The 205169-nt window shown below is 60.5% G+C and carries 212 protein-coding genes and 3 tRNA genes (2 of these 215 only partly in view); 105 read left to right on the forward strand and 110 right to left on the reverse strand.

Annotated features, from left to right (window positions below; all coding sequences use genetic code 11):
- On the reverse strand, nucleotides 1-274 hold the start of the coding sequence (locus AC07NR_RS01320) for a DMT family transporter (protein WP_495077651.1). Its footprint begins 590 nt before the window's first position; 274 of the gene's 864 nt are visible here — the first part of the coding sequence; it begins with the start codon at nucleotides 272-274; its stop codon lies beyond the left edge, outside the window.
- Between the two features lie 450 nt (nucleotides 275-724).
- Here AC07NR_RS01320 and AC07NR_RS01325 point away from each other — a divergent pair, with 450 nt between their 5' ends.
- Complete coding sequence (locus AC07NR_RS01325) at nucleotides 725-1270, forward strand: hypothetical protein (RefSeq protein ID WP_495077652.1); 546 nt, start codon at nucleotides 725-727, stop codon at nucleotides 1268-1270.
- Nucleotides 1271-1305: 35 nt separating this feature from the next.
- Nucleotides 1306-1467, forward strand: coding sequence for a hypothetical protein (locus AC07NR_RS01330; protein ID WP_248738017.1), 162 nt, complete (start codon nucleotides 1306-1308; stop codon nucleotides 1465-1467).
- Nucleotides 1468-1523: 56 nt separating this feature from the next.
- Here the strand turns inward: AC07NR_RS01330 and AC07NR_RS01335 are convergent, their stop codons facing one another.
- Both AC07NR_RS01335 and cysK read right to left on the reverse strand, forming a co-directional pair.
- Complete coding sequence (locus AC07NR_RS01335; RefSeq protein ID WP_085710304.1) at nucleotides 1524-2462, reverse strand: aspartyl/asparaginyl beta-hydroxylase domain-containing protein; 939 nt, start codon at nucleotides 2460-2462, stop codon at nucleotides 1524-1526.
- A gap of 187 nt (nucleotides 2463-2649) precedes the next feature.
- Nucleotides 2650-3624 carry a cysteine synthase A gene (gene cysK / locus AC07NR_RS01340; RefSeq protein ID WP_495077653.1) on the reverse strand — a complete coding sequence of 325 codons (975 nt, stop codon included), beginning with the start codon at nucleotides 3622-3624 and terminating at the stop codon, nucleotides 2650-2652.
- A gap of 129 nt (nucleotides 3625-3753) precedes the next feature.
- On the opposite strand from cysK, the gene AC07NR_RS01345 reads away from it, so the two are divergent.
- The 3 genes from AC07NR_RS01345 (at nucleotide 3754) to AC07NR_RS01355 (ending at nucleotide 7009) form a co-directional block, all read left to right on the forward strand.
- Nucleotides 3754-4830 carry a DUF748 domain-containing protein gene (locus tag AC07NR_RS01345; protein WP_495077654.1) on the forward strand — a complete coding sequence of 359 codons (1077 nt, stop codon included), beginning with the start codon at nucleotides 3754-3756 and terminating at the stop codon, nucleotides 4828-4830.
- Nucleotides 4831-4972: 142 nt separating this feature from the next.
- On the forward strand, nucleotides 4973-5818 hold the full coding sequence (locus AC07NR_RS01350; protein ID WP_085710298.1) for an AAA family ATPase: 846 nt from the start codon (nucleotides 4973-4975) through the stop codon (nucleotides 5816-5818).
- Nucleotides 5819-5830: 12 nt separating this feature from the next.
- The gene (locus AC07NR_RS01355; protein ID WP_007956512.1) at nucleotides 5831-7009 is read left to right on the forward strand and encodes a vWA domain-containing protein; all 1179 of its coding nucleotides are present in this window, start codon (nucleotides 5831-5833) and stop codon (nucleotides 7007-7009) included.
- 35 nt (nucleotides 7010-7044) lie between these two features.
- On the opposite strand, the gene AC07NR_RS01360 is transcribed toward AC07NR_RS01355, so the two are convergent.
- From AC07NR_RS01360 to AC07NR_RS01375, 4 genes are read right to left on the reverse strand one after another with little or no spacing between them, the layout of a single operon-like run.
- Nucleotides 7045-7959 carry a 5-oxoprolinase subunit C family protein gene (locus tag AC07NR_RS01360; RefSeq protein ID WP_495077655.1) on the reverse strand — a complete coding sequence of 305 codons (915 nt, stop codon included), beginning with the start codon at nucleotides 7957-7959 and terminating at the stop codon, nucleotides 7045-7047.
- A complete protein-coding gene (locus AC07NR_RS01365; RefSeq protein ID WP_495077656.1) occupies nucleotides 7956-8660 on the reverse strand; it encodes a 5-oxoprolinase subunit B family protein in 705 nt (234 codons plus the stop codon). The genes AC07NR_RS01360 and AC07NR_RS01365 overlap by 4 nt, the downstream gene beginning before the upstream one ends.
- Nucleotides 8657-9409 carry a 5-oxoprolinase subunit PxpA gene (locus tag AC07NR_RS01370; RefSeq protein ID WP_495077657.1) on the reverse strand — a complete coding sequence of 251 codons (753 nt, stop codon included), beginning with the start codon at nucleotides 9407-9409 and terminating at the stop codon, nucleotides 8657-8659. Before AC07NR_RS01370 ends, AC07NR_RS01365 begins: the two co-directional genes overlap by 4 nt.
- 60 nt (nucleotides 9410-9469) lie before the next feature.
- A complete protein-coding gene (locus AC07NR_RS01375) occupies nucleotides 9470-10756 on the reverse strand; it encodes an MFS transporter (RefSeq protein ID WP_495077658.1) in 1287 nt (428 codons plus the stop codon).
- A 146-nt stretch (nucleotides 10757-10902) separates the two neighbouring features.
- Between AC07NR_RS01375 and AC07NR_RS01380 the strand changes: the two genes are divergently transcribed.
- A complete protein-coding gene (locus AC07NR_RS01380) occupies nucleotides 10903-11814 on the forward strand; it encodes a LysR family transcriptional regulator (protein ID WP_408986313.1) in 912 nt (303 codons plus the stop codon).
- 34 nt (nucleotides 11815-11848) lie between these two features.
- On the opposite strand, the gene AC07NR_RS01385 is transcribed toward AC07NR_RS01380, so the two are convergent.
- From AC07NR_RS01385 to AC07NR_RS01395, 3 genes are read right to left on the reverse strand one after another with little or no spacing between them, the layout of a single operon-like run.
- Nucleotides 11849-12391 (reverse strand): DUF2937 family protein, encoded by a 543-nt coding sequence (locus AC07NR_RS01385; RefSeq protein WP_007956487.1) that lies wholly within the window; start codon nucleotides 12389-12391, stop codon nucleotides 11849-11851.
- A 14-nt stretch (nucleotides 12392-12405) separates the two neighbouring features.
- Complete coding sequence (locus AC07NR_RS01390; RefSeq protein WP_003222625.1) at nucleotides 12406-13182, reverse strand: class II glutamine amidotransferase; 777 nt, start codon at nucleotides 13180-13182, stop codon at nucleotides 12406-12408.
- Nucleotides 13183-13198: 16 nt separating this feature from the next.
- Nucleotides 13199-13699: an MFS transporter gene (locus AC07NR_RS01395; RefSeq protein WP_085710282.1), complete on the reverse strand. Its 501-nt coding sequence runs from the start codon at nucleotides 13697-13699 to the stop codon at nucleotides 13199-13201.
- A gap of 99 nt (nucleotides 13700-13798) precedes the next feature.
- Between AC07NR_RS01395 and AC07NR_RS01400 the strand changes: the two genes are divergently transcribed.
- Together AC07NR_RS01400 and AC07NR_RS01405 are read left to right on the forward strand one after the other, a co-directional pair.
- Nucleotides 13799-15853 (forward strand): S9 family peptidase, encoded by a 2055-nt coding sequence (locus AC07NR_RS01400; RefSeq protein ID WP_495077659.1) that lies wholly within the window; start codon nucleotides 13799-13801, stop codon nucleotides 15851-15853.
- A gap of 109 nt (nucleotides 15854-15962) precedes the next feature.
- On the forward strand, nucleotides 15963-16436 hold the full coding sequence (locus AC07NR_RS01405; RefSeq protein ID WP_085710279.1) for a cyclic nucleotide-binding domain-containing protein: 474 nt from the start codon (nucleotides 15963-15965) through the stop codon (nucleotides 16434-16436).
- Here AC07NR_RS01405 and AC07NR_RS01410 read toward each other — a convergent pair.
- The gene (locus AC07NR_RS01410; RefSeq protein WP_114881811.1) at nucleotides 16433-16717 is read right to left on the reverse strand and encodes a hypothetical protein; all 285 of its coding nucleotides are present in this window, start codon (nucleotides 16715-16717) and stop codon (nucleotides 16433-16435) included. The two genes, AC07NR_RS01405 and AC07NR_RS01410, sit on opposite strands and share 4 nt — an antisense overlap.
- Before the next feature lie 78 nt (nucleotides 16718-16795).
- On the opposite strand from AC07NR_RS01410, the gene AC07NR_RS01415 reads away from it, so the two are divergent.
- The 4 genes from AC07NR_RS01415 to AC07NR_RS01430 all read left to right on the forward strand — a co-directional run bounded on the left by AC07NR_RS01415 (nucleotide 16796) and on the right by AC07NR_RS01430 (nucleotide 18931).
- Nucleotides 16796-17482 carry a spermine/spermidine synthase domain-containing protein gene (locus tag AC07NR_RS01415; RefSeq protein ID WP_085648590.1) on the forward strand — a complete coding sequence of 229 codons (687 nt, stop codon included), beginning with the start codon at nucleotides 16796-16798 and terminating at the stop codon, nucleotides 17480-17482.
- Nucleotides 17483-17531: 49 nt separating this feature from the next.
- Nucleotides 17532-17903, forward strand: coding sequence for a YajD family HNH nuclease (locus AC07NR_RS01420; RefSeq protein ID WP_007944009.1), 372 nt, complete (start codon nucleotides 17532-17534; stop codon nucleotides 17901-17903).
- Nucleotides 17904-18001: 98 nt separating this feature from the next.
- Nucleotides 18002-18472 carry an RNA methyltransferase gene (locus tag AC07NR_RS01425; protein WP_007958066.1) on the forward strand — a complete coding sequence of 157 codons (471 nt, stop codon included), beginning with the start codon at nucleotides 18002-18004 and terminating at the stop codon, nucleotides 18470-18472.
- A gap of 81 nt (nucleotides 18473-18553) precedes the next feature.
- Nucleotides 18554-18931 carry a YgaP family membrane protein gene (locus tag AC07NR_RS01430; RefSeq protein ID WP_495077660.1) on the forward strand — a complete coding sequence of 126 codons (378 nt, stop codon included), beginning with the start codon at nucleotides 18554-18556 and terminating at the stop codon, nucleotides 18929-18931.
- A gap of 3 nt (nucleotides 18932-18934) precedes the next feature.
- Here the strand turns inward: AC07NR_RS01430 and AC07NR_RS01435 are convergent, their stop codons facing one another.
- Together AC07NR_RS01435 and AC07NR_RS01440 are read right to left on the reverse strand one after the other, a co-directional pair.
- Entirely contained in the window at nucleotides 18935-20164 is a 1230-nt protein-coding gene (locus AC07NR_RS01435; RefSeq protein ID WP_495077661.1) for a hypothetical protein, read from the reverse strand.
- A 50-nt stretch (nucleotides 20165-20214) separates the two neighbouring features.
- Nucleotides 20215-20664 (reverse strand): YcgN family cysteine cluster protein, encoded by a 450-nt coding sequence (locus AC07NR_RS01440; RefSeq protein ID WP_003222605.1) that lies wholly within the window; start codon nucleotides 20662-20664, stop codon nucleotides 20215-20217.
- 281 nt (nucleotides 20665-20945) lie between these two features.
- Between AC07NR_RS01440 and AC07NR_RS01445 the strand changes: the two genes are divergently transcribed.
- The gene (locus AC07NR_RS01445) at nucleotides 20946-21539 is read left to right on the forward strand and encodes a nitroreductase family protein (protein ID WP_230736043.1); all 594 of its coding nucleotides are present in this window, start codon (nucleotides 20946-20948) and stop codon (nucleotides 21537-21539) included.
- A gap of 47 nt (nucleotides 21540-21586) precedes the next feature.
- Here the strand turns inward: AC07NR_RS01445 and AC07NR_RS01450 are convergent, their stop codons facing one another.
- The 4 genes from AC07NR_RS01450 to AC07NR_RS01465 all read right to left on the reverse strand — a co-directional run bounded on the left by AC07NR_RS01450 (nucleotide 21587) and on the right by AC07NR_RS01465 (nucleotide 25824).
- Nucleotides 21587-22519, reverse strand: coding sequence for a D-2-hydroxyacid dehydrogenase (locus AC07NR_RS01450; protein WP_495077662.1), 933 nt, complete (start codon nucleotides 22517-22519; stop codon nucleotides 21587-21589).
- 106 nt (nucleotides 22520-22625) lie between these two features.
- Nucleotides 22626-22919, reverse strand: coding sequence for a YcgL domain-containing protein (locus AC07NR_RS01455; protein ID WP_085703814.1), 294 nt, complete (start codon nucleotides 22917-22919; stop codon nucleotides 22626-22628).
- Nucleotides 22916-24049, reverse strand: coding sequence for a ribonuclease D (rnd, locus tag AC07NR_RS01460; protein ID WP_085710266.1), 1134 nt, complete (start codon nucleotides 24047-24049; stop codon nucleotides 22916-22918). Before rnd ends, AC07NR_RS01455 begins: the two co-directional genes overlap by 4 nt.
- A 131-nt stretch (nucleotides 24050-24180) precedes the next feature.
- Nucleotides 24181-25824 (reverse strand): phosphoethanolamine transferase, encoded by a 1644-nt coding sequence (locus tag AC07NR_RS01465; protein ID WP_495077663.1) that lies wholly within the window; start codon nucleotides 25822-25824, stop codon nucleotides 24181-24183.
- A gap of 309 nt (nucleotides 25825-26133) precedes the next feature.
- Between AC07NR_RS01465 and AC07NR_RS01470 the strand changes: the two genes are divergently transcribed.
- Entirely contained in the window at nucleotides 26134-27318 is a 1185-nt protein-coding gene (locus AC07NR_RS01470; RefSeq protein WP_495077664.1) for a cyanate transporter, read from the forward strand.
- 213 nt (nucleotides 27319-27531) lie between these two features.
- Nucleotides 27532-28467: a LysR family transcriptional regulator gene (locus AC07NR_RS01475; RefSeq protein ID WP_085710261.1), complete on the forward strand. Its 936-nt coding sequence runs from the start codon at nucleotides 27532-27534 to the stop codon at nucleotides 28465-28467.
- Nucleotides 28468-28470: 3 nt separating this feature from the next.
- Here the strand turns inward: AC07NR_RS01475 and AC07NR_RS01480 are convergent, their stop codons facing one another.
- The 7 genes from AC07NR_RS01480 to AC07NR_RS01510 form a co-directional block, all read right to left on the reverse strand.
- Complete coding sequence (locus tag AC07NR_RS01480; RefSeq protein ID WP_192553054.1) at nucleotides 28471-28836, reverse strand: 5-carboxymethyl-2-hydroxymuconate Delta-isomerase; 366 nt, start codon at nucleotides 28834-28836, stop codon at nucleotides 28471-28473.
- A 53-nt stretch (nucleotides 28837-28889) separates the two neighbouring features.
- A complete protein-coding gene (locus tag AC07NR_RS01485) occupies nucleotides 28890-30038 on the reverse strand; it encodes a low temperature requirement protein A (RefSeq protein ID WP_495077939.1) in 1149 nt (382 codons plus the stop codon).
- A gap of 123 nt (nucleotides 30039-30161) precedes the next feature.
- A complete protein-coding gene (locus tag AC07NR_RS01490; protein ID WP_085710257.1) occupies nucleotides 30162-31082 on the reverse strand; it encodes a LysR family transcriptional regulator in 921 nt (306 codons plus the stop codon).
- 71 nt (nucleotides 31083-31153) lie between these two features.
- On the reverse strand, nucleotides 31154-33262 hold the full coding sequence (locus AC07NR_RS01495; RefSeq protein WP_495077665.1) for a DUF6311 domain-containing protein: 2109 nt from the start codon (nucleotides 33260-33262) through the stop codon (nucleotides 31154-31156).
- Nucleotides 33259-33642 carry a GtrA family protein gene (locus AC07NR_RS01500; protein ID WP_248738033.1) on the reverse strand — a complete coding sequence of 128 codons (384 nt, stop codon included), beginning with the start codon at nucleotides 33640-33642 and terminating at the stop codon, nucleotides 33259-33261. The genes AC07NR_RS01495 and AC07NR_RS01500 overlap by 4 nt, the downstream gene beginning before the upstream one ends.
- Nucleotides 33642-34352: a class I SAM-dependent methyltransferase gene (locus tag AC07NR_RS01505; protein ID WP_495077666.1), complete on the reverse strand. Its 711-nt coding sequence runs from the start codon at nucleotides 34350-34352 to the stop codon at nucleotides 33642-33644. Before AC07NR_RS01505 ends, AC07NR_RS01500 begins: the two co-directional genes overlap by 1 nt.
- 3 nt (nucleotides 34353-34355) lie before the next feature.
- Complete coding sequence (locus AC07NR_RS01510; protein ID WP_423205083.1) at nucleotides 34356-35324, reverse strand: glycosyltransferase family 2 protein; 969 nt, start codon at nucleotides 35322-35324, stop codon at nucleotides 34356-34358.
- A 278-nt stretch (nucleotides 35325-35602) separates the two neighbouring features.
- On the opposite strand from AC07NR_RS01510, the gene AC07NR_RS01515 reads away from it, so the two are divergent.
- Nucleotides 35603-35794, forward strand: coding sequence for a YegP family protein (locus AC07NR_RS01515; RefSeq protein WP_064383113.1), 192 nt, complete (start codon nucleotides 35603-35605; stop codon nucleotides 35792-35794).
- A gap of 86 nt (nucleotides 35795-35880) precedes the next feature.
- Here AC07NR_RS01515 and ppk2 read toward each other — a convergent pair whose 3' ends face one another.
- From ppk2 to AC07NR_RS01530, 3 genes are all read right to left on the reverse strand, one after another.
- Entirely contained in the window at nucleotides 35881-36705 is an 825-nt protein-coding gene (gene ppk2, locus AC07NR_RS01520) for a polyphosphate kinase 2 (protein WP_495077667.1), read from the reverse strand.
- A 102-nt stretch (nucleotides 36706-36807) separates the two neighbouring features.
- Nucleotides 36808-37140: a type II toxin-antitoxin system HicB family antitoxin gene (locus tag AC07NR_RS01525; RefSeq protein ID WP_323150934.1), complete on the reverse strand. Its 333-nt coding sequence runs from the start codon at nucleotides 37138-37140 to the stop codon at nucleotides 36808-36810.
- On the reverse strand, nucleotides 37137-37391 hold the full coding sequence (locus tag AC07NR_RS01530; protein WP_111283517.1) for a type II toxin-antitoxin system HicA family toxin: 255 nt from the start codon (nucleotides 37389-37391) through the stop codon (nucleotides 37137-37139). The genes AC07NR_RS01525 and AC07NR_RS01530 overlap by 4 nt, the downstream gene beginning before the upstream one ends.
- Nucleotides 37392-37907: 516 nt before the next feature.
- On the opposite strand from AC07NR_RS01530, the gene AC07NR_RS01535 reads away from it, so the two are divergent.
- On the forward strand, nucleotides 37908-38201 hold the full coding sequence (locus AC07NR_RS01535; protein ID WP_495077668.1) for a DUF3077 domain-containing protein: 294 nt from the start codon (nucleotides 37908-37910) through the stop codon (nucleotides 38199-38201).
- Between the two features lie 88 nt (nucleotides 38202-38289).
- On the opposite strand, the gene AC07NR_RS01540 is transcribed toward AC07NR_RS01535, so the two are convergent.
- From AC07NR_RS01540 to dapA, 6 genes are all read right to left on the reverse strand, one after another.
- Nucleotides 38290-38574, reverse strand: coding sequence for a hypothetical protein (locus tag AC07NR_RS01540; RefSeq protein WP_495077669.1), 285 nt, complete (start codon nucleotides 38572-38574; stop codon nucleotides 38290-38292).
- A 560-nt stretch (nucleotides 38575-39134) separates the two neighbouring features.
- Nucleotides 39135-39224 (reverse strand) — tRNA-Ser (locus AC07NR_RS01545).
- 84 nt (nucleotides 39225-39308) lie between these two features.
- On the reverse strand, nucleotides 39309-40022 hold the full coding sequence (gene purC, locus AC07NR_RS01550) for a phosphoribosylaminoimidazolesuccinocarboxamide synthase (protein WP_007958019.1): 714 nt from the start codon (nucleotides 40020-40022) through the stop codon (nucleotides 39309-39311).
- 28 nt (nucleotides 40023-40050) lie between these two features.
- Nucleotides 40051-40812, reverse strand: a complete 762-nt coding sequence (locus AC07NR_RS01555) for an MBL fold metallo-hydrolase (protein WP_085710246.1) — start codon at nucleotides 40810-40812, stop codon at nucleotides 40051-40053.
- A 4-nt stretch (nucleotides 40813-40816) separates the two neighbouring features.
- Complete coding sequence (bamC, locus tag AC07NR_RS01560) at nucleotides 40817-41932, reverse strand: NlpB/DapX family lipoprotein (protein ID WP_495077670.1); 1116 nt, start codon at nucleotides 41930-41932, stop codon at nucleotides 40817-40819.
- Nucleotides 41933-41949: 17 nt separating this feature from the next.
- Entirely contained in the window at nucleotides 41950-42828 is an 879-nt protein-coding gene (gene dapA / locus AC07NR_RS01565) for a 4-hydroxy-tetrahydrodipicolinate synthase (protein WP_169429259.1), read from the reverse strand.
- A gap of 312 nt (nucleotides 42829-43140) precedes the next feature.
- On the opposite strand from dapA, the gene AC07NR_RS01570 reads away from it, so the two are divergent.
- The gene (locus AC07NR_RS01570; protein ID WP_047292291.1) at nucleotides 43141-43701 is read left to right on the forward strand and encodes a glycine cleavage system transcriptional repressor; all 561 of its coding nucleotides are present in this window, start codon (nucleotides 43141-43143) and stop codon (nucleotides 43699-43701) included.
- 10 nt (nucleotides 43702-43711) lie between these two features.
- Nucleotides 43712-44185, forward strand: coding sequence for a peroxiredoxin (locus AC07NR_RS01575; protein ID WP_495077671.1), 474 nt, complete (start codon nucleotides 43712-43714; stop codon nucleotides 44183-44185).
- A 34-nt stretch (nucleotides 44186-44219) separates the two neighbouring features.
- On the opposite strand, the gene AC07NR_RS01580 is transcribed toward AC07NR_RS01575, so the two are convergent.
- Both AC07NR_RS01580 and AC07NR_RS01585 read right to left on the reverse strand, forming a co-directional pair.
- Nucleotides 44220-45290 (reverse strand): AI-2E family transporter, encoded by a 1071-nt coding sequence (locus AC07NR_RS01580; protein WP_495077672.1) that lies wholly within the window; start codon nucleotides 45288-45290, stop codon nucleotides 44220-44222.
- Between the two features lie 32 nt (nucleotides 45291-45322).
- Complete coding sequence (locus AC07NR_RS01585) at nucleotides 45323-45562, reverse strand: sulfurtransferase TusA family protein (protein WP_007963279.1); 240 nt, start codon at nucleotides 45560-45562, stop codon at nucleotides 45323-45325.
- 97 nt (nucleotides 45563-45659) lie between these two features.
- Here AC07NR_RS01585 and AC07NR_RS01590 point away from each other — a divergent pair, with 97 nt between their 5' ends.
- Nucleotides 45660-47093: a M48 family metalloprotease gene (locus tag AC07NR_RS01590; RefSeq protein ID WP_114881795.1), complete on the forward strand. Its 1434-nt coding sequence runs from the start codon at nucleotides 45660-45662 to the stop codon at nucleotides 47091-47093.
- 78 nt (nucleotides 47094-47171) lie between these two features.
- Here AC07NR_RS01590 and AC07NR_RS01595 read toward each other — a convergent pair whose 3' ends face one another.
- From AC07NR_RS01595 to rpoE, 4 genes are all read right to left on the reverse strand, one after another.
- Nucleotides 47172-48620, reverse strand: coding sequence for a DegQ family serine endoprotease (locus tag AC07NR_RS01595; protein WP_248738038.1), 1449 nt, complete (start codon nucleotides 48618-48620; stop codon nucleotides 47172-47174).
- Nucleotides 48621-48827: 207 nt separating this feature from the next.
- Nucleotides 48828-49790 (reverse strand): MucB/RseB C-terminal domain-containing protein, encoded by a 963-nt coding sequence (locus tag AC07NR_RS01600; protein ID WP_085710237.1) that lies wholly within the window; start codon nucleotides 49788-49790, stop codon nucleotides 48828-48830.
- An 8-nt stretch (nucleotides 49791-49798) separates the two neighbouring features.
- On the reverse strand, nucleotides 49799-50386 hold the full coding sequence (locus AC07NR_RS01605) for a sigma-E factor negative regulatory protein (protein ID WP_114881793.1): 588 nt from the start codon (nucleotides 50384-50386) through the stop codon (nucleotides 49799-49801).
- Nucleotides 50387-50417: 31 nt separating this feature from the next.
- On the reverse strand, nucleotides 50418-50999 hold the full coding sequence (rpoE, locus tag AC07NR_RS01610; protein WP_003172477.1) for an RNA polymerase sigma factor RpoE/AlgU: 582 nt from the start codon (nucleotides 50997-50999) through the stop codon (nucleotides 50418-50420).
- 558 nt (nucleotides 51000-51557) lie between these two features.
- Here rpoE and nadB point away from each other — a divergent pair.
- The gene (gene nadB / locus AC07NR_RS01615) at nucleotides 51558-53174 is read left to right on the forward strand and encodes an L-aspartate oxidase (protein WP_085710235.1); all 1617 of its coding nucleotides are present in this window, start codon (nucleotides 51558-51560) and stop codon (nucleotides 53172-53174) included.
- Here the strand turns inward: nadB and AC07NR_RS01620 are convergent.
- Nucleotides 53143-53595 (reverse strand): protein YgfX, encoded by a 453-nt coding sequence (locus AC07NR_RS01620; RefSeq protein WP_495077673.1) that lies wholly within the window; start codon nucleotides 53593-53595, stop codon nucleotides 53143-53145. The two genes, nadB and AC07NR_RS01620, sit on opposite strands and share 32 nt — an antisense overlap.
- The gene (locus tag AC07NR_RS01625) at nucleotides 53579-53833 is read right to left on the reverse strand and encodes an FAD assembly factor SdhE (protein ID WP_065257636.1); all 255 of its coding nucleotides are present in this window, start codon (nucleotides 53831-53833) and stop codon (nucleotides 53579-53581) included. Before AC07NR_RS01625 ends, AC07NR_RS01620 begins: the two co-directional genes overlap by 17 nt.
- 149 nt (nucleotides 53834-53982) lie before the next feature.
- Here AC07NR_RS01625 and ygfZ point away from each other — a divergent pair, with 149 nt between their 5' ends.
- The gene (gene ygfZ / locus AC07NR_RS01630) at nucleotides 53983-54924 is read left to right on the forward strand and encodes a CAF17-like 4Fe-4S cluster assembly/insertion protein YgfZ (protein WP_248738040.1); all 942 of its coding nucleotides are present in this window, start codon (nucleotides 53983-53985) and stop codon (nucleotides 54922-54924) included.
- A 35-nt stretch (nucleotides 54925-54959) separates the two neighbouring features.
- Complete coding sequence (locus AC07NR_RS01635; RefSeq protein ID WP_114881789.1) at nucleotides 54960-55781, forward strand: HDOD domain-containing protein; 822 nt, start codon at nucleotides 54960-54962, stop codon at nucleotides 55779-55781.
- Nucleotides 55782-55784: 3 nt separating this feature from the next.
- Here AC07NR_RS01635 and AC07NR_RS01640 read toward each other — a convergent pair whose 3' ends face one another.
- The gene (locus AC07NR_RS01640; protein ID WP_085729999.1) at nucleotides 55785-57170 is read right to left on the reverse strand and encodes a sensor histidine kinase; all 1386 of its coding nucleotides are present in this window, start codon (nucleotides 57168-57170) and stop codon (nucleotides 55785-55787) included.
- Nucleotides 57163-57834: a response regulator gene (locus AC07NR_RS01645; protein ID WP_085710230.1), complete on the reverse strand. Its 672-nt coding sequence runs from the start codon at nucleotides 57832-57834 to the stop codon at nucleotides 57163-57165. The genes AC07NR_RS01640 and AC07NR_RS01645 overlap by 8 nt, the downstream gene beginning before the upstream one ends.
- Before the next feature lie 238 nt (nucleotides 57835-58072).
- Between AC07NR_RS01645 and AC07NR_RS01650 the strand changes: the two genes are divergently transcribed.
- Genes AC07NR_RS01650 through AC07NR_RS01670 form a run of 5 tightly spaced genes read left to right on the forward strand, consistent with a single transcriptional unit; the run spans nucleotide 58073 to nucleotide 63436 of the window.
- Complete coding sequence (locus AC07NR_RS01650; RefSeq protein ID WP_495077674.1) at nucleotides 58073-59365, forward strand: OprD family porin; 1293 nt, start codon at nucleotides 58073-58075, stop codon at nucleotides 59363-59365.
- Between the two features lie 39 nt (nucleotides 59366-59404).
- Nucleotides 59405-60382: a Bug family tripartite tricarboxylate transporter substrate binding protein gene (locus AC07NR_RS01655; RefSeq protein WP_119428757.1), complete on the forward strand. Its 978-nt coding sequence runs from the start codon at nucleotides 59405-59407 to the stop codon at nucleotides 60380-60382.
- Nucleotides 60383-60440: 58 nt separating this feature from the next.
- Nucleotides 60441-60899, forward strand: a complete 459-nt coding sequence (locus tag AC07NR_RS01660) for a tripartite tricarboxylate transporter TctB family protein (protein WP_114886620.1) — start codon at nucleotides 60441-60443, stop codon at nucleotides 60897-60899.
- Nucleotide 60900: 1 nt separating this feature from the next.
- Nucleotides 60901-62415: a tripartite tricarboxylate transporter permease gene (locus tag AC07NR_RS01665; protein WP_085710226.1), complete on the forward strand. Its 1515-nt coding sequence runs from the start codon at nucleotides 60901-60903 to the stop codon at nucleotides 62413-62415.
- A complete protein-coding gene (locus AC07NR_RS01670; RefSeq protein WP_495077675.1) occupies nucleotides 62408-63436 on the forward strand; it encodes an AbrB family transcriptional regulator in 1029 nt (342 codons plus the stop codon). The genes AC07NR_RS01665 and AC07NR_RS01670 overlap by 8 nt, the downstream gene beginning before the upstream one ends.
- 3 nt (nucleotides 63437-63439) lie before the next feature.
- Here AC07NR_RS01670 and ung read toward each other — a convergent pair whose 3' ends face one another.
- Nucleotides 63440-64135 (reverse strand): uracil-DNA glycosylase, encoded by a 696-nt coding sequence (gene ung / locus AC07NR_RS01675; RefSeq protein WP_085710669.1) that lies wholly within the window; start codon nucleotides 64133-64135, stop codon nucleotides 63440-63442.
- 132 nt (nucleotides 64136-64267) lie between these two features.
- On the opposite strand from ung, the gene dspII reads away from it, so the two are divergent.
- A complete protein-coding gene (dspII, locus tag AC07NR_RS01680; RefSeq protein ID WP_495077676.1) occupies nucleotides 64268-65380 on the forward strand; it encodes an enoyl-CoA hydratase/isomerase DspII in 1113 nt (370 codons plus the stop codon).
- A 51-nt stretch (nucleotides 65381-65431) separates the two neighbouring features.
- On the opposite strand, the gene AC07NR_RS01685 is transcribed toward dspII, so the two are convergent.
- Both AC07NR_RS01685 and AC07NR_RS01690 read right to left on the reverse strand, forming a co-directional pair.
- Nucleotides 65432-65833 carry a hypothetical protein gene (locus tag AC07NR_RS01685; protein ID WP_096819427.1) on the reverse strand — a complete coding sequence of 134 codons (402 nt, stop codon included), beginning with the start codon at nucleotides 65831-65833 and terminating at the stop codon, nucleotides 65432-65434.
- 178 nt (nucleotides 65834-66011) lie between these two features.
- Nucleotides 66012-66272 carry a hypothetical protein gene (locus AC07NR_RS01690; RefSeq protein WP_248738045.1) on the reverse strand — a complete coding sequence of 87 codons (261 nt, stop codon included), beginning with the start codon at nucleotides 66270-66272 and terminating at the stop codon, nucleotides 66012-66014.
- 207 nt (nucleotides 66273-66479) lie between these two features.
- Between AC07NR_RS01690 and AC07NR_RS01695 the strand changes: the two genes are divergently transcribed.
- The 9 genes from AC07NR_RS01695 (at nucleotide 66480) to AC07NR_RS01735 (ending at nucleotide 72450) form a co-directional block, all read left to right on the forward strand.
- Nucleotides 66480-67967, forward strand: a complete 1488-nt coding sequence (locus AC07NR_RS01695) for a sensor domain-containing diguanylate cyclase (RefSeq protein ID WP_119428762.1) — start codon at nucleotides 66480-66482, stop codon at nucleotides 67965-67967.
- A gap of 5 nt (nucleotides 67968-67972) precedes the next feature.
- Nucleotides 67973-68191, forward strand: a complete 219-nt coding sequence (locus AC07NR_RS01700; RefSeq protein ID WP_248742823.1) for a cysteine-rich CWC family protein — start codon at nucleotides 67973-67975, stop codon at nucleotides 68189-68191.
- Between the two features lie 33 nt (nucleotides 68192-68224).
- A complete protein-coding gene (locus AC07NR_RS01705; protein ID WP_495077677.1) occupies nucleotides 68225-68917 on the forward strand; it encodes a pseudouridine synthase in 693 nt (230 codons plus the stop codon).
- 312 nt (nucleotides 68918-69229) lie between these two features.
- Complete coding sequence (locus tag AC07NR_RS01710) at nucleotides 69230-70117, forward strand: alpha/beta fold hydrolase (RefSeq protein WP_265812061.1); 888 nt, start codon at nucleotides 69230-69232, stop codon at nucleotides 70115-70117.
- 169 nt (nucleotides 70118-70286) lie between these two features.
- Nucleotides 70287-70360: transfer RNA gene (locus tag AC07NR_RS01715), tRNA-Gly, on the forward strand.
- Between the two features lie 236 nt (nucleotides 70361-70596).
- The gene (locus AC07NR_RS01720) at nucleotides 70597-70764 is read left to right on the forward strand and encodes a hypothetical protein (RefSeq protein ID WP_265812062.1); all 168 of its coding nucleotides are present in this window, start codon (nucleotides 70597-70599) and stop codon (nucleotides 70762-70764) included.
- Between the two features lie 430 nt (nucleotides 70765-71194).
- Nucleotides 71195-71605: a PaaI family thioesterase gene (locus AC07NR_RS01725; protein WP_495077678.1), complete on the forward strand. Its 411-nt coding sequence runs from the start codon at nucleotides 71195-71197 to the stop codon at nucleotides 71603-71605.
- Between the two features lie 223 nt (nucleotides 71606-71828).
- Nucleotides 71829-72008 (forward strand): type II toxin-antitoxin system HicA family toxin, encoded by a 180-nt coding sequence (locus AC07NR_RS01730; protein WP_495077679.1) that lies wholly within the window; start codon nucleotides 71829-71831, stop codon nucleotides 72006-72008.
- Between the two features lie 34 nt (nucleotides 72009-72042).
- Nucleotides 72043-72450 carry a type II toxin-antitoxin system HicB family antitoxin gene (locus AC07NR_RS01735; protein ID WP_085710213.1) on the forward strand — a complete coding sequence of 136 codons (408 nt, stop codon included), beginning with the start codon at nucleotides 72043-72045 and terminating at the stop codon, nucleotides 72448-72450.
- Nucleotides 72451-72670: 220 nt separating this feature from the next.
- Here AC07NR_RS01735 and AC07NR_RS01740 read toward each other — a convergent pair whose 3' ends face one another.
- Nucleotides 72671-73039, reverse strand: coding sequence for a DUF6124 family protein (locus tag AC07NR_RS01740; protein ID WP_495077680.1), 369 nt, complete (start codon nucleotides 73037-73039; stop codon nucleotides 72671-72673).
- A 518-nt stretch (nucleotides 73040-73557) separates the two neighbouring features.
- Between AC07NR_RS01740 and AC07NR_RS01745 the strand changes: the two genes are divergently transcribed.
- Complete coding sequence (locus AC07NR_RS01745; protein ID WP_305834740.1) at nucleotides 73558-74286, forward strand: class I SAM-dependent methyltransferase; 729 nt, start codon at nucleotides 73558-73560, stop codon at nucleotides 74284-74286.
- Between the two features lie 1001 nt (nucleotides 74287-75287).
- Here AC07NR_RS01745 and tam read toward each other — a convergent pair.
- On the reverse strand, nucleotides 75288-76058 hold the full coding sequence (tam, locus tag AC07NR_RS01750) for a trans-aconitate 2-methyltransferase (RefSeq protein ID WP_305834742.1): 771 nt from the start codon (nucleotides 76056-76058) through the stop codon (nucleotides 75288-75290).
- Nucleotides 76059-76273: 215 nt separating this feature from the next.
- Between tam and AC07NR_RS01755 the strand changes: the two genes are divergently transcribed.
- Complete coding sequence (locus AC07NR_RS01755) at nucleotides 76274-76684, forward strand: low affinity iron permease family protein (RefSeq protein ID WP_305834743.1); 411 nt, start codon at nucleotides 76274-76276, stop codon at nucleotides 76682-76684.
- Nucleotides 76685-76728: 44 nt separating this feature from the next.
- Here AC07NR_RS01755 and AC07NR_RS01760 read toward each other — a convergent pair whose 3' ends face one another.
- From AC07NR_RS01760 to AC07NR_RS01795, 8 genes are all read right to left on the reverse strand, one after another.
- Nucleotides 76729-77232, reverse strand: coding sequence for a DUF4142 domain-containing protein (locus AC07NR_RS01760; protein WP_248738054.1), 504 nt, complete (start codon nucleotides 77230-77232; stop codon nucleotides 76729-76731).
- Between the two features lie 75 nt (nucleotides 77233-77307).
- Entirely contained in the window at nucleotides 77308-77463 is a 156-nt protein-coding gene (locus AC07NR_RS01765) for a KGG domain-containing protein (protein ID WP_082302357.1), read from the reverse strand.
- Nucleotides 77464-77580: 117 nt separating this feature from the next.
- On the reverse strand, nucleotides 77581-78930 hold the full coding sequence (locus AC07NR_RS01770; RefSeq protein WP_495077681.1) for a sensor domain-containing protein: 1350 nt from the start codon (nucleotides 78928-78930) through the stop codon (nucleotides 77581-77583).
- A gap of 77 nt (nucleotides 78931-79007) precedes the next feature.
- Nucleotides 79008-79646, reverse strand: coding sequence for a LysE family translocator (locus tag AC07NR_RS01775; protein ID WP_495077682.1), 639 nt, complete (start codon nucleotides 79644-79646; stop codon nucleotides 79008-79010).
- 60 nt (nucleotides 79647-79706) lie between these two features.
- Nucleotides 79707-80123 (reverse strand): fosfomycin resistance glutathione transferase, encoded by a 417-nt coding sequence (gene fos, locus AC07NR_RS01780; protein ID WP_192553032.1) that lies wholly within the window; start codon nucleotides 80121-80123, stop codon nucleotides 79707-79709.
- Nucleotides 80124-80127: 4 nt separating this feature from the next.
- Nucleotides 80128-80847 carry a PA3715 family protein gene (locus AC07NR_RS01785; protein ID WP_305834746.1) on the reverse strand — a complete coding sequence of 240 codons (720 nt, stop codon included), beginning with the start codon at nucleotides 80845-80847 and terminating at the stop codon, nucleotides 80128-80130.
- A gap of 35 nt (nucleotides 80848-80882) precedes the next feature.
- Nucleotides 80883-81620: a PA3715 family protein gene (locus AC07NR_RS01790; RefSeq protein ID WP_305834747.1), complete on the reverse strand. Its 738-nt coding sequence runs from the start codon at nucleotides 81618-81620 to the stop codon at nucleotides 80883-80885.
- A gap of 20 nt (nucleotides 81621-81640) precedes the next feature.
- On the reverse strand, nucleotides 81641-82552 hold the full coding sequence (locus AC07NR_RS01795; protein ID WP_495077683.1) for a LysR family transcriptional regulator: 912 nt from the start codon (nucleotides 82550-82552) through the stop codon (nucleotides 81641-81643).
- Nucleotides 82553-82630: 78 nt separating this feature from the next.
- Between AC07NR_RS01795 and AC07NR_RS01800 the strand changes: the two genes are divergently transcribed.
- The 3 genes from AC07NR_RS01800 to AC07NR_RS01810 all read left to right on the forward strand — a co-directional run bounded on the left by AC07NR_RS01800 (nucleotide 82631) and on the right by AC07NR_RS01810 (nucleotide 85750).
- Entirely contained in the window at nucleotides 82631-83119 is a 489-nt protein-coding gene (locus tag AC07NR_RS01800) for a DMT family transporter (RefSeq protein ID WP_495077684.1), read from the forward strand.
- A gap of 217 nt (nucleotides 83120-83336) precedes the next feature.
- Nucleotides 83337-84566: an aminotransferase class I/II-fold pyridoxal phosphate-dependent enzyme gene (locus AC07NR_RS01805; RefSeq protein WP_495077940.1), complete on the forward strand. Its 1230-nt coding sequence runs from the start codon at nucleotides 83337-83339 to the stop codon at nucleotides 84564-84566.
- A 17-nt stretch (nucleotides 84567-84583) separates the two neighbouring features.
- Nucleotides 84584-85750, forward strand: a complete 1167-nt coding sequence (locus AC07NR_RS01810; RefSeq protein ID WP_495077685.1) for a multidrug effflux MFS transporter — start codon at nucleotides 84584-84586, stop codon at nucleotides 85748-85750.
- On the opposite strand, the gene yiaY is transcribed toward AC07NR_RS01810, so the two are convergent.
- A complete protein-coding gene (gene yiaY, locus AC07NR_RS01815) occupies nucleotides 85747-86895 on the reverse strand; it encodes an L-threonine dehydrogenase (protein ID WP_495077686.1) in 1149 nt (382 codons plus the stop codon). The two genes, AC07NR_RS01810 and yiaY, sit on opposite strands and share 4 nt — an antisense overlap.
- 154 nt (nucleotides 86896-87049) lie before the next feature.
- Here yiaY and AC07NR_RS01820 point away from each other — a divergent pair, with 154 nt between their 5' ends.
- On the forward strand, nucleotides 87050-88069 hold the full coding sequence (locus AC07NR_RS01820) for a DUF4917 family protein (protein WP_248738064.1): 1020 nt from the start codon (nucleotides 87050-87052) through the stop codon (nucleotides 88067-88069).
- A gap of 102 nt (nucleotides 88070-88171) precedes the next feature.
- Here AC07NR_RS01820 and AC07NR_RS01825 read toward each other — a convergent pair whose 3' ends face one another.
- Nucleotides 88172-88714 carry a helix-turn-helix domain-containing protein gene (locus tag AC07NR_RS01825; RefSeq protein WP_085729963.1) on the reverse strand — a complete coding sequence of 181 codons (543 nt, stop codon included), beginning with the start codon at nucleotides 88712-88714 and terminating at the stop codon, nucleotides 88172-88174.
- Nucleotides 88715-88822: 108 nt separating this feature from the next.
- On the opposite strand from AC07NR_RS01825, the gene AC07NR_RS01830 reads away from it, so the two are divergent.
- Together AC07NR_RS01830 and AC07NR_RS01835 are read left to right on the forward strand one after the other, a co-directional pair.
- Nucleotides 88823-89605 (forward strand): aldolase, encoded by a 783-nt coding sequence (locus AC07NR_RS01830; RefSeq protein WP_495077687.1) that lies wholly within the window; start codon nucleotides 88823-88825, stop codon nucleotides 89603-89605.
- A 26-nt stretch (nucleotides 89606-89631) separates the two neighbouring features.
- On the forward strand, nucleotides 89632-90513 hold the full coding sequence (locus AC07NR_RS01835) for a dihydrodipicolinate synthase family protein (protein ID WP_265812081.1): 882 nt from the start codon (nucleotides 89632-89634) through the stop codon (nucleotides 90511-90513).
- 63 nt (nucleotides 90514-90576) lie between these two features.
- On the opposite strand, the gene AC07NR_RS01840 is transcribed toward AC07NR_RS01835, so the two are convergent.
- Complete coding sequence (locus AC07NR_RS01840; RefSeq protein ID WP_192553024.1) at nucleotides 90577-90921, reverse strand: YegP family protein; 345 nt, start codon at nucleotides 90919-90921, stop codon at nucleotides 90577-90579.
- 22 nt (nucleotides 90922-90943) lie between these two features.
- Nucleotides 90944-91525, reverse strand: a complete 582-nt coding sequence (locus AC07NR_RS01845; RefSeq protein ID WP_007957909.1) for a DJ-1/PfpI family protein — start codon at nucleotides 91523-91525, stop codon at nucleotides 90944-90946.
- 169 nt (nucleotides 91526-91694) lie between these two features.
- On the opposite strand from AC07NR_RS01845, the gene AC07NR_RS01850 reads away from it, so the two are divergent.
- Nucleotides 91695-92609, forward strand: coding sequence for a DMT family transporter (locus tag AC07NR_RS01850; protein WP_495077688.1), 915 nt, complete (start codon nucleotides 91695-91697; stop codon nucleotides 92607-92609).
- Here AC07NR_RS01850 and AC07NR_RS01855 read toward each other — a convergent pair.
- The 4 genes from AC07NR_RS01855 to AC07NR_RS01870 form a co-directional block, all read right to left on the reverse strand.
- Entirely contained in the window at nucleotides 92599-93816 is a 1218-nt protein-coding gene (locus tag AC07NR_RS01855; protein ID WP_495077689.1) for a class I SAM-dependent methyltransferase, read from the reverse strand. The two genes, AC07NR_RS01850 and AC07NR_RS01855, sit on opposite strands and share 11 nt — an antisense overlap.
- Before the next feature lie 89 nt (nucleotides 93817-93905).
- Entirely contained in the window at nucleotides 93906-94523 is a 618-nt protein-coding gene (locus AC07NR_RS01860; RefSeq protein ID WP_085710191.1) for a TPM domain-containing protein, read from the reverse strand.
- Nucleotides 94524-94551: 28 nt separating this feature from the next.
- Complete coding sequence (locus tag AC07NR_RS01865; protein WP_495077690.1) at nucleotides 94552-95304, reverse strand: TPM domain-containing protein; 753 nt, start codon at nucleotides 95302-95304, stop codon at nucleotides 94552-94554.
- Between the two features lie 13 nt (nucleotides 95305-95317).
- The gene (locus AC07NR_RS01870) at nucleotides 95318-95926 is read right to left on the reverse strand and encodes a LemA family protein (RefSeq protein WP_085712991.1); all 609 of its coding nucleotides are present in this window, start codon (nucleotides 95924-95926) and stop codon (nucleotides 95318-95320) included.
- Nucleotides 95927-96186: 260 nt separating this feature from the next.
- On the opposite strand from AC07NR_RS01870, the gene bglX reads away from it, so the two are divergent.
- On the forward strand, nucleotides 96187-98478 hold the full coding sequence (gene bglX / locus AC07NR_RS01875) for a beta-glucosidase BglX (protein ID WP_248738071.1): 2292 nt from the start codon (nucleotides 96187-96189) through the stop codon (nucleotides 98476-98478).
- 133 nt (nucleotides 98479-98611) lie between these two features.
- On the opposite strand, the gene AC07NR_RS01880 is transcribed toward bglX, so the two are convergent.
- The 5 genes from AC07NR_RS01880 to AC07NR_RS01900 form a co-directional block, all read right to left on the reverse strand.
- Complete coding sequence (locus AC07NR_RS01880; protein ID WP_495077691.1) at nucleotides 98612-99769, reverse strand: phospholipase D-like domain-containing protein; 1158 nt, start codon at nucleotides 99767-99769, stop codon at nucleotides 98612-98614.
- Between the two features lies 1 nt (nucleotide 99770).
- Nucleotides 99771-100361: a YceI family protein gene (locus AC07NR_RS01885; protein WP_495077692.1), complete on the reverse strand. Its 591-nt coding sequence runs from the start codon at nucleotides 100359-100361 to the stop codon at nucleotides 99771-99773.
- Nucleotides 100362-100442: 81 nt separating this feature from the next.
- Complete coding sequence (locus AC07NR_RS01890; RefSeq protein WP_495077693.1) at nucleotides 100443-100745, reverse strand: amidase; 303 nt, start codon at nucleotides 100743-100745, stop codon at nucleotides 100443-100445.
- A complete protein-coding gene (locus AC07NR_RS01895) occupies nucleotides 100742-101821 on the reverse strand; it encodes a serine hydrolase domain-containing protein (protein ID WP_495077694.1) in 1080 nt (359 codons plus the stop codon). Before AC07NR_RS01895 ends, AC07NR_RS01890 begins: the two co-directional genes overlap by 4 nt.
- A 31-nt stretch (nucleotides 101822-101852) precedes the next feature.
- Nucleotides 101853-102758 (reverse strand): acyl-CoA dehydrogenase middle domain-containing protein, encoded by a 906-nt coding sequence (locus tag AC07NR_RS01900; protein WP_495077695.1) that lies wholly within the window; start codon nucleotides 102756-102758, stop codon nucleotides 101853-101855.
- A 153-nt stretch (nucleotides 102759-102911) separates the two neighbouring features.
- Here AC07NR_RS01900 and olsB point away from each other — a divergent pair, with 153 nt between their 5' ends.
- Together olsB and AC07NR_RS01910 are read left to right on the forward strand one after the other, a co-directional pair.
- The gene (gene olsB / locus AC07NR_RS01905) at nucleotides 102912-103667 is read left to right on the forward strand and encodes an L-ornithine N(alpha)-acyltransferase (RefSeq protein WP_495077696.1); all 756 of its coding nucleotides are present in this window, start codon (nucleotides 102912-102914) and stop codon (nucleotides 103665-103667) included.
- Entirely contained in the window at nucleotides 103667-104461 is a 795-nt protein-coding gene (locus AC07NR_RS01910; protein WP_134825744.1) for a lysophospholipid acyltransferase family protein, read from the forward strand. Before olsB ends, AC07NR_RS01910 begins: the two co-directional genes overlap by 1 nt.
- A gap of 14 nt (nucleotides 104462-104475) precedes the next feature.
- Here the strand turns inward: AC07NR_RS01910 and AC07NR_RS01915 are convergent, their stop codons facing one another.
- Nucleotides 104476-105048 (reverse strand): acyl carrier protein phosphodiesterase, encoded by a 573-nt coding sequence (locus AC07NR_RS01915; protein ID WP_114881738.1) that lies wholly within the window; start codon nucleotides 105046-105048, stop codon nucleotides 104476-104478.
- Between the two features lie 171 nt (nucleotides 105049-105219).
- Here AC07NR_RS01915 and AC07NR_RS01920 point away from each other — a divergent pair, with 171 nt between their 5' ends.
- The 3 genes from AC07NR_RS01920 to AC07NR_RS01930 are packed head-to-tail and all read left to right on the forward strand — an operon-like array spanning nucleotide 105220 to nucleotide 107802.
- Nucleotides 105220-105522, forward strand: a complete 303-nt coding sequence (locus AC07NR_RS01920; protein WP_007957866.1) for an ArsR/SmtB family transcription factor — start codon at nucleotides 105220-105222, stop codon at nucleotides 105520-105522.
- 34 nt (nucleotides 105523-105556) lie between these two features.
- Nucleotides 105557-106720: an MFS transporter gene (locus AC07NR_RS01925; protein ID WP_119427271.1), complete on the forward strand. Its 1164-nt coding sequence runs from the start codon at nucleotides 105557-105559 to the stop codon at nucleotides 106718-106720.
- 32 nt (nucleotides 106721-106752) lie between these two features.
- Nucleotides 106753-107802, forward strand: a complete 1050-nt coding sequence (locus tag AC07NR_RS01930; RefSeq protein WP_085712981.1) for an alkene reductase — start codon at nucleotides 106753-106755, stop codon at nucleotides 107800-107802.
- A gap of 240 nt (nucleotides 107803-108042) precedes the next feature.
- Here AC07NR_RS01930 and emhR read toward each other — a convergent pair whose 3' ends face one another.
- Complete coding sequence (emhR, locus tag AC07NR_RS01935) at nucleotides 108043-108675, reverse strand: efflux system transcriptional repressor EmhR (RefSeq protein ID WP_248742794.1); 633 nt, start codon at nucleotides 108673-108675, stop codon at nucleotides 108043-108045.
- Between the two features lie 267 nt (nucleotides 108676-108942).
- On the opposite strand from emhR, the gene emhA reads away from it, so the two are divergent.
- Genes emhA through emhC form a run of 3 tightly spaced genes read left to right on the forward strand, consistent with a single transcriptional unit; the run spans nucleotide 108943 to nucleotide 114707 of the window.
- The gene (gene emhA / locus AC07NR_RS01940) at nucleotides 108943-110097 is read left to right on the forward strand and encodes an efflux RND transporter periplasmic adaptor subunit EmhA (RefSeq protein ID WP_114881734.1); all 1155 of its coding nucleotides are present in this window, start codon (nucleotides 108943-108945) and stop codon (nucleotides 110095-110097) included.
- A gap of 3 nt (nucleotides 110098-110100) precedes the next feature.
- Entirely contained in the window at nucleotides 110101-113250 is a 3150-nt protein-coding gene (emhB, locus tag AC07NR_RS01945) for an efflux RND transporter permease subunit EmhB (protein WP_248738080.1), read from the forward strand.
- Entirely contained in the window at nucleotides 113247-114707 is a 1461-nt protein-coding gene (gene emhC, locus AC07NR_RS01950) for an efflux RND transporter outer membrane subunit EmhC (RefSeq protein WP_085712977.1), read from the forward strand. The genes emhB and emhC overlap by 4 nt, the downstream gene beginning before the upstream one ends.
- A gap of 62 nt (nucleotides 114708-114769) precedes the next feature.
- On the opposite strand, the gene AC07NR_RS01955 is transcribed toward emhC, so the two are convergent.
- The 4 genes from AC07NR_RS01955 to AC07NR_RS01970 form a co-directional block, all read right to left on the reverse strand.
- Nucleotides 114770-116719 carry a multinuclear nonheme iron-dependent oxidase gene (locus AC07NR_RS01955; RefSeq protein ID WP_495077697.1) on the reverse strand — a complete coding sequence of 650 codons (1950 nt, stop codon included), beginning with the start codon at nucleotides 116717-116719 and terminating at the stop codon, nucleotides 114770-114772.
- Nucleotides 116720-116734: 15 nt separating this feature from the next.
- The gene (locus AC07NR_RS01960) at nucleotides 116735-117895 is read right to left on the reverse strand and encodes an aKG-HExxH-type peptide beta-hydroxylase (protein WP_495077698.1); all 1161 of its coding nucleotides are present in this window, start codon (nucleotides 117893-117895) and stop codon (nucleotides 116735-116737) included.
- Between the two features lie 15 nt (nucleotides 117896-117910).
- A complete protein-coding gene (locus tag AC07NR_RS01965) occupies nucleotides 117911-118387 on the reverse strand; it encodes a GNAT family N-acetyltransferase (RefSeq protein ID WP_423205062.1) in 477 nt (158 codons plus the stop codon).
- A 99-nt stretch (nucleotides 118388-118486) separates the two neighbouring features.
- Complete coding sequence (locus AC07NR_RS01970) at nucleotides 118487-118747, reverse strand: Os1348 family RiPP precursor (protein WP_119427265.1); 261 nt, start codon at nucleotides 118745-118747, stop codon at nucleotides 118487-118489.
- Nucleotides 118748-119333: 586 nt separating this feature from the next.
- Between AC07NR_RS01970 and AC07NR_RS01975 the strand changes: the two genes are divergently transcribed.
- Both AC07NR_RS01975 and AC07NR_RS01980 read left to right on the forward strand, forming a co-directional pair.
- Nucleotides 119334-120590: an OprD family porin gene (locus AC07NR_RS01975; protein ID WP_495077699.1), complete on the forward strand. Its 1257-nt coding sequence runs from the start codon at nucleotides 119334-119336 to the stop codon at nucleotides 120588-120590.
- A gap of 177 nt (nucleotides 120591-120767) precedes the next feature.
- Nucleotides 120768-121574, forward strand: coding sequence for a methyltransferase domain-containing protein (locus tag AC07NR_RS01980; protein ID WP_495077700.1), 807 nt, complete (start codon nucleotides 120768-120770; stop codon nucleotides 121572-121574).
- Between the two features lie 51 nt (nucleotides 121575-121625).
- Here AC07NR_RS01980 and pcaC read toward each other — a convergent pair whose 3' ends face one another.
- The 11 genes from pcaC to pcaR form a co-directional block, all read right to left on the reverse strand.
- Nucleotides 121626-122018, reverse strand: a complete 393-nt coding sequence (pcaC, locus tag AC07NR_RS01985; protein ID WP_011332825.1) for a 4-carboxymuconolactone decarboxylase — start codon at nucleotides 122016-122018, stop codon at nucleotides 121626-121628.
- A gap of 10 nt (nucleotides 122019-122028) precedes the next feature.
- On the reverse strand, nucleotides 122029-122820 hold the full coding sequence (gene pcaD / locus AC07NR_RS01990) for a 3-oxoadipate enol-lactonase (protein ID WP_495077701.1): 792 nt from the start codon (nucleotides 122818-122820) through the stop codon (nucleotides 122029-122031).
- A 12-nt stretch (nucleotides 122821-122832) separates the two neighbouring features.
- Nucleotides 122833-124197 carry a 3-carboxy-cis,cis-muconate cycloisomerase gene (locus AC07NR_RS01995; RefSeq protein WP_495077702.1) on the reverse strand — a complete coding sequence of 455 codons (1365 nt, stop codon included), beginning with the start codon at nucleotides 124195-124197 and terminating at the stop codon, nucleotides 122833-122835.
- Nucleotides 124198-124243: 46 nt separating this feature from the next.
- Complete coding sequence (locus AC07NR_RS02000) at nucleotides 124244-125539, reverse strand: MFS family transporter (RefSeq protein ID WP_114881728.1); 1296 nt, start codon at nucleotides 125537-125539, stop codon at nucleotides 124244-124246.
- A 188-nt stretch (nucleotides 125540-125727) separates the two neighbouring features.
- Entirely contained in the window at nucleotides 125728-126294 is a 567-nt protein-coding gene (pcaG, locus tag AC07NR_RS02005) for a protocatechuate 3,4-dioxygenase subunit alpha (RefSeq protein ID WP_495077703.1), read from the reverse strand.
- 1 nt (nucleotide 126295) lies between these two features.
- Nucleotides 126296-127000, reverse strand: a complete 705-nt coding sequence (gene pcaH / locus AC07NR_RS02010) for a protocatechuate 3,4-dioxygenase subunit beta (RefSeq protein ID WP_007957831.1) — start codon at nucleotides 126998-127000, stop codon at nucleotides 126296-126298.
- Between the two features lie 36 nt (nucleotides 127001-127036).
- The gene (gene pcaF / locus AC07NR_RS02015; RefSeq protein ID WP_495077704.1) at nucleotides 127037-128242 is read right to left on the reverse strand and encodes a 3-oxoadipyl-CoA thiolase; all 1206 of its coding nucleotides are present in this window, start codon (nucleotides 128240-128242) and stop codon (nucleotides 127037-127039) included.
- Entirely contained in the window at nucleotides 128239-129018 is a 780-nt protein-coding gene (locus AC07NR_RS02020; RefSeq protein WP_265812106.1) for a CoA-transferase subunit beta, read from the reverse strand. The genes pcaF and AC07NR_RS02020 overlap by 4 nt, the downstream gene beginning before the upstream one ends.
- The gene (locus AC07NR_RS02025; protein WP_003222404.1) at nucleotides 129018-129875 is read right to left on the reverse strand and encodes a CoA transferase subunit A; all 858 of its coding nucleotides are present in this window, start codon (nucleotides 129873-129875) and stop codon (nucleotides 129018-129020) included. The genes AC07NR_RS02020 and AC07NR_RS02025 overlap by 1 nt, the downstream gene beginning before the upstream one ends.
- 187 nt (nucleotides 129876-130062) lie before the next feature.
- Entirely contained in the window at nucleotides 130063-131409 is a 1347-nt protein-coding gene (gene pcaK / locus AC07NR_RS02030) for a 4-hydroxybenzoate transporter PcaK (protein WP_495077705.1), read from the reverse strand.
- 294 nt (nucleotides 131410-131703) lie between these two features.
- Nucleotides 131704-132546, reverse strand: a complete 843-nt coding sequence (pcaR, locus tag AC07NR_RS02035) for a pca regulon transcriptional regulator PcaR (RefSeq protein WP_007963153.1) — start codon at nucleotides 132544-132546, stop codon at nucleotides 131704-131706.
- A 643-nt stretch (nucleotides 132547-133189) separates the two neighbouring features.
- Here pcaR and AC07NR_RS02040 point away from each other — a divergent pair.
- Nucleotides 133190-133390, forward strand: a complete 201-nt coding sequence (locus tag AC07NR_RS02040; RefSeq protein WP_007957826.1) for a hypothetical protein — start codon at nucleotides 133190-133192, stop codon at nucleotides 133388-133390.
- Between the two features lie 375 nt (nucleotides 133391-133765).
- A complete protein-coding gene (locus AC07NR_RS02045) occupies nucleotides 133766-135241 on the forward strand; it encodes an inorganic phosphate transporter (protein ID WP_085712967.1) in 1476 nt (491 codons plus the stop codon).
- 651 nt (nucleotides 135242-135892) lie between these two features.
- Here AC07NR_RS02045 and ccoM read toward each other — a convergent pair.
- The 3 genes from ccoM to AC07NR_RS02060 form a co-directional block, all read right to left on the reverse strand.
- A complete protein-coding gene (gene ccoM / locus AC07NR_RS02050; RefSeq protein WP_007959205.1) occupies nucleotides 135893-136009 on the reverse strand; it encodes a cytochrome c oxidase subunit CcoM in 117 nt (38 codons plus the stop codon).
- Nucleotides 136010-136155: 146 nt separating this feature from the next.
- The gene (locus AC07NR_RS02055; protein WP_167443762.1) at nucleotides 136156-136317 is read right to left on the reverse strand and encodes a hypothetical protein; all 162 of its coding nucleotides are present in this window, start codon (nucleotides 136315-136317) and stop codon (nucleotides 136156-136158) included.
- Nucleotides 136318-136458: 141 nt separating this feature from the next.
- Nucleotides 136459-136800 (reverse strand): aspartate-semialdehyde dehydrogenase, encoded by a 342-nt coding sequence (locus AC07NR_RS02060; protein WP_085712966.1) that lies wholly within the window; start codon nucleotides 136798-136800, stop codon nucleotides 136459-136461.
- A gap of 241 nt (nucleotides 136801-137041) precedes the next feature.
- Between AC07NR_RS02060 and rapA the strand changes: the two genes are divergently transcribed.
- Entirely contained in the window at nucleotides 137042-139888 is a 2847-nt protein-coding gene (rapA, locus tag AC07NR_RS02065) for an RNA polymerase-associated protein RapA (protein ID WP_192553004.1), read from the forward strand.
- Between the two features lie 67 nt (nucleotides 139889-139955).
- Here rapA and AC07NR_RS02070 read toward each other — a convergent pair whose 3' ends face one another.
- On the reverse strand, nucleotides 139956-141305 hold the full coding sequence (locus AC07NR_RS02070; protein WP_495077706.1) for a spinster family MFS transporter: 1350 nt from the start codon (nucleotides 141303-141305) through the stop codon (nucleotides 139956-139958).
- Nucleotides 141306-141607: 302 nt separating this feature from the next.
- Here AC07NR_RS02070 and AC07NR_RS02075 point away from each other — a divergent pair, with 302 nt between their 5' ends.
- Both AC07NR_RS02075 and AC07NR_RS02080 read left to right on the forward strand, forming a co-directional pair.
- Nucleotides 141608-141961: a YkgJ family cysteine cluster protein gene (locus AC07NR_RS02075; protein ID WP_119427285.1), complete on the forward strand. Its 354-nt coding sequence runs from the start codon at nucleotides 141608-141610 to the stop codon at nucleotides 141959-141961.
- Nucleotides 141962-142109: 148 nt separating this feature from the next.
- Nucleotides 142110-144392: a putative bifunctional diguanylate cyclase/phosphodiesterase gene (locus tag AC07NR_RS02080; RefSeq protein ID WP_495077707.1), complete on the forward strand. Its 2283-nt coding sequence runs from the start codon at nucleotides 142110-142112 to the stop codon at nucleotides 144390-144392.
- Here the strand turns inward: AC07NR_RS02080 and AC07NR_RS02085 are convergent.
- Nucleotides 144283-145179, reverse strand: a complete 897-nt coding sequence (locus tag AC07NR_RS02085) for an NAD(P)-dependent oxidoreductase (RefSeq protein WP_495077708.1) — start codon at nucleotides 145177-145179, stop codon at nucleotides 144283-144285. The genes AC07NR_RS02080 and AC07NR_RS02085 overlap by 110 nt on opposite strands.
- A gap of 197 nt (nucleotides 145180-145376) precedes the next feature.
- On the opposite strand from AC07NR_RS02085, the gene AC07NR_RS02090 reads away from it, so the two are divergent.
- Nucleotides 145377-147578, forward strand: a complete 2202-nt coding sequence (locus AC07NR_RS02090; RefSeq protein WP_495077709.1) for a hypothetical protein — start codon at nucleotides 145377-145379, stop codon at nucleotides 147576-147578.
- Nucleotides 147579-147892: 314 nt separating this feature from the next.
- Here AC07NR_RS02090 and AC07NR_RS02095 read toward each other — a convergent pair whose 3' ends face one another.
- Nucleotides 147893-148198 carry a DUF2288 domain-containing protein gene (locus AC07NR_RS02095; protein ID WP_096819503.1) on the reverse strand — a complete coding sequence of 102 codons (306 nt, stop codon included), beginning with the start codon at nucleotides 148196-148198 and terminating at the stop codon, nucleotides 147893-147895.
- Between the two features lie 352 nt (nucleotides 148199-148550).
- Between AC07NR_RS02095 and AC07NR_RS02100 the strand changes: the two genes are divergently transcribed.
- The 9 genes from AC07NR_RS02100 (at nucleotide 148551) to AC07NR_RS02140 (ending at nucleotide 156156) form a co-directional block, all read left to right on the forward strand.
- Entirely contained in the window at nucleotides 148551-149678 is a 1128-nt protein-coding gene (locus AC07NR_RS02100) for a branched-chain amino acid ABC transporter substrate-binding protein (protein ID WP_085712959.1), read from the forward strand.
- A 231-nt stretch (nucleotides 149679-149909) separates the two neighbouring features.
- Nucleotides 149910-150833, forward strand: a complete 924-nt coding sequence (livH, locus tag AC07NR_RS02105; protein ID WP_085712958.1) for a high-affinity branched-chain amino acid ABC transporter permease LivH — start codon at nucleotides 149910-149912, stop codon at nucleotides 150831-150833.
- Nucleotides 150830-152086 carry a high-affinity branched-chain amino acid ABC transporter permease LivM gene (locus AC07NR_RS02110; protein ID WP_085712957.1) on the forward strand — a complete coding sequence of 419 codons (1257 nt, stop codon included), beginning with the start codon at nucleotides 150830-150832 and terminating at the stop codon, nucleotides 152084-152086. The genes livH and AC07NR_RS02110 overlap by 4 nt, the downstream gene beginning before the upstream one ends.
- Nucleotides 152083-152850: a high-affinity branched-chain amino acid ABC transporter ATP-binding protein LivG gene (gene livG / locus AC07NR_RS02115; RefSeq protein WP_085712956.1), complete on the forward strand. Its 768-nt coding sequence runs from the start codon at nucleotides 152083-152085 to the stop codon at nucleotides 152848-152850. The genes AC07NR_RS02110 and livG overlap by 4 nt, the downstream gene beginning before the upstream one ends.
- Complete coding sequence (locus tag AC07NR_RS02120) at nucleotides 152851-153552, forward strand: ABC transporter ATP-binding protein (protein ID WP_003222380.1); 702 nt, start codon at nucleotides 152851-152853, stop codon at nucleotides 153550-153552.
- 157 nt (nucleotides 153553-153709) lie between these two features.
- On the forward strand, nucleotides 153710-154018 hold the full coding sequence (locus AC07NR_RS02125) for a BufA1 family periplasmic bufferin-type metallophore (protein ID WP_192563787.1): 309 nt from the start codon (nucleotides 153710-153712) through the stop codon (nucleotides 154016-154018).
- Nucleotides 154019-154043: 25 nt separating this feature from the next.
- The gene (gene bufB / locus AC07NR_RS02130; RefSeq protein ID WP_495077710.1) at nucleotides 154044-154931 is read left to right on the forward strand and encodes an MNIO family bufferin maturase; all 888 of its coding nucleotides are present in this window, start codon (nucleotides 154044-154046) and stop codon (nucleotides 154929-154931) included.
- On the forward strand, nucleotides 154928-155686 hold the full coding sequence (locus AC07NR_RS02135) for an HvfC/BufC N-terminal domain-containing protein (RefSeq protein WP_495077711.1): 759 nt from the start codon (nucleotides 154928-154930) through the stop codon (nucleotides 155684-155686). Before bufB ends, AC07NR_RS02135 begins: the two co-directional genes overlap by 4 nt.
- Nucleotides 155683-156156, forward strand: a complete 474-nt coding sequence (locus tag AC07NR_RS02140; RefSeq protein WP_085712953.1) for a DoxX family protein — start codon at nucleotides 155683-155685, stop codon at nucleotides 156154-156156. The genes AC07NR_RS02135 and AC07NR_RS02140 overlap by 4 nt, the downstream gene beginning before the upstream one ends.
- Here AC07NR_RS02140 and AC07NR_RS02145 read toward each other — a convergent pair.
- Entirely contained in the window at nucleotides 156147-157061 is a 915-nt protein-coding gene (locus AC07NR_RS02145) for a LysR family transcriptional regulator (protein ID WP_085712952.1), read from the reverse strand. The two genes, AC07NR_RS02140 and AC07NR_RS02145, sit on opposite strands and share 10 nt — an antisense overlap.
- Nucleotides 157062-157164: 103 nt before the next feature.
- On the opposite strand from AC07NR_RS02145, the gene AC07NR_RS02150 reads away from it, so the two are divergent.
- Nucleotides 157165-157764, forward strand: a complete 600-nt coding sequence (locus AC07NR_RS02150) for a short chain dehydrogenase (RefSeq protein WP_085712951.1) — start codon at nucleotides 157165-157167, stop codon at nucleotides 157762-157764.
- Between the two features lie 43 nt (nucleotides 157765-157807).
- Here the strand turns inward: AC07NR_RS02150 and AC07NR_RS02155 are convergent, their stop codons facing one another.
- Nucleotides 157808-158167, reverse strand: a complete 360-nt coding sequence (locus AC07NR_RS02155) for a hypothetical protein (protein WP_495077712.1) — start codon at nucleotides 158165-158167, stop codon at nucleotides 157808-157810.
- A gap of 163 nt (nucleotides 158168-158330) precedes the next feature.
- On the opposite strand from AC07NR_RS02155, the gene AC07NR_RS02160 reads away from it, so the two are divergent.
- Nucleotides 158331-158984: a COG3650 family protein gene (locus AC07NR_RS02160; protein WP_134825718.1), complete on the forward strand. Its 654-nt coding sequence runs from the start codon at nucleotides 158331-158333 to the stop codon at nucleotides 158982-158984.
- Nucleotides 158985-159079: 95 nt separating this feature from the next.
- Nucleotides 159080-160693 (forward strand): NAD(P)/FAD-dependent oxidoreductase, encoded by a 1614-nt coding sequence (locus tag AC07NR_RS02165; protein ID WP_085712949.1) that lies wholly within the window; start codon nucleotides 159080-159082, stop codon nucleotides 160691-160693.
- Between the two features lie 66 nt (nucleotides 160694-160759).
- On the opposite strand, the gene AC07NR_RS02170 is transcribed toward AC07NR_RS02165, so the two are convergent.
- A complete protein-coding gene (locus AC07NR_RS02170) occupies nucleotides 160760-161854 on the reverse strand; it encodes a PLP-dependent cysteine synthase family protein (RefSeq protein WP_495077713.1) in 1095 nt (364 codons plus the stop codon).
- 246 nt (nucleotides 161855-162100) lie between these two features.
- On the opposite strand from AC07NR_RS02170, the gene nhaA reads away from it, so the two are divergent.
- From nhaA to AC07NR_RS02190, 4 genes are all read left to right on the forward strand, one after another.
- Entirely contained in the window at nucleotides 162101-163288 is a 1188-nt protein-coding gene (nhaA, locus tag AC07NR_RS02175) for a Na+/H+ antiporter NhaA (RefSeq protein ID WP_085729906.1), read from the forward strand.
- A gap of 121 nt (nucleotides 163289-163409) precedes the next feature.
- Nucleotides 163410-164633, forward strand: coding sequence for a colicin E3/pyocin S6 family cytotoxin (locus AC07NR_RS02180; RefSeq protein ID WP_495077714.1), 1224 nt, complete (start codon nucleotides 163410-163412; stop codon nucleotides 164631-164633).
- A 7-nt stretch (nucleotides 164634-164640) separates the two neighbouring features.
- Entirely contained in the window at nucleotides 164641-164895 is a 255-nt protein-coding gene (locus tag AC07NR_RS02185; RefSeq protein WP_423205050.1) for a colicin E3-like toxin immunity protein, read from the forward strand.
- Nucleotides 164896-164942: 47 nt separating this feature from the next.
- Nucleotides 164943-165200: a DUF7683 domain-containing protein gene (locus tag AC07NR_RS02190; protein WP_495077715.1), complete on the forward strand. Its 258-nt coding sequence runs from the start codon at nucleotides 164943-164945 to the stop codon at nucleotides 165198-165200.
- Between the two features lie 67 nt (nucleotides 165201-165267).
- Here AC07NR_RS02190 and AC07NR_RS02195 read toward each other — a convergent pair whose 3' ends face one another.
- On the reverse strand, nucleotides 165268-165732 hold the full coding sequence (locus AC07NR_RS02195; RefSeq protein WP_065261914.1) for an outer membrane lipoprotein: 465 nt from the start codon (nucleotides 165730-165732) through the stop codon (nucleotides 165268-165270).
- 168 nt (nucleotides 165733-165900) lie between these two features.
- Here AC07NR_RS02195 and AC07NR_RS02200 point away from each other — a divergent pair, with 168 nt between their 5' ends.
- Nucleotides 165901-166137: a hypothetical protein gene (locus tag AC07NR_RS02200; protein WP_085712943.1), complete on the forward strand. Its 237-nt coding sequence runs from the start codon at nucleotides 165901-165903 to the stop codon at nucleotides 166135-166137.
- Between the two features lie 5 nt (nucleotides 166138-166142).
- Here AC07NR_RS02200 and pdxH read toward each other — a convergent pair whose 3' ends face one another.
- The 5 genes from pdxH to dinG all read right to left on the reverse strand — a co-directional run bounded on the left by pdxH (nucleotide 166143) and on the right by dinG (nucleotide 173863).
- Nucleotides 166143-166790 (reverse strand): pyridoxamine 5'-phosphate oxidase, encoded by a 648-nt coding sequence (pdxH, locus tag AC07NR_RS02205; protein WP_495077716.1) that lies wholly within the window; start codon nucleotides 166788-166790, stop codon nucleotides 166143-166145.
- Nucleotides 166791-166814: 24 nt separating this feature from the next.
- Nucleotides 166815-167912, reverse strand: coding sequence for an OmpA family protein (locus AC07NR_RS02210; protein WP_495077717.1), 1098 nt, complete (start codon nucleotides 167910-167912; stop codon nucleotides 166815-166817).
- Between the two features lie 113 nt (nucleotides 167913-168025).
- Entirely contained in the window at nucleotides 168026-169171 is a 1146-nt protein-coding gene (locus AC07NR_RS02215; RefSeq protein ID WP_085712940.1) for a serine hydrolase domain-containing protein, read from the reverse strand.
- A 94-nt stretch (nucleotides 169172-169265) separates the two neighbouring features.
- A complete protein-coding gene (locus AC07NR_RS02220) occupies nucleotides 169266-171623 on the reverse strand; it encodes a beta-galactosidase (protein ID WP_305837047.1) in 2358 nt (785 codons plus the stop codon).
- 95 nt (nucleotides 171624-171718) lie between these two features.
- Nucleotides 171719-173863: an ATP-dependent DNA helicase DinG gene (gene dinG, locus AC07NR_RS02225; protein ID WP_085712938.1), complete on the reverse strand. Its 2145-nt coding sequence runs from the start codon at nucleotides 173861-173863 to the stop codon at nucleotides 171719-171721.
- A 99-nt stretch (nucleotides 173864-173962) separates the two neighbouring features.
- Here dinG and AC07NR_RS02230 point away from each other — a divergent pair, with 99 nt between their 5' ends.
- The gene (locus AC07NR_RS02230; RefSeq protein WP_495077718.1) at nucleotides 173963-174427 is read left to right on the forward strand and encodes a CopD family protein; all 465 of its coding nucleotides are present in this window, start codon (nucleotides 173963-173965) and stop codon (nucleotides 174425-174427) included.
- A gap of 50 nt (nucleotides 174428-174477) precedes the next feature.
- On the opposite strand, the gene AC07NR_RS02235 is transcribed toward AC07NR_RS02230, so the two are convergent.
- From AC07NR_RS02235 to AC07NR_RS02250, 4 genes are all read right to left on the reverse strand, one after another.
- Nucleotides 174478-175236 carry a collagen-like protein gene (locus tag AC07NR_RS02235; protein WP_495077719.1) on the reverse strand — a complete coding sequence of 253 codons (759 nt, stop codon included), beginning with the start codon at nucleotides 175234-175236 and terminating at the stop codon, nucleotides 174478-174480.
- Entirely contained in the window at nucleotides 175229-175507 is a 279-nt protein-coding gene (locus AC07NR_RS02240) for a DUF1145 domain-containing protein (RefSeq protein WP_114881704.1), read from the reverse strand. The genes AC07NR_RS02235 and AC07NR_RS02240 overlap by 8 nt, the downstream gene beginning before the upstream one ends.
- Before the next feature lie 163 nt (nucleotides 175508-175670).
- Complete coding sequence (locus AC07NR_RS02245; protein WP_495077720.1) at nucleotides 175671-176393, reverse strand: PA1041 family peptidoglycan-binding anchor lipoprotein; 723 nt, start codon at nucleotides 176391-176393, stop codon at nucleotides 175671-175673.
- Between the two features lie 88 nt (nucleotides 176394-176481).
- Entirely contained in the window at nucleotides 176482-177177 is a 696-nt protein-coding gene (locus AC07NR_RS02250; RefSeq protein ID WP_248738111.1) for a PA1041 family peptidoglycan-binding anchor lipoprotein, read from the reverse strand.
- Between the two features lie 199 nt (nucleotides 177178-177376).
- Between AC07NR_RS02250 and AC07NR_RS02255 the strand changes: the two genes are divergently transcribed.
- From AC07NR_RS02255 to AC07NR_RS02275, 5 genes are all read left to right on the forward strand, one after another.
- Nucleotides 177377-177874: a DUF6231 family protein gene (locus AC07NR_RS02255; protein ID WP_065261926.1), complete on the forward strand. Its 498-nt coding sequence runs from the start codon at nucleotides 177377-177379 to the stop codon at nucleotides 177872-177874.
- 4 nt (nucleotides 177875-177878) lie between these two features.
- The gene (locus AC07NR_RS02260; protein ID WP_495077721.1) at nucleotides 177879-178352 is read left to right on the forward strand and encodes a YchJ family protein; all 474 of its coding nucleotides are present in this window, start codon (nucleotides 177879-177881) and stop codon (nucleotides 178350-178352) included.
- Between the two features lie 20 nt (nucleotides 178353-178372).
- A complete protein-coding gene (locus AC07NR_RS02265; protein ID WP_495077722.1) occupies nucleotides 178373-179455 on the forward strand; it encodes a GTP pyrophosphokinase in 1083 nt (360 codons plus the stop codon).
- 84 nt (nucleotides 179456-179539) lie between these two features.
- Nucleotides 179540-180025 carry an LEA/WHy family protein gene (locus tag AC07NR_RS02270; RefSeq protein ID WP_495077723.1) on the forward strand — a complete coding sequence of 162 codons (486 nt, stop codon included), beginning with the start codon at nucleotides 179540-179542 and terminating at the stop codon, nucleotides 180023-180025.
- 5 nt (nucleotides 180026-180030) lie between these two features.
- The gene (locus tag AC07NR_RS02275) at nucleotides 180031-180237 is read left to right on the forward strand and encodes an SEC-C metal-binding domain-containing protein (protein ID WP_007955014.1); all 207 of its coding nucleotides are present in this window, start codon (nucleotides 180031-180033) and stop codon (nucleotides 180235-180237) included.
- A 78-nt stretch (nucleotides 180238-180315) separates the two neighbouring features.
- Here the strand turns inward: AC07NR_RS02275 and AC07NR_RS02280 are convergent, their stop codons facing one another.
- The gene (locus AC07NR_RS02280) at nucleotides 180316-180873 is read right to left on the reverse strand and encodes a cysteine hydrolase family protein (protein WP_423205734.1); all 558 of its coding nucleotides are present in this window, start codon (nucleotides 180871-180873) and stop codon (nucleotides 180316-180318) included.
- A 139-nt stretch (nucleotides 180874-181012) separates the two neighbouring features.
- Here AC07NR_RS02280 and AC07NR_RS02285 point away from each other — a divergent pair, with 139 nt between their 5' ends.
- The 11 genes from AC07NR_RS02285 to pdeM all read left to right on the forward strand — a co-directional run bounded on the left by AC07NR_RS02285 (nucleotide 181013) and on the right by pdeM (nucleotide 194700).
- Nucleotides 181013-181657, forward strand: coding sequence for a glutathione binding-like protein (locus tag AC07NR_RS02285; RefSeq protein ID WP_134825707.1), 645 nt, complete (start codon nucleotides 181013-181015; stop codon nucleotides 181655-181657).
- A gap of 144 nt (nucleotides 181658-181801) precedes the next feature.
- Entirely contained in the window at nucleotides 181802-184252 is a 2451-nt protein-coding gene (locus AC07NR_RS02290; RefSeq protein WP_495077724.1) for a penicillin acylase family protein, read from the forward strand.
- A gap of 125 nt (nucleotides 184253-184377) precedes the next feature.
- Nucleotides 184378-185412: a ligase-associated DNA damage response exonuclease gene (locus AC07NR_RS02295; protein WP_495077725.1), complete on the forward strand. Its 1035-nt coding sequence runs from the start codon at nucleotides 184378-184380 to the stop codon at nucleotides 185410-185412.
- Nucleotides 185409-187094: an ATP-dependent DNA ligase gene (locus AC07NR_RS02300; protein WP_495077726.1), complete on the forward strand. Its 1686-nt coding sequence runs from the start codon at nucleotides 185409-185411 to the stop codon at nucleotides 187092-187094. The genes AC07NR_RS02295 and AC07NR_RS02300 overlap by 4 nt, the downstream gene beginning before the upstream one ends.
- Before the next feature lie 219 nt (nucleotides 187095-187313).
- Nucleotides 187314-188096, forward strand: a complete 783-nt coding sequence (locus AC07NR_RS02305) for a transporter substrate-binding domain-containing protein (RefSeq protein WP_065259277.1) — start codon at nucleotides 187314-187316, stop codon at nucleotides 188094-188096.
- Nucleotides 188097-188153: 57 nt separating this feature from the next.
- On the forward strand, nucleotides 188154-188882 hold the full coding sequence (locus AC07NR_RS02310) for an ABC transporter permease (RefSeq protein WP_065259276.1): 729 nt from the start codon (nucleotides 188154-188156) through the stop codon (nucleotides 188880-188882).
- Nucleotides 188879-189589 carry an ABC transporter permease gene (locus tag AC07NR_RS02315; protein WP_085712925.1) on the forward strand — a complete coding sequence of 237 codons (711 nt, stop codon included), beginning with the start codon at nucleotides 188879-188881 and terminating at the stop codon, nucleotides 189587-189589. The genes AC07NR_RS02310 and AC07NR_RS02315 overlap by 4 nt, the downstream gene beginning before the upstream one ends.
- A gap of 12 nt (nucleotides 189590-189601) precedes the next feature.
- Nucleotides 189602-190720, forward strand: coding sequence for a succinylglutamate desuccinylase/aspartoacylase family protein (locus tag AC07NR_RS02320; RefSeq protein ID WP_495077727.1), 1119 nt, complete (start codon nucleotides 189602-189604; stop codon nucleotides 190718-190720).
- A 13-nt stretch (nucleotides 190721-190733) separates the two neighbouring features.
- Nucleotides 190734-191498, forward strand: coding sequence for an ABC transporter ATP-binding protein (locus AC07NR_RS02325; RefSeq protein WP_085712923.1), 765 nt, complete (start codon nucleotides 190734-190736; stop codon nucleotides 191496-191498).
- A 59-nt stretch (nucleotides 191499-191557) separates the two neighbouring features.
- Nucleotides 191558-194044, forward strand: a complete 2487-nt coding sequence (locus AC07NR_RS02330) for a ligase-associated DNA damage response DEXH box helicase (protein WP_495077728.1) — start codon at nucleotides 191558-191560, stop codon at nucleotides 194042-194044.
- A complete protein-coding gene (gene pdeM, locus AC07NR_RS02335) occupies nucleotides 194044-194700 on the forward strand; it encodes a ligase-associated DNA damage response endonuclease PdeM (protein WP_495077729.1) in 657 nt (218 codons plus the stop codon). The genes AC07NR_RS02330 and pdeM overlap by 1 nt, the downstream gene beginning before the upstream one ends.
- 39 nt (nucleotides 194701-194739) lie before the next feature.
- Here the strand turns inward: pdeM and AC07NR_RS02340 are convergent, their stop codons facing one another.
- Nucleotides 194740-194949 carry a hypothetical protein gene (locus AC07NR_RS02340; protein WP_065259270.1) on the reverse strand — a complete coding sequence of 70 codons (210 nt, stop codon included), beginning with the start codon at nucleotides 194947-194949 and terminating at the stop codon, nucleotides 194740-194742.
- 106 nt (nucleotides 194950-195055) lie between these two features.
- Nucleotides 195056-195622 (reverse strand): dCTP deaminase, encoded by a 567-nt coding sequence (dcd, locus tag AC07NR_RS02345; protein WP_007954988.1) that lies wholly within the window; start codon nucleotides 195620-195622, stop codon nucleotides 195056-195058.
- 354 nt (nucleotides 195623-195976) lie between these two features.
- Here dcd and AC07NR_RS02350 point away from each other — a divergent pair, with 354 nt between their 5' ends.
- Both AC07NR_RS02350 and AC07NR_RS02355 read left to right on the forward strand, forming a co-directional pair.
- On the forward strand, nucleotides 195977-196186 hold the full coding sequence (locus tag AC07NR_RS02350) for a cold-shock protein (RefSeq protein WP_002554837.1): 210 nt from the start codon (nucleotides 195977-195979) through the stop codon (nucleotides 196184-196186).
- 131 nt (nucleotides 196187-196317) lie between these two features.
- Nucleotides 196318-197772, forward strand: coding sequence for a toxin-antitoxin system YwqK family antitoxin (locus AC07NR_RS02355; protein WP_495077730.1), 1455 nt, complete (start codon nucleotides 196318-196320; stop codon nucleotides 197770-197772).
- A 60-nt stretch (nucleotides 197773-197832) separates the two neighbouring features.
- On the opposite strand, the gene AC07NR_RS02360 is transcribed toward AC07NR_RS02355, so the two are convergent.
- Nucleotides 197833-198840 carry a DUF481 domain-containing protein gene (locus tag AC07NR_RS02360; protein ID WP_134825700.1) on the reverse strand — a complete coding sequence of 336 codons (1008 nt, stop codon included), beginning with the start codon at nucleotides 198838-198840 and terminating at the stop codon, nucleotides 197833-197835.
- 135 nt (nucleotides 198841-198975) lie between these two features.
- On the opposite strand from AC07NR_RS02360, the gene AC07NR_RS02365 reads away from it, so the two are divergent.
- The 4 genes from AC07NR_RS02365 (at nucleotide 198976) to AC07NR_RS02380 (ending at nucleotide 203764) form a co-directional block, all read left to right on the forward strand.
- Nucleotides 198976-199359 (forward strand): MGMT family protein, encoded by a 384-nt coding sequence (locus tag AC07NR_RS02365; protein ID WP_423205037.1) that lies wholly within the window; start codon nucleotides 198976-198978, stop codon nucleotides 199357-199359.
- Nucleotides 199360-199402: 43 nt separating this feature from the next.
- Entirely contained in the window at nucleotides 199403-200962 is a 1560-nt protein-coding gene (locus AC07NR_RS02370; RefSeq protein WP_114881691.1) for an AmpG family muropeptide MFS transporter, read from the forward strand.
- Between the two features lie 115 nt (nucleotides 200963-201077).
- The gene (locus AC07NR_RS02375) at nucleotides 201078-202793 is read left to right on the forward strand and encodes a proline--tRNA ligase (RefSeq protein ID WP_085712917.1); all 1716 of its coding nucleotides are present in this window, start codon (nucleotides 201078-201080) and stop codon (nucleotides 202791-202793) included.
- A gap of 17 nt (nucleotides 202794-202810) precedes the next feature.
- Nucleotides 202811-203764 (forward strand): hypothetical protein, encoded by a 954-nt coding sequence (locus AC07NR_RS02380; RefSeq protein WP_495077731.1) that lies wholly within the window; start codon nucleotides 202811-202813, stop codon nucleotides 203762-203764.
- 48 nt (nucleotides 203765-203812) lie between these two features.
- Here the strand turns inward: AC07NR_RS02380 and dinB are convergent, their stop codons facing one another.
- Nucleotides 203813-204874: a DNA polymerase IV gene (gene dinB, locus AC07NR_RS02385; RefSeq protein WP_114881690.1), complete on the reverse strand. Its 1062-nt coding sequence runs from the start codon at nucleotides 204872-204874 to the stop codon at nucleotides 203813-203815.
- Nucleotides 204875-205154: 280 nt separating this feature from the next.
- Here dinB and AC07NR_RS02390 point away from each other — a divergent pair.
- A tRNA-Met gene (locus tag AC07NR_RS02390) sits at nucleotides 205155-205169 on the forward strand; it runs 162 nt beyond the window's last position.

Raw genomic sequence — 205169 nt, forward strand, 5'->3', positions numbered from 1 at the left:
CCAGCAGATAGAAGATCTGATAAGCCCCCAACAACACCACCCCGGTAACCATCGCATACAGCATCGGCCGGCCGCCCTTGGGCAGTTTCAGCTTGAGCAACGGCACCAGCAGCACCAGCCCGCAAAGGGCAATCACAAAACGGATCAGCAGAAAGGCAAAGGGCGAAGCGTGGGCCAGCCCCCATTTGGAGAAGATCGCCCCGCTGCTCCACAGCAGAACGAACTGGCTCGTGGACGCCGCCGCGAGCGCGGACTTTTTCGAAAGGACAAACATGAATACCACCTGTAGTCAGGCAAATAGCCAACTCAGCCGGAGCTGAAATTCAGTAGGTTTTTTCAGGCGGGCACAGGGGTCAGCAAAAAACGCTGATCAGCCCGAAACGCCAACGCCCGGCGGTGATACGACTGCGCACACCGGCGTGCTACTGACAGGTGGGGGGTAATGGCTGATCTGCACAGGCTGCTGATTCCCGCACGGCACGACGCCAGCGTTGACCGCTGAATCGACTACCGCGTTGATGAGGGATGCAGGCATCTGGGCTGATCTTTTTCGAGGGGTTGAAAGGTGAGCCGTAGAACTCACGAGCGCCGACTATAACCAGCCTGCGACATGGATTGCAATGAGTTGGGCAAAGGGCCGCTAGCGACAGGCTGGATGCAGGCGCATAGGCTCATTAGCAATTGCAACGACCATCGATAGGGGACATGGAATGCGCGAGATCACATGCCAAGGGAACGGAATCATCTGCGGTATCAGTTGTACAAATCGCAAGCCAGGAAGCTTGCCCGCATTGCCACGACTCAACTCCAGATTGACCTGGAGATGGCTGGCCCCACAACTCTTGACCTGTCGAAAGTACGTTTCGAACCTATCGACTCGTTGGCGCTGAGCGCTTTTGAATGTTGGGAGAACCCGCATTTTTCATGGGTAGACGTCATTGGATGGAAAGCACGCGAACCTCTCGCTCTCGACATCGCAATCTGGTTTGAATCTGAACTGTGCGGACTGTGTTTTGCCAATCCGAATAAAAGTCGACGACGCATTCGAATCGTACGTCTTGAGGGACGGCCAAGTGAACCCCATCCGTTGAAGAACCGTGTTGCACCGTTATCCGTTCTGGCTATCGAGCAATACGCCCGCATCATTGGCAGCAGTTTGATCGAGGCTCAAGAGCCATTCCAGGGAGCAGTGCCAATTTACGAACAACTCGGCTTCGGTTTGGATAGCGAGGGGCGCCTTGTCAAAACAGTAGGGAGGCTAGTATTGTGAAAAACGCTCAAATAATGATCAACCAAGGTGGGAACATGCGCAAAGAAATAAAAAAATCCCCCAGAAAGAAAAAAGCGCACGCAATGAAGTGTGACTCTGATCCGACGGTACTGACAGCCAGTCAACGGCAGCTCTTACAGATCATTGCAACCGGTACCGCTATCGATGAACCAAGCTTGCTGGCTGGCCGTCCCTGATTCAGAAAGCAAAAAAACCGCTCAAACGAGCGGTTTTTTATTGCCTGAATCCAGCCTCAACCAAACAGCCAATACCCCAACAACGTCAACACCACCACCGCCAGCACTGGCCGCATCACGCGGTAGGCCTTTGGATTGCGGCGCTTCCACTGCTTGACCACACCGCTGAACCGGTCGCTGAAGTTCTTGGTCCAGGCATAGGCCTGGTTGATCCCGCCGACGCGCTCGTCGTCGAGGTTCTGCGGTGCGGTGGCACGGCCCAGCCAGGCGCTGATGGAGCGGTTGATACGGGTCATGAGGCGGTTGCTCAGCGGACGCTCGACGTCACAGAACAGGATGACGCGGGTCTGTTCGGTTTCGTTCTTGACCCAATGCACATAGGTCTCGTCGAACATCACGTCTTCACCGTCGCGCCAGGCGTAGACCTGACCATCGACGAAGATCCGGCAATCGTCGGAGTTCGGCGTCGACAGGCCCAAGTGATAGCGCAGGGAACCGGCGAACGGATCACGGTGCGGGTTCAAGTGGCTGCCGCCCGGCAACAGCGCGAACATCGCGCCCTTGACGTTGGGGATGGCACTCACCAGTGCCACGGTTTTCGGGCACAGGGTTTCGGCCGATGGCAGCGGTTTGTCGTACCACTTGAGGTAGAAACGCTTCCAGCCCTTTTTGAAGAACGAGCCGAAACCGGCGTCGTTGTTCTTCTCGGCGGCGCGAATGTAACCCTCGTCGAACAGGTGCATCGCTTCGTCGCGGATGGTTTCCCAGTTGTCGCGCAGCACGTCCAGTTCCGGGAACTTGCTGCGGTCCAGGTACGGTTTGGACGGCACACCGGAAAACAGGTACATCAAGGCGTTGTACGGAGCGAACAGCGCCGAATGGTTGACGAACTGGCGCAGCACCGGCAAACGCGCCTTGCCGCGCAAATGCACGTAGAGGATGCTGCTCACGAACAGCAGCAACACCAACACCTTGGCGGCCAACGAAAAGGTCATCAACGACTCCTTGAAAAAAGACAACGCCACGCAATGTCATTTACCCGACATGGCGGTCGGCCATGATAAACACTACCGGCTCCGGGAAAAACCCGCCCGACCCAAGATTCAGTGTTAAGAATTGCGCAACAAAGCACTAATTAACATAACGAGCCTGAACCCTGGCTGATCTGAATCAACGGGAGGCTTACTGCTGGTTCTCCTGATCGGTGAACAGATCGCTGAACAACATGCTCGACAGATAACGCTCACCGGAGTCCGGCAGTATCACCACGATGGTCTTGCCCTGCATTTCCGGGGTTTCCGCCAGGCGCACCGCGACAGCCATCGCCGCACCGCAGGAGATCCCGCACAGAATCCCTTCTTCCTGCATCAGACGCAGCGCCATGACCTTGGACTCTTCGTCGGTCACACGCTCGACCCGATCCACCATCGACAAATCCAGGTTCTTCGGCACAAAACCGGCGCCAATGCCCTGAATCTTGTGCGGGCTCGGCTTGATCTCCTCACCGGCCAGCGCCTGGGTGATCACCGGCGAAGATACGGGCTCCACCGCCACCGAGAGAATCGGTTTGCCCGCGGTATTCTTGATATACCGCGAGACACCGGTGATGGTTCCACCGGTACCGACGCCCGCCACCAGCACGTCGATGGCACCGTCGGTGTCGTTCCAGATTTCCGGGCCGGTGGTTTTTTCGTGGATGGCCGGGTTGGCCGGGTTATCGAACTGAGCCGGCATGAAATATTTGCCCGGGTCACCAGCAACGATCTCGGCAGCCTTTTCGATTGCGCCTTTCATGCCCTTGGCAGGCTCGGTCAGCACCAGTTCGGCACCCAGCGCCTTGAGCACCTTGCGCCGTTCGATGCTCATCGAGGCCGGCATGGTCAGCATCAGTTTGTAACCGCGAGCGGCCGCCACGAAGGCCAGGCCGATGCCAGTGTTGCCCGAGGTCGGCTCGACGATGGTCATACCCGGCTTGAGTTTGCCGCTGCTTTCGGCGTCCCAGATCATGTTCGCGCCGATCCGGCACTTCACCGAGTAACCCGGGTTTCGACCTTCGATCTTGGCCAGAATGGTCACGCCACGGGGCGCAATGCGATTGATCTGTACCAGCGGCGTATTGCCGATGGAATGGGCGTTGTCAGCAAAAATACGGCTCATGGCTGGGTCCTTGTGCAGCGTTGAATTCAGCTCTCCAAGGTAAGCCTGTTGCTCTTGCCAGTCCAGTCAGGTCGAACGTCTGCAACCGCCGGCAGTCAATCGCTTTACACCCGCTCGGGAATTGCCGCCATGAAGCGTCGCTACCGCTGGCCATTGTGGATCCTCGCCACTGTCGTTGTACTGCTGATCGCCCTGCACATCGCCCTGCCCTACGTCGTGCGCGACTATCTGAATGACAAGCTGGCCAACATGGGCGACTACCGTGGCCAGGTCACCGATGTCGATCTGGCTCTGTGGCGCGGCGCGTACAAGATCAACGGCCTGAAGATCGTCAAGGTCGACGGCAAGGTCCCGGTGCCGTTCGTCAACGCTCCGTTGATCGACTTGTCCGTCAGTTGGCATTCACTGTGGTACGACCATGCTGTGGTGGCCCAGGTGAAGTTCTTCAAACCTGAAGTCAACTTCGTCGATGGCGGTGCCAACAAGCAGAACTCCCAGACCGGTAAGGGCACCGACTGGCGCGCGCAGTTGGGCAAGCTGCTGCCGATCACCCTCGACGAAGTGCAGATCAATGACGGCCGCATCAGCTTCCGAAATTTCAACTCCAAGCCGCCTGTAAATATGAATGCCACGAACGTCGAGGCCAGTATTTACAACCTGACCAACGTCCTGGACACCAAGGGCAAGCGTGATGCCCGATTCGAAGGCAAAGCCCTGCTGCTAGGCCAGGCACCGCTGGAAACCTCGGCCACATTCGACCCGCTAAGCAATTTCGAAGACTTCGAGTTCCGCTTGCGAGCCCGCGATCTCGAACTCAAGCGCATGAACGACTTCGCATCGGCCTACGGCAAATTCGACTTCAACGCCGGCCACGGTGACGTGGTCATCGAAGCCCAGGCCAAAAAGGCCCAGCTCACCGGCTACATCAAGCCGTTGCTGCGCGACGTTGAAGTGTTCAACTGGCAACAGGATGTGGAAAACAAAAACAAAAGCATCTTCCGCTCAGTCTGGGAGGCACTGGTCGGCGGTACTGAAACCGTGCTGAAAAACCAGGCCAAAAACCAGTTCGCCACCAAGGTCGAACTCAGCGGCAGCGTCCATCAGCAAGATATCAGCGCGTTCGAAGCGTTTTTGCAGATTTTGCGCAATGGATTCATCCAGGCATTCAATGCCCGGTATGAGCGGCCGAAGCCGGATGCGGGTTGAGTCAACATGTGACGCCCCATTCAGAGACTGAATAAGCCGTCTGCGTTCACAGTCGACCGGGCCGCGCGTTATAGTCGGGCATCCGATTATTTCGCCCCCGCCCTGCCCGTTCAGGTCGGCGTTACCGTTCGAGGATTAGCAGATGAAGTTCGAAGGCACCCAGGCCTACGTCGCCACCGATGACCTGAAGCTGGCGGTCAACGCCGCCATCACCCTGGAGCGGCCGCTGCTGGTCAAGGGCGAACCGGGCACCGGCAAGACCATGCTCGCCGAGCAACTGGCCGAATCGTTCGGCGCCAAGCTGATCACCTGGCACATCAAGTCCACCACCAAGGCCCATCAGGGTCTGTACGAGTACGATGCGGTCAGCCGTCTGCGCGACTCGCAACTGGGCAATGAAAAAGTCCACGACGTGCGCAACTACCTGAAGAAGGGCAAGCTCTGGGAGGCGTTCGAGTCCGAAGAGCGCGTCATTCTGCTGATCGACGAAATCGACAAGGCCGACATCGAGTTCCCCAACGATCTGCTTCAAGAACTCGACAAGATGGAGTTCTACGTTTACGAGATCGACGAGACGATCAAGGCCAAGAAGCGTCCGATCATCATCATTACCTCCAACAACGAGAAAGAGCTGCCGGACGCCTTCCTGCGCCGCTGCTTCTTCCACTACATCGCCTTCCCCGATCGCAACACCCTGCAGAAAATCGTCGACGTGCACTACCCGGACATCAAGAAAGACCTGGTCAGCGAAGCGCTGGACGTGTTCTTCGACGTGCGCAAGGTGCCGGGCCTGAAGAAGAAGCCATCGACCTCGGAACTGGTGGACTGGCTGAAACTGCTGATGGCCGACAACATCGGCGAAGCGGTGCTGCGCGAGCGCGATCCGACCAAAGCCATTCCGCCGCTGGCCGGTGCGCTGGTGAAGAACGAACAGGACGTACAACTGCTGGAACGTCTGGCGTTCATGAGCCGTCGCGGCACCCGTTAAGAGGCTGACGCCATGTTGCTCAACCTGTTCAATGAAATGCGTGCAGCCAAGGTGCCGGTGTCGGTGCGCGAGCTGCTCGACCTGATCAACGCGCTGAAACAGCGCGTGACCTTCGCCGACATGGACGAGTTCTACTACTTGTCCCGGGCGATTCTGGTAAAGGACGAACGGCATTTCGACAAGTTCGACCGGGCGTTCGGCGCCTACTTCAACGGCCTGGAAAAGCTCGACGATCACTTGCAGGCGCTGATTCCCGAGGACTGGCTGCGCAAGGAATTCGAGCGTTCGCTGACTGATGAGGAACGCGCGCAGATCCAGTCCCTCGGCGGGCTGGACAAGCTGATCGAAGAGTTCAAGAAACGCCTGGAAGAACAGAAGGAACGTCACGCCGGCGGTAACAAATGGATTGGCACTGGCGGCACTAGCCCGTTCGGTTCCGGTGGCTTCAACCCGGAAGGCATCCGGGTCGGCGATGCCGGCAAGCGCCAGGGCAAAGCGGTGAAAGTCTGGGATCAGCGCGAGTACAAGAACCTCGACGACTCCGTGGAGCTGGGCACCCGCAACATCAAGGTCGCCCTGCGCCGCCTGCGCAAATTCGCGCGCCAGGGCGCGGCGGAAGAGCTGGATATCGACGGGACCATCGACCACACCGCCAAGGACGCAGGCCTGCTGAACATCCAGATGCGCCCGGAACGACGCAACACGGTGAAACTGTTGCTGCTGTTCGACATCGGCGGTTCGATGGACGCCCACGTGAAGATCTGCGAGGAACTGTTCTCGGCCTGCAAGACCGAGTTCAAGCATCTGGAGTACTTCTACTTCCACAACTTCATTTATGAGTCAGTGTGGAAGAACAACATGCGCCGCACCTCCGAGCGCACCTCGACCCAGGACCTGCTGCACAAGTACGGCGCCGACTACAAAGTGATCTTCATCGGTGACGCGGCCATGGCGCCCTATGAAATCACCCAGGCCGGCGGCAGCGTCGAGCACTGGAACGAAGAGCCGGGTTACGTGTGGATGCAGCGCTTCATGGAGAAATACAAGAAGCTCATCTGGATCAACCCGTATCCGAAAGACACCTGGGGCTACACCTCGTCGACCAACATCGTGCGGGATTTGATCGAGGATCAGATGTATCCGCTGACGTTGCGCGGGCTGGAAGAAGGGATGCGGTTTCTGTCCAAGTAATCAGGATTACTCCCCCGCCAGCGGCGGGGGAACGATCAAAAGCGCTTCAGATACTCAATATGCTCCCGGTGCGCGACGTCCTGCACCACCGGGCGCAATCTGACCTTCGCCCCCGGCAGACACTGCGCCAGGCGCGCCAGCGCCAACGGCGTCAACGCGCCCAATCTCGGGTAACCGCCAATGGTCTGCCGATCATTGAGCAACACGATCGGCTGCCCGTCCGGCGGCACCTGCACCGCGCCCAGCGGAATGCCCTCGGAAATCATCGGCTGGCCCTGATACTGCAACGCAGTCCCCAGCAGCCGAATGCCCATGCGATCGGCGCGACTGTCCAGCGTCCAGGCACTGTTGAAGGCATCGAACAGGCTCTGCCCGCTGAACTGACCAATCTGCGCGCCCAGCACCAGATCCAGTGGCGCATCGAGGCGCAGATCCGGTCGATGCTGAGCCGGGATCTCACGCACCAACAGGGTTTCGCCCTGATAGCTCAGCGAAGCCCCCTTGGCCAATGGCAAACCAAAACCATCAAGACCACCGAGTTCCTCGCGCACCACCGTCGCACTGCTGCCCAACACTTTCGGCGCGTTGAAACCGCCGGGCGCCGCCAGATAGGCCCGAGCCCCCAGCAATGGCTGGGTGAACTTCAAGGTCTGCCCTTTATACAGCTTGAAACTGCGCCACGGCGCCAGCGCTTCACCATCAATCTGCGCGCCCAGATCGGCACCGGCCAGCGCCAGCAGACAATCCTCTTGCGCCACCACCGCAAACCCGCCAAGGGTGATTTCGATCACCGGCAGATCCACGCCATTGCCCAGCAACCAGTTGGCCCAGGCCATTGACCGCCAGTCCACCGCGCCGCCCTGGGTCACGCCCAGATGGCGCACGCCGAAGCGCCCGGCATCCTGCAACAGGCACAGCGGTGTGCTCGCTTCAATCGTCAGTCGGCTCATGACAACTCCTCCAGAGATGTGTCATCACCGCCGAGGTTGATGAATTCTGCGTGGCTCACCGCTTCGAAGCGCACAGTATCGCCGGGCTGCATGAGGCTGTAGCCATCTCGCTCGCGGTCGAACAGTTTTGCCGGCGTGCGGCCGATCAGGTTCCAGCCACCCGGAGACACCACCGGATACGCTGCGGTCTGGCGCTCGGCGATACCGACGCTGCCGGCGGCGACTTTCTTGCGTGGTGTATTCAGACGCGGTGCCGCCAGGACCTCTTCCACCAGTCCCATGAAAGCGAAACCCGGCGCAAAACCCAGGGCGAATACCTGATATTCCCGGGCGCTGTGACGGCGGATCACTTCTTCCACCGACAACCCGCTGCGCTGCGACAACAGGCTCAATTCAGGGCCGACACTCAGGTCGTACCAGACCGGCAACACGTGGCCCTGGCCACCGGTTCGCGCATTCGGCGACAGGTCGATCAAGGCTTCGGCGATCAGTTCCCGGGCCTGACCCGGGTTCAATTCGGTCAGATCGTAATGCACCATCAACGTGGTATACGACGGCACCAGATCGATCAGATGCTCGCCGAACACCGTGCGCAACCGCTCGCTGGCGGCGAGCATCCACGGCATGTTGGTTTCGGCGATTTCATCGAACAGGCGCAGCATCAGGCAGTCCAGTGCCACCACTTCCACCCGCGGATTCATGGCGCGCTCTGCTCGTTCAAGGCCTGACGAATGCGCTGCACGGCCGCAACCGAACTGGCGTTGTCGCCGTGTACGCACAAGGTGTTGGCTTGCAGGTGCAGCGCGCTGCCGTCGCTGGCGGTGAGGTTGTCACCCCGGGCGATGGTCAGCGCTTGCCCGATGATGGTTTCGGCGTCGTGATGCACCGCGCCCGGCAGTTGCCGCGACACCAGTCGGCCAGCGCTGTCGTAGGCGCGGTCGGCGAAGGCTTCGAACCACAGGGTCACGCCGTATTCGTCACCGATCTGTTGCGCCGCAGTGTTGTCGCGGGTGGCCATCAGCATCAGCGGCAGGCTGCGGTCGTAAGCCGCGACGGCCTGAATCACCGCCCGCAACTGAGCCGGATTGGCCATCATGTCGTTGTACATTGCGCCGTGGGGTTTGACGTAACTGACCTTTCCACCCTGGGCACGGCAAATACCGTCGAGGGCGCCGATCTGGTAATGCAGGATGTCCTGCAGTTCCTGGGCGGTATACGCCATGGAGCGCCGGCCGAAACCAACCAGATCCTGATAGGCGGGATGCGCGCCGATCTGCACGCCATGGCTCAGGGCCAGGCTGACGGTCTTGCGCATGATGCCCGGGTCGCCGGCGTGGAAACCGCAGGCAATGTTGGCGCAATCGATGAACGGCATGACTTCCGCGTCCAGACCCATGGTCCAGCTGCCGAAGCTCTCGCCGATGTCACAGTTCAATAGCAGGCGGCTCACGGTGAACACTCCTGTAGCTTTTGTCTTTTTTTATCGTAGGGCGTTGTCGCAGGTTATCAGTTACTGCGCGTCCAGTTGCTTGCCACGGGTTTCCGGCAGGCTCAACGCCGCCAGGATCACCACGCCGTAGGACACGGCCGCGAAGGCACCGATGCCTACACTCAGCGGTACTTTCTGGCTGAGCAGCCCGATCAGCAGCGGGAACAGTGCTGCCAGCGCACGGCCGATGTTGTAGCAGAAGCCCTGGCCTGAGCCGCGAATCCGGGTTGGAAACAGTTCAGTCAGAAACGCCCCCATGCCACTGAAAATCCCCGAGGCAAAGAAGCCCAGCGGGAAACCCAGCCACAGCATCACGCCGTTGCTGACCGGCAATTGGGTGTAGAGCAGAACGATGGTGAACGAGCCGACCGCGAACAGGATGAAGTTCTTCTTGCGCCCCAGCAGGTCGGTCAAATAGGCGCTGATCACATAACCGGCGTAGGACCCGACGATCACCATCGCCAGATAACCGCCAGTGCCGAGTACGCTCAAGCCGCGTTCGTTCTTCAGAAAAGTCGGCAGCCAGGAGGTGATCGCGTAGTAACCACCGAGGGCACCCGTAGTCAGCAACGAGGCGCGGAACGTGGTGAAGAGCATGCCGGGGGCGAAGATCTCGTAGAACTTCGAAGGGCTTTCCGGGGTTTGTCTGGCCTTGGCTTCGCGATAGATCTCCGGGTCCTTCACCAGACGGCGGACGAAAATCACGAACACCGCCGGCACGATGCCAAGGATGAACAGCGCGCGCCAAGCATCTTCCGGTGGCAATACCGAGAACAGCAGCGCATAGAGAATTGCCGTCAGCCCCCAACCCAGTGCCCAACCCGATTGCACCATGCCTACTGCTTTGCCGCGGTCCTTGGCGCGGATCACTTCACCGATCAGCACCGCGCCGGCGGTCCACTCGCCGCCGAAACCGAAGCCCATCAGGGTGCGGGCGATCAACAGTTGCTCGTAGTTCTGGGCGAAACCGCAGAGGAAGGTGAAGAAGGCGAACCACAGCACCGTCAGTTGCAGGGTGCGCACGCGGCCGATGCGGTCGGAGAGAATCCCCGCCACCCACCCGCCGATGGCCGAGGCGATTAGCGTGCTGGTGTGAATCAGCCCGGCCTCACCGGTGGTGATGCCCCACATCGCGATCAGGGTCGGCACCACGAAGCTGAGCATCTGGGTGTCCATGCCGTCCAGACCGTAGCCGATCTTGCAGCTCCAGAAGGTGCGACGCTCCTGCTGATTGATGTTGCGATACCAGTCGAACGGGCCGGGACGGGCCGTGGTCTTGGGGAGGTCGAGGGTGTCGGGCGCACTCATGGCATGTCTCCGCAGGCTTTTATTGGTCTTGTTCGAAGCTCCGACGACGCCTATCGTGGGAACCGGATGCGTCGATTCTTGGGTGCGTCACCCGGTCGCGTCCAACGAATAAAAACCCGCCCAAGACATAAGAAAAATTTGTTGCCATGAACCTGAAGTTTCTCGAGACCTTCGTCTGGGTCGCCCGGCTGAAGAGTTTTCGCCTGACCGCCGACAAGCTGTTCACCACCCAGGCTTCGATCTCCAGCCGGATCGCGGTGCTCGAAGGCGAGCTTGGGGTGAAGCTGTTTGTGCGGGATTCGCGCGGCGTCAGCCTGACGCCGGAAGGTCTGAAAGTGCTGGACTATGCCGAGCAGATGCTCGACACGATGCAGGCGCTGAAGCAGTCCATCGAAACCCGATCGAGCAAGGTCGGCCGGGTGCGCATCGGGGTGATGGACACGGTGATTCACACCTGGCTCAGCCCGTTGGTGGCGCAGATGACCGATCTGTACCCACGGGTGGAAATCGAGCTGGTGGCAGATACCTCGCTGAACCTCTGCGATCAACTGCAAAAAGGCTTTCTCGATCTGATCCTGCAAACCGACCTGGTGCGCCATGAAAGCGTGCGCAGCCTGGAACTGGCCAGCCACCCCATCGGCTGGATCGTCGCCAGCAATTCAATCTACAACCGCGACTACGCAAACCTCGCTGACCTGGCGCAGGAGCGGATCATTACCTACTCGAAAAACTCCCGGCCGCATCAGGACATTCTGGCGCTGATGCAGGCCCAGGGCGTGCTGGCACCACGCTTGAACTGTGTGAATTCGGTGTCGGCGATCACCCGGCTGCTGCGCGACGGATTCGGCATTGGCGCACTGCCACCGGTGCTGGTGGCCGAAGAACTGGCGCGGGGCGAACTGACCCTGCTCGACATCGATCAACGGCCACCCGCTCTACAAGTGGTGGTGTCGTGGCGGGTCGGTGTGGAATGGGTCGAAGAGATTGTGACGCTGTGTCAGCAGGTGCTGGAGGGGTATGCGCGCAAGGTGGGCACGGATTACATCGTTCTGAGTTGATCGTTCCCACGGCGTGGGAACGATGCATCGAGGTTTACAGCCCGCGTACATCCCGGTCTTCGATCGGCCGGCTCTGGCGCAGGCGTTTGCCGCCCAACACTACCCAGTCGATCAGACGGAACAGGCATTCGAGGCCGAACGACAGCAGCAGCGCGCCGCTCATGCCCCAGATCATCGCCTCTGGCGTCAGCAGGATCTGGTAGCTGTAGCCATTCCAGGTTTCCTTGCGGATATCCGGATCGGCGGCCAGCACCACTTGCAGGAAGCGGATGTACCACGGCCCTTGCATCGCCTGGAATTGCTTGTCCAGCGCCAGCTGACGGTTGAGCAAGGTGCTCAGGCTGTCGGCATCGCTGCGAAACACCGGGTCCTCGCTGGCGCGATAGTGGGCGACCAGCGCCTGGATATCACCCTTGAAGAACTGCTCGGCAGTGCCCTGGAAGCCGCGCAGACCGGTCTGCGCCTCGATCAGATGCGCTTCGACCCGCTTGGCATAATCGTTGATGAACCCCGGCACCTGGACACCGATCAACAGGCCCGCCGCAAACAACACCAGCCGTAGATAACTGAGCAACATCGAGGAGAGATCCTTTATTCGGTCGTGCCCTGGCTTACGCATTCGCCGCGTCGCCACAGACTCCATTGGCCCGGTTCGTAGCGGGTCCAGGTTTCATTTTCGGTCAGAGGTTCGGTGGCAATCACCGTGACCACATCGTTGGGCGTGGTTTCGGCCTGGAAGTCGACGATCACATCGACGTCCTTGAGCCGCGCCGGGCCGAACGGTGCGCGCCGGGTGATCTGTGCCAGTTTGGTCGAGCAATAGCAGAACAGCCAGTCGCCGTCGCTGAGCAGGCAATTGAACACGCCTTTGCTGCGGTATTCGGCGCACGCGGCGACCAGATCCGGCAGCAGCACTTCTATATCGACCGGTTCCGGAAACGCTGCACGTACGCGGTTAAGCAAATCGCAGAACGCCGCCTCGCTGTCAGTATCGCCGACCGGGCGGTAGAAACTCTTGATCGGGGTGAAATCGGCGAGCTGGCCGTTGTGCGCGAAGCACCAGTTGCGCCCCCACAGCTCGCGGACGAACGGATGGGTGTTGGACAGGCAGACCTTGCCGACGTTGGCCTGACGGATATGACCGATCACCACTTCGCTCTTGATCGGATAACGCTGTACCAGATTGGCGACTTCCGACTCGCAGCTGGCCGCCGGGTCCTGGAACAGCCGCAGCCCGCGACCTTCATAGAAGGCGATGCCCCAGCCATCGCGGTGCGGACCGGTGCGCCCGCCGCGCTGCATCAGCCCGGTGAAGCTGAACACGATATCGGTCGGCACGTTGGCGCTCATGCCCAATAGTTCACACATGTGCGGGCTCTCGTGATTACAGACGCGGCTCGACGCGCCCGCGCTGCGGATTGCTCGGCAGCGGTGGACGGCCGTAACGATCATCGCCGGCACCGCCGAACGGTTGATCGCCATCACGCTCGTCTTCGGCACGGGCGGCTGCGCGGGCGGCCTCGGCCTGTTCCTTGCGCGCCTTCGAAGCGCGTTCGATCGGGAAGCGGATCAGTACGAAAATCAGGTACAGGCCGAACGCGATCATCGCGTACATGAGCAATTCGGAAATCGCCCGCCAGGCGTTGTTGCCGACCTTGAACGCCAGGTCCAGCGCGGTGATGGCGACGGCCGGGGCGAATTTTTCCTTCACCGGATCGATGATGGTCGGGCTGAACAGCAACACCGCCATCAGCACACGCAGCGGCTCGCGCAGCCAGCGCCACATCCAGCGGGTCATGCGCATCCATACCAACAGGCAGCCTACGGCAGCAAAGGCGTAGAGGCCCCAGGCGATCAGATAGTCGTTCTCGGTCATGGTGTCCATGGCAAGGCAGGCAAAGAGGCGCTTATAGTAACGACTTTTCGCACATCAGGCTTCCCCGCCGTCCGTGCGGTCCTCATTTGTCATGTTCGAGAGCCCTCCATGCCCGTATCCGCCAACGTCACCAGCGCCCCGATTGCCCGCAAGGATGCCGGTCACGACCCGTACGCTTGGCTGCAGGAACGCGACACCAATGCGGTGCTCGACTACCTCAAGGCCGAAAACGACTACCAGCAGGCACAGACCGCCGATCAGGCAGAGCTGCGCGAATCCCTGTTCGAGGAGATCAAGGGCCGGATCCTCGAAACCGACCTGTCCCTGCCGTCGCCGTGGGGACCGTATTTGTATTACACCCGCACCACGGCGGGTGACGAATACCCGCGCCACTACCGCTGCCCGCGCCCGGCCGACGACAGCCTGACCCTCGACGAAAGCCGCGAACAACTGCTGCTCGACCCGAACGCCCTGGCCAATAGCGGCTTTTTCTCCCTCGGCGCATTCAGCATCAGCCCGGATCACCAGCGTCTGGCCTACAGCGTCGATGCCTCGGGGGACGAGATTTACACGCTGTTCGTGAAGGAATTATCCAGCGAGCGTGTCAGCGAACTGGAATTCCAGGACTGCGACGGCAGCATGACCTGGGCCAACGACAGCCTGACGCTGTTTTTCGGCGTGCTCGACGACACCCATCGCCCGCACAAACTGTTCCGCTACCGCCTCGACGGCACCGCCGCCGAAGAGGTGTTCCACGAGCCGGACGGGCGTTTTTTCCTGCATTGCTACCGTGCCAGCTCCGAACAGCAATTGCTGTTGTCGCTCGGCAGCAAGACCACCAGCGAAGTCTGGGCGCTGGATGCCAATCAGCCGCACCAGCCGTTCACCTGTCTGGCGCCACGGGTCGAGGATCACGAATACGATGTCGACCACGGCAAACTCGACGGCGAATGGACCTGGTTCATCCGCACCAACCGCGACGGCATCAACTTCGCTCTGTATCAGGCGCCGGACACCGGCATCGCGCCGAGCGAAGCCGACTGGCAGAACCTGATTCCCCACAGTGATTCGTTGATGCTCGATGGCGTGACCCTCAACGCCGAAGCCCTGACCCTGAGCCTGCGCGAAGGCGGTTTGCCGATCATCGAAGTTCGCCCACACGGTCTGGCGCCTTATCGTGTGCAATTGCCGGACGCGGCCTACAGCCTCTATGTGCAAAACAGTCTGGAATTCGAAAGCGACCGCATTCGCCTGCGCTATGAAGCCTTGAACCGTCCGGCCCAGGTTCGACAACTGATCCTCGCTAGCGGCGAACAGGAAGTGCTCAAGGAAACCCCGGTGCTCGGCCCGTTCGACGCCGACGCCTACGTCAGTCAGCGCCTGTGGGCCACGGCCCCGGACGGCACGCTGGTGCCGATCAGTCTGGTGATGAAACGCGAAATGCTCGGCAAACCGGTGCCGCTGTACCTCTACGGTTACGGCGCCTACGGTTCGAGCCTCGATCCGTGGTTTTCCCACGCCCGCCTGAGCCTGCTGGATCGCGGCATGGCGTTTGCCATTGCCCACGTGCGCGGCGGCGGTGAACTGGGCGAAGCCTGGTATCGCGCCGGCAAGCAGGAGCACAAGCAAAACACCTTCAGCGACTTCATTGCCTGCGCAGAGTTCTTGATCCTCAACGGCATCACCACCGCGCCGCAACTGGCGATCAGCGGCGGCAGCGCCGGTGGCCTGCTGATCGGCGCGGTGCTTAACCAGCGCCCGGATCTGTTCGGCGTGGCGATTGCCGAAGTGCCGTTCGTCGATGTGCTCAACACCATGCTCGACCCGGATCTGCCGCTGACCGTCACCGAATACGACGAGTGGGGCAATCCGGAAGAGTCTGACGTCTACGAGCGAATCAAGGCCTACGCGCCGTACGAAAACGTCACTGCCCAGGCCTATCCCGCGACGCTGGTGATCGCCGGCTACAACGACAGCCGCGTGCAGTACTGGGAAGCGGCGAAGTGGGTGGCGAAACTGCGTGCGACCAAGACCGACAATAATCCGCTGCTGCTCAAGACCGAACTGGGTGCCGGCCATGGCGGCATGAGCGGGCGTTATCAGGGATTACGTGACGTAGCGCTCGAATATGCATTTGTTTTCAAGGTTCTGGGCATCGCCTGAGGAACTCCGCCGGTCACTTGGGTCTTAATTCCGGGCACCGGAAGCCGATAATCAAGTCGGCTCCCGGTGGCGAGCCTGTAACCCGACACAACAAAAAGACCGCGATGACATGTCAGAACCGACCTTACTGAACAACGAAATCCGTGACTGGCTGATGGACTGCGGCCTGTTCGATCAATTGCAACTGGCGGACTTCGCCGCTGCCTCGGGCTACTTCAGCATCAGCACCGTGGCCGAAGGCGAGGCGATCTTTCGCGAAGGCGATGCCGGCAGTTTCATGTGCATCATCCACACCGGCCAGGTGGCCGTGCAGAAAACCGGCGCTGACGGCCAGGTCATCACCATGGCCACTCTACGCAGCGGCCGGGCCTTCGGCGAAATGGCGGTATTGGATGGCGAACGCCGCTCGGCAACTTGTGTGGCGGCGAGCAACTGTCAGTTGCTCAACCTGGGCAAGGATTCACTGGAAAAAATGCTCAACGACGCGCCGAAGATCGCCGCCAAGATCATTCGCGCCCTCGCCGTTTCCCTGTCCAAACGCCTGCGCATGGCCGACGGCCAACTGGCGGCGCAACAGATCTAGCCGCCGGGGGATTTGGTTTTACCCTCGGGCTGTTCGATCCCCGGCAGCGGTTGATCCTTGGATGGCGGGCTGGGCATCTCGATCGGCACCAGCGGTGGCCCGCCACTGCCGGAGCCGGCCTTGGGAATCGATACCGGACTGATCTGCGGATACGGTGTCGGCGTTGCGGTGCCGGGCGAACCCGGTTGCGGGGTCGGGCTGGCGGGAATCGTCTGCTGGGCCTGCACTGCAGTAATCGAGAGCGCGGCCAGGGCAATGACCGTTAGAATGGTGCGCTTCATCAAGGGCTCCGTTGCCTGAAGTCTGCTCTCAGGCTACTCCCAACGGGCCCGCTTGCCTTCCCCCCTGTAGAGATTTCCATGAAACGTTTCGTTCTGCTCGACACCACGCCGATCCCTGACAACGGCGGCGCCCTGTGCCTGTTCGAGTATGGCGAGGACTTTGTCATCAAGATCCAGGGCGGCGATGGCGGGCAATTGATGAACACCCGCATGCACGGTTCCGAAGACGCACTGGCCGAGATCCCGTGCCGCAAGGTCGCCGGCCGACCGAACTCGCGGGTACTGATCGGCGGGTTGGGCATGGGCTTCACCCTCGCCTCCGCACTCAAGCATTTGGGCAAGAGCGCCGAAGTGGTGGTCGCCGAGCTGGTGCCCGGCGTGGTCGAGTGGAACCGCGGCCCGCTCGGTGAAAAGTCCGGACGCCCGCTGCTCGACCCGCGCACGGTGATCCGCCAGGAAGACGTGGCCAAGGTGCTGCAAAGCGAGCCGAACGGTTTCGACGCGATCATGCTTGACGTCGACAACGGCCCCGAAGGCCTGACCCAGAAAGCCAACAGCTGGCTGTATTCCGCCGCAGGCCTCGCCGCTTGCGCCAGGGCGATGCGGCCCAAAGGCGTGCTGGCGGTGTGGTCGGCCAGCGCCGACCGGCAGTTTTCCGACAAATTGAAGAAGGCCGGTTTCAAGGCCGAGGAAGTGCAGGTCTTCGCCCACGGCAACAAGGGCACCCGCCACACGATCTGGATTGCCGAGAAGCTCAAGGGCTGAGCTAAACTTGCGTCATAACCGTCATTAGTCTTTCTACAAAGGTGAACCCATGAGTTCGTCCACCCCGACCAACACTTCGAAGCTGGATCGCATCCTCGCCGACAACCAGCGCGACAAGGAAATGGGCTACCGCGACAAGGCCCTGAAGATGTACCCGCACGTCTGCGGCCGCTGCGCCCGTGAGTTTTCCGGCAAGCGCCTGAGCGAGCTGACCGTGCACCACCGCGATCACAACCACGACAACAACCCGCAGGACGGCTCCAACTGGGAACTGCTGTGCCTGTACTGCCACGACAACGAACACTCGCGCTACACCGACCAGCAGTATTTTGGCGAAGGCTCCCTGAGCACGCCGAAAATCGCCAAGGCCACGCACAACCCGTTTGCGGCGCTGGCCGGGTTGATGAAAAAAGAAGACTGAACCGTCCGCGATCATTCCCGCGCCGCGCGGGAATGATCGGTGCCGCCCTCTCCCAACCCCCGTATAATCGCCCTCTTTTTTCCGAAGGCACCCCGCTCGTGGCAGACAAACGGTACAGCTGCATTGGTTTGTATAACCCCAAATCACCGGAAAACGTCGGTTCGGTGATGCGCGCCGCAGGCTGCTACGGCGTGTCGACCGTGTTCTACACCGGCAAGCGCTATGAGCGCGCCGCCGATTTCGTCACCGACACCAAGCGCGTGCACTACGACATCCCGCTGATCGGCATCGACGACCTGAAAAAGATCCTGCCGCTCAACTGCGTCCCGGTCGCCGTGGAACTGGTCGACGGCGCCCGCCCGCTGCCGGAATACACCCACCCGGATCGCGCCCTGTACATCTTCGGCCCCGAAGACGGCTCGCTGGATCAAGAGATCCGCGACTGGTGCGAAGACGTCGTGTACATCCCGACCACCGGTTGCATGAACCTCGCCGCCACGGTCAACGTCGTGCTCTACGACCGCATGGCCAAAGGCTTGAACACCCGTTCCGGGCCGAAATTCCGCTGAACCGCCGCACATCCGATGGAACGAGCTGACCGCCCCGGCAGTCAGCTTGTTTATCCATCACTCATTGCCTGGAGAAAGATCATGACCGAGCTCAAACGCGTCGAGCGTATCGAATCCACCCCGTTCCAGACCCGTTCCGAACAGAACGTGGAAGGCTGGGAGCGCATCGGCTCGCTGGCCGGCGGCGTGATCATGGTCGGCAAAGGCCTGCGCCGTGGCGGCGTATTCGGGCTGCTTCAGGTGGCGATTGGCGGCGTGGCCATGGCCCGTGGCATCACCGGCCACAGCTCGGTGAAAAGCCTGCTGGAGAAAAGCCGTCAGGACATGAACAACGTGCGCACGAAGATCGAGCGCGCCGGTGAAGAGCTGAGCAAGCTCAAAGCCAATGCCGAAGCGGCGACCAAAACCGCCACGGTGACCGGCAATGATTCGGTGAAGTCGCCCAAAGCCGGGGTCTGATCGCTACTGAATCAATCCGCTATCAAGCACCTTGGACGACTCGCCGATGACACTCTCGGCAAGTTGTACAAATGCCTTGATGTCCACCGTCCCCAGATGCATCGCCCCGCGCAGCACATCATCCAGCGAGCGCTTGTTCCGGGTCTTCAGACGGATCTCGCGATCCAGCTCCTGTAACAGCAGAACCGCTTTGGAGACCTGCGCCGGGCTGATCTGCTCGCCGCGCAACGTCGTCACTTTCTGGCTGTCCTTCGCCAGTTTCACCTGATACGCCTGATAACGTTCGTCGCTCATGCCACCAGCACGACGCACCAGTTCGACCGCGTAATACTCGGCGAAGCCTTCCTTGATCCAGTCACTGCGCTGTTCGTCGTTGATCCGCCCGAACACCTGCGCCAGCTCACGGACCAAAGGGCTGCTGCCGCTCTCGCTGACCAGCGGCAACCGCGTGTTGAGGTAGATCGACTCCCGCGCTGCGAGGCTGCCGCGCCACATCGGGTCGTTGGCGCCGACGATCAGCAACTTGGTCGGATGGCGCGGATACACCGCCTGCACCTGCGGCCAGACGAACGTCAGCAGCGTCAGCACGTCCATCCGGCGCATGCCCTGCCCTTGCGGCGATGCCACGGTGACTTCGGTTTCACCCAGCCGCGTGCGGCGACTGCCGAGGTGCCCGGCGAGCATCCAGCCCGTGGGTCGGTCGAACAGACGGGACGGATTGTCGATGCGGAATTTGTTCTTGCCGATGCGCGGCCACGCGGTTTCGACGCTTTTCCAGCCGTCGGGCAGTTCGAATTGCAGGCGTGAGACCAGTTCAATGCCGTCCTGCTGATCGAGCTTCGCCGGCGGCACCAGTTCATCGCCGCGCATCAGCGCCCAGGTCGGGGTCATACGGGTGTCGAAGCTGCCGTTCTTGCGGCCGTGGCTGATGCGTACGCGGTAGGTCAGGCTGGCCTTGTCCGCCGTCGGGCGCCACACGCCGCGTGCCTGCTGGCCCGGCGTCAGTTGCCATTGGCCGTCGGCCTTGAAGTCGCTGTAGTGGCTGCCGTCGCCAAGGTCGAAATCCAGACTGCGCACGGCCTCGCCCTTGGCCAGGGTCAGGCGCACTTCGGCCTGATCGCTTTGCGGCATCAGCCGCACGTGGTAATCCAGATCGACCTTCTTTGCCGCCCACACCGGCGCGCTCAGCATCAGCAGTCCGACGATCAGCGTCCGGCGCAATCCCACAGCCATACACACTCCTTGTTGAAACTCGATCCTCGAAGCCTGGATCCTCGAGGGGCTTAGCCGGCGCGGAAAATCAGGTGATCTTCCCAATCGTCTTCCGGCACGCTGCCTTCGGCGAGCATGCGCCCGGACTGGGAAATCCGCTCGTGGTGCACGGCGTCGCGATCACCGCAGACCAGGTGATGCCACAACGGCAGGTCCTTGCCTTCGCTGACCAGCCGATAACCGCAGGTCGGCGGCAGCCATTTGAATTCTTCGGCCTGGCCGGGGGTGAGCTGGATGCAGTCCGGGACAAACTTGATGCGGTTCGGGTAATCGCTGCACTGGCAGGTTTTCAGGTCCAGCAGTTTGCAAGCGATGCGCGTGTAATAGACGCTGTTGTCTTCTTCATCCTCGAGCTTCTGCAGGCAGCACAGGCCACATCCGTCGCACAGCGATTCCCATTCCTCGTGATCCAGTTGATCGAGGGTTTTGCGTTTCCAGAACGGTTCGACTTTGGCGGCCATGGCTCAAGCATCAACATCAGGTGGTGAAAAGGCCGCCAGTCTAGTGCCCAGGGCCCCGTGGGCCAAGCGCTGGCGACTGCCGGTTGTGCAGGGCTTGTCAGTTTTTGCGCGGCCAAGTAGCTTTGCCTGTCTCAAGAAGCCCTGGCCGGATGCCATTAACGCTCGACCGCGTTGCATTCCGGTGAACTGCACGACTTCAGATACAGCCCCCATCGTTCAGCCCAACTGATCCCGCCGGGTTTTGCTTCAAATCACCCTCAAACGTAGCAAGGAATCTCTCAATGAGTGCCAACCCTCGCGTTGCCGAATACGCCATTCACCCGCAGTTCACCGATCGCTGGTCGCCCCGCGCCTTCACCGGCGAAGCGATTTCCGAGGAAACCCTGCTGAGCTTCTTCGAGGCCGCGCGCTGGGCGCCATCGGCGTACAACTCGCAGCCATGGCGTTTTCTCTACGCCCGTCGCGACACGCCGAACTGGGAGCGTTACCTGGGCCTGCTCAATGAATTCAACCGCAGCTGGGCGCAGCACGCTTCGGCGCTGGTGATCGTGATTTCGAAAACCACCTTTACCGCACCGGGCGCCAGCGAAGAAACACCGGCGCTGTGGCACACCTTCGACACCGGTTCCGCGTGGGGTCACCTGGCGCTGCAAGCGAGTCTGAGCGGCTGGCACACCCACGGCATGGCCGGCTTCGATCAGGAGCTGACCCGCAAGGAGCTGAACATTCCGCAAGGTTATGCGCTGCACGCCGCCGTTGCGGTGGGCAAGCTGGGTGACAAGGCAACCCTGGCGGATTACCTGCAAGCGCGGGAAACGCCGAGCCCGCGTCGTCCGCTGAGCGAGCTGGCGGCTGAAGGCGATTTCACCCTCTAATCCGTACCGCTGATCGTTCCCACGCAACGTGGGAACGATCTCTGAACTCAGTAACCGCGTGCGAAATCCACTTCCCCACGCAACGCTTCTCCCGCCTGATACGCCCGCAGGTTATTCAGAAACAACTGCACCATCATCGGCGGCGATGTCGGTGCCGAGCTGTGCCCGGTCAGCAGCAGGCCCCACGCGGTCCAGAACGGATGGCGTTGCGGCAGCGGCTCCTGGCGGCAGACGTCGATCACCGCGCCGGCCAGATGGCCTTCCTTCAGCGCTTCCACCAGATCCGCATCGACCACCGCCACACCACGCCCGGCGTTGATGAACAATCCGGTCGGCTTGAATTGCTTGAACAGCGCCGCATCGTAGATGTCGTGGGTGTGCTCGGTGTTGGGCAGCAGATTGACCACGTAATCCACTTCGCCCACCAGCCGTGGCAGATCCGCCATCGAACCGACTTCGACAAACGGCGCCTGCTCCCGGGCGCTGCTGGCGATGCCGTACAACTCGACGCCGAATGGCCGCAGGAACTGCGCCACGCTCTGGCCAATGTCACCGGTGCCGACGATCAGCACCTTGCGCCCGACCAGGCTCTGACCGGTGCGATTGTCCCATTTGCGCTCGACCTGGCTCACCAGCCGGGCCAGCACTTCGCGCTCATGACCGAGCATGTAGGTCAGCACGTACTCGGCCATCACCTGACCGAAAATGCCGACCGCCCGGGTCAGGCGGTAATCCCGGCGCAAGCCGTCGGCCAGCAGCGGCGTGATGCCGGCCCAGGTCGATTGCAGCCATTGTGGCTGGTGGCCCTGACGCAGCAGGGTCGCCAGCAGATCCGGCTGCCCCAGCCACACCGGGCAATCGACGGCCTGGCGAGCCAGTTCGGCGGAGTCACCGCTGGTCAGCACTTCAAGCTCCGGGGCCGCCTGACGCAGCAGTCGGGCGTATATCGCGTGGTCGTGTTCAGCAATCAGAACGCGCATCTTCAAACCTTTCGCAAACCGTGCAGACGGCCGTCCACTTCGTGGCAGTCGTCGCCGTAAAAACAGTTCCAGGGATTACAAGAGGCCCGGGACCGGGCCTCGCAGGTCAGACCGGGTCGTTGCGTCGCAGCAACTCTTCCGGCAAGTGCTCGATGTACTCTTCCTCGGCCGGTGGCATTTGCAGGTGGTAGCCCTGCTTGTCGAGGTTCTCCAGGACGACGGCGATGTCTTCGCTGGCCAGCTTGCGCTCGGGGGTCAGCACCAGATCGAAGGAATGCTTCGCCTTGCCGAACGCCGCCATCAGGCCTTCCGGCACACGCTCCAGCGCATCGCTTTTGAGCACGTAAAGGTACATGCCGCTTTTCTTCGAACTTTGGTAAATGGAGCAAATACGTTTCAAGGCTGTTCTCCGGCAGTGGCCAGGCTGTCGAGCAGCTTCTGGCCCATCAACTCGCGGCGCCAGCCACGCAGCGAATCAGGCAATTGGTAAGGCCCCTCGGGGAAGCCGCTTTTGACCAGGGCTTCGAGGGTTTTCTTGCGCAGCATCAGTTCCGGTGCGATGCCCAGGCGTTCAGCTTCGGCCTGGCCCAGGGCGCGCAGTTGCTTGATCAGCGCGGCGGCTTCGATCGGCAGCGGCTCCGGCACGGCTGGCGGCCACTGATCAGGCCCCACACTGCCAGAGCGCTTGATCAGATCAAGCAGAAACTCGCCGTCCTGACGCACGGTACGCGGATGCATGTCTTCGATCTTGCCCAGCGCACTGAGGTTGTCCGGTTGCGTGCGGGCCAGCGGCCACAACGAATGCTCACGGACGATACGGTTGCGCGGCAGGTCGCGGGCGCGGGCCTCGCGCTCACGCCAGGCGCACAGCTCGCGCAGAACGGCGAGTTGCGCACGGGACAGTTTCCACGCCAGCTTCGCCTCGCGGTACACCTCGTACGGATCGGTCTCGCGACGCAGGTTGGCGACCAGTTCGGCGCCGTCCTCCAGCACCCAGGCGTATTTGTCGTCGGACAGTTTCGGACGCAGCTGTACGAAAACTTCCGCCAGATGCACGGCATCTTCTGCCGCATAGCTGATTTGCGTGTCAGACAACGGACGCTGCAACCAGTCGGAACGGGTTTCGCCCTTCGGCAGTTCGATGCCGAGCACTTCCTGCACCAGACGCGAATAACCCATCGAGAACCCGAGGTTCAGATAGGCCGCAGCCAATTGCGTGTCGAACAGCGGCGCCGGCAGGCTGCCGGTCAGGCGCAGCAGGACTTCGAGGTCTTCGCTGCAGGCGTGCAGGACTTTGAGCACCGCCGGGTTTTCCAGCAACGCCGCCAGCGGTTGCCAGGCGTCAATGGTCAGCGGGTCGATCAGATAGGCGCGTTTGCCGTCGCCGACCTGCAACAGACCGGCAATCGGGTAGAAGGTGTCGACCCGCATGAATTCGGTGTCGAGGGCAACGAAAGGCAGCTGCTGCCACTCGGCGCAAAACTGCGCGAGGCTATCGTTGTCGCGAATCCAGTGAATATCGATGGCCACACGGCTCTCCCTTCAAGAATGGCGCGCAGTATATATCGCCACCGGCGCTTTCCGCGCCTGTGCAGGGCAAGAGCGTTGATGAAATCTCCTGCCTGCCAGCAAGAATAGTCTTACAGAACAATTCCGACGGATCAGTCCTTGGCCAATACACCGTCGATGACCGCACCACGGCAACCGGCAAACAGATCCAGATCGTGCTGATAGACCTTGCTCTGCACTTCCAGCAGACCGAGCATCGAATGAAACAGGTTGTCCTGGCTCAGCGGCTTGTCGCGGCTCATTTGCAGGCAATGGGTGTCGACCGAGTAGGACTTCTGATAGCTGTCGGAGAACCAGGCCAGCATCGCCACATGTTTCTGCTGTTCCGGCGCCAGCATGTACGGCGTGCCGTGCAGGAACAGGTTGTACTCGCCCAGGGACTCGCCGTGATCGGAGAGGTACAGCATGGCGGTATCGACTTTTTCCTGATTGCTGCGCAAGACATCGATCAGGCTCGACAACACATGGTCGGTGTACACCAGCGTGTTGTCGTAACCGTTGACGATGCTTTCGCGGCTGCAATTGTTCAGCGCGTTGCTTTCACACACCGGCGTGAAGTGCTCGTATTCCTTGGGATAACGCTTGAAGTATTCCGGGCCGTGGCTGCCCATCTGGTGCAGCACCAGCACGGTGTCCTTGTCCAGGTGATCGATGAAACTCTGCAGGCCTTGCAGGAGGATTTCGTCGCGGCATTCGCTGTTTGCGCACAGGGCCGGGTCTTTCAGGTTGCTGACGTCCTGCAGGGTGACGCGATCGCAGGTGCCCTTGCAGCCCGACTGGTTGTCGCGCCAGATCACATCGATGCCGGCGCGCTTGAGCACGTCCAGCAGCCCTTCCTGATTCTTCGCCTTGCTGGCGTCGTAATCCTGGCGACTCATGTTGGAGAACATGCACGGCACCGAGACCGCAGTTTCCGTACCGCAGGAATGCACGTCGGTGAAGGCGATCAGGCCGGCCTCCTTGTCCAGTTTCGGCGTGGTGTCGCGGTTGTAACCGAGGATGCCGAAGTTCTCCGCCCGGGCACTTTCCCCTACCACCAGCACGGTCAGCGACTTGCGCGGACGGTTTTGCAGTGCAGGGTTGCGCTGGGCGTCTTCGCCGATCTGGATGAACGGTTGCCGGGCGGATACCACCTGCTCGCGCAGATAGCCGGCCGATGCACCGATGTAGTTGCTCGGCACCAGCATCAGGCGCAATTCGTGGTGGTTGCGAAACAGCGAAGACAAGCCTTGATAGTTGGCCAGTGCCACGCCACCAATAACAGCGACCGATGCTGCACATACCACAACTTTGCTTAATAACTCTCGGTGCCAGCGACGATATTCAACGGGCAACTTCCACAACAACCACGACGGCAGTACGCCCAAAAACAATAGATAGGCGAACAACTTCAACGACAGCAGATCACGAACTTCCGTGGCATTGGTTTCAGCAAAGTTGCGAAACATGCCGGCGTCAATCATCACGCCATACTGGCTCATGAAATAAGCGACACCGGCACTGATCAGAAACAGCGCCGTCAACACCGGTTTCAATACCGGGCGAAACGCCAGAAAGGTCAGCACGATGTTGTAGGCCGCGAAGATCATCACCCCGAACGCAATGCCCATGGCGATGCCGTCGGCAGCGGTAATCTCGAGGAGATGTTGCCAAAGTACGAAATTGAATCCGATCAAAAGAAAGGCGCTGGCAAACAACGTCACCCATTCCGGGCGCACGGCTTTTAACTTCAACATATGAGGGGGGCTATTTCCTGAAAAGAAGCGCCGTGGCCAATTGTGAAAACTTCATTGACCCGGGCAATGAAAACTCTACGTAGCCCCCCATCAATTTTTTGTGAAAAAGAAGCCAACGATTAGTTGGCTCATGAAATAACCATGAAACCTGAACATTCGTCAGGTGTGATTCAGTAAAAAATTACAGCTCGCTCCGGAAGAGCGCACGGGAGGCGTATCGACTTTTTAAATACCCCTCGGGATTTTCTGATTTGCCGGCGCCGGTAGCGCGCCCGCCTAATCGACGGCCTCTGATTCAAAGGTTTGAAGATGGAAAACGTTCGCGCCACTGCCCGCCTCGCCGTCTGGCTGATGCTCGGCATCGTCCTTGTCGCCCTTAACCTGCGCCCGTCGATGGCCGCCGTCGGGCCTTTGCTGTCGGCGATTCGTGGCGACATTCCGCTGAGCTTCAGCCTGGCCTCGCTGCTGACCATGCTGCCGGTGATGGCCATGGGGCTGGCGATGTTTTTCGGAATCGGCATCAGCCATCGTCTGGGCGAGCGGCGCACAGTGGTGCTGTCGTTGCTGATCATCGGTGTGGCGACCTTGTCGCGGCTGTTTCTCGACTCGGCGGCACAACTGATCGTCAGCGCCGTGCTCGCCGGGATCGGCATCGCGCTGATTCAGGCCTTGATGCCGGCACTGATCAAGTCGAGGTTTCCCGACAACGTGGCGCTGTGCATGGGGCTGTATGTCACGTCGATCATGGGCGGCGCCGCGCTGGCCGCTTCGTTCGCACCTCAGGTGATGCTCGGTACCGGCAGTTGGCGGGCAGGGCTGGCGATCTGGGCGGTACTGGCGCTGCTCGCGTTGCTGTTCTGGTTGTCACAACGCGATGACGTACCTTCCGTCACCACCACTGCCGCGAAGAAAGAGGCCTTCTTCACCCACTCCCGCGCCTGGCTGCTCGCCATCTTCTTCGGTCTTGGGACAGCGTCCTACACCTGTGTACTCGCGTGGCTGGCGCCGTACTACGTGGAAAACGGCTGGAGCGAACAGAACGCCGGCCTGCTGTTGGGTTTTCTGACGGCCATGGAAGTGATTTCCGGTCTGGTGGTTCCCGCTATCGCCAACCGCAGCCGTGACCGGCGTCTGGTGCTGGGTGCCCTGTTGGTGCTGATCATCGCCGGGTTCTGCGGCCTGATTCTCAGCCCGCAACATCTGAGCCTGCTCTGGCCATGCCTGCTGGGCCTGGGGATTGGCGGGTTGTTTCCGATGAGCCTGATCGTCTCCCTCGATCACCTCGACAACCCGCAGCGCGCCGGCGGGCTGACCGCGTTCGTACAAGGCATCGGCTACCTGATTGCCGGCCTGTCGCCGCTGTTGGCCGGGATGATCCGCGATCGACTGGGCAGCTTCGAATGGGCCTGGTGGTCGCTGACGGCGGTGATGGTGGTCATGCTGCTGATCGTGCTGCGTTTCGACCCTCGCCAATACGCCCGGCACTTTCGCTGATCGGGCGTTGTGCACGGTGCTTCACCCCTCTGGCTAAAGGCTTCTGGCCATCTTTTACAGGATCGTTTTGACACGTCGTATTACTAAAACTTTCTGTCCCACAACTGTCCGTGAAAAATCCTACAGGGCTTTCTCCTGGCACCATCGTTCCGTTACGATCATGCGCACACGTTTGCGCGGATTCGGCGCAAGGAGCACAGCGAGACAGAACGGATGCTGAACAGTAACTTGCTTAGAAAGCTCGACATGCAGGATCTCATGGTGTTTGTCGCCGTGTATGAGCAAAGCAGCGTCACCGATGTGTCGGAGGCGCTGTTTGTCAGTCAGTCCACCGTCAGTTACTGCCTGAAGAAACTGCGTACCAGTTTCGAAGACGAATTGTTCGTCAACACCCGCACGGGCATGCGCCCGACCTACAAGGCCAGCAGCATGTATGGCCATGTGCAGAAAATCCTCGAAAGCATCAACCTGTGCCACGCCGGCGCCCCGACCTTCGACCCGATGGCGCAACCGGTGACCTTCAACATCTGCGCCCCGGAATACTTCGAGCAACTGATCCTGCCGCGCATGCTCAAGCGTTTCGACTTCGACGATCTGCCGGTGATGGTCAACATGCACAAGTTCGAAACCGACGTACCGGCGCAAGAGTTACGCGATGGCAGCCTCGATCTGGTGATCTGTTTCGGCCCGCATTTCCACCGCAGTCATACCGACCTGAAATCGCGGATGCTGCTGGAAGATGATCTGGTCTGTGTCTTCGACAAACGTGCGACGCCACTGGAGCCGCGCCTCAGCCTGCAAGCCTTCACCGAACGCCGGCATGTGTTCCCGACGCCCTGGACGTCCACCACCAACATGGTCGATGGCTGGCTGGCGCGGCAGGCACAGAAGCGCCAGATCGTCGCGCGCTCCAACAGCTACAGCGCGGCGTTGAAGATGATCACCGGCACCGATTTCATCCTCACCCTGCCCCGGCGGATCCAGCGCCTGCTGACCAACGACGCGGTGTTCAATCACTGCGAAGCCCCCAATGGCCTGCCGGGGTTCACCCTCGACATGCAGTGGAGCCACAACGTCGATCAGGACAGCGCCAACCTCTGGCTGCGCGAGCAGGTCATCAAGACCTGCGCGGAGCTGGAGGCGGCCTGAGTCTTACACGCCGATGGCGACTTTGCTGTAGGACTCGCGGTCGATATCGAGCAGTTCCACGCTCAACTGCACTTCGACACCGGCCGGCCACTCGCACAGGTCCTGAAGCACCGCCAACAGGTTTTGCGAGAGTTGCTTCTTGATCTCCGGGGAACGACCGCTGAGCAGCGCCAGCCTCACCGCCACAAAGGCCCGCTCGCTCATGGCAGTGCCGACCTTGAAAGTTTCGACCTTGACCGCACGGCTCTTGATATCGAACTCCGCCGCGAACTGACCGGAACCCACCAGGGTGTTGTTGAGCCGGATCAACGCCACATCGGCGTTCAGTTGCGGCAGGTTGGCGGTGTATTCCATGTGCAGGTGTGGCATCGAAAGACTCCAGTCGGTCGGCAGAAAGGCCGTACATATAACACAGCTACGCCCTACTCTCCTGCGGCTTTTTCCGAAACGGGAACGGGAAGCTCACGACGGAGTGCCAGAGTTTCCCAGATCGCCACCAGCACCACGACTGCCGTGGTCAATGCCCCCAGCGCCAAGGCTGAAAACCAGTGATTCAGTGCCAGCGGCAACAGCAGCACAAGCATTACCAGCCCGAAGACATGGGACAAGGGTGGAAACGGCCGATCAGCCATGACCCACTTGAACAGCGCATTGCCGAGCAGAAACAGCCATGGCCCGGCGATGATCACGACGATGCCGGCGTCGCTGGCGTGATCCGGATGCACCAGCACCAGTTCGTCGGCCACCGCACTGACGATGACCCCGGCGACAATCAGCACATGCAGGTAGGTGTAGGCGATTCGCGCCTGGCGCCCGGGGTCGGTGGAATGGGCGATACGGTGGTGCGCGCGCTCGGCACCGCTGTCGAAGTACACCCACCACATCGCGATGCTGCCCAGCACCGCCACCAGAAACGCCAGCAGTCCATCGCGGCCCGGAACCAGCTCGGCAAAGGTCGCACCGGTCACCAACAACGACTCACCCAGAGCGATGATCACGAACAGCGCACAACGCTCGGCCATGTGATTGCCTTCGACATTCCAGTCGCTCAGTGACGACCGCCCCAGTCCCGGCACCCAGAAATACAGCGACGGCGAAATCAGTTCGATCAGCAGCGCCAGCGCCCAGCAAAGCAGCCGCTGCTCGCCTTCGACCAACGCCCCGCCGATCCAGAACACCCCGGACAACGTCAGCCACGCGAGGATGCGCTGGAAGTTGCGCGTCATGTTCAACGACTCGCCGCGAACCGCCCAGATCGCAAACAGCGTGCGCCCGACCTGCATGAACACGAACGCCGCCGCGAACATCAGGCCGCGTTCGGTGAATGCCTTGGGAATCGAAGACGAAAGCAGCAAACCGGCGATCATCAGGCCGAACAGCCCGAGACGCACTGGCAGTTTTTCCGGGTCGAGCCAGTTGGTGATCCAGGACGTAAAGATCCACACCCACCACACCGCGACCATCATCAGCGTCACCTGCACCGCACCGATAACCGACAAGTGCGCGAGCAAAGTGTGGGACAGCTGAGTCACGGCAAACACGAACACCAGATCGAAGAACAGCTCGACCATGCCGACCTTGCCGCTGTCGAGACTGCCGCGCCCACGCAGCAAACCACGGGAAATGCTCGTGGGGTCCAGGCTCCACCGAGTTCAGGTGTACTCAGCAAAGCAGCCGGACAACGGCTCGGCAAGTCAGAGCGGCGAGTGAGGCCGCTCACTCATGAATTGCTCCAGCCGCGAACGCAGCCAGCGCTCGGCCGGGTCGCTGTCGACATGGCTGAGCCAGACCATCGACAGGTCGAGCGTCGGGGTCTTGAATGGAAACGGTTCCTTGAACAACAGGCCCGAGGCGGCCATGGCCTCGGCGGTGTAGTCCGGCAGGCTGGCTATCAGGTCGGTGCCCGCCAGCAGCGCCGGCAATGCGCTGTATTGCGGCACCGACAACACCACCTGACGGGTGCGGCCGAGGTCCGCCAGCCACTCATCGGCATAACCACTGACATTGGCCGTGTGCGAAACCAGTACATGGGGCCGTGCGCAATATTCGTCGAGGGTCAGCGGGGTGGCGGACTTGTCGGCGCGCAGGATGCTCGGCTGGATATGCCGCAGCAGCTTGCGCTTGGCATTGGCCGGCAGGCCACGGGTCTGGCTGATGCCGACGGTGATGTCGCCAGCGGCCAGCAGATCGGGAATTCGCCAGTAATCGACATGCTGCACCACGAACGCCACGTTCGGTGCTTCCTGGCGCAAGGCGCGCAACAGCGGCGGCAGCAGACCGAACTCGACGTCGTCCGACAGGCCGATGCGAAAGGTCATGGTGCTGACGGCGGGATCGAAATCACGGGTCAGGCTCAGCGCCACCGATAACGAGTCCAGCGCGGGTTTCAGATGGCGATAGATATCTTCGGCGCGGGCCGTCGGCTCCATGCGATGGCCGACGCGAATGAACAGCGGATCGTTGAGCATGGTGCGCAGGCGATTGAGTGCCGAGCTGATGGTCGGCTGGCCGAGAAACAGTTTCTCGGCGGCCCGGGTCACGTTGCGTTCGAGCATCAAGGTCTCGAACACCACCATCAGGTTGATGTCGGCCTTGCGAAGTTCATTGCGGTTCATCCATTGCCCCCCTGTCCCCGGATTGCGGGCAGTGTAGAAAGCCCCGCCGATATCGTCTATGCGCCCATGGATCAGTTGACGGTCAGCGTCTTCAGCCCCATCGCCAGTTGCCTGGCATCATTGCTCACCCCCGACTGGCGGGGACTGATCGCGTCGGCAAACTGCAGTTGCACGCGCAACAGGCCATCCTCCCTGATGCGTTGGCGAATGGCCGGAGTCAGATTCAACTCCAGGATATTGCCATCGGGCTTGTCGAGGCTGATGGCCGGCGCCTCGATACCATTGAGCTTGATCACGACATCCTGACGGGCGTGCCCCGGCGGCAGGAACGCCATCGTCTCCAGGCGCAGGCTACGAGCCGAATCCGCGACACGCATCACAAGCTCCGCGTCGGTGCCGCTGGACCAGATACCGAACGGTTCCGGATCCGACCAGCCACCTGCGAGAAACACCTGGCCGGCATCCCCGTAGCTGAACCGCATCTCTTGTCCGCTGGCGAGTTCAGGCACCCTTTGCTGCGGCGTTTTTTCCACGGAAACCTGCAAGCAATCGCGACATTGTTTCCAGCCCGGTGCCAGCACGAGGAAGCCATCGATGCGGGTAAAAAGATCGGTTGTGGTATGGATGTTCGAGAACGCCCGCAGCAGTGCCCGATCACCGAGCAGGTACAACGTGTCAGGGTCGTATTGCCCGCTGGCCATCATTTCGGAAGCTCGCCGGCCGGCCTCCTCCAGAGGCGCCTGCGCCATTCGGCCAAGATAAACCGCATCCGTCGCCATTCCGTGCACGGCGGCAAATGCTGCCACGTTCATCCATTGCGACGAATGATTCTGCGGCGTCAGCCAGCGAATCCTTTGATAGTGCGCCGCCGCGCTCTGCCAGAAGGGATCGACCATCGGAGTCGCCCACCGAGACGACGGCTCCATCATCAAATGCTGGCGAATGGGTGCCCAGCCGCGATGGGTATCCGCGGCCTGGACCAGCAGCGCCATTGCCAGCAGGCAGATTGCCGTGCGCGGCTCGTTGGCCCGTATCACCAGAAAAACGATGACCAGAATGACCGCGTAGTAGACCGGCCAGACCATGCGCCCCGAGCCGCGGAAAATATTGGCGACGGCGATGATTTTTTCCGGAAGTGGATAAGTGAAATTCAGCGGCCCGAACGCGATGTTGTTGGACACGGCAAACACCATCAGCCCCGCCAGGGCGAGAAGCAGAACAGGGTATCGACGCAGCTTTTCTCCGAGGCCCGTGCGCCCTTGCAGCCAGCCGACAAAACCACAGAGCGCCAGCAACAGGAGCCCGAACCCCAGAAACCCGAAGCCTTCAGTATCGCCGACGCCGCCGGGCAGATCCCTCAGCACATAGGACCAGGCGTTGGCGCTGAACAGCGTCAGCAGATTGGCCCGGTACAAGCCAAAACCATCGGACGCCGCATCGGCGCCACTGACGGAAAAATACCCGGCCTGCCAGCAACACACGCTGACCAGGGCAAACAGCACGACCAGCTCGACTGCTGCGTTGCGCACCGTCAGTTTGTTTTTGAAGCAACGAGCTGCCAGATCCGCCACCCAGATGAGCGCAACCATTGCCAGCAAGTAGGCGTGAATCAATGCGGTACATCCCAGCAAGGCCCCCCAGGCCAGACGTCGGCGCTCGTCTCCCGGTCGCAGCGCCAGGTACAGCGCTGCCAGAATTACGAAGTGCCCGGCCAGTGACAGATGCACCGGTATGCGCATGATCATCGGCGGCGCAAACAGAAACAGCGCAGCGCCCAATGCGCGCAAGGTCACGTGTGGTGTGATCAGACCCAGCAGCTTCCAGGCGAACCACGATTGCAGCATGAAACAGCCGAGAAACCACAGACCGAAATACTGGAACGTCTCGGGCAATAACCCGGCGAAAGGCTTGAACAGCAATGCCAGCAGCGGATTGGAGTCGGAGAAGATCAGGCCGTTGCCCAACTCCAGGCCGTAATTCGGATTCAGGCCCAGCGGAAAGGTCCAGGGTGACTGACGGAAGAACACCCACCCCAGATAATGCGTTGCAGGATCCCCCTGCCCCAGCCAGGCAATGTTCTGCGGGTTGAGTGCGCGCGGGCCGACCACGATGAAAAAGGCCAGGACGCCGATCATCAACGGCAACAGAGTGACAGCCAGGCGCCTTGCCGAATCCTTCATCGATACGTCCAGAAGTTATGCAATACAAAAGTGAATGCCGGAATGGTCAGCGCGACCGCGACGATTCCCAGCAGATAGTGCAGGCCGGCCATCTGCGCGGCCCAGGCCACGAACATCGCCAACACGAAGCCTCCCACCGATACCATCAGAAAACGCAGCAAGGTCTTGCCGTGCAACCTCGCGGAAAAACTCCAGGTGGTGTTGATCACGTAGGAAACCACCGTCGCCACGACAAATGCCACACCGTTGGCCAACGGCGGTTGAGGGCTCACGAAATTGATGAACAACACGGCCACCAGTGCATGCAGGGCCGTGACGAACAAACCCGTTACGGCAAAGCGCAAGCCGCGCTGGATGAGTTCTGAGCGCTGTGTCGCCATCAGGGTTTGCGCGCCAGCACGAATACACTGAGACCGGCCAGACGGTTCATGCCCATCAACGGCAACTCAAGACGGCACAGGGTTTTCAGCAGCGTATTGACCAGCGGGTGGTGCTTTTTCAACTGCGAACGTGGCGCCAAACCCCGTGCAGCGCCGGGTATCAGGCGTGACGCGACGGCGATCGGGAACACCGCACCGAAGTAGTAGGCGCCCCGCTCGACCATCAATCCGGCGTTCTTTGCCAGAGACTCGAACTGGCCCAGGGTGTAGCGCCGCTTGTGTTCGAGGAAATCATCGTGCCCGCTCCACATGAACTGGAACGCCGGCACGGTCATCAGGAAGCGACTGCCGGAGGGTACTTTGTCGACGTAGGACTTGAGCAGGCCGAGGTCATCATCGACGTGCTCCAGCACATCCATCAGCAGCACCAGATCAGCGTCAACAGTGTCGATCGAGCGACGGTAATGAACCGGTTTGCCGGCAGTGCTGGCACTGGAGTCGGCCGGATAGCTGATGTCCACGCACCACGCTTCGCGTGCGGCAGTGTGAGTCAACAGATGATGGGAAAAGAACCCCGAACCGGCGCCGACGTCGAGAATGCGTTTGATCGGCGCCACCCCCAGCAATCGGCGGGTTGCTGCCGCTTTGGAGCAGTAATACCAATGCTCGCCGATGCTGTCGCCGAGGATGTCGGTTTCCTTGAGATCCATGCTTCAGTCCTTCGGGTCATAAATGCGGCGCACCAGGAAAACCGGCCGGCGCTTCGCTTCGATATAAGTGCGGCCCAGATACTCGCCAAGCACACCGATGCCGATCAACTGCAAGCCGCCAAGGAAGGTCACGGCGACCATCAGCGACGCATAACCGGGCAGGTCGATGCCATACATCAGCGTACGGACCACAATGAACATGGCAAAGGCAAACGATATCAGGGACACCATCGCTCCCAGATACGTCCAGATCCGCAACGGCTCGGTGCTGAAACTGGTGATGCCTTCGAGCGCAAAATTCCACAGCCGCCAGCCATTGAACCGGCTCGTTCCGACCGCCCGTTCCGGGCGCTCGTACTCGATCTGGGTGGTGCGAAATCCGACCCACGCAAACAGGCCTTTCATGAACCGTCGGGACTCCGGCAGCGTCAGCAGCGCGTCCACCACGCAACGATCCATCAAACGGAAATCGCCGACATTCTCGGGCAGTGACTGATCGGCGATCCGGTTGTGCAGACGATAGAACCAGGTGGCGGAAGTCTGCTTGGCCCAGGAGTCGTTGCGGCGGCTGATGCGATGCCCCAGCACCACTTCATAACCTTCACGCCAGCGCTCGATCATTTGCAGAATGACCTCGGGCGGATCCTGCAGATCGACATCGATCGGCACCACGATCTGCCCGGTTGCGGTCTGCAAACCGGCAGAGAGCGCCGCTTCCTTGCCGAAATTGCGACTCAGATCGACGATGCGAATCTGCGAATCGCTCTGCTGGCAGAGCAGCAGACGCTCCAGTGTCGAATCGGTACTGCCGTCGTTGACGAACACCAACTCAAGGCTGATCAGGGTTTCACGTTCGAACACCTGCCGAATGCGCAGGAGAAAGCCGTCGAGGCTGTCCTCTTCGTTGAATACGGGAATCACCAGCGACAGTGTCACCGGCCCCGCGTGTGGCGTTCCATGCGGATGGGTCAATGGACTGCTCTTTTTTATAGTGTTTGTCGGTCGTCGAACGAAATCCGACGCCATGAGCCGCACCGTATTAAGCAGCACCACTGGTGCTCATGCAAGGGTGAAAAAAGGACGTACTCGCCATTCCGAAGGCCGATCCCGACGCTCTGCCCCGCGCCTCGCTGAAACATTACCCAACGATTGGAAACAAATCCCCGATAGCCAAATAACTGCTCTCCGCTAGGCTTGCGACGATGCGCCAAACAGGTTGTCGCAATATCCCATCGCATGGAGCGAACTGAATGTATTTCGAGATTTACAGGCAATCCAAGGGCACCCCGAGTACCGGCAAAGGACAGTGGCGCTGGCGGCTACGGGCGGGAAACCACGAGACGGTTGCCAGTGGCGAGTCGTATGTGAACAAGGCGGACTGCCTGCATGTGATCGAACTGATCAAGGGCGTGCAGGGGGATACGCCGGTCAAGGAGATTTGAGGGCTGGCTGACAACCCTGCAGGAACTAAAAAGCCCCGCTGAATTTCATCAACGGGGCTTTTCCGAGCTGACGCGAACACCTGTCTTCAGAATTTCTCGGGGATGTGCCGGAAGGGATAATCCGACTCCTTGTAGCCCCCAGGTTTCTGCCGCTTGGGTAACTCAACCTTCTCGCGCGAAACACTCTTGTACGGAATGCGGCTGAGAAGATCGGAGATGATGTTCAGGCGCGCTCGCCGCTTGTCGTTCGAATCGGCCACCAGCCAGGGTGCATATTCGGTATCGGTTGCCCTGATCATGTCGTCACGCGCCCGCGAGTAGTCATACCAGCGACTGTACGACTTGAGATCCATGGGCGAGAGCTTCCAGATTTTTCGACCGTCCTTGATACGCTCCTCCAGCCGGCGCGTCTGTTCTTCCTGGCTGACGTTCAACCAGTATTTGAGCAGAATCACCCCGGAATCGACGATGGCATGCTCCACCAGGGGAACCGTCCTGAGAAATTTTTCGGCCTGATCCTCGGTACAGAACCCCATCACCCGCTCGACACCGGCGCGGTTGTACCAACTGCGATCGAAGATCACCACCTCGCCCGCCGCCGGCAGATAAGGCAGGTAACGCTGCATGTACATTTGACTCTTTTCACGCTCGCTCGGGGCCGGCAACGCCACCACCCGGAACACCCGCGGGCTGACCCGATCGGTGAGCGCCTTGATCGTCCCGCCCTTCCCCGCCCCGTCACGCCCCTCGAAAATCACACAGACCTTGATGCCCTCGGCCCTCACCCACTCCTGCAGCTTGACGAGCTCAACGTGCAGTCGACGCAACTCCGCCAGATAGTCTTTGCTCGATAGCTTTGGGCGATCTGCCGGGGTGTCTCTGGGCGAGTCTTTCTTCTTTCCCTTTGCCATGACCGAATCTCATGCATTGAAGGGGCTGACCGCCGGATGGCTGGCGGCCCATGAGCTGGAATGCAGGAGTTTAGTCAGTTAATTGGGAATACGAGCCGCGGCTCAGGCGTGTGCTTCTCGATCAAGCACTTCAGCGACCCACTGATTGATACTCTTTCGAGCCAGCTGCGCCTTCACGGCAACAGTCGCGTGAAGCGCGGGCGCCAGACGCAGACTGAGGTTGCCCGAATAAGGTTTCTGTGGCGCTCTTCCGAGCTTGGCGCAGGTTTCCAGATAGTCGGTGACTGCCTCTTCAAATGCCTGTCGGAGCTCTTTGACCGACTCGCCATGAAAACCCACAACATCCTTGATTCCCGCGATGTGGCCAACAAACAGACCGTCCTCGTCACTGTACTCAATACGGGCGGCATAGCCGTTGTAGTTCATCACGTTCATGGTGTGACTCCTGCTTGTTCGAGGAAAGCCCGGGCATCACGAACCTGATAGGGCTTTGCTTCTTTATCTGGATGGGGTCGGTGAAAAGTGGCGACCACACCATTCAATTCAAAACGTACACGAGATCCATTGCCTTCGATCGTTCTCGCGCCCACCGCACCGAACAGAGATTCGATGCGGGCCCACTCCAACGTGGCTGGAGTCGGTCTTGAAAATACGGCTTTGAGGGTGCTCAGCTGTTTATTATTCATAGTATTACATCATGATACCGCGCAAGGGCACAGCGACTCTGATTCACACCGCTGATGCGTGAAGTAAAACCCTCAAAAACGTGCGAAAACACCGCTTGTCCAGAGTCAGGAAAGCGGTGCTTCTATAGCAGTTATTCAGAGTCTGTTTGGCACGGTCACCAGAATAATCGGATGACTCTAAACGAGGTTGTAGGCAAACTCTGCGAGTTGCGTGCGAACAGACGATTGCTGCGCAAAGTGGCTGATTGCCGCCTTGTTCGGCCTCATTTCGTCGGGATACTCTCAAGACGTCGCTGCATATCAGCGGCCGGGCTTGGAAACCCGACGAGTCACGCAACAGCGCCCCTGACAAATGCTGGCGTTTTCTTACGCCCGTATATTTGCTTTATGGCGGCTGTGCGTGGGACGCCCTCGGGCGTGCCGGTCTCCTTGACTCCCGGTTTCCAACCTGCGTACAGCTGCCACCCATTCGCTTGGAAACGAAAGTGACAGCTCCTCACAGTCAAGGAGTTACACATGCATGATGCACCTGAAGAAAAAACCGCCGGAACCACTCCCTTTCTCTATTGCTCTGACAATCCGTTATTTCATGTCTGCGCCGGAGTGCCTGTCAGCCAAGCGCTGGCTCAAGCTTCCGACCTGCTTGCCCTCGCCAAGGCACTTGCAGAAGATGCGGCGTTCATTAGAGAAACGGACCGATATGCCTGGGCTGCACATTTTTTGACGGAGATGGGTAAGGCGGTTGTTGATGATGTAGTGAGGGCGGTTTCGTCGAAGGACATTAAGATGTCGCCGAAAACTGCGAAATGATGGTTACCTCACCCGGAAACTAGCTGGCTCTTCTCTGCAATAAGGAAGCCCCGTAATCCTGCATCTACGGGGCCACTCTCACGAGCGTTCATTCGTCATCATCGTTTTCTTCATCGCCATCATCGTCCGTTGAAATAACGCCGGCGCCTCCTTCGACAAACGACTGACAACCTTCGTTAAAGGACTCTGATGGGGTGCTACAGGAATTTTCATCGTCAATTCCTTTTTGCTCGGCCCAGTCATACCCTGCCTGATGTCCTGAGCAATCATCCGTGCATTCGTGGCCATCAAACGTATCTGCGAAAATTGTCGTGCTCCCCAGACTCAAGACAAGCAGCACAATTGAATAAAGTGCCCTCTCTGGCAGATTCATAACTACAAGCCATCACGCGGTTTAGTGCCGGGTTTTCCTGTGTACGGATTCACATTGCCCTTGGTGCTGTAGTTATTGTTCCTGGTGGAGTCTGGGTTTGTAGCATGAGAGGGGCGAACATACGTTCCATTGCTTCGCGTATACCCACTAACCGAATGGTCAGAACGACTTCCGCTGTAGTAGCCGGACTTGAACGAGGAATGACTGCCGAAGCTGCTTCCACGTGCGTAAACGCTCCCTGAAAGCGCTACCGAGATTGCTATAACGGCTACAGAAAAAACCTTTTTCATACAAACCTCCATTTTTTCCAACGATGGTAGCTCAATGGAATCACTTGGAAAGCTCAGGCGATAAAGGGTCTTGGGAGTAACGGCGTTAACGCAAACCTGTTGGAAAGGATCCCACGCAGGCAGAGTTGGCTTTTCAGGAAAAGCGATGAATGCTGCTTGTCTGTATTGATCTAGAGATCCAACTCTAATGCGTCAATAAACGATCCGAGTAAAAAACCTCAGAAACGAAAAAGCCCCGTAGCTTCTCAGCTACGGGGCTTTTTCTATGTATGGCGGAGAGATAGGGATTCGAACCCTAGGTACCGGTGAAGGTACAACGGATTTCGAATCCGTCCCATTCGGCCACTCTGGCATCTCTCCAACGGCGCGCATCATAACAACACTTTCGCTGAATGGGAAACCCCTAAACGAAATTTTTTCCGTGCTATCAGATGCTTGCGTCGATTAAAGCGGTACGCCCAGACGGTTGGCGACTTCTTCGTAGGCTTCGATGACGTCACCGAGGCCCTGGCGGAAGCGGTCCTTGTCCATCTTCTTCTTGGTGTCCTTGTCCCACAGACGGCAGCCGTCCGGGCTGAACTCGTCGCCCAGGACGATGGAGCCGTCGCTGAACACGCCGAATTCAAGCTTGAAGTCCACCAGCAAGAGGCCTGCGTCGTCGAACAGTTTGCTCAGGACTTCGTTGACCTTGAGCGACAGTTCTTTCATGCGCGCCAGCTGCTCGGCGGTGCCCCAGCCGAATGCCACGACGTGGGATTCGTTGATGAACGGGTCGCCCTTGGCGTCGTCCTTCAGGAACAGTTCGAAGGTGTACGGGTTGAGCTTCATGCCCTCTTCGACGCCCAGACGCTTGACCAGGCTGCCGGCGGCGTAGTTACGCACGACGCACTCGACCGGGATCATGTCGAGTTTTTTCACCAGCACTTCATTGTCGGCCAGCAGCTTGTCGAACTGGGTCGGAATGCCGGCCGCTTCGAGTTTCTGCATGATGAAGGCGTTGAACTTGTTGTTCACCATGCCTTTGCGGTCGAGCTGCTCGATGCGCTTGCCGTCGAACGCCGAGGTGTCGTTGCGAAACAGCAGGATCAAGCGGTCAGCGTCGTCGGTCTTGTAAACCGATTTGGCTTTGCCGCGGTAGAGTTCTTCACGTTTTTCCATGATGGGCTCCGCTTGCTAAGTAGATGGGCTAGGCGATGTGGCGCCAGTCGAGCCCTGAATCTTGATCGGCCAGTTGCAGCCAGTCCGGGTCGCACCCGAGGGTGTCGACAAAACATTGCCGGGCCAGCTGCGGCAGGTTGTTCTTGCTGCTCAGATGGGCCAGGACCAGGTGTTGCAGGCCTTGCCAGCCCAACTCGGCCACCAGGAATGCCGCCTGATGGTTGTTCAAATGTCCCAGCTCGCCGCCCACCCGCTGCTTGAGAAAGTACGGGTAATGACCACGGGCCAGCATGTCTCGGCAATGATTGGACTCGATCATCAACGCATCGAGGTCCCGATAACCGTCCAGCACCTGCTCGCAGTATGAACCCAGATCGGTCAGCAGGCCGAAACGTCGCTGTTCCTGATCACTGAAGACATACTGGGTCGGTTCCTGTGCATCGTGGGCCACGGCAATGACCCGGATGTCCAGAGCACCGATCTGCAGTTGCTCACCGCCGGCCACGAAGCCTGCGGGTTCAATCGGTTTGCGCATCCCGCGCAGTGTGCCGCGACTGAGGTAGACCGGCAGATTGTAGCGCCGAGACAGCAAACCCACGCCATGCACGTGGTCGGCATGTTCGTGGGTCACGAGTATCGCGCTCAGTTGCGCCGGGTTCACACCCAGGCGCAACAGGCGTTTTTCGGTTTCCCGCAGGGAAAAACCACAATCCACCAGTACATACGTATCAGCACTGGCGATCAGCGTGCCGTTCCCTTGGCTACCGCTGCCGAGAACGGCAAAACGCATGGGATCAGCCCAGGTTGTCCTGAATCACGCTCAACACTTTGCGGGCCACATCAGCCGGCGCGACGGTGTTGATGTTTTTCTCGACGGTGACCTGAACGTTGTCGCCAACCTTGCTCAGGCGAACCTGATAACGCTCGGCACGGGCTTCAACTTCTTCCTTGGTCGGCGCGCTGCCGAACAGGCTGCTGAAGAAACCAGGCTTGTCGTCTTTCTTCTCGGCCTTTTCGGCCAGGTTGATGTAGTACAGGCCCAGGCTGCGGTTGATGTCTTCAACGCGCCACTGACCTTGCTCCAGCGCACGACCGACGCTCGACCAGGCACGGTCCAGATCCGAACCGACGTTCAACACCGGGTTGCCGCTGCCGTCTTCGCTGAGGCTGACGCGGCTCGGGGTATCGAAATCACGCGATGCCAGCATCGACACCGAACCGCCCTTCTCGGAGGTACGGCTCATGCTCGCGAGCATGTCGTCGACCAGCGCAGCGTCCAGGCCAGTGTTGACCGAACGGTTGGTGAAATCGACATTGGCGGTGCTGCCGGCAGGACGCTCGGCGCTGACCACGTAGATTTCACTGGTGTTGCGCTGTACACCCGGCTCGATGCGTACTCGCACGCGGGTCTCGCTGTCGGCACCGACGCCGGCGGCGCTCAGGCGCTTGGCCATGGCGGCGGACAGTTCGTCGGAATGCTGCCAGGTGGTGGTGAATTCACCGGTTTGCGGACGCTGTTCATCCAGACGGAAACCGTTGTCCTGGAAGAACTGCACAGCCACTGGCCAGACTTCGGCCGGTGGATGCTGGCCCATGACCCAACGCGAATCACCGCTCTTCTGCAGCGAGTAGTCGCTGGCGTCGGCAATTGCCGACAGCGGCTGAGGACGCGGAACCACGTATTCGCCGGTGGCGGTATCGTCGGCGACGTTGCGCGGGATCGGCAGCAGCGGATCCAGACGCTTGGAGGTGCTGACACCTTCTGGCAGTTGCATCGGTGCAGTCTGTTTCGCTTCCAGGTAGTCGCTACCACGGTCACGGAAATAACCTTCCGGGCCCCAGATCCATCCGCAGCCACTGGTGCTGGAGATAATCAAGGCAAGTGCGGAAAGTCCGGCCATTCGCTTCATGCGTTGTACTTCCTCAATTAAACCAGGACGCCGCACTGGCGCAGGGCCGAGCGCAACGTTTCATGACAAGGAGCGCTCAGCCAGGTCAGCGGCAGGCGAATGCCTTCGTGCATCAGGCCCATTTCGACCAAAGCCCACTTCACCGGAATCGGGTTGGCTTCGATGAACAGGTCCTTGTGCAGCGGCATCAGTTTTTCGTTGATGGCCCGTGCGGTCTCGGCGTCGCCCTTGAGCGCTGCCTCGCACAGGTCGGCCATTTCGCGCGGGGCGACGTTGGCGGTGACGGAGATGTTGCCTTTGCCACCCAGCAGGATCAGCTCGACAGCGGTCGGATCATCGCCGGACAGCACGATGAAATCCTTGCTCACGCCGTCGAGGATTGCCTTGGCGCGTTTCAGGTCGCCAGTGGCTTCCTTGATACCGATGATGTTCGGCACGGTGGACAGGCGGATCACGGTCTCGGCCTGCATGTCGCAGGAGGTGCGGCCGGGAACGTTGTAGAGGATCTGCGGGATGTCGACCGCTTCGGCGATGTGCTTGAAGTGCTGGTACAGGCCTTCCTGGGTCGGCTTGTTGTAGTACGGGACGACCAGCAGGCAGGCATCGGCGCCGGCTTCCTTGGCGTTGCGGGTCAGCTCGACGGCTTCGCGGGTCGAGTTGGCGCCGGTACCGGCGATCACCGGAATGCGGCCTGCCACCTGTTTGACCACGGCTTTGATGACGGCAATGTGTTCTTCTACATCAAGGGTTGCCGACTCGCCGGTAGTACCGACCGCGACAATGGCATGGGTGCCGTTCTTGAGATGGAAGTCCACGAGTTTGCTGAGGCTGTCCCAGTCAAGACGCCCTTGTGCATCCATGGGTGTGACCAGTGCCACCATACTGCCCGCAATCATGAAACCGCTCCTGCCGGAAAAAGAGAGCGGTAATGGTACTGGCGCCAAGATGCTTGCACAAGCGAAGTACTGCGCCGCCATTCCCCTTGGCGCCGCTTTTCGCTACCCTTCAGACTTTGATCGGTACTGATCAGCTTGTGCGCCGGGTTCCTGCCCCCCGTTTCGGCCTTCCAGACCCCGTTCCAGCGTCGCCGCCTTACGCTTCCTTATTATTGGAGCCGTGGCGACAGGCGAACCGGGTCTTCCGGACAGGTATGTCCCGGCACTCAACGCCCTCACCCTACCGACCGCTCATCGCTTTAGGAATGCTGCATGTCCACCCCCACAGTTCGCGAACAATTCCTTGTCATCAGTGCCCTCGGCGCCAATCCCATGGAGCTGACCAACGTCCTGTGCCGCGCCAGCCATGAAAACCGCTGCGCGGTCGTCACTTCGCGCCTGACCCGCCACGGCGAGTGCAGTGCACTGGTGCTCGAAGTCTCCGGCAGCTGGGACGCCCTGGCCCGCCTGGAAGGCAGCCTGCCAACATTGGCCAAACGTCATGCGTTCACGGTCAACGTGGTGCGCAGCGCCGCCCTGGAAAACCGTCCGCAAGCCCTGCCGTATGTGGCTTACGTGTCGTCGGCCTACCGCCCGGACATCATCAACGAGCTGTGCCAGTTCTTCATGGATCACAACGTCGAGCTGGAAAACCTGACCTGCGATACCTATCAGGCACCACAGACCGGCGGCACCATGCTCAACGCCACGTTCACCGTGACCCTGCCGGCCGGCACCCAGATCAGCTGGCTGCGCGACCAGTTCCTGGACTTCGCCGATGCCATGAACCTCGACGCACTGATCGAACCGTGGCGCCCACAGAACCCAATGTAAGGAAGCTTTCATGGCCGTAGCTATCGATCAACCGGTTGCCGATTTCGAAGCCCCCGCCACCAGCGGGCAGACCGTCAGCCTTTCGGCCCTCAAGGGCAAGCAAGTGGTGATCTACTTCTACCCGAAGGACAGCACCCCGGGCTGCACCACTGAAGGTCAGGGCTTTCGTGATCAGTACGCGGCGTTCAAGGCTGCCAACACGGAAATCTTCGGCATCTCTCGCGATAGCCTGAAGTCCCACGAGAACTTCAAGTGCAAGCAGGAGTTTCCGTTCGAGCTGATCAGCGACAAGGACGAAGCCGTCTGCCAGCTCTTCGACGTGATCAAACTGAAAAAGCTCTACGGCAAGGAATACATGGGCGTGGATCGCAGCACGTTCCTGATCGACAAGGAAGGCGTTCTGCGTCAGGAATGGCGCGGCGTGAAAGTGCCGGGTCACGTCGATGCAGTGCTGGCCGCTGCTCAGGCGCTGAACAAGGCTTGATCCTTTCGGCGCCCTGACGGGCGCCGAATTGCTTTCAAAGCAATGGCGCCACCACCGGTTCCTTGCGCGGCCACGCATCGAGCACAGCCTTGAACAGCGTCGCCAGCGGAATCGCGAAGAACACACCCCAGAAGCCCCACAATCCGCCGAACAACAGCACCGCACAGATGATCGCCACCGGGTGCAGGTTGACCGCTTCGGAGAACAGCAACGGCACCAGCACGTTGCCATCCAGCGTCTGGATGATCCCGTAGACCGCCATCAGATAGATAAACTGATCGCTCCAGCCCCACTGAAACAGCGCAATCAGCATTACCGGCACCGTCACCACCACCGCCCCGACATACGGCACCACCACCGACACGCCCACCAGCAACGCCAGCAGCGCGGCGTAGTTCAGCCCGAGGGTGACGAAGGCGATGTAGGTCACCCCGCCACAGATCACGATCTCGATGACCTTGCCGCGAATGTAGTTGGCAATCTGCCGGTTCATTTCCTCGGCAACCCGGGTGATCAGCGCTCGCTCACGCGGCAGATAACCACGCACCCATTCGCCGATCATCACCCGGTCTTTCAAGAAGAAGAACACCAGGATCGGCACCAGGACCAGGTAGATCATGATGTTCACCAGCAGCGGCAGGCTGGATAACGAGAACGTCAGCGCCCACTGGCCGAATTTGCCGATCTCGCCGCGCGCCGCTTCGATGGCTTGCAGCACCTGCTCGTCGGACACCAGATGCGGATAGCGCTCCGGCAACAGCAACAGCAGCGATTGCCACTTGGCGAGCATGCCCGGCAGCTCGTTGAACAGCGTGATCAATTGATGCCAGAGCAGCGGCAGCACCACGACGATGAACAACAGCAACACGCCCATGAACAGCGCAAATACCAGCCCCACCGCCGCGCCACCGGGCATGCGCAGGCGTTCAAGCGTGACCACCAGCCCCTGCATCAGATACGCCAGCACCATCCCGGCCAGCACGGGCGCGAGCATTCCGCCGAGGGTAAGCACAGCGGTGAAGGCGAGAAACAACAACACCGCCAGCACCACCGCCTCTTCATCGGAAAAGTAGCGCTGAATCCAGTCGCGTAACACTTTGAACATCAATAATCCTTAGGTCTTTTACGCTGTCGATTTCAGGCTTTTTTCAACCAGTAACGGTAAACGCCAGCCTCGTCTTCTTCACGCAGCAGCGTATGACCGGCCAACCGGGCAAAGGTGCGAAAGTCGCGCTGCGAGCCGGCATCCGTGGCGATCACCTTGAGCACTGCGCCACTGGGCAGCTTGTTCAGCTCCATCTTGGCCTTGAGCAACGGCAACGGGCAATTCAGGCCGCTGGCGTCCAGTTCACAGTCGTGGGCTACAGCGTCGGTCATGCGTTACTCCGGTTCAGAGGGTCAGGCTGCCTAGAATATCTGGTCGCAGGCCCGGTGTCCGGCTACAGTAAGGTCTTTGTCGACTAAGGCTTTGTGCATGACATTTTTGCGCCCTACCCTGCTGACGCTCGCTTGCCTGCTCGCCTCACCGGGCTTCGCCGACGACCTGCCGTCACTCGGTGACGCCAGCTCTGCCATCGTCTCGCCACAACAGGAATACCAACTGGGCCGCGCCTGGCTGGCATTGCTGCGCAGCCAGGTTTCACAGCTCAACGATCCGCAACTCAAGGACTACGTCGAGTCCAGCGTCTATAAGCTGGTGGAAACCAGTCAGGTCAACGACCGACGCCTGGAATTCATTCTGATCAACAGCCCGCAGCTCAACGCCTTCGCGGCGCCGGGCGGGATTGTCGGGGTCAACGGCGGCCTGTTCCTCAATGCCCAGACCGAAGGTGAATATGCCTCGGTACTGGCGCACGAACTGGCTCACTTGTCCCAACGCCACTTCGCCCGAGGCGTCGAAGCGTCGCAGCGGATGCAGGTGCCGATGATGGCCGCGCTGCTGGCCGGGATCGTCATTGCAGCCGCCGGTGGCGGCGAGGCCGGGATCGCGACCATCGCGGGCACCCAGGCTGCGGCGATCCAGTCGCAACGGACCTTCTCGCGCCAGAACGAACAAGAGGCGGACCGCATCGGTATCCTCAACCTGGAGAAGGCCGGTTACGACCCGCGCTCGATGCCGACCATGTTCGAACGCCTGATGCGCCAGTATCGCTACGACGCCAAGCCGCCGGAATTCCTGCTGACTCACCCGGTAACCGAATCGCGTATCGCCGACACCCGCAACCGTGCCGAGCAGGCCAAGCCCGGCGGCATTGAAGACAGCATGCGCTATCAACTGATCCGCGCGCGGGTGCAGTTGATCTACGAAGAAACCCCGGGAATGGGTGCCAAGCGCTTCCGGGCACAACTGGACGAGAACCCGAAAAACGATGTGGCCCGTTACGGCCTGGCGATCGCCCAGATCAAGGGTGGCCAGTTGAATGAAGCGCGGGAAAACCTGAAGCAACTGCTGGAAAAATCCCCGAACGAGATCATCTACAACCTCGCCCAGGTCGATCTGGATATCACCAACAATCGTCTGGCGGATGCGCAGTCGCGCGTCGACCGCATGCTGACTCAATACCCCGGCAACTACCCGCTGAATCAGGTACGCGTCGATCTGTTGCTGAAACAGAACCGCACCGCCGATGCGGAAAAGGCCTTGGAAGGCTTGCTGAAGTCTCGGCCAGACGATCCGGACGTCTGGTATCAGGTGGCGGAAACCCGCGGCTTGTCCGGCAACATCATTGGCCTGCATCAGGCCCGTGCCGAGTACTTCGCGCTGGTCGGCGATTACCGCCAGGCCATCCAGCAACTGGACTTCGCCAAACGCAAGGCTGGCAGCAACTTCCCGCTGTCGTCGCGGATCGATGCTCGTCAGCGCGAACTGATGGAGCAGGAACGCATGATCAAGGACATGATGGGATAAGCCCGCCCCAGGAAAAACTCCGGGCACAAAAAAACCGCCTCTTTCGAGGCGGTTTCTTTTTACTCAACCGCTACTGGATCATTCAGCCAGCTTGAATGTAATGAAGCTGGCACGGCCCTGACGCAGAACCCGCATCGACACGGAGCGGTTCTTCGGCAGCGCCTTGGCGATCTCGGAGAACTCCTTGGCCGAGCTGATGGCCTGGTTGTTCAAGTGAGTAATGATATCGCCTGGCTGCAGGCCGATCAGGGCGGCTGGACCGTCCTGCACGTCCTTGATCACCACACCACCCTTGAGGTCGTAGGTTTTCTTCTGTTCGGCAGACAGTTCAGCGACCGAAACACCGAGGCGATTGCTGTTAGTCTCGGCGCCAGATTTCGGCAGGGCATCCAGCTCCTTGTCTTCATCCGGAATCGCGCCGACGGTCAGCTCGATATTCTTGCGCTTGCCTTCACGAATCACTTCCAGATTGGCCTTGGCACCAGCTTTCAGCGCACCAACCAGATGAGGAAGATCTGCGGACATGACGATCGGTTGACCGTTCATGCTCAGGATCACGTCACCCACTTGCAGACCACCCTTGGCAGCCGGACCGTCATCCTGGATCTGAGCCACCAGTGCACCGGCCGGCTTTTCCAGACCGAACGACTCGGCCAGATCCTTGTTCACTTCCTGGATGACCACGCCCAGCCAGCCGCGGCTGACCTTGCCACCGCTTTTCAGCTGGTTGGATACATCCATGGCAACGTCGATCGGGATGGCGAAGGAGACGCCCATGAAGCCCCCGGAACGGGTGTAGATCTGCGAGTTGATCCCTACCACTTCACCGTTCAGGTTGAACAGCGGACCACCGGAGTTACCCGGGTTGATCGGCACGTCGGTCTGAATGAACGGCACGTAGTTTTCGTTTGGCAGGCTGCGGCCAACGGCGCTGACGATGCCCTGGGTCACCGTGTGATCGAAGCCGAACGGCGAACCGATCGCGACCACCCACTGCCCGGCTTTCAGGTCCTGTGATTTGCCGAGTTTGAGCACTGGCAGATCCTTGCCTTCGATTTTCAGAAGGGCCACGTCGGAGCGCGGGTCAGTGCCGATCAGCTTGGCTTTCATTTCACTGCGATCCGCCAGGCGAACGAGAATTTCGTCAGCATCGGCAATCACGTGGTTGTTGGTCAGGATGTAGCCATCAGGCGAAATGATGAAGCCCGACCCCAGCGACTGTGCTTCACGCTGGCGATCACCACGCGGCGAACGCTGTTGCGGTGGCATGCCCCGTTCGAAGAACTCGCGCAGCATCGGTGGCAGGCCTTCCAGATCAGGCATCTGCTGGTTCACTTTGCGATCCGGCAGCTTTTGCGTGGTACTGATGTTCACCACCGCAGGCGAGGCCTGTTCGACCAGCTGGGTGAAATCCGGCAGGTTGACCGGACTGGCCGCATCAGCCGCCTGGACTGCAGGAACAGCCTGACCGAGCACCAGCACGGTGGCGACGATGGAGAGATAAGACTTCAAGCTTGGTATCGACATACAGCTCCCGTTACGACGAGCAGGGTTAAGCGATATGGAGCAAGGAACACCGGGAACTACAGGCCGGCATTTTTGTTCCGGGAACAACAAAACAAGGCCAGAGCCGTGAGGCTCTGACCTATAAAAAATTTTTGGATTATTTGCAAATGAAAATGCTCAGCAAACATTTCATGTCTCGAACACGAAGTGGAAACTGCTGAAATCAGCTCACTGCTTGCTGGTTGCAGCGCCATCGTTGCGTATCGACAAGGCAATCCGCTCGGCAGTACCGATTGGAATTTCGCCGACCACCGTCACCATCATCTCGCCCTGAGGCGTAGTCAAACGGCGGGATACGGCAACCGTTGGCCCCAGCTGAGTCCGTGTATCCGTGACGACGGCACCGTTCAGTGGTTCCAGGAACACCGAGAAACGCGCCAGACCATCGTCATACAGCAGGCTGTTGACCTGGGTCTTGGTGTCAGGATCTTTGTGTGAGGAACTGCTGGTGAGTTCAAAGCCGGGCGGCAACCAGTCGGATCGCCAGACCTGTGCGGTCTTGACGGCAGAAGCCTTGTCACTGTCGAGGTTGACAGGCTTGCAGTCGGAGGCTGCCTGAAGATCCTTGTCGGATGGAACCTCGGCAGTATCCAGTCGAGTGAACTGGAAGCGCTCGAGCAATTGGCCCTTGTCGTTGAGCAGCAACGACTTGAGCGGCAATCCCGTTTCCTTGTCCAGGTGCAGTTCAAATCCGTAGCGATACTGATCCCGTGGCGTCAGCGATACGATTACCGCATCACGCCCGGCCACACGCGACTTGCCGATCACGGCAAGCTCATACCAATTCTTCAGCTTCTGTGGATCGAGTGGACGAGCGGCAGAGTTTGGAGAATCTCCCAGCCCCGCAATCAGGGTGCCGCTGACGCATTGAGTATGCCCATCAATGCGCACGACTTCCTGTGCCGAACCGTCGAGCTGGAGCAAGCGCTCGCGAACCTGCCCGTTCTGGACGCGATGCCAGATGCTGTGGGTAGAAAAACTACCGTTACGCTCGTAAACGAATGTGCCGTGGAAGCTTTGCTGCTGCTCGGCCTGGCCCAGGCGCGTCAGCCAATCCTGGGCCTCATCGGCGTGGGCTGGAACAATGAACCAGCCACTGAGCAGAAGCGAAAGTAGAGGTATGGCGCGCATGATCCTCCTTAACGGTTTTCCAGACTGGCTGCTCGTGCATAAGGCAGTGCGCTTTCAGTACCTTTCAGCGCAGCTTGCTGAGCATGTTGACGCAGGTAACCCGGCAAACGCTGATCGTGCCAGCCTGGCTGGCCTTGCAGCACACCATTGGCCATAGGACCCGTGGCTTCAGAACTCTCATTGTAGCCTGCCAGTACCGCCGGCCCCTTGACCTGCGGAGTCGCCAGCGCTGGCTGATTGGACTGCTGCGCCAGTTCGACACCTGCAATTTCGTCATGGTTATACAGACGAACGCCTGCCAGAACGGCAACGGTCACCGAGGCTGCAACGGCCAGACGACCCAGGCTGCGCCATGGACCGCGGGACACTTTGGCTGGAGTGGCTTCATCTTCCAGCGCAGCAGACACTGCCGCAGCGAGATCCAGGCGTGGGAGCAGCAAATCCTTGTGCATGGCTGCCCGAGCGATCTGGTAGCGAGCCCAGGTTTCGCGGGTTTCAACATCATCCAGTGCGTTGAGCACTCGACGCAATTCCAGTTCGTCCGCTTCGTTATCCATCACTGCGGACAGCGATTCCTGCAGGGCTTCCCGACTCATGGCGTTCCTCTCTTGGCTGTCGCCGCTGTCTTTAGTTTTCCTGCAACAACGGCTGCAGGGCTTTATCGATGGCCTCCCGGGCGCGGAAAATCCGGGAGCGCACGGTACCAACCGGACATTGCATGACGCTCGCGATGTCCTCGTAACTCAGACCGTCGAATTCGCGCAAAGTTAATGCCGTGCGCAAATCTTCTGGCAGTTGCTGAATGGTTCGATGGACGGTGCCTTCGATCTCATCCCGCAGCAATGCGCGTTCAGGAGACTCGAGATCCTTCAGGCCATGATCGCCGTCATAGAACTCTGCATCTTCGGAACTGACATCGCTATCCGGCGGCCGGCGGCCGCGTGAAACCAGATAGTTTTTCGCCGTGTTGATGGCGATGCGGTAAAGCCACGTATAAAACGCACTGTCTCCGCGAAAATTTCCTAGTGCCCGGTAAGCCTTGATAAAGGCTTCTTGAGCAACATCCTGGGCTTCATGGGTGTCGTGCACGAAACGCACGATCAACCCGAGAATTTTGTGTTGATACTTCAACACGAGCAGATCGAAAGCTCGCTTGTCACCGCGCTGAACGCGCTCGACCAGCTGCTGATCCTCTTCCTGGGTTAGCATGAACACTCCTCGATAAACTCGGAGGAAGCTTGCATGGCTAAACGACCGGACTTGCAAACATAGACTCGGGCTTTTCGCAAAAGTTCTCCCCCTCCAAGCAAGTTTCCTGCGGGCTCTGATTTGGCACGCACGAAAAACGCAGCGCGGGATAAACCGGCTGCGCGAATAATCTTTTCATCGGCTCGCCGGCTAGAACCCAACCGCAGGTTCCGCATTGAAGCCGACACTGTCCCTTGTTTCGGGCAACTGTCTATTGATCTTGGGCCTCTGGCAAAAGTTCCAAATATTTATAGACCGGCCACGCCGACATTGGGCAACCGTGAGCGGAAAAAGCATGTTTCATCTGCGATACAGTCGCTTTTTCCCAAAACCGGCGGAAAAAACTTCCGACAAAGCGTCGGCATTTCATCGTCACAGTAGTTTCACAATGCCATATTCACCCGGCTATTGTGCCGCCCCACCCCTCTATATACTAGTGGGCTGTGTGGCTGTCTCGACTCGCCCATCCGCCTGTCTTGCGCCAACCCCGACCCGGGTCGCATTGAGCGGAATCCTGAAATGAGCCAACAGTTTCAACACGATGTTCTGGTGATTGGCAGCGGCGCTGCCGGTTTGAGTCTCGCGCTGACCCTGCCCGGTCACTTGCGCATCGCCGTACTGAGCAAGGGCGATCTCGCCAACGGTTCGACTTATTGGGCCCAGGGTGGCGTGGCAGCCGTGCTGGACGACACAGACACCGTCGAATCCCACGTCGATGACACCCTCAATGCCGGCGGCGGCCTGTGCCATGAAGATGCGGTACGTTTCACCGTCGAGCACAGCAAAGAGGCTATCCAGTGGCTGATCGACCAAGGCGTGCCGTTCACCCGTGATGAACAATCCGGCACGGAAGATGGCGGCTTCGAGTTTCACCTCACCCGCGAAGGCGGCCACAGCCACCGTCGCATCATCCACGCCGCCGATGCCACTGGCGCCGCGATCTTCACAACCTTGCTCGCCCAGGCAAAAGAACGCCCGAACATCGAGTTGCTGGAACAGCGCGTCGCGGTGGACCTGATCACCGAACGACGCCTGGGCCTGGACGGCGACCGCTGCCTCGGTGCCTACGTGCTCAATCGCAAGACCGGCGAAGTCGACACCTATGGCGCCCGATTCGTGATTCTGGCTTCCGGCGGCGCCGCCAAGGTCTACCTCTATACCAGCAACCCTGACGGCGCCTGCGGCGACGGTATCGCCATGGCCTGGCGTTCGGGTTGCCGGGTAGCGAACCTGGAATTCAATCAGTTCCACCCCACCTGCCTCTATCACCCGCAGGCCAAGAGCTTCCTGGTGACCGAAGCCCTGCGCGGTGAAGGCGCACATTTGAAGCTGCCCAACGGCGAACGCTTCATGCAGCGTTTCGACCCGCGCGCCGAACTGGCACCACGGGACATCGTCGCCCGGGCCATCGACCATGAGATGAAGCGTCTGGGTGTCGACTGCGTCTATCTCGACATCAGCCACAAGCCCGAAGCCTTCATCAAATCGCACTTTCCGACCGTCTACGAGCGCTGCCTCGGATTCGGCATCGATATCACCAAGCAGCCGATCCCGGTCGTCCCGGCGGCGCACTACACCTGCGGTGGCGTCATGGTCGACCAACAGGGTCGCACAGACGTGCCCGGACTGTACGCCATCGGCGAAACCAGCTTCACCGGCCTGCACGGCGCCAACCGCATGGCCAGCAACTCGCTGCTGGAGTGCTTCGTTTATGCCCGTTCGGCGGCGGCTGACATTCTCGAGCAACTGTCCGACATCGCCATTCCCCGCGCCCTGCCCGCCTGGGATGCGAGCCAGGTGACCGATTCCGACGAAGATGTGATCATCGCGCACAACTGGGACGAGCTGCGGCGCTTCATGTGGGACTACGTTGGCATCGTGCGCACCAACAAGCGCCTGCAGCGGGCACAGCACCGCGTGCGCCTGCTGCTGGACGAAATCGACGAGTTCTACAGCAACTATAAGGTCAGCCGCGACCTGATCGAGTTGCGCAACCTGGCACAAGTAGCGGAACTGATGATCCGCTCGGCCATGGAGCGCAAGGAGAGCCGAGGCCTGCATTACACCCTCGACTACCCGGATCTGCTGCCCGAGGCCCTCGACACTATTCTGGTGCCGCCCACCTACGCCGGCTGAACTTGAGCCGCACACGCAGGCGTCGGTGCAGATCCGCCGCCTGCGCATCCCGGGGCACGCAGATCGACCTGACCCGCCACTCCCCACGCAATCGAAAGCGCAAAAACACAATCAATGGCAGCGCCAGGCTGTCCGGGCGCAACTGCGCCGGCTGCCAGCCATCGGCCCGACTCCACAATTGCCAGCCATCGGCGTCACGACGCAATCCGCAGAATGCCTTGGGATGACTCAGCAGAATCTGGCGGGGCAACACCCACGCGGCATGGATCAGGCAGGCGACACCACCGAGCAGACTGACCCAGAAAGGGATGACAAGCAGAAACAAAGCGCACAGGGCGAACGCCTGGGCCAGGAGATACGCCGCCAGCAACTGCCGTGAGGCCTGCCAGCGGCATTCGAACGTGTTACTTGGGCTGGACACGATCCAGAATCATGCGAACCATGCGTTGCAGCTCCGGATCTTCGGACTCGCTGCGTTCCATGAACCAGCCGAACATATCCTGATCCTCGCACTCCAGCAGGCGGACATACAGCGCACGGTCCACCTCGTTCAGATTCGAGTAGACCTCTTTCACGAACGGCACCAGCAACACGTCAAGCTCAAGCATGCCGCGACGGCTGTGCCAAAAGAGGCGATTCAGTTCAACTTGTTCGACCATGGAGCGCTCCTCAAATAGGCCGCAAGTATACAGGCCCGAGACGGGTCGAACAGTCGGCTTTGGTCGGGCACCACCGATCCTTTATGAACTACCCATTTCAACACCACCCCCTTATGATGTGCCCCAGTCTATTTACCCTGCGATGACCCATGGCCGATTCTGCTTTTTTCTGCACCCTGTCTCATGAAGGCGTTCTCGCGGTTCGCGGCGCGGATGCCGGCAAATTCCTGCAAGGCCAGTTGACCTGCAATATCAATTACCTGAGTGACGACCGGGCCAGCCTCGGCGCCCGTTGCACGCAGAAAGGCCGGATGCAGTCTAGTTTCCGCATCGTGCTTGAAGGTGACGGCGTGCTGCTGGCGATGGCCGGCGAGTTGTTGGAGCCGCAACTGGCGGACCTGAAAAAGTACGCGGTGTTTTCCAAATCGAAACTGACCGACGAAAGTGCCTCATGGGTGCGCTTCGGTCTGGAGCATGGGGACGCAGCCCTGAGCAACCTGGGTCTGGAACTGCCGGCGGACACCGACAGCGTGGTTCGCCACGAAGGGCTGATCGCGATTCGCGTCTCCCCCGACCGTGCCGAACTCTGGACGCCGGCCGATCAGGCCGACGCCATCAAAGGCAAGCTGTCTGCGCAATTGACCGAAGCCGAACTCAATCAATGGCTGCTGGGCCAGATCCGTGCCGGTATCGGCCAGGTCATGCCGAGCACCCGCGAACTGTTCATCCCGCAGATGCTCAATCTGCAAGCGGTCGGCGGCGTGAGCTTCAAGAAAGGCTGCTACACCGGCCAGGAAATCGTTGCGCGCATGCAGTACCTGGGCAAGCTCAAGCGTCGCCTGTACCGCGTGCAACTGGACGCCAGTGAATTGCCGGAGCCGGGCACCCCGCTGTTCGCCCCGAGCCACGGCAGTTCCATCGGCGAAGTGGTGCTGGCCGCCCGCGCCGAGAAAAATATTGAACTGCTGGCGGTGTTGCAGGCCGAAGCTGCCGACGCAGGCGATTTGCATCTGGGCACGGCCGAAGGTCCGGCGCTGCACTTGCTCGACCTGCCTTACGAACTGGATCGCGACCGCGAAATCCAGCGTTGATCGCAGCATTTGTTGCAACACCCTAGAGAAATGACATGAGTGATCTGGCGGATAAGGTCCAACAGGATTTGGTTGAGGCCATCGATAACGATGACCTGGTTCTGCCAACGTTACCGGAAGTGGCCTTGCAGATTCGCAAGGCCGCCGAAGACCCGGATATCAGCGTCAGCGACCTGAGCAAAGTGATCGGCCGTGACACGGCGCTGTCGGCGCGCCTGATCAAAGTGGTCAACAGCCCGCTGCTGCGCGCCACCCAGGAAGTCACCGACCTGCACACCGCGATCACCCGGCTGGGCGTCAACTACAGCAGTAACCTGGCGATCGGTCTGGTGATGGAACAGATCTTCCACGCCCGCTCCGAGGTGGTGGAACAGAAAATGCGCGAAGTCTGGCGCAAGAGTCTGGAAATCGCCGGGGTCAGCTACGCCCTGTGCCGTCGCTACACCCAGCTCAAGCCCGATCAGGCTGCACTGGGTGGACTGGTGCATCAGATCGGCGTGCTGCCGATCCTGACCTATGCCGAAGATCATTACGAGCTGCTGTCCGATCCCGTCAGCCTCAATCATGTGATCGACCACATTCATCCGCTGATCGGCGACAAGTTGCTGCGGGTCTGGGAATTCCCGGAGCGCCTCGTGGAGTTGCCGGGGCTGTATCAGGACCTGAAACGCGAATCGCCCCAGGTCGATTACGTGGATCTGGTGCAAGTGGCCAGCCTGTATTGCCACAAGGACAGCGATCATCCCCTCGCCCGGATCGACCCGCTCAGCGTTCCGGCCTTTCGCAAGCTCGGGATCGACATCGACAACAAGGTGTTGTGCGCGGATCTGGAAGAATCGCGGTCGATGTTTTACTGAGTCTCAACCCGCAATAAAACTCACCCGCACCTTCAACCCCGCCTGCTCGCCATCATGCAGCGTGATCTGCGCCAGATGCGCGCGGCAGATTTCCCCGACAATTGCCAGACCCAGCCCGGAACCGGCGACCTGCTGATTGCGCCGGTAGAAGCGCTCGAACACCCGGTCACGCTCATCCTGGGGAATGCCCGGTCCGTCGTCTTCAACCTCCAGCACCGCCGGCGACTTCACTCGCAGAATCACGTTGCCCCCCGACGGAGTGTGCGCCAGCGCGTTGTCCACCAGATTGCTCAGCAGCTCGTTGAGCAACGTCGGCTCGCCACGCAGCCAGACCGGTTCGTCCGCTTCCAGTGCCAACGCCACGCCGCGCGCATGAGCCAGCGGCGCCATGGCCATGCCCAGCTCCCGGGCCAACTGGCTCAGATCGAGCAACTGCGCGCCGCCCTCGGCAATCGCCCGGGCGCCGTTTTCCACCCGGGCCAGTGACAGCAACTGGTTGGCCAGATGGGTCAGGCGATCGGTGCTTTGCGCCGATGATTCCAGCGTGTCGCGCCAGGTTTGCGGCTCGCTTGAGCGCAGGCCCAACTCAAGACGCGCTTTGAGCGCCGCCAGCGGCGTGCGCAGTTCGTGGGCCGCATCGGCGATGAATTGCGCCTGCCGCTCGAACTGCCCGCGCAGACGCTCGGTGAAGTGATTGAGCGCCCGCACCAACGGCCACAATTCGTGCTGCACCTCCACCAACGGCAAGGGTCGCAGATCATCCGGCTGACGCTCTTCCACCGCGGTGCGCAAACGCTCGATCGGACGCAATGCCGCGCTGACCGCAAACCACACCAGCAGCAATGCGCCGATTGCCAACATGCCCAGCCGCAACAAGGTGTCGGCCGCCAGACTGCGGGCCATGCTGACGCGTGCTTCGTCGGTTTCGGCGACGCGGATTTCCGCCATGCCGTTCATGTTCGGCTCGGTCACGGCTTTCAACAGACTGACGACGCGCACGTTCTGGCCCTGATAGGTGGCGTTGTAAAAGCGCGCGAGTGCCGGATAGCTGTCGGTTCTCGGCGTTCCCGGCGGCGGGCCCGGCAGGTTTTCGTAACCGGAAATCAGCTTCTGGTGAATGTCGTTGACCTGGTAATAGATGCGTCCCGCGCTGTCGTAGGCGAAGGTGTCGAGGGCCACGTAAGGCACGTCGGCACTGAGGCTGCCGTCCCGCTGCGAAAGGCCGGCAGCGATGGTTCGGGCCGACGCCAGCAAGGTGCGGTCATAAGCGGTGTCGGCGGCTTCGCGACCGTTCCAGTAAGCACTCAGGCCGCTGGCCAGCATCAACACCACCAGCAGCAGCGCGAGGTTCCACAGTAACCGCCAGCGCAGACTGCTGGGCTTATGCATCGCGGCTTTCCAGCAGGTAGCCCAGGCCTCGGAAGGTCACGATGGCCACTGCATGACCGTCGAGTTTCTTGCGCAAGCGATGCACGTAGATTTCGATGGCGTCGGGGCTGGCTTCTTCGTCGAGCCCGAATACTTGCGACGCCAGTTGCTCCTTGCTCATCACCCGCCCCGGGCGCGCGATCAATGCCTCAAGCACTGCTTGCTCACGGGACGTCAGTGTCAGGAGTTCTTCGCCGAGGGTGAAGCGCCGGGTCTCCAGGTCATAGGCCAATACGCCACAGCGCTGGATGCGTTCGCCGCCGAGCACGCTGCGACGCAACAGGGCTTTGACCCGAGCCTCCAGCTCCGTCAATTCAAACGGCTTGGCCAGATAATCGTCGGCGCCGAGATTGAGTCCGTGAACCCGATCCTTGACGTCGCTGCGGGCCGTCAGCATCAGCACCGGCAGGTTCTTGCCCCGAGCCCGCAGGCGCGCCAGCACTTCGAATCCGTCCATGCGCGGCAGGCCGACATCGAGAATCGCCATCGCGTATTCCTCGCTGCCCAGCGCCAGGTCGGCGGCCACGCCATCGTGCAGCACGTCCACGGTCAGACCGGTGCTCTTGAGCGCCTGGGCGACGCTTTCGGCCAGTTGCAGATGGTCTTCGACGAGCAGAACACGCATGGATCTCTACCTCATTCAGGGATGGCCGGCGCCATTCTTTGCCGCGGAGTTTACAGCCGCAACCGCCGCTGTGAAGCCCGAAAACGCGTTAAAACCCGCTGAAAGGTTAGCGAAAGGTTTGGCCGATAGAGTCGGGTTACGGAATGTTTCGGCTTCCGTCGCTGCTGCCACACAGCGATACGAAAAACGCCTCGAAGCGTTTTCGACCAATAAGAACAATAAACGGAGTACACCCCGCATGCAGTCCTTGCAGACCAAGGCTCCTACGCCTGTCCGTCCTTCCCGTTTCAGCCACACCGCCCTTGCCAGTGCCGCCGCCCTCGCCGGTTTTGCACCGATGAGCTACGCCGACTTCATCGAAGACAGCTCCGCCACCTTCGAAACCCGCAACATGTATTTCAACCGCGACTTCCGCGACGGCACCAGTGCCCAGCAGTCCAAGCGCGACGAGTGGGCCCAGGGTTTCATGCTCAATCTGCAATCGGGTTATACCGACGGCACCGTGGGGTTCGGTGTCGATGCGCTGGGGATGTTGGGGGTCAAGCTCGATTCGAGCCCGGACCGCACCGGCACCGGCCTGCTGCCGACCCACGATGACGGGCGCGCGGCAAACGAATACTCCAAGGTCGGCCTGACCGGCAAAGTGAAGATCTCCGCCACCGAACTGAAAATCGGCAGCCTGATTCCGGAACTGCCGATCCTCAAGCCGAACGACGGGCGCATCCTGCCGCAGACTTTCGAAGGCGGCTTGCTGACCTCCAAAGAGATCAAGAACCTGACCTTCACCGGCGGGCGCCTGGACAAGGCCAAGGACCGCGACAGCACCGATTTCGAGGACATTGCCCTCAACAACAAGAACGGCCGTTTCGCCGGCACCGTCGCCGGCAAGCACTTCGACTTTGCCGGCGTGGACTACAAGTTCACCGACAAGATCACCGGCAGCTACCACTTCGCCCAACTCGACGACGTCTACAACCAGCACTTCTTCGGACTGGTCGCGTCGCGGCCGATGGGCCCGGGCACTTTCGCCACCGACCTGCGCTTCGCCGTCAGTGACGATCAGGGCGCAGCCCGTGGCGGCAAGATCGACAACCGCTCCCTCAACGGTCTGGTCAGTTACGCCCTGAGCGGTCACAAGTTCACTGCCGGTTATCAGCACATGTCCGGCGACAGCGCGTTCCCGTATGTCGATGGCAGCGACCCGTACCTGGTCAACTTCGTGCAGATCAACGACTTCGCCGGCGCCGAAGAACGCTCCTGGCAGGCACGCTACGACTTCGACTTCGCCAGACTCGGCATCCCCGGCCTGAGCTTCATGAGCCGCTACTTGAGCGGTGACAACATCAAGCTCAAGAACGGTGACGAAGGCAAAGAGTGGGAGCGCAACACCGAGATCAAATATGTAGTACAAAGCGGCGCCCTGAAGGACGTTGCCGTGCGTTTGCGTAATGCCACTTACCGTTCCAACTACTCCGCTCGCGATGCCGATGAAGTGCGTCTGCTGGTGAGCTATAGCGTTGCCCTTTGGTAATTCAGTACGTCCATAACAACAACTCCCAAGGAGACATAGATGAACTTATCACTGCGTAAAGTCGCTCTGGCCGCTGGCGTCATGCTGTTCGCCGGTCAACTGATGGCTGAACCGAAACGTCCGGAATGCATCGCCCCGGCCTCCCCCGGCGGCGGTTTCGACCTGACCTGCAAACTGGCGCAAAGCGCGCTGGTCAACGAAAAACTGCTGACCAAACCGATGCGCGTGACCTACATGCCCGGCGGTGTCGGCGCGGTGGCGTACAACGCCGTCGTGGCGCAGCGCCCGGCGGACGCCGGTACGCTGGTGGCGTGGTCCAGCGGTTCGCTGTTGAACCTGGCGCAAGGCAAGTTCGGCCGTTTCGATGAAACCAACGTGCGCTGGCTGGCGGCCGTCGGCACCAGCTATGGTGCCATCGCGGTGAAAAGCGATTCGCCCTACAAAACCCTCGATGATCTCGTTCAGGCACTGAAGAAAGATCCGAGTGCCGTGGTCATCGGTTCCGGCGGCACCGTCGGCAGCCAGGACTGGATGCAGACCGCACTGATCGCCAAAGCCGCCGGGATCAACCCGCGCGACCTGCGTTACGTTGCCCTCGAAGGTGGCGGCGAGATCGCCACCGCCCTGCTCGGCGGCCACATTCAGGTCGGCAGCACCGACATCTCCGACTCCATGCCGCACATCCAGAGCGGTGACATGCGCCTGCTGGCCGTGTTCGCCGAAAACCGTCTGGACGAGCCGGAAATGAAAGGCATCCCGACCGCTCGCGAGCAAGGCTACGACATCGTCTGGCCGGTGGTTCGCGGTTTCTACCTCGGGCCGAAAGTCAGCGATGAAGACTACGCCTGGTGGAAAGGTGCCTTCGACAAACTGCTGGCCTCCGACGAGTTCGCCAAGCTGCGCGATCAGCGTGAACTGTTCCCGTTCGCCATGACCGGCCCGGAGCTGGACACCTACGTGAAGAAGCAAGTCGCGGATTACAAAGTGCTGGCCAAAGAGTTCGGCCTGATCCAGTGATCGTCTCTGTCTAGCGGCCATGGCCTCGCGCATCGAGGTCATGGCCCAGGAGTTCCTCATGCTGATTCAACGCATTTTTGCCTCGGTGTTGCTGCTGGCCTGTGCCGGTCTGGCACTGATGGCCTGGCCTTATCAGGCTGCGTTTTCCTACGAGCCGGTCGGCCCGCGGGCGTTTCCTCTGCTGATGCTTGGCCTGATGAGCCTGGCGCTGCTGTACATGGTGTTTCGCCCGGCACCGATCAAACACAGTGAAGACGAGCCGCCGCTGGACCGCGAAACCCTGACCAAGATCAGCATCTGCGTGCTGTTGCTGCTGGTGTTCGCCGGTCTGTTCGAGCCGCTGGGTTTCATCCTCAGCAGTTGCCTGATCGGCATCCCGATGGCGCGCCTGTACGGCGGCCGCTGGTTGCCCAGCATCGTGGTGACCACGCTGATGGCCATCGGTCTGTACCTGCTGTTCGACCGTCTGATGGACGTACCGCTGCCCCTCGGCCTGCTCGACGTTCTGGAGAACTGATATGGATACGCTCGGATATTTGGGACAGGGCTTCGGCGTCGCGCTGAGCCCGTACAACCTGGTCACGGCGCTGACCGGTACGCTGATCGGCACCGTGGTTGGCCTGTTGCCGGGCCTGGGCCCGATCAATGGTGTGGCACTGCTGATTCCGATCGCCTTCGCCCTCGGTCTGCCGCCGGAGTCGGCGCTGATCCTGCTGGCGGCGGTGTACCTGGGCTGCGAATACGGCGGCCGGATCAGTTCGATCCTGCTGAACATTCCCGGCGAAGCCTCCACCGTGATGACCACCCTCGACGGCTACCCGATGGCCCGCCAGGGTCTGGCCGGGGTCGCGTTGTCGCTGTCGGCGTGGAGCTCGTTCATCGGTGCATTCATCGCCACCTGCGGCATGGTGCTGTTCGCCCCGCTGCTGGCGAAATGGGCGATTGCCTTCGGGCCGGCGGAATACTTCGTACTGATGGTGTTCGCGATTGTCTGCCTCGGCGGCATGGCCGGTGACCGACCACTGAAGACGTTCATTGCGGCGTTGATCGGTCTGTTCCTGTCCAGCGTCGGCATCGACGCCAACAGCGGCGTGTACCGTTTTACCGGCGACAATATTCACCTGACCGACGGCATTCAGTTCGTGGTACTGGTGCTGGGCCTGTTCTCGATCAGCGAAATCCTTCTGCTGCTGGAGAAAACCCATCGCGGCCAGGAAGCGGTGAAAGCCACCGGGCGGATGATGTTCAACTTCAAGGAAGCGGCGTCGGTGTTCGTGGTGAACATCCGTTGCGGCCTGCTCGGTTTCATCATGGGCGTATTGCCGGGCGCCGGCGCGACCCTGGCCAGTGCCGTGGCCTACATGACCGAGAAACGCATCGCCGGTGCCGACGGCAAATTCGGTGAAGGTGACAAGCGCGGTCTCGCCGCCCCGGAAACCGCCATCGGCGCATCCGCCTGCGGCGCGCTGGTGCCGATGCTGACCCTCGGTGTTCCGGGTTCGGGCACCACGGCGGTGATGATCGGCGCGCTGTCGCTGTACAACATCACCCCGGGCCCGCTGCTGTTCCAGCAACAACCGGACATCGTCTGGGGCCTGATCGCGTCGCTGTTCATCGCCAACATCATGCTGGTGATCCTGAACATCCCGATGATCCGCATCTTCACCCGCATCCTCGCCGTGCCGAACTGGGCGCTGGTACCGGTGATCGCGATCATTACCGGGATCGGCGTCTACGCCGTGCACGCGACCACGTTCGACCTGTTCCTGATGGTCGGCATCGGCATCTTCGGCTACATCCTGCGCAAGCTCGATTTCCCGCTGTCGCCGGTCCTGCTGGGGTTCATCCTCGGTGGCCTGATGGAGCAGAACCTGCGTCGTGCGCTGTCGATCTCCAACGGTGCACTGGAAATCCTCTGGTCGAGCCCGATCACCTTCGGCGTCTGGGTACTGACCGCGATCATGTTGCTGATGCCGTTGCTGCGTATCTGGCGCAAACGTTCGGTCGCCCGGCGCGCCATCGCCGATGTTTGATCGGTCCTTCAAAACCTGGTGGGGAACCCCGCTGGTCGGTCTGCTTGGCGGTTTCATCGCCAGCCAGATCGGCTGGCCGCTGCCGTGGATGGTCGGCTCGTTGCTGGCGATCATCCTGGTGCGCTGCCTGACCCCGTGGCAACTCACCGAAATCCCTGGCGGCCGCAAGTGCGGCCAGTGGATCGTCGGGATCGGCATCGGCCTGCACTTCACCCCGCTGGTGATGGAGCAGGTGCTGAGCCACTTCGGACTGATCTTCTTCGGGGCTCTGGTCACCAGCCTGTCGGCCGTAGTCGGCGTGTGGCTGATGCGCCGCACCGGCGAGGATCGCGCCACGGCGTTTTTCTCCAGCATGCCTGGCGGCTCCGGCGAGATGGTCAACCTCGGCGCACGCAACGGCGCGATGCTCAGCCATGTCGCGGCCGGGCAGAGTCTGCGGGTGCTGGTGGTGGTGCTGTGTGTGCCGGCGGCATTCAAATATCTGCTGGGCGATGGCGCCCCGATTTCTCACGCTGGCAGCGTCGACTGGCGCTGGCTGGCGATTCTTTTTCCGGCGGGCGGCTTGCTCGCGTGGCTCTGGCAACGTCTGCGTCAACCCAATCCGTGGCTGTTCGGGCCTCTGCTGGTCAGCGCGGCGGTGAGCATCGGCTGGGATCTGCATATCGGTCTGCCCAACGGCGGCAGCCAGATTGGTCAGTGGCTGATCGGCAGCGGACTGGGCTGTCACTTCAACCGGCAGTTCTTCCGACGTGCGCCGTCGTTCATGGGGCGCACGTTGATCGGCACGGCGCTGACCATGTTGATCGCCACATTGGCGGCGTTGGGACTGAGCGCAATAACCCATCTGGATCTGCGTTCGCTGACCCTGGGCATGATGCCCGGCGGGATCGCCGAGATGAGCCTGACGGCGGAAACCCTGCAACTGTCGGTGCCGCTGGTGACGGCGATGCAGGTGATGCGGCTGTTGTTCGTGTTGTTTCTGGCGGAACCGTTGTTCAAATACTGGAACCGCCAGCCCTGAGTTTCAGACCACCGACGGCAGGCGCCACTCGATCGGCGCTTCGCCGTTCTGCTCCAGGAACTTGTTGGTGCGGCTGAAGTGCCCGCAGCCGAGGAAGCCGCGATAGGCTGACAGCGGCGACGGATGCACCGAGGTCAGTACCAGATGCTTGGTGGCATCGATCAGCTTCTGCTTGCTCTGGGCATGAGAGCCCCAGAGCATGAACACCAGATGCGGCTGCCGCTGGCTGACCACTTCGATGATCCGGTCAGTGAAAAACTGCCAGCCCTTGTCCTTGTGCGCATTGGCGTTGGCGCGCTCGACGGTCATGGTGGTGTTGAGCATCAGCACCCCCTGATCGGCCCAGCTCTGCAGGTAGCCGTGGTTGGGGATGTCGATGTTCAGGTCGCGTTTCAACTCTTTGTAGATGTTGACCAGCGACGGCGGCGCCGGCACGCCCGGTTGCACCGAGAAGCACAAGCCGTGGGCCTGGCCCGGGCCGTGGTACGGGTCCTGGCCGAGAATGACCACTTTTACCTTGTCCAGCGGCGTCGAGTTCAACGCATTGAAAATCAGCGGTCCCGGCGGATAGATTTCCTTGCCGGCCGCCCGCTCCTGCTGCAGAAAATTGCGCAACTCTGCCATATAGGGCTGGTCGAACTCAGCACGCAGTGCCTCCTTCCAGCTCGGTTCGAGTTTGATACGGTCGTCAGCAGTCATGGTCATACCCGGCAAAAACAATGGGGCGAACCCTAGGAAAGCCAACCACGCTTGTCAATTGATCTGACGCAGATCCGGCACTTTCCCACACAGCGATCATACTGATCGTTCAAATTCCCGATCGAGGTCACGATGAATCTGCACTTCGAAGAACTGACCGGCACCGACGGCGCGCGCATCGGCGTGGCCACTCTGGATACCGAAAAGTCGCTCAACGCGCTGTCCCTGCCGATGATCCACGCCCTGAGCGACAGACTGAACGCCTGGGCCAAGGATCCGCAAATCGTCTGTGTGTTGCTGCGCGGCAACGGCGCCAAGGCCTTCTGTGCCGGCGGCGAAGTGCGTAGCCTGGTGGAAGCCTGCCGCGCCCATCCCGGCGAAGTACCGCCGCTGGCCGCGCAGTTTTTCAGCGCGGAATACCGTCTTGACTACAGCCTGCACACCTACCCGAAACCTTTGATCTGCTGGGGTCATGGCTATGTGCTCGGCGGCGGCATGGGCCTCTTGCAAGGTGCGCACATCCGGATCGTCACGCCGAGCAGCCGATTGGCGATGCCGGAAATCAGTATCGGCCTGTACCCGGATGTCGGTGCCAGTTGGTTCCTGTCGCGCCTGCCGGGCAAGCTCGGTTTGTTCCTCGGCCTGACCGGCGCGCACATGAACGGTCGTGACGCGCTGGACCTGGATCTGGCCGACCGTTTCCTGCTCGACGAACAGCAGCAGGAACTGATCGATGGCCTGCTGCAGCTGAACTGGCAGGAACAGACCGCCATGCAGCTCAACAGTCTGCTCAAGGCCTTGCAGCAGGAAGCTGCGGCGCAAATGCCTGAGGCGCAATGGCTGCCGCGTCGTCAGGCAATCGATGATCTGCTGGATGTCAGCGACGTGACCTGTGCCTGGAAAGCCATCAGCCTGCAACGGGACAGCAACGACCTGTTGATTGCCCGGGCGGCGAAAACCATGAGCGAAGGTTCACCACTGACCGCGCATCTGGTCTGGGAACAGATCGTCCGCGCCCGCCACTTGTCGCTGGCTGAAGTCTTTCAGATGGAATACACCCTGAGCCTCAATTGCTGCCGGCATCCGGAGTTCAGCGAAGGTGTTCGGGCGCGATTGATCGACAAGGATCACAAACCGCACTGGCATTGGCCGGACATCACCCGGGTGCCGGACGCGGTGGTCGAGGCGCACTTTCACAAGGTCTGGGAGGGAAGGCATCCGTTGGCGGATCTCTCCAGTTACTGAAATCCGGGCATAAAAAAAGCGGCGCTCAATGCGCCGCTTTTTTGCGGTTGGTTACCAGCGGTTACCGCGCCAGTGATCGCCGCGTCCGCTGTGACGGTCATAGTCGCCACGACCGCGGTGATCGTCCCAGCCACCACGACGGTGGCCATCCCAGCGTCCGCGATCATCGCCGTGCCAGCGGCGGCTCTCGTAGTAGCGCGGGGCCGGTTGGTAGTACCGGGGCGCCGAGTAATAACGTGGCGCCGGTTGGTAATAGCGTGGTGCTGGCTGGTAGTAACGCGGGGCCGAGTAATAGGTGCTGCCGCCGCTGTAATAAGTGCCACCGCTGTTGTAGTACGAAGGAGACTGGGAGGTGTAGACCTCTGAGGTGTAGTAGCCATCTCCGTAGGAGTAAGGGACGCAACCGCCAATCGAAAAAAGCATCACGGCAAGCAGAAGAATTCGGCGATACATGGCGGCCTCCTGGACCGCGGGTAGCCACACCAGCGACGCTGGCAGGCGTCAGTCTTTCATTCGGCGACTGACGAAATATCTGACAGCGTTTTCTGAATCTGGTGCGTTTCAGTAACAACTTGAAACAAGTGATTCATGAAATCTTGTTCATCCGCAAACGCCGCCATTCAGCCGCTGATTAGTGATGACCACCATGGTATCCACCGCCGTGATAACCCCTTCCGTAGCCGCGATAGCCATAGCCGCCGTAGTAATAGCGGCCGCCACCGTAGTAGCGCGGGCCGTAATATCCACCGTAGTAATAGGGCGAGTAGTAGCCGGGATAGTAGTAAGGCGGGGAGTAAACATCGTAGCCGCCACCGTAGTAATAACAGCCGGACAGCCCCAGACCGAGCACTGCTCCCAGCAGCACCCGACGCAGCAATTTTGCAGTACTCATGACGGCCTCCTGGAAGACCTGTGACAGCAGTCGGCACAGACCGGCTGACAACAGATTTGACTGGCTAACCGCTACCGAGTGCCAGCTTCCATCGCCCGTCGGATCAGCGGCGCAACAGGCTGCTCATTTCAGGCAAATATGCCGCAACCTTTTCCCCGCTACTGCCACTAGAATGCTGCCATCGGGCCACCGTCAACGGAACTGCCAATGCCGCTCAGATCTGCGTTTTACTCCCAACGTTCGCTGGTATTGACGCTGGTCGCCCTCCTCGGCGCAGGCTTCCTCGCCACCTCGCTGCTCAGCTACTACGCCTCGCGGGCCTCGATCCGCGACAACATCGTCAACACCGAACTGCCGCTGACTTCCGACACCGTCTATTCGGAAATCCAGAAAGACCTTGTCAGACCGATCCTTATTTCCTCGATGATGTCTCGCGACACCTTCATGCGCGACTGGGTGGTGAACGGCGAGAAAGACAGTGACCAGATGACCCGCTACCTCGACGAGGTCATGACTCACTACGGTGCCTACACCGCGTTCTTCGTCTCCAACAGCAGCCACACCTACTACCACGCCAAGGGTGTGCTCAAGCAGGTGAAGATCGACGAGCCACGCGATGCCTGGTACTTCCGCGTGCGCGACATGAAAGATCCCTACGAGATCAACGTCGACCCGGACCTGGCCAACAAAGACAACATGACCTTTTTCATCAACTACAAGGTCTTCGATTACAACGATCGCTTCATCGGCGCCGCTGGCGTGGGACTGACGGTGGACGCGGTGATTAAGCTGATCGACAAGTATCAGCAGCGTTATCAACGCAGCGTTTATTTCGTCGACACTTTCGGCCGACTGGTACTGACCGGCGCCGAAGGCGGGCCGGAAGGTGCGCGGGTCGGGAAAAGCCTGACGGATCTCGACAGCATGAAAGGTCTGGTCAGCCAGTTACCCAAGCCCCACAGCGGCAGCTACGAATATTCCGCCCACGGCCAGGGACATTTCCTCAACGTGCGGTTTATTCCGGAGCTGAACTGGTACCTGTTCGTCGATAAACGCGAAGACGGTGCACTGAGCGAGATTCGCCAGTCGCTGTACCTCAATCTGCTGATCTGCCTGCTGGTGACGTTGATCGTGCTGGCGCTGGTCAATCGTTTGATCAAACGCTATCAGGACAAGATCCACGCCCAGGCCACCCTCGACAGCCTCACCGAACTGCCCAACCGCCGGGGCTTCGATCTGCTTGCCGTACAAGCCCTGCACGAAGCCCATCGCGAGCCGAAACCGCTGACGGCGCTGCTGCTGGATCTGGATCACTTCAAGGTGTTGAACGATACCTACGGACACATGGCCGGCGATCAGGTGCTGATCGGTTTCGCCCGGGACCTGCAAAGCTGCCTGCGCCATTCCGACATCGTCTGTCGTTGGGGCGGTGAGGAATTTATCGTTCTGCTGAAGGACACCGACGGCGAGACCGGTCAGAAGATTGCCGAGAAGATCCGCCAGCATGTCGAACAGCATGAATATGCCTACAACGGTCACACCCTGAATCTGACGGTCAGCATCGGCGCTACCACCCTGCAACGGGATGACACCTTGCACAGCCTGCTGTCCCGGGCCGATCATGCGATGTACCGGGCGAAACAGACCGGCCGCAATCGCATCTGCGTGGAAATGCATCAATCGACCTATGCCTGAGCCCCATGAACAAACCTGACCTCTGCCCGGCCTGCGGCGCCCGCAACGACTGCACCCTGGCCGACCCGCGCACCGCCGACCGCGCCTGCTGGTGCTACGGCGTGTCGATTGACCCGGCGGTGCTCGAAGCCCTGCCCGCGGAACTGCGCGACAAGTCCTGCCTGTGCCCGCGTTGCGCCCGGGTCGAGGCGCAACTGCAAGCGGCAAAGCCATCGATCCCGTAAGATGCGCGCCCCGCCTCCTGCCGATTCCTGATCATGCGTGTCGACCGTTTCCTCAGTAACCTGCCCCGCTACAACCGCAAGCAGGTTCGCCTGTTGCTGGTGGAAAAGCGCGTGCGCATTGACGGAAAAGTCGTCAGCGATCCCCACAGCGAAGTCCTGGAATTCAGCCGCGTCGAAGTCGACGACGAAGTGCTGCAAACGGGGAAACCGGCGCGCTATTTCATGTTGTACAAACCGCAGGGCTGCGTCAGCGCCACACGCGATCCCGAGCATCCAACCGTGCTCGACCTGATTCATGAGCCGGGCAAGGAAGACCTGCACATTGCCGGGCGCCTGGATTTCAACACCACCGGCCTGATGCTGATCACCAACGACGGCACCTGGTCCCGGCGCCTGACCCAGCCGCAGACCAAACTGCCAAAGGTCTATTACGTCGAGACCGAACAGGAGATCGGCCCGGAATATGCGGTCAAGTTTTCCGAGGGGATCTACTTCGCCTTCGAGGACCTGACCACCCAACCGGCGCAGCTGGAAGTGCTCGGCCCGCGAACGGCACGGCTGAGCATCGTCGAGGGTCGCTACCATCAGGTGAAGCGCATGTTCGGCCACTTCAACAACAAGGTGCTGCGCCTGCACCGCGAATCCATGGGCCTGCTGCGCCTGGATAACGCGCTAAAACCGGGCGAATACCGCGCCCTGCGCACCGAAGAGATCCATTTGTTCTAAGCCGCCGACCGCTCAGCAGAAGTTGTCGAACAATTTACCAACGGCACTTGCGCGATCCGGATCCCCCTGCTTGAATCAGGACGTCGGCCAAATTGTGACCGATGAGTCACATATAACTTCTAAGAAACCTTTTGCCGGTAGAGAGCCCTCAGGGCTCCGCCTCAGCCGGCAGATTGCCCGCCAATAACAATACCCGTCGACCTGCCGTTCCGGATCGACATGGGCTCCAAAATTCCAGGCGTATGCCTACCTGTCACAAAGCTCGTGCAATCTCTATTTGCGCGCATACCCGCTTGCCAGGAGTCTTATGACATGAGGCCAGAAATCGCTGTGCTGGATATACAGGGTCAGTATCGGGTTTACACGGAGTTCTATCGCGCAGACGCCGCGGAAAAGACCATTATTCTGGTCAACGGCTCGATGGCCACGACTGCGTCGTTTGCACAGACCGTGAAAAATCTGCACCCGCAATTCAACGTGGTTTGCTACGACCAGCCCTACGCGGGCAGGTCGAAAGTCCACAATCGCCACGAGAAACATCTGACGAAAGAAGTCGAAGGTCTGATCCTGCTGGAGCTGATCGACCACTTCGCCGCCGAACATGTGCTGTCATTTTCCTGGGGCGGCGCCGCGACCATGGTCGCTCTCGCGCACCAGCCCCGGCGCATCGAAAAAGCCGTGATCAGCTCGTTCTCTCCGGTGGTCAACGCGCACATGCTCGATTACTTGGAGCGCGGCGTCGAATGCCTCGGCAAACGCGACGGCGACCGGGTCGGCCATCTGGTCAACAACACCATCGGCAAACACCTGCCGTCGCTGTTCAAACGCTTCAACTATCGCCACGTCAGCAGCCTCGCCGAGCACGAATACGGGCAGATGCACTTTCACATCAGCAACGTGCTGAACAGTGATCGCCAGTGCTACCTGAACGCGGCGAAGAAGATCAACGTGCCGGTGCTGTTCATGAACGGTGAATGGGACGAATACACCGCCGCCGAAGACGCCCGGCTGTTTGGCAACCACGTGGCGCAAAGCACCTTCACCACCCTGCAGGCCACCGGGCACTTCCTCGACATGGAACACAAGTCCGCTTGCCGGGACAGCCAGAACGCCCTGCTCGGCTTCCTGAAACCTGCACAGCAGCCTATCAGCCGAACGCGTCACCCGTTTACTCAGGATCACCATGCATTGGCCGTTTGAAACAGTGTCGTCGCGAGCAAGCCTGCGGGTCCGGGATAAAGCCGTCCTACAGCCCGCAGCGCTTGCCCGCGATTGACCGATCCGGCTCTGATTCAGGCTTTTCCGCTCGCCACACGCAAAGAAAACTTCAAATCCGTGGCCGAGTCTGGTACAAAGTCAGCCGCTCTGAGCGGGTGTCGTATAATGGCATTACTCCAGCTTCCCAAGCTGATAACGAGGGTTCGATTCCCTTCACCCGCTCCAATCGAATTCATGTCCTGCGTCGAGGTTTGACGGGGGATGCGCAAACAGAAAAAACCGGCCTTGATGGCCGGTTTTTTTGTGTCTGCGTTTTGAGGTCAACTGCCTGTTCGGCAAAGAACAATTCAGAAACACACCGTTGATTGCAGATGCGCTATTTCTCCTTATGTTTAGGCTCCAGAGAAGCATACGAGAAATGACCTAATAGCTATGCTTGGGATAAATCACGGAGTAACCCCATGTTTTCCATGAAACCCGGCCCCCAAAAGGAGTACACGAGTCCATTCGCAGACTTCATTCGTAATGCGAAATCGGAAGAAAAGAAGCGCGTTTACAGTGAAGTGCTGACCGAAGCCACCAAAAAACAGAATGAAGTGATGCTGGCTGCACGTGAAAAGCAAGCCTGATTACGTTAGTGGATTCCAAAACTGCCCGGCCAAGTGCCGGGCTTTTTCATTCTGCCGTTGACGTGTTTTACGTGCTCTGGTGTACATCTGACATTGTTGGCGGAGGTCTCACATTACTCAGCGGCTTGGGATGTATTCTCTTCGATGAGCGGCTGCACCGACGCCGTCCGCCACGCTTCTTCCGTCCAACGCTCACCTAATGGATGTGCGTAGCTGTGCTTTTTCCGCTCAGTCTCGGGTTGTGGGGCTTTGTGGTTCAGCACGAACCATGGGGCTGCTGCCCTTACTGCTCCATCGTGATCAGCTTATCGCTGCAAATTCCGCATACGTATGATCCTTCTCCGACGGCGAAGTCAGGTTTAAACCCTCATAAGCAACGCTCCGTATTCAGGCCAAAGAAGCTGGTAACCAACCGGCACAGGGATTGACCATGAACGACACTGCTATTCCCGAGGGTTTCACTCTGCTGACCCGCAGCAGTCCGCTGCTCGACTTGCTTGGCCCGATCTATACCAGAGGCAGCGGCTTGCAACTTGAAATCGGTCTGCGGACAGACTCACGACATGCCAATGGACGGGGCACGTTGCATGGCGGGGTCCTGGCGACATTGGCGGACGTCGGCATGGGTTACGCCATGGCATTCTCCAGCGACCCTCCCCTGCCATTGATCACGGCGAGCATGACCCTGGACTATCTCAGCGCAGTGCAGATCAATGAGTGGCTCGAGGTACGCGTTGAGCACTCCAAGAAAGGACGGCAACTTGCGTTTGCCACTGTCGGGTTGCATGTCGGTAATCGAATGGTTGCCCGTGCCAGCGCAGTGTTCGCTTTGCCGCAGTAGTACCCCACCCGAATCCAACCGGTCTTGATGACCGGTTTTTTGTGCCCGCTTCGTTTCGCAGCAACGGCCCGCAATACACTCCCCATCCCGCTGAAGTATCCCCGCCTAGACTCCTTCGTGAACACCAGCTCCATCAAAGGACGATGACCGCTCGGTGGTTATAGTGTTGATCGTTAAAAAATCGTGGGTATAGTACCCACCAAGCACACCACAAGGAGGTGTTGTGAACAGCCGTTTTCTAATTGGCCAGCTCGTCGCAGACGGTTGGTATCTGGTGCGCATCAGGGGCAGTCATCATCACTTCAAGCATCCGATCAAACCTGGTTTGGTCACAGTGCCTCACCCGAAGAAGGATCTGCTCAAGAAAACGGCCATCAGCATTTTGCAACAGGCGCTGCTTTGACTCATTCGGTCAACTGCGCCGTGGAGGACGACACATGCTTTACCCGATCGCGATTTCAGTGGGTGACGAAGGACATGCCTGGGGAGTGGAGGTGCCGGATATTCCGGGCTGCTTCTCCGCTGGAGATGATCTGGACGACGCAATGGCCATGGCTCGCGAAGCCATCGAAGGCCATTTCGAGATTCTGGCCGAGGACGGTTCGCCGATCCCGCCAGCCAACAAGGTCACGCTGCATGCCGCCAATCCAAAATACGCCGGCTGCACGTGGGCGTTGGTGGACATCGATGTAACCAAATACCTGGGCAAAGCCCAGAAACTCAACATCACATTACCGGGCTACCTGCTGAACCGTATTGATGAATACGTGTTGCACCACCCGGAAGAGAAAAGCCGCTCCGGATTTCTGGCCTCGGCGGCGCTCAAGGTGTTGCAGCAAGGTTGAAGCTGATAAAAAACCGGTCTTGAAGACCGGTTTTTCTTACCCGCTGAAACGTCGCTTCGGTGTAGTTGTTTTCGATTCAGCGACGCCGGGATTTATGACAGCCTCAAAACTGCTTGTTTCTACATAAATCTACCGGCGTATAACGGGAGTCTCTATATACCGTTAGATTTCACTATATTTTGCTATTTATCCGGCTCAGCCTTTTCACCAAAACAATGCATCAGCCCTTCACCTCAACATGATCCAGCGCCTGATTCACCGCCAATTCCCCCAGCATCACGACCTGCGCAATCCCCAGCGCTGTCCTGCGATGGGACGGCTCGAGCACGGCGGCAAAGTTGCTGAGCATTTCGCTGGCCGAGCCCAGGGATTCGCAGGCGTTGGCGAGCAGGGATTCGGTGTTGTAGGCCGGGTTGGCGAGAAACATCGGTTCAGGCTGGTTGGTCGTGCCCATGACATGGGCGCCGGGACAGAGGTAGTGATCGAGGGCGCGATTGGCGGCGTCGTTGAGTTTTCTGGAGTCGATTGAGGTGTAGGGGGACGTTGGGTCGGTTTCGACTTCAGGTGGGTTCGGAGTAGGTTTGAACATGATTTCATCTCTCAAAGTACAAGTTTGAGCTGACCCATTCGGTTCCACGCGAAAGGAGGCAGCTGTACGCAGGTTGGAACCCGGGGAGAGACAACCCGGCAGACCCGAAGGTCTCCCGCGCACAGCCGCCATAACAGAGTGCACACATTCAAGGTGCGCAGCATACGTCATGAATAACGATTGTACGTTCCAACTCTCCTCGGGGTTCCAATCCCGATCGCCGACTCATCAGCGACCTTCACAGGCTAGAGCCCGCACTTCCGACGGACAACCTGAAAACCTTGTGGGAAGGATCAGCAAACTGGACCCACTCTTTAAACATCCCGAATCGAAAAACCGCGTTTACAGATCCCCAACACTCCGTCGGTTCTCACACTCGCCACGACCCGCTAGCATTTCCCCATCACCCACCACCCTCCCCCTGCGCGGCCATCGACGAATACGCGCCATCACGTTTCGAGGGACTTCAAATCGTGGCCGTTGAGCCACCCGAACCAAATTCAGACGAGCACCAAACCATGACCCAGAACATCTACGACGACCCCGAATTTTTCCAGGGCTACAGCCAGATGAACCGCTCCATCGGCGGCCTCGATGCCGCGCCGGAATGGCCGGCGCTGAAAGCCTTGTTGCCCTCCCTCCACGATTTGCAGGTAGTGGATCTGGGCTGCGGCTACGGCTGGTTCTGCCGCTGGGCCAGCGAACAAGGCGCAGCCGAGGTGCTGGGGCTGGATGTCTCGGAGAAAATGCTCGAACGAGCAAAGGAAACCACCTCGGCCGCGAACGTCCGCTACGAACGTGCCGACCTGGAACAGCTCGACTTGCCTGCGTGCACTTTCGATCTGGCCTACAGCTCACTGGCCCTGCACTACATCAAGGATCTCTCGGGGCTGTTCGCCAAGCTGCATGCGGCGCTGAAACCCGGTGCGCACTTTGTGTTTTCCATCGAGCACCCGATCTTCATGGCGCCGCGCAATCCGGGCTGGCTGGTCGACAGCGAGGGCCACAAGCGCTGGCCGCTGGACAGTTATCAGATGGAAGGCGAGCGGGTTACGAACTGGCTGGCGGACGGCGTGATCAAGCAGCATCGTACGGTCGGCACGCTACTCAATGCGTTGATCGGCGCAGGCTTCACGATTCAACACGTCAACGAATGGGGCCCGAGCGATGCAGAAGTGGCCGCACAACCGGCGCTCGCCGAGGAGCGCGAGCGGCCGATGATGATGTTAATTTCCGTGGAGCGTTAAACCGTAACGGGGAGAATTGCGATAGTGCTCTCCCCTTTCCGTAAAGTTTTGTAGAAAAGAAATGAGCCTTTCACTCTCGAACGCCACGAAACGTAGTGTCAGTCAAGAATACATGCCCCACAACTCGATTTATTTAAAGACCACCACAGACGAATTGATCAACTGCCAAATGAGGCGCTCTCTGGATGTAGGAGAGCAGATACCCATCTTTCTTTCTAAAATCATTTGCAATACTCCACCTCCTACCATTAGGAGTATACCAACACACATCACACCCAAAACAAACACCAACCCCCAAACAGCAAACCGAACCCAAAACTCTGAAAAAATCAACTCAACATTTTCCATTACCATCTTATAATTAGAGCCAGCAACCTTTAACAACACACTTCCAACCACAAACAGAATAGACAAAAGCGACAACCCGCCTAGTGGTTTAAGGCTAAAAAACCCAGACAAAAATCTATCCCCTAAATGCTTCATACGTCCTTTAGAAGCTTTTCTCAGCTCCTCTGCCTCAACAACAGCCTTGACCAACTCGATATATCGGTCAGGAGTTACAGAAAACGCCCGTTTCAACCACTTTTCTTTGTAATGATGCAGGTCTCGCCGACTATAAATCGCCCCATAACCAAGCAAACCCGCCTTGCGAAGGCTTATCGAACGCCATATTGGCTCATACCACTTTTCAAGAATTACAATTGCGACAATCTCAAAAAACACCATCAAAAACAAAAAAATCAACGATATAAAATCAAACAAGCCTTGCTTTATAAAAAGGCCAGAAAATGAAAAAAGCGCACAACTAATCAACATACAAGCAAACATAAAAATAGCGAATTTAAAGTGCCGATACCTCCATGCACCTTTTACCGATCGATGAAAAAAAACCTTAGAAAATTCTATTGCTAAGGAATCAAATTTCTTCAACGCAATATTGCTCACACACCCTTCTCCACCAGCACCAATAAGAATACCCATAACAAATAATCTACTAGCGTTCATCGAGTCGCGACGATGAACAACCGCGGAAACGGCAACAACACCGCCCCATCCGCCAGCGCCGGATAAGCCTTCGCCACCTCCGCCAGATAGTGCGCCAGATAGTCCGCCCGCTCCGCTTCCGTCAGCGGACTGAGGAACGGAATCAAACCGCTGCCCTTGAACCATTCGACAACGCCTGAAGCGCCGCCCGCCAACTGATGGTGATAGGTGGTGCGCCACACATCGACCCGCGAACAATGCGGACGCAGCATCGAAAAATAAGCACTGGCATCCGCCATCTCGGTCCGCTGCCCCGCCGCACCGGCCAGTTTGCTGGCCCAAGGCCCGTTGGCAGCCACTTCGCGCATCAACCGATGGGACGGCTCGTTGAGGTTGTCCGGCATCTGAATCGCCAGACTGCCACCCTGCGCCAGCTTGCCCGCCAGTGCCGGCAGCAACGTCCCGTGATCCGGCACCCACTGCAACACCGCATTGGCGAAGATCACATCGAACGGCCCTGCATCCGCCCACTTATCAATGTCCGCCACCTCGAACTGCAACTGCGGCAGACGCTTGCGCGCGGCGTCGATCATGTCCGGCGAACTGTCGAGCCCCTGCACTTTCGCCCCCGGAAAACGCTCCACCAGCAGCTCGGTCGAGTTGCCGGGGCCACAACCGATATCGACCACGGAGCGCGCCTCCCCCGTGGGAATCGCCGCCAGCAGGTCACGGGCCGGGCGGGTGCGTTCATCTTCGAAAGCGACGTATTGTTTGGCGGACCAGGTCATTGCGTTCTCCTGTCTTGGACGTTTTGGCGAAACGTGGAAAAAGCGGCTGCCGTCACGATACAGCGAACGTGTTTATCTGCCTTCCCCTACGTACGTCCGATATCGCCGGGATTACCGTCTGCGGCAGTTTCCATAAAGAGCAGAAAACTGTAAGCAGAATTTTCCTCCCTCCCCCGCTGTCTGAATTTCAAGCTCCCCCCACAAGGAATACCGCCATGAAATTCGCAAAGATTTCCCAGACGCTTGCACTCTGGGCCGGCAGTCCGAAGACGTTCATGGGGGCTTTGATTCTGATCGGGCTGTGGGGGTTGAGCGGGCCGATTTTTCATTTCAATGACACCTGGCAGCTGATCATCAACACCTCGACCACGATCATCACGTTCCTGATGGTGTTCCTGATCCAGAACACCCAGAACCGCGATACCGACATCCTGCATCTGAAGCTCGATGAGTTGCTGCGGGTGAACAAGGAGGCGCAGAACGCGATGCTCGGGCTGGAGTCGCTGGATCTCAAGCAGCTGGAGGCGTTGCGCAGGCACTACCGTTCTCTGGGTGAAAACGAGGTGTTCGACCTGGAGGGACTGGGGCACAAGAGCAAACCGAAGCAGGACCTGAATGACTGCTGAATAAAAAACGGCGCCTTGAGCGCCGTTTTTTGTTTGACCCGGTTTCAGCGACTGGCTTGCAGCGCGCGCGCCATCTCCAGGTGGCTTTGCAGTTTCGGCAGGGTCTCGTCGGCGAAGGCCTTGATTTCCGGCACGTCGGTGGTCTGAGCTTCCTGCTGGATCTGTTCGATGGCTTCTTCCGTGGCTTTGACCTGGCTCGCGGCATAGGCCTGATCGAAAGATGCGCCATCCTTCACTTCCGGAATCAGCGTCTTGGCCTTGTCGGCAAGCTCTTCGCGCGGTGCCACAGGCAGATCCAGCTTCTTGGCGATTTTCGCCAGATGCTGGTTGGCCGTGGTGCGGTCGTTGATGACCACGATGGTGTAATCCTTGACCTCTTTGGATTCGGCCTTGCTGTGGGCCTGGCGGCTGGCTTCGATGTCGGCCATGCCTTTGGCCGAGGCTTCGTTGATGAAGTCGGCGGGCGACTGGGCAAATGCGCTGCCGGCACTCAGGCCCAGCAGGGTGACAAAACTGATGTTGCGTACTCGGGTGGCCATCCGGCTCATGGTCGCGCCCTCCTTCTCGGCAAATTCAAGCGGGAGCTTGCGCCCCCGCCTCTCAATCAAAACAACCTTCGCCGACTACTTCGATTTCTGAGCGGGCTTGCGGCCCATTTCAGTTTTAGGTTCTTTATCGACAGTCGTGGTGGTGGTTTTCCCACCCTTGCGACCGGCTTCAGAGGCCTTCGTTCGATCGTTGGCAAAGTTTCCCGAGTTCGAGTTTCTTGAGTTAGGCATGATTCTCTTCCTCTTGGTATTGATCGTCAGCGAGCAGATGCCCGCCTGGATTGAGAATTCGCCAGCCCCCAAAGGTTTAGAAAAGTTGCCGTTGCCGCGACGAACGGCGGCCGCCAGTCAGATATCCCGCGCCCGATGATTTTCCCGTTTGGCGGCGTACATCGCCTGATCGGCGTGGCGAAACAGTTGCTGCTCATGGTGGCCATGCTCGGGAAAACGCGCGACACCGATGCTCGGCTCGATGTGCAGGTTGTGCCCGTCCAGACGCATGGGTTGCACCAGCACCTGTCGGATCTTTTCCGCCACGTTGTCGGCATCGTCGGGGGCGTGGACGCTGTGCAGCAGCACCACGAATTCGTCGCCGCCGATCCGCGCCACGGTGTCGGTCTCGCGCACGCAGCCCTTGAGGCGGTTGGCCACGGTCTGCAGGAGCATGTCGCCGACGCCGTGGCCGAAGGTGTCGTTGACCTGCTTGAAGCGATCCAGATCGACATACAGCAGCGCCATGTGCCCCGAGGTTTCCCGAGCGCTGGCCAGCGCAGCCTTCAGCCGATCACGCAACAATTCGCGATTGGGCAATTGGGTCAGTTGATCGTATTGCGCCATGCGCCGCAGGCGGGCGTGCAATTGCTGGCGTTCGATGGCGGTGGCGACCTGGGCGCAGACGTATTGCAGCAGTTCCTTGTCGCGCTCGGTGTAGCGTTCGCCGCCGGGCAGGCTTTTGACGATCAGGGCGCCGATGGTGCCGTTCTTCGAGTTCAACGGTACACCGAGCCAGCAAGGCGATTGCTGCCCTGCCACCAGCGCTTCGAAGCCTGCCGGGGCCTGCGGGCAATCCGGGGTCAGCAGGATCGGCTGGCCGCTGCGGATGACCTCGGCGCACAGTCGACCGGTCACCGTGCCGGGTTGCTCCGGTTGCAACTCGTCATCGTCGACGTGATAGGGGAAATTCAGTTTTGCACAGTGTTCGTCATACAGCGCCACGGAGAAATTCAGCGCCGGTAGCCACTCGCCGATGATCGTGTGAATGCGCTTGAACAGCGCCAGCAGATCCTCCGCCGCATGAGCCGCCTCGGAGATCGCATACAACGCCGCCTGTCGGGATTCGGCCAGTTTGCGCTCGGTGATGTCCCGGGCCACGGCGATGCGCAGTTGATCGACTTCCGACCAGCGTGCCGACCAGAGGATATGCACAAGGCTGCCGTCCTTGCGCACGTAGCGGTTTTCGAAATTGTGCTTGGGCTCGCCGCCCATGATGTCGCTGGCGGCGGCCAGGGTGCGTTCACGGTCGGCGGGATAGACGTAGTCGATCATCGACTGGCCGATCAACTCGTCAGGGGTGTAGCCGAGAATCCGCTCGCAGGCTGCGCTGACAAAAACGAAGCGACCTTGTTTGTCGACCGCACAAACGGCGTCCAGCAACAGATCGATGTAACTCGCCAAGGGCGCAGAATTTCGGCTTTCCATGGTTCAGCGTGGGTGTCCGGGCAATGCAGCACTGATCAACCGTCCCTGACCTCGACCTCGCGTCCCAGCGATTTTCTTCAAGTCTTGCTCGGCATCAGCCCCGGCAACGCGTGCACCAGGGCATTGATGGCGAAACCGATGAACATTACCCCGCACAACCGGGTGATGGCCAGTTCATGGCGCTGATACAGCGTACGCACCTGACGGGCGCCGACAACGCCAATGAGAATAGCGTAGGCGAGCAATCCGCCGAGGAAGCTCAAGGCAATCAGCATCGGCAGCATCGACCAGCTGAGCAGTTCGGCGCGGCTCGACAGCAGCGCGGTGAACGTCGCCACCGCCACCGGGTAGGCCTTGGGGTTGGTCAGGCCGAACAGGATGCCGTGCCAGAACGGCTGACGTGCCGCGCCCTGGGGCTGATCGCCGTTGCTGCGTTTGGCCCGCACCGCGCGCCAGCCGAGCCAGAACAGGTACAGACCGCTGAGCACACCGAGCACATCGAACGCGGTGCTGCCGATTTCCCGGGCGCCGACAATCGCGATCAGCGCGGTGCTGCACCAGATCACATCGCCCAGCAGATGCCCGCACAGGAATCCCGCCCCGGCCCGACGACCGCGCGCGGCGCCGATGCCGAACACCGCCAGCACACCCGGCCCCGGCGTGATGCCGTAGATGAAACCCGAGGCCAGCACGGCCATAAGCAACGATGGAGTCATGGAATACCTGCAAGCGCCGGAAAACGTGGCCGCCAGTCTATCCCAGCGGTTTGTGAATATTCACGACTCGTTGAAAAAACGCATCCCCGCGTAGGGCTTTTGCCGACACGCGGCCAGTCGCGAGGCCAGATCGCCGACATGCGCTTCGAGTTTGTGACCGTCCGGATCGAGGAAGTAGAACGACGCACCTTCGCTGCGGTTGTCGCGCCACTCCTGCACGTTCGCGGCACGAAGCTGCTGCACGAACAGCGGGAAATCCGCAGCGCCGAGGCTGAAGGCGTAGTGGGTGTAGTCGGCGGCGGGCTCGGGTTGGCGTTGCGCATCGAGGGACAGGCACAACCACAGCCCCGGGAGCGACAGGTAGGCACCGGCGTCCCACGTGGCCTCGACTCGCAGCTTGAGGACATCGCGGTAGAACGCGAGGCTGCGATCCAGGTCGCTGACGGCGAGGGTCAGGTGGTTGAGGCCGGTGAGCATCAGGTCAGTAACCTCGGAGGTCTTCGGGGATGGTGTATTGCTTGCCGTCGTAGATCAGGGTGATTTGGGTGTTTTTCAGGTCGGTGGTTTTGGAAACGCACTCTTTGCCTGACTGGGTCGATGAGGATACCGAACCACTCGAAGAAACGATCAAATCCGCAAACCCATTGTGGCTGGACGGGCCGATTTCCACGGTCCTGCGGATTTGCGTGTCCTTGTTTTCACAATCCCCCGAACCCTCACCGAATACCTTGCGAATGACCAGCCCCTCAAGCACCGGCCGCAACTTGGCACCTTCACGTACGTACAGCGCCAAATCTGTCCTCGAGTAAGGGTTGGCGCTGGAGAGATGGATAGAGAAATCCGAACGTAACCCGAAGGCGCGAACGTCCGATGCGAGACGGTAACGGGCGGTATCGATCTTCAGGTCGTCGAACCGGGTGGCATCAGAGTTGTAGGCACCGGGCTTGGCATAAGTCGCCAGTGGTTTGGCGTCGGAAGCGTTGAGCAGCGACAGTTCCAGATCAAATACTCCGTCCTGATCACCTTCCGAATCCGGCACGAACGTGGACTTCGCCGAGATCGCCTTGTCCGGGAAGGCCGGCCACACCTTGCAGCGTGAAAGGGAATGGCCGTCGAGTTTCTTGACCTCACAGGCGGCGTGGGCCTGAGTGGTGATAGCCAGAAAACCGAGGGCGATGAAAAGTCGGGTTGGGGTAAACATTGTTCTTCCTTGAAATAAGTCGCGTTGGTTCTGTATCACTCGATGGCTTTGAAACCTTTAGGCAAAACGTATGATTTACCGTCATAGCGAAGGGTTGTCAGCACAGGTTTACCGGTTGTGGTTTTCTCTTCACAAGTGTCTGGATCACCTTTTCCAACAACTCCCGTCGTCACCGATCTGACGATCAGATCGGCGTAACCATGAGAACTGGTCTTTCCAATTTCGATAGTGCGCAGGGTACTGGCACGTTCGCCCGCACAATTTCCATCCCACTCTCCGTTGTAGCGATACATCACAAGCCGATCCAGAACTGGCCGTAACGTGTCGCCCTCTTTCACGTAAAGGGACAGCGAAGTCTCATCCATGGGATTGACGCGGGAAGAGCCTTTGAAAACGACACGTACACCAAAAGCCCGAATTTCAGGGGTCAATTTGTAGCGCGCGGTATCGAACTCCACACTTTCCAGCGCGAAGGCATCGGACAAGAATGCAGAAGGCTTGTAATAGGTGGCCAGAGGCTCTGAAACTTCGACCGAAACGACAGAAAGAGCAAGGTCGTAACTACCGACATCACCGGTTTTGCCATACACCGGATCCGGCTCAAACTTCGAAACCGCATTCAGCGTTAGTCCGGGATACGCCGGCCACTCCTTGCAAACGGAAAAATCCCGCGGGTTCGTCACTGGCGCAGGCACACAATCAGCCAAAACCTGCCCCGCCATCAACGCCCCGCAAAGCGCCAGACACCCCATCACCCCAGACTTCACTGTCACGCCCCGCTCCTTGATGTTTTTCAGCCGCGCACTATCCCCTCCCCGATCCGCCGATTCAACCAGTTCAACGCCTGATCCCCACCCCGCCGCTTGTGCCACGCCGAGACAAAGGTAAATGGTGCGATCTCGAACGGCGGTGGCACGACGATCAGCGCCTCCTCATCAATATCATTCAACGCCCGCGAAGCCACCGTGAGGATCAGATCCGTGCCACTGATGAACTGCGGCGCGACGCTCCAGTGCGGCAGGCTGACGGCGACGCGGCGGCGCTCGCGCAGGGCGGTCAGGGTACGTTCGATTTCCGGCGTGCCGCTGCCGCGCATTTCCAGCAGAACGTGGGGTCGGGAAAGGTAGGTTGGCAGGTCGAGAACACCTTCGGCGGGAAGGCTTTGACGATCCAGCAGGCAGACATAGCGCTCCTCGAAAAGCGGCGTGCTGCACAACTCGCCGGGCAACTCCGGGAGCACGCCGGCAGCGAGGTCGATGTCGCCGTTGAGAAGCCCCTCGACCATCCCTTCGCGACTGGCGTGGCTGATTTGCAGGTCGATGCCCGGTGCTTCGCGGCGCAACGTACGAATCAGGCCGGGCAGGATAATCGCCGCGCCGTAATCCGACATCGCAAGCCGAAAGGTCCGACGGGCGCTGGCCGGGGCGAAAGTGTTCGGCGCCAGCAGCGATTGCACCTGAGCCAGGGCCTCGGCCAGAGGTGCAACCAGTTCCAACGCTCGGGCGGTAGGCACCAGCCCCGAACCGGCCCGCACCAGCAGCGGATCACCGAGCAGGTCGCGCAATCGCGCCAGCGCATGGCTGACCGCCGGTTGACTCAAGTGCAGACGCTCCGCAGCGCGGGTGACGTGCTGCTCGCCGAGCAGGGCGTCGAGGATCACCAGCAGGTTGAGATCGATGCGCCGAAGATCATTCATCTGATGCATGTTCCGCATGACAAAACAGAATTTAAATCTGCGCGACGAATACCCTAGAGTCCAGCAAAACCTTGCTGGAGAACGATCATGAGTACGTTGCATTGGGCCGGTCTGTTGCTACTGGCGGCAGTGGCCGGGGCTGTCGTCCCGTTTCAAAGTGCAATCAATACCAATCTGGCCCGAGGGTTGGGCCATCCCTTGTGGGCGACGTTGGCGTCATTGCTGGTCAGCGTGCTGGTGTTGTTGCCGGTGATTGCCGCGCTGCGTTTGCCGTTGCCATCGCTGGTTTTCATCGGCAAGGCGCCGCTGTGGATGTGGGCCGGTGGTGCGTTCGGGGTGTGTTTTGTGGCACTGGCGGTGGTGCTGGTGCCGAAACTCGGGGCATCGGGTTTTGTCGCGCTGGCACTGGCCGGACAGGTGCTGGCTTCGATGGTGCTGGATCACTTCGGGTTATTCGGACTGCTGGAGAAGCAACTCACATTGCCCCGGGTATTCGGCGCGGTGCTGCTGATGGCAGGCGTGGTGCTGATCCAGTTCTCCCCGGCGCTGGAAAAGAGCGCCACCGCCGTTGGATAACAGGGCAAAGGTAAGCCCTTCACTACCTGGGTTGTCGGGCATTTCACCGCCTTACAACCGTGCGGGGTATCGCCCTACAAGCAAAACTCCAACAGCCCTCAGCGCTATCGGATATGGCCGATTCTGACCCGAAGTCGCGCTCTGTAAAGTCTGGCAACACACACAAATTGCAACACCCCATGGATTGCCATGCTCAAGGAGAGCTGCTTTGAACCATCTGCCCGATACCACCACCCACACCTTCACCAACTATCGCAAAGTCATCGCGCTGGCCGACCACGACTGGGAGGCCGCCGAAGCCGGAAAAATCGCCGCCCTCAACGTCGAAGTCAAAGGCTGCAACCATTTGCTCGATCAGCACGGGCGCCAGTTACATCATTTCTGCACCACGTCCTATCTGGGCCTCGACCACCATCCCGCCCTGCTGGAAGGCGCCATCGCGGCGTTACGGGAAACCGGCACACTGCGCGTAGCCAATTCGAAAAACCGCTGCAAACTGGCGCTGCTCGACCGATACGAAAGCGAGCTGTCGCAATTGTTTGGCGCCGTGTGTCTGAGCACTCTGTCCTGCAGCGCCGCGAGTGCCGGGATCCTGCCATTGCTGGCCAGCGGCGTGTTTACGCACAACCGTCCACCGGTGATGGTGTTCGATCGCCTGGCCCATTATTCGATGAATCACCTGAAGGCCAGTTGCGCCGATGAAACCCAGGTATTGACCTGCCCCCACAACGACATGGATTTTCTCGAATCGGTGTGCCAGCGCCACACCACCGTCGCCTACATCGCCGACGGTGCCTACAGCATGGGTGGTGTGGCCAATCTGGACGGTCTGCTGTACCTGAAAGAACGTTACGGTCTGTTTCTATATCTCGATGATTCTCACGCGTTGTCGGCGGTCGGCAGCAACGGCGCCGGTCTTGTACGGCCAAGAATGCCGGCGCTGGAAGAGGATTGCCTGATCGTCGCGTCGCTGGCCAAATCGTTCGGAGCCAGCGGCGGTCTGGTGATGCTCGGCAATGAGCGGCAGCGGAAATTGATCCAGCGTTACGGCGGGCCGAGCAACTGGTCACAAAGCCTCAATTGCGCGGCCATCGGTGCGGGCCTTGCCTCGATCCAGCTGCATCGCAGTGCAGAACTGCGTGCATTGCAGATTCGGCTCCAGGCCAATATTCGCCTGTTCGACAGCCTGTTGAGCAGCGAACAGCACGGCAGCCCCATGGCCATCCGTTTGATCAACTGCGGCGAGGCCGCCCTGGCCACTCGAATTGCCATTGAACTGGCCGAACACGGCTTTTTCACCAGCGCGGTGTTCTTCCCGGTGGTGGCTCAAGGTAAAGCCGCGATCCGCGTGACCCTGCGCGCCGACATGGAATCGACACTGATCCACCAATTCTGTGATTTGATCACCGGACTGTTACTGACTCACGGCGGCCATCGCGACCGCTGAACCTTCACGGACGACTCATGAACCCCGGCCTCATCCTGCTCATCACCTGCTCCACTGTGTTCCTCGCCCAGTTGGGCATGAGTATTTACCTGCCGGCGTTGCCGCAGATCGCCGGGCACTTGCAGGTCGATGCAACGCAGGTGGCCTGGGGTTTGTCGCTGTACCTGATCGGCATGGCATTGCCGATGTTGCTCTGGGGCAGCCTTGCACAACGCGTCGGACGCAAACCGGTGTTGCTGGCGGCGCTGGGGATTTACGGGCTGGCGAACCTGGCGCTGCCGCTGGGTTCGACGCTGGAGTCGTTCCTGCTATTGCGACTGGTTCAGGGGATCGGCGCCAGCGGCATTTCAGTGATGGCGCGGGTGCTGATCCGTGACAGTTTCCGGGGCGATCTGCTGGCGAAGGCGCTGTCGTGGATTTCGATTTCGTTCGTTGTCGCGCTCGGGATCGGCCAATACGCCGGCTCGCTGATTCAGGTGACGCTGGGCTGGCAGGCGATCTTCTATCTGTTGGGTGCGGTCAGCCTGTTGATGGCCGCGATTGTCTCGCGCCTGAATTTTCCGAAACTCGTCGAGACGCCCGCAACCGCGTCGCCCTGGGCGGTATACGGAAGGATTCTGAGCCATCGGGCGTTTCTTCTCCCTGCGCTCGCGGGCGGTCTGGGTTATGGCGTGATCATCGCGTTCAACAGCGCTGCGCCGTTGATTCTGCAGGGCCCGTTCGGTTGGTCGACGACCGACTACGGGCTGCTGGGCTGGCCGATCAGTGCGGCGTATTTTCTGGGGGCGCTGGCGGTCAATCGCTTTGTGCTGCGTACCGGTCAGCATCGGTTGATGGCGTTGGGTGTGGGCCTGGTAATGGCCGGGAGCGGGGTGATGCTGGCTGGCAGCCTGTTGGCCAGTTCCGTTGCCTGGCTGCTTTGGCTGCCTTACTGCGTCGCCGTGTTCGGCCAGTCGCTGAACTATCCGATCAGCCTGTCACGGGCCAACGATGGAGCGCCGATTGCCGGCGCTTACGCGATGGCCCTGAGCGGTTTCATTCATCAATTGATGGCCGCGTTGATCGGCGCGGTGGCCAGCCTGCTGGCCGGTCCCCACGCGTGGCCGCTGTCGCTGCTGTGTTGCTTTCTGGCGGCGGGCGCGGTGCTCTGCACGAGGTTCACGCCCGATCGTCAGTCCGCTTAAAACGCGCTGCGGAAAATTTCCTCGATCTGCCGCTGATCCGCCGCCCGCGGGTTGGTGAAACCGCAGGCGTCTTTCAGGGCATTGGCGGCAAGAACGGGGATGTCGGTGCATTTGGCGCCGAGGTCACGCAAGCCGCCGGGGATGTCGACGTCTTTGGCCAGGCAACGGATCGCGTCAATCGCGGCTTTTGCGCCCTCCTCCGGGCTGAAACCACGGATGTCGGCGCCCATGGCGTGGGCCACATCAGTAAGGCGATCGGCGCAGACCAGCGCGTTGAACGTCTGCACATGGGGCAACAACACCGCGTTGCACACCCCGTGAGGCAGGTCGTAGAAACCGCCCAACTGGTGCGCCATCGCATGTACGTAGCCGAGCGAGGCATTGTTGAACGCCATGCCGGCGAGAAACTGCGCATACGCCATGTTTTCCCGCGCCGCCAGATCGCTGCCGTCGCGAACCGCCAGTCGCAGATTGTTGCTGATCAGGGTCATCGCCTTCAGCGCGCAGGCGTCGGTGATCGGGTTGGCGGCCGTGGACACGTAGGCTTCGATCGCATGGGTCAGCGCGTCCATGCCGGTGGCGGCGGTCAGGCTTTTCGGCATGGCGACCATCAGCGCCGGATCGTTGACCGACAGCAGCGGAGTCACATTGCGGTCGACGATGGCCATTTTCACGTGGCGGGTTTCGTCGGTGATGATGCAGAAGCGGGTCATCTCGCTGGCGGTGCCGGCCGTGGTGTTGATGGCGATCAGCGGCAATTGCGGCCTGGTCGATTGATCGACGCCTTCGTAATCACGGATCTGCCCGCCGTTGGTTGCGCACAGGGCGATGCCCTTGGCGCAGTCGTGGGGCGAGCCGCCGCCGAGTGACACCACAAAATCGCAGCGGCTGTCCTTGAGCAGCGCCAGCCCGGCCTCTACATTGGCGATGCTCGGGTTGGGTCTGGCGCCGTCGAAGATCACCGAGTCGATGTCCTGCATCGCCAGTTTCTCGGCGATCATGGTCGCCACGCCAGCCTTGGCCAGGCCCGCGTCGGTAACGATCAGCGCCTTGCGAAATCCGTAGTTGCGGATGGCATTCATGGCGTCGTCGAGGCAGCCGCTGCCCATGATGTTTACGGCGGGAATGAAAAAGGTGCTGCTCATGGCGCGTCTCCTGACAGGGGCCGGATCGACTCCTGCGATCCGGCGGATGCATACAGGATCGACCGATCGGTCACGGCGGATGTTGATCTGGCTCAATGCCCGCTCGTGATAAAGTCGCCGCCCATCTGCCCCTTGTTTTGAGACGTGCCCTGCAATGACCGATTTTCTGGATGTCGACGCCACCCTCGAAGACTGGAACGCGTTACGCGCCACCACCGACTTCAGCGGCTTGCTGGTGGGCAACGGCGCCAGCCGTGCGGTGTGGGACGATTTCGGCTACGACTCGCTGTTCGAAAACGCCCGCACGGTGGAAGAAAAGCCGCTGAGCCCGTCGGAACTGAGCGTGTTCGATGCGATGCAGACGCGCAGTTTCGAGCAGGTGCTTGGCGCGCTGAAAACCACCAGTCGGGTCAACAAGGCACTGGCCGTCAGCTCGGCCGCACCGCGCAATCGCTACTACGCGATCAAGGAGGCGCTGATCAACGCCGTCCACGATTTGCACATTCCGTGGCGACTGGTCGAAGCGTCGACCCTGACGATCCTGAACCGCGAACTGGCCAGTTATCGCACGGTGTTCACCACCAATTACGACCTGCTCAACTACTGGGCCCTGCAACACCGGGGCGAGGCCATCGACGACCTGTTCAACGGCCCCGACGCCAGCTTCGATCTGTGCGAAAGCAGCACTGACAAACCGCGTCTGCTGTACCTGCACGGCGGCCTGCATCTGGTACGCAACCAGGACGGCAGCGCCCGCAAACTGACCGCCACCGAAGGCACGCTGCTCGGCAGTTTCGCGATCAACAACACGCTCAAGACCCTCGACGACGTGCCGCTGTTCGTCAACGAAGGGCCGAGCGCCGACAAGCTCAAGACCATCCGCAGCTCCGATTACCTGTCGTTCTGCTACGACCAGTTACTCGCGCACGGCGACAGCCTGTGCATCTTCGGCCACGCCCTAGGCGAGCAGGACAGCCACATCGTGCGTGCCCTGCGTCTGGCGAAACCGAAGACCGTGGCGATCTCGATCTACCCGCGCAGCGCGGCGTTCATCCAGCACCAGAAGCGGCATTATGCAAAGGTATTCGAGGGCACGGGCGCCGAGCTGCGGTTCTTTGATTCCAAGAGCCATGCGCTGGGCAATCCGAAGCTGTCGGTCCCCGTCGAAGTCTAGTGGCGACGCTTATGGCGTCATCGCTAGCAGGCTAGCTCCCACAGCTGGAATGCACTTCCCGGTGGGAGCTAGCCTGCTAGCGATGGCGTCCGTCCAATCAACTCAGTCTTCGCTGCTGTGCACGACCACCAGCAGTTGTGCCTGCTCCTCGCCCACCGAGCGGATCCGGTGCGGTTTCTGCGCATTGAAGTGCAGCGCGTCACCCCGCTCCAGCAGTACCCGTTCGTTCATGAAGTCCACTTCGACCCGGCCTTCATGGACGAACAGAAACTCCTCGCCCAGATGTTCCTTGAAGGTCTTGTCGGTGAATTCAGTCGGCGGATAGATGATGAACGGCAGCAGGCTGCGCTCGCTGACCTGATGGGCCAGCACCGCGTAACCGGGGCTGTGATCGTTGGCCGCCAGTGACTGGCGTTCGTGGCTGCGCACCAGGCTGTAGCTGTCGAGGCTGACGTTGTCTTCGGAGAACAATTCCTCGACCTTCACGTTCAGCGCTTTCGCCAGTTTCAACGCAGCGGCAATCGACGGCGTATTCAATCCACGCTCGACTTTCGACAGATAACTCTTGGTCATGCCGGATTTCTCGGCCAGCGCCTCAAGGGTTACGCCAAGTTTTTTTCTCAATAATTTCAAACGGATAGACATGCGAAGCGATTATTCCAGCAAAGGAAAGACGATTTGTCCTTGCCAATGACACAAAGTGTCATATAGCCTCTTAAGTGTCATCCATGGCAACCACCACAGGACACGGATATGGCGAAGACATTAGCACTACCCAAAGACGAACTGGTCAAGCAAGCGCTGACCCAGATGCAAAAAAGCCTGGCGGATAATACGTGGACGGACCGGCAAAAGCTGGCCCTGACCTGCCGGATCCTCTTCGAAAACGGCCACGATTCGGGCCTTGCCGGGCAGATTACCGCCCATGGCCCGCAGCCGGGCACTTACTACACGCAGCAACTGGGGCTGGGGTTCGATGAAATCACCGCGAGCAATCTGCTGCTGGTCAACGAAGACCTGGAAGTGCTCGAAGGTCACGGCATGGCCAACCCGGCCAACCGTTTCCACAGTTGGGTGTACCGCGCCCGCCCGGACGTGAACTGCATCATCCACACTCACCCGACGCACATTGCCGCGCTGTCGATGCTGGAAGTACCGTTGCAGATTTCCCACATGGACCTGTGCCCGCTGTACGACGACTGCGCGTTCCTTGAAGGCTGGCCGGGCGTTCCGGTGGGTAACGAAGAAGGCGAACTGATTGCCGGGGCGTTGGGCGATAAACGGGCGATCCTGCTTTCCCACCACGGTCAGCTGTCCACCGGCACGACCATCGAGGAAGCCTGTGTCATCGCGCAATTGATCGAACGCGCCGCGAAACTGCAATTGCTGGCCATGGCCGCCGGGACGATCAAACCGATCATTCCCGAACTGGGTCGCGAGGCCCATGACTGGGTGTCGAAACCCAAACGCCACGCCGCCGCATTCAACTACTACGCCCGGCAGAACCTGCGCCAGCACGCCGATTGCCTGAACTGAATATCTCATCCTTGCGGAGCACTCTCATGTCCAACATTCACGGCATCATCGGCTACACCATCACCCCGTTCGGCGCCAACGGCGAAGGTCTTGATCTGCCGGCCCTCGGCCGCTCTATCGACCGGCTGATCGCCGGCGGCGTCCACGCCATCGCGCCACTGGGCAGCACCGGCGAAGGCGCCTACCTGAGCGATGCGGAGTGGGATCAGGTCGCCGAATTCAGCATCAAACACGTGGCCAAACGGGTGCCGACCGTGGTCAGCGTATCCGACCTGACCACCGCCAAAGCGGTGCGTCGCGCACGCTTCGCCGAAGCCCACGGCGCCGACGTGGTGATGGTGCTGCCGGCGTCTTACTGGAAGCTCACCGAAGCAGAGATCCTTGCGCATTACCGCGCTATAGGCGACAGCATCGGCGTGCCGATCATGCTCTACAACAACCCGGCCACCAGCGGCACCGACATGTCGGTGGAACTGATCCTGCGCATCGTCAACGGCGTGGAAAACGTGACCATGGTCAAGGAGAGCACCGGCGACATCCAGCGCATGCACAAGCTGCAACTGCTCGGCGAAGGCCGGGTGCCGTTCTACAACGGCTGCAATCCGCTGGCGCTGGAAGCCTTCGCGGCCGGCGCCAAGGGCTGGTGCACGGCGGCGCCGAACCTGATTCCGCAACTCAACCTGGATCTGTACGAAGCCACGCTGGCGGGAGACCTGGGCAAGGCGCGGGAACTGTTCTATCGCCAGTTGCCGCTGCTGGATTTCATCCTCAAGGGTGGTTTGCCGGCGACGATCAAGGCCGGGCTGCGTGACACCGGGCTGGAAGTCGGCGATCCACGCCTGCCGGTGTTCCCGCTGAGCGAGGCCGGACGCAATCAGTTGCAGGCCATTCTCAAAACCCTGCGCTGATTTCACGCAACACAAAAAAACCTGTGGGACCAAGATCGCTCCCACAGGTTTTTTGTGCTGGATTCAAAGTACCGGCAGGGTTTTGTCCTTGATCACCTTGGTCGGCCCATTGGCCTTTACGGCAGCAATGCCTTTGGCACACGCCGCCTCCGACGAATAGGACTCGCTGCTGCCGATGATCTGGTGATTGGCCGCTTTCAGGTTGAAATAGGGATGGCCGTCCTTCGTCGTTTTCTTCTCGTAGCGCTCATCCAGCGGACTGTTGCCCTGCACCGCCGCGATACCGTTTTCGGCGGCACTGTGAGAGGTGTACAACTCGCTGGTCAGAATGGTTTCGGCATTCGCCGCTTTCAGCACGAACCTGAACTGGCCATTGCTGCTTTTGCTCAACTCATACCATCCGGACATGCTGCGTCTCCTTACCGATGGGTCACAGGGTGATTTTAGTCCCGAGCAACCCCAGGAACCCGGCCAGCCATTTCGGATGCGCGGGCCACGCTGGAGCGGTGGCCAGATTGCCCTGGACATGGCCGTCCGTGACCGGGATATCGATGTAAGTGCCACCGGCCAGCCGCACTTCCGGGGCACAGGCCGGATAGGCGCTGCACTCGCGTCCTTCGAGAATCCCAGCCGCCGCCAGCAGTTGTGCGCCGTGACAGACGGCAGCAATCGGCTTGCCGGCCTTGTCGAAGGCTCGCACCAGTTCCAGGACTTTTTCGTTCAGCCGCAGGTATTCCGGCGCACGACCACCGGGCACCAGCAGTGCGTCGTAATCCTTGGCATCGACCTTGGCGAAATCGAAGTTCAGGGCGAACTGGTGACCGGGTTTTTCGCTGTAGGTCTGATCGCCTTCGAAATCATGGATCGCGGTGCGCACGGTTTTGCCGGCGGCCTTATCGGGACACACGGCGTGCACGGTGTGACCGACCATTTGCAGGGCCTGGAACGGCACCATCACTTCGTAGTCTTCGACGTAATCGCCGACCAGCATCAGAATCTTTTTCGCGGCCATGGACAGGACTCCTCGGGTGAATGCACAGGAGTATTCAAAGTAGTCCAAGAGCCGCGCCAGCGTTCGCAAACTGTATGGATAACTCTGCGCTCAGCTGTAACAGCCCGGTTGCCGTGGTTTGTGGCTAGATGAATGCACCTCCCTGCCACTTTCGAATCTGGTTGCCATCATGTCTTCGCGCGAAAACACCGGCATGGCCCTCGGCCTGCTCGGCGTGGTGATTTTCAGCCTTACCTTGCCCTTCACCCGCATCGTGGTGCAGGAACTGCATCCGCTGCTCAATGGCCTGGGCCGTGCGTTGTTCGCGGCAATTCCGGCGGCGTTGCTGCTGTTGTGGCGACGGGAAAAGTGGCCGACCTGGCGGCAAGTCAAAGGCCTGAGCCTGGTAATCGCCGGGGTGATTCTCGGTTTCCCGGTGCTGTCGGCGTGGGCCATGCAGACCTTGCCGGCGTCCCACGGCGCGCTGGTCAACGGTTTGCAGCCACTGTGCGTGGCGCTCTATGCCGCGTGGCTGTCCCATGAACGTCCGTCGAAAGCCTTCTGGGCCTGCGCCGCGTTGGGCAGTGCGCTGGTGCTGGGTTATGCGTTGTACACCGGCGCCGGCAGCATTCAGGCCGGTGATTTGCTGATGCTCGGGGCGATTGCGGTGGGCGGTCTGGGTTACGCCGAGGGCGGGCGCCTGGCACGGGAAATGGGCGGTTGGCAGGTGATCTGCTGGGCGCTGGTGCTGTCGACGCCGTTGCTGATCGGCCCGGTGCTGTATCTGGCGTTCCAGCATCAGGGCGCTGTGTCGACGAAAACCTGGTGGGCCTTCGGCTACGTCGCGCTGTTTTCTCAGTTCCTGGGGTTCTTCGCCTGGTACGCCGGGCTGGCGATGGGCGGCATTGCCCGGGTCAGTCAGATCCAGCTGTTGCAGATCTTCTTCACCATCGCGTTTTCCGCACTGTTCTTCGGCGAACACGTGGAACCGATCACCTGGCTGTTCGCCTGCGGGGTGATCGCGACGGTGATGCTCGGACGCAAGACCGCGGTGCGCCCGGCTCAACCGGGCACGTTACCGGCAGGGGTTCAGCTCAAGCCTTGAGCGGCAGCAGGCCATCGGCGAGCAGCAGCGTTTCGAGGCAGTGTTCGCTGATCTGGTAGAACGCTTTCAACTCCTGAATCTTCACCAGCAACTGGGCCGGGTCCACCGGCTCGGCGCGCTTCACGGCGAGGATCATCTTGTTCTTGTTGGTGTGTTCCAGCGAGATGAACTCGAACACTTTGGTCTCGTAACCGCAGGCTTCGAGGAACAGCGCACGCAGGCTGTCGGTGACCATTTCCGCCTGCTGGCCCAGATGCAGACCGTATTGCAGCATCGGCTTGAGCAGCGCCGGGCTCTGGATCTGCAGGCGAATCTGTTTGTGGCAGCATGGCGAGCACATGATGATCGAGGCGCCAGAACGGATGCCGGTGTGGATCGCATAATCGGTGGCGATGTCGCAGGCATGCAGGGCAATCATCACCTCCAATTCGCTCGGCGCCACGCTGCGCACGTCGCCGCACTTGAACACCAGCCCCGGGTGTTCGAGTTTCTGCGCGGCGGTGTTGCACAGGTTGACCATCTCTTCGCGCAATTCAACGCCGGTGACTTCGCCCTCGGCCTTCAGGGTGTTGCGCAGATAGTCATGAATGGCGAACGTCAGGTAACCCTTGCCCGAACCGAAATCCGCCACCCGTACCGGTTTGTCCAGGGCCAGCGGCGACGACGTCAGCGCATGGCTGAAGACTTCGATGAACTTGTTGATCTGCTTCCACTTGCGTGACATCGCCGGGATCAGCTCGTGTTGCGCATTGGTCACGCCCAGATCCTTGAGGAACGGACGGCTCAACTCGAGGAAGCGGTTTTTCTCGCGGTTATGCTCGGCGGACGGCACTTCACGCAATTGCTGGGGTTTGCTCATGAACAGCGAGCTCTTGCCCTTTTTGCTGTATTCGAGCTGGGCTTCGTCGGTCAATGTCAGCAAATGCGCATTCTTGAACGCCGTCGGCAGCAGCTCGGCAATCATCGCCACCGCCTCGTCCAGCGGCAGGTTCTTGGTGATGTCGCGGGTCTTGTAGCGATAAACGAAGGACAGGCACGGCTGCGCCTTGACCGTCACCGGTTTGATGATGATCCGCTGCAGGTCCGCTTCTTCGCCGACGTACTTGGCCAGCACCAGTTTGATGAAACCGTTCTGTTCGAGGCTGGTTTGCAGCAGCTCGATGAACCGGGCGTGGTGATCGGGGGTGGAAACGGCGGTAGCAGACATGCAGGAAACGGCCTCGGACGGGCAAATCGGGAATGGCCGCTAGTTTAGGGGGGATGGCGTTCGAGGGCACGGCTAATTTCCCGAACGGCTTATCCCAGTACCACCAGGCGATTGGGCAATTCGTTGCGCACCTGCGTCACCGGCACATGCACCTTGAGCAACTCGCCGCACGCCTCGATGCAGGTGACGAAGCCCTGCAACGTCTGGCCCTGGCGCACCTGCTCGGTAAACGCCGCGACAATCGCGTCCCAGCTCTTGTCGTCCAGCCGTCTGGAAATCCCTTCGTCCACCAGAATCTCCACATAGCGCTCGGCCTCGCAGACAAAAATCAGCATGCCGGTGCTGCCCACCGTGTGATGCAGGTTCTGTTCGAGAAACTGCCGCCGCGCGAGGTTCGAAGCGCGCCAATGCCGGACATGACGCGGGATCAGGTGAGTGGTGACTTTGGGCAAACGAAACACCAGGCACAGCACGACAAAACTGATCCACTGCACCAGCAACAGGCTATGCATCGTCAGCCACCCGGTGAGGTAGTGCAGGACTCCCGGCACCACCAGCGCCAGCAGGCTGGCCCACAGCAACGGAATGTACGCGTAGTCATCGGCGCGGGCCGCGAGCACCGTCACCAGTTCGGCGTCGGTGTCGCGCTCGACCCGGGCGATGGCCTCGGCGACCTTGCGTTGTTCGTGTTCAGTCAGTAATGCCATGTCGTGAAGTGCCTGCTCATTATTGTTATCACCAGCCGCCGGAGGAACCGCCCCCGCCGAAACTGCCACCGCCGCCGCTGAAGCCCCCGCCTCCACCGCCGCCGCCAAAACCACCGCCACCGAAGCCGCCCCCTCCTCCGGAGCCGCCCCGGCCGACGGGAAGGATACCGAGCATCTGGCAGACAAAAACAGTCAGGATGAACAACATCACCAGAAATACGAAAATTCCCGGATGCCGCGAGACAAAGTCGTCCGAAGGATCGCCGGACGATTCGTACACCGTGGAAGGCTCGTCCAGCGGATTGCCGCCCAGCACCACGAGTATCGCCGCCACGCCGTCGCTGATGCCCTTGCTGTAATTGCCGGCCTTGAACGACGGTGTGATGACCTGATGGATGATCACCGAACTCTGGGCATCGGTCAGCCGGTCCTCCAGCCCATAGCCGACTTCAATGCGCAACTTGCGCTCGTCCCTGGCGACGATCAGCAAGGCGCCGTTGTTCTTGTCCTTCTGGCCGATGCCCCAGTGCCGGCCGAGTTCGACGCCGTAGTCCTCGATGGTGGCGCCTTGCAGGTTCGGCAGCGTCACGACCACAAGCTGCTCGCCGGTCGCCTGCTCGTGAGCCTGCAACTGCTGGCTTAACTGCGCGCGCACCGCCGGCTCGATCATCTGCGCGTCGTCCACCACCCGCCCGGTCAGCGCCGGGAAGGTCAACTCGGCCCGGGCGCTGACGGCGAAGAGCCACAGCATCAGCACCAGGCCCATCTTCAACGCACGCATGGGCATCACCGGCTCAGAACTTCACTTCCGGGGCCTTGTCCGCGCCGGGGCTGGTGGCCTCGAAGGTCTCGCGGATCGGCAGGTCGCTGTACATCACGCTGTGCCACAGGCGACCGGGAAATGTGCGGATTTCAGTGTTGTATTTCTGCACCGCCAGAATGAAATCCCGGCGGGCCACGGCGATGCGGTTTTCCGTGCCTTCAAGTTGCGACTGCAGGGCGAGGAAGTTCTGGTTGGCCTTCAGGTCCGGATAACGTTCGGACACCACCATCAAACGGCTCAAGGCACCGGTCAGCTGATCCTGGGCCTGCTGGAACTGCTTGAGCTTTTCCGGATTGTCCAGGGTGCTGGCATCGACCTGGATCGACGTTGCCTTGGCCCGTGCCTCGACCACCGCCGTCAGCGTGGCCTCTTCATGCTTGGCATAGCCCTTCACGGTTTCCACCAGGTTGGGAATCAGGTCGGCACGCCGCTGGTACTGGTTCTGCACCTGGCCCCAGGCGGCCTTGGCCTGTTCATCCAGGGTGGGAATGTTGTTGATGCCACAGGCGGTCAACAACGCGGCCAGCACCAGCAGGGTGGCGACCTGCAAACGCGAGCGGTAGACGGGACTGACATTCATCGGACGGGTGCTCCCTTGCACATGACATGAAAGATCAAGCGTGAAACCTTCTGGACCGGCTCTTGGGGCATAATCGCCCGCGCTACTGGATTGCAGCGGGCCGATGGGCTAAAAAGAGGCCCTGCGCGATCACGTCGCCGAAACTGTCGACGTACATTCGGCTGTCGTTTTTTGAATCAGCACCCGAACAACAATAGTCGCTCCCTAAATTTTGGCTGGCCGGCGTTGTAACGCCGTTTAGGCCCTTGAGAAAACTATTCATGAAGAAGCTGTGTTTGCTGGGCCTGTTCGTCAGCCTGGCCAGTCATCAGGTACTGGCCGCCACGACCCCGGTACCCCTGGAAAACAAGGACGCGTTCATCAGTAACCTGATGAAACAAATGACCCTCGACGAGAAGATCGGCCAATTGCGCCTGATCAGCATCGGCCCGGAAATGCCCCGCGAGCTGATCCGCAAAGAGATCGCCGCCGGCAACATCGGTGGCACGTTCAACTCGATCACCCGCCCGGAAAACCGTCCGATGCAGGACGCTGCCATGCGCAGCCGCCTGAAGATCCCGATGTTTTTCGCGTACGACGTGATCCACGGTCACCGTACGATTTTCCCGATTCCACTGGCCCTGGCATCGAGCTGGGACATGGACGCCATCGGCCAGTCCGGGCGCATCGCCGCCAAAGAGGCGGCGTCCGACAGCCTCGACATCACCTTCGCGCCGATGGTCGACATCTCCCGCGACCCGCGCTGGGGCCGCAGCTCCGAAGGTTTCGGTGAAGACACCTACCTGACCTCGCGCATCGCCAAAGTCATGGTCAAGGCCTATCAGGGCGACACGCCGAGCGCGGCCGACAGCATCATGGCCAGCGTCAAGCACTTCGCCCTGTACGGCGCGGTCGAGGGTGGTCGCGACTACAACACCGTCGATATGAGTCCGGTGAAGATGTACCAGGACTACCTGCCGCCGTACCGTGCCGCCATCGATGCCGGCGCCGGCGGCGTGATGGTCGCGCTGAACTCGATCAACGGCATCCCGGCCACCGCCAACACCTGGCTGATGAACGACCTGTTGCGCAAGGAATGGGGCTTCAAGGGCCTGGCGGTCAGCGACCACGGCGCGATCTTCGAACTGATCAAGCACGGCGTCGCCGCCGACGGTCGCGAAGCGGCGAAGCTGGCGATCAAGGCCGGCATCGACATGAGCATGAACGACACCCTGTACGGCAAAGAGCTGCCGGGGCTGCTCAAGTCCGGCGAGATCGAACAGAAAGACATCGACAACGCCGTACGTGAAGTCCTCGCTGCCAAGTACGACATGGGCCTGTTCAAGGACCCGTACCTGCGCATCGGCAAGGCTGAAGACGACCCGGCGGACACCTACGCCGACAGCCGTCTGCACCGCGCCGACGCCCGCGAAGTGGCGCGTCGCAGCCTGGTGCTGCTGAAGAACCAGAACGAAACCCTGCCGCTGAAGAAAACCGCGAAAGTCGCGCTGGTCGGCCCGCTGGCCAAGGCCCCGATCGACATGATGGGCAGCTGGGCCGCTGCCGGCCGTCCGGCGCAATCGGTGACCCTGTTCGACGGCATGAGCAACGTGATCGGCGACAAGGCGAACCTGATCTACGCCCGTGGTGCCAACATCACCAGCGACAAGAAAGTCCTCGACTACCTGAACTTCCTCAACTTCGATGCGCCGGAAGTGGTCGATGACCCGCGTCCGGCCAACGTGTTGATCGACGAAGCGGTGAAAGCCGCCAAGGATGCAGACGTAGTGGTCGCAGCCGTGGGCGAATCCCGTGGCATGTCCCACGAATCGTCGAGCCGTACCGACCTGAACATCCCGGAAAACCAGCGTGAGCTGATCCGCGCCCTGAAAGCCACCGGCAAGCCGCTGGTGCTGGTGCTGATGAACGGCCGTCCGCTGACGATCCTTCAGGAGAAAGAACAGGCTGACGCGATCCTGGAAACCTGGTTCAGCGGCACCGAGGGCGGCAACGCCATCGCCGACGTGCTGTTCGGCGACTACAACCCGTCGGGCAAACTGCCGGTGACCTTCCCGCGTTCCGTGGGCCAGATCCCGACCTACTACAACCACCTGAGCATCGGCCGGCCGTTCACGCCGGGCAAACCGGGCAACTACACCTCGCAGTATTTCGATGACACCACCGGACCGCTGTTCCCGTTCGGGTTCGGCCTGAGCTACACCGATTTCGCGCTGAGCGACATGGCGCTGTCGTCGACCACCCTGAACGCCACCGGCAAGCTCGACGCCAGTGTCACGGTGAAAAACACCGGCAAGCGTGACGGCGAAACCGTGGTGCAGCTGTATATCCAGGACGTCACCGGTTCGATGATCCGTCCGGTCAAGGAACTGAAGAACTTCCAGAAAATCATGCTCAAGGCCGGCGAGCAGAAGGTCGTGCACTTCACCATCAGCGAAGATGACCTGAAGTTCTACAACGCCCAGCTCAAGTACGCGGCCGAGCCTGGCAAGTTCAACGTGCAGATCGGCCTGGACTCCCAGGACGTGACGCAGCAGAGTTTTGAGTTGCTGTAACTATCAGGCAACGCACATACCCTTTGTGGGAGCGAGCCTGCTCGCGAATGCTGTTCATCAGTCACATCAACGCTGACTGGTACACCGCTTTCGCGAGCAAGCTCGCTCCCACATTGTTTTTTGGGGACGGCTGCTAACCGCGTCTATCCAGGATATTGACCACCACCCGATCCACCCAGCCCCAGATCCGCTGCTTCACCCGCCGCCACAACGGCCGGCGCTGCCATTCCTCCAGACTCACCTGCTGACTCAGGCCGAAGTCCTTCTCGAAACTCGCCACCACCGCTGCCGTCAGTGACGGATCCAGTGCCTCCAGATTCGCCTCAAGATTGAAGCGCAAATTCCAGTGGTCGAAGTTGCACGAACCGATGCTCACCCAATCGTCCACCAGCACCATTTTCAGGTGCAGGAAACACGGCTGGTATTCGAAGATCTTCACCCCGGCCTTGAGCAGGCGCGGGTAGTAGCGATGCCCGGCGTAACGCACCGACGGGTGATCGGTGCGCGGCCCGGTCAGCAGCAGCCGCACGTCGAGGCCACGGGCGGCGGCCTTGCGCAGGGAGCGGCGGATTTTCCAGGTTGGCAGAAAGTACGGCGTGGCCAGCCAGATGCGCTTCTGGCCACTGTTCAGAGCACGGAACAGTGATTGCAGAATGTCGCGATGCTGGCGCGCATCGGCATAGGCCACGCGGCCCATGCCCTCGCCCGTGTCGGGTACGCGCGGCAGTCGTGGCAGGCCGAAATTCGCATGGGGTTTCCAGGCCCGGCGATGGCGGTTGGCAATCCATTGGCGGTCAAACAGCAACTGCCAGTCGAGCACCAGGGGGCCGGTGATATGCACCATCACTTCGTGCCATTCGCTGGTGTCGTGGCCCGGCCGCCAGAATTCGTCGGTGAGCCCGGTGCCGCCGACCACCGCCAGACGCTGGTCGACCAGCAACAGTTTGCGGTGATCGCGATAGAAATTGCCGACCCAGCGCCGCCAGCTCAAGCGATTGTAGAAACGCAGCTCGACCCCGGCGAGGGTCAGGCGCTGACGCAGGGTCAGAGTGAGCGCGAGACTGCCGTAATCATCGAACAGGCAACGCACCCGCACGCCCCGCTCGGCCGCCAGCACCAGCGCCTGAATCACGGTTTCGGCGCAGGCGCCGGCCTCCACCAGATACAGCTCAAGTTCGATCTGCTCACGAGCGCTGGCGATTTCCTCCAACATGCGCGGGAAGAATTGCGGACCGTCGATCAACAGTTCGAAGCGATTGCCATCCCGCCACGGGAACACTGCGCCGCGCATGTCAGCGCGCCGTGAAGATCAGCACCGCACCCACCGGCACCGACAGACTGATGGCCGACAGGCCGGCCATTTTGCGCAAGCTTTCCAGCCCTGGCAGCAGATCGAAATCCTCGGCGTTGATCACCAGCGGCTCCAGCGTCACCACTTGAAAACGTCGGTCATCAAGCCGAGTGGCGAGCAGTTCAGCGGGGTATTCGTGCTGTTTGCCGTGCAGGTTGACGGTCAGCGGCAGGCGCAATTCAAGCTGCGCGCCGGGGGCCAGATCGTTGATCGGGCGCAGGTCGATTTGCGTGGTGATGGTCGCCTCGGGAAATTGCTCGATCTGGAACAGTTCCTTGCGCATGCGTTCGTCGCGCAGCGGGATGCCGCTGTTGATCGAGTCCAGCTCGACCTCGACTTCGGCGCGGCCATCGGGATCGACCTTGCCGTGCAGCACCAGAAAGCGCTGCACTTCAGAAATATTGGCGTTTTTCGTGCTGACGAACGACAGCCGCGACGACTCGCCGTCCAGATACCAGTTGGCCTGGGCCGGCAGCGCAGCGGCGCCCAGCAGCAGGCCGGCGAAGGCGTTGCACAGAGAACGGTTGAACATTGAAGACTCGTGGGGCCGATAAACCTGCACGAACCTTAACTGCCTGAAGCCGGGATGCAAACCGGTAGTTGTTTTTGCGGATCAAGGCTTGAGGCGACAGCCATGGCGTTCGCCCTGCCATTGGGCGCTGTTGGTACGGCCCATGCCACTGGCGCTGACGAGTTTTTGTGCACTGTCATCGGTCAGCTCGCCGGGCAGCCACTGCTTGACGTAGCCCCGACAGTATTCGGCGTCGTTGTTCATCACGTAGCGACACGAACAGTATTCCTTGGCGGTGTAGGCACTGATGATGTCGGGGAAGGCCCACAGGTTCTCGCGCTCGTGCCAGCACCAGCCCAGCAGCACGACCAGCAACACCAACAGGATGCGTCTGAACAGTTTCATGGCCGCACCGCCGCGAGCACGCGCTTGAGCAATTCGTTGTGGCGATAGCTGCCGTCGCGATCATCGCCGTAGCGCACGATCACCAGTTTTTCGCTCGGGATCACGTACAGCGCCTGGCCCCAATGGCCGAGGGCGGCGAAGGTGTCGGGCGGTGCGTCGGGCCACGGCGAAGCGGCGCCGTCCGCCGGGCGATTGAGCCACCAGTGGCCGCCGGGCACGGCTTCGTCCTGATGGGCCTTGTAGCCGGCGAAGGGCTGGCGGTTGAACGCGACCCAATCCTTGGGCAACAACTGCCGGTCGTTCCAGCGTCCGTCCCGTTCCATCAGCAGGCCGATTCGCGCCAGATCCCGGGCGGTCAAATAAGCGTAGGAAGAGGCAACGAAGGTGCCCGTGGCATCGGTTTCCCAGGTGGCGTGGCGGATGCCCAAGGGATCAAAAAGCGCTGTCCACGGATAGTCCGGATAACGCTGCGGGCCAACGATGGTTTTCAGCGCGGCGGCCAACAGATTGCTGTCGCCGCTGGAATAGCGGAACGCCTGCCCCGCTGGCGCGTAGCTGTCGTGATGGGCGGTGAAGGCGGCCATGTCACGGTGGCCACGGGTGTAGAGCATCGCCACTACCGAGGATTTCAACGGGGCGTATTCGTAGTCTTCCTGCCAGTCGATGCCCGAGGCCCAGTGCAGCAGATCCTTGAGAGTGATGGCCGGGTGTTTTTCCAGCACCGGATAATATTTTGCGGCCGGGTCATCGAGCTTGAACAAACCTTCACCGTAGGCCACGCCGAACACCGTGGCCATCAGGCTTTTGCTGATCGACCAGGTCAAGTGCGGCGTGTCGGCGGTGGTCGCGGCGGCGTAGCGTTCGTAGATGACCTGACCGTCGCGGATCACCAGCAAGGCGTCGGTACGGATGCCCTGACGGGTGTTGTCATCACGGGTCGGGAAGGCATAAGCCTCCAGTGCCTCGACGGCCGGACCGGCGATTTTCGGACCGGTCGGCCACTGCTCCCCCGGCCATTGCTCGGCCTGAACCGTGAAGCTGATCAGCAGCAGAAACAGGGACAGGCCTTTGAACATGGTGAGGGCTCTGGGAATGAACCTGCCAAGACTAGCCGGCGTTCATGACAGATGTGTTTTGGCTGGCTGCCAACGCCTTGGCCAGACGCTTGGCCCGTGCGCCTGCTGCCAGTTGCATCAGTGCCTGATCACGCTGCCACATCGCCGCCCACTCCGGATGACTGTCGCGCAACGCCTGATCGACTTCGGCTTTGAGCCCGTCGAACTGCGCAAACAAGCCACCGAGCAACACATGCCCCGCCGGATTGTTCGGCGGCTGCCGACTGACTTCCGCGCAACCGGCCAATAGCGCCAGCAAGCGCAATTGCAGCGGCTGCGGCCAGCCACTGTCCTGACCGACGCCGTACAGCCATGCGGTCATTGCGCTCAACACGTAAACGTCTTCAAGGGTGCGGAACGGTTTGACGTAAGCGTCCCAACCGTCCCCGGCGAGCAGTTCGCACAGAGCGTCGTCGAGGTACAAGCGGCCATGGCTGATGTCCGGCATCAACGGCAGCGCCGGGAGCTTTTCCACGCGCACGCCGGACTCGCCGGGGTACACCACTGCCAGACTCAGTCGCGGTGATTCGCCGGGTTGCTCACTGCGGGCGGCGATCAACAGCCAGTCCGCCGCATCGCCGGCGGTGACGAAATCCTTCTGCCCGTTCAGGCGCAAGTCCGTCAGCCGAGTCTGCATGTCCGCCGGGCGCAGGCTGCGCTGTTCGGTCGCACACAACGCGCCAAGACTCGGCGGCGCACTCGGCCAGAGCATGCGCAACGCGGCCTGATAGCCCACCAGAAACGCCAGCCCCGGCGTCGCCATCCGCCGCCCTCCCGCCACCGCCAGTACGAACGGCGTGACGCTGCCCAGTTGATGCAGCAGCGTGGCGAAACCCTCCGCCAGATCGGCAACGGCAGGCAGGCGTTCGCGACATTCAAGCAGGGTCGACCAGGTCATCAGAGGCTCCTCGTGGGCTGTCATATAAGCATCACCAAACATTCATGGCGATGACACCGGGGCTACATAGCCTGACTTTGCACAACACAGCTGCATAAAGAAAGTCGATCGGCTGTAACCCACGACGGGTTAAAGGCCCGTACGGAGATTCAAATGACTCAGATCGCCCGCATCAGCGACACCGGCAATGAACGCCGCCTGCAAGCCGAACGCCTGATCGGCGCCGAGGCCTTGCAGCAAGCCCAGGCCTTGCGTTTCAACGTGTTCAGCGGCGAGTTCAACGCCAAGCTGAAAGGCGCGGAACTGGGTCTGGACATGGATGACTATGATGTTCACTGCAGCCACATCGGCGTGCGTGACCTGAACACCGGCCGCCTTGTGGCGACCACCCGCTTGCTCGATCACACCGCCGCCAGCAGCCTGGGCAAGTTCTACAGTGAAGAAGAATTCAGCCTGCACGGCCTCGCCGGTCTGCAAGGCCCGATCCTCGAAATCGGTCGCACCTGCGTCGATCCGGCCTACCGCAACGGCGGCACCATCGCCGTGCTTTGGGGCGAACTGGCCGAAGTCCTCAATCAGGGCGGCTACAGCTACCTGATGGGTTGCGCGAGCATCCCGATGCAGGACGGCGGCGTACAGGCCCACGCGATCATGCAGCGCCTGCGCGAACGTTATCTGTCCACCGAACACCTGCGCGCCGAGCCGAAGAATCCGCTGCCAACGCTGGATATTCCTTCGAACGTGATCGCCGAAATGCCACCGCTGCTCAAGGCCTACATGCGCCTGGGCGCGAAGATCTGCGGCGAGCCGTGCTGGGATGAGGATTTCCAGGTCGCCGACGTGTTCATCCTGCTCAAGCGCGACGAACTCTGCCCGCGCTACGCCAAGCACTTCAAGGCGGCCGTGTGATGAGCCGGCTGCGGGTGTACGCGCGGATCGCGCGGGTGCTGCTGGTGGTGACGCTGGGCTTGAGCATGGCCAGTGTCTTCGGGGTTTTCGAACGTCTGGGGTTGGCCCACTCGATGCAACGCCGGCAGCGCTGGTCGCGGTTTTTCATGGCGCGCCTGAGCAATGCCCTGCCCTTTCGCGTGACCGTCCATGGCGAACTGCCGAAGCAGCCGATGCTGTGGGTCAGCAACCATGTGTCGTGGACTGACATTCCGCTGCTCGGCATGCTCACGCCGCTGTCGTTTCTGTCCAAGGCCGAAGTGCGCACCTGGCCGGTGGCCGGCTGGCTGGCGGCGAAGGCCGGCAGCCTGTTCATCCGTCGCGGTTCGGGCGACAGCCAGTTGATCCGCAAGCAGATGACCCGTCACCTGCAAACCGATCATCCGCTGCTGATGTTCCCGGAAGGCACCACCACCGACGGTCGCTCGCTGCGTACCTTTCATGGTCGCCTGCTGTCGGCGGCGATTGATTCGGAAGTGATGCTGCAACCGGTGGCGATCCGTTATCTGCGCGACGGCGAAATCGATTCGCTGGCACCGTTCATTGGTGACGATGATCTGCTGTCGCACCTGATGCGTCTGTTCAGCAACGATTGCGGCGATGTGGAAGTTCACTTGCTCAAGCCGATTGCCTGTCAGGGTCGGGAACGCGCTGCACTGGCGTACGAAGCCCAGCAAGCGGTACAGAAAGCGTTGTTCGGCGAGGTGGCCAAACCGGCCGAACCGCGTCGTGCAGGCGAGCTGATCGCTGCCTGATCGTCATCCTCTGCCTACAACTGCCGGCCTGCGAAGTCCTGCAGTTGTGGGTAGAACAAGCGAAAGTCATCACTGAGCGGTTCATACAGACGCCGCAATTCCTGCATCGCCCCCGCCAGTTCTTCAGGTTTGCTCAGGCGCCGGGAAATCCCGCGCAGCACCTGCTCCAGCACTTCGAATTCCTGATACGAACCCAACCAGTCATTGGCCACCATGTGCGGGGCGATCTTCGCCAGGCGCTCGGGCAATTGCCGCTCGCTGGAGAGCACGCGATAAACGTCCGTGGTGAATTGCCCCAACGGCCGGTCGGCGTACAGCGTCCAGTCCCGGGCCAGGCAATGGTCGAAGAACACGTCGAGGACGATGCCGGCGTAACGGCGGCGGGTCGTGGAAAACCGCGCCAGTGAAGCGTCGACCAACGGGTGGCGATCGGTGAACACATCGATCTGACGATGCAGCGCAATCGCCGCTTCGATCTCCGGATCGAACTGCCCTTGCAGCCGTCCTTTGACGAAATCGCCATACAGACTGCCGAGCAGTTGACCGGGGCGCTGGCCACCGAGGTGCAAATGTGCGAGATAGTTCATGGGCGCAGCTTAGCACCGCGCCCGCGTTTGTTTACACCTCACATATCGTTATAACCCGATATACCGATTTATGCGGTCGTCAGATCGAATTCATATTGGTATATCGCGAAATACCGATTTAAAGTTCGCCTCATCGCGATATAGCGCTACACACATCACGAGCACCCAGCCATGAACATTGACCTCGACGAAATAATAAAAGCCCTGGCACACCCAGTACGGCGAGACATCCTCAACTGGCTGAAAGACCCGAAAGCCCAGTTTCCGGAACAGATCCACAACCACGAGTACGGCATCTGCGCCGGACAGATCGACCAACGCTGCGGCCTGTCGCAATCGACCGTCTCCGCCCACCTGGCCACCCTGCAACGAGCAGGCTTGATCAGCAGCCAGAAGGCCGGGCAGTGGCACTTTTTCAAACGCAACGAGGACGTGATCCAGGCGTTCCTCAGCACTCTCAGTAAAGAGCTCTGACCCTTAACGTCAGCCAGCCGAAAAGGACTAAATGATGCCCCTCTCGCTCCTCATACTCGCCCTGAGCGCCTTCGCCATCGGCACCACGGAATTCGTCATCATGGGCCTGTTGCCCGATGTGGCGGCGGATCTCGGCGTGTCGATCCCCGGCGCCGGCTGGCTGGTGACCGGTTACGCTCTGGGCGTGGCCATCGGTGCACCGTTCATGGCGATGGCCACCGCCAAACTGCCGCGCAAGGCTGCACTGGTGGCGCTGATGGGCATCTTCATTATCGGCAACCTGCTCTGCGCCATCGCCACTGACTACGAGGTGCTGATGTTCGCCCGAGTGGTCACCGCGCTGTGTCACGGTGCGTTCTTCGGTATCGGTTCGGTGGTCGCGGCCAACCTGGTGGCGCCGAACAAACGTGCTTCGGCCGTGGCCCTGATGTTCACCGGCCTGACCCTGGCCAACGTACTCGGCGTACCGCTGGGCACCGCCCTCGGTCAGGAAGCCGGCTGGCGTTCGACCTTCTGGGCAGTGACGGTGATCGGTGTGATCGCGCTGATCGGCCTGATCCGCTTCCTGCCGGCCAAGCGCGACGAAGAGAAACTCGACATGCGCGCCGAACTGGCCGCACTCAAGGGCGCCGGGATCTGGCTGTCCTTGAGCATGACTGCACTGTTCGCCGCCTCGGTGTTCACCCTGTTCACTTACGTCGCGCCGCTGCTGGGCGATGTCACCGGCGTCTCGCCCCGTGGCGTGACCTGGACCCTGATGCTGATCGGCCTGGGCCTGACCGTCGGCAACATCATCGGCGGCAAGATGGCCGACAAAGGCCTGGCCGCGACGCTGATCGGCGTGTTTATCGCCATGGCCGTGACCTCCACCGTCCTGACCTGGACCAGCATTGCGCTGATCCCGACCGAAATCACCCTGTTCCTCTGGGCCACCGCATGTTTCGCCGCCGTGCCTGCCCTGCAAGTGAACGTCGTGACCTACGGCCAGGCCGCACCGAACCTGGTGTCGACCCTGAACATCGGCGCCTTCAACGTCGGCAACGCTCTGGGCGCCTGGGTCGGCGGCAGCGTCATCGCCCACGGCTACGGCCTGACCAGCGTACCTCTCGCCGCTGCGGCGCTGGCGATCCTGGCACTGCTGGTAACCCTGATCACATTCCGCCGGAACGGTAATCCCGAGCTGGCCACCGCTAACTGATTCACTCACTTACTTCACGAGGGTTGTATCTCATGGCAACAATTTTCGATCCGATCAAACTGGGCGACCTCGAGCTGTCCAACCGCATCATCATGGCGCCGCTGACCCGCTGCCGCGCCGACGAAGGCCGTGTACCGAACGCGCTGATGGCCGAGTACTACGTACAACGCGCCTCCGCCGGCCTGATCCTCAGCGAAGCCACTTCGGTGACACCGATGGGCGTCGGCTACCCGGACACCCCGGGGATCTGGTCCAACGATCAGGTGCGCGGCTGGACCAACGTGACCAAGGCTGTTCACGCCGCCGGCGGCAAGATCGTCCTGCAGCTGTGGCACGTGGGCCGGATTTCCCACCCGTCGTACCTGAACGGCGAAACCCCGGTCGCCCCGAGCGCCATCCAGCCTAAAGGCCACGTCAGCCTGGTTCGCCCTCTGGCCGACTTCCCGACGCCACGCGCGCTGGAAACCGCTGAAATCGCCGACATCGTCGACGCCTACCGCGTCGGTGCGGAAAACGCCAAGGCCGCCGGTTTCGACGGCGTGGAAATCCATGGCGCCAACGGTTACCTGCTCGACCAGTTCCTGCAAAGCAGTACCAACCAGCGCACCGACAACTACGGCGGCTCCCTGGAAAACCGTGCCCGTCTGCTGCTGGAAGTGACCGACGCCGCCATCGAAGTCTGGGGCGCCGGCCGTGTCGGTGTACACCTGGCTCCGCGTGCTGATTCCCATGACATGGGCGACGACAATCTGGCAGAGACCTTCACCTACGTCGCCCGCGAACTGGGCAAGCGTGGCATCGCCTTCATCTGCTCCCGCGAAAAAGAAGGTGCCGACAGCCTCGGCCCGCAACTGAAAGAAGCCTTCGGCGGCGCGTACATCGCCAACGAGCGCTTCACCAAGGACAGCGCCAACGCGTGGCTGGCCGAGGGCAAGGCTGACGCCGTGGCGTTCGGTATCCCGTTCATTGCCAACCCGGACCTGCCGGCCCGTTTGAAGGCCGACGCGCCGCTGAACCAGCCGCACCCGGAAACCTTCTACGGCAAAGGCGCGGTCGGTTACCTCGACTACCCGACGCTGTAAATCGCAGCGCAGAAACACAAAAAGCCCCCGACTCGTGAGAGTCGGGGGCTTTTTATTGGGCGCGGGGTTCGCGAATCGCTCACAGGTTTGACACAAAATCCCTACAAAATACGTAGTTCGCTACGTATCAACTCGATGGGTTGAGGTATATAAAAGCAATCCACTGCGGCGAGGCGAACGAACAGGGATCTTCATCCGCCTGCTTCATTGACATAACCTGATCCAATTACGCATTTTGTTTCATTTGCGCAGGCTGGGGCTCCAGCGCAGCATATCCAGCCCTGTATCGACCCAGCGCTCGGCTTCGGCGTACAGCTCGAAGCTGTCCGGGGCCAGCAGCCACTGATACAGGATGCCATCGATAAAGGCGTGAATGCTGATGGCCGCGCGGGCGGTGTCGAGGTCCGCCGGCAGTTGCCCACGATTGACCGCATTACTCAATGTCAGCGCGATATGCACATTGCAATCGAGGCTGGCGGTCCGGCGCTGCTGGCGCAGATCGCACATTTCATCGGTGAATTCGCACTTATGAAACAGAATTTCGTTGATACGCCGGGTTTTAGGGTCCAGCGCAATTTGATGAAACAAATGAATCAACAGCTTGCGCATGCAGCCCAGCGGATCGGGTTCGTCCTCGCTTTCGCTGGCCTTGGCCAGTTCATCCAGCGGTTCCTTCAGCGTATCGAGCATCGCCTGCAACAGATCGGCCTTGTTGCTGAAGTGCCAGTAGATGGCGCCGCGCGTTACGCCCGCAAGGCTCGCAATATCGGACAGCGTCGTACGGGCCACGCCCCTTTCATAGAAAGCTTTCTCGGCGGCTTCCAGAATCTGGCTTCGCGTTTCCTGAGCTTCCTCTTTGGTACGACGAACCATGGCAGTAAAACCTCAAACAGGATGTTTCAGGGATGGCTGAATATCCGCTGAATAAAAAGGGGTGGACCTCTCGCGGATCGACTCCCCCGGCCTACAATTTCAGACCTTGCCACGACCTTTGTAACCGGTTGGGTACGCAGCCAAGGTGTTTACAAACAACCATGAACGTAAGTATATTCCTTAGCAAGCTACTTATCCACCCGGTAACCTTTTTTTACCCTTCCACACTTCTTGTGCGCTTTTCGCGCGCCTGACCCGAGGATCTTCATGCAATTCAAGCCAGCTGTTACCGCTCTGGTCACTGCCGTCGCCCTGGCATCGCTGCTCAGCGGATGTAAAAAGGAAGAGGCGGCTCCCGCCGCACCACCTCCTCAGGTCGGCGTCGTCACCCTGCAACCACAAGCCTTTACCCTGACATCGGAACTTCCGGGCCGCACCAGTGCGTTCCGCATCGCTGAAGTCCGTCCGCAGGTCAACGGCATCATTCTCAAGCGTCTCTTCAAGGAAGGCGGCGATGTCAAAGCCGGCCAGCAGCTGTATCAGATCGATCCGTCGGTCTATGAAGCGACCCTGAAAAGCGCCGAAGCCAACCTGCGTTCGACCAAGTCGATCTCCGATCGCTACAAGCAACTGGTCGACGAGCAGGCCGTGAGCCGTCAGGAATACGACACGGCCGTGTCCAACCGCCTGCAATCGGAAGCTTCGCTGCAGAGCGCGCAGATCAACGTGCGTTACACCAAGGTCTATGCGCCGATCTCCGGTCGTATCGGCCGTTCTTCGGTCACCGAAGGCGCGCTGGTCAGCAATGGCCAGTCCGATGCGATGGCGACCATCCAGCAACTGGATCCGATCTACGTCGACGTGACGCAGTCCTCGGTCGAACTGCTGGAGCTGCGCCGTGAACTGGAAAGCGGTCGTCTGCAGAAGGCCGGCGACAACGCCGCTGCGGTCAAACTGACCCTGGAAGACGGCAGTCAGTACAAGCTCGACGGTAAGCTGGAATTCTCCGAAGTGTCGGTCGACCCGACCACCGGCTCCGTGACCCTGCGCGCCGTGTTCCCGAACCCGGATCACACCCTGTTGCCCGGCATGTTCGTCCGCGCCCAACTGCAGGCCGGTGTCAACGCCGCCGCTATCCTGGCGCCGCAACAAGGCGTGACCCGTGACCTCAAGGGCACCCCGACCGCTCTGGTCGTCGGTGCGGACAACAAGGTCGAACTGCGTCAACTCAAGGCCAGCCGCACCGTCGGCAGCCAGTGGCTGATCGAAGACGGCCTGAAAGCCGGCGATCGCCTGATCACCGAAGGGCTGCAATTCGTCCGTCCTGGTGTTCAGGTCAATCCGACCGAAGCGACCAACGTAGCCAAGAACCCGGCACCCGCCAAGGCAGCTGACAAAGCCTACGGCGGCAAAGGGGAGTAACTCATGTCGAAATTTTTTATCGACCGTCCGATTTTCGCCTGGGTAATTGCCCTGGTGATCATGCTGGTCGGGGCTCTATCGATCCTCAAGTTGCCGATCAACCAGTACCCGAGCATTGCGCCACCGGCCATTGCGATTTCCGTGACCTACCCGGGTGCTTCGGCACAGACGGTCCAGGACACCGTGGTGCAGGTGATCGAGCAACAGCTCAACGGTATCGACAACCTGCGTTATGTGTCTTCGGAAAGTAACTCCGACGGCAGCATGACCATCACCGCGACCTTCGAGCAAGGCACCAACTCCGACACCGCGCAGGTCCAGGTCCAGAACAAGCTGAACCTGGCCACCCCGCTGTTGCCGCAGGAAGTGCAGCAACAGGGTATCCGCGTGACCAAGGCAGTGAAGAACTTCCTGCTGGTGATCGGCGTGGTATCGCGTGACGGCAGCATGTCCAAGGACGACCTGTCCAACTACATCGTGTCGAACATGCAGGACCCGATCTCGCGGACCGCCGGTGTCGGTGACTTCCAGGTCTTCGGTGCCCAGTACGCGATGCGCATCTGGCTCGACCCGGCCAAGCTGAACAAGTACAACCTGACCCCGGCCGATGTCAGCGCCGCGATCTCGGCGCAGAACGTGCAGATTTCGTCCGGTCAGCTCGGCGGTCTGCCGGCGCTGCCAGGCCAGCAACTGAACGCCACGATCATCGGCAAGACCCGTTTGCAGACCGCCGAGCAGTTCAAGGCGATTCTGCTGAAGGTCAACCAGGATGGCTCGCAGGTACGTGTCGGTGATGTCGCCGACGTCGGTCTGGGCGGTGAAAACTCCAGCATCGCGGCGCAGTTCAACGGCAAGCCGGCTTCCGGTCTGGCGGTGAAACTGGCCAACGGTGCCAACGCCCTCGACACCGCAAAAGCCCTGCGCAAGACGATTGACGACCTCAAGCCGTTCTTCCCGCAAGGCATGGAAGTGGTGTTCCCGTACGACACCACGCCGGTGGTGACCGAGTCGATCAAGGGTGTGGTTGAAACCCTGGTCGAAGCGATCGCGCTGGTGTTCCTGGTGATGTTCCTGTTCCTGCAGAACTTCCGCGCCACCGTCATCACCACGATGACCGTGCCGGTGGTATTGCTCGGTACGTTCGGCATCCTCGCGGCCGCCGGTTTCAGCATCAACACCCTGACCATGTTCGGTATGGTATTGGCCATCGGTTTGCTGGTGGACGATGCCATCGTCGTGGTGGAAAACGTCGAGCGGGTGATGGCCGAAGAAGGCCTGTCACCGAAGGAAGCGACCAAGAAGTCCATGGGCCAGATCCAGGGCGCCCTGGTCGGTATCGCCCTCGTACTGTCGGCGGTACTGCTGCCGATGGCGTTCTTCAGCGGCTCCACCGGTGTGATCTACCGTCAGTTCTCGATCACCATCGTCTCGGCCATGGCCCTGTCGGTAATGGTTGCGCTGATCTTCACCCCGGCACTCTGCGCCACCATGCTCAAGGCGATTCCGAAAGGCGAGCACGGCACGCCGAAAAAAGGTTTCTTCGGCTGGTTCAACCGCAACTTCGACCGCAGCGTGCGCAGCTACGAGCGCGGTGTCGGCAACATTCTGCAGCGCAAGGCGCCGTACCTGTTGGCCTACATCCTGATCGTGGTCGGCATGATCTGGCTGTTCACCCGCATTCCGACGGCGTTCCTGCCGGAAGAAGACCAGGGCGTTCTGTTCGCCCAGGTGCAGACCCCGGCAGGTTCCAGTGCCGAGCGCACCCAGGTGGTGATCGATGAAATGCGTACCTACCTGCTGGATAAAGAATCCAGCTCGGTAGCCTCGGTGTTCACCGTGAACGGCTTCAACTTCGCCGGTCGCGGCCAGAGTTCCGGTCTGGCGTTCATCATGCTCAAGCCTTGGCACGAGCGTGACGCAAGCAACAGCGTGTTCGCCCTGGCCCAGCGTGCCCAGCAGCACTTCTTCAGCTTCCGCGATGCGATGGTGTTTGCCTTTGCCCCGCCGGCCGTACTGGAGTTGGGTAACGCCACCGGTTTCGACGTGTTCCTGCAGGACCGCGCCGGTATCGGTCACGACAAGCTGATGGAAGCCCGTAACCAGTTCCTCGGCATGGCCGCGCAGAGCAAGGTGCTCTACCAGGTGCGTCCGAACGGTCTGAACGACGAGCCGCAATACCACCTGGAAATCGACGACGAGAAGGCCCGTGCCCTGGGCTTGAGCCTGTCCGACATCAACAGCACCCTGTCGATCTCCTTCGGTAGTAGCTACGTCAACGACTTCATCGACCGTGGTCGTGTGAAGAAGGTTTACGTGCAAGGCCAGGCCGGCGCTCGCATGAGCCCTGAAGACCTGAAGAAGTGGTACGTGCGCAACAGCGCCGGCACCATGGTTCCGTTCTCCGCGTTCGCCAAGGGCGAGTGGATCTACGGTTCGCCGAAACTGGCACGTTACAACGGTGTAGAAGCGATGGAGATCCTCGGTTCTCCGGCGCCGGGTTACTCCACCGGTGAAGCGATGGCCGAAGTCGAAGCGATTGCTGCCAAGCTGCCGCCGGGTGTCGGTATTTCCTGGACCGGTCTGTCCTACGAGGAACGTCTGTCCGGCTCACAAGCGCCAGCGCTGTACGCCCTGTCGCTGCTGATGGTGTTCCTGTGTCTGGCGGCGCTGTATGAAAGCTGGTCGATTCCGATCGCGGTCATGCTCGTGGTGCCGCTGGGGATCATCGGTGCGCTGATGGCTACCAGCCTGCGCGGTCTGTCGAACGACGTGTACTTCCAGGTGGGTCTGTTGACGACCATCGGTCTGGCGGCTAAAAACGCCATTCTGATCGTCGAATTCGCCAAGGAGCTGCACGAGCAAGGGCGCAGTCTGCGCGATGCGGCGATCGAAGCCTGCCGCATGCGTCTGCGACCGATCATCATGACCTCGCTGGCGTTTGTCCTCGGTGTAGTACCGTTGGCCATCTCCACCGGCGCCGGCTCGGGCAGTCAACACGCGATCGGTACGGGCGTGATTGGCGGTATGCTCACGGCCACGATCCTGGCGATCTTCTGGGTCCCACTGTTCTTCGTCACTGTGTCGTCCATGGGTCAGCGCAAAATCGCTGGCGAGGATGACACCAAAGAAACTCCTAAAGAGGCTGGCCAATGAGCAAGTCGCTACTCTCCATCGCAGTCGCCGCCTTCGTGCTGAGCGGTTGCTCGCTGATACCGGATTATCAGCAGCCTGAAGCACCGGTGGCCGCGCAATTCCCGCAGGGGCCTGCGTACTCGCCGGCCCAGGCACCGGCGCAGGCCGCTGCCGAACAGGGCTGGAAGCAGTTTTTCCATGACCCTGCCCTGCAACAGCTGATCCAGGTTGCCCTGGAAAACAACCGCGACCTGCGTGTCGCGGCGCTGAACATCGACGCCTACGCGGCTCAATACCGCATCCAGCGTGCCGACCTGTTCCCGGCGGTTTCGGCCAATGCCAGCGGCAGCCGTCAGCGGGTTCCGGCCCGTGCGTCGCAGACCGGTGAAGCGAACATCACCAGTTCGTACACCGCCACCGTCGGCATCAGCGCCTACGAGCTCGACCTGTTTGGTCGGGTTCGCAGCCTGAGCGAGCAAGCGCTGCAACAATACTTCGCCACCGAAGAAGCGCGCCGCAGCACCCAGATCAGCCTGGTGGCCAGCGTGGCCAACGCCTACCTGACCTGGCAGGCCGACAAGGAACTGCTGAAGCTGACTCAAGACACCCTCGGTGCCTTCGAGGAAAGCTACAAGCTGACCAGCCGCAGCAACGAAGTCGGTGTGGCCTCGGCGCTGGATCTGGCGCAGTCGCGTACCTCGGTCGAGAACGCCCGTGCACAACTGGCGCGCTACACCCGCCAGGTGGCCCAGGACGAAAACAGCCTGACCCTGCTGCTCGGCACCGGCGTGCCGGCCAACCTGCAAGCGGCCAAACCGCTGTCGGATGACCTGCTCAGCGATGTGCCGGCCGGTCTGCCGTCGGATCTGTTGCAACGCCGTCCGGACATCCTTCAGGCCGAGTACAACCTGAAGGCCGCCAACGCCAACATCGGCGCTGCCCGCGCAGCGTTCTTCCCGAGCATCAGCCTGACCGCCAATGCGGGCAGCCTGAGCCCGGACCTGTCCGGCCTGTTCAAGGGCGGTTCGGGCACGTGGCTGTTCCAGCCGCAGATCAACCTGCCGATCTTCAACGCCGGCAGCCTGCGCGCCAGTCTCGACTACGCCAAGATCCAGAAGGACATCGGCGTGGCGAACTACGAGAAGTCCATTCAAACGGCCTTCCAGGAAGTCGCCGATGGCCTGGCCGCGCGCCAGACCTACACCGAGCAGCTGCAGGCCCAGCGTGATTTCGTCGCCGCGAACCAGGACTACTACCGTCTGGCCGAGCGTCGCTACCGCATCGGCGTCGACAGCAACCTGACCTTCCTCGATGCCCAGCGTCAGCTGTTCAGCGCCCAACAGGCCCTGATCACCGACCGCCTCGCGCAGCTGACCAGTGCGGTCAACCTGTACAAGGCACTGGGTGGCGGCTGGAATGCGCAAACCGCGCAGAACGAACCGCTGAAAGAAGAAGCGCCGAAGATGAAGTTGTTCTGATCGTCTCGCGATAAACAAAAAGCCCACCATCCGGTGGGCTTTTTGTTGTCTGCGCAACGTCTTCAGCCGCCGACACCGTTGAGCAGAAACACCGGTTCTTCCAGATAATCGAGCCCCAGACGGTTTTCGAACATTTCATCGCGCAGCGCCGCCGTGGTGAAACACCCGAGATTCAACGCCGTGGCCATCAGTGAAAACGTCTGGCTCAGGTGCCCGGCATCCATCAACGCCACCCGCAGCGCCCGGCTGAACTCGTACTTCCAGGCCAACCGCTCGACCCGCGCGGTGGACACGAATACCGCGGCCGCATCCTTCACCCAGGGTTGTCCGCCACTGGCCTCGCTGATCCAGGCCCGAGGATCCTCCCGCGACAGCAACTCCAATCCGTGACGACGTACGGAGTAGTGATAAAGCCCCCGCTCGAAACCCTGCACATTCATCAGCACCGCATACACCTCGGTGGCTTGCAGCGAGCCGCCGGACGGCGAGGTTTTCTTCAGGAAAAAATCACCCATGCCGTTCGGCTCCATCGCCGTCACGCCCCAGGTGTAATAGAGCAGCAAGGACAATTGCGTCGGCGTCAACGGCTTGCCGCTGAACGCCCGCGACGTACGCCGCGCGCACAGCGAATCGAGCAGCGTCGTTTCGGCGAGGGTCTCGCCGGGCACCAGCAGCGGATTTTCCAGAGCAATGAAGGGGTGAGAGTGATAGTCCTTGAAGGATGACGGCTGACGTTGCTGCGAGGCCTTCTGCTCCAGCTCGGCCTCAAGCTCGACGACGCTGACATAGGGCGTCTGCAAACCGGTGCGGGTGCTGAGGTAAAACTCCAGCGCCGCCTCCCAGCGGGACCAGAGCTGGAGCGGCTGCCTGTGCGCCCCGTCCGGCGGGCCGTCTACCGTTTGCACAATCCCGTGATTCACCAGCGCCTGCAAAAAAGCCAGGTGACTGCCCTGCTCCGGGCTGTTCAAAATACCCGGCAGCATCAGCGCACTCTCAAGTGAATGTGGGGTCATGAAGTGGTTCAACAACGGCAGCAACGTCAGGCAGAACTCCAGACTCAGGCCCGATTGCCGATCCCGCAGCACAAAGGATGAAGCCCCGACACTGAACCATACGTTTTCCCTGAGTTTGAGCAACGAGCCGGGCTCGAGGGCCGGAGTGTCCGGCGCTGATGGCGGCTCGCGCCCCTGCCAGAACAGCACCCTGGGCTTGAGACGCTTGATGTCGCGAATCAGGACCTCCAGTTGCGCATCGTCGGCTCTGTCGGCGATGTCCCACTCCAGCGTCACCGCCCTGACCGGGGACACCGCAAACAACTGCGTCAACAGATCCCAGTCCCGACGCGGATGCCCGGTGTGGATTTCAATCAACCGGTCCAGCGGCAACGAACGCAGATAGTCTTTCAGGTCATAACCCAGCGCTTTGGCAGTGGCGATGGCGCTGTCCAGATCCAGCAGAAACCCCGCACCGCTGCGTTGCACCACGCTGGAAATGAATTCGCCTTCCGACTGCTCGTGGGCGTCGGCCAATGAAAACAGTCGTGGCGCGTTTTCCAGTACCAGCGGCGTCGCGGTCAGTGCTTGCAGCTCGAGGGCGTTGGCGACCACCGTGTCGGCCACTTCCTCCGCCAGGGTCGGCAAAATGAAGTGCTGGGTGTCACCGCCGTGAAACCGCGACCAGGAAATGTGCTCCGCCAGCCAGGGTGATCGGGTTCTGTCGCACAGCCGTCGGGTCATCTGCAGAAACTCGCGATCCATCGCGATCCCTACACTGCCCAGAGACAGGCTGGAGGAATGCAACAGACTGGGCGTCTGCTCCCCGACTTCAAGCAGGCGTGGTTCGAGGATGCTGTGGGTCGGCTGAAACTCCAGGTAATCGAAATGCGGCAGTCCTTCGGCGAGGATCCGTTCGAGGGCCGGATCGACGGCATGATCCGCCACCCGGTGACGGGGCAAGTGATACTCCAGCCCTACCCCGGCCTCGGGAAAACGCGAAGCATCGAACATCGTCATGATTGCCTCCCGGGCTCAGGCCGTCGCACCCAATACCGGCGGCGTCGTGGGCAATGGCGCCGCAGCGGCCAGCCGCCCGGCGTATTTGCTCTCCATGGCCCGCACCTCGGCGGCAAGGTTTTCCAGCAACTGGCGCCCATGGGGCGTGAAATCCTCACTGCCTTGAAGGTCCGGCAAGGCCCGGATCAGCCCCCGCAGGATGAACAGCAGACGGTTCTGCGCCCGCTGCAATTCCTCGTCGGAACGCGACCGCACCCGTTCCATGTACTTGACCAGCGCGATGTACACGTAAAACGCATGAAAGTAGCCATACAGGTCACGTTTCTGGCCCGACCACGGCAAGCTGAATGAGGCTTCCTGAGAAGCACCAGGGTCGACAATCGCAGACACCTCGACGACGTGATAAAGCAACTGATGAATCGCCTCATGCACCAGGGATTCCTCAAGATCGAGGATCGAGTCATCCCGGCTCGCCAGAAGGATGACGCCGGTGTAGCGCGAAGCCGAACAACTGCGAAAGGAACCGTCCGGCAGGTAGCAAATCGACTTGATCAGAGCCTTCATCTGTTCGCGGCAGGCAGGCCAGGTGTGCTCGATCCGCAACAGGGCAATCTTCACCACGTCAGCGAAGAACCGGCTGGAAACACCGCCACGCTCCAGGCGTTTTCGGGTCGCTTCGTCTTCCGGGAATTCATAACTGGGCGGCGTGGCCTGCATGATCAGCGGATCGGCGTCGAACCGGTAGACAGGCGGGTCGTTCTGAACCACGCCCGACTGACTCCGGGCCTTGACCCTGTCGAGCATCTCGGGAAACTCGAATAATGTCTTTTCCAGTTCGGCAGTACTCTCTGACTTGCCGACCAGAAAGTGATTGGTTAATCGAAAAGCCTGCCCGCTCCATATCTGAAAAACCGGGTCATTGATAATCAAAGCCTGTTCACGGGGTGGCAGCAATACAAGTTCCACCGCCCGGTCGAAAAACACCGACAACCGCGACTCCTCGGAAAACAACTTGAACAACTCGGCATATAAAACCATGAAGATGGTGAAACGATTGCGACTGACATGTTCAAGTAATATTTCAAACCTTGAATATCTGGCATCGGCAAGAAATGTGTTCCCTTTAAACAAGTCATCAACCGTCGAATCAAATTCGCCGTGGTTTCCAATATCCATTTTTCAACCATCCTTTCAGGCAGGCGGCAATGGTTTCGCCATGGTCAGACTGGCGATGTCATAGCCCAATTGTTCATAAAGACCACGCGCCGGCAGGTTGCGGCCAAACACATGCAGACGCATTTCCTCGCAGCCGTTCTGTCGCGCCCAGGTTTCGGCGGCCAGCATCGATTGCCGGGCATGCCCCTGACGGCGCTCGCCAAGCTCGATGTAGATATCCAGGATGAAGGCAATCGGCTTCGTGCCGACATGTCGGCGGGCGATCCACAACTCGCCGATGCGTCGCTGGTTGTCCCGGATCACCCAGAGCTGATGGTTTTCGGTCAGCCGTCCCTTATCCAGCAACTGCGCGAAAGCCGTGGCGGATCGGTGTGGGGCCTCTGCCTGGCTCCACTCTCCCGAGGCGACCATGCCCTGGGCGTACTCTTCGACCGCCCTTTCGGTGAACGTCACAAAGTCCGCGTCGTCCATGGGAATCAAGGTGACTGACATACGTCGCTCACTCCCTGTGCAAGCACTTTGCAATCGGGCCATTTGGCGCACACAGAGCCGGATCGCCGCTCCACGACACGCCAAACAGCCCCCCGGGCATCAGTCCATCCGTGCCTGAACCTGTTGTTGCTGGTCAAATATCGCAGCCGCTCCCAGCTTGTCGCGAATACCCGCCCCGGCGGTGCCCAGTTTTGCCACATCAATACTCTTGACGGCGCCCAGTTCGGATGCGCTCAGATGCACACCGATGCCCTTGGCCGCGCCTTCAGCATCCTTGTGCAACTGTTCCGCAAAGTCCTTATCAATAAGGGCACGACCGACCACCGTCGCGAGACGTTCCTGATTCACTTTTGCAGGCATGTTATCTCTCCTTGTTATCAATAATTAATCCTCTCGAGAGTGACAATTAACCTCCCTGCCCCTTTCGAGAATTTTGAATATAGCAATGCCTGTTTCCTTTGCCAGTTACAACACAACCTCCCGTTAAACCTTTTCACGATAAGCGATAACGCCAATTATTAAGTTGAACCCGCGATGATTGAGACAGCCTTTATTGCAACAATTACTGTAGGTAATTTCCTACAACTAAAGAAATAAGCACATCCACAATCGCCATTAATAGAACGCCGCCGGAGCAACTCGTTAATACGAAACATAAACACGGGATTTCATTAAGAATGCGCTGAGAACAAAAAATATAACCCTCTCCGATTAGCGTTCGATAATCGCACAAAACCCTGTTTACCCCGATTGAATCCCCGTGCCGATCCCCCTCACCATTGCCCACACCAACAAAACCAATAAAAACAGGTTCACCCCCATGACCATGCGTCCTCCCCGCTTGGGCTGATCCCGCCCTTCGTTTCATCGAGTCCGTTTCTTGTCTGCAACTTCCGGTTGCGGCTGCGAACTGCTTCATCCCAAACAATTAGAGAGACCCGAGCCCATGACACGTTCTACAACACCTTGCGCACTCAGTCTGATCGCCCTGGCATTGACCGGCATCGCCTTGCCTGTGGCCGCCGAAGAGACGGGCTTCATCGACGGTGCCAAGGCCGACCTGAACCTGCGCAACTTCTACATCAACCGCAACTTCACCAACCCGACCAAGACCCAGGGCATGGCACAGGAATGGACGCAGAGTTTCATCCTCGACGCCAAATCCGGTTTCACCCAAGGCACCGTCGGTTTCGGCATGGACGTATTGGGGTTGTACTCGGTGAAACTCGATGGCGGCAAAGGCACGGGGGGCACGCAACTGTTGCCACTGGATCATGACGGTCGCCCGGCGGACAATTTCGGCCGTACCAACGTGGCGTTCAAGGCCAGACTGTCGCAGACCGAAATCAAGGTCGGCGAGTGGATGCCGGTGCTGCCGATCCTGCGCTCGGACGACGGTCGCTCGCTGCCGCAGACCTTTCGCGGCGGGCAGATCACCTCGAAGGAAATCGACGGCCTGACCCTCTACGGCGGCCAGTTCCGCGCCAACAGCCCGCGCGACGACAGCAGCATGAGCGACATGTCGATGTTCGGCAAACCGGCGTTCACCTCGGATCGCTTCAACTTCCAGGGCGGTGAATACGCGTTCAACGGCAAGCGCACGCAGATCGGCCTGTGGAACGCCGAACTCAAGGACATCTACAGCCAGCAATACGTCAACCTGATCCACAGCCAGCCGCTCGGCGACTGGACCCTGGGCGCCAACCTCGGTTTCTTCTACGGCAAGGACGACGGCAGCGCCCGGGCCGGCAAGCTCGACAACAAGACCTGGTCGGGGCTGTTCTCCGCGCGCTACGGCGGCAACACTTTCTACGTCGGCCTGCAAAAACTCACCGGCGACAGCAACTGGATGCGGGTCAATGGCACCAGCGGCGGGACCCTGGCCAACGACAGCTACAACTCAAGCTATGACAACGCTCAGGAACGCTCCTGGCAAATCCGCCACGACTACAACTTCGCCGCCCTCGGCGTTCCCGGCCTGACCCTGATGAACCGCTACATCAACGGTGACAACGTGCACACCGGCACCATCACCGATGGCAATGAATGGGGCCGCGAATCGGAACTGGGCTACACCGTGCAGAGCGGCACGCTGAAGAACCTGAATGTGCGGTGGCGCAATTCGACCATGCGCCGTGACTACAGCAATAACGAGTTCGACGAAAACCGGGTGATCGTCAGCTACCCGATCAATCTGCTCTAGTGGCCAGCGCCATCCGTCCGGATTCATGGATCGTCACGAATCGTTGAGTAGAGTGGATGCACCTGAAGGACTCAGGCGCTCCACCCTTCCCGCTTCCGTTATCTGTTGATGTTGGTCCCCCGGGACTTGAGCCAGGCTGTCACCGGAAGACACTGCCGATCATCGGAGGACCACCTCATGATCACTCGAGTCAAACCGGCTCCCGATTGGGATGCCAGGGCGTATCAGCAGTTTTCCCGTCTCAGGCAACAACCGGTCGATGAATTGCTCGGCCGCGTCGATCTGCACAATCCTCAACGCATTTATGACCTCGGTTGCGGCACCGGGATCGCCACGAAGGTTCTGGCCGATCGCTGGCCCCGGGCAGATCTCAAGGGCATCGACAGTTCGCAAGACATGCTGCAGGTCGCCCGCTGTCTGCCGATCAAGGCGCGCTGGCAACACGCCGAGCTGCAACACTGGAAACCCCGCAAACCAGCTGACCTGCTGTTCGCCGCGGCCGTGCTGCATTTCATCGATGACCATCAAACGCTGTTGCCGGGATTGCTCCGCCACCTCAACCCCGGCGGATGCCTGGCCGCGCATATGCCGGACTGGCGCGATGCGCTTTGGTATCGCCTGATGCTCGATACCCTCGAGGATGCCGGCCCCGGTGGCCAACCGCTGGGCAGCCCGCAACTGCGCCAGCGCATGGCGGCGCGGCCGTTGTTGTCACTGGAGGATTACTATCGTTTGCTCGCGCCGCTGACCCGGTCGCTGGATATCTGGGAAACCGAGCAATTGCAGGTGGTCGACGGCAAGTCACCGGTTTATGACTGGGTGAAGGTGTCGGCGCTGCGGCCGGTGATGCAGGGGCTGACGCCGGAGGAACAGGCGCGCTTCATCTATCACTACCTGATGCGGGTGCATGCGCATTATCCGCAGGAGGACGACGGGCATACGTTGTTTCCGTTCAAGCGGATTTTCATTGTGGCCAAGGTGTGAAACTCACAGGATCGCAGCCTTCCACAGGCTGCGATCCCTCGAATTCAACGATTACTCGCGTGATTCGGTACCCAGTTCGTCCCACACCGATTCGGCCAGATGGAAGGTCGCATTCGCCGCCGGAATCCCGCAGTAGATCGCGCTCTGCATGATCACTTCCTTGATCTCGCCACGGCTCACGCCATTGTTGGCCGCTGCGCGCAGGTGCAATTTGAGTTCACCCTCGCGGTTCATGCCGATTAGCATGGCGATGGTGATCAGGCTGCGGGTGTGGCGTGGCAGGCCCGGGCGGGTCCAGATGTCGCCCCAGGCGTGCCGGGTGATCATCTCCTGGAATTCCGAGTTGAACTCGGTCAGCGTGGTCAGGCTGCGATCGACATGGGCATCACCGAGCACCGCACGGCGCACTTGCATGCCGTCGTCATAACGTTGTTTCTCGTCCACAAAAGTCCCCTCAAGCGGCCAGCAGGAATGTCAGCACGCGGTCGCTGAACGCGTCACCGGCCTGAACGTTGGAAAGATGTGCGGCATAGAACTCGGCGTACTCGGCGCCCCGCACATGCTCCTGAATGAAGTGCCCGCCGGACGGTGGCGTCACCGCATCTTCGGTACCGGCGATCACCAGCAACGGAGCCGTGATCGACGCCAGTTGATCGCGGAAATCCGCATCGCGCACCGCCGCGCAGTTGGCGGCGTAACCTTCAGGATTGGTGGCCGCGAGCATGTCGGTGATCTGCTTGGCCGCTGCCGGATGGGCCGCCGAGAAGTCAGGGGTAAACCAACGGGCAATCGATGCATCACGCAACGCAACCATCGCCGCCGGGCCGTCACGCAACACGGTTTCGATGCGCGGGTTCCACACCGACGGATCGCCGATTTTGGCGGCGGTGTTGCAGACGATCAGTTTGTTAAGACGCTGGCCGGCGTTGATCCCGAGCCACTGGCCGATCAAGCCGCCCATGGACAGACCGCAGAAATGCGCGCGTTCAATGTGCAGCGCATCCAGCAGCGCCAGCACGTCGCGGCCCAGTTGCTCGATGCTGTAGGGGCCCGGCGTCACCAGCGACTGACCGTGACCACGGGTGTCGAAACGCAGCACCCGAAAGTGCTCGGTGAACGCCGGCATCTGGGCGTCCCACATGTGCAGGTCGGTGCCCAGCGAATTGGACAGCACCAGCACCGGCGCATCGACCGGGCCTTCCAATGAGTAATGCAGTTCGCCATCGGCGAGTTGAACGAAAGCCACAGCCCTCTCCTTTCAATCAGACAATGCGTTGTGTTCGGCCACCGCTCGCTCGACCCAGACCTGCGCCTGACCGAGGTAACGGGCGGGATCAAGCAAATGATCCAGTTCTGTTGCGCTCAGTTCGGCGGTCACTTGCGGCTCGTCACCGAGCACCGCACGGAGATGACGTTGTTCGGCCACCGCCCGTTTGCAGCATTGTTCGAGCAGATGATGCGCGGCGTCGCGGCCGACCCGTTGCGCGAGCACGATGCTCACCGCTTCGGCCAGCACCAGACCTTGGGTCAATTCCAGGTTGCAGGCCATGCGCGCGGCATCGACTTCCAGACCCTCAGCCAGCAGCCGCGCCTGTTGCAGCGCGCCCGACACCAGGCAGCAGATCTCCGGCAAGGTTTCCCATTCCGCGTGCCACAGGCCGAGGCTGCGTTCGTGTTCCTGAGGCATGGCGCTGAACAGCGTCGAAACCAGACCCGGCACACGGGTCGCCGCACCAATCAGCACGGCCGCGCCCACCGGATTGCGCTTGTGCGGCATGGTCGAGGAACCGCCCTTGTCCGGCGCCGAAGGCTCGAACACTTCCGCCGCTTCGGTCTGCATCAACAGGCTGATGTCGCGGCCGAGTTTGCCGAGGCTGCCGGCGATCAGACCGAGCACCGCGCCGAACTCGACAATGCGATCGCGCTGGGTGTGCCAGGGTTGTTCCGGCAGGGTCAGATTCAGTTCTTCGGCCAGCGCACGGGCAATCGGCAACGCCTGTTCACCCAGCGCCGCGAGGGTCCCGGACGCACCGCCGAATTGCAGCACCAGCAGCCGTGGCTTGAGCTCGCGCAGACGCTGACGGCTGCGGGTCACGGCGCCGAGCCAGCCGGCGATCTTCATGCCGAGTGTCACCGGCGTCGCATGTTGCAGCCAGGTGCGCCCGGCCAATGGCGTCGCGGCGTGGCGCTCTGCCTGAGCAGCAAGGGAGCCGGCCAGTTGCGCCAGCTCCCCTTCGATCAATTCCAGCGCCTGACGCAATTGCAGCACCAGCCCGGAATCCATCACGTCCTGACTGGTGGCGCCCAGATGCACATAACGTTCGGCTTCAGCATCGGATGCCGCGATCCGCTTGCCCAATGCCTTGACCAGCGGAATCGCCGAATTGCCCGCCGTGGCGATGGCTTCGCCCAACGCTGCGAAATCAAACAACTCGGCGCGGCAAGCGTTCTCGATGGATGCCACAGCGCTCGCCGGAATCACCCCGACCCGCGCTTCGGCCCGGGCCAGCGCCGCTTCGAAGTCGAGCATCGCCTGCACCCGGCCCTGATCGCAGAACACCTCGCGCATTTCGCGAGCAGTGAAGTAGGCATCGAACAATTGATTGCCCGGTCGCTGAGTCATAAACAGTCCTTGCCGGCGCGGGCCATCGCGGCCCGCGCACTTCGGTTTAGAGATCGTGGTGCAAATACGCGGCCTGTTTCGGCAAGCGCAGGCTGAACAGGAACGCCACCGCCATCATCACCGTGACGTACCAATAGAAGGCGTTTTCCATGCCCCCGGCCTTGAGGCTCAGAGCCACATATTCCGCCGAACCGCCGAAGATCGCGTTGGCCACCGCATAGGCCAGACCGACGCCAAGGGCGCGCACTTCCGGCGGGAACATTTCGGCTTTCACCAGGCCGCTGATCGAGGTGTAAAAACTGACGATCGCCAGCGCCACGGTGATCAGCACAAAAGCCAGGAACGGGCTGCTGACGCTTTTCAGGCTCAGCAGGATCGGCACGGTGAACAGCGTACCGAGGGCACCGAACCAGAGCATCGAGTTACGCCGGCCGATCTTGTCGGCGAGCATGCCGAACAGCGGCTGCATGCACATATATAAGAAGAGCGCGCCGGTCATGATGAAACTGGCGGTCTTGGCGTGCATGCCGGCGGTGTTCACCAGGTACTTCTGCATGTACGTGGTGAAGGTGTAGAAAATCAGCGAGCCACCAGCGGTGTAACCCAGCACGGTGATAAACGCGGCTTTGTGATCGCGGAACAGCGCAGCGATGCTGCCGGCGTCCTTGTGTTCACGGGTTTCCTTGTTGGTGGTTTCTTTCAGGGTGCGACGCAGGAACAGCGAAATCAGCGCCGCCACCGCCCCGACCACAAACGGAATCCGCCAGCCGTAGGCCCGCAGTTCGTCTTCAGAGAGGAACTGTTGCAGGATCACCACCACCAGCACCGCCAGCAGTTGCCCGCCGATCAGGGTCACGTACTGGAACGAGGCGAAGAATCCGCGCTGGCCCTTGAGCGCGACTTCGCTCATGTAGGTCGCCGTGGCGCCGTACTCGCCGCCCACCGACAAGCCTTGCAGCAGACGCGCGAACAGCAACAGCACCGGCGCCCAGACGCCGATGCTGTTGTAGGTCGGCAGACAGGCAATGAGTAACGAGCCGAAGCACATCATCAGAATCGAGATCAGCATCGAATTCTTGCGCCCGTGCTTGTCCGCCACCCGGCCGAAGATCCAGCCGCCGATCGGTCGCATCAGGAATCCGGCCGCGAACACGCCAGCGGTGTTGACCAGCTGCACCGTGGGGTTGTCCGAGGGGAAGAACGCCGGGGCGAAGTAGATCGCGCAGAAGGCGTAGACGTAGAAGTCGAACCATTCGACGAGGTTGCCGGACGAGGCGCCGACAATCGCGAAGATACGCTTGCTGCGCTCTTCGCCGGTGTAATGAGAGGTGGTGGTTGTCATTGTTTTTCACTCGATAGGGACAGTGAGAGTCTAGACACACTTCGCAACAGTCCCGTTCCACAGATACTCAAGCGCTGCAAATCCCTGTGGGAGCGGGCTTGCCCGCGATGCGGTGTGTCATTCAGCACATAGGTCACTGATCTACCGCCATCGCGAGCAAGCTCGCTCCCACAGGGTTAAGTGGTGTTCTAGTAATCGAAGAACACGGTTTCCGCGTCAGTGCCCTGCAGGATCACATTCCACTGATAGACACCCTCTGCATCCGCCTTGGCCAGCAACGTGCTACGGCGCTCGGCCGGTACACATTCGAGCAGTGGATCATTGACGTTCGCCGGATCGCCCTCGAAATAAATCCGCGTCAGCAAGTGCTTCACCAGACCGCGCGCGAACACCAGCACCACCAGATGCGGCGCCTGGGTCGTGCCTTTCAGGCCTTCGACCGTGCCCGGTTTGATGGTGGTGAAACGGAAGCGCCCTTCGGCATCCACCGGCACCCGGCCGAAACCTTCGAAATTCGGGTCCAGCGGTTTGGCCTGCTCGTCTTCCGGGTGATCGTATTTTCCGGCGGCGTTGGCCTGCCAGACTTCGAGCATGGCGTCGTTGACGACATCGCCATTGCCATCCACCACTTGCCCGGTGATCGCCACGCGCTGGCCGAGGGTCAATTCGTTGGCGAGGTTTTCGCGGTTCAGCCAGGTCAGGCCGATGTGGTAATACGGCCCGACGGTGTGGGACGTGGTCGCAGTCAGGGTCATCTTATTTCTCCATCGGCGTGGCTTCGCGGCCGCGCAGCACGATGTCCCAGCGATAAGCGAGGGCGTAGGACGGAATGGTTTTTTCCAGATCGAAAGCGGCGATCAGGCGTTCCTTGGCCGAAGTGTCCGGCACGCAGTTGTAGATCGGGTCGTAGGGCAGCAGCGGATCGCCCGGGAAATACATCTGCGTGACCAGACGCGTCAGGATGCTCGGCCCGAACAGCGAGAAATGCACGTGGGCCGGGCGCCAGGCGTTGTGGTGGTTGCCCCATGGATAGGCGCCGGGCTTGATGGTCTGGAACTGATACCAGCCGTCGGCGTCGGTCACGGTGCGGCCGGTGCCGGTGAAATTCGGGTCCAGCGGCGCGTCGTGCAGGTCACGGGCGTGGTTGTAGCGACCGGCAGCGTTGGCCTGCCAGATCTCCACCAGAATCCCCGGCACCGGCAGACCGTCTTCATCGAGCACACGGCCGTGAATGATGATTCGTTCGCCGAGCGGTTCGCCCTGATGCTGGGCGGTCAGATCGTTGTCGGTGTCGGCCACGCGTTCAGCGCCGATGGTCGGGCCGGTGATTTCCGACAGCGAGTGTGGCAGGAACACCAACGGCTTGGACGGCGAGCGCAGATTGGTGGATTGATAATTCGGGTGCAGGTACGGCGGCTGGGTGCCTTCCTGTGGGCGGCGGTAACCAGGCTTGTCAGTCATTTCGCTTTCCTCTGTTCTTGTTCGTCACGGCTTGCGTCAGACGCGTTCGATGGCCAATGCCAGACCCTGGCCGACACCGACGCACATGGTCGCCAGACCTTTCTTGCCACCGGTCTTTTCCAACTGATGCAGGGCGGTCAGCACCAGACGTGCGCCACTCATGCCCAATGGATGACCGAGGGCAATCGCCCCGCCGTTCGGGTTGACCTGGGCCGCGTCATCCGCCAGCCCCAGTTCGCGCAATACCGCCAGACCCTGGCTGGCAAACGCTTCGTTGAGTTCGATCACATCGAAATCGCTGACCGCCACGCCGAGGCGCTCGGTGAGTTTGCGCACCGCCGGCACCGGGCCGATGCCCATCACCCGTGGCGCCACCCCGGCGCTGGCCATACCCAGCACTTTGGCGCGGGCGGTCAGACCGTGTTTTTTCACCGCGTCAGCCGAGGCCAGAATCAGCGCCGCCGCACCGTCATTCACACCCGACGCGTTGCCGGCGGTGACAGTCTTGTCCGGGCCATTGACCGGTTTCAGTCTGGTCAGGGCTTCAAGGGTGGTGTCGGCCCGAGGATGTTCGTCCTGGCTGACCACGGTTTCGCCTTTCTTGTGGGCGATCCGCACTTCGACGATTTCTTCGGCGAAGTAGCCGGCAGCCTGGGCGGCGGCCGTCCGTTGCTGACTGCGCAGGGCGAAAGCGTCCTGATCCTCGCGGGAAATTTCGTAATCGTCGGCGACGTTGTCGGCGGTCTGTGGCATTGCGTCGACGCCGTACTGCGCCTTCATCAACGGGTTGATGAAACGCCAGCCGATGGTGGTGTCTTCCAGTTTCATGTTGCGCGAAAACGCCGCATCGGCCTTGCCCATCACGAACGGCGCGCGGGACATCGACTCGACGCCGCCGGCAATCGCCAGCTCCATTTCGCCGCTGGCAATGGCGCGGAACGCCGTGCCGATGGCGTCCATGCCCGACGCGCAGAGGCGATTGAGGGTGACGCCGGGCACGCTCTCCGGCAGACCGGCCAGCAGCAGCGCCATGCGCGCCACGTTGCGGTTGTCTTCGCCGGCCTGGTTGGCGCAGCCGAGAAACACTTCGTCGAGAGCGCTCCAGTCCACCGACGGATTGCGTTCCATCAGGGCCTTGATCGGCACGGCGGCCAGGTCGTCGGCGCGAACAGCCGCCAGACCGCCACCGAAACGACCGATGGGGGTACGAATCGCATCGCAGATATAAACGTCGCGCATCATGCTTCTCCCGGTGCCTGGCCGTGGGCCGCTGCGGTGCGGGCTTCGAGATCGCGCAAAGCGCTCAGCTCGACCTCGGTCGGTTCGGCAGTGGTGGCTACGCTGTCGGCAAATCGGATGGCCCAGCCGGTGGCGGCGACCACTTGCTCGCGGGTCACGCCCGGGTGCAGTGCGGTGACCACGAACTCATTGGTGCCCTCTTCCGGTTCCATGATGCACAGGTCAGTGATGATGCCGACGGGACCTGCGCCCGGCAGGCCCAGGCGTTTGCGCGAATCGCCGCCCTCGCCATGGCCGACCGAGGTAATGAAATCGAGCTTGTCGACAAACGAGCGCGCCGACTGCTTGAGGATGATCAGCACACTTTTCGCGGAACCGGCGATCTCCGGCGCACCACCGGCACCCGGCAGACGGACTTTCGGCTGATGGTAATCGCCGACCACCGTGGTATTGATATTGCCGAAACGGTCGACTTGCGCCGCGCCGAGAAAACCGACGTCGATGCGCCCGCCCTGCAGCCAGTAGCGAAAAATCTCACCGGTCGGGACGACGGTGTCGGCAGTTTCCGCCAGCTCGCCGTCACCGATGGACAGCGGCAATACGCTGGGTTTGGCGCCGATCGGGCCGGACTCGTAGATCAGCACCACGTCCGGCGACGAGGTCAGCCGCGCCAGGTTGGCGGCTTTCGACGGCAGGCCGATGCCGACGAAGCACACCGAGCCGTTCTTCAGGCGACGGGCCGCTGCAACGGTCATCATTTCATTGGTGGTGTAAGTCATTACTTGGCCTCCGAAGCAGCGGCCAATTTGGCCTGAAACTCGCTGAAGTCAGCGCAGCCATGGATGTATTCGTTGATCCACGCGGTAAACGTCTCACGGTCGCGGGCGATCGGGTCCCACGCCTGATAGAAGCGGTTGTCACGCTCAGTGTAACCATGGGCGTAGGACGGATGCGCGCCACCGGGTACATGGCAGACCGCGCTCAGGGCCCAGGTCGGCAGCACGCAGGCGTTCATCGGGGCGTTGAGGTTGTCGACGATTTCTTCGACGGTGACGATGCAACGCTTGGCGGCCAGCGCGGCTTCTTTCTGCACACCGAGAATGCCCCACAGCAACACGTTGCCCTGACGGTCGGCTTTCTGGGCGTGGATCACGGTCACGTCCGGGCGCACCGACGGCACCGCCGCCAGCACTTCACCGGTGAACGGGCACGTCACGGATTTGATCAGCGGGTTGACCTTCGGCAGGTCGGAACCGGCGTAGGCCCGCAGCACCGCGAACGGCAGGCCGGAGGCGCCGGCGACGTAGGCATTGGCCAGGTCGGCGTGGCTGTGTTCTTCGATTTCCAGCGCATGCGGCCATTGCTTCTCGACCGCATCGCGCAGACGGTGCAGCGAACCCACGCCAGGGTTGCCGCCCCAGGAGAAGATCAGCTTGCGTGCACAGCCGGCGCCGATCAGTTGGTCGTAGATCAGGTCAGGCGTCATCCGCACCAGGGTCAGATCTTTCTTGCCCTGACGAATGATTTCATGACCCGCCGCCGTAGGGATCAGGTGAGTGAAGCCTTCGAGCGCGACGGTGTCGCCGTCGTTGACGAATTGCTTCACCGCGTCGTGCAGCGAAAGGATCTCAGCCATGGAGCGGGCTCCCGTTTTTGTAGTGGATCGCCAGTGATAAAAAGGCGCGAGGTCGTGCGCCGGAGTCACTGAAGATTAAGCCGCTGATTTTCGCCAAACAATCCGATAATCGACTGAGTGTTCGCTTATCGAACAGATTGTTATCAACCTAATGATCGCCCCGAGTGCGAGGCGATCAATCCCGATATCAGGTCGCGTCCGCGTGACTGACCAGACCCTTGATCACCACCGCAGCCGTGGCCAGCCCGGCCGGGATCACCAGCGCTGTCAGCACCTGTTCGAAATTCCAGCCCAGGCCCAGCAGCGTCGCGCCCATCCATGCGCCGAGGATGGCGCCGAAGCGGCCGATCCCGAGCATCCACGACACACCGGTCGCCCGACCCTGGGTCGGATAAAACCGCGCCGCCAGTGACGGCATCGCCGATTGCGCACCGTTGACGCACATGCCCGCCACCAGCACCAGCGTCGCCAGCAGCGTGATGTTGCCCAGGCTCTGCCCGACCGCGTAGGCAAACACCCCGGCCAGCAGGTAGAAAATGCCGATGACCTTGTGCGGATTGAACCGGTCCATCGCCCAGCCTACGCCGACCGCGCTCAATACCCCGCCGAACTGGAACAACGCGCCGATGAAGGCCGCCTGCTCCATGCTCGCGCCGCTGTCACGCATCAGGGTCGGCAGCCAGCTGGTCAGCAGGTACACGATCACCAGGCCCATGAAGTAGGTCAGCCACAGCAGCAACGTGCCGACGCTGTAGGTGCCGGAGAAAATCACCGCGAACACGTTGCGTGCCTTGACGGTTTTCTGCTCCGGTACGCTGAAACTTGCTGCCTGGGCGACAGTCGCCGGATCGATCGGCGCAAGGGTTTTGCGCACTTTGTCGGTGCCACGGTTACGCACCACCAGATAACGCGCCGATTCCGGCAGCCAGAGCAGCAACACCACGGCGAGGATCAGCGGCAGGACCCCGCCGATCAGCAACAGGCTGTGCCAGCCGAAGGCCGGAATCAGCTTGGCCGAGATGAATCCGCCACCCGCCATGCCGAGGTTGAAGCCGCAGAACATGCTGGTCACCAGCAGCGACTTCTTGCGCTCCGGGGTGTATTCCGACAGCAGCGTGGTGGCGTTCGGCATGCCCGCGCCCAATCCAAGACCGGTGAGGAAACGCAGCACCAGCAATTGCTCGACGTTGGTGGCGTAGGCCGACGCCAGACTGAAAGCACCGAACAGAAAAACCGCCCCGACCAGTACGACTTTTCGCCCGAAGCGATCAGCCAACGGCCCGGAGCCCAAGGCGCCGAAGACCATGCCGATCAGCGCGGCGCTCATTACCGGGCCGAGGCTGGCGCGGTCGATGCCCCAGTCCTGGGACAGGGCCGGCGCGATGAAACCCATGGCCGCGGTGTCGAGGCCATCGAGGAACACAATCAGGAAACACAGAATCACCACCCGCCACTGATAGCGCGAGATCGGTTGGGCGTTGATGAAGGACTGCACGTCGAGGCAGTGACCTACAGCGGACTGAGGCTGGTTCATTATTTTTATTCCACGCAAAAAACGCAGTCGAACGGCGACCGGCCAAAGACTGGCACGGACACAAGCATATAAGGAGGGAATCAGGCGTTGCGCTAAAACCGGCAACAGGAACGGGAGCGGCGACAGTCGGGGAACGTGCGCATGGGAAGTTGCCTCTTGTCATTATTATGGGAGTCGACGATCCGGCGGGCTCATTCACAACAGCGCCGGATGACGCTGCCGCGACATTAATGATCCGGGGGTTTTAGCGTCAATTCGATAAACGCAACTCTGTGCGTTTATCGAACAGCTTCATCAGGCGAATAACTGCGCACTGAGGTCGCGGCTTGCACTCAGCAGACCCGGCAGAAAGCGTTGTTCCAGTTCGGTACGGCTGACGCGACCGGCGTGGGTGCTGACGTTGAGCGCGGCCACCACCTGGCCGGAAGCGTCATACACCGGCACCGCAATCGAACGCAGGCCTTGTTCCAGTTCCTGATCGACGATGCACCAGCCCTGCTGCCGCACTTCCTGCAGACATTCGAGCAAGGACTCGGGGGTGTGCAGTGTGCGACTGGTCTTGGCCACCAGTTCGGCGTGGTCGAGGTACTCGCGCAGCGACGTGTCGTCCAGCGCCGCCAGCAGAATCCGCCCCATGGACGTGCAATACGCCGGCAGCCGCCCGCCCACCGACAGGTCCACCGAAATCAGGCGCTGGGTGGTGGCCGAGCGAGCGATGTAAAGAATGTCGTCGCCTTCCAGGGTGGCCATGTTGCAGGCTTCGTGCAGTTGTTCGCTCATACGGTCGAGGTACGGCTGGGCGGAGACTGCCAGCGGCGTCGAAGACAGATAGGCGTGACCGAGGGTCAGCACTTTGGGCAGCAACGAATAAGTACGGCCGTCGGTGGTGGCGTAACCGAGTTTGATCAAGGTGTGCAGGCAGCGACGTACGGCAGCGCGGGGGATTTCCGTACGATGGCTGATCTGGGCGATGGTCAGGTGGCGCTTGCGCTCCTGAAACGCCTGGACCACGGCCAGGCCTCGGGCCAGGGAAGTCATGAAGTCCGGATCGCCGGTCAGGGCCTGGATGCGTTTGGCCGGCGAGGCGACGATCGGCGGCGCTACCGAGGTGAAGGAATTGCGCATTTGATCGTTCATGTCAGGTCCTTTTTTCTTGTTCGGATCAACGGCTATACAAGCGGCTCGCAGACAGATGCACAAGCGCCAGATCGCCAACACCGGGCGATTATCGAACCGTCGACCGATAATCGCAAACGCTCCTACCGACCCGAATGAAGCGACTCTGTAAAGTTTCCAACGCGATATCACTCATGCGCCCGGCCCCTTAGTTGATCGACTAAATGACGCCAGAAACGCAACACCCGGCAACAACGACGCAACTACCGGAAAAAGTTGCGAGTCACAAAACAATCACACATCCGGTACCGTTTTTAACTTGGCAAAGATAGTCAATCCCGAATCGGCCGCTATAATGCACCTCAATGGCGTCGCACTTTTATTGGCCGTCGACGTCATTCGCTGAGGCAATGTCCATTGCCTTCAGCCCCGGCCAGCGCCTGATGATCATCACCCATGCACCGCCAGCGCGCTCGCTGAAACAGGAAACTGATGCTGCGTCAGTTTTAATCTGGTGCCGTAGCCGCCTGTAACATGGAAGTCTTGACCGCCCTGCCGATAACACCGCTGCCTGTTAAGGCCGCGTCTTGTTGGCGAACCGGTTCAATCGATTCGTTGCAGTGCGTTTCACCAGACATTTATCTCAACTCATACAGGTAGCACTGTGACGAAAGACGAACTGCGCGCGGAACTTGAGCGCCAGGAACAACGTTACAAGGAAGTTTACGGCGGGGAAGTCACCACCTACGCCGCTCAGCCGGAACCGGAACGCAAAGCATGGCGTAAACGCCCCACCGTTCAGGATCAGGTCTTCCAGCAAGAACTGAAAAAAATGGAAGAGGAACTCAAAGCCGAAGAGCCTTGATGCCTTCCTTTGAGACTTTCGAGGGTAAACGTACTCACCGGGTTACAAGCACGGTGGACTGACGATGCCTTGCGCGCCCGCTACCCGCGGGCAGCGGCCAACTCCCCTGTATTGCACAGGTCTGGAGCATGTCAGACACGTTTCTCAGATATTTCATACACGCTTCTGCCCCCTCCCGCCCCCCGGTCGATCCGCCGGCTATTCGCATTTTTATCAATCGAATCAATGCCTTGCAAAACCCTGTAAAAAGCTTGGGTAATGCACCTTGATACAAATTAATTTGGCGAAGAAGGTTACCGATGAGCAGGTAGGGGATCGATTTCCAGTCTTTTCTGGCATAATCGCGCCCCCTTATGACCGGGTCAGAAAACCTTCATGATCGATTTATTCAGCGGACTGGATGCCTGGGTGCTTGTGAGCCTCCTGCTCGCCCTGACATTTGTCCTCGCCTTCGAGTTCATCAATGGATTTCATGACACCGCTAACGCGGTAGCCACTGTTATCTACACCAAAGCGATGCCGCCTCACCTGGCGGTGTTCTTCTCGGGCGTGTTCAACTTCCTCGGCGTATTGCTGGGCGGCGTCGGCGTGGCGTATGCCATCGTCCACCTGCTGCCGGTAGAACTGTTGATCAACGTGAACACCGGCCATGGTCTGGCAATGGTGTTCTCGCTGCTCGCCGCCGCCATCGCCTGGAACCTGGGCACCTGGTACTTCGGTATCCCGGCCTCCAGTTCCCACACCCTGATCGGTTCGATCCTCGGTGTCGGCCTGGCCAACGCCCTGATCAACGACATTCCGCTGGGTGATGGCGTGAACTGGCAGAAAGCGATCGATATCGGCGCTTCGCTGGTGTTCTCGCCGATGGCTGGCTTCCTGGTGGCCGCCCTGGTGCTGATCGGCCTCAAGTGGTGGCGCCCGCTGTCGAAAATGCACAAGACCCCGGAACAACGCCGCAAGATCGACGACAAGAAGCATCCACCGTTCTGGAATCGCCTGGTTCTGGTGATGTCCGCCATGGCCATGAGCTTCGTGCACGGCTCCAACGATGGTCAGAAAGGCATCGGCCTGATCATGCTGGTCCTGATCGGTATCGTGCCAGCGCAGTTCGTGCTCGACCTGAACAGCACCACCTACCAGATCGAACGTACTCGCGACGCAACCCTGCACCTGAGCCAGTTCTACCAGCGCAACGCCGCCACCCTTGGCGAATTCCTGGCCCTGGGCAAAAGCGTAGAAGGCGACCTGCCGGAGAAATTCCGCTGCAACCCGCAGCAGACCGAACCGACCATTTCCGCCCTGCTCCACACCCTCAAAGGTGTATCGGACTACCACTCGCTGCCGGCGGAAAGCCGCATCGAAGTGCGCCGCTACCTGCTCTGCCTGGACGACACCGCGAAGAAAGTCGCCAAACTCCCGGGCCTTGAGGCTCGTGAAAAGGCCGACCTGGACAAGCTGCGCAAAGACCTGACCACCACCACCGAATACGCCCCGTTCTGGGTGATTCTGGCGGTCGCCCTGGCCCTGGGCCTCGGCACCATGATCGGCTGGAAACGCGTGGTCCTGACCATCGGCGAAAAAATCGGCAAGCAAGGCATGACCTATGCCCAGGGCATGTCGGCACAGATCACCGCAGCGAGCATGATCGGCCTGGCCAACATCTTCAGCCTGCCGGTGTCCACCACCCACGTCCTGTCCTCGGGCGTGGCCGGCACCATGGTCGCCAACAAAAGCGGCCTGCAAGGCGGCACGGTGAAAACCATCCTGCTGGCCTGGGTCCTGACCCTGCCGGCCACCGTGGCCCTGTCGGCCGGCTTGTTCTGGCTGGCGTCGAAGGCGCTGGGTAGCTGATAGATCGTGGTAATGAAAAAGGCGTGATTCGAGAGAATCACGCCTTTTTTGTTGGCCGCGGTAAAGAGGTGCGGAAGATCAAGAGCGCCCTCACCCTAGCCCTCCCGAAACGTCGGACCGCCCGTAGGAAGAGGGGACTGACCGAGGTGTTTTGGAGAAATACGCCGACGTGAGATACCGAGGTGAACTCCGGACCTCAAAAGCCCACATCCCGCACCTGCTTTGGCTTCCCACCACTCAACACGATGAGCGTTAGCTCGAGTAAAGCTTTTGACGTGTCGGCCCCTTCGGCAGGCTGAGTGGAGGGATTTATCCGGGGGTGGGCGCGCAGCGCCGTTCGACGAAGTCGAACACATCGAGAGGAGGTGCAGCGAAGCAAACCGGAGGCGATGCCCCCGGATGAATCCCGGAACGAAGGAACGCCGAGCCTCAGCGAGGTGCCGAACGCCGGGGCCAAGCCTTTTGGTTACTTTTTGGCGTTTGAAAAAGTGACCCGCTGTAAGAGCGGAACCGCCAGTCGCAACACCCGAAAAAACGGATATTCACAAAGAACACCCAAAGCATGGTCGGCCCAAAGGCCGCCAAAACACAAAAAAAAAGGGCAACCGAAGTTGCCCAAAATGCCTTGCGTGCTCATCAAACCCGGAAGAACTAAGGCTTCTTGCGCTTATTCGCATCCTTCCAGATAAAAAATCCAAACCCTGCAAAAAACAGAACCATGAGCCCCACCGTCAGAACCCCGGCAAACACCACGTTATCGAAAAACATGACTGGCCTCCTGGCCCCTGCTTTGCTGCGATGGAGCTAAGTTAACCAATCAGGCAGGCGCAGGAATTGACCGGGATCAATACCGGTCAAGGTGCGGAGCAAAGGAAGGGAAATAACTGACCTGCATCAACGGATACAGGGGGAGATCAACGCTTTTTCGGTTTGTTTTTCGACTTTTTCTTCGGTTTTCCCAACGGCATGGCCTGTTCGAAGGCCTTGCGCACTTCATTCAGGCGTTTTTCGTTGAGGTCGTGAACCCGCTTGGCGCGTTCGGTGCTGAGGTCGATCAGTTTGTCGTCTTGGCTCATGGCGTTCGATGCATCGCTTGGACTGAATCACAACTGCCGGACCACCGACAGGACTGCGCCAATAATGCGGCCTCGGGCCGGCGCTGACCAGTCATCGACGTACAACAAATCGTGTATGCAAGACGCGATGGTCGGGCAGCCTCAGATCTCGATGTCGACCCACAAGCCCTGACGCGGCTGATCTTCCATCAGCGGCACCACCGGCACGGTGTTGTCGGCATTGAGTTCTGTGCCCGGCACGGCGAGGTGTTCTTCCGGATCTTCGTCGGCTTCGCGCTTGCGACGCTCACGCTCCTGCTGGCGGCGCTGCTCTTCGCGCAGCAGATAACCATCCTCTTCCGGATCGCGCTTTTGCAGGTCGATCGTGCTTTCGTTGGAGCTTTCCTGCACCGGCACCACCGGGGGAATGTCCGGCCGCTGGCGGATCGGGTCCTGCTGGGATGTGATCGGCACGGCGCTCAGGGGGAGCATCGGTGGCAGCATATGAAGGGTCTCCTGTCAGCAGGCTATCGGCTGCGGCATCGGGGCCTTGAGCCATCGGTCGAAAACTTGTGACCGGGTTGGCACTCAATCGTGCCGCCAGCGCTCCTGAAACCGACGCATGACCTAATCTTCCCTCAGTTGGCCGTCGGCATTTAATAGCCGTACGCGACGCCTAATCCTTTGGCCTCAGGGCCTCATTCCGTTAAGATAGCCCGCTTTTTCAAGGTGGGAGTCAGGCAGCATGGCGCAGCAGTATCAACCGGGGCAACGCTGGATCAGTGACAGCGAAGCAGAGCTTGGTTTAGGCACCGTTCTGGCACAGGACGGCCGCTTGTTGACCGTGCTTTACCCGGCCACTGGCGAAACCCGCCAGTACGCGCTAAGGAATGCGCCTTTGACCCGCGTGCGATTCTCGCCGGGCGACTCCATCACTCACTTCGAAGGCTGGAAGATGACCGTGCGCGAAGTCGAGGATGCCGATGGCCTGCTCGTCTATCACGGTCTGAACGCCGAGAACGAAGCCGTCACCCTGCCGGAAACCCAGCTGTCGAACTTCATCCAGTTCCGTCTGGCCAGCGACCGTCTGTTCGCCGGACAGATCGACCCGCTGTCGTGGTTCTCCCTGCGCTACCACACCCTGGAACACACCAGCCGCCAGTTGCAGTCCTCCCTGTGGGGCCTGGGCGGCGTACGTGCGCAGCCGATCGCTCACCAGTTGCACATTGCCCGTGAAGTCGCCGACCGCATCGCGCCACGGGTATTGCTGGCGGACGAAGTGGGCCTGGGCAAGACCATCGAAGCCGGTCTGGTGATCCATCGCCAGTTGCTCTCCGGTCGCGCCAATCGCGTGCTGATCCTGGTGCCGGAAAACCTCCAGCACCAATGGCTGGTGGAAATGCGCCGCCGCTTCAACCTGCAGGTTGCGCTGTTCGACGAAGAACGCTTCATCGAAAGCGATGCCTCCAACCCGTTCGAAGACACCCAACTGGCCCTGGTGGCCCTGGAGTGGCTGGTCGAAGACGAAAAGGCCCAGGACGCGCTGTTCGCCGCCGGCTGGGACCTGATGGTGGTCGACGAAGCGCACCACCTGGTGTGGCACGAAGACAAGGTCAGCCCGGAATACTCCTTGGTCGAGCAGCTTGCCGAGACGATCCCGGGCGTGCTGCTGCTCACCGCCACCCCGGAGCAACTCGGTCAGGACAGCCACTTTGCCCGTCTGCGCCTGCTCGACCCGAACCGTTTTCATGACCTGGCCGCCTTCCGCGCCGAAAGCGAGAACTATCGCCCGGTGGCCGAAGCCGTTCAGGAGCTGCTGGACAAGGGCCGCCTCTCGGCCGAAGCGCACAAGACCATTCACGGTTTCCTCGGCAACGAAGGCGAAGCCCTGCTCACCGCCGTCAACGATGGCGACACCGAAGCCAGCGCCCGCCTCGTGCGCGAACTGCTCGACCGCCACGGCACCGGCCGCGTGCTGTTCCGCAACACCCGCGCCGCCGTGCAGGGTTTCCCGGAGCGCAAGCTGCATCCGTACCCGCTGCCGTGCCCGGACGAATACCTCGAACTGCCACTGGGCGATCACGCCGAGCTGTACCCGGAAGTCAGCTTCCAGGCCCAGCCGGACGCCAGCGAAGAAGAACGCTGGTGGAAATTCGACCCGCGCGTCGAGTGGCTGATCGATCAGCTGAAAATGCTCAAGCGCACCAAAGTGCTGGTGATCTGCGCACACGCCGAGACCGCGATGGACCTGGAAGACGCCCTGCGCGTACGTTCCGGCATCCCGGCCACGGTGTTCCATGAAGGCATGAACATCCTCGAGCGTGACCGCGCCGCCGCCTACTTCGCCGACGAAGAGTTCGGCGCACAGGTGCTGATCTGCTCGGAAATCGGCAGTGAAGGCCGCAACTTCCAGTTCGCCCACCACCTGGTGCTGTTCGATCTGCCGTCGCACCCGGACCTGCTGGAGCAGCGGATCGGTCGTCTGGACCGGATCGGCCAGAAACACATCATCGAACTGCACGTGCCGTACCTGGAAACCAGCCCGCAAGAGCGCCTGTTCCAGTGGTATCACGAAGCGCTGAACGCGTTCCTCAATACTTGCCCGACCGGCAACGCCTTGCAGCATCAGTTCGGCCCGCGCCTGCTGCCGCTGCTGGAAGAGGCTGACGATGGCGAGTGGCAGACGCTGATCGACGAAGCGCGCACCGAGCGCGAGCGTCTGGAAGCCGAGCTGCACACCGGTCGCGACCGCCTGCTGGAACTGAACTCCGGCGGCGCCGGCGAAGGTGACGCGCTGGTCGAGGACATCCTCGAGCAAGACGATCAGTTCGCCCTGCCGATCTACATGGAAACCCTGTTCGACGCCTTCGGCATCGACAGCGAAGACCATTCGGAAAACGCCCTGATCCTCAAGCCGAGCGAGAAGATGCTCGACGCCAGTTTCCCGCTGGGCGACGACGAAGGCGTGACCATCACCTACGACCGCAACCAGGCGCTGTCGCGCGAAGACATGCAGTTCATCACCTGGGAACACCCGATGGTGCAGGGCGGCATGGACCTGGTGCTGTCCGGTTCGATGGGCAACACCGCCGTCGCGCTGATCAAGAACAAAGCGTTGAAGCCGGGCACCGTACTGCTGGAACTGCTGTACGTCAGCGAAGTGGTTGCGCCACGCTCGCTGCAACTGGGCCGTTACCTGCCGCCGGCCGCCCTGCGCTGCCTGCTCGATGCCAACGGCAACGATCTGTCGGCCCGCGTGGCGTTCGAAACCCTGAACGACCAGCTGGAAAGCGTACCGCGCGCCAGCGCCAACAAGTTCATCCAGGCCCAGCGCGATCAGCTGACGCCACGGATCAACGCCGGTGAAGACAAGGTCACCCCGCGTCACGCCGAGCGCGTGGCCGAGGCCCGCCGCCGTCTGGCGGCCGATACCGACGAAGAACTGGCGCGCCTGACCGCGTTGCAGGCGGTCAACCCGACCGTGCGCGACAGCGAGCTGGTGGCCCTGCGCAAACAGCGCGAGCAAGGCCTGGCCATGCTCGACAAGGCTGCGCTGCGACTGGAAGCAATCCGGGTGCTGGTCGCAGGCTAAACCGCCCTGCTCCATCGCCAGAAACAAAAAGGCCCGCAGCGATGCGGGCCTTTTTGTTTGTCTGAGGTTACGCAGTCACCGCTGCGCCATCCGGCTCCACCACTGCCAACAACCCCTCCTTCATCCGCTTGGCATCCCGCACAAAACACCGCGACGCCAGAAACAGAAACACCATCGTAAAGAACAGCGCCACCGGGATCAGGTACATCGCGTCATGCAGGCCGACAGCCTTGAACGCCTCGGTCATCTGTTCGGCCCCCGCCGAAATCATCGCCGACTTGGCAAAGTGATCCGACAAACCACCCACCACTACCGGCCCCAGACCGCCACCCAGCAAGTACAACCCGGCAAAGAACAACGCCATCGCCGTGGCCCGCAGACGCGGTTCGACCACGTCCTGAATCGCCGTGTAGACGCAGGTGTAGAAGTTATAGGCAAACAGCCAGCCGACACTGAACACGGCGACAAACACACCGATCTCGATCCGCCCGGCATGCAGCGCCCAGGCGGTGCACACCGTCGAGATGATCAGGCTGAACGCCGCAAACAACAGCCGGCCGCTGGCCACGCGCTGGTGAATCTTGTCGGCGATCCAGCCGCCCAGGGTCAGGCCGATCAAACCGGTCACCCCGACGATCATCCCGGTGGCCACCGCCGCCTCCTGCAACGGCATCAGGAAATAGCGCTGCAGCATCGGCACCAGAAACGAGTTGCAGGCGTAGGTCGCGAAGTTGAAGCACAACCCCGCCAGCACCAGCCACAGGAACGTCGGCACCGCCAGCACCCGGCGGATCGGCTTGTCGACTTTCTCCTGCGACACTTGCACGGTTTCCGCCGCGCCACGCTTGGGTTCCTTGATGAAGAACATGAACACCGCCAGCAGCAACCCCGGCACGGCAGCGATGAAGAACGGCGCACGCCAGCTGTCGAACGCCTTGACCATCGCGCCGATGGTGAAAAACGCCAGCAGCAGCCCCAACGGCAAGCCCAGCATGAAAATCCCCATGGCCCGCGCCCGACGGTGGGCCGGGAACAGATCGCCGATCAGAGAGTTGGCGGCCGGCGCGTAACTGGCCTCACCGATGCCGATGCCCATGCGCACCAGCAGGAAACTCCAGAAACTGCCGACCAGGCCGTTGACCGCTGTCAGCGCGCTCCAGGTCGCCAGGCCCCAGCCCATCAGTTTGCTGCGCGAGCCGGTGTCGGCCATGCGCCCCAATGGCAGGCCGGCAATGGCATAGACGATAGTGAACGCGGTGCCGACAATCCCCAGCTGAAAGTCGCTGAGGTGCCATTCCATGCGGATCGGCTCGATGATGATCGCCGGGATGGTGCGATCGAAGAAATTGAACAGGTTGGCGAGGAACAACAGGAACAGAATGCGCCAGGCATTCGCCGCTTGGGTCGAGTTCTGCATGGGTCCGTCTCTTTTATTGTTATAGGGCTTCACTGCCGACGCATCCGAGCCCGGAACCTGCAATCTAGTCACGGCCTTCGAAGCTGTCTGTGATCATTCGCCAGCCTGATAGGGAGCCATCGCACTGTAACGAAACGTAAGCCCTTGAAAAGGCTCGAATCCCCCGAAAACCGGGGGTTTTGCGGAAAAATCCGGCAATGAAAAAATACTTTCGCGCCCCCCTTCCCAACGCCGTGGCAAAGCCTAGAATGGCCGCCGGATCTGTCCGGATCCAGCCGATCAATCCCTTTGATGCCCCTCCCATGTCCGATGTCAGTCCGTGTCTGAATTGCGGTGCCTGCTGTTCCCATTTTCGTGTGTCATTTTTCTGGGGTGAATGCGCATCCTCCGGCGGAACCGTGCCTGATGAACTGGTCACCCAGATCACGCCCAGCCGGGTCGCCATGATCGGTACCGACCGCAAGGCACCACGCTGCACCGCGCTGGAAGGCGAAGTCGGAAAGGCCGTGAGTTGCACGATCTATGACAAGCGCTCCAGCCCCTGCCGCGAGTTCGAGGCGTCGTGGGAAAACGGCGAGCAGAACATTGACTGTGACAAGGCCCGTGCCCGCTTCGGCCTGCCGCCGTTGCAACCGCACTGGAACGAGGTCGCCTGAGCCTTAGCGCCAATCGCTATGGCCCTCATGCCAAAATCATTAGAACCAATGTGCCACCACGGCTTGCGCCCCGAAATCGGCCTCTATACTGCATTCATTCGCCTGCGTTGATGACGCAGTAAGGAAGCACTCAGAGACGGGGCATGCTATGGAGTGGCTTGGTTTGCAGTTTGTTGCCGAGCTGCCGGAGAGCGGGCAGGTCATCCTCAATTGCACACACAACCCCTTGCTGGTGCTGGTCGCCTATCTGGTGGCGTGTGCCGCGAGTTTCGCCACCCTCGACATGGCGGAACGCGTCGGCCATGCCGAAGACCCCGGATCGCGCAGGCTCTGGCGCTGGATCGGCGCCACTTGCCTGGCCGGCGGCATCTGGGCCATGCATTTCATCAGCATGCTGGCGTTCCAGACGCCGATCGACATCCAGTACGACCTGGCCATTACCCTGTTCTCCCTGGTGATCGCCCTGCTGGCCTCCTGGCTGGCGATGCACACCCTCAGCGAACCGCAGCCCAGTCTGCTGCAATACTTCAAGACCGCCATCGTCATCGGCCTGGGCATTGCCGGCATGCATTACGTCGGCATGGCCGCCATGCAGTCCGCCGCCACCGCTTACTACGAACCGACCCTGTTCGGCCTGTCGATCCTGATTGCCATCGGTGCCAGTTTCGCCGCGCTGTGGGTGGCCGGGAATTTGCGTGAAGGCAGCGGCCTGCACAACCAGATGCTCAAATACGTGGCCACCCTGATTCTCGGGGCCGGCATCATCAGCATGCACTTCACTGGCATGGCGGCGTTGCATCTGGTGCTGCCGGAGGGAAGCATTCCCACACTGAGGGCCGAAACCAGCCACCTGCAGCTGGGGCTCACCGTCGCCTTCATCACCCTGCTGATCCTCGGCAGCGCCATCAGCGCCGCACTCGCCGACAAGAAACTGCAGAACAAGGAGCAAGACCTGCGCCGGGTCAACATGTTGCTCAGCCAGCTCGATCAGGCGCGGATGTCGCTGCAACAGGCCGCCAATTACGACGCCCTGACCAACCTGATCAATCGTCGCGGCTTCAACCAGCTCTTTGCCGAGAAACTCAGCCAGAAATCCACCGAGGGCGGCATGCTCGCGGTGATGTTTCTCGACATCGACCACTTCAAGCGCATCAACGACAGCCTCGGCCATGATGCCGGTGACGAGTTGCTCAAGGTCATCGCCCAGCACATCAAAGGTTCGGTACGTGGCCATGAAGACGTGGTCGCGCGTTTCGGCGGCGATGAATTCTGCATCCTCATCGGCCTGCGTGACCGCGAAGAAGCCCGCAACCTGGCCCAGCGCATCATGCTCAAGATGAAGGAGCCGATCGAACTGGCCGGGCGGCGCATGGTGATGACCACCAGCATCGGCATCAGCCTGTTTCCCGAAGACGGCACCACCTGCGATGAACTGCTCAAGCACGCGGACCTGGCGCTGTATCAATCCAAGGGCGCCGGGCGCAACGGCGTGCACTTTTTCGATTCCAACCTGAAAAACCGCGCAAGCCTGGAACTGCAACTGGAGGAAGAACTGCGCCATGCCCTGCGCGAAGAGAACGGGTTGATGCTGTATTACCAGCCGATCTTCGAACTGAAGACCGGCAAGGTCACCAAGCTCGAAGCGCTGATTCGCTGGCAGCATCCGGTGCATGGCCTGCTGACCCCGGACCGTTTTATCGCCATCGCCGAAAACAACGGCCTGATTGCCGAACTCGACAACTGGGTGCTGCGCAAGGCCTGCGAAGACCTTGGCGAACTGTCGCGCCATGGCTGTGACGAATTGAAGATTGCCTGGAACTGTTCACCGCTGAATCTGGCCCGGGAAGAACTGGCCAATGAGATCGAACGCGCCTTGCGCAGCGCCGGCGTCGCCCCTGAACGCCTTGAGCTGGAGGTGACCGAAAACGCCCTGATGGGCAACATCGCCAATACGCTGGTGCTGTTGCGGCAGATCCGCGCCCTGGGTGTGTCGCTGTCAATCGATGACTTCGGCACCGGTTATTCGTCCCTGGCCTATCTCAAGCGTCTGCCGCTCAACACCTTGAAAGTCGACCGCTCGTTCATCCTCGATATTCCCAAGGCCACCGCCGACATGGAAATCGTCCAGGCGATCATCGTCATGGCCCACACCCTGCACTTGCAGGTCGTCACCGAAGGCGTGGAAAGCCTGGAGCAATACGAATTCCTCGAGCGTTCCGGCTGTGACTTCATTCAGGGTTACCTGCTCAGCCGTCCGGTGCCGCTGCACGAACTGCGCCCGGTCCTCGAAGAGATCAACCAGCGCAAACACGCCCACTCGGTCAATCCGCTGACGCTGGCTCGCGGTACATTTTCACCAGTGTCGATGGATCTCTCTCCAAAAAGCCCTGCGCCCCATGCAGGCGCATCAGTTGTGCGGCCAATCCGCTGATCGGCGTCGCCGAGCCGACTTCACGGGAAAACTTCACTGCCGTGTCGAGATCCTTGAGCAACGTGCGCACGTGCCACTTCACCGGTTCGAAACGGCTTTCGGCCATTTGCGGGGCGAGGATCTGCAGCGGCTTCGAATCGGCAAAACCACCGGCCAGCGCCTCGGCCATCAGGCTGGCGTCGACCCCGGACTGCTCGGCCAGCGCGACCACTTCGGCGATCACCAGCGCATTGCAGGCAACGATCATCTGATTGCAGGCCTTGGTCACCTGGCCGGCACCGATACCGCCCATGTGCGTGACGCGCTGACCGAGGGCGAGCAGCACCGGGCGAACACGATCAAGATCTGCGGCATCACCACCGACCATGATCGCCAGGCTGCCGGCCTCCGCGCCGACGACGCCGCCGGACACCGGTGAGTCGAGCCAGGCCATGCCGGTCTTTTGCGCCAGTTCTGCTGCCATCTCGCGAGTCGCCGTCGGTTCAAGGCTGGAAAAGTCCACCAGCAGCTGACCGTTTCTTGCGCCTTCAGCAACACCGGCCGGGCCAAACACTACTTCGCGTACCACCGCCGTATCGGCCAGGCAGAGCATCACCACGTCGGCCTGCCCGCACAGTTCGGCCGGGGTCGCGACTTGCCGGGCACCCGCCTCCACCAGCGGCGCGCACTTGTCCGGGTTGCGGTTCCACACGGTCAGCGGATAACCCGCCGCCAGCAGACGCCGGCACATCGGCAGCCCCATCAGTCCGATTCCGGCAAACCCCAACGAAGGTAGCGTTGACATCATTTAGCCTCCTTTTGATTAAAGATCGCCGAATAATGGCCGATCCATCATCAATCAGGAAAGGATTCCCCCGTGCGACACACAGGCAAAGCACCTGACGCACGGGCCAAATACGCGCAGCAAAAAGACGCGAGATTCCCATTCCGTGAGGCTCGACGACAGTGGTCGCCGAGCCAACCAGTCCAGGTAAATGGCGCACAATGACTTCTAAAAACAATCCGGCCACTGCGGTATCCGATCTGACCCTGAGCCCTGCGGCGAACAGCCCTGCCCCGATGAAGCCATTGCCTCCTTCGCGCCCTCTGGGCACCCAGCAATACCTGTATTTCACCGAAACCAACACCGACCGCATCCTCGATAACCTCGACGGCCTGCGTGACCTGGTGTTCCCGCGCCCGCCGCACCTGGAAGGCGACAACGAGCAGCACAACGACCAGGAATTCCCGTCGGTGTGCCTGATCGGCCTCGGTCGCTGCGGCTCCAACATCGCCCTCGACGTGGCGGAGCTGGTGTACAACGCGCGCAAATTCTACCTCAACGAATTCAACAACGAAGACCGCGTGGCTGACCGTCGCCTGGCCTCCGACAAAGGCTACAGCCCGACCCAGTGGATCAAGCAGAACCTGCGGATCGGCCCGAACAAGTCGACCAAACCGGTGTTCCTGGTCGAGCCGCTGGTGATGCTCGGCGACCTGGATAAAGACATTGCCGGACGCATCCGCTTCTCGCGCAAGGGCGAGAAAAGCGGTTTCCTGCGCGACTACAGCAAAATGAAGATCATGGACTTGTCCGAAGTCCACGCCGGTGGCGCCGGTAACGCGCCGATCCTCGGCCAGTACCTGGCGAAGATCATCCTGAACAAGGACACCCAGCGCTTCTCCAGCCCCGACTGGAAAATGATCCACTCGTACCTGATCGACAGCTGCGGCATCAAGGCCAACCAGTCGCGCCTGTATTTCTCGATCTTCAGTGCCGGCGGCGGTACCGGTTCGGGCATGGCCTCGGAATTCGGCCTGGCCCAGCAGCACTCGTACATGAACAAGACGTTCGACACCAAGCCGATGGACGAACATGACGGCAAGAGCGGTCATTCGTTCGTGTTCGAGCCGATCTTCACCAGCGGCATCTGCGTGCTGCCGAACATTTCCGACCACCGCAGCGAAATGTCCGAGGCGCTGCACATCAACGCCGGTCGCCTGCTGTGCAAATACCTGTCGGAAGAATGGGATTTCTCGTACAACTTCGCCAACGAAGACAGCAGCGAAGCCAGCGTCATGGGCCGTATCCGCCCATGGAACGCGATGATGCTGATCTCCAACGACATCATGCGTTACGCCGAAGAGAGCGATGACGGCAACATCCAGAACATTGATGTCAATGCGATGGAGAAGCACGCCAACCAGTACATCTCGCAGCAGATCTTCAACATTCTGACGGCCCAGGCGGTTACGACCGACTATGACCAGAACTATTTCCGTCGCGCCGGCATCGACATCGGCGAGACCATTCGCCTGGATGCCAACGACCTGTTCATGAGTCTGGCCGGCCCGGTCGCCATTGCCTACGCCGAATCGGTGGTGCCGGAAACGCCGCCACCGAGCAGCGACAAGTTCAAGGTGTTCGACAAAGAGCCACAGCGCCTGAACATCGATGACCTGTTCTTCCGCTCGATCGACCTGCCGCACTTCAACAAGGTGACCCAGGCCATCGAAGGCATCAGCCTGCTGCCGATCGAATCCAAGCGTTATCGCGCGTCGCTGGAGCAGTACAAGAATTCCGGCTACGACGCCGCCGCGCTGCATGACCTGCACTTCTTCAAGAACTGCTCGTCGGTGGTCTCGATCGTTTCGCTGCCGAAAGACTACAAACTGTCGTACATGGACCTGAACCGGTTGAAGACCCACCTCAACAGCCTGTTCCCCAACACCACGCTCAAGCGCTACGCACTGGTGATCGGTGCTTCGGCCAACCTGTCGCTGACCACCCTGATCGCCAAGAGCCCGTGCCTGTCGGACGACTTCCTGACCCTGATCGTGGCGTTCATCAAGCGTTGCTTCGCGAAGAACCCGTACCGTTTCGACGAGACCCTCGACAACTCGATCCTCGACTTCATCATCAATGAAGAATTCGACGAAGAACGTATCGATGACCTGCTCAACGAATTCGAGAACCCGGCGAAGATCCTCGATACCAACTGGTACGCGATCAAGCCGATGTACGAGAAGAAATACCGCGAGCTGATCAACGACAAAGAGAAATTTGTCTCGATCAACGACATTCGCTTGTCGCGCGATTGCGTGAAGAAGTCGATCAAATACCTGCGCGAGATTTACCGCCACCGGATCGGCAAGACCAAGGTCATTTCGCTCAATAATCACACCGGCAAGACTTACTCGGTCTGATCCAAGACCGCGTCGCCGCCATTCGCGAGCAAGCCCGCTCCCACATTTGACCGTATGTCTACTGACACAACGCGGTTGAATGTGGGAGCGGGCTTGCTCGCGAAGAGGCCTTTAAATTCGATGAAAATTTCAGCCTTTCCAACATCCCGAAACAATTAAGCAGCCGTTAGGCTGCTTACTAAACTGTGCCCGTTACGTTTACGTCACCGTTATGCCACCCGCGCTTGTGGCATTTCTCTACGGCAACGTGCCATCACGCTACTCGGCTACACACTTTTCCTCGGCCATCATGTGCACCAACGAGGTGCAACCCCTCAAGCCGACGCCCTTTCCTGGACCAGAATCCACGGCCGCACCACCACCGCCCACATCTGCGGATCACGTTCGAAAATATCCAGCGCCCGCGTTTCAGACAGCTTGGCGACCTTGTCTTCGGCCAGCCAGGCAGCGACTTTCTCGCCTTGATCCGATGCCACGGCCTCGGCCACGGCGATCAAATCCAGGTCAGCGTCGACCCACAATAGGGCACCCTGGGCGTAGAAGCGCTCCAGCTCTTTCCAGGTAATAGATGCGGTTTCACCAAGCAGCTTGGCATAGAGGGTGCTAGGTTCTTGATTCATGGGACTGTCCGGAAAAGAAATCGGCGCGAATGATAACGTCGGTGGTCCGGCAGAAAAACCCGGTAGCAAAAGGCTGTACCGAACGAAAAGCGCAGGAAAGCCAAGGAATGCTGATGATTGGGGCATAAGCCCTCTGAAAGCCCCGCCGCAATTCTGTCTTTTTCTTTCATTAAAGCGACATCTCCAGAATTTGCCCCTGGGCGCCAGCTTCCCAGGCCAACAACCGGCGCTCTACACTGTACCGGTACAGTTGCCGGGGGCATTTCCGGAAGGTATCGCGAAGATATCCAGCCCGGTTCTGCTGCTACGGCGTCAGGACTCTAAAAAAATACAACAGTAAGAGTGGAGCACTATGACTAAGGCTACTAAGCAGATTTCCAAACTGTTTGCCGCTATGGTACTGGCCGGGGTTGCCAGCCATTCGTTCGCAGCTGACACCATCAAGATCGGTATCGCCGGCCCTAAAACCGGCCCGGTAGCCCAGTATGGCGACATGCAGTTCAGTGGCGCCAAAATGGCCATCGAACAGATCAACGCCAAGGGCGGCGTCGACGGCAAGAAGCTCGAAGCCGTTGAATACGATGACGCTTGCGACCCGAAACAAGCGGTAGCCGTTGCGAACAAGGTCGTCAACGACGGCGTCAAGTTCGTGGTCGGTCACCTGTGCTCCAGCTCCACTCAGCCTGCTTCGGACGTTTACGAAGACGAAGGCGTGATCATGATCACCCCGGCTGCCACCAGCCCGGACATCACCAGCCGTGGTTACAAAATGGTGTTCCGCACCATCGGTCTGGACAGCGCCCAGGGCCCTGCCGCCGGTAACTACATTGCCGATCACGTGAAACCGAAAATCGTTGCTGTCCTGCACGACAAACAGCAATACGGTGAAGGCATCGCCACCGCCGTGAAGAAAACCCTGGAAGGCAAGGGCGTCAAGGTTGCCGTGTTCGAAGGCGTCAACGCCGGCGACAAAGACTTCTCCTCGATGATCTCCAAGCTCAAGCAAGCCAACGTCGACTTCGTCTACTACGGCGGCTACCACCCTGAGCTGGGCCTGATCCTGCGTCAGTCCCAGGAAAAAGGCCTGAAAGCCAAGTTCATGGGTCCGGAAGGCGTGGGTAACGACTCCATCTCGCAGATCGCCAAGGACGCGTCCGAAGGCCTGCTGGTGACCCTGCCGAAGTCCTTCGACCAGGATCCGGCCAACCAGAAGCTGGCCGAAGACTTCAAGGCGAAGAAAGAAGACCCGAGCGGCCCGTTCGTGTTCCCGTCCTACTCGGCGGTTGAAGTGATTGCCCAGGGTATCACTGCTGCCAAATCCGAAGACCCTGCGAAAGTGGCGGCCGCCATTCACGCCGGCACCTTCAAGACCCCTACCGGCGACCTGAGCTTCGACGCCAAGGGCGACCTGAAGGACTTCAAATTCGTGGTCTACGAGTGGCACTTCGGCAAACCTAAAACCGAAGTTTCGCCTCAGTAAGGCGCTGCCTGACTGACTGCCAATAAAGCCCACGGCGTGCCGTGGGCTTTGTTTTACGAATGTATTGGGCCGCGCTGGCGTGATCCGCCAGTCTCCCCACCTGAAAATCTCAAAACCGTCATCAGCGGTTCGCTGGCAAAACCCGGATTCGAAGTGGATAAAGATCCACGGGGCCGGGCGGGAAAATGACTCCACCAGTGAAATGCGTATCAGGTTTTTAGGAGCGCTGTAATGCCTGACATCTATCACTTCTTCCAACAGCTGGTTAATGGCATGACCATTGGCAGCACGTATGCCCTGATCGCCATCGGCTATACGATGGTCTACGGCATCATTGGAATGATCAACTTCGCCCATGGCGAGGTGTACATGATCGGCTCCTACGTGGCATTCATCGCCATCGCCGGGCTGTCCATGATGGGACTCGACAGCGTTCCGCTGTTGATGACCGCCGCTTTTCTCGCAACCATCGTCGTGACCAGTGCCTACGGTTACAGCATCGAACGGGTCGCCTACCGCCCCTTGCGCGGCAGCAACCGTCTGATTCCGCTGATTTCCGCCATCGGTATGTCGATCTTCCTGCAGAACACGGTTCTGCTGGCGCAAGACTCCAAGGACAAATCCATCCCCAACCTGATCCCCGGCAACTTCTCCATCGGGCCAGGTGGCGCACATGAAGTGCTGATTTCCTACATGCAAATCGTGGTGTTCGTGGTGACCCTGGTCGCCATGCTCGGCCTGACGCTGTTCATCTCCCGCTCTCGCCTGGGCCGCGCCTGCCGCGCCTGTGCCGAAGACATCAAGATGGCCAACCTGCTGGGCATCAACACCAACAACATCATCGCCCTGACCTTCGTCATCGGTGCTGCGCTGGCGGCCGTCGCGGCCGTGCTGCTGAGCATGCAATACGGCGTGATCAACCCGAACGCCGGTTTCCTCGTCGGCCTCAAGGCCTTCACCGCCGCGGTACTGGGCGGCATCGGCAGCATTCCCGGCGCCATGCTCGGCGGACTGGTGCTCGGTGTGGCGGAAGCCTTTGGTGCCGATATCTTCGGCGACCAGTACAAGGACGTCGTGGCGTTCGGCCTGCTGGTTCTGGTGCTGTTGTTCCGGCCAACCGGCCTGTTGGGTCGTCCGGAGGTTGAGAAAGTATGACTAGGAATCTTAAACAGGCGCTGTTCAGCGCCCTGCTGGTGTGGGCGGTGGCCTACCCGGTACTCGGTCTGAAGCTGACCATCGTCGGCATCAACCTCGAAGTGCATGGCACCAGTACCTCGACATTGATCACCATTGCCGTCTGCTCGGTGTTGATGTTCCTGCGCGTGCTGTTCGACCAGCAGATCGGCGCGGCGTGGAAATCCTCGCCGAGCCTGCCGAAGATGCCGGCCAAGGCCAGCAGCTTCCTGACCCTGCCGACCACCCAGCGCTGGATCATCATTGCGTTGATCATCGGTGCGCTGGTCTGGCCGTTCTTCGGCTCTCGCGGCGCGGTGGATATCGCCACGCTGGTGCTGATCTACGTGATGCTCGGACTGGGCCTGAACATCGTGGTCGGCCTGGCAGGCCTGCTCGACCTGGGTTACGTCGGTTTCTATGCCGTCGGCGCCTACAGTTATGCGCTGCTGTCGCACTACTACGGCCTGAGCTTCTGGATCTGCCTGCCGATCGCCGGACTGATGGCGGCCACCTTCGGCTTCCTGCTCGGTTTCCCGGTCCTGCGTCTGCGCGGTGACTATCTGGCGATCGTGACGCTGGGCTTCGGTGAAATCATCCGTCTGTTCCTGCGTAACCTCACCGACATCACCGGCGGCCCGAACGGTATCAGCAACATCGAGAAGCCAACGTTCTTCGGTCTGACCTTCGAACGTAAAGCCGCCGAGGGTTTGCAGACGTTCCACGAATACTTCGGCCTGGAATACAACTCGATCAACAAGGTGATCTTCCTTTATCTGGTGGCGTTGTTCCTGGCGCTGTTCGCGCTGTTCGTCATCAACCGCTTGCTGCGCATGCCTCTGGGCCGTGCCTGGGAAGCGTTGCGCGAAGACGAGATCGCTTGCCGCGCTTTGGGCCTGAACCCGACGCTCATCAAGCTTTCGGCATTCACCCTGGGCGCCTGCTTCGCCGGTTTCGCCGGCAGCTTCTTCGCCGCCCGTCAGGGTCTGGTGACACCGGAGTCCTTCACCTTCATCGAGTCGGCGACCATTCTCGCCATCGTGGTGCTGGGCGGCATGGGCTCGCAGCTGGGCGTGGTACTGGCGGCGGTCGTGATGATCCTGTTGCCGGAAATGATGCGTGAGTTCAGTGAGTACCGCATGCTGATGTTCGGTGCCCTGATGGTGCTGATGATGATCTGGCGACCTCAAGGTCTGCTGCCCATGCAACGTCCTCACATGGAGCTGCGCAAATGAGCCGCGAGATCCTGAAAGTCGAAAATCTGAGCATGCGCTTCGGCGGTCTGCTGGCGGTCAACGGCGTGGCCCTGACCGTGAAAGAGAAACAAGTGGTGGCGCTGATCGGGCCTAACGGCGCGGGCAAGACCACCGTGTTCAACTGCCTGACCGGTTTCTACAAGCCGAGCGGCGGCAGCATCAAGCTCGATGGCGAGCCGATCGAAGGCCTGCCTGGCCACAAGATCGCCCTCAAGGGCGTGGTGCGCACCTTCCAGAACGTGCGGTTGTTCAAGGACATGACGGCGGTCGAGAACCTGTTGATCGCCCAGCACCGTCACCTGAACACCAACTTCCTGGCCGGTCTGTTCAAGACCCCGGCGTTCCGTAAAAGCGAGCGCGAGGCCATGGAGTACGCCGAGTACTGGCTGGACAAGGTCAACCTCAAGGAATTCGCCAACCGTCCGGCCGGCACCCTGGCCTACGGTCAGCAGCGTCGCCTGGAAATCGCCCGCTGCATGATGACCCGTCCACGGATCCTCATGCTCGACGAACCGGCCGCCGGTCTGAACCCGAAGGAAACCGAAGACCTGAAGGCGCTGATCAGCGTGCTGCGCGAAGAGCACAACGTGACCGTGCTGCTGATCGAACACGACATGAAACTGGTCATGAGCATTTCCGACCACATCGTCGTGATCAATCAGGGCACGCCTCTGGCCGACGGCACGCCGGAACAGATCCGCGACAATCCTGAAGTGATCAAAGCCTACCTGGGGGAAGCGTAAATGCTGCAGTTCGAAAACGTTTCCACCTTCTACGGCAAGATCCAGGCCCTGCACAGCGTCAACGTCGAAGTCCGCCAGGGCGAGATCGTGACGCTGATCGGCGCCAACGGTGCCGGCAAGTCCACCCTGCTGATGACGCTCTGCGGTTCGCCGCAGGCCCACAGCGGCAGCATCCGTTACATGGGTGAGGAACTGGTCGGCCAGGACTCGTCGCAGATCATGCGCAAGAGCATTGCCGTTGTGCCGGAAGGTCGTCGGGTGTTTGCCCGTCTGACCGTAGAAGAAAACCTGTCCATGGGCGGCTTCTTCACCGACAAGGGCGACTATCAGGAACAGATGGACAAGGTTCTCGGACTTTTCCCACGCCTGAAAGAACGCTTCAACCAGCGCGGCGGCACCATGTCCGGCGGCGAACAGCAAATGCTCGCCATCGGCCGTGCGCTGATGAGCAAGCCGAAACTGCTGCTGCTCGACGAGCCGTCGCTGGGCCTGGCACCGATCATCATCCAGCAGATCTTCGACATCATCGAACAGCTGCGCAAGGACGGTGTAACGGTGTTCCTGGTCGAGCAGAACGCCAACCAGGCACTGAAAATCGCTGACCGTGCGTACGTTCTGGAGAACGGCCGGGTGGTGATGCAAGGCACCGGTGAAGCGCTGCTGACCGACCCGAAAGTGCGCGAGGCGTACCTCGGCGGTTGATCGATTGCGTTAAACAGAAAACGGCCTTCGGGCCGTTTTTTTTGCGCTTTGAAAAATATTTCGTCGATCGCTGTAACGCATCGTCAGGTCGTTTCTCTAGTGGGGTAAGCAAGCGCACATCGCTTGTTCCAACCCAAGTTGAAACCGGAGAAACATCATGACTGCTACCACCCGCACCCTGTCCGCCACCGCCCTGGTTCTGGCCCTTGGTTCTGCACTGAGCATGGCCGCCGTTTCGACCGTCCAGGCGGCCGATAACACCAACATGGAAAAATGCTTCGGCGTGGCCATGAAAGGTCATAACGACTGCGCCGCCGGCGCCGGCACCACCTGTGCAGGCACGGCGAAAATGGATTACCAGGCCAATTCCTGGAAGTTCGTTCCGAAAGGCACCTGCACCACCACCGAAAGCAAGACTTCGCCGACCGGTTTCGGTCAGATGGAAGCCTTCAAGGCCAAGTCCTGATCCACGGCCTGCCCGAGTGACGATCATGATCACTTCCTGCGACCATGCCTTCCCCCGCACTCGGGCAGCCCTCCCCGGGCTCCCGCCCCGTGCCGGGCTGGGGCTCAAGACCGGGCACTTTCGTGAAGTGCTCGGCTCTCTACCGGACATCGGTTTCTTCGAAGTCCACGCCGAAAACTACATGGTGGCCGGCGGCCCGTTCCATCACTTTCTGGGTTTGATCCGCGAGGCGTATCCGCTGTCGCTGCACGGTGTCGGTTTGTCCATCGGTGCCGAAGGCTCGCTGGATGTTCAGCACCTCAAACGCCTGAGCGCGCTGATCGAGCGTTATCAACCCCACTCCTTTTCCGAACACCTGGCCTGGTCGACTCACGGCCCGGTGTTTCTCAATGACCTGCTGCCGCTCGCTTACGACACGCCGACGCTGAATCGCGTCTGCGATCACATCGACCAGGTGCAGAACACCCTCAAGCGCCCGATGCTGCTGGAAAATCCGGCGACCTATCTGGCGTTCGAGCGCTCGACAATCGACGAAGCGGAGTTCATCCGTGAAGTCATCCGACGCAGCGGCTGCGGTCTGTTGCTGGACGTGAACAATGTCTACGTCTCGTGCATCAACCATCAGCGCGATCCCCTGGCCTACCTCGACGCACTGCCGCTGCACGCGGTTGGCGAGATCCATCTGGCGGGGTTTGCCGAAGATTCCGACAGCCTCGGCGATCGCCTGTTGATCGACGATCACGGCGCACCGATCGATCAGGCCGTCTGGTCGCTATACCGACAGGCGCTGGAACGCGTCGGCCCGGTGGCCACGTTGATCGAACGGGACAATCAGGTGCCGGACTTCGACGTGCTGATGGCCGAGGCGCAACAGGCAGACGAGCTTCTGCTTTGCGCGGGAGTCCGGTCATGAATACTCAAGCGGAGTTCAGCGCCGCACTGCTCGATGTCGGTCTGCCCTGCCCCGAAGGATTGTGCAGCGCCAACGGGGCCGATCCGGCCAGTCGATTCGCGGTGTACCGCAACAACGTGCAAGGCTCGTTGAGCAATGCACTGGCCGACAGCTACCCCGTGGTGAGGCAGTTGGTGGGAGAGGAGTTCTTCCGCGCCATGGCCGGCGTTTTCATTCAAAACCACCCACCACACAGTGCGTTGATGAGCGATTACGGCAGTGAACTGGCGGACTTCATCAGCGGATTCGAGCCGGTGTCGAGCGTGCCTTATCTGGCCGATGTCGCGCGACTGGAGCGATTGCGCACGCAGGCCTATCACGCCGCCGATATCGCGCCGCTCAGCCAGGACCGGATCGCTGCGGCCTTCGCGGATCAGGAAGGCCTGAGTCGCTTGCAAATCGGCCTGCATCCTTCGCTGCATGTGTTCGATTCAGCCTTCGCCGTGGTGGATATCTGGGCCGCGCACCAGCACGACGCCACGCTGGCCGGCATCGATCTGGATCAGGCCCAGCACGCGCTGATCCTGCGCAACGGCCTGGAGGTCGAGGTGTTCGCCGTGGATCCCGGCGCCAGCCAGTTCATCGGCCAACTCAAGGCCGGCCTGTCACTGACCGAGGCGCTGGAATCCGCAGAAGCCTTCGATCTCAGCCAGACCCTGGCCCTGTTGATCAGTCGCCACGCCATCACCCATTTACATCACAAGGTTTCGCCATGAACAGCCTCATTGCCCGCGCCATTGCGCTGCTGGAAAAAATCCCGCACAGCCTGATCGCCTTCATCGCGCGTTTTTCCATCGCAGCGGTGTTCTGGAAATCCGGGCAAACCAAGGTCGAGGGCCTGGCCATCGACCTGATCGACGGCACCTTCCAGATCGGCTGGCCACATCTGGCGGACTCGACGATTCCGCTGTTCCAGAGCGAATATCACGTGCCGCTGCTGTCACCGGAAATCGCCGCGCACATGGCGGCGTTCGCCGAGCACTTTTTCCCGATCCTGATCCTCGTCGGCTTCGCCACAAGGTTTTCAGCGCTGGCACTGCTGGGCATGACGCTGGTCATCGAGCTGTTCGTGTACCCCGACGCCTACCCGACCCACGGAACATGGGCGGCAGTGTTGCTGTACCTGATGACCACCGGCCCGGGAAAACTGTCGATCGATCATCTCATCGCCCGGCGTTACCGCTGAAGCCGGTCCAGGGCCTCGCCGCTGCGCTTGAACCAGTCGATCAGGTAATCCGCCAGCACTTGAGTGCGCTTCGGCAGCCCGCCCTGATACGGGTGCACCAGGTACATCGGCATGCGCCGGGTCTGAAAATCCCGCAGGAGCCAGCGCAATCGGCCGTCAGCCAATTCCGTCTGCAACAGATAAGACGGCAGGCGGGCGATGCCGGCGCCAGCGAGTGCGGCCTTTTTCAGCAGGCTGTAGTGATTGCTGGCGAACGGCCCCGATACCCGCACTCGCAACAGCTCATGCTGTTGGTGATACAGCCATTCTTCGCGACCGCCATAGTGACTGTTGAGCAGGCAACGATGCTCGGCCAGCGCCTGTGGCGTCGCCGGTTCGCCGAAACGCTCAAGGTAGGCCGGACTGGCGCAGGTCATTTCCTGCCAGGCCAGCAAAGGCTTGGCCACCAGACGCTCATCGTTGGCGACATCGGTGCGGATCGCCAGATCAAAGCCATCGCGGGAGAGATCGCGGTAGCTGTTGTTCAGCTCCAGCTCGATCTGCACTTCGGGGTATTTCTGCGAAAACTCCAGCACCAGGCCGTCGAAGAAGGTTTCCCCCAGCGACACCGGAACCGTCATACGCACGGGACCTGCCATATCGTCCTTCAAACGCGCCAATGCCTGACGCGCCCTTTCCACCTGGACGACAAGCGCCTGAGCCTGGGGCAACAGCGCCGCACCGGCCGCCGTCAGGCTGAGCCGGCGCGTGGTGCGTTGCAGCAGCACCACGGAAAACTGTGCTTCCAGCTGACTGATGCGCTTGGACAACTGTCCCTTGCTGCACCCCAGTTGCTGCGCCGCCAAGGTAAAACTGCCGGCCTCGATCAACACCGCGAACGCCGCCAGATCATCCATCTCGCTCATGGATTGTTTCCATTTGAAAACCAAAGGTTGCCCATTAGCGCGCTTATCAGCGGAAAAAACCACTCTAGACTGAAAGCTCGTTCAATCACTTGAGGCAAGCACGATGAAAATTCTGTTGATCGGCGCCGGCGGCACCATCGGTTCGGCCGTGGACAAAGAGCTGTCGCAGCGTCACGAAGTCATTCGCATAGGCCGCAGCAGCGGCGATTTCCAGGTGGATATCAGCGACAGCGCATCGATCCGCAAGCTGTTCGAAAAGACCGGCAAGTTCGACGCACTGGTCTGCGCCGCCGGCAACGTGACCTTCGCCCCGCTGGGCGACATGAACGAAGACAGCTTCGCCCTCGGCCTGAAAGACAAGCTGATGGGCCAGGTCAATCTGCTGCTGATCGGCCGTGAATTCGCCAACGACGGCGCATCGTTCACCTTCACCACCGGCGTACTCAGCCACGACCCGATCCGCAGCGGTGCTTCGGCGGCACTGGTCAACGGCGCGCTGGACAGCTTCGTCCGTGCCGCTGCCATCGAACTGCCACGGGGCCTGCGCGTGAACTCGATCAGCCCCACCGTGCTGGTGGAAGCCATGGGCAGCTACGCTCCGTACTTCCGCGGCTACAAGCCGGTTCCTGCAGCGGATGTGGCATTGGCCTACGCCAAAAGTGTCGAAGGCTTGCAGACAGGTCAGACATTTCACGTGGGTTGAAAAACCTTGGCATGCGGCGCTGGGTCAGCGTCGCATCAAGGCCTTAATGCTCCAGCAGCGTGGGAAGCAGCTTGCTGGCGGCCTCGCGGGGCACGCTTATCATCAGACTCGGGCCTTTGATCACCGATTGAATCGTCGCACTCGACACCTGAACGCCATTGATGGACAACTGCAGGGGCTGGTGCATTCCCTCAATCGTCACCTGCTGCAGGCGACGCTGCGCATCCGGGCTCAACGTAACATTGAGCATGACGGCTTGCGGATTCGGATCATCGATTCGTTTGAGCTCAAGGCTCATTTCGGAGAAATCCGCATCCGATGAAAAAGCAATTTCTGCCGCCATCGACGGCCATGAAGCCATCATTGCCAGTACCGCCAATAGCACCCTGCCTGATCCTTTCATAAATACCTCGCGCATCCAAAAGGCGGACAAGGTACGGCCAAATGTCCTTCGTCCCGACTCCCAAAGTTAAGCCAAATGTTTCCGGTACGTGGCAAGTTCAACTCAAGGTTGTGATAAGCGGTCAGCCTGCGTAACGTGACGGCACTTGTCTGGAGAGCCGAAGATGCGTGTTGCCCGTTCCTTGATCGTTGTTGCCCTGCTCCCTCTGTTTGCCGCGTGCCAGTTGTTCGATGGCGCGCGGGAAAGCGCCTCCCACGTCGGCCAGACGCGGATGCAGGGGCAACTGACCGCTGCCGACGGCAAACTGGTGTTCCAGTCGTGCGGCGAACAGCGTCAGTACGTGGTCAACGACATTGGCGGCACCAGCATTCTGCAAGAGGCCGCCACCCTGGCCGATCAACAGGGCAAGCTGTTCGCCGACGTGCGCGGGAAGATCGCCGGTGACCGTCTCGACCTGACCCAGTTGTACCGCGTCGAACGCTCCGGCACCGCTTGCGATGATCCGAACTTCAAGCAACTGATCCTGCGCGCCGCCGGCCATGGCCCGGAATGGAACGTCAAGGTCAGCGGCAAAGGCATGGTCATCGACCGCGAAGGCCAGCCACCGCTCGCTGTGCCCTATGTTGAAGAACAGTTGGGCGACGGTCGTTTCAACCTCAGCAGCGAAGCCAACAACCAGCGCATCGAGCTGTGGGTGGCGCCGCAACGCTGCGTCGACAGCAACACCGGCAGCGTGCAGCACATGAGTGCCGAGTTGCGTATCGACGGCAAGGTGCAGCGCGGTTGCGGGTATTTCGGCGGTTCGCGCAACGACTGATCGTTTTACCCTCACGGGATCCGGCCGTTGCGGCTTATAATCGCCGCCTTCAAACGCCCTGGCGCAGTTGTGCGCCCCGCGAACCGGATCCTGTCATGTTACGAATCACTGAACTCAAGCTGCCAATCGACCATCCCGACGAAGACCTGCGCGCTGCAATCGTGCAACGCCTGGGCATCGCCAGCGATGACCTGCTCGATTTCACCTTGTTCAAGCGCAGCTACGATGCGCGCAAAAAGTCCTCCGAACTGTGCTTCATCTACACCATCGACCTCGAAGTGCGCGACGAGGCCAAGGTGCTGGGCAAGTTCGCCGATGACCGCAACGTCAACGTGGCGCCGGATGTCAGCTACAAATTCGTCGGCCAGGCGCCAAGCGACCTGAGCCAGCGCCCGATCGTGGTCGGCTTCGGCCCGTGCGGGATCTTCGCCGGCCTGCTGCTGGCGCAGATGGGCTTCAAGCCGATCATCCTCGAACGCGGCACCGAAGTGCGTCAGCGCACCAAGGACACCTGGGGCCTGTGGCGCAAAAGCGTGCTCAACCCCGAGTCCAACGTGCAGTTCGGCGAAGGCGGTGCGGGCACGTTCTCCGACGGCAAGCTGTACAGCCAGATCAAGGATCCGAAATTCCTCGGCCGTAAAGTCTTGCACGAGTTCGTCAAGGCCGGCGCGCCGGAAGAAATCCTCTACGTCAGCAAGCCGCACATCGGTACGTTCCGTCTGACCGGCATGGTCGAAACCATGCGTGAAGAGATTCGTGCGCTGGGTGGCGAAGTGCGCTTCCAGGAACGCGTCACCGACGTGCTGATCGAAGACGGCCAACTGGTCGGCGTCGAACTGGCCAGCGGCGAAACCCTGCATTCGAAACACGTGATCCTGGCCCTCGGCCACAGTGCCCGCGATACCTTCCGCATGCTCCACAGCCGTGGCGTGTTCATGGAAGCCAAGCCGTTTTCGGTGGGCTTCCGTATCGAGCACCCGCAATCGCTGATCGACCGCGCGCGACTGGGCAAATACGCCGGTCACCCGAAACTCGGCGCTGCCGACTACAAACTGGTGCACCACGCCAAGAACGGCCGTTCGGTCTACAGCTTCTGCATGTGCCCGGGCGGCACCGTGGTGGCGGCGACTTCCGAGCCGAACCGCGTGGTCACCAACGGCATGAGCCAGTACTCGCGTAACGAGCGCAACGCCAACTCCGGCATCGTCGTCGGCATCACCCCGGAAGTCGATTATCCGGGCGGCCCGCTGGCCGGGATCGAGTTGCAGGAGCGTCTGGAATCCCACGCTTTCATCCTCGGCGGCAGCGATTACAAGGCGCCGGCGCAACTGGTCGGAGACTTCATCAACGGCACGCCGTCTACCGAGCTGGGCGAGGTTGAGCCTTCGTACAAACCGGGCGTGGCGCTGGGCGACCTGGCCCTGGCGCTGCCGGACTTTGCCATCGAAGCAATTCGCGAAGCGTTGCCTGCGTTCGAGAAGCAGATTCGCGGTTATTCGCTGCACGATGCAGTGCTGACCGGGATCGAGACGCGGACTTCGTCGCCGCTGCGGATCACGCGCAACGAGTCGCTGCAGAGCATGAACGTCAAAGGTCTGTTCCCGGCCGGTGAAGGCGCAGGTTATGCGGGCGGGATTCTGTCGGCGGGCGTTGACGGGATTCGTATCGCGGAAGCTGTGGCGCGTGACATCCTGGGTCTGAAAGACTGATCTGCACGACCTGAAACACTGCAAAAACCTGTGGGAGCGAATTCGCTCCCACAGTCGTATTCGGCGTCAGATATTGGCACGCAGAACCGAGGCCGGCAGTGCCTCACCCTTCTCGGCACTCGCCGCCACGGCCGCCATCAATCCTTCCAGCTCATAGCCCTGCGCCTTGAGCCACGCCGGATCGTAATAGGTGTCCGCGTAGCGCTCGCCGCCATCGCACAGGATCGCCACGATCGACCCCGACTCCCCCGCCGCTTTCATCTGCTGCGCCGCCATCAGCGCGCCGATCAGGTTGGTGCCGCTCGACCCTCCCACATGCCGGCCCAGACGCTGCGCCAGGTAATGCATGGCCGCCAGCGACAAGGCATCCGGCACCTTGACCATCGCATCGATCACCTTGGGCAGGAACGACGCCTCCACCCGAGGCCGGCCGATGCCTTCGATCCGCGAGCCGTGGTCCAGACGCAAACTCGCGTCGCCGGTCTGGTAGTAGTCGAAGAACACCGAACGCTCGGCATCGGCGCACAGCACACGGGTGCAGTGCTGGCGATAACGCACATAACGACCGAGCGTCGCGGTGGTGCCGCCGGTGCCGGGGCTGGAAATCAGCCAGGCCGGGCACGGGTGCTGCTCGTAGCGCATCTGCTGGAAGATCGACTCGGCGATGTTGTTGTTCGCCCGCCAGTCGGTGGCGCGCTCGGCATAGGTGAACTGGTCGATGAAGTGCCCATCGTGCTCGCGGGCCAGACGTTCGGATTCGGCGTAGATCTGGGTCGGATCGTCCACCAGATGACTTTTGCCGCCATAGAAGGCGATCTGCGCGATCTTCTCCTTGGAGGTAGTCGCCGGCATCACCGCAATGAACGGCAGCCCGAGCATCCGCGCAAAGTACGCTTCGGAAATCGCCGTCGAACCGCTGGACGCCTCGATCACCGGCGCGCCGGGCTTGAGCCAGCCGTTACACAAGGCGTAGAGAAACAGCGAACGGGCCAGACGATGCTTGAGGCTGCCGGTGGGATGGCTGGATTCGTCCTTGAAGTACAACTCGATGCCCGGAAACCCCGGCAGCGGCAAGGGGATCAGGTGGGTGTCGGCGCTGCGCTGGAAGTCCGCTTCGATGATCCGGATGGCTTCGCGGGCCCACTGTCGGTTGTCGCTCATGGCTGTTGTTCTCGTTGAATCGGGCAGAAGTGCCTTCACAGGCTTAGCCCCCAAGCTTAGGAAAAATCCCACCGCACTGACAGATACAGCTGAACTTCAATACCGTCGGCAACTGCTAGGCTCTGCTGCAGGTCTGGCATGCGCCTTGTAACCATATATAACAAAAAAGAATATAACTTTTGTTTTAACAACTAACAGTACGGGTTAGGGTGTCCCACCTTTTGACTTTATCGATGGAGAGCGACCTTGCCTCTGCGTAGCACTTTCACGCGTTTCTTTCAGTTGGAAGCTGCCAGCGGTCTGTTACTGATCGCCGCGGCCATCCTGGCTCTAATCATCAACAACTCGCCGCTGTCGTGGCTGTACACCGGCCTGCTCGACACCCCGGTGGTCGCGCAGATCGGCGCATTGAAAATCGCCAAACCCCTGCTGCTGTGGATCAACGACGGCCTGATGGCGCTGTTCTTCCTGCTCATCGGCCTGGAAGTGAAGCGCGAAGTGCTCGACGGCCAGCTGTCGAAACCGTCGCAGATCGTCCTGCCCGGCGCGGCAGCCATCGGCGGCATGCTGGTGCCGGCGCTGATCTACTGGTTCCTCAACCGCGACAACCCGGCCGCCCTCGATGGCTGGGCGATCCCCACCGCCACCGACATCGCCTTCGCCCTCGGCGTGCTGGCCTTGCTCGGCAAGCGGGTGCCGGTGTCGCTGAAGCTGTTCCTGATGACCCTGGCGATCATCGACGACCTTGGCGCCATCGTGATCATCGCGATCTTCTACTCCGGCGAGCTCTCGACCCTGTCGCTGGGTCTGGCGGCCGCGTGCATTGCGGCGCTGGTGGCGATGAACCGGCTCGGGGTGGTCAAGCTCGGGCCGTACATGATCATCGGCCTGATCCTGTGGGTCTGCGTGCTCAAGAGCGGTGTCCACGCGACGCTGGCCGGCGTGACCCTGGCGTTCTGCATTCCGCTGCGCACGAAAAACGCCGAACCTTCGCCGCTGCTGACCCTGGAACATGCGCTGCACCCATGGGTGGCCTACGGCATCCTGCCGCTGTTCGCCTTCGCCAACGCCGGTTTGTCGCTGACCGGTGTGACCGCCGAAAGCTTCACCCACCACGTACCAATGGGCATCGCCGTCGGCCTGCTGCTGGGCAAGACCATCGGCGTGTTCGGCCTGACCTGGCTCGCCGTGAAAACCGGCATCGCCGCCCTGCCCCAGAACGCCAATTGGGGCCAGGTGCTGGGCGTGGCGATCCTCTGCGGGATCGGCTTCACCATGAGCCTGTTTGTCGGCTCGCTGGCCTTCGTGCCGGGTGCCAGTGAATACGCCGGAATGGACCGGATGGGCATTCTCACCGGCTCGGTGTTCGCAGCATTGATCGGTTATGCGGTGACCTTGGCGGCGAGCAGAAAGAACACCGCGCTACCTTCCTGATGCCGTAGCGAACAATCCCCACGTCTTTAGAGACGCGTCCTACAGCCACGATTTTCCTGCTTCGTTAACGTCGTGCAGCCCCTTTCGAGGGGCTGCCGATGCATGAACGAAAGGACAATCAGTGGCTGGTCAAAAGGACATTCCCCGGGTTCCCAACCCACCGGCAGGCGACGGGCATCACGTCACCTACCGCTACCTGACGGCCACCGAGCTGGCCGATCAGGACGAGCGACAAAACAAGTACGACGCCATGCTGGCGCGGCAGGACGCCTTCGAACGCGGCCGTGAGGTCGCGGCGAACAAGCCTGAGCCGGTGCGTGCCGGATGTGTGTTTGCCAAGTCCTGCAAGTTGCCGGACGCGATCATCGATTACTCGAATCCTTCGGGGATGGTGCCGACGGACAGCCTGAAAGATTACGGCGATCTGATCCTGCTCGGCGGACGTGAAGCCGATGACAGCGGCGGCGTTGCACTCAAGAAAATCAGCGGCACCGCCATTCCTGCTGGCCTGGGCACCTTTGCTCTCGCCGGTGAGGCGTTCAAGGCTTTGCCCGCGATGGCCTCCGCCGCCGTCGTGGCCCCGCTGGTCGGGTTGGTGGCGCTGTTCATGCCATCGAACCTGAGCGACAGCGCCCTCTACACCGAAGACCAGTTGCTCGCCCTCAAACAGGCTCGAACCCGCGTGCGCTTGCACGTCGAACAGCAGGCCGACGGCAGCCTCAAGGGTTACGGCTTCTACACCGGCAAGAACCGCGACTGGGAAATGGTCGATGTCGTGCAATTCACCGCACGCGATAACCGATTTGTCGCAAACCTTGGCGAAGGCATCGAACTGATCTGGACACCGGCCGTGGACGGCTCCGACATCCTCGGCATCCCCGCGCTGGAGGCCGCCCCGCAGGTACCGCATATCTGGGTGTATCCACCGACGAAAGCGGCGGACGGGATTCTGGTGAACCCGGTTTATCCGCCGGAGTATCGGGATTTCATATTGGTGTTTCCGGCGGGGTCGGGGGTCAGGCCGGTTTATATTGTTTTAAACCTTACTGGCAGAAAGCTTCCGAATCCGGATCACGACTACCATTCAGCACCTGAAACTGAGGAAATATTGGGTTTCCCGGGGTTAAGGGAAGCCAAGAAGAAAACACCCAAACAGGGTGGCGCGGGGCTTCGAGAGCGTTGGACTGACAATAAGGGTAGGACAATCTATGAATGGGACTCGCTGCACGGAGAACTGGAAGCTTATCGTGCAAGTGATGGCAGCCATCTAGGCTCTTTTGATCCGATAACGGGTGAACAGATAGATCCACCCAAGAAAAACCGAAATATTAAAAAGTATTTGTGAGGCTGCAATGGGGCTGAAGTTAAGACTGAATTGGTACGAAAAAATATCCGAGCAATCTGTGGGGAAGGAGTATTCAGCCGATCTCGGTGATGACGGATCAATCATTGAGGCTTTGGGTTTGATGGCGGAAAGCGAAATCTATGATGGGGGTTTTGATGTCAGGACTGATTGGGTATCCCGCCTTCAACCCTTTTTCACTCACAAATTTGACGAAAGCATTTACGACTATCAAATATCGTTTCGGTATAGAAAGAGCTGGTGATATTTGATGGGACTCTCAGAGCATATTGTTCAACTGGTGTGCACCGAATGACTTGCCGATACTCAAAACTAAATCACACGATCGAAGCCTACGACAAGAAAACTGAGCTTCTTGTTTTTGAAGTAAACATTCCAGACGGAAACATCGAGCAGTTAAGAAAGATCATGAACTGGACTAAACCAGAAGATGAAATTTATGGCTACGACCTCGATAGCCAGAAAATAACCGAACTGGAAAATCTAATAGGAACCGAGTTTTTCGACCCAAAATTCGACTTTCAATTAGGTTGTTATGGAAGTAACTAAATAAATTTTCAATAAAAAAACCCGACCAGTCACCTGATCGGGGTTTTTCTTTACCGCTCGTTCCCGCTTAGTGCGAAACGCGGCTGGTCCCGCCGACAGTCGAAATCCGTACGCGCTCACCGACGCGGAACACTTCATTCTCCTGCACTTGCTGCACGTAGGCGCGCATGCTGCCGTCGTCTTCGCGCACGGTGATTTCAACACCTTGAGTACGGGTCAGGCCTTCTTCGGTGGCGGAACCGATCAGGCCGCCGGCCACGGCACCGATAACGGCTGCAACGATGCTGCCTTTACCGCCGCCGATGGCGCTGCCGCCGACACCGCCGACCACAGCACCGGCTGCGCCGCCGATCGGGGTCTTGGTGCCTTCGATTTTCACCGGACGCAGGGATTCGATGGTGCCCATGCGAATCGTCTGCACGCGACGCGCTTCGTCACGGGAGTAGGAGTCACCGGTCAGGCTCGATTGGCAGCCGGCAAGCAACATCGCCATCGTGGAAAAGGAAGCAACCAGCAGAACAGACTTACGCATAGGATCAACTCCAAAGGACAGGTATTCATTAAACTCCGCAGCTTGACGCCTGTCACGGCGCCGCCCGGATAAATTTGGTTTCATTCAGGCCCGGTACAGGGCCTCCACGAACTCACCCAACAGTAGCGCCAAAATACAGAGCTTGCGCCGCCGACCCCAAGGATTTTCATGGATTACTTCATCATTGTCGTCACAACCGTCGCCGGTTTGTACTTCCACTGGTGGTTGTACGTGCGGATCAAACGCTGGATGGACCGCGATCTGGCATTGTCGCTGGCCGGGAAGGATGAAGGCAAACGCGCCTACATGCTCGAACGGCTGGCGCAAGCCCGATCACAGAAGATCAGGCGTCGGGACCTGCCGAAGTGGCTTGAGGCCGCTGCGGCAGGCTATCCCGCTCGGTAGACTGCTTAAGGTGCCAGACGTTCAAGAATCCAGTCGGCGCCCTGCAAACGGTAGTTGAGGCGATCGTGCAGGCGGCTCGCGCGCCCCTGCCAGAACTCGATGCGCTCCGGCAGCAAACGGTAACCGCCCCAGTGTTCCGGGCAGTCGGGCTGAGTGTCGGTGAAGCGTTGCTCGGTAGCCTTGAGCAAGTCTTCCAGTTCACCCCGGCCGTTGATCACCCGGCTCTGCGGTGAAGCCCAGGCGCCCAGACGGCTGCCCAGCGGACGCACCTGGTAGTAGGCGTTGGACTCTTCTGGCGTGACCTTCACCACCCGCCCTTCGATGCGCACCTGGCGCTCCAGGCTCGGCCAGAAGAATGTCATGGCCGCGAACGGATTCGCGGCCAGATGCTGGCCCTTGGCGCTTTCGTAGTTGGTGAAGAAGGTGAAACCCTGCTCGTCCAGTCCCTTGAGCAGCAGAATGCGGCAGTGCGGACGCCCGTCCGCATCGACCGTGGCCAGGGTCATGGCGTTGGCCTCCACGGGCGCCTGCTCGGTTTTCACCGCATCGGCGAACCACTGGTGGAACAGCGCAAAAGGCTCGGCCGGGGCTTGCGCCTCGGTCAGGCCGTCCCGGGTGTAATCACGACGCATATCTGCCAGAGCCTGGGTCATGGCGCATTCCTTTTCGTTAGCGGATCACTGTTTTGCCGCGTCGGTCGCCGCGACTTTCTTGTCGCTGGCGGCGGCTTTGGCTGGAGCGGTTTTCTTCGCCGGGGCCTTCTTCACTGGCGCCTTGGCTGCGGCCTTCTTGGCCGGTGCCTTTTTGGTGGCAGGGACAGCGGCTTTCTTCGCCGCAGGTGCCGGAGTCACAGGCTTGGCGACTGGCTTGACGTCCTGGGCAGCGACCATGGTCACCGGCTTCGGTGCCGGCATGTTGTACTTGCTCAGCAGCGCAACCATGGTGTTCTGCGGGGTCACCAGCAGTTCGACACGACGGTTCAGGGCACGGCCTTCAACGCTGTCGTTGGCCGCACGCGGGGCATCGGCGCCCATGCCGCGCAGCATCAGGCGATCACGCTGCAAGCCGCTGAGACGGAAGATTGCCGCCACCGACTGAGCACGTTCCTGGCTCAGTTTGGTGTTGTCGGCTGCGACACCGGCGTTGTCGCTGTGGCCCAGTACCAGGACCGCGGTTTTCGGGTCGGCTTCGAGGATCTTGGCGATATTGGTGAACGGGCTCAAGGTCACCGGCAACAGCATGGCAGGGCGTTTCGGGTTGAACGAACCTTCAACCGGCGCGGTTACCACGAGGACGTTTTCACGGCGCTCGAATTGCAGGTTGCTGCCCTTGATCGCGTCACGCAGGCGCGGCTCGTAGTCGTCGAGCCAGGCCTGGGTCACTTTCGGGTCAGGCATCGGCACGGCTTTGGCGGTGTCCTGAGACTTGCCGCCGAACGGCCACCACCATTTGGTGCCGGTATCGGCATCAGCCTTGGCGACAACGGCAGGCGCGGCTTGCGGTTTGACTTCGGGCTTCACGTCGGCCTTGGCCTTGTCTGCCGAATCGTCGGAGCCGAACGGCCAGTACCAGTGGCTGCTGCTCTCGGTCTTGGCGACCGGGGCGGTAGCGGCGGGTTTCACCGGTGCTGGCGCCGGAGCCGGCTCCTTGGCCGCGACCTTGTCGGAAGAGCCGAACGGCCACCAACTGCCGCCATCGGCGTCATTCTTGGGAGTCTGAGCGCAACCGGTGATCGCGAAACACAGGGCCAGAGCGAGAGTTTGTTTGGACGACATTGGAAACCCACAAAAATTAGTAATGGACTATCAGAGGACTTTCGCCCGGATAAACAGACGCTTTGAATCGAAAAGCCGAATGAGGTTCCGGCCCTGGAACCTCCAGTAACGTTTTACAGACAAGTGGCAAGCACCCGCGCCAGCTTCTGCGCGCGCGGATCCATCAAGACGTACGGCCCCAGGGTATTTGTCACAAATCCGAAGGCCACATCGTGCTCCGGATCAGCAAAACCGATGGAGCCGCCCGCCCCCGGATGCCCGAACGCCCGTGGGCCGAGGCCATAGGTGGCGTTCGGCACATCAGGTTGATCGAGCATGCAACCGAGACCGAAACGGGTGCGAGTCAGCAAGGTCTTGTCCTCGCCGAGGCTGTGTTCCCGGGTCAGTTCGTCGAGCATTTCGCTTTCCAGCAGGCTGCCGTCGAGCAGACCGGCGTAGAACCCGGCGAGGCTGCGCGCATTGCCGTGGCCGTTGGCCGCCGGTTGCTGCATGCGCCGCCATTCCGGTTTGTTGGTGCTGGTGAGCACCGACGGCGGATTGGTGAAGGCACGGGTGGTCATGGCGGTGGGTTCACGCATCGTGACTTGCAGCAGGCGCTGGGCGGCGGCATCGCCGACATTGCCCTTGCCACGGGCGATATGCGCGACGCGGTAGAACTCTTCGTCGGCCAGGCCGACATGGAAATCCAGCCCTAGAGGTTTGGCGACTCGGGCCACGATGGATTCACCCGGGCCGCGACCGTCGGCCCGACGCAGCAACTCGCCGATCAGCCAGCCGTACGTGATCGCGGCATAACCGTGACCGGTGCCCGGCGTCCACCATGGTGCTTCCGCCGCGAGGGCGTCGACCATGGTCTGCCAGTCATACAGGGCTTCGGGGGCCAGCAGTTCGCGCAGGGCCGGCAGACCGGCCTGATGGCAAAGCAGTTGGCGCAGGGTCACGGACTCCTTGCCGGCAGCGGCGAATTCCGGCCAGTAACGGGCGACCGGCGCATCGAGTTGCAACTTGCCTTCGGCCACCAGCTGCAACGCGGTGACGGCGGTGAAGGTCTTGGTGCAGGAGAACAGGTTGGCGATGGTATCGCTGTGCCAGGCTTCGCTGCCGTCCTTGTCGGCGGTACCGGCCCAGAGGTCGAGGACGGTTTCCCCGCCGACCCGGATGCACAACGCGGCGCCACGTTCCTGGGGATCGTCGAACAGTGCCGCGAAGGCTTCGCGCACCGCTTCGAATTGAAGCTCGTAATGTCCCTGAATCTGCACCCGCAACTCCCCCGCGAAAACGCTCTACAAAGTGGCCCGCATTGTTCCAGCCCTTGAGGGTTTTGGGAACAGCGGCGGGCCGGGCGGTCCTGCCTTAATGACCGTTGCCGGAGTGCCCGCCGGTATGGCCGGCGCCCTGCCCCGGGCCTTTGCCGGCCTCGCCCTTGCGCCCGCCTTCGGTCTCGTGACCGGCCTTGTCCGCCGCCGCTGCGGCTTTCTCGGCTTCTTTGCCGAGTTGATCGAGGGTCGCCAGATTGCTCTTGCGCACGGTTTCGACGAAGCCCTGATACGGCAAGTCAGTCACGCCAACCAGACCGAAGTGACCGTTTTCGCCATCGAGCAGACGTCCGGTCACCGGTTGATCGAGGTACTGGAACCAATGCACGCCGACAATCGACGGCTCGCTCAGCGCCTGCTTGAGGAAGTTGGCGTAGGCCGGGCCACGATCTTCTTCCTTGTTCAACGGCGTCACGCCGCCCCAGAACGGGCCGCGATCGGTGGAGCCGAAGTTGAATTCGGTGATCAGCACCGGTTTGTCGAGGCTGCGCAGCGCGGCGAAGTCATAACCGTCTTGTGGTTTCAGGGTGTACATGTTGAAGCTCAACACATCGCAATACTGCGCGCAGGAGGCCACGGCTTCCGGCGTGCTGATGGCGAAGCGACCGCCCAGCAACAACTGGTTCGGCGCGTGCCATTTCAGCGAGTCGGAAATGGTCTTGAAGTAAGTGTCGGCGAAGACCTTCTGGAAGTATTTGAAGTCCGCCTCGATTTCCGGGTGTTCCGGATTCGGCAGCGGCGCCTCGAACCCCGGGTCTTCCATCAATTCCCACGCCGGCAGATCGATACCCCAGGCCTTCGACAACCCCGCCTGATTGCGATACTTGTCGCGCAACTGCTTGAGGAACGCACGCTTGGCCGGTACGTCGGTGGTCATTTTCAACGTGCCGTAGGCCAGCGCGTAACGCGACTTCGGATCATCACCCGGACCGGCCCAGGCCAGTTCGTTGTCGGCGAAGTAGCCGATCAGCCACGGATCGTCGCGATGATCACGGGCGGCAATCGCCACGGCGCGTTCAGTGGCCATGGCGAAACGCGGATCGAACGGGTCAGGCATACCGCCCCACCAGTCGTTGCCGGTACTGATGCTGGTGTAATCGCCGACGATCGACAGCGGCAAGGTGTACGGCACGCGCTCGGCGTCGCCCAGTTGCGGTGCGCTCCAGTTGCCGACGGTGTTGAAACCCCACGCCTGCAAGCGGTCGAGGGTATGGCCGGTCCACTTCTGCTCGTCGATGGTGGCCTTGCACGGCGCAGCAGGCGCTTTCTCGGTCGCCGCCGGCGTCGCGCAAGGTTCGCCGTACAGGCGCTGCAGGTTGGCACCATAGAAGTCATACCAGCGTCCGTTGCCGTAGCCACGGCCCTGATCGGCCCCGTTGCCGCCACGGTTGTCGCCTTCACCGAAGTGAATGGCCAGTGGCTCATCGGATTTTGGCAGGAACTCGAACATGTACTCGCGCCCGGCCACGTAGGTCTGATTGACCTCGGGGCTGACGGTGTTCACGCCCAGGGAATAGAACGGATGGCCCTCCGGCGTCACCAGATACCAGCGACCATCGAGTTTTTCGGTGCGGAAGAAGCCGCTGGCCTTGAACGTCGGGCCTTTGTTCAAGCCGCCGAACTTGTCCAGCGACGACTTCTCGCGCTCGGCCAGCCAGGCTTTCAGCTGTTGCTGTTCCCTGGCGGCAGCGGATTTCAGTTGTTCGTCATTGGCGACTTTCTCCGGCCATTTGCTGCGGGTCGACTGACCGTAGGCATCCACCAGATTGCCGTAGGCGGCTTTGATCACCTCGCCCTCGTCCTGCACGCCGAAGCGCTCCAGCAACAGGCTTTGCGCGGCTTTCGGCTGATCCATCGACAGACTGACGGATACCACCTGGCTGCGATCCAGCTCACCGGAGCTGCTGGCCAGCAGGATGCGCTGCCCGTCGATCGTCATCGGCATCAACGGCCCGGCCTTCATGCCCTGGCTCAACGGCGAGGTTGCAGTCAACGGCACGAGCAAGGTCTGCGCCGGTCCGGCCGGCAGATCGACGCGGCTGACCAGGGTCTTGCCATCGTTGCTCTGGATTTGTACGTAGACGGTCACCGCCCAGTTCATGGCGCTCTGGATGCGCAGGCTCATCATCCCGGACTGCGACCAGTCCCAGGCACCGGTCTGCGGGGTCAGGCGCAGGGTCGGACGCGCCACCGGGTTGAAAGTCACCCGGCGCAACACTTCGCCTTCGGGGGTCTGCTCGGCGTTGGCTTGTGGCAAGTCGGCGTTTTCGGTCGCCACTTTCACCACGTCGGCGGGGCGGACAAAGTTGAACAAGGTCTGCTGCCCGGCAGGTGCCGCCAGCAAAGGCGCAGCGAAAACCAGGGCAAAAAGGGCAGGCAACGAACGACGAATCATGAGAACAGATTTCTCCCTAACGACCAGCAATGGCCAATGGAAAAGCGATGGCGTAGAGATAGACAACGCGGCGGGCAAAACTGCCCACCGATGTCTCAGGATATTTCACGACGGAAAGGAGGCAACGCATTGAGGATCGCCTTGCCGTAGCGCTGGGTGACCAGTCGCCGGTCCAGCAAGGTGATGGTGCCGCGGTCTTCTTCGGTGCGCAGCAGACGGCCGCAGGCCTGAACCAGTTTCAGCGAGGCGTCGGGCACCGAGATTTCCATGAACGGATTGCCACCCCGGGCCTCGATCCACTCCGACAGCGCGGCTTCGACCGGATCGTCCGGCACCGAGAACGGAATCTTGGCGATCACCACGTGCTCGCAATAGGCACCCGGCAAGTCCACCCCTTCGGCGAAACTGGCGAGACCGAACAGCACGCTGGAATCACCGCCATCGACCCGCGCCTTGTGCTTGTTCAGGGTTTCCTGCTTCGACAGGTTGCCTTGAATGAACACTTGCTTGCGCCAGTCGCGGTCGAGACCGTCGAACACGTCCTGCATCTGTTTGCGCGAAGAGAACAGCACCAGACTGCCTCGCGAGCCTTCGACCAGCTCCGGCAGGTCGCGGATGATCGCGGCGGTGTGGGCGGCGGCATCACGCGGATCGGCTTTCAGGTCTGGCACCCGCAACACACCGGCATCGGCGTGATGGAACGGGCTCGGCACCACGGCGGTGACGGCTTTTTTAGGCAGCCCGGCACGCATGCGGAAACGGTCGAACGTGCCGAGGGCGGTCAATGTCGCCGAGGTCACCAGACAGCCATAGGCCACGTTCCACAGACTGCGGCGCAAGGTTTCGGCAGCGAGGATCGGGCTGGCGTTGACCTCAATGTCGAACAGCGAACCGCTTTCGGCCAGGGTCAGCCAGCGGGCCATCGGCGGGCTCTCTTCCGGGTCTTCGGCGGTGAACGCGGTCCACAGCTCCCAGTTGCCGGAGGCACGGGACAACAGGCTGCCGAACAGTGGATACCATTCTTCGGCCTGGTTGCTGGCGATGCCGATGTTGACCTCGCCGTCCATGCCTTCCTTGAGCAGGTCGGTCAGGCGGGTAAACAGGTCGTTGAGACGTGAGTAGCCTTTCTTCAGCTCGATGCCCATCTCGCGCATGTGCTCGGGAATCACCCCGCCGATGAAACGATGGCGCGGGCGCTCGCGGCCTTCGACATCTTCGCCGGGCTTGAAATCGGCGATCTGCTCACAGGCGGTGAACATGAATTGCTGCTGGGTCTTGATCTCCCGCGCCAGCTCCGGCACTTGCTCGATCAGCTTGCCGAGGTCCCCCGGCAGCGGATGCTGGGCCAGCAGTTTGGTGAGATTCTTGGCGGTGGTTTCCAGCCAGTCGGCAGTGGAGCGCAGGCGCGTGTAATGGGCGAAGTGGCCGATGGCCTTGTCCGGCAAGTGATGGCCTTCGTCGAATACATAAATGGTGTCGCGCGGATCCGGCAGTACTGCCCCACCACCCAGCGCAAGGTCGGCCAGCACCATGTCGTGGTTGGTGACGATCACGTCGACCTTGCCCATGCCTTCGCGCGCCTTGTAGAAAGCGCACTGGCCGAAGTTCGGGCAATGGCGGTTGGTGCACTGGCTGTGATCGGTGGTCAGGCGCGCCCAGTCGGCGTCTTCCAGCGCGTTGGGCCAGCTGTCGCGGTCGCCGTCCCATTTATTGCCGGCGAGCTTTTCGATCATGCTGGTGAACAGTTTCTGACTGGCCTCGTCGACCTCGATCTTGAAGCCTTCTTCTTCGAACAACTGTGCCGTGGCAGTCTGCGCGTGGCCTTCCTGCAACAGCATGTCGAGCTTGGACAGGCACATGTAGCGGCCACGGCCCTTGGCCAGGGCGAAGCTGAAGTTCAGCCCGCTGTTGCGCATCAGGTCGGGCAAATCCTTGTAGACAATCTGCTCCTGCAGGGCGACGGTCGCGGTGGCGATCACCAGGCGCTTGCCGGCGAGTTTCGCCGTGGGGATCGCGGCCAGGCTATAGGCCACGGTCTTGCCGGTACCGGTGCCGGCTTCCACCGCGACAATCGCGGGGTCGCCACTGCGCCGGCCTTCGTCGTCGGTGTCGATATCCCCGAGGACCTTGGCGACTTCAGCGATCATCAGGCGCTGGCCGTAACGCGGCTTGAGGCTCTTGGCCTCTAGAAAACGCGAGTAGGCGCCCTGGATCGTGGTTTTGAGTTCAGTGCTGATCATTGAGTGTCGGGCGCAAAAAACGCTGGATAAATTTTCAGTGGTTCGGATCGGCCGCTATCATACCCCGCTAATCAATCCCGCGCAGAACGGAGTACCCCAATGACACCTTTTAGCCTCGTTTACCCCCTGCATGTACTGGCCGCCCTGGTGTGGGTCGGCGGCATGTTCTTCGCCTGGATGGTGCTGCGCCCCGCGGCTGTGAAGGCTTTGGACGGCCCTAGACGGCTGACCCTGTGGGTGGAAGTGTTTCAAGGTTTTTTCCGCTGGGTGTGGGGTGCGGTGATTCTGCTGCCGGTGACCGGGGTCGGCATGTTGCATCTGCAGCACATCGGCTTTGAGACCGCGCCGAAGTACGTGCAGGTAATGATGGGGTTGTACGTGGTGATGACCGCGCTGTTCATCCGGGTTCAGGGGTTGATGCTGCCGGAATTGCGCACGGCGGTCGAAGCGAAGGACTGGCCGACAGGTGCGGCGGTGCTGGGACGGATTCGTCGGGTGGTGGGAATCAATTTGCTGGTCGGCGTGCTGCTGGTAGCGATTGCGGCGGCGCGACCTTCGTTTTGATGGGGTGCTGATCGTTCCCGCAGCGCGGGAACGATCATTTGGAAATTCGCTTACAGGCGCTGAACCGTAACCGAACCCGCCGCACCGGCCGGCCCCGGCTGCCCGTCAGCCCCCGGCTTGCCGTTCTTGCCACCATCGGCGCGATACACCAGGCAACCTTTGGACTTGCCGCCCGCCCCCGGTTTGCCGCCAGGCCCGGCCGGACCACCGGCGCCGCCGGCCACTTCGACCTTGATCAACTCGGCCGGAAATTCACGTGGCACTTCCAGACGCACCAACGCGCCGGGCGCACCCGGCTGGCCATTGCTGCCGTCACTGCCATCGAAACCGTGCCCGGCCTGGCCCCAGGTGCAACCCGGTTCCTGACCATTGGCGCCATCAAGCCCGACGAACCCCGGCGCACCGGTACCGCCGCGTGCATCGACGATCAGTTGCGGTGCGTTCAGCGCCTTGAATTGCAGATTGAGGTTACGTCCGGCACGGGCCGCTTTTTCATAGGTCCCCGGAGCGCCGCGAGCGGTGATCCGGCTGCCTTCGGCAAACGCGGCGCGGGTGACTTTCAGATCCAGTGCCTGTTCGCCCGGGACGATGGCAATGCGGGCTTCGCGGCCCAGTTGCAACTCGCCGACGCTCAACTCGGTCACGTTGGATGGCACCAGCAAAGTGCCGTAATCGGCGACCACCAGTTTCTCCAGTTGCAGCGTGCTGGCGGTGTTGGGCAAACGCATCAGCGAATTGGGCTCGACATTCACTACCTGTGCACAGGCCAGAGGACTGATAAAAGCAGCGAGCAGGCAAAGTTTACGCATGGGAAGCCTCCGGAGCGGCCGGGGCCGGGATGGTTTGCAGGTGGAAAACGCCGAACAGCAGGACACGGCCACGATCACGCCATGGGTGCGGCCGCCCCTTGAGGCTGGCGTTGCACAGCAGCACTTCAAGGAGGTGGATGGCCAGCAGCAGGACGCCAGCCAGATTGACCAGCAGATGCAACGGATGAACAAACGGTACCAGCTGATTGGCCAGTACCACGCAGCAGAACACCAGGGTCAACAATCGCCCCAGCCCACAGAACACCTTCATACGCTCCCCCGTGTTGCGAATTATTCTTTGGGCGCACAGTAACGGCTTCCGTACGGGATAAGCCAGAGGGGCAAATAAAAAAGTTCCGGGCACTCGTCGGATGGCTGCCGGTTCGACGTTGATCGTCGACCGACAGCTCTAGCCTGCGGACTACAGAAGAGTCCTAGCGATTGATGTGCAGTTCCACACGGCGATTTTGCGCGCGCCCTTCTTCGGTCTCGTTGTCGGCAATCGGTTCGCGCTCGCCACGCCCTTCACTGGTGAGTTTTTCCGGCGCCAGCCCCTGACTCAACAGATAGGCCGCCACGCTGCTCGCGCGACGTTCCGACAAAGCCTGGTTGTAGGCATCGGTGCCCTTGCTGTCGGTGTGACCGATGACCTTGATGCTCACCACGTCGGCATTGCGCAGTTTGTCCATCAACGCATCGAGCTGGCTTTTCGCGGCCGGAGTCAGGTCGGACTTGTCGAACGCGAACAGCACGTTGCCGGCATCGCTCAGGGTGATGACTTCGGATTGCGGGGCCGGTTCGGCCGGTTTCTCGGTGACCGGATATTGCGGCAGCGGACAGCCGCGATGATCGACCGGTGTGTTCGGTGGAGTGTCAGGGCAACGGTCGCGGCGGTCGAACACGCCATCGCCGTCTTCATCGCCATCCTGGGCATAACAGATCAGCCCGCCGGTGAGGATACCCAGTGCCGCACCGCCTGCGGCCCAGCCACCGTTTTCAATGGCGCCGAGACCGCCGCCGACCAGTCCGCCAATGACGCTGCAGATCGGCCAGGTACGTTGATTGAGGGGGGCAGTGCCATCGCTGTGGGTAGCGCAGCCGGTCAACAGGCTGCCTGCCAGCAGCACCGGTAAGACGGACCGTGAGAGAACACTCATATGAAAGCTCCTGTGTCACCGGCCCATACCGGTTACACAGGAGTAAAGACCCGCATCCACGACTGCACAAGCCGCGGATGCGAGGGCATCAACGCTCGATTTTGATTTCCGTGCGACGGTTCAGCGCGCGGCCATCGGCGGTTTTGTTGTCCGCCACTGGCTGGCTTTCACCGGCACCGGTCACCGAAACGAAGCTTGAACGTGGCACACCATCATGGATCAGGTATTCCACCACCGAGTGCGCCCGACGATCCGACAGTTTCTTGTTGTAGGCATCACTGCCCACGCTGTCGGTATGACCGGTCACAGTCAGCCGCGCTGTGCTCGATTCCTGTTTCAGGCGCGTGGCGACCTTGTCGAGAACCAGCTTGTCGGAAGGCGTCAGGGTGGCCTTGTCGAACTGGAAGTGCACATCGCGGATAACGATGGTTTCTTCCTTGACCACTACAGCTTCTTCAACGACGGGTGCAGGGGCCGGGAATGGGCAGCCGTCTGCGTCGACCTTGGTGCCGCGAGGCGTGTGCGGGCACTTGTCGCGACTGTCCGGCACACCGTCGCCGTCTTCATCGCCATCACCGTGCACCCAGCAATAGGCTGCCGCCGTACCGCCGACCAGCAACGCGCCGTAACCGGCCCAGGACGAGCTTTCCGTCGCCCCGAGACCCGCGCCGACGACACCACCGACTGCCGCACAGGTCGGCCAGTCGGTTTTCTGCAAACCTGCGCAACCAGTCAACACACTGGTTAGCAGAACCAAGGGTAATGCTGTCCGAACTATGCTCATCTAGTTTTCTCCTGAGGGATCGGCTTAGAACCGATTCAGGGAGTAAAGACCGGAGTTTTAATCTCCGCCAGCAATAGGCCACTGCTGTTTGCGAGCGTGTTCACAGGGCTTCAATGCATTTGCCGCAAACCCGCAGAACAGAGATCTAGGCCTTGACGCTCGGGCAGGCTAGTCTTGGCGATCTGATTGAGGAGCTTCGATGAACGTCGCGATTTCTTCCCGCACGCCACAGCAGGCACTGGCCGCTCTGCTCGACCGCTACGCCCCGGCACGTCTGCTGCTGATCGGCGCCAGCGAATTTCCGGCGCTGGCCGCTTTCAAGGATGCACATCCGGACACTTGCGTCGCCCACGCCGCGCCCGGCGCCTTGCCCGCAGACCTCGCCGCACAGCGTTTCGACCTCGCGCTGGTGGTCGATTGCCTGGAGCATTTGCCCAAGCGTGATGGCCTGAATCTGCTCGGCGGGATCCGCAACCTCAACGCCAGCCGCATTGCCGTGCTGGCCGACCTGCCGGCCAGTGGCTGGCAGGAAACCGATTTCTATTCTCTGGCTCTGCAGGCCAGCGAACGCTTCGCCCGGGATGAGCAGGTGCTGACCCTGTTCACCTATGATCTGCTTGACTACAAACAAGTCCCCGACTGGCTCAACTCGCGGTTCTGGGCCAATCCGGAAAACTTCGGGAAATACTGGTGGTAATGCAATGAGTACAGCCATTTGCCCCTGCGGCAGCGGCAACCTGCTGGATGCCTGCTGCGGCCATTATCATGCGGGCCATCCGGCTCCGTGCGCCGAAGCCCTGATGCGTTCGCGCTACAGCGCCTATGTGCTGGGCTTGATCGATTATCTGGTGGCGACCACCCTGCCCGCCCAGCAGGCCGAGCTGGATCGGCAGTCGATCAGCAACTGGAGCGCATCGAGCACCTGGCTCGGCCTCAACGTCGAGAGCTCGGAAGTCTTCGGCGGCCAGCCGGAACACGCCTTCGTCACCTTCACCGCGCGCTGGCACGACAGTCAGGGTGAGCACAGTCACCGCGAGCGATCTTCGTTCGTACAGAACGGCGGGCGCTGGTACTTCATCGATCCGACCGTACAGCTCAAGCTCGGGCGCAACGACAGCTGCCCTTGCGCCAGCGGGCAGAAGTTCAAGAAGTGTTGTTTCAGCTACATACAATAAGCCGACAAGGACGCCGCACCATGCAAATGACGAAACAGACTCTGCGTGAAAAACATACTGAAAATTTTCCATTATTCAAAGAATACGCTGAACATTTAGAGAATGTCCTAAAAGACAAATTATCTAAAAACAACATCAAATATCACATTACCGAGTCAAGAGCTAAAGACACCGAAAGCTTTGTAAAGAAAGCGATAAAACCGGAAAAAAACTACCGAGACCCTTTCAATGATATTACTGACCTCGTCGGCTTGAGAGTCATCACATTCTATGAAGACGACCTGGAAAAAATAGAAGAACAATTCTCCGGGATATTCAAGCCAACGCAGGACAAGGAAGTAAAAATGCCAGAAGGGGAGTCGAGCTTTGGCTATCGCTCCGTTCACTTCATTTTTCAAATAGATCCTGAACTGGAAACCCCGGAAAAATTTAAAGTTTTGAAAGATCTGAAATTTGAAATCCAGATCAGAACTGTACTTCAGCACGCATGGGCAGCCATTTCTCACAAACTTGATTACAAACGCGACTCTGACGTACCTGAAAAGCTGAAACGCAAACTCTTTCGGCTTTCGGCGCTCTTCGAAATAGCAGATGACGAGTTCGTGTCACTCAGGTCGATGTCAGCGCTGGAATCCACTAACATTGAAAGAAAAATTGAAAAAGAAGAAATCGATCTCCCGATCGACGCGATTTCCTTGAGAAAATATATTGCCCACTCGCCTACTGTCGTAGAGCTATCCACGGCTGCAAGAAACGCTGGTTTTTACGTAGACGACCAGAATGAAAACGACTATTCCAGCAGCGATACACTTTCGAGGCTGATTCAAACCTGTAATTCGGCGGGCCTGTTTGCCATCCCCGAATTCGAAAAAACACTGAAAGCATCAATTAAAGAAGCTCAGAACTACTTTAAGCAGCATATCAACTCCAATGTAGCGCGCGGCAGTCATCGCTGGTCTGCGAGTATTGGCTTCATCTGTCAGCTTATTGTTCTTTGGCAGAAGTCAACTTCTCTCAGTGAAACCCATTTGATTGACCTTGGCTGGGAACCAGAGATGGCACGACAAGTATTCAATGTTGCGGAAAACTTCAGCCACCCCTGAAATAGCCTCAAAAACCTGAGCAAATGAGCCATGTCGTGCAACGTCTCTGCCGATTGCTAGACTAGATCGCAAAAGGAGTACGGCATGAGCTTTCAGAATCTGGCACGAGGCACGTTCGCTCTGCTGACCTTCCTGGTCATGAGCGGCTGTGCCTCATGGTTCGCCGACGACACCCTCGACCCCGCCGTGCACCTGGTGAAAGTCGAAGTGGTGCGCGCCAAGTTGCTCGAACAGAAATTCATCCTGCACTTTCGCATCGACAATCCCAATGACAGCGAGCTGACCGTGCGCGGCCTGGAATACCGCGTGCATCTGGCGGACATGTTGCTGGCCGAGGGCGAGCACGAGCACTGGATCACCGTCGGCGCCAAGAGCAGTGCGTTCTATAAGGTGCCGATCCGCACCAACCTGTGGCCGAAGGTCAAGGACGTGGTGAAAATGCTGAAGAATCCGCACCAGCAGGTTCCCTACCGGCTGCAAGGCGAGATGGAAACCGGTTTATTCATCGCTCACTACGTGCACCTGGAACGCAATGGCGTGATAATCCCCGCCGATTTGATTACGGAGTGACCCCGATGACCCAGCAACCTCATGTCCATGGCCCTGACTGCAACCACGATCATGACCATCACCACCATGATCACGACCATGGCCATGTCCACGGCCCGAACTGCGGCCACGCCCACCAGGAACCGGTGCGCAACGCCCTGAAAGACGTCGGCCGCAACGACCCTTGCCCATGCGGCAACGGCAAGAAATTCAAGAAGTGCCACGGCGCTTGATGTTTCGGGCGGACATTCGTTTCGCCCGTTAGATCGCTATCGCGGGCCAGCTCGCGATAGCACCCTCCTCCGCAGCTTTCAGCCTGCTGCCAGAATCTGCTCAACCCCGACCACCGTCGCATACTCCCCGTGCAGATTCCCCAGCGACATGGCATGCACCTCTTCAGCCGTACGCAACGTACCGAAGTAATCAGCCTTGTCGAAGGTAAAGCACGCATCCTCCGCCACCCACGCCTCGAACCCCAGGTTGCCCGCCGTGCGCGCCGTGGACTCCACCGAGTTGTTGGTCGCCACGCCGACAATGACCAGTTGCCCGATCCCGGCCTCACGCAATTTCACTTCAAGCCCCGTCGCACAAAACGCGTCCGGTACCTGTTTCCGGATCAACCACTCGCCGTCCTGCGGCAGAAACCTTTCCTGAAATTCCACCCCGGACTGCTCGGGCCAGAACACCGAATCCGGCGAGCGCGACAGGTGCTGCACGTGAATCACCGGCCGCCCGCTTCGCCGCCAAAAGTTCAGCAGATCGAGGATCCGCTCTTCGGCCAACGGATTATTCCGTCGCCCCAGACGCGGCTCCAGAATGCCCTTTTGCTGGTCGATGATGATCAGTGCAGCGTTGGCCTGAAGCTCCATGGCGATTTTTCTCACGCGCGGTCATTGAATTTCCCGTACTTGAGCATCACCTCCTGTCACTAAGCAAGCTATCGAACGCACACAGGACAACCTGAAGCCGGCGTTTGCTGTCCGTACCCTTCCTGATTTGGAGCTTTCCATGATCGACCTGTATTACTGGACCACGCCCAACGGCCACAAGATTTCCCTATTCCTCGAAGAGGCCGGCCTGCGCTACAACGTGCACCCGATCAACATCAGCCAGGGCGAGCAGTTCCAGCCGCACTTCCTGAAGATCGCGCCGAACAACCGCATCCCGGCCATCGTCGATCATGAGCCGGCCGATGGCGGCGAGCCGTTGTCGCTGTTCGAGTCCGGCGCCATCCTGCTGTACCTCGCGGAAAAGACCGGGAAGTTCCTGCCCAAGGATCTGCGTGGCCGCCAGGTGGCGCTGCAATGGTTGTTCTGGCAAATGGGCGGGCTGGGGCCGATGGCCGGCCAGAACCATCACTTCAGCCAGTTCGCCCCGGAAAAAATCCCCTACGCGATCAAGCGCTACATCGATGAAACCGCACGTTTGTACGGCGTTCTGGACAAGCAACTGGCCAACCATGAGTTCGTCGCCGGCAGCGAATACAGCATCGCCGACATGGCGATCTACCCGTGGATCGTCTCGCACAAATGGCAGAGTCAGAACCTGGAAGACTTCCCGAATGTGCAGCGCTGGTTCAACCACATCAAGGATCGCCCGGCGACCGTGAAGGCCTACGCGCTGGTGCAGAAGATCAATCCGCCGAAGGCTTGAGTCACCCGGCCCGATCGTTCCCGTACGCGGGAACGATCAACGGGAAGAAATAACCGCTTGCCCCGCTTGCGCGGCCCCCTCCTGCTCACTAACGTAGCGGCTTTATTGCGCCCCCAGCCTCTACACCCCCGCAGGAGCTTTGCCATGGCCTCGCCAGCCCTTTCACATTTTCTTCCCCGGTTCGGCGTTGCCGCAGCAGTGACCGGTGTCTTGAGCCTCTCCGGTTGCCAGACCTGGAACGCTCAGGACTCCCTCCCGCCGACCTCCGGTGTACAGCCGCTCAAGGGCCTGGCGCAGAACGTTTCGGTACGCCGCAATGCCATGGGCATGCCGCTGATCGAAAGCAACAGCTTCCACGACGCCTTGTTCGCCCTCGGTTATGTGCACGCCAGCGACCGCATCAATCAGATGGTCACCCTGCGCCTGCTGGCCCAGGGGCGTCTGGCGGAAATGTCCGGTGCGTCGATGCTCGACGCCGACCGCTACATGCGCGCCGTCAACCTGAAGAAAAGCGCCGGCGAGCTGTACAAGGCCTCGTCGCCACGGCTCAAGCGCTTCTTCGAAGTCTATGCCCGGGGCGTCAACGCCTACCTGTTCCGCTACGCCGACAAGTTGCCGGGGGATCTGGCCTCCAGCGGCTACAAGCCTGAATACTGGAAACCGGAAGACTCGGCGCTGATTTTCTGCCTGCTGAACTTCAGCCAGTCGGCCAACCTGCCGGAAGAAATCGCTTCGCTGGTGCTGGCGCAGACCGTCACCACCGACAAGCTCGCCTGGCTGACCCCGTCCGCCCCCGACGAAAACCTGCCGGTGGCCGAAGCCGACAAGCTGCAAGGCATCAAGCTCAACGGACAGATTCCCGGCTTGAGCGAACTGAGCAACGCCAGCGAACAACTGGCGGCGATGAACCTGCTCGGCGCCAGCACTTCGAACAACTGGGCGATTGCCCCGCAACGCAGCCGCAGCGGCAAGAGCCTGCTGGCCAGCGACAGTCATGGCCCGCTGGCCGCACCGTCGCTGTGGAGTTTCGTGCAGATTCACGCGCCGAAATACCAGGCCGCCGGCGTCACCGTGGCCGGTCTGCCGATGGTGCTCGGTGGTTTCAACGGCAAAGTGGCGTGGAGCGCGACCAGCGTCTTCGGCGACAACCAGGACCTGTTCCTGGAAAAAATCCGTCGCCAGGGCAGCAGCCTGACCTACGAGGTCAACGGCAAATGGCAGCCGTTGGGCGTGCGCAACGAAACCTATTTCGTCAAAGGCCAGCGGCCGATTCGTGAAGCGGTGTACGAAACCCGCCACGGCGCATTGCTCAACAGCGCTCAGGCCGCTGTACAGGGTGCTGGCTTCGGTCTGGCGTTGCAGACGCCGAGCTTCACCGACGACAAATCCCTCGATGCGTTTTTCGATCTGAGCCGCGCGCAAACCGCTGAACGCGCCTCGGACGCCAGCCGGGAAATCCGTGCCATCGCGCTGAACCTGGTGTTTGCCGACGCCAGCAATATTGGCTGGCAGGTCACCGGGCGTTTCCCGAACCGCCGCGAAGGCGAAGGCCTGCTGCCGTCGCCGGGCTGGGACGGTCGCTACGACTGGGACGGTTACGCCGACCCGATGCTGCACCCGTACGATCAGGATCCTGCCCAAGGCTGGCTCGGCACAGCCAACCAGCGCGTCATCCCTCACGGCTACGGCATGCAGTTGTCCAACTCCTGGGCCGCACCGGAGCGTGGCGAGCGCCTTGCGGAACTGGCCGGCAGTGGCAAACAGGACGGCCGCAGCATGATCGCCATGCAGTACGACCAGACCACCACCTTCGCCGCCAAGCTGAAGAAAATGTTCGAAGCCCCGGGCATGGCGCAGCCGTTGAAACAGGCGATCGACGCCCTGCCGGAAGCCGACCGCAGCAAGGCCCGCGAAGCCTATACCCGCTTGATGGCGTTCGACGGCAAGCTCAGCCCGACCTCGGCGGATGCGGCGATCTACGAGTTGTTCCTGCAGGAAAGCATGAAGCAGATCTTCCTCGACGAACTCGGCCCGCAGAACAGCCCGGCGTGGAAAGCGTTCATCGCCAATGGCGACTTGTCCTATTCCGCGCAGGCCGATCACTTGCTGGGCCGCGAGGACAGTCCGTTCTGGGACGACGCCCGCACCCCGCAGAAAGAAGACAAGCCGACGATCCTCGCCCGCAGTCTGGCGGCGGCGATCAGCGCCGGCGACAGTCAACTGGGTGGCGACCGCAAAGCCTGGCAGTGGGGCAAACTGCACCGCTACGAATGGAAAAACGCCAATGGCCAGATCGTTCGCGGTCCGATCGCTGCGGGTGGTGACCACACCACTCTGAACACGGCGGCGTTTGCCTGGGGTCAGGACTTCAACACCACCCGGGCGCCGTCGATGCGTTTCATCGTCGACTTCAGCCAGAGCGAACCGCTGATGGGCCAGAACGGCACGGGGCAATCGGGTAACCCGGCCAGCCCGAACTACCTCAACGGGATCGATCCTTGGCTCAAGGGCCAGTACATCGGCTTGCCGATGCAGCCGCAGAACTTTGAGCGGGTGTATGGGAAGACGCGGTTGACGCTGACTCCAGGCAAGTAAATGCGATCCCCGTGTGGGAGCCAGCCCGGCTCCCACACGGGTTTTGCAATGACCCGCAAAATCAATCGAACTTCTGACTTCGCGCAAACCTCATAGCTAACAAGTCCCTCCATTCCGGTAACGCCATGGACCTTGTTATCGCCCGCCCCGAAGGCCTGTACTGCCCCGCCGGGGACTTCTATATCGATCCGTGGCGCCCGGTCGAGCGCGCGGTCATTACCCATGCCCACGGCGATCACGCCCGCACCGGCAACGCGCATTATCTGGCCGCCAGCGCCGGCGAAGGGATTCTGCGTGCGCGTCTGGGTCAGGACATCAACCTGCAATCACTTGAGTACGGCCGGCGCCTGACCCACCACGGTGTCACCTTGAGTTTTCACCCTGCCGGACACGTTCTGGGCTCGGCTCAGGTGCGACTCGAATACGGCGGTGAAGTCTGGGTCGCCTCCGGCGACTACAAGATCGAACCCGACGGCACCTGCGCGCCGTTCGAACCGGTGCGCTGCCACACGTTCATCACCGAATCGACCTTCGGCCTGCCGATCTACCGCTGGCAGCCGCAGGCGCAGGTGTTTGGCGAGATCAATCAGTGGTGGCAGGCCAATATTGCGTCGGGCAAAACCAGCGTGCTGTTCTGCTATTCCTTCGGCAAGGCCCAGCGCATCCTCCACGGCATCGACGAAACCCTCGGCCCGATCCTCAGCCACGGCGCGGTGGAACCGCTGAACCGGGTCTACCGCGAGGCCGGGGTGTATCTGCCACCGACGATCTACGCCGGCGACGTGAAGAAAAACGATCCGCTGATGCGTCAGGCGCTGGTCATCGCCCCGCCTTCGGCCGGCGGCAGCAGCTGGATGCGGCGTTTCGGCGACTACAGCGACAGCTTCGCCAGCGGCTGGATGCGCTTGCGCGGCACCCGCCGGCGGCGCGGCGTGGATCGCGGTTTCGTGCTTTCCGATCACGCCGACTGGCCCGGCCTGCTGTGGGCCATCGAGCAGACTGGCGCCGAACGGGTGATGGTTACGCACGGCTCGATCGGTGTGTTGGTCCGCCACCTGCGCGAAAAAGGCCTGGATGCCCAAGGCTTCAACACCGAATACGGCGATGATGAACAGGACAACCTCGCCGTCGAACCCGTCGTCGCCGAGGTGCAACCATGAAAGACTTCGCCGGGTTGTACGCCGAACTCGACGCCACCACCTCCAGCAACGCCAAACTCGCGGCCATGCAGGCCTACTTCGCCCAGGCGGAACCGCAAGATGCCGCGTGGGCCGTGTACTTTCTGTCCGGCGGGCGGCCTCGGCAACTGGTGCCGGTACGGATCCTGCGCGAACTCGCCGTCGAAGTGTCCGGACTCACGCCATGGCTGTTCGAGGAAAGCTATCAGGCGGTCGGCGATCTGGCGGAAACCATTTCGCTTGTATTGCCGGAAAACCCGCACACCTCCGAAGCCGGCCTTGCCGAATGGATCGAGCAAAAGCTGTTGCCGCTGCGCGGTGAAACCCCGGAATACCTCGCTCGTCAGTTGCCAGCGCTGTGGGCGCAACTGGACCGGCCGAGCCTGATGCTGTGCATCAAACTGATCACCGGCAGCTTCCGGGTCGGCGTCTCCAAATTGCTGGTGACCCGTGCCCTGGCCTCCATGGCCGGGCTGGACAGCAAACGCGTGGCGCAACGGCTGGTCGGTTACACCGACTTGTCCAACCGCCCGGACGCCGCCAGCTACCTGAAACTGATCGCCCCGGAATCCAGCGACGAACATGCCCAGCGTGGCGGCCAGCCTTATCCGTTCTTTCTCGCCCACGGCCTGTCGCAACCGGTCGAGCAGTTCGAAGACTTGCTCGGCCCGGCCAGCAACTGGCAGGTGGAGTGGAAGTGGGATGGGATACGCGCGCAGGTGGTCAAGCGGGACGGGCGGTTGTGGATCTGGTCCCGTGGCGAGGAGCTGGTGACCGAACGCTTTCCCGAACTCGATTCGCTGGTTGAAGGTTTGCCTGACGGCACGGTGATCGACGGCGAAATCGTGGTCTGGAAAAACACCCGGCCTGACGCCGAAACCTTTGATCCGGACTCGACAGCGCCACCAGCGGTGCAACCTTTCGCCCTGCTCCAGCAACGGATCGGGCGCAAGACTCTGGACAGGAAGATCCTTGAAGACGTACCGGTGGTGGTCCTCGCCTACGACCTTTTGGAGTGGCAGGGCGAAGACTGGCGCAACCAGCCGCAGATCAAACGACGCGAACAACTGGAACAGGTCATCGCCCGCTGCAACAACCCGGTGCTGCTGCCCTCCCCGGTGCTGACCGGCAGCGACTGGTTCGACCTCGCCCGTCAGCGCGAAGCCTCCCGGCGACTGGGGGTCGAAGGCATGATGCTCAAGGCCCGCGACGCGATGTACGGCGTCGGCCGCACCAAGGACATGGGCGTGTGGTGGAAATGGAAGGTCGACCCGTTCAGTGTCGACGCCGTGCTGATTTACGCCCAGCGCGGCCATGGCCGGCGCGCCAGCCTCTACAGCGATTACACCTTTGCGGTATGGGACGGGCCACCCGGTTCCAGCGCCCGCGCACTGGTGCCGTTCGCCAAGGCCTATTCCGGCCTGACCGACGAGGAAATGCGCGAAGTCGACAGCATCGTGCGCAAGACCACCGTGGAAAAGTTCGGCCCGGTCAGCAGCGTGACACCGAGCCTGGTGTTCGAACTGGGTTTCGAAGGCATCGCCCTGTCGCGCCGGCACAAGAGCGGCATCGCCGTGCGCTTCCCGCGCATGCTGCGCTGGCGTCAGGACAAGACCGTGGAAGAAGCCGACAACCTGGCGACGTTGCAGAATCTGCTGGTCTGATCCCTGCCCCGGAAAAGCCCTTCCTGCGCTAGAAGAGTGCATCCGATTTTCCGTGCCCGTTTTCGGGCATTCCTCCCGCTGCGCCCTCCCTTCCTACACCTTTTAAAACACTTGTTCGGGACTCTGGTTCGGAAATTGCTACTTTCTATAAGTCGTAAGCGTTCCAGTAACAATAATTCTGCGCCACAAGCGCTCATATTGGTTCTTAGGGATTGAATAATGAAAAAAGCATTGCTGACCCTTTCTGCACTGGCGTTGTGCATGGCCGCCGGCTCCGCGCTGGCCAAGGAATACAAAGAGCTGCGTTTTGGCGTCGATCCTTCCTACGCACCGTTCGAGTCGAAAGCGGCCGACGGCAGCCTGGTGGGCTTTGACATCGACCTGGGCAACGCGATCTGCGCCGAGCTGAAGGTCAAGTGCAAGTGGGTCGAAAGCGACTTCGACGGCATGATTCCGGGCCTCAACGCCAATAAATTCGACGGTGTGATCTCGTCGATGACGGTAACACCGGCCCGTGAAAAGGCCATCGACTTCTCCAGCGAGCTGTTCTCCGGCCCGACGGCCTACGTGTTCAAGAAGGGTTCCGGCCTGACCGATGACGTCGCTTCGCTGAAAGGCAAATCCGTCGGTTACGAGCAAGGCACCATCCAGGAAGCCTACGCCAAGGCCGTGCTGGAGAAGGCCGGGGTGAAAATCCAGGCCTACGCCAACCAGGACCAGGTCTACGCCGACCTGAAAAACGGCCGTCTCGACGCCTCGATCCAGGACATGCTGCAAGCCGAACTGGGCTTTTTGAAGTCGCCGGACGGTGCCGCATACGAAGTCAGCAAGCCGGTTGACAGCGAATTGCTGCCAGCCAAAACCGCTGTCGGTATTAAGAAAGGTAACAAAGAGCTGAAGGCGCTTTTAGATAAAGGTATCAAAGCGTTACACGACGACGGCAAATACGCCGAGATTCAAAAGAAACACTTTGGCGATCTGAATCTGTACAGCGGCAAATAATGCACCGGCGCCCATCCTTCGATGGGCGCCTTTTTCATCCGCTCAGGTTGCTGATTTATGTTCGAAAACCTCTTACAAAATCTGGGGCTCTCCGCCTTCAGCCTCAAGGGCTTCGGTCCGTTGCTGTTGGAAGGCACCTGGATGACCATCAAATTGTCGGCGTTGTCGCTGCTGGTGGCCGTGTTGCTCGGCCTGCTGGGCGCCAGTGCCAAACTGTCCAAATCAAAACTGCTGCGCCTGCCTGCCCAGCTCTACACCACGCTGATTCGCGGGGTGCCGGACCTGGTGCTGATGCTGTTGATCTTCTACAGCCTGCAAACCTGGCTGACCGCGCTGACCGACGTCATGGAGTGGGATTACATTGAAATCGACTCCTTCACCGCCGGCGTGATCACTCTGGGCTTCATTTATGGCGCGTATTTCACCGAAACCTTCCGCGGCGCGATCCTCGCGGTGCCAAGGGGTCAGGTTGAAGCCGCCACGGCCTATGGCCTCAAACGCGGCCAGCGCTTTCGCTTCGTGGTGTTCCCGCAAATGATGCGCTTCGCCCTGCCGGGCATCGGCAACAACTGGATGGTGATGCTCAAGGCCACCGCGCTGGTGTCGATCATCGGCCTGGCGGATCTGGTCAAGGCCGCCCAGGATGCCGGCAAAAGCTCCTATCAACTGTTCTACTTCCTGGTACTCGCCGCCTTGATCTATCTGCTGATCACCAGTGCCTCGAACGTCATCCTGCGCTGGCTCGAACGCCGTTATGCCGCCGGTGCCCGGGAGGCCGTACGATGATCGAACTCCTGCAGGAATACTGGAAACCCTTCCTTTATACCGACGGCAACAACATCACCGGGCTGGCCATGACCCTGTGGTTGCTCAGCGCCTCGATCTTCATCGGTTTCATCGTGTCGATCCCGCTGTCGATTGCCCGGGTTTCCCCGCACTTCTACATTCGCTGGCCGGTGCAGTTCTACACCTACCTGTTCCGGGGCACGCCGCTCTATATCCAGCTGCTGATCTGCTACACCGGGATCTACAGCCTGGCCGCCGTGCGCGCCCAGCCGATGCTCGATGCATTCTTTCGCGATGCGATGAACTGCACGATCCTCGCCTTCGCCCTCAACACCTGCGCCTACACCACGGAGATTTTCGCCGGGGCGATCCGCAGCATGAACCACGGCGAAGTCGAAGCGGCCAAGGCCTACGGCCTGACCGGCTGGAAGCTGTATGCCTACGTGATCATGCCGTCGGCGCTGCGTCGCTCGCTGCCGTATTACAGCAACGAAGTGATCCTGATGCTGCACTCGACCACCGTGGCGTTCACCGCAACGATCCCGGACATCCTGAAAGTCGCACGGGACGCCAACTCGGCGACCTACCTGACCTTCCAGTCGTTCGGCATCGCCGCGCTGATCTACCTGACCATCACCTTTGCGCTGGTCGGCCTGTTCCGTCTTGCCGAACGCCGATGGCTGGCCTTCCTCGGGCCGACTCACTAGGACCTCTCTGCAATGCGCCACCAGATACATGACCTGCTGGCCCCGCTGCCGGGGACCGCACGACAGATCCACAGTTTTCACTTCGGCCCGGAAAAGGCCAAAGGCAAAATCTACATTCAGTCCTCGCTGCATGCCGACGAACTGCCCGGCATGCTGGTGGCCTGGCACCTCAAGCAACGCCTGGCGGAGCTGGAAGCCGCCGGGCGCCTGATCAGCGAAATCGTGCTGGTGCCGGTGGCCAACCCGGTCGGTCTCGAACAAGTGCTGATGGACGTGCCGTTGGGCCGCTACGAGCTGGAGAGCGGACAGAATTTCAACCGCTGGTTCGTCGACCTCAGCGAAGAGATCGGCAACGAAATCGAATCGCAACTGTGCGACGACCCGCAGCGCAACCTCGAACTGATTCGCACCAGCCTGCGCAACGCCCTCGCCCGCCATACCGCCACGACTCAACTGCAATCCCAGCGCCTGACCCTGCAACGGCTGGCCTGTGACGCGGACATGGTGCTGGACCTGCACTGCGATTTCGAATCCGTGGTTCACCTCTACACCACGCCCGAGGCCTGGCCCCAGGTCGAGCCGTTGGCGCGCTACATCGAATCACAGGCGAGCCTGCTGGCCACCGACTCCGGCGGTCAGTCGTTCGACGAATGCTTCACTCTGTTGTGGTGGCAATTGAAGGAGCGTTTCGGCGAGCACTTCGAGATCCCCCTCGGCAGTTTCTCGGTGACGGTCGAGCTGCGCGGCCAAGGCGACGTCAGCCATCCCGTGGCCAGTCGTGACTGCCAGGCGCTGCTCGATTACCTGACTCACTTCGGTGCCATCGCAGGTGCCTCGAAACCGCTGCCGGAGCTGCCATTCCCGGCCACTCCGCTGGCAGGCGTCGAACCTGTCACCACGCCGGTCGGCGGCCTGCTGGTGTACACCGCCACGCCCGGGCAGCACCTGGAAGCCGGGCAGCAAATCGCCGAAATCATCGACCCGATCAACGATCGGGTCACGCCTGTCCATTGCACCGCTTCCGGTCTGCTCTATGCCCGCTCGCTGCGGCGCATGGCCACCGCCGGCATGGTGATCGCCCACGTCGCGGGCGCCGAAGCCTATCGCAGCGGCTACTTACTTTCGCCTTGAGGATGCCTATCCCATGTACAAACTGACCGTAGAAGGCCTGCACAAAAGCTATGGCGACCATCAGGTGCTCAAAGGCGTTTCGCTCAAAGCCAAAACCGGTGACGTGATCAGCCTGATCGGCGCCAGCGGCTCGGGCAAAAGCACCTTTTTGCGCTGCATCAACTTCCTCGAACAACCCAACGACGGCGCCATGAGCCTTGATGGCCAGGCGATCCGCATGGTCACCGACCGCCACGGCATGCACGTCGCCGACGCCGAGGAACTGCAACGCCTGCGCACCCGCCTCGCCATGGTGTTCCAGCATTTCAACCTGTGGAGCCACATGACCGTGCTGGAAAACATCACCATGGCCCCGCGCCGGGTGCTGGGTTGCAGCAAGGCCGAGGCCGATGATCGCGCCCGGCGTTATCTGGACAAGGTCGGCCTGCCGGCCCGGGTCGCCGATCAGTACCCGGCGTTCCTTTCCGGTGGCCAGCAACAACGGGTGGCCATCGCCCGGGCCCTGGCCATGGAGCCGGAAGTCATGCTGTTCGACGAACCGACTTCGGCGCTCGACCCGGAACTGGTCGGCGAAGTGCTCAAGGTGATTCAGGGCCTGGCCGAAGAAGGCCGGACCATGATCATGGTCACCCACGAGATGAGCTTTGCGCGCAAGGTGTCGAGCCAGGTGCTGTTCCTGCACCAAGGGTTGGTGGAAGAAGAAGGCGCGCCTGAAGACGTTCTGGGCAATCCGAAAAGTGAACGCCTGAAGCAGTTCCTCAGCGGCAATCTCAAGTAAAACTATTGCCCTGCCGGCGCGGTCACTGAAGGAACACCTTCAGAGCACACGTCGCCGGCATGGGCACTTCCACCGACTTCGCCAGACACTGGTTCAGCGCCCGCGACTGGAAGCCGTTCACCTTTCAGAAGCAGGTGTGGGCGGCGGTAAAGCGAGGCGAGTCGGGACTGCTGCACGCCAGCACCGGTGCCGGTAAAACCTACGCGGTGTGGTTTGCCGCGCTCAATCGCTTTGCCCGCTCCGGGCCTGTTGCTGAAACCACCCGCAAACGCCCACCGCCCGCCGAACCGCTGACCGTTTTGTGGATCACGCCGATGCGCGCGCTGGCCGCCGACACCGCGCGTGCTTTGCAAACGCCGCTGGACGATCTGCAAATCCCCTGGAGCGTCGGCCTGCGCACTGGCGACACAGGCAGCAGCGAACGCGCCCGGCAGAACCGGCGCCTGCCGACCACGCTGATCACCACCCCGGAAAGCCTGACCCTGATGCTCGCCCGCGCCGACGCGCAAACGGCGCTGTCGACCTTGCGCATGGTTGTGGTGGATGAGTGGCACGAACTGCTCGGCAACAAGCGTGGCGTGCAATTGCAACTGGCCCTCGCCCGCCTGCGGCGCTGGCATCCGGGACTGATTGTCTGGGGTGTTTCCGCGACGCTTGGCAATCAGTCCCACGCTGAACAAGTCCTGATCCCACAGGGCGGTGGCGTGAGTATTCAGGGGCAAAACGAAAAAACGCTGCGGGTCGATACCCTGCTCCCACCGCAGATCGAGCGTTTTCCCTGGGCCGGGCATATCGGTCTGAAAATGTTGCCCCAAGTGGTTGCCGAACTGGACGTCTGCGCCAGCAGCCTGGTGTTCACCAATACTCGGGCGCAGTCGGAAATCTGGTATCAGGCCTTGCTGGAAGCACGACCGGACTGGGCCGGGTTGATTGCCTTGCACCACAGTTCGCTGTCCCGCGAGACCCGGGACTGGGTCGAGCAGGCGTTGAAGAATGGCCAGCTCAAAGCGGTGGTCTGCACTTCGAGCCTGGATCTTGGAGTGGACTTCCTACCGGTGGAGCGGGTGCTGCAAATCGGTTCAGCCAAAGGCGTGGCGCGCCTGATGCAGCGTGCCGGACGCTCGGGCCATGCGCCCGGTCGAGCATCGCGGGTCACCCTGGTGCCAACCCACAGTCTGGAACTGATCGAAGCCGCTGCCGCCCGCGATGCGGTGGCGCAGCGACGGATCGAACCGCGACTGTCGCCGCACAAACCGCTGGATGTGCTGGTACAGCATCTGGTCAGCATTGCATTGGGGGGTGGCTTTATTCCTGAGGATTTGTACGAAGAAGTCCGCAGCGCCTGGGCCTATCGCGACCTGACGCTCGCGGACTGGGCTTGGGCGCTGGCTTTCGTACGCCACGGCGGGATGTCGCTGACGGCTTACCCGGATTACCGCCGGGTCGAGCCGGACGAACAGGGCGTGTGGCGGGTGCCGGACGTACGCCTGGCCCGGCGGCACCGGATGAGCATCGGCACCATCGTCAGCGACGCCAGCATTCAGCTGAAATTCTGGAGCAAGGGCGGAGGCGGCAAGCAACTGGGCAGCGTTGAAGAAGGCTTCATCGCCCGCCTCAAACCCGGCGACGGTTTCCTGTTCGCCGGACGCTTGCTGGAACTTGTGCGGGTGGAAAACATGACCGCCTACGTCAAACGCAGCACCGCGAAAAAAGCCGCCGTGCCGCGCTGGAATGGCGGACGCATGCCGCTGTCCAGCGAACTGGCCGAAGCGGTGGTCTCTCGATTCAGCGCTGCGGCACACGGTGAGTTTGCCGGCCCGGAAATGCAGGCCTTGCGACCGCTGCTGGAAACGCAGGTGCGCTGGTCGGGTCTGCCGACGGCCGACAGCCTGCTGGCCGAAGTGTTGAAATCCCGCGAAGGCTGGCACCTTTTCCTTTACCCGTTTGCCGGACGTCAGGTGCATCTGGGGCTGGCCAGTCTGCTGGCGTGGCGGGTCAGCCAGCGCCTGCCTGTGACCTTCTCGATTGCGGTCAATGATTACGGACTGGAATTGCTCAGCGCCACGCCGGTTGACTGGTCTGTGCAACTGGATGGCGCCCTGCTCAGTCCCGAGGATTTGTTGAAGGATGTGCTCGCCAGCCTCAACGCGGGCGAACTGGCATTGCGGCGTTTCCGGGAAATCGCGCGGATCGCGGGCCTCGTGTTCGCCGGTTACCCCGGCGCGCCAAAAAGCACCCGACAGGTACAGGCCTCCAGCGGTCTCTTTTTCGAAGTGTTCAAGCAATACGACGCCGACAATCTGTTGCTGGCGCAGGCCGGGGAAGAAGTCTTACGAGAAGAACTGGATATTCGTCGACTGGAACAGACGCTGGAGCGAATCAACCGGATGAAACTGGACATGCACCTGATCAAACGTCCTACACCGCTCGGCTTTCCGTTGCTGGTGGAACGCATGCGCGAAAGCATGAGTTCGGAAAAACTCGCCGACCGTATCCGGCGCATGGTCGGCGATCTGGAGAAAACCGCTGACAAGGGTCAATCCTGATGGGCGCGCCCTACCCTGTGCGTCTGGCGGGCGAAGAACTCTGGCTGTTGCCGGAAAAGGCACTGTACTGGCCGGCGCAACAGGCGCTGCTGATTGCCGACGTGCATTTCGGCAAGGCGGCCGCCTACCGGCGCCTGGGGCAACCGGTGCCGCAGGGCACCACGGCGAGCAACATTGCGGTGATCGAACAGTTGCTGGCGAAACTGCCGTGTCGGCAACTGATATTCCTTGGTGATTTTCTGCATGGCCCCGGCTCCCACGCCACCGGCACCTTGCAGGCATTGGCGCAGTGGCGGGCGCGTCATGCCGATCTGCCGATCACGCTGATTCGCGGCAATCACGATAAACGTGCCGGTGATCCACCGCAGACGCTGAACATTCGGGTGGTGCCGGAGCCCTTGCGGCTAGGGCCCTTCGCCTTGCAGCACGAGCCCGATCCGCACCCTGAACGCCACGTTCTCGCAGGACATGTACATCCGGTTTATCGATTGAACGGCAAGGGGCGTCAGCGTCTGCGGTTGGCGTGTTTCAGGCTGGGAGAACGCATCAGCCTGCTGCCGGCCTTCGGTGCCTTCACCGGCGGTTATCCGGTGGGGAAAGAAGACAGCTGTCGGATCTTTGTCATTGGCGACAACGAAATATGGCCCGTCGGCTGAAGTCCTGTTCAGGATTCAGTCGACGGGCCATACATTCAATCACGCGACGGGCGCAGGTGGTGGTTTGTCCGGCAGCGTAGGCTCGCCGGGCTCGGTCGGTTCTTCGTTGGGGGTGTCGGGATCAGGCTGGTGAGGAATTCCGCCAGCCAGGGTGACAGGCGGGTGTGCCAACAAGGACCAGGCCAATACGCCAACCTGATTGGGCTCGAGCCTTGCCAGTTCGGCAGTGATTTGCGGATCGATCTTCATGGAGCACTCCTCGGCGAAGGCCCGTCCCGCTGTTCGCGAAACGGGCAGTACACCCCATAGAGTGTCTACCCGCCGAAGAATTCCCGGTAACTGCCGGATGGACGGATCAGGTACGCGGCAGGGTCACGCCACGCTGGCCCTGGTACTTGCCGGCGCGGTCCTTGTAGGAGACTTCGCATTCCTCGTCGGACTCCAGGAACAGCATCTGCGCCACACCTTCGTTGGCGTAGATCTTCGCCGGCAGGTTGGTGGTGTTGGAAAACTCCAGAGTTACCTGGCCTTCCCACTCTGGCTCGAGCGGCGTTACGTTGACGATGATGCCGCAACGGGCGTAGGTGCTTTTGCCCAGGCAGATGGTCAGGACATTGCGCGGAATACGGAAGTATTCAACGGTCGTGGCCAGGGCGAAGGAGTTCGGCGGGATGATGCAGACGTCGCTGTGGACATCGACGAAGCTGCCGGCATCGAAGTTCTTCGGATCGACAATGGCCGAATTGATGTTGGTGAACACCTTGAAATGGTTGGTGCAACGCACATCGTAGCCGTAGCTCGACACACCGTAGGAGATCACCCGGCTGTCGTCGCTGCCACGTACCTGGCGCTCGACGAACGGCTCGATCATGCCGTGTTCCTGCGCCATGCGGCGAATCCACTTGTCCGATTTGATGCTCATGGCGGGGTGTCCTGAATAGCGAGGTGGAAAAAATCTGTCCGGCATCTTACCGGGCGCGCCGCCGGGTTCAAAGTCCAGGGTGCAAATCTCGCCGAACATGCAGGAAATACGCGGCTTCGCGACGAACCGTCACACCGCCGATCCTTAAAACGGAGAAACCTTCGCAAGAAGCATTGGCACGTTCCGGAAAAAGGGTTAAGGTGGCGCCACTGTGCTGCTTGTGTCACTGAGAATCTCTACACGATATGTTGAATTTCGATCCAACCATCTACAAGAATTTTTCCTGCTCTTTGCACTCAGTCTCGGCCAGGGTTCTTCCTGAGTCGCAGTTATCTTTGTTCAAGGAGTTACACCATGTCTAATCGCCAAACCGGTACCGTTAAGTGGTTCAACGATGAAAAAGGCTTCGGCTTCATCACTCCACAATCCGGTGACGACCTGTTCGTTCACTTCAAAGCTATCCAGTCCGACGGCTTCAAAAGCCTGAAAGAAGGCCAACAGGTTTCTTTCATCGCTACTCGCGGTCAGAAAGGCATGCAAGCTGAAGAAGTACAAGTTATCTAACTTGTAGCTTCCTAGCTAAGAAGCCCCGCCCTTAAAAGCGGGGCTTTTTTGTGTCCGCGTATTTAGTTTCCCCCCGTCCGTGCTCCAGCTCTTTATGCTCCGCGCCCTGGAAATCACACGGAAGAAGCAGGATGCAATTCATCTCCTGGAAGGCGTTCAACGCTCTGCTGCTGGTATTCGCACCGCCGCTCAACGCAGACCCACAACCTGATCACGCCACTGTGATCATCGACATGAACCCTCGCGCAACCTATCTGGCTAAGGGGCCCGAGGTAAATGGACATGCCCCCATACAACTAAGAGCCGCAGCGCTACTCACGCTCTCGACGCCGCACACCTGCGGGAGCAACGAAATCTACCTCACGCCAGAGTCAGCGGGCATTCCCGCCGAGTCGTTTCGCCGCGCGCTTGGCGAGATCCAGGATCTGATCGACCAAAAAATCCCTCTCTTGCTCACTCTTTCGGCTTGCGAGCGAAAACGCGCTTTCTTCGAGAAGGTACGCCCTTGCACAGTGGAAGAGTGTGGCGAGCTGATGACCCATTTAGTCGACGGCAAGCTTTATCTCGATGAACATTTTGCTCCGACCGGCAAAGGCGTGGCTTCCCACTACCTGAAAATGCCCATGCCCTATGACGCCAGTCTCAAGGTCTGGAAAGTGCAAATCTTCAACCTAGAAACCCACACCCTGAGCCGAGACTACTTTGTAGATAATGAAGACTTTGTTTCAGGGAAACCCGTCCTTGCGTACAAGTCCTACTATCCAAACGGCACGCTGCATAAAAGCCACCAGAGTGACGCCAGCGGCCAGCGTCAGGGCGAAGCGCTGACATACGACGAAAATGGCACAGTCAACCAGCGAGAGAGCTACCTGAACAACGAACTCGACGGAACGCAAACCATCTACCATGCCAATGGCAAGATTGCCGAATCCTACAAGTGGCACCTAGGCAAACGTGTGGATGGCGAGTACCTGGAATATGACGAAGATGGAGCCTTGATAGGCCGCACACACTACCGGAACAACGTGTGGGACGGCCCTAGCCTCGGTTACTTCCCGAACGGAAAGCTGCGCTACAGCACCCTTTTCGTGAACGGTAAATCCGAGGGCCCCACCATCCACTACTTTGAAAATGGAACAACACAGTTCACCCGAAACGATGTGAATGGCAAACCGGTTGGCTGGGTAATCGAATATTTCATCGACGGCAAGGCGAAGGAAAAAGCGTTCTATAAAGATGGAAATCGACTCAGCTACGAACAATGGACTCAGCAAGGCGTGCAAACGCTGCAATGGCAGTGGGACGCACAAAATCGCAAGCAAGGGGATTTCAAGCGATGGTACGAGTCAGGGCAACTAAAGGAACATCAAAAATATCAGGACGATAAGCTTCAGGGCTCATCCGTTACATGGCACGAAAATGGTGAAATGGCATCGTCTGCCGACTACGTAGACGGAAAAGAACATGGCCCAGTCCGCTTCTGGAGAGACAACGGCAGTCTGAGCTACGAATGCCAATACCTGATGGGCAAAAAGCTGGAAAAATGTACCTACATTTCCGCCAACGAAGATAAATCGAAGGAATAAAAACAAAGAAGCCCTGCAACTCTGAAGCTGCTGGGCTTTCTCCCACCTCGGAGTGCGGCGTTACCAGGCCACGCCAAACCCGGCGGTGTAGCGGGTCTTGTTCAGATCCGCATCCTTGGTGCCACTGATGATGTCACGCTCGGCCTTGAGATTGAGCGAGGCCCAGTCCGTCACCTTGTAGCGCAGGCCCACTTCCGAATCCAGAGCATAGTTGGCGACGTCCGACAGCGGCTTGCCAATCTCGCCGGTGGTGAAGAACTGCACCTTCTTGCCGATCAGGTAGCGGTTGTAGTCCCATTTCATGGCGACGGAGTAGAAGTTGTCCGTGCCGCCGTCGCTGTACTCGTAATCGGTGCGGTTGAGCAGCGAGCCGAGGGAGAACGCGCCCAGCTCGTCATCCCAGAACTGATAGCCCGGACCGGTACCGACCACCCGCTGGCGCGACAGCTCTTCGACGTAATCACGCTTGTAGTTCAGGCGCCCCTGCCAGAACCATTTGTCGGTCAGGAAGCGGTCCAGTGCATATTCGGCGCGCCAGTTGTTGGTGGTCACCACCTCATCCTGGACTTCGCGGTTGTACTCGCCCTCGGCGGTATGACGCCAGCGGCCATGGCGCGCCGAGGTCTTGAAGCCGATGTCGTAGTCATTGGTGTCTTTTTCGGCACGCTGATAATCCAGGGCCAGATCGACATTGCCCTTCCAGACCAGATCCTCGACCACCGGCTTGGGCTTGAGAATCTGCTGGATGCTCGCCAGCTCGACGGTTTTCGGCGCTTCGCCGTTGGCCAGGGTGACCTTGCCATCCTCAGCGGCGGTCAGCGACTTGGCTTTCTCGCCGCTGTAGGCGTCCTGCTTGACCAGCAGTTCCTGATCGCTTTCCAGCGTCTTGACCTGTTTCCAGTCGATGGTGACCGCGCCGGCGTACTGGGTCTGGACCAGCAACTTGCCGCCGTCGAACAGGGTGATTTTGCCGCTCAGCTTGTCTCCGTTCTTCAACCAGACGGTATCGGCAAGCAAGGGCGTGGACGCACTGAAGACAGCAAGGCACAACAGGGTTCTGGACAACATAAGCGAATCGGAAACTCGGGGTTGCGAAAAAAGGGTCGGCATTATCCGTAGGAATAATCCTCTGACAAGGAGTGACCCGGCTATTTCTGTTGAGTTCATTTCTCAATTGCCCGATCACGGATTACCCTTTAATCCATGAATCGACCCTGTTCAGGAACGGCGCACGTGACAGACCCGATACAAGCCTGCGAAAACGATCCGCAAATCCGACGCACGGCACTCTACTCGACCCTTGCCCAGGTACCTGAGGGCAAGGTGGTCAGCTATGGTCAGTTGGCCGAACTGGCCGGGTTGGGGCGCGCCGCCCGCTGGGTCGGCCGCACCCTGAGCCAGTTGCCGGGCGACACCAAGCTGCCGTGGCACCGCGTACTCGGTGCCGGCGGTCGGATCAGCCTGCCGGCAGGCAGCCTTTCGGGTGATGAGCAGCGGGCACGATTGCGTATGGAGGGCGTTACGATCCTGAACAATCGTGTGGATATTCGGCGCCATGGCTGGCGTCCGGTAGAGCACAGCGGTTAGAGTGCGCGCTTTGTTTTCGCAATCTTGAGGCAGACTTCAGCCCATGCCCCGTAAAACCTGGCGCGCCGCGCTCGCCGCCTATGCCAGTCCTTCGACGCTCGTGCTGTTGTTGCTGGGTTTCGCCGCCGGCCTGCCGTACATGCTGGTGTTCTCGACACTTTCGGTCTGGCTGCGTGAAGCCGGTGTAGCCCGCGAGACGATCGGCTATGCGAGCCTGATCGGTCTGGCCTATGCCTTCAAATGGGTCTGGTCGCCGTTGCTCGATCAATGGCGCCTGCCGTTGCTCGGCAAACTGGGCCGACGCCGTTCGTGGCTGGTGCTTGCGCAGTCGCTGGTGATCCTCGGCCTGATCGGCATGGGCTTCTGCGACCCGCAGAAACACCTGTCCTGGCTGATCGCCATTGCCGTGATCGTCGCTTTCGCTTCCGCCACCCAGGACATCGCCGTCGACGCCTATCGCCTGGAAATCGCCGAAGACAACCGACAGGCTGCCCTGGCCGCCAGTTACATGTCCGGTTATCGGGTCGCGGCCCTGCTGGCGACTGCCGGCGCACTGTTCTTCGCCGAAGGTTTCGGTTCCACCGGTTTCAACTACCAGCATTCGGCCTGGACCGGCACTTACGCGCTGTTCGGCGCCTTGATGGTGCCTGCCCTGATCACCACCCTGCTGATGCGCGAGCCGCCAGTGCCGCTGCGTACCCAGTTGCAGGCCGGGCGCTACACCTTCATGCACCAGCTGATGTCGGTGTTCGTGCTGATCGTCCTGCTGGTTTCCGTACCGGCCATGTTCACCCAGCTCTACAACACCGACTTCGCCAGCGTGCTGTTCGGCACCATGAGCCCGCTGGACCTGCTGCTGGAAGACCGGGCATTCCTGCGCGCCATTCTCTATACCCTGCTGACCGGCCTGTGCCTGTCGACCATGGGTCGCCGTGGTCTGGCGCCGGTGCTGACGCCGGTCAACGATTTCATCCTGCGCTACCGCTGGCAGGCCCTGCTGCTGCTCGGTCTGATCGCCACCTATCGGATGTCGGACACGGTGATGGGCGTAATGGCCAACGTGTTCTACATCGACCAGGGCTTCACCAAGGACCAGATCGCCAGCGTCAGCAAGATCTTCGGGCTGATCATGACCCTGGTGGGCGCCGGCATGGGCGGCCTGCTGATCGTGCGCTTCGGGATTCTGCCGATCCTGTTCATTGGCGGTGCCGCGTCGGCAGCCACCAACCTGCTGTTCGTGATGCTGGCGGACATGGGCCCGAACCTGCAGATGCTGGTGGTGACCATTTCCCTCGATAACTTCAGCTCGGGCATGGCCACTTCGGCGTTCGTCGCCTATCTGTCGAGCCTGACCAACCTGAAGTTCTCCGCGACCCAGTACGCCCTCCTCAGCTCGATCATGCTGTTGCTGCCACGCCTCATCGGCGGCTACTCCGGGGTCATGGTGGAGAAGTTCGGCTATCACAACTTCTTCATCATCACAGCGGCGCTCGGCGTGCCGACCCTGGTGCTGATCGCCCTGCACTGGTTCCAGGAGAGTCGCCGCGAAGGCCCGACACCGACACCGGAACCCGTGTCGACGCCCGTCGCCGAAGAGTCGTAAGACATCTCGCACCCGGCGGGAGGGTTTCCGCCGGGCCTGCACTTCTGTACGTCGGCAGCTCTCGCCGGTACACTGCTCCGTCATTTCCAGTCATAGCAACCGACAACGGCCAACCATGCGCACCAGTCAATTTTTGCTCGCCACACAGAAAGAAACGCCTTCCGACGCGGTCGTCATCAGCCATCAGCTGATGCTGCGCGCCGGCATGATCCGCAAACTCGCCTCGGGCCTGTACACCTGGCTGCCGATGGGCCTGCGGGTAATGCGCAAGGTGGAAGCCATCGTTCGCGAAGAGATGAACGCCGCCGGCTCTCTGGAAGTGTTGATGCCGAGCACCCAACCGGCCGAGTTGTGGCAGGAATCGGGGCGCTGGGAAGAATACGGCCCTGAGCTGCTGCGCATCAAAGACCGTCACGGTCGCGACTTCTGCGCGGGCCCGACCCACGAAGAAGTGATCACCGATCTGATGCGTAACGAGTTGAGCAGCTACAAGCAGCTGCCAATCAACCTGTACCAGATCCAGACCAAATTCCGTGACGAAATCCGCCCACGCTTCGGTTTGATGCGTGGCCGTGAATTCATCATGAAGGACGCGTACTCGTTCCACGCCGACCAGGCGTCGCTGCAGGTCACCTATGACCGCATGCACGAGGCGTACTGCAACGTGTTCACCCGTCTGGGCCTGAAATTCCGTCCGGTCGAAGCCGACAACGGTTCCATCGGCGGTGCCGGCTCCCACGAATTCCACGTGTTGGCCGAGTCCGGCGAAGACGATATCGTCTTCAGCAACGGCTCCGACTACGCCGCGAACATCGAGAAAGCCGAAGCCGTACCGCGTGAAACTTCCCGCGCTGCGCCGGCCGAAGAACTGCGCCTGGTCGACACCCCGGACACCAAGACCATCGCGGCCCTGGTGGAGAAATTCGGTCTGCCGATCGAAAAGACCATCAAGACCCTGATCGTGCACGCCGAGGAAGAAGGCAAGCTGATCGCCCTGGTGATCCGTGGCGACCACGAGCTGAACGAAATCAAGGCTGCCCAGCAACCAGGCGTCGCCAGCCCGCTGGTCATGGCGTCCGATGCAGAGCTGCGTGACGCCATCGGCGCCGGCGCCGGCTCCCTCGGCCCGCTGAACCTGCCACTGCCGATCATCATCGACCGTTCGGTCGAGCTGATGAGCGACTTCGGCATCGGTGCCAACATCGACGACAAGCACTACTTCGGCGTGAACTGGGAGCGTGACCTGCCGGTTCCGACCGTGGCTGACCTGCGCAACGTCGTGGCCGGCGACCCGAGCCCGGACGGCAAGGGCACCCTGGAAATCAAGCGCGGCATCGAAGTCGGACACATCTTCCAGCTGGGCAACAAGTACAGCAAGGCGATGAAGTGCGAAGTGCTGGGCGAGAACGGCAAGCCGGTAACTCTGGAAATGGGTTGCTACGGCATCGGCGTGTCCCGCGTGGTGGCTGCGGCCATCGAGCAGAACAACGACGAGAACGGCATCATCTGGAGCGACGCCCTGGCACCATTCCAGATCGCCCTGGTACCGCTGCGCTATGAAACCGAGCAGGTGCGCGAAGCCACCGACAAGCTGTACGCGGAACTGACCGCTGCCGGCTTCGAAGTGCTGCTGGACGATCGCGACAAGAAAACCAGCCCGGGCATCAAGTTCGCGGACATGGAGCTGATCGGCATTCCGCACCGGATCGTGGTCAGCGACCGCGGCCTCGCCGAAGGCAACCTGGAATACAAGAGCCGTACCGAAGGCCAGGCGCAAGCGCTGCCGGTTGCCGACGTACTGTCCTTCCTGCAGGCCCGTATCCGCCGCTGAAACCAGATAGAGTCCTCATGTTCAAGCGAAACACCTTAGGCCTCGGTGGTGCCGCCCTGTGCGGCACCCTGCTGGTCAGCGGCTGTGCCAATCACATGTCACAGCGCAGCGAGCACGAAGAGCGGGTCGAGCGAAAGCTGCTCGATCACAGCCTGCAGATCGATGTCGGTGAGCCTAAGGTGCTTGAGCTGCCGCAGAGACGCGTAAAGATCAACGAGCAGAAAACCTTCGAAGTCACTGAGTACGAAGTGACCCGTCGTTATGACCGTTACACGCCTTACCAGCCCTGGCGCGAAATCTACGAGATTCCGCTGGGTGCCGTGGCGGTGGTGGCCGGCGTCGGGGCCAACGTGGTCAACGTGTTCGCCTTCGGCACCCTGCCGGACAGCGTGACCAAGGACTGGCTGAGCTACGGGTTCGCCGGGCTCAACCCGTTCATGAACGTGCAGTCCCACGGTCGTGCGCAGCAGAACCTGGCCGGCATCGATGAAGTCCAGCGCGACAAACGCATGGAGTATTCGAGCCTGCCGTGGAGCGAGCGCCCGGTGCAGGTCAAGGCCGGCAGGCAGACCTTCGACATGACCACCGACCGCAACGGCGTACTGCGCCTGAACCTGCTGGACAGTCCGTTCGCCGAAAACGATCTGAACCATGTCGGCAAACTGCAGATCAGTGTCGAGGACGCCAAGGATGACGTGCATTCCGACTCGTCCCTGACGATCAGCAGTCACCTGCGCGGCAAGTTGCTGGAAGCCCACGGCCTGATTTACGACGATCTGGAAGACGACGAAGTGAGCCAGTGGGTGCACCGGGTCAAACGTCTGTCGGAACTGGGTCTGGAAGAAGAAGCCAGTGAGCTGGAACAGAGCCTGATCGAGCTGACACGTAACGATCCCGAGTTGCAGGCCGAGTTTCTCAAGTCGCTGACCAAGGATGCCGGGCGACTGGTGGCGGACCCCGGTCCGAACTGACAACGCTTATAGAAGAGCCCGAACCTGTTTCGGGCTTTTTTATATGCGCTACCGCTCGAACAACTCCATCTGCTCGAACCCGCCGCGCAAGTCCTCCAGCCGCACGCCCACCCCAAGCAACCGCACCGGTTTGCCGCCGCGATTGAACGCCTGCGTCAACATCAACTGATAACTGCCCAGATCCCGCCCTGCCCCGGCCTGCTCCAGCGTGGTCTGGGTGAAGTCATGGAATTTCACTTTGACGAACGGCTTGCCCGGCCGGTAGCTGCTGTCGATCCTTGCCATGCGGGTTTTCAGGGTCTCCAGCAATTCAGGCAGCTTGTCCAGGCAACTGCGCAGATCCGGCAGATCCACGTCGTAGGTGTTTTCCACACTGATCGACTGACGACGACTGTCGTTATGCACCTGCCGTTCATCTATCCCACGGGCCAGGCTCCAGAGTCGCTCGCCAAAACTGCCGAATTCGCGCACCAACGCCAACTTGTCCCACTCGCGCAGTTGCGAGCAGTCGTTGATGCCAAGCTTGCCCAGTTTGTCCGCAGTGACCTTGCCGACGCCGTGCAGCTTGCTCACCGGCAGGCCACTGACAAAATCTTCGACCTGATCCGGGGTGATGACAAACAGGCCGTTGGGCTTTTTCCAGTCACTTGCGATCTTGGCCAGAAACTTGTTCGGTGCCACCCCGGCCGAGACCGTGATGTGCAATTGATTGGAGACCCGGCGCCGGATGTCCTGGGCGATGCGCGTGGCGCTGCCACCGAAATGCGCGCTGTCCGAGACATCGAGGTAGGCCTCGTCCAGCGACAGCGGCTCGATCAGATCGGTGTAATCGCGAAAGATCGTGTGAATTTCCTTCGATGCCTCACGGTAGGCATCCATTCGCGGTTTGACGATGGTCAGATCCGGGCACAGTTTCAAGGCATGCCCCGAGGACATCGCCGAACGCACGCCGTAAGCCCTCGCCTCATAGTTGCAGGTGGCGATCACCCCGCGCCGGTCCGCCGAACCACCCACCGCCAGCGGTTTTCCGGCCAGACGCGGGTCGTCACGCATCTCGATGGCGGCGTAGAAACAGTCACAGTCGATGTGGATGATTTTTCGCTGGGTCATGACAGAAAAGGAAACGTGGCAAGCCGGATGAGCAGTATCTCACTGACACCTGTATATAGCACCAGTGGTATGAAGGTTCTTTTCCAGCGGTAGGAAAGGTCCGTTGAATTTATTTTCTCAATCGGAAATCGCTGACCAATAGAGCTGAAACCCGCGCCCTGCCTGACCTGCGGCCCCGCCAGCGGCCTCGAAAAACAGCTAACCAATTGAACCAGAACAGATTTTATCCGGATTCAAGGTTGACACCCCGGCGATCCTCTGTAGAATGCCGCCACACAGACGCGGGATGGAGCAG

The sequence above is a fragment of the Pseudomonas sp. GW821-FHT09C09 genome (assembly GCF_059418105.1).

Coding starts and splice junctions, on each gene's coding strand:
- AC07NR_RS02055 (WP_167443762.1), bottom strand. CDS start 136,317: ATGAGCCAAGACGACAAACTGATCGACCTCAGCACCGAACGCGCCAAG.
- AC07NR_RS01465 (WP_495077663.1), bottom strand. CDS start 25,824: ATGTTGAAGTTAAAAGCCGTGCGCCCGGAATGGGTGACGTTGTTTGCC.
- AC07NR_RS01810 (WP_495077685.1), top strand. CDS start 84,584: ATGAACCCCGGCCTCATCCTGCTCATCACCTGCTCCACTGTGTTCCTC.
- AC07NR_RS01910 (WP_134825744.1), top strand. CDS start 103,667: ATGAGCCGGCTGCGGGTGTACGCGCGGATCGCGCGGGTGCTGCTGGTG.
- AC07NR_RS02095 (WP_096819503.1), bottom strand. CDS start 148,198: ATGAATCAAGAACCTAGCACCCTCTATGCCAAGCTGCTTGGTGAAACC.
- AC07NR_RS01495 (WP_495077665.1), bottom strand. CDS start 33,262: ATGAAGGATTCGGCAAGGCGCCTGGCTGTCACTCTGTTGCCGTTGATG.
- AC07NR_RS02230 (WP_495077718.1), top strand. CDS start 173,963: ATGACACCTTTTAGCCTCGTTTACCCCCTGCATGTACTGGCCGCCCTG.
- AC07NR_RS02045 (WP_085712967.1), top strand. CDS start 133,766: ATGATCGATTTATTCAGCGGACTGGATGCCTGGGTGCTTGTGAGCCTC.
- AC07NR_RS02075 (WP_119427285.1), top strand. CDS start 141,608: ATGTCCGATGTCAGTCCGTGTCTGAATTGCGGTGCCTGCTGTTCCCAT.
- AC07NR_RS02330 (WP_495077728.1), top strand. CDS start 191,558: ATGGGCACTTCCACCGACTTCGCCAGACACTGGTTCAGCGCCCGCGAC.
- AC07NR_RS01695 (WP_119428762.1), top strand. CDS start 66,480: ATGCCGCTCAGATCTGCGTTTTACTCCCAACGTTCGCTGGTATTGACG.
- AC07NR_RS01660 (WP_114886620.1), top strand. CDS start 60,441: ATGCTGATTCAACGCATTTTTGCCTCGGTGTTGCTGCTGGCCTGTGCC.
- AC07NR_RS02135 (WP_495077711.1), top strand. CDS start 154,928: ATGAATACTCAAGCGGAGTTCAGCGCCGCACTGCTCGATGTCGGTCTG.
- nadB (WP_085710235.1), top strand. CDS start 51,558: ATGAGCCAACAGTTTCAACACGATGTTCTGGTGATTGGCAGCGGCGCT.
- AC07NR_RS01995 (WP_495077702.1), bottom strand. CDS start 124,197: ATGACTCAGCGACCGGGCAATCAATTGTTCGATGCCTACTTCACTGCT.
- AC07NR_RS01410 (WP_114881811.1), bottom strand. CDS start 16,717: ATGAAGCGCACCATTCTAACGGTCATTGCCCTGGCCGCGCTCTCGATT.
- rpoE (WP_003172477.1), bottom strand. CDS start 50,999: ATGCTAACCCAGGAAGAGGATCAGCAGCTGGTCGAGCGCGTTCAGCGC.
- AC07NR_RS01725 (WP_495077678.1), top strand. CDS start 71,195: ATGAACGACACTGCTATTCCCGAGGGTTTCACTCTGCTGACCCGCAGC.
- AC07NR_RS02255 (WP_065261926.1), top strand. CDS start 177,377: ATGAACGTCGCGATTTCTTCCCGCACGCCACAGCAGGCACTGGCCGCT.
- dinB (WP_114881690.1), bottom strand. CDS start 204,874: ATGACCCAGCGAAAAATCATCCACATCGACTGTGACTGTTTCTACGCC.
- AC07NR_RS01345 (WP_495077654.1), top strand. CDS start 3,754: ATGAAGCGTCGCTACCGCTGGCCATTGTGGATCCTCGCCACTGTCGTT.
- AC07NR_RS01360 (WP_495077655.1), bottom strand. CDS start 7,959: ATGAGCCGACTGACGATTGAAGCGAGCACACCGCTGTGCCTGTTGCAG.
- AC07NR_RS01600 (WP_085710237.1), bottom strand. CDS start 49,790: ATGCGCGCCATACCTCTACTTTCGCTTCTGCTCAGTGGCTGGTTCATT.
- AC07NR_RS01760 (WP_248738054.1), bottom strand. CDS start 77,232: ATGAGCCGGATGGCCACCCGAGTACGCAACATCAGTTTTGTCACCCTG.
- AC07NR_RS01825 (WP_085729963.1), bottom strand. CDS start 88,714: ATGTCTATCCGTTTGAAATTATTGAGAAAAAAACTTGGCGTAACCCTT.
- AC07NR_RS01795 (WP_495077683.1), bottom strand. CDS start 82,552: ATGCATCAGATGAATGATCTTCGGCGCATCGATCTCAACCTGCTGGTG.
- AC07NR_RS01640 (WP_085729999.1), bottom strand. CDS start 57,170: ATGCATAAGCCCAGCAGTCTGCGCTGGCGGTTACTGTGGAACCTCGCG.
- AC07NR_RS01800 (WP_495077684.1), top strand. CDS start 82,631: ATGAGTACGTTGCATTGGGCCGGTCTGTTGCTACTGGCGGCAGTGGCC.
- AC07NR_RS01490 (WP_085710257.1), bottom strand. CDS start 31,082: ATGAACCGCAATGAACTTCGCAAGGCCGACATCAACCTGATGGTGGTG.
- AC07NR_RS02090 (WP_495077709.1), top strand. CDS start 145,377: ATGACTTCTAAAAACAATCCGGCCACTGCGGTATCCGATCTGACCCTG.
- AC07NR_RS02320 (WP_495077727.1), top strand. CDS start 189,602: ATGCGCCACCAGATACATGACCTGCTGGCCCCGCTGCCGGGGACCGCA.
- pcaF (WP_495077704.1), bottom strand. CDS start 128,242: ATGATGCGCGACGTTTATATCTGCGATGCGATTCGTACCCCCATCGGT.
- livH (WP_085712958.1), top strand. CDS start 149,910: ATGCCTGACATCTATCACTTCTTCCAACAGCTGGTTAATGGCATGACC.
- AC07NR_RS02220 (WP_305837047.1), bottom strand. CDS start 171,623: ATGATTCGTCGTTCGTTGCCTGCCCTTTTTGCCCTGGTTTTCGCTGCG.
- bufB (WP_495077710.1), top strand. CDS start 154,044: ATGATCACTTCCTGCGACCATGCCTTCCCCCGCACTCGGGCAGCCCTC.
- ccoM (WP_007959205.1), bottom strand. CDS start 136,009: ATGTTTTTCGATAACGTGGTGTTTGCCGGGGTTCTGACGGTGGGGCTC.
- AC07NR_RS02195 (WP_065261914.1), bottom strand. CDS start 165,732: ATGCGTAAGTCTGTTCTGCTGGTTGCTTCCTTTTCCACGATGGCGATG.
- AC07NR_RS02340 (WP_065259270.1), bottom strand. CDS start 194,949: ATGAAGATCGATCCGCAAATCACTGCCGAACTGGCAAGGCTCGAGCCC.
- ung (WP_085710669.1), bottom strand. CDS start 64,135: ATGACTGCTGACGACCGTATCAAACTCGAACCGAGCTGGAAGGAGGCA.
- dinG (WP_085712938.1), bottom strand. CDS start 173,863: ATGATCAGCACTGAACTCAAAACCACGATCCAGGGCGCCTACTCGCGT.
- AC07NR_RS02155 (WP_495077712.1), bottom strand. CDS start 158,167: ATGAAAGGATCAGGCAGGGTGCTATTGGCGGTACTGGCAATGATGGCT.
- AC07NR_RS01395 (WP_085710282.1), bottom strand. CDS start 13,699: ATGGACACCATGACCGAGAACGACTATCTGATCGCCTGGGGCCTCTAC.
- AC07NR_RS01740 (WP_495077680.1), bottom strand. CDS start 73,039: ATGTTCAAACCTACTCCGAACCCACCTGAAGTCGAAACCGACCCAACG.
- AC07NR_RS02125 (WP_192563787.1), top strand. CDS start 153,710: ATGACTGCTACCACCCGCACCCTGTCCGCCACCGCCCTGGTTCTGGCC.
- pcaH (WP_007957831.1), bottom strand. CDS start 127,000: ATGACTGACAAGCCTGGTTACCGCCGCCCACAGGAAGGCACCCAGCCG.
- AC07NR_RS02305 (WP_065259277.1), top strand. CDS start 187,314: ATGAAAAAAGCATTGCTGACCCTTTCTGCACTGGCGTTGTGCATGGCC.
- AC07NR_RS02310 (WP_065259276.1), top strand. CDS start 188,154: ATGTTCGAAAACCTCTTACAAAATCTGGGGCTCTCCGCCTTCAGCCTC.
- AC07NR_RS02100 (WP_085712959.1), top strand. CDS start 148,551: ATGACTAAGGCTACTAAGCAGATTTCCAAACTGTTTGCCGCTATGGTA.
- AC07NR_RS01850 (WP_495077688.1), top strand. CDS start 91,695: ATGTCTTCGCGCGAAAACACCGGCATGGCCCTCGGCCTGCTCGGCGTG.
- AC07NR_RS01855 (WP_495077689.1), bottom strand. CDS start 93,816: ATGTCTGCTACCGCCGTTTCCACCCCCGATCACCACGCCCGGTTCATC.
- AC07NR_RS01405 (WP_085710279.1), top strand. CDS start 15,963: ATGTCAGAACCGACCTTACTGAACAACGAAATCCGTGACTGGCTGATG.
- AC07NR_RS01365 (WP_495077656.1), bottom strand. CDS start 8,660: ATGAATCCGCGGGTGGAAGTGGTGGCACTGGACTGCCTGATGCTGCGC.
- AC07NR_RS01835 (WP_265812081.1), top strand. CDS start 89,632: ATGTCCAACATTCACGGCATCATCGGCTACACCATCACCCCGTTCGGC.
- AC07NR_RS01330 (WP_248738017.1), top strand. CDS start 1,306: ATGCGCAAAGAAATAAAAAAATCCCCCAGAAAGAAAAAAGCGCACGCA.
- AC07NR_RS01585 (WP_007963279.1), bottom strand. CDS start 45,562: ATGACCGACGCTGTAGCCCACGACTGTGAACTGGACGCCAGCGGCCTG.
- ppk2 (WP_495077667.1), bottom strand. CDS start 36,705: ATGGCAAAGGGAAAGAAGAAAGACTCGCCCAGAGACACCCCGGCAGAT.
- AC07NR_RS01865 (WP_495077690.1), bottom strand. CDS start 95,304: ATGCGTGCGTTGAAGATGGGCCTGGTGCTGATGCTGTGGCTCTTCGCC.
- emhB (WP_248738080.1), top strand. CDS start 110,101: ATGTCGAAATTTTTTATCGACCGTCCGATTTTCGCCTGGGTAATTGCC.
- AC07NR_RS01765 (WP_082302357.1), bottom strand. CDS start 77,463: ATGCCTAACTCAAGAAACTCGAACTCGGGAAACTTTGCCAACGATCGA.
- AC07NR_RS01380 (WP_408986313.1), top strand. CDS start 10,903: ATGAACCTGAAGTTTCTCGAGACCTTCGTCTGGGTCGCCCGGCTGAAG.
- AC07NR_RS02285 (WP_134825707.1), top strand. CDS start 181,013: ATGATCGACCTGTATTACTGGACCACGCCCAACGGCCACAAGATTTCC.
- AC07NR_RS01655 (WP_119428757.1), top strand. CDS start 59,405: ATGAACTTATCACTGCGTAAAGTCGCTCTGGCCGCTGGCGTCATGCTG.
- fos (WP_192553032.1), bottom strand. CDS start 80,123: ATGCTCACCGGCCTCAACCACCTGACCCTCGCCGTCAGCGACCTGGAT.
- AC07NR_RS02280 (WP_423205734.1), bottom strand. CDS start 180,873: ATGGAGCTTCAGGCCAACGCTGCACTGATCATCATCGACCAGCAAAAG.
- AC07NR_RS01485 (WP_495077939.1), bottom strand. CDS start 30,038: ATGGTCGAGCTGTTCTTCGATCTGGTGTTCGTGTTTGCCGTGACTCAG.
- AC07NR_RS01930 (WP_085712981.1), top strand. CDS start 106,753: ATGGCAACAATTTTCGATCCGATCAAACTGGGCGACCTCGAGCTGTCC.
- rapA (WP_192553004.1), top strand. CDS start 137,042: ATGGCGCAGCAGTATCAACCGGGGCAACGCTGGATCAGTGACAGCGAA.
- ygfZ (WP_248738040.1), top strand. CDS start 53,983: ATGGCCGATTCTGCTTTTTTCTGCACCCTGTCTCATGAAGGCGTTCTC.
- AC07NR_RS01575 (WP_495077671.1), top strand. CDS start 43,712: ATGGCCGTAGCTATCGATCAACCGGTTGCCGATTTCGAAGCCCCCGCC.
- AC07NR_RS01385 (WP_007956487.1), bottom strand. CDS start 12,391: ATGTTGCTCAGTTATCTACGGCTGGTGTTGTTTGCGGCGGGCCTGTTG.
- pdeM (WP_495077729.1), top strand. CDS start 194,044: ATGGGCGCGCCCTACCCTGTGCGTCTGGCGGGCGAAGAACTCTGGCTG.
- AC07NR_RS01890 (WP_495077693.1), bottom strand. CDS start 100,745: ATGAAACTGTTCAGACGCATCCTGTTGGTGTTGCTGGTCGTGCTGCTG.
- yiaY (WP_495077686.1), bottom strand. CDS start 86,895: ATGAGCAGCACCTTTTTCATTCCCGCCGTAAACATCATGGGCAGCGGC.
- AC07NR_RS01970 (WP_119427265.1), bottom strand. CDS start 118,747: ATGCCTGCAAAAGTGAATCAGGAACGTCTCGCGACGGTGGTCGGTCGT.
- AC07NR_RS02140 (WP_085712953.1), top strand. CDS start 155,683: ATGAACAGCCTCATTGCCCGCGCCATTGCGCTGCTGGAAAAAATCCCG.
- olsB (WP_495077696.1), top strand. CDS start 102,912: ATGACTCAGATCGCCCGCATCAGCGACACCGGCAATGAACGCCGCCTG.
- AC07NR_RS02185 (WP_423205050.1), top strand. CDS start 164,641: ATGGGGCTGAAGTTAAGACTGAATTGGTACGAAAAAATATCCGAGCAA.
- AC07NR_RS02260 (WP_495077721.1), top strand. CDS start 177,879: ATGAGTACAGCCATTTGCCCCTGCGGCAGCGGCAACCTGCTGGATGCC.
- AC07NR_RS01535 (WP_495077668.1), top strand. CDS start 37,908: ATGCATGATGCACCTGAAGAAAAAACCGCCGGAACCACTCCCTTTCTC.
- AC07NR_RS01885 (WP_495077692.1), bottom strand. CDS start 100,361: ATGTTCAACCGTTCTCTGTGCAACGCCTTCGCCGGCCTGCTGCTGGGC.
- AC07NR_RS01555 (WP_085710246.1), bottom strand. CDS start 40,812: ATGCGTTTTGCCGTTCTCGGCAGCGGTAGCCAAGGGAACGGCACGCTG.
- pcaR (WP_007963153.1), bottom strand. CDS start 132,546: ATGAACGATCAAATGCGCAATTCCTTCACCTCGGTAGCGCCGCCGATC.
- AC07NR_RS01925 (WP_119427271.1), top strand. CDS start 105,557: ATGCCCCTCTCGCTCCTCATACTCGCCCTGAGCGCCTTCGCCATCGGC.
- AC07NR_RS01770 (WP_495077681.1), bottom strand. CDS start 78,930: ATGGAAAGCCGAAATTCTGCGCCCTTGGCGAGTTACATCGATCTGTTG.
- AC07NR_RS02245 (WP_495077720.1), bottom strand. CDS start 176,393: ATGAGTGTTCTCTCACGGTCCGTCTTACCGGTGCTGCTGGCAGGCAGC.
- AC07NR_RS01635 (WP_114881789.1), top strand. CDS start 54,960: ATGAGTGATCTGGCGGATAAGGTCCAACAGGATTTGGTTGAGGCCATC.
- AC07NR_RS01445 (WP_230736043.1), top strand. CDS start 20,946: ATGAGTGCCAACCCTCGCGTTGCCGAATACGCCATTCACCCGCAGTTC.
- AC07NR_RS02300 (WP_495077726.1), top strand. CDS start 185,409: ATGAAAGACTTCGCCGGGTTGTACGCCGAACTCGACGCCACCACCTCC.
- AC07NR_RS02210 (WP_495077717.1), bottom strand. CDS start 167,912: ATGTCGTCCAAACAAACTCTCGCTCTGGCCCTGTGTTTCGCGATCACC.
- AC07NR_RS01525 (WP_323150934.1), bottom strand. CDS start 37,140: ATGAACGTGATGAACTACAACGGCTATGCCGCCCGTATTGAGTACAGT.
- AC07NR_RS02110 (WP_085712957.1), top strand. CDS start 150,830: ATGACTAGGAATCTTAAACAGGCGCTGTTCAGCGCCCTGCTGGTGTGG.
- AC07NR_RS01335 (WP_085710304.1), bottom strand. CDS start 2,462: ATGACCTTTTCGTTGGCCGCCAAGGTGTTGGTGTTGCTGCTGTTCGTG.
- AC07NR_RS01590 (WP_114881795.1), top strand. CDS start 45,660: ATGACATTTTTGCGCCCTACCCTGCTGACGCTCGCTTGCCTGCTCGCC.
- cysK (WP_495077653.1), bottom strand. CDS start 3,624: ATGAGCCGTATTTTTGCTGACAACGCCCATTCCATCGGCAATACGCCG.
- AC07NR_RS01540 (WP_495077669.1), bottom strand. CDS start 38,574: ATGAATCTGCCAGAGAGGGCACTTTATTCAATTGTGCTGCTTGTCTTG.
- AC07NR_RS01500 (WP_248738033.1), bottom strand. CDS start 33,642: ATGGCGACACAGCGCTCAGAACTCATCCAGCGCGGCTTGCGCTTTGCC.
- bamC (WP_495077670.1), bottom strand. CDS start 41,932: ATGAAGCGAATGGCCGGACTTTCCGCACTTGCCTTGATTATCTCCAGC.
- AC07NR_RS01435 (WP_495077661.1), bottom strand. CDS start 20,164: ATGGCTGTGGGATTGCGCCGGACGCTGATCGTCGGACTGCTGATGCTG.
- AC07NR_RS02380 (WP_495077731.1), top strand. CDS start 202,811: ATGTTCAAGCGAAACACCTTAGGCCTCGGTGGTGCCGCCCTGTGCGGC.
- AC07NR_RS01475 (WP_085710261.1), top strand. CDS start 27,532: ATGCTGAACAGTAACTTGCTTAGAAAGCTCGACATGCAGGATCTCATG.
- AC07NR_RS01685 (WP_096819427.1), bottom strand. CDS start 65,833: ATGTATCGCCGAATTCTTCTGCTTGCCGTGATGCTTTTTTCGATTGGC.
- AC07NR_RS01700 (WP_248742823.1), top strand. CDS start 67,973: ATGAACAAACCTGACCTCTGCCCGGCCTGCGGCGCCCGCAACGACTGC.
- AC07NR_RS02325 (WP_085712923.1), top strand. CDS start 190,734: ATGTACAAACTGACCGTAGAAGGCCTGCACAAAAGCTATGGCGACCAT.
- AC07NR_RS02000 (WP_114881728.1), bottom strand. CDS start 125,539: ATGACAACCACCACCTCTCATTACACCGGCGAAGAGCGCAGCAAGCGT.
- AC07NR_RS01920 (WP_007957866.1), top strand. CDS start 105,220: ATGAACATTGACCTCGACGAAATAATAAAAGCCCTGGCACACCCAGTA.
- AC07NR_RS01350 (WP_085710298.1), top strand. CDS start 4,973: ATGAAGTTCGAAGGCACCCAGGCCTACGTCGCCACCGATGACCTGAAG.
- AC07NR_RS01845 (WP_007957909.1), bottom strand. CDS start 91,525: ATGGCCGCGAAAAAGATTCTGATGCTGGTCGGCGATTACGTCGAAGAC.
- AC07NR_RS02085 (WP_495077708.1), bottom strand. CDS start 145,179: ATGATGTCAACGCTACCTTCGTTGGGGTTTGCCGGAATCGGACTGATG.
- AC07NR_RS01785 (WP_305834746.1), bottom strand. CDS start 80,847: ATGTTTACCCCAACCCGACTTTTCATCGCCCTCGGTTTTCTGGCTATC.
- pcaG (WP_495077703.1), bottom strand. CDS start 126,294: ATGACCCTGACTGCGACCACGTCCCACACCGTCGGGCCGTATTACCAC.
- AC07NR_RS02200 (WP_085712943.1), top strand. CDS start 165,901: ATGGATTACTTCATCATTGTCGTCACAACCGTCGCCGGTTTGTACTTC.
- AC07NR_RS02070 (WP_495077706.1), bottom strand. CDS start 141,305: ATGCAGAACTCGACCCAAGCGGCGAATGCCTGGCGCATTCTGTTCCTG.
- AC07NR_RS01450 (WP_495077662.1), bottom strand. CDS start 22,519: ATGCGCGTTCTGATTGCTGAACACGACCACGCGATATACGCCCGACTG.
- AC07NR_RS01880 (WP_495077691.1), bottom strand. CDS start 99,769: ATGCGCGGCGCAGTGTTCCCGTGGCGGGATGGCAATCGCTTCGAACTG.
- AC07NR_RS01440 (WP_003222605.1), bottom strand. CDS start 20,664: ATGGCCGCCAAAGTCGAACCGTTCTGGAAACGCAAAACCCTCGATCAA.
- AC07NR_RS01960 (WP_495077698.1), bottom strand. CDS start 117,895: ATGGATATTGGAAACCACGGCGAATTTGATTCGACGGTTGATGACTTG.
- AC07NR_RS01965 (WP_423205062.1), bottom strand. CDS start 118,387: ATGTCAGTCACCTTGATTCCCATGGACGACGCGGACTTTGTGACGTTC.
- dcd (WP_007954988.1), bottom strand. CDS start 195,622: ATGAGCATCAAATCGGACAAGTGGATTCGCCGCATGGCGCAGGAACAC.
- AC07NR_RS01420 (WP_007944009.1), top strand. CDS start 17,532: ATGAGTTCGTCCACCCCGACCAACACTTCGAAGCTGGATCGCATCCTC.
- AC07NR_RS01860 (WP_085710191.1), bottom strand. CDS start 94,523: ATGGCATTACTGACTGAACACGAACAACGCAAGGTCGCCGAGGCCATC.
- purC (WP_007958019.1), bottom strand. CDS start 40,022: ATGGAAAAACGTGAAGAACTCTACCGCGGCAAAGCCAAATCGGTTTAC.
- emhR (WP_248742794.1), bottom strand. CDS start 108,675: ATGGTTCGTCGTACCAAAGAGGAAGCTCAGGAAACGCGAAGCCAGATT.
- AC07NR_RS01400 (WP_495077659.1), top strand. CDS start 13,799: ATGCCCGTATCCGCCAACGTCACCAGCGCCCCGATTGCCCGCAAGGAT.
- AC07NR_RS01895 (WP_495077694.1), bottom strand. CDS start 101,821: ATGTTCAAAGGCCTGTCCCTGTTTCTGCTGCTGATCAGCTTCACGGTT.
- AC07NR_RS01900 (WP_495077695.1), bottom strand. CDS start 102,758: ATGACCTGGTCGACCCTGCTTGAATGTCGCGAACGCCTGCCTGCCGTT.
- AC07NR_RS02270 (WP_495077723.1), top strand. CDS start 179,540: ATGAGCTTTCAGAATCTGGCACGAGGCACGTTCGCTCTGCTGACCTTC.
- AC07NR_RS02375 (WP_085712917.1), top strand. CDS start 201,078: ATGCGCACCAGTCAATTTTTGCTCGCCACACAGAAAGAAACGCCTTCC.
- AC07NR_RS01470 (WP_495077664.1), top strand. CDS start 26,134: ATGGAAAACGTTCGCGCCACTGCCCGCCTCGCCGTCTGGCTGATGCTC.
- AC07NR_RS02145 (WP_085712952.1), bottom strand. CDS start 157,061: ATGAGCGAGATGGATGATCTGGCGGCGTTCGCGGTGTTGATCGAGGCC.
- AC07NR_RS02360 (WP_134825700.1), bottom strand. CDS start 198,840: ATGTTGTCCAGAACCCTGTTGTGCCTTGCTGTCTTCAGTGCGTCCACG.
- AC07NR_RS02295 (WP_495077725.1), top strand. CDS start 184,378: ATGGACCTTGTTATCGCCCGCCCCGAAGGCCTGTACTGCCCCGCCGGG.
- livG (WP_085712956.1), top strand. CDS start 152,083: ATGAGCCGCGAGATCCTGAAAGTCGAAAATCTGAGCATGCGCTTCGGC.
- AC07NR_RS01670 (WP_495077675.1), top strand. CDS start 62,408: ATGTTTGATCGGTCCTTCAAAACCTGGTGGGGAACCCCGCTGGTCGGT.
- AC07NR_RS01415 (WP_085648590.1), top strand. CDS start 16,796: ATGAAACGTTTCGTTCTGCTCGACACCACGCCGATCCCTGACAACGGC.
- AC07NR_RS01745 (WP_305834740.1), top strand. CDS start 73,558: ATGACCCAGAACATCTACGACGACCCCGAATTTTTCCAGGGCTACAGC.
- AC07NR_RS02315 (WP_085712925.1), top strand. CDS start 188,879: ATGATCGAACTCCTGCAGGAATACTGGAAACCCTTCCTTTATACCGAC.
- AC07NR_RS01710 (WP_265812061.1), top strand. CDS start 69,230: ATGAGGCCAGAAATCGCTGTGCTGGATATACAGGGTCAGTATCGGGTT.
- dapA (WP_169429259.1), bottom strand. CDS start 42,828: ATGATTGCGGGCAGTATGGTGGCACTGGTCACACCCATGGATGCACAA.
- AC07NR_RS02165 (WP_085712949.1), top strand. CDS start 159,080: ATGTTACGAATCACTGAACTCAAGCTGCCAATCGACCATCCCGACGAA.
- AC07NR_RS01720 (WP_265812062.1), top strand. CDS start 70,597: ATGTTTTCCATGAAACCCGGCCCCCAAAAGGAGTACACGAGTCCATTC.
- AC07NR_RS01975 (WP_495077699.1), top strand. CDS start 119,334: ATGACACGTTCTACAACACCTTGCGCACTCAGTCTGATCGCCCTGGCA.
- AC07NR_RS01755 (WP_305834743.1), top strand. CDS start 76,274: ATGAAATTCGCAAAGATTTCCCAGACGCTTGCACTCTGGGCCGGCAGT.
- AC07NR_RS02240 (WP_114881704.1), bottom strand. CDS start 175,507: ATGAAGGTGTTCTGTGGGCTGGGGCGATTGTTGACCCTGGTGTTCTGC.
- AC07NR_RS01480 (WP_192553054.1), bottom strand. CDS start 28,836: ATGCCACACCTGCACATGGAATACACCGCCAACCTGCCGCAACTGAAC.
- AC07NR_RS01690 (WP_248738045.1), bottom strand. CDS start 66,272: ATGAGTACTGCAAAATTGCTGCGTCGGGTGCTGCTGGGAGCAGTGCTC.
- AC07NR_RS01705 (WP_495077677.1), top strand. CDS start 68,225: ATGCGTGTCGACCGTTTCCTCAGTAACCTGCCCCGCTACAACCGCAAG.
- AC07NR_RS01980 (WP_495077700.1), top strand. CDS start 120,768: ATGATCACTCGAGTCAAACCGGCTCCCGATTGGGATGCCAGGGCGTAT.
- AC07NR_RS02350 (WP_002554837.1), top strand. CDS start 195,977: ATGTCTAATCGCCAAACCGGTACCGTTAAGTGGTTCAACGATGAAAAA.
- bglX (WP_248738071.1), top strand. CDS start 96,187: ATGAAGAAGCTGTGTTTGCTGGGCCTGTTCGTCAGCCTGGCCAGTCAT.
- AC07NR_RS02265 (WP_495077722.1), top strand. CDS start 178,373: ATGCAAATGACGAAACAGACTCTGCGTGAAAAACATACTGAAAATTTT.
- AC07NR_RS02370 (WP_114881691.1), top strand. CDS start 199,403: ATGCCCCGTAAAACCTGGCGCGCCGCGCTCGCCGCCTATGCCAGTCCT.
- AC07NR_RS02365 (WP_423205037.1), top strand. CDS start 198,976: ATGAATCGACCCTGTTCAGGAACGGCGCACGTGACAGACCCGATACAA.
- AC07NR_RS01775 (WP_495077682.1), bottom strand. CDS start 79,646: ATGACTCCATCGTTGCTTATGGCCGTGCTGGCCTCGGGTTTCATCTAC.
- emhC (WP_085712977.1), top strand. CDS start 113,247: ATGAGCAAGTCGCTACTCTCCATCGCAGTCGCCGCCTTCGTGCTGAGC.
- AC07NR_RS01375 (WP_495077658.1), bottom strand. CDS start 10,756: ATGAGTGCGCCCGACACCCTCGACCTCCCCAAGACCACGGCCCGTCCC.
- AC07NR_RS02250 (WP_248738111.1), bottom strand. CDS start 177,177: ATGAGCATAGTTCGGACAGCATTACCCTTGGTTCTGCTAACCAGTGTG.
- AC07NR_RS01570 (WP_047292291.1), top strand. CDS start 43,141: ATGTCCACCCCCACAGTTCGCGAACAATTCCTTGTCATCAGTGCCCTC.
- AC07NR_RS01830 (WP_495077687.1), top strand. CDS start 88,823: ATGGCGAAGACATTAGCACTACCCAAAGACGAACTGGTCAAGCAAGCG.
- AC07NR_RS01870 (WP_085712991.1), bottom strand. CDS start 95,926: ATGAATGTCAGTCCCGTCTACCGCTCGCGTTTGCAGGTCGCCACCCTG.
- AC07NR_RS01915 (WP_114881738.1), bottom strand. CDS start 105,048: ATGAACTATCTCGCACATTTGCACCTCGGTGGCCAGCGCCCCGGTCAA.
- AC07NR_RS01955 (WP_495077697.1), bottom strand. CDS start 116,719: ATGACGATGTTCGATGCTTCGCGTTTTCCCGAGGCCGGGGTAGGGCTG.
- AC07NR_RS02170 (WP_495077713.1), bottom strand. CDS start 161,854: ATGAGCGACAACCGACAGTGGGCCCGCGAAGCCATCCGGATCATCGAA.
- AC07NR_RS02290 (WP_495077724.1), top strand. CDS start 181,802: ATGGCCTCGCCAGCCCTTTCACATTTTCTTCCCCGGTTCGGCGTTGCC.
- AC07NR_RS01840 (WP_192553024.1), bottom strand. CDS start 90,921: ATGTCCGGATGGTATGAGTTGAGCAAAAGCAGCAATGGCCAGTTCAGG.
- AC07NR_RS02160 (WP_134825718.1), top strand. CDS start 158,331: ATGCGTGTTGCCCGTTCCTTGATCGTTGTTGCCCTGCTCCCTCTGTTT.
- AC07NR_RS02025 (WP_003222404.1), bottom strand. CDS start 129,875: ATGGCTGAGATCCTTTCGCTGCACGACGCGGTGAAGCAATTCGTCAAC.
- AC07NR_RS02190 (WP_495077715.1), top strand. CDS start 164,943: ATGACTTGCCGATACTCAAAACTAAATCACACGATCGAAGCCTACGAC.
- dspII (WP_495077676.1), top strand. CDS start 64,268: ATGAATCTGCACTTCGAAGAACTGACCGGCACCGACGGCGCGCGCATC.
- AC07NR_RS02120 (WP_003222380.1), top strand. CDS start 152,851: ATGCTGCAGTTCGAAAACGTTTCCACCTTCTACGGCAAGATCCAGGCC.
- AC07NR_RS02060 (WP_085712966.1), bottom strand. CDS start 136,800: ATGCTGCCACCGATGCTCCCCCTGAGCGCCGTGCCGATCACATCCCAG.
- AC07NR_RS02080 (WP_495077707.1), top strand. CDS start 142,110: ATGGAGTGGCTTGGTTTGCAGTTTGTTGCCGAGCTGCCGGAGAGCGGG.
- AC07NR_RS01735 (WP_085710213.1), top strand. CDS start 72,043: ATGCTTTACCCGATCGCGATTTCAGTGGGTGACGAAGGACATGCCTGG.
- AC07NR_RS01430 (WP_495077660.1), top strand. CDS start 18,554: ATGACCGAGCTCAAACGCGTCGAGCGTATCGAATCCACCCCGTTCCAG.
- AC07NR_RS01605 (WP_114881793.1), bottom strand. CDS start 50,386: ATGAGTCGGGAAGCCCTGCAGGAATCGCTGTCCGCAGTGATGGATAAC.
- emhA (WP_114881734.1), top strand. CDS start 108,943: ATGCAATTCAAGCCAGCTGTTACCGCTCTGGTCACTGCCGTCGCCCTG.
- AC07NR_RS01650 (WP_495077674.1), top strand. CDS start 58,073: ATGCAGTCCTTGCAGACCAAGGCTCCTACGCCTGTCCGTCCTTCCCGT.
- tam (WP_305834742.1), bottom strand. CDS start 76,058: ATGACCTGGTCCGCCAAACAATACGTCGCTTTCGAAGATGAACGCACC.
- AC07NR_RS01820 (WP_248738064.1), top strand. CDS start 87,050: ATGACCGATTTTCTGGATGTCGACGCCACCCTCGAAGACTGGAACGCG.
- pcaK (WP_495077705.1), bottom strand. CDS start 131,409: ATGAACCAGCCTCAGTCCGCTGTAGGTCACTGCCTCGACGTGCAGTCC.
- AC07NR_RS01390 (WP_003222625.1), bottom strand. CDS start 13,182: ATGTGTGAACTATTGGGCATGAGCGCCAACGTGCCGACCGATATCGTG.
- AC07NR_RS02235 (WP_495077719.1), bottom strand. CDS start 175,236: ATGCGTAAACTTTGCCTGCTCGCTGCTTTTATCAGTCCTCTGGCCTGT.
- AC07NR_RS02275 (WP_007955014.1), top strand. CDS start 180,031: ATGACCCAGCAACCTCATGTCCATGGCCCTGACTGCAACCACGATCAT.
- AC07NR_RS02020 (WP_265812106.1), bottom strand. CDS start 129,018: ATGACTTACACCACCAATGAAATGATGACCGTTGCAGCGGCCCGTCGC.
- AC07NR_RS01530 (WP_111283517.1), bottom strand. CDS start 37,391: ATGAATAATAAACAGCTGAGCACCCTCAAAGCCGTATTTTCAAGACCG.
- AC07NR_RS01665 (WP_085710226.1), top strand. CDS start 60,901: ATGGATACGCTCGGATATTTGGGACAGGGCTTCGGCGTCGCGCTGAGC.
- AC07NR_RS01625 (WP_065257636.1), bottom strand. CDS start 53,833: ATGGTCGAACAAGTTGAACTGAATCGCCTCTTTTGGCACAGCCGTCGC.
- AC07NR_RS02150 (WP_085712951.1), top strand. CDS start 157,165: ATGAAAATTCTGTTGATCGGCGCCGGCGGCACCATCGGTTCGGCCGTG.
- AC07NR_RS02355 (WP_495077730.1), top strand. CDS start 196,318: ATGCAATTCATCTCCTGGAAGGCGTTCAACGCTCTGCTGCTGGTATTC.
- AC07NR_RS01505 (WP_495077666.1), bottom strand. CDS start 34,352: ATGGATCTCAAGGAAACCGACATCCTCGGCGACAGCATCGGCGAGCAT.
- AC07NR_RS01325 (WP_495077652.1), top strand. CDS start 725: ATGCCAAGGGAACGGAATCATCTGCGGTATCAGTTGTACAAATCGCAA.
- AC07NR_RS01645 (WP_085710230.1), bottom strand. CDS start 57,834: ATGCGTGTTCTGCTCGTCGAAGACCATCTGCAACTGGCCGAAAGCGTC.
- AC07NR_RS01355 (WP_007956512.1), top strand. CDS start 5,831: ATGTTGCTCAACCTGTTCAATGAAATGCGTGCAGCCAAGGTGCCGGTG.
- AC07NR_RS01580 (WP_495077672.1), bottom strand. CDS start 45,290: ATGTTCAAAGTGTTACGCGACTGGATTCAGCGCTACTTTTCCGATGAA.
- AC07NR_RS01595 (WP_248738038.1), bottom strand. CDS start 48,620: ATGTCGATACCAAGCTTGAAGTCTTATCTCTCCATCGTCGCCACCGTG.
- pdxH (WP_495077716.1), bottom strand. CDS start 166,790: ATGACCCAGGCTCTGGCAGATATGCGTCGTGATTACACCCGGGACGGC.
- AC07NR_RS01515 (WP_064383113.1), top strand. CDS start 35,603: ATGTATTTCGAGATTTACAGGCAATCCAAGGGCACCCCGAGTACCGGC.